The 226,070-nt window shown below is 73.2% G+C and carries 197 protein-coding genes, 1 tRNA gene and 15 pseudogenes (2 of these 213 running past the window's edge); 110 read left to right on the forward strand and 103 right to left on the reverse strand.

The genetic code is table 11. From position 1 onward, the window contains the following. Nucleotides 1–678, forward strand: partial view of a glycoside hydrolase family 2 TIM barrel-domain containing protein gene (locus tag DTL70_RS14805; protein ID WP_114022386.1) — the 3' end only. Its footprint begins 2,388 nt before the window's first position; the window shows 678 of its 3,066 coding nt (coding positions 2,389–3,066); its start codon lies off the left edge, out of view; it ends in the stop codon at nt 676–678. A gap of 21 nt (nt 679–699) precedes the next feature. Here the strand turns inward: DTL70_RS14805 and DTL70_RS14810 are convergent, their stop codons facing one another. From DTL70_RS14810 to DTL70_RS14820, 3 genes are all read right to left on the reverse strand, one after another. Continuing rightward, nucleotides 700–1,545 (reverse strand): SAM-dependent methyltransferase, encoded by an 846-nt coding sequence (locus DTL70_RS14810; RefSeq protein WP_245979376.1) that lies wholly within the window; start codon nt 1,543–1,545, stop codon nt 700–702. Between the two features lie 101 nt (nt 1,546–1,646). Continuing rightward, nucleotides 1,647–1,883, reverse strand: coding sequence for a DUF397 domain-containing protein (locus DTL70_RS14815; RefSeq protein WP_114022387.1), 237 nt, complete (start codon nt 1,881–1,883; stop codon nt 1,647–1,649). A 3-nt stretch (nt 1,884–1,886) separates the two neighbouring features. Then, entirely contained in the window at nt 1,887–2,759 is an 873-nt protein-coding gene (locus tag DTL70_RS14820) for a helix-turn-helix domain-containing protein (RefSeq protein ID WP_114014882.1), read from the reverse strand. A 185-nt stretch (nt 2,760–2,944) separates the two neighbouring features. On the opposite strand from DTL70_RS14820, the gene DTL70_RS14825 reads away from it, so the two are divergent. The 4 genes and pseudogenes from DTL70_RS14825 to DTL70_RS14840 all read left to right on the forward strand — a co-directional run bounded on the left by DTL70_RS14825 (nt 2,945) and on the right by DTL70_RS14840 (nt 5,541). Further along, nucleotides 2,945–3,394: an ATP-binding protein gene (locus DTL70_RS14825; protein WP_245979377.1), complete on the forward strand. Its 450-nt coding sequence runs from the start codon at nt 2,945–2,947 to the stop codon at nt 3,392–3,394. Nucleotides 3,395–3,576: 182 nt separating this feature from the next. After that, nucleotides 3,577–4,131 (forward strand): ABC transporter substrate-binding protein, encoded by a 555-nt coding sequence (locus DTL70_RS14830; RefSeq protein WP_425470366.1) that lies wholly within the window; start codon nt 3,577–3,579, stop codon nt 4,129–4,131. After that, nucleotides 4,119–4,346: pseudogene (locus DTL70_RS34275) on the forward strand (amino acid ABC transporter ATP-binding protein); the annotation flags it as partial. The gene DTL70_RS14830 and the pseudogene DTL70_RS34275, both read left to right, overlap by 13 nt. Before the next feature lie 154 nt (nt 4,347–4,500). Then, nucleotides 4,501–5,541: a sigma-70 family RNA polymerase sigma factor gene (locus DTL70_RS14840; RefSeq protein WP_114022389.1), complete on the forward strand. Its 1,041-nt coding sequence runs from the start codon at nt 4,501–4,503 to the stop codon at nt 5,539–5,541. A gap of 206 nt (nt 5,542–5,747) precedes the next feature. Here the strand turns inward: DTL70_RS14840 and xylA are convergent, their stop codons facing one another. After that, nucleotides 5,748–6,914 carry a xylose isomerase gene (gene xylA, locus DTL70_RS14845; protein WP_114022390.1) on the reverse strand — a complete coding sequence of 389 codons (1,167 nt, stop codon included), beginning with the start codon at nt 6,912–6,914 and terminating at the stop codon, nt 5,748–5,750. A gap of 203 nt (nt 6,915–7,117) precedes the next feature. Here xylA and xylB point away from each other — a divergent pair, with 203 nt between their 5' ends. The 3 genes from xylB to DTL70_RS14860 all read left to right on the forward strand — a co-directional run bounded on the left by xylB (nt 7,118) and on the right by DTL70_RS14860 (nt 10,864). Then, on the forward strand, nt 7,118–8,560 hold the full coding sequence (gene xylB, locus DTL70_RS14850; protein ID WP_114022391.1) for a xylulokinase: 1,443 nt from the start codon (nt 7,118–7,120) through the stop codon (nt 8,558–8,560). Nucleotides 8,561–8,664: 104 nt separating this feature from the next. Then, a complete protein-coding gene (locus DTL70_RS14855; RefSeq protein ID WP_114022392.1) occupies nt 8,665–9,978 on the forward strand; it encodes an ROK family transcriptional regulator in 1,314 nt (437 codons plus the stop codon). A gap of 238 nt (nt 9,979–10,216) precedes the next feature. Beyond that, complete coding sequence (locus DTL70_RS14860; protein WP_114022393.1) at nt 10,217–10,864, forward strand: N-acetylmuramoyl-L-alanine amidase; 648 nt, start codon at nt 10,217–10,219, stop codon at nt 10,862–10,864. Between the two features lie 975 nt (nt 10,865–11,839). On the opposite strand, the gene DTL70_RS33540 is transcribed toward DTL70_RS14860, so the two are convergent. Beyond that, nucleotides 11,840–12,004: a hypothetical protein gene (locus DTL70_RS33540; protein ID WP_181860931.1), complete on the reverse strand. Its 165-nt coding sequence runs from the start codon at nt 12,002–12,004 to the stop codon at nt 11,840–11,842. A gap of 241 nt (nt 12,005–12,245) precedes the next feature. Here DTL70_RS33540 and DTL70_RS14870 point away from each other — a divergent pair, with 241 nt between their 5' ends. Further along, complete coding sequence (locus tag DTL70_RS14870) at nt 12,246–13,010, forward strand: bestrophin-like domain (RefSeq protein WP_114022395.1); 765 nt, start codon at nt 12,246–12,248, stop codon at nt 13,008–13,010. Nucleotides 13,011–13,180: 170 nt separating this feature from the next. After that, a complete protein-coding gene (locus DTL70_RS14875) occupies nt 13,181–14,638 on the forward strand; it encodes an acyl-CoA synthetase (RefSeq protein WP_114022396.1) in 1,458 nt (485 codons plus the stop codon). A gap of 77 nt (nt 14,639–14,715) precedes the next feature. Here DTL70_RS14875 and DTL70_RS14880 read toward each other — a convergent pair whose 3' ends face one another. The 3 genes from DTL70_RS14880 to DTL70_RS14890 form a co-directional block, all read right to left on the reverse strand. Then, on the reverse strand, nt 14,716–15,759 hold the full coding sequence (locus DTL70_RS14880) for an MsnO8 family LLM class oxidoreductase (protein WP_114022397.1): 1,044 nt from the start codon (nt 15,757–15,759) through the stop codon (nt 14,716–14,718). Nucleotides 15,760–15,823: 64 nt separating this feature from the next. Further along, on the reverse strand, nt 15,824–16,507 hold the full coding sequence (locus DTL70_RS14885; protein ID WP_114022398.1) for a response regulator transcription factor: 684 nt from the start codon (nt 16,505–16,507) through the stop codon (nt 15,824–15,826). Nucleotides 16,508–16,578: 71 nt separating this feature from the next. Then, nucleotides 16,579–17,784 (reverse strand): FAD-dependent monooxygenase, encoded by a 1,206-nt coding sequence (locus DTL70_RS14890; RefSeq protein ID WP_114022399.1) that lies wholly within the window; start codon nt 17,782–17,784, stop codon nt 16,579–16,581. A 248-nt stretch (nt 17,785–18,032) separates the two neighbouring features. Between DTL70_RS14890 and DTL70_RS14895 the strand changes: the two genes are divergently transcribed. Continuing rightward, nucleotides 18,033–19,484, forward strand: coding sequence for a lipase maturation factor family protein (locus DTL70_RS14895; RefSeq protein ID WP_425470367.1), 1,452 nt, complete (start codon nt 18,033–18,035; stop codon nt 19,482–19,484). A gap of 163 nt (nt 19,485–19,647) precedes the next feature. On the opposite strand, the gene DTL70_RS14900 is transcribed toward DTL70_RS14895, so the two are convergent. Then, nucleotides 19,648–21,003 carry an NAD(P)/FAD-dependent oxidoreductase gene (locus tag DTL70_RS14900; protein ID WP_114022400.1) on the reverse strand — a complete coding sequence of 452 codons (1,356 nt, stop codon included), beginning with the start codon at nt 21,001–21,003 and terminating at the stop codon, nt 19,648–19,650. Between the two features lie 428 nt (nt 21,004–21,431). Between DTL70_RS14900 and DTL70_RS14905 the strand changes: the two genes are divergently transcribed. From DTL70_RS14905 to DTL70_RS14915, 4 genes and pseudogenes are all read left to right on the forward strand, one after another. Beyond that, a tRNA-Pro gene (locus tag DTL70_RS14905) sits at nt 21,432–21,508 on the forward strand. 626 nt (nt 21,509–22,134) lie between these two features. Continuing rightward, nucleotides 22,135–22,266: pseudogene (locus tag DTL70_RS34955) on the forward strand (hypothetical protein); the annotation flags it as partial. Next, nucleotides 22,263–23,101 (forward strand): annotated as a pseudogene (locus tag DTL70_RS14910) (transposase); the annotation flags it as partial. The pseudogenes DTL70_RS34955 and DTL70_RS14910, both read left to right, overlap by 4 nt. 442 nt (nt 23,102–23,543) lie before the next feature. Further along, entirely contained in the window at nt 23,544–24,431 is an 888-nt protein-coding gene (locus tag DTL70_RS14915; protein ID WP_114022401.1) for a serine hydrolase, read from the forward strand. A gap of 1,235 nt (nt 24,432–25,666) precedes the next feature. On the opposite strand, the gene DTL70_RS14920 is transcribed toward DTL70_RS14915, so the two are convergent. Then, on the reverse strand, nt 25,667–26,239 hold the full coding sequence (locus DTL70_RS14920; RefSeq protein ID WP_114022402.1) for a dihydrofolate reductase family protein: 573 nt from the start codon (nt 26,237–26,239) through the stop codon (nt 25,667–25,669). A gap of 102 nt (nt 26,240–26,341) precedes the next feature. Between DTL70_RS14920 and DTL70_RS33250 the strand changes: the two genes are divergently transcribed. Continuing rightward, nucleotides 26,342–26,557: a hypothetical protein gene (locus DTL70_RS33250; protein ID WP_147266781.1), complete on the forward strand. Its 216-nt coding sequence runs from the start codon at nt 26,342–26,344 to the stop codon at nt 26,555–26,557. Nucleotides 26,558–26,568: 11 nt separating this feature from the next. On the opposite strand, the pseudogene DTL70_RS14925 reads toward DTL70_RS33250, so the two are convergent. The 6 genes and pseudogenes from DTL70_RS14925 to DTL70_RS14950 form a co-directional block, all read right to left on the reverse strand. Then, a pseudogene (locus DTL70_RS14925) lies at nt 26,569–26,765 on the reverse strand (IS701 family transposase); the annotation flags it as partial. A 288-nt stretch (nt 26,766–27,053) separates the two neighbouring features. Beyond that, nucleotides 27,054–29,819 (reverse strand): helix-turn-helix transcriptional regulator, encoded by a 2,766-nt coding sequence (locus DTL70_RS14930; protein ID WP_181860932.1) that lies wholly within the window; start codon nt 29,817–29,819, stop codon nt 27,054–27,056. Nucleotides 29,820–29,945: 126 nt separating this feature from the next. After that, nucleotides 29,946–31,355, reverse strand: coding sequence for an APC family permease (locus tag DTL70_RS14935; protein ID WP_114022404.1), 1,410 nt, complete (start codon nt 31,353–31,355; stop codon nt 29,946–29,948). 117 nt (nt 31,356–31,472) lie between these two features. Further along, a complete protein-coding gene (locus tag DTL70_RS14940) occupies nt 31,473–32,348 on the reverse strand; it encodes a hypothetical protein (RefSeq protein WP_114022405.1) in 876 nt (291 codons plus the stop codon). Continuing rightward, nucleotides 32,345–33,682 carry a ferritin-like domain-containing protein gene (locus tag DTL70_RS14945; RefSeq protein WP_114022406.1) on the reverse strand — a complete coding sequence of 446 codons (1,338 nt, stop codon included), beginning with the start codon at nt 33,680–33,682 and terminating at the stop codon, nt 32,345–32,347. Before DTL70_RS14945 ends, DTL70_RS14940 begins: the two co-directional genes overlap by 4 nt. After that, entirely contained in the window at nt 33,649–34,374 is a 726-nt protein-coding gene (locus DTL70_RS14950) for an HAD family hydrolase (protein WP_245979378.1), read from the reverse strand. The genes DTL70_RS14945 and DTL70_RS14950 overlap by 34 nt, the downstream gene beginning before the upstream one ends. Before the next feature lie 331 nt (nt 34,375–34,705). On the opposite strand from DTL70_RS14950, the gene DTL70_RS14955 reads away from it, so the two are divergent. Next, a complete protein-coding gene (locus DTL70_RS14955) occupies nt 34,706–35,671 on the forward strand; it encodes an aldo/keto reductase (protein ID WP_181860933.1) in 966 nt (321 codons plus the stop codon). A gap of 25 nt (nt 35,672–35,696) precedes the next feature. Beyond that, complete coding sequence (locus DTL70_RS14960) at nt 35,697–36,770, forward strand: Gfo/Idh/MocA family protein (RefSeq protein WP_114022408.1); 1,074 nt, start codon at nt 35,697–35,699, stop codon at nt 36,768–36,770. Nucleotides 36,771–36,798: 28 nt separating this feature from the next. Here DTL70_RS14960 and DTL70_RS14965 read toward each other — a convergent pair whose 3' ends face one another. From DTL70_RS14965 to DTL70_RS15000, 8 genes are all read right to left on the reverse strand, one after another. Next, a complete protein-coding gene (locus tag DTL70_RS14965) occupies nt 36,799–38,088 on the reverse strand; it encodes a hypothetical protein (protein ID WP_114022409.1) in 1,290 nt (429 codons plus the stop codon). Then, nucleotides 38,085–38,696, reverse strand: coding sequence for a DUF1349 domain-containing protein (locus DTL70_RS14970; RefSeq protein WP_114022410.1), 612 nt, complete (start codon nt 38,694–38,696; stop codon nt 38,085–38,087). The genes DTL70_RS14965 and DTL70_RS14970 overlap by 4 nt, the downstream gene beginning before the upstream one ends. After that, the gene (locus DTL70_RS14975) at nt 38,693–39,523 is read right to left on the reverse strand and encodes an SDR family NAD(P)-dependent oxidoreductase (protein ID WP_114022411.1); all 831 of its coding nucleotides are present in this window, start codon (nt 39,521–39,523) and stop codon (nt 38,693–38,695) included. The genes DTL70_RS14970 and DTL70_RS14975 overlap by 4 nt, the downstream gene beginning before the upstream one ends. Beyond that, complete coding sequence (locus DTL70_RS14980; protein WP_114022412.1) at nt 39,520–40,890, reverse strand: glycosyltransferase; 1,371 nt, start codon at nt 40,888–40,890, stop codon at nt 39,520–39,522. Before DTL70_RS14980 ends, DTL70_RS14975 begins: the two co-directional genes overlap by 4 nt. Next, on the reverse strand, nt 40,887–42,731 hold the full coding sequence (locus DTL70_RS14985) for a thiamine pyrophosphate-dependent enzyme (RefSeq protein WP_245979379.1): 1,845 nt from the start codon (nt 42,729–42,731) through the stop codon (nt 40,887–40,889). The genes DTL70_RS14980 and DTL70_RS14985 overlap by 4 nt, the downstream gene beginning before the upstream one ends. Before the next feature lie 8 nt (nt 42,732–42,739). Next, entirely contained in the window at nt 42,740–44,092 is a 1,353-nt protein-coding gene (locus DTL70_RS14990) for an aminotransferase family protein (protein ID WP_114022413.1), read from the reverse strand. 90 nt (nt 44,093–44,182) lie between these two features. Continuing rightward, on the reverse strand, nt 44,183–45,223 hold the full coding sequence (locus tag DTL70_RS14995) for a phosphotransferase (RefSeq protein ID WP_245979380.1): 1,041 nt from the start codon (nt 45,221–45,223) through the stop codon (nt 44,183–44,185). A 430-nt stretch (nt 45,224–45,653) separates the two neighbouring features. Further along, on the reverse strand, nt 45,654–46,043 hold the full coding sequence (locus DTL70_RS15000; RefSeq protein WP_181860934.1) for a winged helix-turn-helix transcriptional regulator: 390 nt from the start codon (nt 46,041–46,043) through the stop codon (nt 45,654–45,656). Between the two features lie 153 nt (nt 46,044–46,196). Between DTL70_RS15000 and DTL70_RS15005 the strand changes: the two genes are divergently transcribed. The 7 genes and pseudogenes from DTL70_RS15005 (at nt 46,197) to DTL70_RS15035 (ending at nt 52,146) form a co-directional block, all read left to right on the forward strand. Continuing rightward, nucleotides 46,197–47,591, forward strand: a complete 1,395-nt coding sequence (locus tag DTL70_RS15005) for an MFS transporter (RefSeq protein ID WP_245979400.1) — start codon at nt 46,197–46,199, stop codon at nt 47,589–47,591. 67 nt (nt 47,592–47,658) lie between these two features. Beyond that, nucleotides 47,659–48,132 (forward strand): annotated as a pseudogene (locus DTL70_RS15010) (hypothetical protein); the annotation flags it as partial. A 545-nt stretch (nt 48,133–48,677) separates the two neighbouring features. Continuing rightward, complete coding sequence (locus tag DTL70_RS15015; protein WP_114022416.1) at nt 48,678–49,112, forward strand: cupin domain-containing protein; 435 nt, start codon at nt 48,678–48,680, stop codon at nt 49,110–49,112. Continuing rightward, nucleotides 49,109–49,966 (forward strand): aldo/keto reductase, encoded by an 858-nt coding sequence (locus tag DTL70_RS15020; protein ID WP_114022417.1) that lies wholly within the window; start codon nt 49,109–49,111, stop codon nt 49,964–49,966. Before DTL70_RS15015 ends, DTL70_RS15020 begins: the two co-directional genes overlap by 4 nt. 345 nt (nt 49,967–50,311) lie before the next feature. After that, nucleotides 50,312–50,812: pseudogene (locus DTL70_RS15025) on the forward strand (GNAT family N-acetyltransferase); the annotation flags it as partial. A 34-nt stretch (nt 50,813–50,846) separates the two neighbouring features. Then, nucleotides 50,847–51,815 (forward strand): trypsin-like serine peptidase, encoded by a 969-nt coding sequence (locus DTL70_RS15030; protein ID WP_245979381.1) that lies wholly within the window; start codon nt 50,847–50,849, stop codon nt 51,813–51,815. 97 nt (nt 51,816–51,912) lie between these two features. Further along, entirely contained in the window at nt 51,913–52,146 is a 234-nt protein-coding gene (locus tag DTL70_RS15035) for a hypothetical protein (protein ID WP_114022419.1), read from the forward strand. A 104-nt stretch (nt 52,147–52,250) separates the two neighbouring features. Here DTL70_RS15035 and DTL70_RS15040 read toward each other — a convergent pair whose 3' ends face one another. Both DTL70_RS15040 and DTL70_RS15045 read right to left on the reverse strand, forming a co-directional pair. Then, nucleotides 52,251–52,856 (reverse strand): response regulator transcription factor, encoded by a 606-nt coding sequence (locus tag DTL70_RS15040; RefSeq protein ID WP_114022420.1) that lies wholly within the window; start codon nt 52,854–52,856, stop codon nt 52,251–52,253. Next, the gene (locus tag DTL70_RS15045) at nt 52,853–54,061 is read right to left on the reverse strand and encodes a sensor histidine kinase (protein WP_114022421.1); all 1,209 of its coding nucleotides are present in this window, start codon (nt 54,059–54,061) and stop codon (nt 52,853–52,855) included. Before DTL70_RS15045 ends, DTL70_RS15040 begins: the two co-directional genes overlap by 4 nt. Nucleotides 54,062–54,232: 171 nt before the next feature. On the opposite strand from DTL70_RS15045, the gene DTL70_RS15050 reads away from it, so the two are divergent. After that, the gene (locus tag DTL70_RS15050; protein WP_114022422.1) at nt 54,233–54,754 is read left to right on the forward strand and encodes a hypothetical protein; all 522 of its coding nucleotides are present in this window, start codon (nt 54,233–54,235) and stop codon (nt 54,752–54,754) included. A gap of 106 nt (nt 54,755–54,860) precedes the next feature. Here the strand turns inward: DTL70_RS15050 and DTL70_RS15055 are convergent, their stop codons facing one another. Beyond that, the gene (locus DTL70_RS15055) at nt 54,861–55,292 is read right to left on the reverse strand and encodes a hypothetical protein (RefSeq protein WP_114022423.1); all 432 of its coding nucleotides are present in this window, start codon (nt 55,290–55,292) and stop codon (nt 54,861–54,863) included. A 338-nt stretch (nt 55,293–55,630) separates the two neighbouring features. Between DTL70_RS15055 and DTL70_RS15060 the strand changes: the two genes are divergently transcribed. Further along, nucleotides 55,631–55,846 (forward strand): hypothetical protein, encoded by a 216-nt coding sequence (locus DTL70_RS15060; protein ID WP_114022424.1) that lies wholly within the window; start codon nt 55,631–55,633, stop codon nt 55,844–55,846. A gap of 81 nt (nt 55,847–55,927) precedes the next feature. On the opposite strand, the gene DTL70_RS15065 is transcribed toward DTL70_RS15060, so the two are convergent. Beyond that, entirely contained in the window at nt 55,928–56,401 is a 474-nt protein-coding gene (locus DTL70_RS15065; protein WP_114022425.1) for an NUDIX hydrolase, read from the reverse strand. A gap of 284 nt (nt 56,402–56,685) precedes the next feature. On the opposite strand from DTL70_RS15065, the gene DTL70_RS15070 reads away from it, so the two are divergent. From DTL70_RS15070 to DTL70_RS34280, 7 genes and pseudogenes are all read left to right on the forward strand, one after another. After that, complete coding sequence (locus tag DTL70_RS15070; RefSeq protein ID WP_245979382.1) at nt 56,686–57,369, forward strand: TetR/AcrR family transcriptional regulator; 684 nt, start codon at nt 56,686–56,688, stop codon at nt 57,367–57,369. A gap of 2 nt (nt 57,370–57,371) precedes the next feature. Next, nucleotides 57,372–57,572: a ferredoxin gene (locus tag DTL70_RS15075; protein WP_114022426.1), complete on the forward strand. Its 201-nt coding sequence runs from the start codon at nt 57,372–57,374 to the stop codon at nt 57,570–57,572. A gap of 379 nt (nt 57,573–57,951) precedes the next feature. After that, entirely contained in the window at nt 57,952–59,178 is a 1,227-nt protein-coding gene (locus DTL70_RS15080) for a cytochrome P450 (RefSeq protein WP_114022427.1), read from the forward strand. Nucleotides 59,179–59,292: 114 nt separating this feature from the next. Further along, nucleotides 59,293–61,161 (forward strand): flavin-containing monooxygenase, encoded by a 1,869-nt coding sequence (locus DTL70_RS15085; protein ID WP_114022428.1) that lies wholly within the window; start codon nt 59,293–59,295, stop codon nt 61,159–61,161. Continuing rightward, nucleotides 61,158–62,945 carry a hypothetical protein gene (locus DTL70_RS15090; protein ID WP_425470368.1) on the forward strand — a complete coding sequence of 596 codons (1,788 nt, stop codon included), beginning with the start codon at nt 61,158–61,160 and terminating at the stop codon, nt 62,943–62,945. The genes DTL70_RS15085 and DTL70_RS15090 overlap by 4 nt, the downstream gene beginning before the upstream one ends. Continuing rightward, entirely contained in the window at nt 62,942–63,709 is a 768-nt protein-coding gene (locus DTL70_RS15095) for an SDR family NAD(P)-dependent oxidoreductase (RefSeq protein ID WP_114022429.1), read from the forward strand. Before DTL70_RS15090 ends, DTL70_RS15095 begins: the two co-directional genes overlap by 4 nt. A gap of 328 nt (nt 63,710–64,037) precedes the next feature. Then, nucleotides 64,038–64,580 (forward strand): annotated as a pseudogene (locus tag DTL70_RS34280) (terpene synthase family protein); the annotation flags it as partial. A gap of 99 nt (nt 64,581–64,679) precedes the next feature. Here DTL70_RS34280 and DTL70_RS34960 read toward each other — a convergent pair. Continuing rightward, nucleotides 64,680–65,240 (reverse strand): annotated as a pseudogene (locus DTL70_RS34960) (polyprenyl synthetase family protein); the annotation flags it as partial. Nucleotides 65,241–65,618: 378 nt separating this feature from the next. Here DTL70_RS34960 and gntA point away from each other — a divergent pair. Further along, the gene (gntA, locus tag DTL70_RS15110) at nt 65,619–66,338 is read left to right on the forward strand and encodes a guanitoxin biosynthesis heme-dependent pre-guanitoxin N-hydroxylase GntA (RefSeq protein ID WP_220183619.1); all 720 of its coding nucleotides are present in this window, start codon (nt 65,619–65,621) and stop codon (nt 66,336–66,338) included. A 598-nt stretch (nt 66,339–66,936) separates the two neighbouring features. Here the strand turns inward: gntA and DTL70_RS15120 are convergent. Beyond that, nucleotides 66,937–67,722: an ArsR/SmtB family transcription factor gene (locus DTL70_RS15120; RefSeq protein ID WP_114022432.1), complete on the reverse strand. Its 786-nt coding sequence runs from the start codon at nt 67,720–67,722 to the stop codon at nt 66,937–66,939. Nucleotides 67,723–67,978: 256 nt separating this feature from the next. Here DTL70_RS15120 and DTL70_RS15125 point away from each other — a divergent pair, with 256 nt between their 5' ends. Beyond that, entirely contained in the window at nt 67,979–68,464 is a 486-nt protein-coding gene (locus tag DTL70_RS15125) for a phosphatase domain-containing protein (RefSeq protein WP_245979383.1), read from the forward strand. Between the two features lie 149 nt (nt 68,465–68,613). Beyond that, entirely contained in the window at nt 68,614–69,093 is a 480-nt protein-coding gene (locus DTL70_RS15130; protein ID WP_114022433.1) for a hypothetical protein, read from the forward strand. Nucleotides 69,094–69,253: 160 nt separating this feature from the next. Here DTL70_RS15130 and DTL70_RS15135 read toward each other — a convergent pair whose 3' ends face one another. Continuing rightward, the gene (locus DTL70_RS15135) at nt 69,254–70,489 is read right to left on the reverse strand and encodes a cytochrome P450 family protein (protein ID WP_114022434.1); all 1,236 of its coding nucleotides are present in this window, start codon (nt 70,487–70,489) and stop codon (nt 69,254–69,256) included. A 278-nt stretch (nt 70,490–70,767) separates the two neighbouring features. Then, entirely contained in the window at nt 70,768–71,913 is a 1,146-nt protein-coding gene (locus DTL70_RS15140) for an MGDG synthase family glycosyltransferase (protein WP_114022587.1), read from the reverse strand. Between the two features lie 603 nt (nt 71,914–72,516). On the opposite strand from DTL70_RS15140, the gene DTL70_RS15145 reads away from it, so the two are divergent. From DTL70_RS15145 to DTL70_RS15155, 3 genes are read left to right on the forward strand one after another with little or no spacing between them, the layout of a single operon-like run. Next, nucleotides 72,517–73,254 carry an SDR family NAD(P)-dependent oxidoreductase gene (locus DTL70_RS15145; RefSeq protein ID WP_114022435.1) on the forward strand — a complete coding sequence of 246 codons (738 nt, stop codon included), beginning with the start codon at nt 72,517–72,519 and terminating at the stop codon, nt 73,252–73,254. A 7-nt stretch (nt 73,255–73,261) separates the two neighbouring features. Further along, on the forward strand, nt 73,262–74,155 hold the full coding sequence (locus DTL70_RS15150; protein ID WP_114022436.1) for a DMT family transporter: 894 nt from the start codon (nt 73,262–73,264) through the stop codon (nt 74,153–74,155). Nucleotides 74,156–74,191: 36 nt separating this feature from the next. Beyond that, complete coding sequence (locus DTL70_RS15155) at nt 74,192–74,920, forward strand: polysaccharide deacetylase family protein (RefSeq protein WP_114022437.1); 729 nt, start codon at nt 74,192–74,194, stop codon at nt 74,918–74,920. A gap of 66 nt (nt 74,921–74,986) precedes the next feature. Here DTL70_RS15155 and DTL70_RS15160 read toward each other — a convergent pair whose 3' ends face one another. After that, nucleotides 74,987–76,465, reverse strand: coding sequence for an FGGY-family carbohydrate kinase (locus DTL70_RS15160; RefSeq protein ID WP_114022438.1), 1,479 nt, complete (start codon nt 76,463–76,465; stop codon nt 74,987–74,989). A 126-nt stretch (nt 76,466–76,591) separates the two neighbouring features. Here DTL70_RS15160 and DTL70_RS33550 point away from each other — a divergent pair, with 126 nt between their 5' ends. The 6 genes from DTL70_RS33550 to DTL70_RS15185 all read left to right on the forward strand — a co-directional run bounded on the left by DTL70_RS33550 (nt 76,592) and on the right by DTL70_RS15185 (nt 81,925). After that, nucleotides 76,592–76,762 (forward strand): hypothetical protein, encoded by a 171-nt coding sequence (locus DTL70_RS33550; protein ID WP_181860935.1) that lies wholly within the window; start codon nt 76,592–76,594, stop codon nt 76,760–76,762. Further along, nucleotides 76,762–78,372 (forward strand): sugar ABC transporter ATP-binding protein, encoded by a 1,611-nt coding sequence (locus DTL70_RS15165; protein WP_114022439.1) that lies wholly within the window; start codon nt 76,762–76,764, stop codon nt 78,370–78,372. Before DTL70_RS33550 ends, DTL70_RS15165 begins: the two co-directional genes overlap by 1 nt. Further along, nucleotides 78,372–79,391: an ABC transporter permease gene (locus DTL70_RS15170; protein ID WP_114022440.1), complete on the forward strand. Its 1,020-nt coding sequence runs from the start codon at nt 78,372–78,374 to the stop codon at nt 79,389–79,391. The genes DTL70_RS15165 and DTL70_RS15170 overlap by 1 nt, the downstream gene beginning before the upstream one ends. Nucleotides 79,392–79,476: 85 nt before the next feature. Then, the gene (locus DTL70_RS15175) at nt 79,477–80,439 is read left to right on the forward strand and encodes an ABC transporter substrate-binding protein (RefSeq protein ID WP_220183620.1); all 963 of its coding nucleotides are present in this window, start codon (nt 79,477–79,479) and stop codon (nt 80,437–80,439) included. Nucleotides 80,440–80,759: 320 nt separating this feature from the next. Further along, nucleotides 80,760–81,608: a SigB/SigF/SigG family RNA polymerase sigma factor gene (locus DTL70_RS15180; protein WP_114022441.1), complete on the forward strand. Its 849-nt coding sequence runs from the start codon at nt 80,760–80,762 to the stop codon at nt 81,606–81,608. A gap of 41 nt (nt 81,609–81,649) precedes the next feature. Beyond that, nucleotides 81,650–81,925 carry a DUF5133 domain-containing protein gene (locus tag DTL70_RS15185; RefSeq protein ID WP_114022442.1) on the forward strand — a complete coding sequence of 92 codons (276 nt, stop codon included), beginning with the start codon at nt 81,650–81,652 and terminating at the stop codon, nt 81,923–81,925. 101 nt (nt 81,926–82,026) lie between these two features. Here DTL70_RS15185 and DTL70_RS15190 read toward each other — a convergent pair whose 3' ends face one another. Continuing rightward, a complete protein-coding gene (locus DTL70_RS15190) occupies nt 82,027–82,740 on the reverse strand; it encodes a type 1 glutamine amidotransferase (protein WP_114022443.1) in 714 nt (237 codons plus the stop codon). A 103-nt stretch (nt 82,741–82,843) separates the two neighbouring features. Between DTL70_RS15190 and DTL70_RS15195 the strand changes: the two genes are divergently transcribed. After that, entirely contained in the window at nt 82,844–83,059 is a 216-nt protein-coding gene (locus DTL70_RS15195) for a DUF4236 domain-containing protein (protein ID WP_114022444.1), read from the forward strand. 369 nt (nt 83,060–83,428) lie between these two features. On the opposite strand, the gene DTL70_RS15200 is transcribed toward DTL70_RS15195, so the two are convergent. The 3 genes from DTL70_RS15200 to DTL70_RS15210 form a co-directional block, all read right to left on the reverse strand. Beyond that, the gene (locus DTL70_RS15200; RefSeq protein ID WP_245979384.1) at nt 83,429–83,650 is read right to left on the reverse strand and encodes a hypothetical protein; all 222 of its coding nucleotides are present in this window, start codon (nt 83,648–83,650) and stop codon (nt 83,429–83,431) included. 234 nt (nt 83,651–83,884) lie between these two features. Further along, the gene (locus DTL70_RS15205) at nt 83,885–84,397 is read right to left on the reverse strand and encodes a MarR family winged helix-turn-helix transcriptional regulator (RefSeq protein WP_114022446.1); all 513 of its coding nucleotides are present in this window, start codon (nt 84,395–84,397) and stop codon (nt 83,885–83,887) included. 168 nt (nt 84,398–84,565) lie between these two features. After that, nucleotides 84,566–85,174, reverse strand: coding sequence for a hypothetical protein (locus tag DTL70_RS15210; RefSeq protein WP_114022447.1), 609 nt, complete (start codon nt 85,172–85,174; stop codon nt 84,566–84,568). Between the two features lie 329 nt (nt 85,175–85,503). On the opposite strand from DTL70_RS15210, the gene DTL70_RS15215 reads away from it, so the two are divergent. Continuing rightward, nucleotides 85,504–85,953: a cold-shock protein gene (locus tag DTL70_RS15215; protein ID WP_114022448.1), complete on the forward strand. Its 450-nt coding sequence runs from the start codon at nt 85,504–85,506 to the stop codon at nt 85,951–85,953. Nucleotides 85,954–86,120: 167 nt separating this feature from the next. Here DTL70_RS15215 and DTL70_RS15220 read toward each other — a convergent pair whose 3' ends face one another. Continuing rightward, nucleotides 86,121–86,807, reverse strand: coding sequence for a LysM peptidoglycan-binding domain-containing protein (locus tag DTL70_RS15220; RefSeq protein ID WP_114022449.1), 687 nt, complete (start codon nt 86,805–86,807; stop codon nt 86,121–86,123). Between the two features lie 517 nt (nt 86,808–87,324). Here DTL70_RS15220 and DTL70_RS15225 point away from each other — a divergent pair. The 6 genes from DTL70_RS15225 to DTL70_RS15250 all read left to right on the forward strand — a co-directional run bounded on the left by DTL70_RS15225 (nt 87,325) and on the right by DTL70_RS15250 (nt 93,455). Beyond that, nucleotides 87,325–88,086, forward strand: coding sequence for a DeoR/GlpR family DNA-binding transcription regulator (locus DTL70_RS15225; RefSeq protein ID WP_114022450.1), 762 nt, complete (start codon nt 87,325–87,327; stop codon nt 88,084–88,086). Nucleotides 88,087–88,189: 103 nt separating this feature from the next. Next, on the forward strand, nt 88,190–89,584 hold the full coding sequence (locus tag DTL70_RS15230; RefSeq protein WP_114022451.1) for an ABC transporter substrate-binding protein: 1,395 nt from the start codon (nt 88,190–88,192) through the stop codon (nt 89,582–89,584). Continuing rightward, the gene (locus tag DTL70_RS15235; protein ID WP_114022452.1) at nt 89,581–90,555 is read left to right on the forward strand and encodes a carbohydrate ABC transporter permease; all 975 of its coding nucleotides are present in this window, start codon (nt 89,581–89,583) and stop codon (nt 90,553–90,555) included. The genes DTL70_RS15230 and DTL70_RS15235 overlap by 4 nt, the downstream gene beginning before the upstream one ends. Next, on the forward strand, nt 90,552–91,436 hold the full coding sequence (locus DTL70_RS15240) for a carbohydrate ABC transporter permease (RefSeq protein ID WP_114022453.1): 885 nt from the start codon (nt 90,552–90,554) through the stop codon (nt 91,434–91,436). The genes DTL70_RS15235 and DTL70_RS15240 overlap by 4 nt, the downstream gene beginning before the upstream one ends. Continuing rightward, a complete protein-coding gene (locus DTL70_RS15245; protein ID WP_114022454.1) occupies nt 91,433–92,422 on the forward strand; it encodes a zinc-dependent alcohol dehydrogenase family protein in 990 nt (329 codons plus the stop codon). Before DTL70_RS15240 ends, DTL70_RS15245 begins: the two co-directional genes overlap by 4 nt. 301 nt (nt 92,423–92,723) lie before the next feature. Continuing rightward, nucleotides 92,724–93,455: a dienelactone hydrolase family protein gene (locus tag DTL70_RS15250; RefSeq protein WP_114022455.1), complete on the forward strand. Its 732-nt coding sequence runs from the start codon at nt 92,724–92,726 to the stop codon at nt 93,453–93,455. A 197-nt stretch (nt 93,456–93,652) separates the two neighbouring features. Here DTL70_RS15250 and DTL70_RS15255 read toward each other — a convergent pair whose 3' ends face one another. From DTL70_RS15255 to DTL70_RS15265, 3 genes are all read right to left on the reverse strand, one after another. Then, nucleotides 93,653–95,686, reverse strand: coding sequence for a CocE/NonD family hydrolase (locus DTL70_RS15255; protein ID WP_114022456.1), 2,034 nt, complete (start codon nt 95,684–95,686; stop codon nt 93,653–93,655). Nucleotides 95,687–95,799: 113 nt separating this feature from the next. After that, nucleotides 95,800–97,077 carry an ATP-grasp domain-containing protein gene (locus DTL70_RS15260; RefSeq protein WP_114022589.1) on the reverse strand — a complete coding sequence of 426 codons (1,278 nt, stop codon included), beginning with the start codon at nt 97,075–97,077 and terminating at the stop codon, nt 95,800–95,802. A 318-nt stretch (nt 97,078–97,395) separates the two neighbouring features. Beyond that, nucleotides 97,396–98,010 (reverse strand): TetR family transcriptional regulator, encoded by a 615-nt coding sequence (locus tag DTL70_RS15265; protein ID WP_114022457.1) that lies wholly within the window; start codon nt 98,008–98,010, stop codon nt 97,396–97,398. A 71-nt stretch (nt 98,011–98,081) separates the two neighbouring features. Here DTL70_RS15265 and DTL70_RS15270 point away from each other — a divergent pair. Next, nucleotides 98,082–98,567, forward strand: a pseudogene (locus DTL70_RS15270) (SRPBCC family protein); the annotation flags it as partial. 35 nt (nt 98,568–98,602) lie between these two features. Here the strand turns inward: DTL70_RS15270 and DTL70_RS15275 are convergent. Then, entirely contained in the window at nt 98,603–99,466 is an 864-nt protein-coding gene (locus DTL70_RS15275; protein WP_114022458.1) for an MOSC domain-containing protein, read from the reverse strand. A 258-nt stretch (nt 99,467–99,724) separates the two neighbouring features. Between DTL70_RS15275 and thiI the strand changes: the two genes are divergently transcribed. From thiI to DTL70_RS15305, 6 genes are all read left to right on the forward strand, one after another. Further along, complete coding sequence (gene thiI, locus DTL70_RS15280) at nt 99,725–101,089, forward strand: tRNA uracil 4-sulfurtransferase ThiI (RefSeq protein ID WP_484421901.1); 1,365 nt, start codon at nt 99,725–99,727, stop codon at nt 101,087–101,089. 305 nt (nt 101,090–101,394) lie between these two features. Next, on the forward strand, nt 101,395–102,465 hold the full coding sequence (locus tag DTL70_RS15285) for an enoyl-CoA hydratase/isomerase family protein (RefSeq protein ID WP_114022459.1): 1,071 nt from the start codon (nt 101,395–101,397) through the stop codon (nt 102,463–102,465). Nucleotides 102,466–102,616: 151 nt separating this feature from the next. Next, nucleotides 102,617–105,484, forward strand: coding sequence for a class III lanthionine synthetase LanKC (lanKC, locus tag DTL70_RS15290; RefSeq protein WP_114022460.1), 2,868 nt, complete (start codon nt 102,617–102,619; stop codon nt 105,482–105,484). A 36-nt stretch (nt 105,485–105,520) separates the two neighbouring features. Further along, complete coding sequence (locus DTL70_RS15295) at nt 105,521–105,643, forward strand: SapB/AmfS family lanthipeptide (protein WP_114014651.1); 123 nt, start codon at nt 105,521–105,523, stop codon at nt 105,641–105,643. Between the two features lie 4 nt (nt 105,644–105,647). Next, entirely contained in the window at nt 105,648–107,561 is a 1,914-nt protein-coding gene (locus DTL70_RS15300) for an ABC transporter ATP-binding protein (protein ID WP_114022461.1), read from the forward strand. Between the two features lie 112 nt (nt 107,562–107,673). Next, entirely contained in the window at nt 107,674–109,701 is a 2,028-nt protein-coding gene (locus DTL70_RS15305) for an ATP-binding cassette domain-containing protein (RefSeq protein WP_245979385.1), read from the forward strand. A 66-nt stretch (nt 109,702–109,767) separates the two neighbouring features. On the opposite strand, the gene DTL70_RS15310 is transcribed toward DTL70_RS15305, so the two are convergent. The 7 genes and pseudogenes from DTL70_RS15310 to DTL70_RS33555 form a co-directional block, all read right to left on the reverse strand. Further along, entirely contained in the window at nt 109,768–110,394 is a 627-nt protein-coding gene (locus DTL70_RS15310; RefSeq protein WP_114022463.1) for a response regulator transcription factor, read from the reverse strand. 202 nt (nt 110,395–110,596) lie between these two features. Continuing rightward, the gene (locus DTL70_RS15315) at nt 110,597–112,450 is read right to left on the reverse strand and encodes a complex I subunit 5 family protein (RefSeq protein WP_114022464.1); all 1,854 of its coding nucleotides are present in this window, start codon (nt 112,448–112,450) and stop codon (nt 110,597–110,599) included. Continuing rightward, nucleotides 112,447–112,794, reverse strand: coding sequence for a sodium:proton antiporter (locus tag DTL70_RS15320; RefSeq protein ID WP_114022465.1), 348 nt, complete (start codon nt 112,792–112,794; stop codon nt 112,447–112,449). Before DTL70_RS15320 ends, DTL70_RS15315 begins: the two co-directional genes overlap by 4 nt. After that, nucleotides 112,791–113,632: pseudogene (locus tag DTL70_RS15325) on the reverse strand (MnhB domain-containing protein). The gene DTL70_RS15320 and the pseudogene DTL70_RS15325 overlap by 4 nt, the downstream one beginning before the upstream one ends. Further along, on the reverse strand, nt 113,629–113,898 hold the full coding sequence (locus DTL70_RS15330; protein ID WP_114022466.1) for a DUF4040 domain-containing protein: 270 nt from the start codon (nt 113,896–113,898) through the stop codon (nt 113,629–113,631). The pseudogene DTL70_RS15325 and the gene DTL70_RS15330 overlap by 4 nt, the downstream one beginning before the upstream one ends. Beyond that, entirely contained in the window at nt 113,888–114,355 is a 468-nt protein-coding gene (locus DTL70_RS15335) for a monovalent cation/H+ antiporter complex subunit F (RefSeq protein WP_114022467.1), read from the reverse strand. The genes DTL70_RS15330 and DTL70_RS15335 overlap by 11 nt, the downstream gene beginning before the upstream one ends. Further along, nucleotides 114,352–114,528: a hypothetical protein gene (locus DTL70_RS33555; protein ID WP_181860936.1), complete on the reverse strand. Its 177-nt coding sequence runs from the start codon at nt 114,526–114,528 to the stop codon at nt 114,352–114,354. The genes DTL70_RS15335 and DTL70_RS33555 overlap by 4 nt, the downstream gene beginning before the upstream one ends. A gap of 252 nt (nt 114,529–114,780) precedes the next feature. On the opposite strand from DTL70_RS33555, the gene DTL70_RS15340 reads away from it, so the two are divergent. Beyond that, nucleotides 114,781–116,175 (forward strand): cytochrome P450, encoded by a 1,395-nt coding sequence (locus DTL70_RS15340; RefSeq protein ID WP_114022468.1) that lies wholly within the window; start codon nt 114,781–114,783, stop codon nt 116,173–116,175. Between the two features lie 104 nt (nt 116,176–116,279). Here the strand turns inward: DTL70_RS15340 and DTL70_RS15345 are convergent, their stop codons facing one another. The 6 genes and pseudogenes from DTL70_RS15345 to DTL70_RS15370 form a co-directional block, all read right to left on the reverse strand. Then, nucleotides 116,280–116,891 (reverse strand): hypothetical protein, encoded by a 612-nt coding sequence (locus DTL70_RS15345; RefSeq protein WP_114022469.1) that lies wholly within the window; start codon nt 116,889–116,891, stop codon nt 116,280–116,282. Between the two features lie 97 nt (nt 116,892–116,988). After that, entirely contained in the window at nt 116,989–117,663 is a 675-nt protein-coding gene (locus DTL70_RS15350) for an HAD family hydrolase (RefSeq protein ID WP_114022470.1), read from the reverse strand. Nucleotides 117,664–117,693: 30 nt separating this feature from the next. Beyond that, nucleotides 117,694–119,183 (reverse strand): annotated as a pseudogene (locus DTL70_RS34780) (aminotransferase class I/II-fold pyridoxal phosphate-dependent enzyme). A gap of 68 nt (nt 119,184–119,251) precedes the next feature. Beyond that, on the reverse strand, nt 119,252–120,283 hold the full coding sequence (ligD, locus tag DTL70_RS15360) for a non-homologous end-joining DNA ligase (protein WP_114022591.1): 1,032 nt from the start codon (nt 120,281–120,283) through the stop codon (nt 119,252–119,254). Beyond that, on the reverse strand, nt 120,280–120,897 hold the full coding sequence (locus DTL70_RS15365) for a DNA polymerase ligase N-terminal domain-containing protein (RefSeq protein ID WP_114022471.1): 618 nt from the start codon (nt 120,895–120,897) through the stop codon (nt 120,280–120,282). The genes ligD and DTL70_RS15365 overlap by 4 nt, the downstream gene beginning before the upstream one ends. Nucleotides 120,898–121,025: 128 nt before the next feature. Further along, nucleotides 121,026–121,577, reverse strand: a complete 552-nt coding sequence (locus DTL70_RS15370; protein WP_245979386.1) for a hypothetical protein — start codon at nt 121,575–121,577, stop codon at nt 121,026–121,028. A gap of 316 nt (nt 121,578–121,893) precedes the next feature. Between DTL70_RS15370 and DTL70_RS15375 the strand changes: the two genes are divergently transcribed. After that, nucleotides 121,894–123,000 carry an NUDIX domain-containing protein gene (locus DTL70_RS15375; RefSeq protein ID WP_114022472.1) on the forward strand — a complete coding sequence of 369 codons (1,107 nt, stop codon included), beginning with the start codon at nt 121,894–121,896 and terminating at the stop codon, nt 122,998–123,000. Between the two features lie 17 nt (nt 123,001–123,017). Here DTL70_RS15375 and DTL70_RS15380 read toward each other — a convergent pair whose 3' ends face one another. Both DTL70_RS15380 and DTL70_RS15385 read right to left on the reverse strand, forming a co-directional pair. Then, nucleotides 123,018–123,812, reverse strand: a complete 795-nt coding sequence (locus tag DTL70_RS15380) for a thioesterase II family protein (protein ID WP_114022473.1) — start codon at nt 123,810–123,812, stop codon at nt 123,018–123,020. After that, nucleotides 123,809–129,682 (reverse strand): type I polyketide synthase, encoded by a 5,874-nt coding sequence (locus DTL70_RS15385; protein WP_181860937.1) that lies wholly within the window; start codon nt 129,680–129,682, stop codon nt 123,809–123,811. Before DTL70_RS15385 ends, DTL70_RS15380 begins: the two co-directional genes overlap by 4 nt. Before the next feature lie 141 nt (nt 129,683–129,823). Between DTL70_RS15385 and DTL70_RS15390 the strand changes: the two genes are divergently transcribed. From DTL70_RS15390 to DTL70_RS15405, 4 genes are all read left to right on the forward strand, one after another. Next, the gene (locus tag DTL70_RS15390; RefSeq protein WP_114022475.1) at nt 129,824–130,780 is read left to right on the forward strand and encodes a VOC family protein; all 957 of its coding nucleotides are present in this window, start codon (nt 129,824–129,826) and stop codon (nt 130,778–130,780) included. Between the two features lie 341 nt (nt 130,781–131,121). Next, nucleotides 131,122–132,018: an MBL fold metallo-hydrolase gene (locus DTL70_RS15395; RefSeq protein ID WP_114022476.1), complete on the forward strand. Its 897-nt coding sequence runs from the start codon at nt 131,122–131,124 to the stop codon at nt 132,016–132,018. A gap of 56 nt (nt 132,019–132,074) precedes the next feature. Further along, nucleotides 132,075–132,644 carry a hypothetical protein gene (locus tag DTL70_RS15400; RefSeq protein WP_114022477.1) on the forward strand — a complete coding sequence of 190 codons (570 nt, stop codon included), beginning with the start codon at nt 132,075–132,077 and terminating at the stop codon, nt 132,642–132,644. Nucleotides 132,645–132,796: 152 nt separating this feature from the next. Further along, nucleotides 132,797–134,275: a glutamate-cysteine ligase family protein gene (locus DTL70_RS15405; protein ID WP_114022478.1), complete on the forward strand. Its 1,479-nt coding sequence runs from the start codon at nt 132,797–132,799 to the stop codon at nt 134,273–134,275. Nucleotides 134,276–134,374: 99 nt separating this feature from the next. Here the strand turns inward: DTL70_RS15405 and gdhA are convergent, their stop codons facing one another. The 3 genes and pseudogenes from gdhA to DTL70_RS34965 form a co-directional block, all read right to left on the reverse strand. Beyond that, a complete protein-coding gene (gene gdhA / locus DTL70_RS15410; protein ID WP_114022479.1) occupies nt 134,375–135,724 on the reverse strand; it encodes an NADP-specific glutamate dehydrogenase in 1,350 nt (449 codons plus the stop codon). 163 nt (nt 135,725–135,887) lie between these two features. Beyond that, on the reverse strand, nt 135,888–136,991 hold the full coding sequence (locus DTL70_RS15415; protein WP_342776495.1) for a glycoside hydrolase family 15 protein: 1,104 nt from the start codon (nt 136,989–136,991) through the stop codon (nt 135,888–135,890). 298 nt (nt 136,992–137,289) lie between these two features. Next, a pseudogene (locus DTL70_RS34965) lies at nt 137,290–137,517 on the reverse strand (trehalase-like domain-containing protein); the annotation flags it as partial. A gap of 334 nt (nt 137,518–137,851) precedes the next feature. Here DTL70_RS34965 and DTL70_RS15420 point away from each other — a divergent pair. The 3 genes from DTL70_RS15420 to DTL70_RS15430 all read left to right on the forward strand — a co-directional run bounded on the left by DTL70_RS15420 (nt 137,852) and on the right by DTL70_RS15430 (nt 140,081). Further along, nucleotides 137,852–138,271, forward strand: coding sequence for a CBS domain-containing protein (locus tag DTL70_RS15420; protein WP_114022480.1), 420 nt, complete (start codon nt 137,852–137,854; stop codon nt 138,269–138,271). Between the two features lie 143 nt (nt 138,272–138,414). Then, entirely contained in the window at nt 138,415–138,609 is a 195-nt protein-coding gene (locus DTL70_RS15425) for a hypothetical protein (RefSeq protein ID WP_114022481.1), read from the forward strand. An 80-nt stretch (nt 138,610–138,689) separates the two neighbouring features. Beyond that, a complete protein-coding gene (locus tag DTL70_RS15430; RefSeq protein WP_114022482.1) occupies nt 138,690–140,081 on the forward strand; it encodes an NADP-dependent succinic semialdehyde dehydrogenase in 1,392 nt (463 codons plus the stop codon). A 15-nt stretch (nt 140,082–140,096) separates the two neighbouring features. Here the strand turns inward: DTL70_RS15430 and DTL70_RS15435 are convergent, their stop codons facing one another. Further along, nucleotides 140,097–141,047, reverse strand: a complete 951-nt coding sequence (locus tag DTL70_RS15435) for a membrane-associated oxidoreductase (RefSeq protein ID WP_342776496.1) — start codon at nt 141,045–141,047, stop codon at nt 140,097–140,099. Then, entirely contained in the window at nt 141,002–141,328 is a 327-nt protein-coding gene (locus DTL70_RS34970; RefSeq protein ID WP_342776497.1) for a hypothetical protein, read from the reverse strand. Before DTL70_RS34970 ends, DTL70_RS15435 begins: the two co-directional genes overlap by 46 nt. Before the next feature lie 116 nt (nt 141,329–141,444). Here DTL70_RS34970 and DTL70_RS15440 point away from each other — a divergent pair, with 116 nt between their 5' ends. Continuing rightward, nucleotides 141,445–142,047: a 2'-5' RNA ligase family protein gene (locus DTL70_RS15440; protein ID WP_245979388.1), complete on the forward strand. Its 603-nt coding sequence runs from the start codon at nt 141,445–141,447 to the stop codon at nt 142,045–142,047. Nucleotides 142,048–142,124: 77 nt separating this feature from the next. On the opposite strand, the gene DTL70_RS15445 is transcribed toward DTL70_RS15440, so the two are convergent. The 6 genes from DTL70_RS15445 to DTL70_RS15470 all read right to left on the reverse strand — a co-directional run bounded on the left by DTL70_RS15445 (nt 142,125) and on the right by DTL70_RS15470 (nt 147,978). Beyond that, nucleotides 142,125–143,156: a glutathione S-transferase family protein gene (locus tag DTL70_RS15445; protein ID WP_114022483.1), complete on the reverse strand. Its 1,032-nt coding sequence runs from the start codon at nt 143,154–143,156 to the stop codon at nt 142,125–142,127. Between the two features lie 54 nt (nt 143,157–143,210). Beyond that, a complete protein-coding gene (locus DTL70_RS15450) occupies nt 143,211–143,717 on the reverse strand; it encodes a phosphotransferase (protein WP_114022484.1) in 507 nt (168 codons plus the stop codon). 19 nt (nt 143,718–143,736) lie between these two features. Further along, nucleotides 143,737–144,459: a nitroreductase family protein gene (locus tag DTL70_RS15455; RefSeq protein ID WP_114022485.1), complete on the reverse strand. Its 723-nt coding sequence runs from the start codon at nt 144,457–144,459 to the stop codon at nt 143,737–143,739. 80 nt (nt 144,460–144,539) lie between these two features. Next, on the reverse strand, nt 144,540–145,343 hold the full coding sequence (locus DTL70_RS15460) for an alpha/beta fold hydrolase (protein ID WP_114022486.1): 804 nt from the start codon (nt 145,341–145,343) through the stop codon (nt 144,540–144,542). 112 nt (nt 145,344–145,455) lie between these two features. Next, nucleotides 145,456–147,108, reverse strand: coding sequence for a PTS ascorbate transporter subunit IIC (locus DTL70_RS15465; protein ID WP_114022487.1), 1,653 nt, complete (start codon nt 147,106–147,108; stop codon nt 145,456–145,458). An 81-nt stretch (nt 147,109–147,189) separates the two neighbouring features. Further along, nucleotides 147,190–147,978, reverse strand: a complete 789-nt coding sequence (locus tag DTL70_RS15470; protein WP_114022488.1) for a PTS sugar transporter subunit IIAB — start codon at nt 147,976–147,978, stop codon at nt 147,190–147,192. A 373-nt stretch (nt 147,979–148,351) separates the two neighbouring features. Between DTL70_RS15470 and DTL70_RS15475 the strand changes: the two genes are divergently transcribed. Beyond that, complete coding sequence (locus DTL70_RS15475) at nt 148,352–149,512, forward strand: baeRF2 domain-containing protein (protein WP_114022489.1); 1,161 nt, start codon at nt 148,352–148,354, stop codon at nt 149,510–149,512. Nucleotides 149,513–149,898: 386 nt separating this feature from the next. Here the strand turns inward: DTL70_RS15475 and DTL70_RS15480 are convergent. The 3 genes and pseudogenes from DTL70_RS15480 to DTL70_RS15490 form a co-directional block, all read right to left on the reverse strand. Beyond that, nucleotides 149,899–150,801: pseudogene (locus DTL70_RS15480) on the reverse strand (MFS transporter); the annotation flags it as partial. Nucleotides 150,802–151,371: 570 nt separating this feature from the next. Continuing rightward, nucleotides 151,372–151,902: a lytic polysaccharide monooxygenase auxiliary activity family 9 protein gene (locus DTL70_RS15485; protein WP_114022490.1), complete on the reverse strand. Its 531-nt coding sequence runs from the start codon at nt 151,900–151,902 to the stop codon at nt 151,372–151,374. Between the two features lie 129 nt (nt 151,903–152,031). After that, nucleotides 152,032–152,868, reverse strand: a complete 837-nt coding sequence (locus DTL70_RS15490; protein ID WP_114022491.1) for a polysaccharide deacetylase family protein — start codon at nt 152,866–152,868, stop codon at nt 152,032–152,034. Between the two features lie 182 nt (nt 152,869–153,050). Here DTL70_RS15490 and DTL70_RS15495 point away from each other — a divergent pair, with 182 nt between their 5' ends. The 4 genes from DTL70_RS15495 to DTL70_RS15510 all read left to right on the forward strand — a co-directional run bounded on the left by DTL70_RS15495 (nt 153,051) and on the right by DTL70_RS15510 (nt 156,846). Then, on the forward strand, nt 153,051–153,926 hold the full coding sequence (locus tag DTL70_RS15495) for a phosphotransferase (RefSeq protein WP_114022492.1): 876 nt from the start codon (nt 153,051–153,053) through the stop codon (nt 153,924–153,926). Nucleotides 153,927–154,062: 136 nt separating this feature from the next. Next, nucleotides 154,063–154,857: a GntR family transcriptional regulator gene (locus DTL70_RS15500; RefSeq protein ID WP_114022493.1), complete on the forward strand. Its 795-nt coding sequence runs from the start codon at nt 154,063–154,065 to the stop codon at nt 154,855–154,857. Then, on the forward strand, nt 154,854–156,392 hold the full coding sequence (locus tag DTL70_RS15505) for an MFS transporter (RefSeq protein ID WP_245979389.1): 1,539 nt from the start codon (nt 154,854–154,856) through the stop codon (nt 156,390–156,392). The genes DTL70_RS15500 and DTL70_RS15505 overlap by 4 nt, the downstream gene beginning before the upstream one ends. Continuing rightward, nucleotides 156,361–156,846, forward strand: a complete 486-nt coding sequence (locus DTL70_RS15510; RefSeq protein WP_114022494.1) for a GNAT family N-acetyltransferase — start codon at nt 156,361–156,363, stop codon at nt 156,844–156,846. Before DTL70_RS15505 ends, DTL70_RS15510 begins: the two co-directional genes overlap by 32 nt. A gap of 98 nt (nt 156,847–156,944) precedes the next feature. Here DTL70_RS15510 and DTL70_RS15515 read toward each other — a convergent pair whose 3' ends face one another. From DTL70_RS15515 to DTL70_RS15525, 3 genes are read right to left on the reverse strand one after another with little or no spacing between them, the layout of a single operon-like run. Further along, on the reverse strand, nt 156,945–158,453 hold the full coding sequence (locus tag DTL70_RS15515; RefSeq protein ID WP_114022495.1) for an FGGY-family carbohydrate kinase: 1,509 nt from the start codon (nt 158,451–158,453) through the stop codon (nt 156,945–156,947). Between the two features lie 57 nt (nt 158,454–158,510). After that, on the reverse strand, nt 158,511–159,314 hold the full coding sequence (locus DTL70_RS15520) for a DeoR/GlpR family DNA-binding transcription regulator (protein ID WP_114022594.1): 804 nt from the start codon (nt 159,312–159,314) through the stop codon (nt 158,511–158,513). Nucleotides 159,315–159,328: 14 nt separating this feature from the next. Then, entirely contained in the window at nt 159,329–160,003 is a 675-nt protein-coding gene (locus DTL70_RS15525; RefSeq protein ID WP_114022496.1) for a histidine phosphatase family protein, read from the reverse strand. Nucleotides 160,004–160,128: 125 nt separating this feature from the next. Here DTL70_RS15525 and DTL70_RS15530 point away from each other — a divergent pair, with 125 nt between their 5' ends. The 3 genes from DTL70_RS15530 to DTL70_RS34785 all read left to right on the forward strand — a co-directional run bounded on the left by DTL70_RS15530 (nt 160,129) and on the right by DTL70_RS34785 (nt 162,442). Continuing rightward, complete coding sequence (locus DTL70_RS15530) at nt 160,129–161,616, forward strand: FGGY-family carbohydrate kinase (protein ID WP_114022497.1); 1,488 nt, start codon at nt 160,129–160,131, stop codon at nt 161,614–161,616. Between the two features lie 113 nt (nt 161,617–161,729). After that, nucleotides 161,730–162,236 (forward strand): methylated-DNA--[protein]-cysteine S-methyltransferase, encoded by a 507-nt coding sequence (locus DTL70_RS15535; protein WP_114022498.1) that lies wholly within the window; start codon nt 161,730–161,732, stop codon nt 162,234–162,236. A gap of 74 nt (nt 162,237–162,310) precedes the next feature. After that, a complete protein-coding gene (locus DTL70_RS34785) occupies nt 162,311–162,442 on the forward strand; it encodes an LPFR motif small protein (RefSeq protein ID WP_274709520.1) in 132 nt (43 codons plus the stop codon). Nucleotides 162,443–162,453: 11 nt separating this feature from the next. Here the strand turns inward: DTL70_RS34785 and DTL70_RS15540 are convergent, their stop codons facing one another. The 10 genes from DTL70_RS15540 to DTL70_RS15585 all read right to left on the reverse strand — a co-directional run bounded on the left by DTL70_RS15540 (nt 162,454) and on the right by DTL70_RS15585 (nt 172,677). Then, nucleotides 162,454–163,521, reverse strand: a complete 1,068-nt coding sequence (locus DTL70_RS15540) for a zinc-dependent alcohol dehydrogenase (RefSeq protein WP_245979390.1) — start codon at nt 163,519–163,521, stop codon at nt 162,454–162,456. 162 nt (nt 163,522–163,683) lie between these two features. Continuing rightward, complete coding sequence (locus tag DTL70_RS15545) at nt 163,684–164,331, reverse strand: methyltransferase domain-containing protein (RefSeq protein WP_114022499.1); 648 nt, start codon at nt 164,329–164,331, stop codon at nt 163,684–163,686. Beyond that, a complete protein-coding gene (locus DTL70_RS15550; protein ID WP_114022500.1) occupies nt 164,328–165,059 on the reverse strand; it encodes a TIGR04282 family arsenosugar biosynthesis glycosyltransferase in 732 nt (243 codons plus the stop codon). The genes DTL70_RS15545 and DTL70_RS15550 overlap by 4 nt, the downstream gene beginning before the upstream one ends. A 196-nt stretch (nt 165,060–165,255) precedes the next feature. Then, nucleotides 165,256–166,434: a GNAT family N-acetyltransferase gene (locus DTL70_RS15555; RefSeq protein WP_114022501.1), complete on the reverse strand. Its 1,179-nt coding sequence runs from the start codon at nt 166,432–166,434 to the stop codon at nt 165,256–165,258. Beyond that, on the reverse strand, nt 166,434–167,600 hold the full coding sequence (locus DTL70_RS15560) for a DegT/DnrJ/EryC1/StrS family aminotransferase (RefSeq protein WP_114022502.1): 1,167 nt from the start codon (nt 167,598–167,600) through the stop codon (nt 166,434–166,436). The genes DTL70_RS15555 and DTL70_RS15560 overlap by 1 nt, the downstream gene beginning before the upstream one ends. A 2-nt stretch (nt 167,601–167,602) precedes the next feature. After that, the gene (locus DTL70_RS15565) at nt 167,603–168,109 is read right to left on the reverse strand and encodes a cupin domain-containing protein (RefSeq protein ID WP_114022503.1); all 507 of its coding nucleotides are present in this window, start codon (nt 168,107–168,109) and stop codon (nt 167,603–167,605) included. 86 nt (nt 168,110–168,195) lie between these two features. Beyond that, complete coding sequence (locus DTL70_RS15570; protein ID WP_114022504.1) at nt 168,196–169,122, reverse strand: hypothetical protein; 927 nt, start codon at nt 169,120–169,122, stop codon at nt 168,196–168,198. After that, on the reverse strand, nt 169,119–170,294 hold the full coding sequence (locus tag DTL70_RS15575; protein ID WP_114022505.1) for a class II D-tagatose-bisphosphate aldolase non-catalytic subunit: 1,176 nt from the start codon (nt 170,292–170,294) through the stop codon (nt 169,119–169,121). The genes DTL70_RS15570 and DTL70_RS15575 overlap by 4 nt, the downstream gene beginning before the upstream one ends. A 182-nt stretch (nt 170,295–170,476) precedes the next feature. Beyond that, a complete protein-coding gene (locus DTL70_RS15580) occupies nt 170,477–171,682 on the reverse strand; it encodes a galactosyltransferase-related protein (protein WP_114022506.1) in 1,206 nt (401 codons plus the stop codon). 314 nt (nt 171,683–171,996) lie between these two features. After that, nucleotides 171,997–172,677: a helix-turn-helix transcriptional regulator gene (locus DTL70_RS15585; protein WP_114022507.1), complete on the reverse strand. Its 681-nt coding sequence runs from the start codon at nt 172,675–172,677 to the stop codon at nt 171,997–171,999. A 333-nt stretch (nt 172,678–173,010) separates the two neighbouring features. On the opposite strand from DTL70_RS15585, the gene DTL70_RS15590 reads away from it, so the two are divergent. Both DTL70_RS15590 and DTL70_RS15595 read left to right on the forward strand, forming a co-directional pair. Then, nucleotides 173,011–174,294: a CaiB/BaiF CoA transferase family protein gene (locus DTL70_RS15590; protein WP_245979391.1), complete on the forward strand. Its 1,284-nt coding sequence runs from the start codon at nt 173,011–173,013 to the stop codon at nt 174,292–174,294. Nucleotides 174,295–174,636: 342 nt separating this feature from the next. Next, the gene (locus DTL70_RS15595; RefSeq protein WP_245979392.1) at nt 174,637–176,193 is read left to right on the forward strand and encodes a hypothetical protein; all 1,557 of its coding nucleotides are present in this window, start codon (nt 174,637–174,639) and stop codon (nt 176,191–176,193) included. A 108-nt stretch (nt 176,194–176,301) separates the two neighbouring features. Here DTL70_RS15595 and DTL70_RS15600 read toward each other — a convergent pair whose 3' ends face one another. Beyond that, entirely contained in the window at nt 176,302–176,775 is a 474-nt protein-coding gene (locus tag DTL70_RS15600; protein ID WP_281278695.1) for an anthrone oxygenase family protein, read from the reverse strand. A 280-nt stretch (nt 176,776–177,055) separates the two neighbouring features. Here DTL70_RS15600 and DTL70_RS15605 point away from each other — a divergent pair, with 280 nt between their 5' ends. From DTL70_RS15605 to DTL70_RS15640, 8 genes are read left to right on the forward strand one after another with little or no spacing between them, the layout of a single operon-like run. After that, nucleotides 177,056–178,282 carry a glycosyltransferase family 4 protein gene (locus DTL70_RS15605; RefSeq protein ID WP_114022510.1) on the forward strand — a complete coding sequence of 409 codons (1,227 nt, stop codon included), beginning with the start codon at nt 177,056–177,058 and terminating at the stop codon, nt 178,280–178,282. Beyond that, nucleotides 178,279–180,039: a sugar transferase gene (locus DTL70_RS15610; protein WP_114022511.1), complete on the forward strand. Its 1,761-nt coding sequence runs from the start codon at nt 178,279–178,281 to the stop codon at nt 180,037–180,039. The genes DTL70_RS15605 and DTL70_RS15610 overlap by 4 nt, the downstream gene beginning before the upstream one ends. A gap of 2 nt (nt 180,040–180,041) precedes the next feature. Beyond that, on the forward strand, nt 180,042–181,424 hold the full coding sequence (locus DTL70_RS15615) for an O-antigen ligase family protein (protein ID WP_181860944.1): 1,383 nt from the start codon (nt 180,042–180,044) through the stop codon (nt 181,422–181,424). Beyond that, entirely contained in the window at nt 181,421–183,343 is a 1,923-nt protein-coding gene (locus tag DTL70_RS15620; protein WP_245979393.1) for a lipid II flippase MurJ, read from the forward strand. Before DTL70_RS15615 ends, DTL70_RS15620 begins: the two co-directional genes overlap by 4 nt. Further along, nucleotides 183,333–184,097, forward strand: coding sequence for a polysaccharide deacetylase family protein (locus tag DTL70_RS15625; RefSeq protein ID WP_114022513.1), 765 nt, complete (start codon nt 183,333–183,335; stop codon nt 184,095–184,097). The genes DTL70_RS15620 and DTL70_RS15625 overlap by 11 nt, the downstream gene beginning before the upstream one ends. Further along, nucleotides 184,094–185,413, forward strand: coding sequence for a glycosyltransferase (locus DTL70_RS15630; protein WP_114022514.1), 1,320 nt, complete (start codon nt 184,094–184,096; stop codon nt 185,411–185,413). The genes DTL70_RS15625 and DTL70_RS15630 overlap by 4 nt, the downstream gene beginning before the upstream one ends. A 12-nt stretch (nt 185,414–185,425) precedes the next feature. Beyond that, a complete protein-coding gene (locus tag DTL70_RS15635; RefSeq protein ID WP_147266783.1) occupies nt 185,426–186,319 on the forward strand; it encodes a Wzz/FepE/Etk N-terminal domain-containing protein in 894 nt (297 codons plus the stop codon). After that, the gene (locus DTL70_RS15640) at nt 186,316–187,566 is read left to right on the forward strand and encodes a GNAT family N-acetyltransferase (RefSeq protein WP_114022516.1); all 1,251 of its coding nucleotides are present in this window, start codon (nt 186,316–186,318) and stop codon (nt 187,564–187,566) included. The genes DTL70_RS15635 and DTL70_RS15640 overlap by 4 nt, the downstream gene beginning before the upstream one ends. A 43-nt stretch (nt 187,567–187,609) precedes the next feature. Here DTL70_RS15640 and DTL70_RS15645 read toward each other — a convergent pair whose 3' ends face one another. Further along, nucleotides 187,610–188,932 carry a glycoside hydrolase family 26 protein gene (locus DTL70_RS15645; RefSeq protein ID WP_114022517.1) on the reverse strand — a complete coding sequence of 441 codons (1,323 nt, stop codon included), beginning with the start codon at nt 188,930–188,932 and terminating at the stop codon, nt 187,610–187,612. Between the two features lie 125 nt (nt 188,933–189,057). On the opposite strand from DTL70_RS15645, the gene DTL70_RS15650 reads away from it, so the two are divergent. After that, the gene (locus tag DTL70_RS15650) at nt 189,058–190,488 is read left to right on the forward strand and encodes a carboxylate--amine ligase (RefSeq protein WP_114022518.1); all 1,431 of its coding nucleotides are present in this window, start codon (nt 189,058–189,060) and stop codon (nt 190,486–190,488) included. A gap of 123 nt (nt 190,489–190,611) precedes the next feature. Further along, nucleotides 190,612–192,060, forward strand: coding sequence for an NAD(P)-binding domain-containing protein (locus DTL70_RS15655; protein WP_114022519.1), 1,449 nt, complete (start codon nt 190,612–190,614; stop codon nt 192,058–192,060). A 64-nt stretch (nt 192,061–192,124) separates the two neighbouring features. Here DTL70_RS15655 and DTL70_RS15660 read toward each other — a convergent pair whose 3' ends face one another. The 3 genes from DTL70_RS15660 to DTL70_RS15670 all read right to left on the reverse strand — a co-directional run bounded on the left by DTL70_RS15660 (nt 192,125) and on the right by DTL70_RS15670 (nt 193,519). Further along, nucleotides 192,125–192,631 carry a hypothetical protein gene (locus DTL70_RS15660; RefSeq protein ID WP_114022520.1) on the reverse strand — a complete coding sequence of 169 codons (507 nt, stop codon included), beginning with the start codon at nt 192,629–192,631 and terminating at the stop codon, nt 192,125–192,127. Between the two features lie 92 nt (nt 192,632–192,723). Continuing rightward, entirely contained in the window at nt 192,724–193,047 is a 324-nt protein-coding gene (locus DTL70_RS15665) for a DUF2795 domain-containing protein (protein ID WP_114022521.1), read from the reverse strand. A gap of 55 nt (nt 193,048–193,102) precedes the next feature. Further along, a complete protein-coding gene (locus DTL70_RS15670; protein ID WP_114022522.1) occupies nt 193,103–193,519 on the reverse strand; it encodes a DUF2267 domain-containing protein in 417 nt (138 codons plus the stop codon). Between the two features lie 411 nt (nt 193,520–193,930). Here DTL70_RS15670 and DTL70_RS35125 point away from each other — a divergent pair. Next, a pseudogene (locus DTL70_RS35125) lies at nt 193,931–194,027 on the forward strand (SDR family oxidoreductase); the annotation flags it as partial. Between the two features lie 56 nt (nt 194,028–194,083). On the opposite strand, the gene DTL70_RS15680 reads toward DTL70_RS35125, so the two are convergent. After that, on the reverse strand, nt 194,084–194,638 hold the full coding sequence (locus DTL70_RS15680; protein WP_114022523.1) for a sugar O-acetyltransferase: 555 nt from the start codon (nt 194,636–194,638) through the stop codon (nt 194,084–194,086). Between the two features lie 136 nt (nt 194,639–194,774). Beyond that, a complete protein-coding gene (locus tag DTL70_RS15685; RefSeq protein ID WP_114022524.1) occupies nt 194,775–195,806 on the reverse strand; it encodes a helix-turn-helix domain-containing protein in 1,032 nt (343 codons plus the stop codon). A 53-nt stretch (nt 195,807–195,859) separates the two neighbouring features. Here DTL70_RS15685 and DTL70_RS15690 point away from each other — a divergent pair, with 53 nt between their 5' ends. Further along, the gene (locus tag DTL70_RS15690; RefSeq protein WP_114022525.1) at nt 195,860–196,261 is read left to right on the forward strand and encodes a cupin domain-containing protein; all 402 of its coding nucleotides are present in this window, start codon (nt 195,860–195,862) and stop codon (nt 196,259–196,261) included. Between the two features lie 85 nt (nt 196,262–196,346). Here the strand turns inward: DTL70_RS15690 and DTL70_RS15695 are convergent, their stop codons facing one another. Continuing rightward, nucleotides 196,347–196,547 carry a hypothetical protein gene (locus DTL70_RS15695; protein ID WP_114022526.1) on the reverse strand — a complete coding sequence of 67 codons (201 nt, stop codon included), beginning with the start codon at nt 196,545–196,547 and terminating at the stop codon, nt 196,347–196,349. 247 nt (nt 196,548–196,794) lie between these two features. On the opposite strand from DTL70_RS15695, the gene DTL70_RS15700 reads away from it, so the two are divergent. Then, complete coding sequence (locus DTL70_RS15700) at nt 196,795–197,331, forward strand: DUF2243 domain-containing protein (RefSeq protein ID WP_181860939.1); 537 nt, start codon at nt 196,795–196,797, stop codon at nt 197,329–197,331. Beyond that, entirely contained in the window at nt 197,328–198,383 is a 1,056-nt protein-coding gene (locus DTL70_RS15705; RefSeq protein WP_114022527.1) for a cytochrome c oxidase assembly protein, read from the forward strand. Before DTL70_RS15700 ends, DTL70_RS15705 begins: the two co-directional genes overlap by 4 nt. Here DTL70_RS15705 and DTL70_RS15710 read toward each other — a convergent pair. Then, on the reverse strand, nt 198,371–198,559 hold the full coding sequence (locus DTL70_RS15710; RefSeq protein WP_114022528.1) for a DUF5133 domain-containing protein: 189 nt from the start codon (nt 198,557–198,559) through the stop codon (nt 198,371–198,373). The two genes, DTL70_RS15705 and DTL70_RS15710, sit on opposite strands and share 13 nt — an antisense overlap. A 412-nt stretch (nt 198,560–198,971) precedes the next feature. On the opposite strand from DTL70_RS15710, the gene DTL70_RS15715 reads away from it, so the two are divergent. After that, nucleotides 198,972–199,733: a VOC family protein gene (locus tag DTL70_RS15715; RefSeq protein ID WP_114022529.1), complete on the forward strand. Its 762-nt coding sequence runs from the start codon at nt 198,972–198,974 to the stop codon at nt 199,731–199,733. Nucleotides 199,734–199,883: 150 nt separating this feature from the next. Then, complete coding sequence (locus tag DTL70_RS15720) at nt 199,884–200,918, forward strand: SDR family oxidoreductase (RefSeq protein ID WP_114022530.1); 1,035 nt, start codon at nt 199,884–199,886, stop codon at nt 200,916–200,918. Nucleotides 200,919–201,064: 146 nt separating this feature from the next. Here the strand turns inward: DTL70_RS15720 and DTL70_RS15725 are convergent, their stop codons facing one another. Further along, nucleotides 201,065–201,277 carry a DUF2180 family protein gene (locus DTL70_RS15725; protein WP_114022531.1) on the reverse strand — a complete coding sequence of 71 codons (213 nt, stop codon included), beginning with the start codon at nt 201,275–201,277 and terminating at the stop codon, nt 201,065–201,067. A 137-nt stretch (nt 201,278–201,414) separates the two neighbouring features. On the opposite strand from DTL70_RS15725, the gene DTL70_RS34315 reads away from it, so the two are divergent. The 3 genes and pseudogenes from DTL70_RS34315 (at nt 201,415) to DTL70_RS15730 (ending at nt 202,786) form a co-directional block, all read left to right on the forward strand. Next, nucleotides 201,415–201,600, forward strand: a complete 186-nt coding sequence (locus tag DTL70_RS34315; RefSeq protein ID WP_245979404.1) for a hypothetical protein — start codon at nt 201,415–201,417, stop codon at nt 201,598–201,600. Continuing rightward, nucleotides 201,516–201,749, forward strand: a pseudogene (locus DTL70_RS34790) (8-oxoguanine deaminase); the annotation flags it as partial. The gene DTL70_RS34315 and the pseudogene DTL70_RS34790, both read left to right, overlap by 85 nt. Before the next feature lie 98 nt (nt 201,750–201,847). After that, complete coding sequence (locus DTL70_RS15730) at nt 201,848–202,786, forward strand: amidohydrolase family protein (protein ID WP_281278697.1); 939 nt, start codon at nt 201,848–201,850, stop codon at nt 202,784–202,786. Between the two features lie 15 nt (nt 202,787–202,801). Here DTL70_RS15730 and DTL70_RS15735 read toward each other — a convergent pair whose 3' ends face one another. The 3 genes from DTL70_RS15735 to DTL70_RS15745 all read right to left on the reverse strand — a co-directional run bounded on the left by DTL70_RS15735 (nt 202,802) and on the right by DTL70_RS15745 (nt 205,382). Beyond that, entirely contained in the window at nt 202,802–204,055 is a 1,254-nt protein-coding gene (locus tag DTL70_RS15735; protein WP_114022599.1) for an alpha/beta hydrolase family protein, read from the reverse strand. Nucleotides 204,056–204,186: 131 nt separating this feature from the next. After that, nucleotides 204,187–205,164, reverse strand: a complete 978-nt coding sequence (locus DTL70_RS15740) for an NAD(P)-dependent oxidoreductase (protein WP_114022532.1) — start codon at nt 205,162–205,164, stop codon at nt 204,187–204,189. A gap of 29 nt (nt 205,165–205,193) precedes the next feature. Continuing rightward, nucleotides 205,194–205,382, reverse strand: coding sequence for a hypothetical protein (locus DTL70_RS15745; protein ID WP_114022533.1), 189 nt, complete (start codon nt 205,380–205,382; stop codon nt 205,194–205,196). 347 nt (nt 205,383–205,729) lie between these two features. Between DTL70_RS15745 and DTL70_RS15750 the strand changes: the two genes are divergently transcribed. Beyond that, a complete protein-coding gene (locus tag DTL70_RS15750) occupies nt 205,730–206,404 on the forward strand; it encodes an AIM24 family protein (RefSeq protein ID WP_114014720.1) in 675 nt (224 codons plus the stop codon). A 184-nt stretch (nt 206,405–206,588) separates the two neighbouring features. Here DTL70_RS15750 and DTL70_RS15755 read toward each other — a convergent pair whose 3' ends face one another. Together DTL70_RS15755 and DTL70_RS15760 are read right to left on the reverse strand one after the other, a co-directional pair. After that, nucleotides 206,589–207,773 (reverse strand): NAD(P)/FAD-dependent oxidoreductase, encoded by a 1,185-nt coding sequence (locus DTL70_RS15755; RefSeq protein ID WP_114022534.1) that lies wholly within the window; start codon nt 207,771–207,773, stop codon nt 206,589–206,591. Beyond that, the gene (locus DTL70_RS15760; protein WP_114022535.1) at nt 207,770–208,126 is read right to left on the reverse strand and encodes a bifunctional 3-phenylpropionate/cinnamic acid dioxygenase ferredoxin subunit; all 357 of its coding nucleotides are present in this window, start codon (nt 208,124–208,126) and stop codon (nt 207,770–207,772) included. Before DTL70_RS15760 ends, DTL70_RS15755 begins: the two co-directional genes overlap by 4 nt. A gap of 254 nt (nt 208,127–208,380) precedes the next feature. Between DTL70_RS15760 and DTL70_RS15765 the strand changes: the two genes are divergently transcribed. From DTL70_RS15765 to DTL70_RS15785, 5 genes are all read left to right on the forward strand, one after another. Continuing rightward, the gene (locus DTL70_RS15765; protein WP_114022536.1) at nt 208,381–209,184 is read left to right on the forward strand and encodes an IclR family transcriptional regulator; all 804 of its coding nucleotides are present in this window, start codon (nt 208,381–208,383) and stop codon (nt 209,182–209,184) included. A 246-nt stretch (nt 209,185–209,430) separates the two neighbouring features. Continuing rightward, nucleotides 209,431–210,516 (forward strand): S-(hydroxymethyl)mycothiol dehydrogenase, encoded by a 1,086-nt coding sequence (locus tag DTL70_RS15770; protein ID WP_114022537.1) that lies wholly within the window; start codon nt 209,431–209,433, stop codon nt 210,514–210,516. Between the two features lie 2 nt (nt 210,517–210,518). Next, complete coding sequence (locus DTL70_RS15775) at nt 210,519–213,023, forward strand: GcvT family protein (RefSeq protein ID WP_114022600.1); 2,505 nt, start codon at nt 210,519–210,521, stop codon at nt 213,021–213,023. A 76-nt stretch (nt 213,024–213,099) separates the two neighbouring features. After that, a complete protein-coding gene (gene solA, locus DTL70_RS15780) occupies nt 213,100–214,275 on the forward strand; it encodes an N-methyl-L-tryptophan oxidase (protein ID WP_114022538.1) in 1,176 nt (391 codons plus the stop codon). Further along, nucleotides 214,272–215,393 (forward strand): aromatic ring-hydroxylating oxygenase subunit alpha, encoded by a 1,122-nt coding sequence (locus tag DTL70_RS15785; RefSeq protein ID WP_114022539.1) that lies wholly within the window; start codon nt 214,272–214,274, stop codon nt 215,391–215,393. Before solA ends, DTL70_RS15785 begins: the two co-directional genes overlap by 4 nt. An 81-nt stretch (nt 215,394–215,474) precedes the next feature. Here DTL70_RS15785 and DTL70_RS15790 read toward each other — a convergent pair whose 3' ends face one another. After that, nucleotides 215,475–217,466 carry a glycoside hydrolase family 84 protein gene (locus tag DTL70_RS15790; RefSeq protein ID WP_114022540.1) on the reverse strand — a complete coding sequence of 664 codons (1,992 nt, stop codon included), beginning with the start codon at nt 217,464–217,466 and terminating at the stop codon, nt 215,475–215,477. Between the two features lie 236 nt (nt 217,467–217,702). On the opposite strand from DTL70_RS15790, the gene DTL70_RS15795 reads away from it, so the two are divergent. Further along, nucleotides 217,703–218,374, forward strand: coding sequence for an HAD family hydrolase (locus tag DTL70_RS15795; RefSeq protein ID WP_114022541.1), 672 nt, complete (start codon nt 217,703–217,705; stop codon nt 218,372–218,374). A gap of 86 nt (nt 218,375–218,460) precedes the next feature. On the opposite strand, the gene DTL70_RS15800 is transcribed toward DTL70_RS15795, so the two are convergent. From DTL70_RS15800 to DTL70_RS15810, 3 genes are all read right to left on the reverse strand, one after another. Further along, on the reverse strand, nt 218,461–219,384 hold the full coding sequence (locus DTL70_RS15800; RefSeq protein ID WP_114022542.1) for an XRE family transcriptional regulator: 924 nt from the start codon (nt 219,382–219,384) through the stop codon (nt 218,461–218,463). A 157-nt stretch (nt 219,385–219,541) separates the two neighbouring features. Then, nucleotides 219,542–220,750: a S1 family peptidase gene (locus DTL70_RS15805; protein WP_114022543.1), complete on the reverse strand. Its 1,209-nt coding sequence runs from the start codon at nt 220,748–220,750 to the stop codon at nt 219,542–219,544. Between the two features lie 770 nt (nt 220,751–221,520). Next, entirely contained in the window at nt 221,521–222,333 is an 813-nt protein-coding gene (locus tag DTL70_RS15810) for a FadR/GntR family transcriptional regulator (protein ID WP_114022544.1), read from the reverse strand. Between the two features lie 269 nt (nt 222,334–222,602). Here DTL70_RS15810 and DTL70_RS15815 point away from each other — a divergent pair, with 269 nt between their 5' ends. The 3 genes in view from DTL70_RS15815 to DTL70_RS15825 are tightly spaced (each overlapping or abutting the next) and all read left to right on the forward strand, a layout consistent with a single transcriptional unit that may run on beyond the window. Beyond that, on the forward strand, nt 222,603–223,844 hold the full coding sequence (locus DTL70_RS15815; protein ID WP_114022545.1) for a M20 family metallopeptidase: 1,242 nt from the start codon (nt 222,603–222,605) through the stop codon (nt 223,842–223,844). Continuing rightward, on the forward strand, nt 223,844–225,292 hold the full coding sequence (locus DTL70_RS15820; protein ID WP_114022546.1) for an aldehyde dehydrogenase family protein: 1,449 nt from the start codon (nt 223,844–223,846) through the stop codon (nt 225,290–225,292). The genes DTL70_RS15815 and DTL70_RS15820 overlap by 1 nt, the downstream gene beginning before the upstream one ends. Continuing rightward, a protein-coding gene (locus DTL70_RS15825) for an SDR family NAD(P)-dependent oxidoreductase (protein WP_114022547.1) crosses the window boundary here: on the forward strand, nt 225,289–226,070 show its 5' portion. The gene runs 25 nt beyond the window's last position; 782 of the gene's 807 nt are visible here — the first part of the coding sequence; it begins with the start codon at nt 225,289–225,291; its stop codon lies off the right edge, out of view. The genes DTL70_RS15820 and DTL70_RS15825 overlap by 4 nt, the downstream gene beginning before the upstream one ends.

Here is a 226,070-nt window from a genome sequence, read left to right on the forward strand (position 1 = left end):
TGGCGCCGCCACGGCCTGCACCGCATGCGGCACCGCACGGAGGCCGTGGAACTCACTCCCGAGGCTCTCGTCGTCCGTTCACGGGTCGCCCCCGCCTCCTCCTCGCTGGGCCTGCGCACCGTCTACCGCTGGACGGGCACGCTCGACCGGCTGCGACTCACCGTGACGGTCACGCCGGAGGGCCCGTGGGACTGCCCGCTGCCCCGGCTGGGCCTACGCCTCGGGCTTCCGGCGGCCTACGGCTGCGCGACCTGGTTCGGTGGCGGCCCTGGCGAGGGTTATCCGGACACGTCGGCTGCCGCCCGGGTGGGCCGGTGGAGTAGCACCGTGGACGGACTGCAGACCCCCTACGTACGTCCGCAGGAGAACGGCGCGCGTCCGTACGTCCGCTGGGCCGAGCTCCGGCGCGGCCCGACGGGAGGGGGTCTGCGCGTCGAGGCGGACGGCGGTACGTGCTGGTTCACGGCGCGCCGCTGGACGAGCGAGCACCTGGACGCCGCACAGCACACCACGGGCCTCGTCCCCGGGCAGACCGTGTGGGTCAACCTCGACCACGCGATGCACGGCATCGGATCCCAGTCGTGCGGACCCGGAGTGCTCGCCCAGCATCAGCTGACGGTGGCGCCCGCACGGTTCTCCTTCACCTTCCGTGAGGTGAGCGCGACGGGAGAGAGCTGACCGTGGCCGCTGTGCGGGCTGTCACTTGAGGCCGACGCCCGCGTAGGCCATGTACCGGGGCAGCGCGTCGGCGCCCGGCAACGCACCGTCCGGGCGCCACAGCGGTACCTGAACCAGCCCCGGGTCGAGCAGGTCGAAGCCCGCGAAGAAGGGAAGCACTTCCTCGTAGCTGCGGATGCGGGCGCTGACCGTCGACTCGCTGTCGTACACGCCGGTGGCCTTGTTGACGGCCGAACCGCCTCCGAAGTCCGGGGAGCCATGGCTGAGGATCAGACAGCTGCCGGCGGGCAGCGACTCGGTCAGCGACGCGACGATGCCGGCGGGGTCCTCGTCGTCCCTGAGGAAGTGCAGGACGGCGAGGAGCATCAGCGCGACCGGCTGGTCGAAATCGATGAGCTGCCGGGTGACGGGATGGTCCAGGATGCCCTTGGGGTCGCGGATGTCCGCCAGGACGAAACCGGCGTCGCCGGAGTGCGTCAGCTTCGCGTCGGCGTAGGTCGCGACGATCGGGTCGTTGTCCGCGTAGACCACCCGTACGTCGGAACGGACGTCGCGGGCGACCTCGTGGGTGTTGGGCGAAGTCGGGATGCCGGTGCCGATGTCGATGATCTGCCGGATACCGTGCTCGGCCACGACGGTGCGCACAGCGCGGTGCATGAAGTCGCGGTTGCCCCGTGCGGTCTCCCGGATGCCGGGGAGGGCGTCCAGCACGCGCCGGGCCGCACGCTGGTCGGCCTCGTAGTTGTCCTTGCCTCCCAGGTAGTAGTCGTACATCCGGGCCGGATGCGGGGTGGTGGTGTCTATCAGCTCCGGGCTGAATCCGGCGTCGGACACGCTCTTCTCCGTCTCGTTCTGTTCTGTCGGCACGTGCTTCTTCACCGAGTGTCGACCTCGGTCACGGGCGGAGCCTGGGCCGGGCTCGCTTCTCGTCGCCGCCGGCCTGGGCCCTCCCGCGGGCCTGGCGGGGGTCAGGCCACCAGGAAGTCGGCTTCGCCCGCCTTCGCCGCCTGGATGAGCCCGGAGATGTCGCTGCGGCTGCAGATGAGTGCGGGGCCGTCGGGATCGGTGGACTGGCGCAGCGCCACCCGCCCGTCCGCGAGCTCCAGCGCTTCCACACAGCTGCCTCCGTTCCCTCCGCTCCAGGGCTTGCGCCAGCCCTCGCTGCCGAGGTGTGCCGCGGGCATCCCGTTGTAGATACGACCCATGGTTCAGATCTCCTTGCGCAGGGCACTCAGGACCGCCCGGGTCCGCGCCACCGGCACGGCCTGGGCACTCATCCGGTCCACCGCCTCGAGGAACATGCTGACGTCGTCCCGCTGGTCGAAGTAGACCGCGCCCACCAGGCTCTCGGCACACACCATGTCGGGCAGCTCGTCGAGGGGGAACCGGAAGAGGTGGAAGGGCCCGTACATGGCCGGATGCGGTCCCGCGCTGAAGGGCATGATCTGCAGCGCGACGTTCGGCCTTTCGATGGCCCTCAGAAGGTGGTCGATCTGCTCGCGCATCACCTCGGGCCCGCCGAGGTGGCGCCGCAGGACCGTCTCGTCGATCACACTCCACAGCAGCGGCGGATCCGTCTCGCGGGTCAGCACCGTCTGGCGCTCCATGCGCAGCGCCACGCCGCGCTTGATCTCGCCTTCCGGCGCGTGCGGCATACCGGCGCGCAGGACGGCTCTGGCGTAGCTCTCGGTCTGCAGGAGACCGGGTACGTAGTGCGGCTCGTAGGAGCGGATGACTTCGGACTCGCTCTCCAGGCTCACGAAGACGCTGAACCACTCGGGCAGCACGTCGCGGTAGCGGTGCCACCAGCCGGGCTGGTTGGCCTCCCGGGCGAGCGAGACGAAGCCGTCTATCTCCTCCTGCTCGGTCACCCCGTAGGTGCGCAGCAGTTTCTCCACGTAGGGGACTTTGAGGCCGACCTCGGCCTTCTCCATCCGGCGGATGGTGGCGTGGGTGACGTCGAGGGCTCTTCCGGCCTGCTCGAAAGTCACTCCCGCGCGCTCCCGCAGGTGCTGCAGCCTCTTGCCCAGCACCACACGCAGCACGGTGGGCGCTCCGCCGCCCGTCCGTGAATCCGCCACAGCCGCTCCCCTCCAACTGACGTCGTCAGGGGGAAGTTTGGCATGTGCCCGCCCGCATGCACACCCTGTCATCCACACTTCTGCAATTAACAGATTGATCCTTGCCATACGCGAGTGACGAACCGCATAGTGGAGCCGTGGCTGCCCCCCATGACGCCCTGCCCTTAAACCACCGACCGAGCGGCTTGCCGACGACTCGTCCACTGCGCGACGCGTTCCACTTGCCGGCACGGGACACCTCCGTCGCCGTCGCCCGCGCCCGCGTACTGGAGAGACTCCGGGAGTGGTACGTCGACGATGAGTCGAGTGCCGACGCCCAGCTGTTGATGTCGGAGCTGTTCACCAACGCGGTGCGCCACACGGACAGCGAGAAGGTCAGCTGCGAGCTGTGGGTGATCGGCGTGCGTCTGCGCCTCGAGGTCACGGACGAGGGCGGAGCAGACTCGGCGGCGCGCGTCGAGCGCGCGGTCGTTCCCCGGCCGGGGGACGGCGAGGGCGAGAGCGGAAGAGGCCTGCTGCTGGTGAGCGTGCTCGCCGACGACTGGGGAATACGCAAGGCTCAGACGGGCGGCTCCGACCTGGTGACCGGGCACGCCGTGTGGGCCGAGCTGGAATGCAACAGGACACAGAGCTGACCCCCCGAACGCCCGGACACTTTGCCGCACGGCACGTTTCCGCACCGCACGCACCACTGACACAGCCCGTGAGCGATGGCAGGATGCACGGCACTTACCGGCCATGATCGGGCTCTATTGCCGACCTGTCCCCTCGTGGAGGCGCTGTGTCCGCACGATCCGTGCCAAGGCAACGGAACGGGATGTCCCGGCTATCCCTGACAGCGGCGCTGACAGCCGCCGTACTCGCGGCGGTCACCGCCTGCACCAGCACGAAGACCACCGCGGGCAACGGGGACGAGGTGGAACTCGTGCACTCGGGCAAGCTCACCACCTGCACGCACCTGCCCTACATGCCCTTCCAGTACAAGAAGGGCAAAGAGGTCGTCGGGTTCGACGTCGACCTGGTCGATCTGATCGCCAAGGACCTCGACGTCGAGCAGGAGATCGTGGACACCCCCTTCGAGGGCATCCAGACCGGCGAGGACCTGAACGCGAGCAAGTGCGACCTGGCCGCCGCGGGCATGACCATCACGTCCGTACGCGAGAAGAACCTCGACTTCTCCCGCCCCTACTTCGAGGCGACACAGGCCCTTTTGGTCAAGAAGGGCGCGGAGTACGACTCTCTCGACGACCTCGAGGGCAAGAAGCTGGGTGTCCAGCAGTCCACCACGGGTGAGGAGTACGCCAAGAAGCACGCCGACGGCGCCAAGACGGTCCAGTTCGAGGACCTCGGCCTGCTTCTGCCGACCGGGTGATCTTCATGGACGGCGGTGTCGTCGTCGAGGAGGGACCACCGGAGCAGGTGGTGACCGACCCGCGGCACGCGCGCACCCGCGCCTTCCTCGCCCGGGTTCTCGACCCCGCCGCCGCGGACGTGCTGGAGCACGAGTCGCACCCCTCCCCGCAGCAGCCGTCGACGCCCACGAACCTGGCGGCGGAACCGAAGGAGGGCCCCGGCGAGCCCCCGTGAGGCGAAGCTCCATGCCGCCATGGCGGGGAATGCCTCCGTCCGCTGCGTCTGGGAGGGCAGGCTGTCAGACCCTCCCTCTACATTCGTAAGCCACACCGACTTCGCGTGTTCACCGGTGCCCTCGGGCGACCGGAGCGGACGAAAGGCATGGAAGATGGCAGACAGCCCCCGCACAGCGGACGCTCCAGCGGACCGGCCGCTCGGCAGCGCCGAAGAACTGCTGGAGCAGGCGAAGCCGTACCGCACCGAGCTGCTGGCACACTGCTACCGCATGCTGGGCTCGGTGCACGACGCCGAGGACCTGGTGCAGGACACCTACCTGCGCGCGTGGCGGGCAGGCGACCGCTTCGAGGGAAGGTCCTCGCTGCGCACGTGGCTCTACCGCATCGCCACCAACGCCTGCCTGACGGCGATCGAGCAGCGGGGACGCCGCCCGATGCCCTCCGGACTCGGTGCGCCCACCGACGATCCGGAACGTCCGGTGACCGAAGCGCCGGAAGTGCCCTGGCTGGAGCCGATCCCGGACGCGATGTTCACGGGTTCCTCGGGCCCCACGGACCCCGCCTCGGTCGTGGTGCACCGCTCTTCCATGCGGTTGGCGCTGGTGGCGGCTCTCCAGCATCTTCCGGCCAGGCAGCGTGCCGTCCTCCTGCTGCGGGACGTCCTCAAGTGGCGGGCCGCCGAGGTCGCCGAGCTGCTCGACACCACGACGGCGAGCGTGAACAGCGCGCTGCAGCGGGCCCGCGCCCACCTGGAGCAGGCCGCCCCCGTGGAGGAGGAGCTGTCCGAGCCCACGGATCCGGCCTCGCGTGAACTTCTGGACCGCTACGCGGCGGCGTTCGAGCGCTCCGACGTGACCGCCATCGTCGATCTGTTCAAGGAAGACGCCGTCTGGGAGATGCCTCCCTTCGCGCAGTGGTTCCGTGGCCGGGAGAACGTCGTCCGGCTCATCGGCGCCCAGTGCCCGATCCCCCGCGACGCGGGCCTCATGCTGCCGACCACGGCGAACGGCCAGCCCGCCTTCGGCCTCTACAGCCTGCACGAGGACGGCAACTACCGGCCGTTCCACCTCCAGGTGCTCACCCTGCGGGACGGGCAGGTCGCCCATGTGGGGGCGTTCTTCGGCGACGGACTCTTCCCGCTCTTCGGTCTGCCGGAAACCGTGACCGCGCAGGAGGCCGCCGCCCGGCGCTGAGGCGCCGGGCGGTGCCGCCCGTACCGAACCGTCCGAGTCGAGAACGGGCGGCGCCCGGCGTGACCGAAAACGGACGACTCCCGGCGAGGCAGGGGCTCCTCAGCTCCGAAAGAGCGGCTCGTGCGCCCGGACGAGTGGCTCCTCGATCCCGGGCGCGCGGCTCTCCGCCGGATGGTGCGGCGCTGCGTCAAGGAGGAAGGCGGGTGTCAGACGCCCAGCAGGTGGTCCATCGCGAGTTGGTCGAGGTGCTCGAAGGCCATGCCGCGGTCTGCCGCCGCGGTCACGTCGAAGTCCTCGAAGGCGGTACGGTCGGCCAGCAGCGCACCGGCCGTCTCGCCCGGTTCGAGCGTGGGCCGGGACAGCTCGTCCAGCCTGGACTGGCGCAACGCCTCCTGCACCGCGGGGTCGGCACGGAACGCCGCGGCACGCTCGCGCAGGATGAGGTAGTTGCGCATGCAACCGGCGGCCGAGGCCCACACTCCGGCGGTGTCCTCGGTGCGCGGCGGCTTGAAGTCGAAATGCCGCGGTCCTTCGTACCCGCCGCGCTCCAGCAGGTCCACGAGCCAGAAGGCGGCACGCAGATCGCCCGCTCCGAAACGCAGGTCCTGGTCGTACTTGATGCCTGACTGGCCGTTGAGGTCGAGGTGGAAGAGCTTGCCCGCCCACATGGCCTGCGCGATGGCGTGCGGGTAGTTGAGCCCGGCCATCTGTTCGTGTCCGACCTCGGGGTTGACGCCGAAGAGCTCGGGGCGGTCCAGCCGTTCGAGGAAGGCGAGGGCGTGGCCGACCGTGGGCAGCAGGATGTCACCGCGCGGCTCGTTGGGTTTCGGTTCGATCGCGAAGCGGAGGCCGTAGCCCTGTTCGGTGACGTACTGGGCCAGCAGGTCGAAGGCTTCCTTCATCCGGTCGAGAGCGGCCCTGATGTCCTTGGCGGCTCCCGACTCGGCGCCCTCCCTGCCGCCCCAGGCGACGTAGGTGCTCGCGCCGAGCTCCGCCGCCAGGTCGATGTTCCGCATGGTCTTACGCAGGGCGTAGCGCCGCACATCGCGGTCGTTCGCGGTGAAGGCACCGTCCTTGAAGACCGGGTGGGTGAACAGGTTGGTCGTCGCCATGGGCACGGTCATGCCCGTCGTGTCGAGTGCCTGCCGGAACCGCTTGATGTGCGCGGCGCGTTCGGCCTGGGTCGCCTCGAAGGGGATGAGATCGTCGTCGTGGAAGGTCACGCCGTAGGCGCCGAGTTCGGCGAGGCGGTTCACCGCCTCGGCGGGGTCGAGCGGCGCGCGGGTGGCATCGCCGAACGGGTCGCGTCCCTGCCAGCCGACCGTCCACAGGCCGAAGCTGAACTTGTCCTCGGGTACGGGCTCGTAGCTCATCTGCTGTCCTCTCCCGCGCCTTGTCAGGCCCGTGTACACGTGTGTCCGTCCGCGGCACGCCCCGCCCGGCGGGAGCGGCGTTCCACGACGGCCGTAACGAGGGGGTGACGGGTCTGAGCAGTGCCGCGCACGGCTATTCGTCATGGCTGCTTACAAATTAGTATGCGCACAGCACCGGCAGCGAGGGAAGGGATCAGCAGCCCATGACCGCACCGGAAGGGCCGCTCGTCATCGGGGTCGACAGTTCGACCCAGTCCACCAAGGTCCTCGTGGTGGACGCCGCCACCGGCGAGGTCCTCGCCCGGGGCCAGGCGCCGCACACGGTCTCTCCCGGCGACCGCCGGGAATCGGACCCCGAGGAATGGTGGCAGGCACTGAGCACCGCGGTGGCGCGGTGCGGAAAGATCGCAGGGGAGGCCGCCGCCGTCTCGGTCGCGGGACAGCAGCACGGCCTGGTGACGCTGGACGCCGACGGACGCCCGGTACGCCCTGCCCTGCTGTGGAACGACGTGCGCTCCGCGCCGCAGCGCGACCGTCTGCTGGCGGACCTCGGGGGCCCGCAGGCATGGGCCCGGCGGGTCGGCAGCGTACCGGCCCCGGCCTTCACCGTCACCAAGTGGGCCTGGCTGCGCGAGAACGAACCGGAGGCCGCGCGGGAGACAGCGGCCGTACGCCTGCCGCACGACTTCCTCACCGAACGGCTGACGGGTCAGGCGGGTACGGACCGGGGCGACGCGTCAGGCACCGGCTGGTGGTCCTCACACACCGGGTCGTACGACGAGGAGATCTTGAGCCTGGCCGCGCTGGACCCCGCTCTTCTGCCGCCCGTTCACCGAGCGGGCGAGGCCGCGGGCACGGTGGCCAAGACGGACGGCGGTTTCCTGACCCCCGGCACCCTGGTGGCCACAGGGACCGGCGACAACATGGCCGCCGCACTCGGCCTCGGGCTGCTGCCCGGACAGCCGGTGCTCAGCCTGGGCACCTCGGGCACCGTCTACGCCGTGTCCGACCGCAGCCCCGCCGACCCCAGCGGCACTGTGGCCGGCTTCGCCGACGCGGGAAGCGGCTGGCTGCCACTGGCCTGCACCCTCAACTGCACCCTGGCCGTCGACCGGCTGGCCGCGCTGCTCTCCCGCGACCGCGAGGACGTCGAAGCGGGGGGCCGCGTCACCGCCCTGCCCTTCCTCGACGGCGAGCGCACGCCCGACCTGCCGTACGCCACCGGGCTGCTGACCGGCCTCCAGCAGGCCACCACCGGCGGCCAGGTGCTCCAGGCCGCCTACGACGGCGCGGTCTTCGCTCTGCTGCGCGCTCTCGATCTCGTGCTGGGCCAGGCGGGGGACGACGCGAGTGAGGCTCCGCTGCTGCTGATCGGCGGTGGCGCCAAAGGCGTCGCCTGGCGCGAGACGGTACGGCGGCTGTCCGGTCGAGCGGTGCAGGTGCCCCGGGCGGAGGAGTTGGTGGCACTGGGCGCGGCGGCGCAGGCCGCGGGGTTGCTGTTGGGAGAGGATCCGGCCGCGGTCGCCCGCCGCTGGAAGACCGCCGACGGCCCCGCCTACGAGCCGGTCGAGCGGGACGAGGCCGCGCTCACCCGCCTGTCCGCCACCCTCGAAGGCGCCAGGACACTGCTGGACATGCGGCACTGAAATCGACCGCCCGCACCGATCGGGCCGCCCGCACCGACCGTACTCACTGCGACGACGGCAACAGGAGACCAAGACCTGTCGGCCGGAAGGAGTCCTCGGCCCCTATGCCAGGTCATGGCGCCAGTCCGCAGCGGGAGATGCGCCGGCGCAACCTGTCACGTGTGCTGCACGCGGTGGCCGAGCAGGGGCCGTGCTCGCGCGCGGCCGTGGCGGCGCGGCTGGGACTCACCCGCACGGCGGTCTCCACGCTCGTCGAGGAGTTGCTGCGCGGCGGTCTGCTGACCGAACAGGGGACCACCCCGCCCGGCGGGGCGGGCGGAGGCCCGGGACGCCCCGGCACAGCCCTCGTCCTGACCGACGCAGGCCCGTGCGGGCTGGGTGCGGAGATCGGTGTCGACCACCTCGCCGTCTGCGCGGTCGATCCACGCGGGCAGGTGCGCGCCCGCGCACGTCTGGAGTCCGACGGCCGGGACAGCGATCCAGGGGTGATCCTCACCCGTCTGCGCACGTTGGTGGACGAGGTGGCCCACCAGGCCCGCGCATTGGAGCTCCGTCCCGTCCGCCTGGCGGTGGCCGTCCCCGGGCTGGTCGCACGCGGGACGACCACCGTGGTGCGCGCGCCGAACCTCGGCTGGTACGACACCGACATCGCGGGCGCCCTCGCCGGCGCCGGAACAGGGGATCGCCCCAGCGCGGGAGCGGAGGCTCACCGCACCGCAGGGGGGAAGGATTACCGCACCGTAGGAGCTCGAAAAGGCCTGACCGCTGGAGCTCTCTCCGCGGACGCGCTGCCTCTCCTCGTGGACAACGAGGCCAACCTCGGCGCCCTCGCCGAGCTCTGGCTGGACAGTGGCCGCGTCCCCCGCGACTTCGTGCACGTCTCGGCCGAGGTCGGCATCGGGGCGGCTGTCGTTCTCTCAGGCGATCTCCTGCGTGGTACACGAGGCTTCGCCGGGGAGCTGGGACATGTTCCCGTCCGTCCGGACGGACCGCGCTGTGTCTGCGGCGGCAGGGGCTGCCTGGAGCAGTACGCGGGAGAGATCGCGCTACTGCGCGCGGCGGGCCTGCGTGCCGACGGCCCTCGCGACGCGGCTTTCACGGCTCTGGCGGAGCGGGCGGCAACGGGGGACACACGCACCCGTGACGCGCTGGAGGAGGCCGGGACGGCCCTGGGGATCGCGCTCGCCGGGACGGTCAATCTGCTCGACCCCCGTGCCGTGGTCCTGGGCGGTGCGCTGGCCCGGTTCGCGACCTGGCTCCTGCCCGCGCTGGAGCGGGAGTTGCGGGAGCGTACGGCGGCGCCCGGCGTTCCGCCCACGTTGGTGATATCCGGGCTCGGCGCGGAGGGACCGCTCCTGGGAGCCGCGCATGCCGCCGTCCGCGTGGTGCTGGACGATCCGCTGTCCCACCTGGCGTGAGTGCGGGGATGTTGCCCGCACGAAGAGCAGTCATGTGTCAGGGACGGTCGGCCGCTACTCGCCGCGTCCGCAACGCTCAGCTCGGGGCTCGCGGGTCGTCCAGAGGTCAGTCCAATGGCACAGTTGTGCGGCTCTTGGCAGCCTTCCCGGCGGCTGCCATCATCAACGCGCGTCAACTCCTCACGCACGTGCACCCATTGCTTCTCACTCTCTCCTCTTCCCCCCACTGGGAGACACGATGGACTCAGCACACCACCACACCTCCGCGTCGACCCGCCAGGCCTCCCGGCGCACGCTGCTGCGCGGCGGAACCGGCCTCGCCCTCGCCGCGGGCCTCACCGGCGCCTCGCTGCTGACCGGTGGCGCCGCGGCGGCACGCTCCAGAGAATCAGCCGGTGTCGACTATCCCGAAGCGGAGTGGATCCCCGCCTCCTCGTCCAACTACACGGTGGCCGACCGGCCGACGGAGTACCCGATCGAGTTCGTGGTCATCCACGTCACCCAGGAGTACTACGACGACGCGCTCGCCATCTTCCAGAACCCGGACAAGGCCGTCTCCCCGCACTACCTGGCCCGCTCAGCGGACGGCCATGTCGCCCAGGTCGTACGGGAGAAGAACGTGGCCTGGCACGCGGGCAACTGGAACTACAACACCCGCAGCATCGGCATCGAACACGAGGGCTGGGTCGACGAGCCCGACACCTGGTTCACGGACGCCCTGTACGAGGCGTCGGCCGCGCTGACCGCCGACATCTGCCGTCGCCACGGCATCCCGGTGGACCGCCGGAACATCATCGGCCACAACGAGGTGCCGGGAGCGGACCACACCGACCCCGGGCCGTACTGGGACTGGGCGCGCTACATGGAGCTCGTCAAGGCGCAGTGACCGTCACCGGCCCCGGCCGGCCCCTCCCGTCCCGCTCCGGCGCACAGCTCTGGGTCGCCGGCCCGGGGCGGGTGGGCCGCCCGCGGTCACGGCACGCCGGGCAGTCCGCAACCTCGCGCCCACGCACGTCAGTTCGGGCTCGCAGCACCCCTCGCGTGCGAGCGTTGCGGCACCCCTCACGTGCGAGCATTTCAGTCCATCGTGTGACTACTGACAAGAAGCCTTCTACGCGCCCCCTCACGCCCCCCATGCTCGGCGTGTGCAGCAACGGGACAGCGAGCGGGCCAACGGCCACACACGACGAAGGACACTGACGACGGCGTTCGTTGTCTGCGCCGCGCTCGGTACGGCAGGAGGGGCCTCGGCACTCGGTGCGTCCTCCCTCACGCCCCGACAAGCGGATGCCCCGAACGGTTCTTCCATGGCCCCGGCGGCTGCCGTCTCACCCGCCGACACCGGCCCAGGCGGCGCGCCCGCGGTCTCACGGCACCCGTCAGCCTCACCGCATCCGTCGGCCTCACCGCATCCGCCGCCGGTCTCGGTGTCTCCGCCGACGACTCCGAGCACCTCCATCCCCCGGCCCAGCGCCTCGGCCGGGACCGCACAGTCGTTCGGCACCACGGCAGGTCCGCAGCCGGACGGCGGTTCCCAGCTCACCGTCCACACCGACGACTCGCAGGTGACCGCGACGACCGGGCGACCTCACGGCTGTCCAGGGTCCTCCCTGACCATCCAGACCGCGCAAGGCACCGTGCACCTGTCGACCGGACATCGGCCCTGCCACTCGGAACCGCCCACGCCGACACCCACACCGACGCCGACACCCACCCCGACGCCGCCTGAGCCGACACCGAGTTCCCCCGCACCCACTCCGCCGTCCTCGCCACCCGCCAGTCCGGCGCCCCCGGCCCAGAAACCTCCGTCTGCGGCTGCCTCCAGGTCGGCGGCGCCCGCCGCGCGCACACCGGCTCCGCCTCAGTCCCCCGAACGGCCCTCGCCGGCGCCCCCGGACGAACCCAGGCCCACCTCGCCCGAGCCGTCGCCATCGCGCAGCCTTGCCGCGGCCCCCCGCCACCTCTCCCCCGACCGGCAGCAGCCCGACGGCTCCATGTCGATGGTCACCCGTACCTTGCTGGTCATCGCGCCGGCCGTGCTCGCGGCAGCTGCGCTGCGTCCTCGGACGAACAGCGCCCGACAGGCGGCTTCAGGGGCGTCCGGCGACGCGACCAGCGGCGGTTGATCCCTCCCCCTCCGCCCCTCGGTCCGCGCGCAGGCGCCGACGCACACGTTCCGGAGCACACCGCCGCACCCGCTTCCGAGTCCACTGCCACAAGCTCCACCCCCCACCCACATACGTCTCTCCGCACACCTGGAGGCCCTGTTGTCCGACTGGCTCGTTCTGGTTCTCGGCCTGCTCGCCGCATGTCTGGTGGTCGCCGCGGTCGTCCTCAGCAGACGCCGGCGCCCCAGCGGCGACCAGGACCCGACCGAGACGCCGGACGTCATCGAATACATGACCATGATGATCGGCGTCGTCTACGCGATCGTGCTGGGTCTGGCCATCGCGGGTGTCTGGGAGGAACGCAACGCGGCCGAGGCGACCGTCACACAGGAGGCGCAGGCGCTGCACGAGGTCCACGAGCGGGTCAGCACGTACCCGACGGCCGAACGGGAACGTGTACGGGAAGACGTCGAGTCCTACGTGCGCTACGCCGTGAAGACCGAGTGGTCGCACATGGTCGAGCACGGCGAACTCACCGACCGGGGCGACCGGATGCTCGGCCGGCTGCGCGCGGACGTCACCGACTACGAACCGAAGACCATGCAGCAGGCCCAGTCGTACCAGGCTGTCGTCGATCAGGTCGCCGAGGCGGACACCGCGCGGAACGCCCGGGCGGACAGTGCCGAGCCGACGATGCCCGGGGTCGTGTGGATCGGTCTGTACGCCGGCGCCATCGTCTCCGTGGGCATGCTCTTCGCCCTCCAGATCCAGCGTTCCGGCAGGGAACTGGTACTGGCCGGCATCTTCAGCGCTCTGATCGCCTTCCTGCTCTTCCTGGTCTGGCACTTCGACGCACCGTTCGCCCGAGGGCTGGAGGAACCCACTCAAGCGTTCACCTCGCTCTTCCCGCACGCGACCGGATGACGGGACGGGCCGGCGCGCGTGCGCCGGCCCACCGCTCCCCCACCCGTCGGCACTCCATCGGCGCCCCTTCGCAACCCCGTCGGCCGGACCGGACCCGGGCAGGCCGCGCGGCCGTGGGCGGGTGAGATGCTGGCCCTACTCAGAGGCGAGCGATCACGAAGGAGTCCCGGGTGTCCTTGCTCTTCCCCGCGCTGCACGCGGCGTCCTCACACACGGCGCTGCGCTTCGGCGAGCGAGCGCTCAGCTACCGGCAGCTCTCCGCCGCGGCGAGCGGCCTGGCGGTCCGCCTGGAGCCCGGCGCCCCGGTGGCCGTCTGGGCGACGCCCAGTATGGAGACGGCCGTCGCGGTGGTCGCCGGGCTGCTCGCCGGAGTGCCCGTCGTACCGGTGAACCCCAGGAGCGGCGAGAGCGAGCTGACGCACATCGTCACCGACAGCGCCCCGGGAATGGTGCTGGCCGAACCCGGAGCGGAGCTGCCGGATCCGCTCGGATCGCTGTTGCGCACCGATGTCGACCTGGGCGAGGAGGCGGTGGCGGCCAGCCCGATCCCGCCCACCGAGCCCAACGCGGAAGCGGCCGCGCTCATCGTCTACACCTCCGGCACGACCGGCCCGCCCAAGGGCGTCGTGCTCTCCCGGCGCGCGCTGGCCAGCACCCTGGACGCGCTGGAGGAGGCCTGGGAATGGACGGCGGACGACGTGCTGGTGCACGGTCTGCCGCTGTTCCACGTGCACGGTCTGATCCTCGGCGTACTCGGTCCGCTGCGCCGTGGCGGCACCCTGCGCCACCTGGGGCGCTTCACCACCGAAGGAGTGGCTCGGGAGTTGGCCGGCGGCGGCACGATGCTGTTCGGTGTGCCGACGATGTACCACCGTCTCGCCGACGCCTGCGCGAGCGACACCGACCTGGTGCGGGCACTGGCAGGGGCGCGGCTGCTGGTGTCCGGGTCCGCCGCCCTGCCACTGCACGACCACGAGAGGCTGACGGCCGCCACAGGACAGCGGGTGATCGAGCGCTACGGGATGACCGAGACGCTGATGAACACCAGCGTGCGGCCCGGCGGCACCTCCCGGCCCGGCACCGTCGGCCTCCCCCTTCGCGACGTGGACATCCGCCTCATGGACGACTCGCAGGAGCGCATTCCGGCGGAGGACACCGAGACGGTGGGCGAGCTCCAGGTCCGTGGCCCGCACCTGTTCACCGAGTACCTGGGCCGTCCGGACGCCACGACGGAGGCCTTCGACGGCGGCTGGTTCCGTACCGGCGACATGGCGACCCGGGACGCGGACGGCTCGGTGCGCCTCGTCGGCCGGAAGGCCACCGACCTGATCAAGAGCGGCGGATTCAAGATCGGGGCCGGAGAGATCGAGAACGTGCTGTTGGGCCACCCCGCCGTCGCAGAGGCCGCCGTCACCGGGGAGCCGGACGACGACCTCGGTGAGCGCATCGTCGCCTGGATCGTCCCGGCCTCGCCGCAGCAGCCCCCGCACCAGGGCGAGTTGGCAGACCTGGTGGCCGGTCAGCTGGCACCGCACAAGCGTCCCCGGGAGGTCCGCTTCCTGGATGCCCTGCCGCGCAACGACATGGGCAAAATCCTCAAGAGGGAGCTGCCGGGACAGCAGGGCTGAGGTCCGGCGCCGGGCACCTCCCGGGCGGGCCGGACCGGTGCCCGGCCGCGTGGACGAGGCGTCGCGGCGTCGCGACGTCAGCCGGGGCCTGCCGGCAGTCCGGCGGCCTCGGCCAGGCGGCGGTAGGAGTCCAGACGGTCGGCCGGTTCGTGGGTGTTGAGTGTCAACAGCACCTCGTCGGCGCCCGTCCGCCCGGCGAGCGCGGCCAAGGCGTCCGTCACCTCCGCGGCCGTGCCGCGCAGCTGCGCCTGCCGTGCCTCCTCGAAAGCGGCACGCTCCTTCGCGCTCATGGTGCGGCTGAGGACCTCACTGGCCGGGAGCAACGGGGCGAAGGTGCCCCGGGTGCGGGAGACGGCACTCGACCACGCCTCGGGGACCTGGAGGAGCTCCGCCTCCTCGCGGCTCGCCGCGACGGCGGCGTTCACCGCGACGACGACGTACGGGGAACGGGCCACACCCTGCGGGCGCTCCCCCGCCCGGCCCGCGCCACCGTACGGGCGGAACGTACGGCGATAGGTCTCCACCGCCTCACGCGTCCGGCTCTCGTCGCGCGCCGCGCCGATCACCAGCGGCAGACCGTGCTCCGCCGCCACGGCCGCGCCGGAACCGACGGCGAGCACGAACGGCGGCACATGCAGACCCTCGGCGGGACGTGCGTGCACCGGCCCGGTGCCTTCGAAGTAGTCGAGCAGCTCGGATATCTGCGCGCTGAACCCCTCGGCGGCGTCCTTGCCGACGCGCAGCGCCTTGCGGACGCCGTCGGTGAAGCCGACCGAGCGCCCCAGTCCCATGTCGATCCGACCCGGAAAGAGTGACTCGAGCACCCCGAACTGTTCCGCCACCACCAACGGCTGGTGGTTCGGCAGCATCACACCTCCCGTACCCACCCGGATACGGGAGGTGGCCGAGGCCACGGCGGCCGCCAGGACGGACGGCGCCGAGCCCGCGATGCCCGGGACCGCGTGGTGCTCGGACACCCAGAAACGCAGGTAGCCCAGCTTCTCCGCCTGCTGCGCGAAGAGCACGGTGTCACGCAGCGCCTGCCCTGGGTGCTCGCCCGCGCGGACGAGGGAGCGGTCCAGTACGGACAGCGGAACGGGAAACCGACGCGATGAAGTCACACCTGGTGCAACGCCTGCGAGCGTCACAGATTCCCGGCCCTGAGGCGAGGCGCGGTCGCCGGCCTCACCCGTCGCTCGTTCCGGCCTCCTCCAGCAGTCCGGCGTCGTGGACCAGGAGGGCCACCTGGACCCGGTTGTTGAGGTCGAGTTTGGTCAGGATGCGGGACACGTGTGTCTTGACCGTCGGCACGCTCATGTAGAGCGACTCCGCGATCTCTGCGTTCGCCTGCCCGCGTCCGACACCGAGGGCGACCTCGCTCTCCCGCTCCCCGAGCACGCCAAGAGCCTCGCGGGCGCGGGCGCGGCGGCTCTCGTACCCGGCGGGGGTGACGTGCTGGATGAGTTGCCGGGTGACGACGGGCGAGAGCACCGGCTCCCCCGAGGCCACCTTCCGTACGGCGGCGAGGATCTCGGCCGGAGGGGTGTCCTTGAGCAGGAAACCCGCGGCACCGGCTCGCAGCGCGCGCAGCACCTGGGCGTCGGCGTGGAAGGTGGTGAGCACAACCACCTCGGGTGCCCGGCTCCCGCGGCGGAGCGTCTCGGTGGCCGTGAGACCGTCCACGGTCGGCATCCGGATGTCCATCAGGACGACGTGCGGACGATGCTCCTCGACGAGCCCGAGCACCTGGCCGCCGTCCGCGGCCTCCCCCACGATCTCGATGTCGGGGCTGCCCCCGAGCATCAGCCGGAGTCCGGCCCGCACGAGGGCGTCGTCGTCGACGAGGAGCACGCGGATGGTCATGGTCATACCGTAGTCACCCGAAGGAGTGCTCCCGCCCGCGCCCGCGGGTGGGAGAGGCCTCGCGGCGCTCCTTCCTCTCACGCCGTGGCCGGGGTGACGGGCGCGTCCCAGTCGATGCGGTAGCCCAGCAGCCAGTCGCTGCCCGAGTCCTCCCGCCGAGGCCTCCCCTCCTGCCGCGCCGCAGGACGGGGCACGACCCTGTCGTTGAGACGTGCGCTGCGCGCGACGACGGCCTCCACACGCTCACGGCGAAGCGACTCGAAACGAGCGAAGGCCTCCGCCACCGTGGGCAGGTCCCTCAGGCACTTGGCCAGCACCACGCTGTCCTCGATCGCCATGGACGCGCCCTGAGCGGCGTTGGGCGCTGCCGCGTGCGCCGCGTCACCGATCAGCACCATGGAATGTCGCGACCAGACGGGTGTACGGGACAGGTCGTAGGCGTTGGTGGCGACGGTGCCCTCCGCGCTGGCCCGCACGATGTCGGCCGCGGGTGAGGCGTCGGCGGCGAAGAGACTGTGGACGTGGTCGCGCCAGCGCGCGTCCTGCCGGGGCTGTGCGGTGGACAGCTGCTCCCGGTCGAGCGCGCCCCCTGGAGTGTTGGCGAACCACCACACCTCCCCGCCGGGAGCCATGGTGCAGCCGAGAAAGGCGCGCTTGCCCTGGATCATCCGGTAGGTACCGGGCGCCGGGGCCGCCTCCGGTGCGACGCGCGGGGCGTACCCGCACACGGTGATCTGCCCCGTGTGGCGGGGCGCCGGCGCGTGCGGATCGATCAGGGTGCGGGTCACCGAGTGGAGCCCGTCGGCCCCCACGAGCAGGTCTCCCTCGGCACGGGTGCCGTCGGCGAAGTGGGCGCTCACGCGCCCGTCGGAGGCGGTGTCCGCGGTCACGAGCCGCTTGCCGTGTTCGATGGTCACGCCACGGCGCGCCGCCTCGTCGTGCAGTGCGCGGTAGAGCGTCGCACGCCGCAGAGTACGTGGGCCGAGCACGCCCGCACCGCCCGCCGCACCACCGCCGGAGACCGGACGTTCTCCCATGCTGTCGCCCGTATGCGCCATCATCTCCACGCGTTCGGCGGGGAACGAGACCCCGAGTACGGCCTGGTGGGCGCCGATGGTGCGGAGCGCTTCGAGACCGTTGTGGAACAGCACGAGGAAGGCACCCGCGTCATCGGCGCCGGCCGGGTACGCCTCGTAGACGGTGGAGCTGATCCCGGCCTTGTCCAGCGACAGCGCCGTGGTGGCTCCCGCGATACCGCCGCCGATGATGAGCGCGTGCGTCATGGCACCTCCTGTTTCGTACCCGGGTCTTCGTACCCGCTGCTGCACCGGGGCCTGGGCCCGGCCCGTGCACCGTCTCCGGTTCGGCCCGTGCGTCAGTTCCCGCGCAGTCGGTTCTTGCGGCCTGCTCCCTCCTTACGGACCCCGCACGAGGGTCGTGAGGTTGCGTGCCGCATCCACGGACTTCCCACCGGCCCCGTCGGCCCCGCTCGGCAGAGACCAGGCGTGGGGGTGCGGCACGGGTGGTACTCATGGCCGCCATGGAGTGGTTCACGCCGTGGTTTTCCGCGTCCGGATACGAGCTGAGCCGGCTGGTCCTCCAGCGTGCCCTGGCTGCCGTGTACCTCGTCGCCTTCTTCTCGGCGGCCATGCAGTTCCGCGCGCTGCTGGGTGAGAACGGGCTGCTGCCCGCCGCCGCCTTCGTGCGACGCGTGCCCTTCCGGGCGGCGCCGAGTCTCTTCCACTGGCGGTGCGACGACCGGGTCACGGTCGCGTGTGCGTGGGCCGGTGTCGCCCTCGCCGCCGCCGTGGTGGCGGGGGCCGCGGACGCGGTGCCCCTGTGGGCGTCGGTGGTCATGTGGGCACTGCTGTGGGGCTTGTATCTCTCGTTCGTCAACGTGGGTCAGATCTTCTACGGGTTCGGCTGGGAGTCGCTGCTGCTGGAAGCGGGCTTCCTGGCGATCTTCCTGGGCAACGCACGGACCGCGCCACCGGTGTTGACGCTGTGGCTGATGCGATGGCTGCTCTTCCGTGTGGAGTTCGGGGCAGGACTGATCAAATGGCGTGGCGACCCGTGTTGGCGCGACCTGACCTGCCTGTACTACCACCACGAGACCCAGCCCATGCCCTCCCCGCTGAGCTGGTACTTCCATCACCTCTCCCCGCGGTTGCACCGGATCGAGGTAGGCGCCAACCACGTGGCCCAGCTCGTCGTCCCCTTCGGGCTCTTCTTTCCGCAGCCGGTCGCCAGTGTCGCCGCGGGCCTGATCATCCTCACGCAGCTCTGGCTCGTCCTCTCGGGCAACTTCTCCTGGCTGAACTGGCTCACTATCGTCCTGGCCTTCTCCGCCGTCGACATGTCCGCCCTCAGCGGCACCCCCTCCTACGGAGCGGCCCCGCTGTGGTTCGCGGTCGTGGTGTGCGTGGCGGCGCTGCTGATCGTGGTGCTCAGCTACTGGCCCGCCCGGAACCTGGTGAGCCGGACGCAGCAGATGAACCGGTCGTTCAACGCCCTGCACCTGGTCAACACGTACGGGGCCTTCGGCAGCGTCACCCGTGTACGCCAGGAGATCGTGCTGGAGGGCACCGACGACGAGCGGCTCACCGCCGACACGGCATGGCGGGAGTACGAGTTCAAGGGCAAGCCGGGCAACGTACGCCGCCTGCCGCGTCAGTTCGCCCCGTACCACCTTCGCCTCGACTGGCAGATGTGGTTCGCCGCGCTCTCCCCCGCCTACACCAGGGGCTGGTTCGAGCCGCTGGTGGAGCGTCTGCTGGTCAACGACCGCCCGACCCTCCGGCTGCTGCTTACCAACCCGTTCCCCGAGCAGCCGCCCACGCACGTGCGGGCTCTGCTGTACCGCTACCGCTTCACGACGCGTGAGGAGCGACGGGAGACCGGCGCGTGGTGGCACCGCACCTTCGTGCGCGAGTTCCTGCCGCCCGTCCACGTCTCAGGGGAACAAGGAAACCGCACATCGTAGACACCCCCGCATGGCCTCACCAGTCACCCTGGCATGGCCTCCATGTCCCTCACCTACAGCGGTCGATCCGGGACGATCAGGGCTTCACCATCGCCGGCACGGACACCGGCACCGGCACCGGCACCGGCATGCGAACACCGGAGCCCGCGCCGGCCGGTGACGGTCAGGGCGCCGGCACCCGGGCCACCTCCGGCGAGGAGGACTCCAACGGCACCGACCACGAGCGCACCAGCCCCAGTTGTGCCGCCTGGCGGGGCAGCACCGCGTCCAGCGCCCAGTCCGCCAGCACACGGATCCGGTTCCCCGGCATGGACGCCAGGTGGTAGCCGCGCGTCACAAGGTTGGCGAGGGGGCCCGAAAGGGGCACGCGCAGCGGATTCGCCGCCGCCTGGACCCCGCCCAGATCCACCATGAACCCGAGGTCATGGTGCTTGTACGGCCGGGAAGCGCCGTGACCGAACGAAGCAGCCAGGTTACGTCCCGCTGTCTTCCCCTGCCGCACGGCGTGCTGTGCCGTCATCGGCGTGATCTCTCCCGGCCTGGTCAGGTCGGGCACCGCGGCGGCGTCGCCGCACGCCATGACCTCCGGGTGGCCGGGCACACGGAGGTACTCGTCGACCACGAGCCGACCCTGTTGCGTCTCCAGACCCAGGTCCTGTACGAGCGGATCGGGGCGGACGCCCACGCACCAGATGAGGGAACGGGTCGGCACGAACTCGCCGTCGTCCAGCAGCACGCCCTCGCTGGTGGCTTCCTTGACGGACGTGCCCGCCCTGACATCGACACCCCGTTTGCGCAGCACCCTGTCCGCGGTGTCGGAGAGCCGCTGGTCCAGCTCGGGCAGGATGCGCGGGGCGATGTCCAAGAGCATCCAGCGCGACCGTCCGGTGTCCTTTCCCCCGCGACGGCGGTCCGCGGAAGGCTCGTCCCCGGGCGACCCGTTGCGGCTGTGCTGCCGGGCCAGCGAGTCCGTGAACGTCTTGCCGTGCGCCGCGACCTCCGTGCCGGTGTAGCCGGCCCCGACGACCACGAACGTACGGCGGGCTTCCGCCTCCCGCTCATCGTCCGCCGCGGCGGCCAACGCGATCTGACGGTTGACGTGATCGCGCAGGTAGAGGGCTTCCGGCATGCCGCGGAAACCGTGTGCGTGCTCGGCGACACCGGGGATCGGCAGCAGCTTGTTGACGCTGCCGACGGTCAGCAGCAACCGGTCGTAGTCCAGCTGCGACGAACGGCCCTCGGGGTCGACGTACCGAAGACGGCGTTGGCCGAAGTCGATGTCGTCCACCTCGCCGAGGACGAGCCGTACTCGGGGCAGCGTCCCGGCGAGCGAGACGGACACCCGGCGCGGCTCCAGCATGCCGGAGGCGACCTCGGGCAGCAGTGGCATGTAGAGGAAGTAGTCGTTGGGGTTCACCAGCACGATCTCCACCGCGCCACGAAGCGTGCGCGAGAGGGTGCGCGCCGCCTGGTACCCGGCGAATCCAGCTCCGACGATCACAATGCGGGACCGGCTCACAGCCGAGACCTCCTCCCCTGGAGCGAGGCCGGTGCCTTCCGGCGGCTCCGGCCGTCTGTCGCAGACCAGCCGGGGTTCCCCCCGCAGCCTCGGCGAAACCCCGCCGCGACTCCCGTCGGCCCCGTTGTCGTCCGGCTGCCCGGCCCTCGTTCGTGAGTTCGACTCTCCGACGTGCTGTCGCGTGCTGGCGTGGCGTCGAGCTGTCGAGCTGTCGCCCGTCCAGTCGTCCGCCAGCCACCAGGCGGGGTGACCGGACAGCCAGGCGGCCGGGCCGTTCGATCTTGTCCGCCCCGGGTCCGGACGGGGAGCCGGCCGGTGGTCCCGCTCCCGGTCCCGGGCCGGAGGGGGTGGCGGCGAGCACCCCCTGAAGTGCTGTATTGTTCTTTGTGCGCGAGCGGAGAGGGGAAAGCCCCGAACCGAGCGAGCACCGGGACGTGGCGCAGTTTGGTAGCGCACTTGACTGGGGGTCAAGGGGTCGTGGGTTCAAATCCCGCCGTCCCGACCAGCGTTTTCGCAGGTCACATAGGTCACTCCCGCCGTAAGGCGGGGTGGCTTTTCTTTGCGTTCCGGGGTGGTGGTCGCATGGTGGTCGCAGTTCCTCCGTCCCTGGCACGGCTATCGGCTGACTGGTATGCGCTGTCAGGATCGAGGGCGACCTGGTGGAGCGCGGAGGACAGCTCCCGATGTCCCTGTGGGAACACATCGAGGGAGCCGAGACCGCAGAAGGCGGGCTCGTCGGCGCACGGTCGGCACGATGCTCGGCCCGCTGCACCGACGGCTCGCTGAGCACCCCGCCGCTGCGCCCCGTCAGCGTACCGGCGCCGGGGCTGCGACCTGCCGAGAGCCTGTGCCCGCTTCGACCGGGTCCTGCGCCATCGGCTGAACTGGAAGCACGCCTCGATGGTCGCCGCTCCCGGTCACCACGCTGCGGACCCCGTCTGTGTTTCCACCTCAAGCCCGTCAGCTACGACGCCACCACTCATCGAAGCCCTGGGGCAGCTCAGGTGTGCCACCGCGGGGAGCAGGCGGTGCTGATCCGGCGCGGACTGTCCGCCCACTGGGGCCGCGCGATGCGCAGCCGGCTTCGATCCGGACTGGCTCACCCTTGAGCGATTACCCGCCTACGCACCCGAACTCAACACTGTGGAACGGCTGTGGGCATCGCTCAAAAACGCGAACTCGCCAACCTTGTCGATGACCACCTCGCCGATGTCGTCGACGCCACCGAACGCGACATCCATCGCATCAGCCGGAAACGATTGACGACGTTCCTCAACCACAAAAACGAGAGGCCCGGCGAGCCGGTGGCCGGTCTGCTGCGGCCGGGGAACACGGGCGGCAACACCGCCGCAGACCACATCACCACGGCCCAACTGCCGAAGAGGTACCGGCGCGGACGGCGGACGCTGATCCGTACCGACTCAGCCGGCGGTACCCCGATATCGTCGTCTGGCTCGCTCAGCGGGGCCGGTGGCTGTCGTACTCGGTCGGTATGGTGATCTCCCCCGCCATCCACCAGCACTGTGCTGAAGGTTCCTGCCTCACCCTGGGCCCCTGCCGTCGAGCCCGACGGTGAGATCCGTGACGGGGCCTGGGTCGCCGAACTCGACGGTGACGTCCTGACCGGCTGGCCGGAAGGGATGCGGCTGATCGACCGCAAGGAACAACCGCCCCCCCCCGGAGCACAGTTGAGGCTCAGCGACGCCGACGGGATCCGGCTGACCTGCCTCGCTACCAAGACGATCGAGGTCCAGATCGCCGCACTGGAGCTACGGCACCGACAACGCACGAGCGCCGAGGACCGCATGCACGCCGCACGGGCCACCGGACTGCGCAACCTGCCCCTGCACGACACCGCGCAGGACCAGATCTGGCAGGAAACCGGCCAGATCGCTCTCGGTCTCCTGGCCTGGAAGCCGATGCTCGCCCTCACCGGACAAGCCCGCAGGTGGGAGCCCCGACGCCTACGGCTGCGGCTGTTCTCCGCAGCCGCTCAGCTCGTCACCACCGGGCACCGCCGCATCCTCCGCTTCGCCGAAGGCCCTGGACCGGCGTGATCACCGACGCCCTACAACGACTCACTGCCCTGCCGAACCCCCGGCTGACCAGCTACGCCCCGTCCCTACGAGCGGCATCACCCGGCCGGAACCGTGGAAACCGCGCCCACCCGACGCGACAGCCGGGGCATCAGCCTCCACACGCACAGAGACCTCCGGCCCCGAACGAGCCGAGAGAGCCAGTCAGCACGCTGACGGGCCTCACGGTAGATCGAGGCAAGAGGCTTTGGTCGATGCCCAGCGCCAGGCCGTAGGCTTTGCAGCTGAGCAGGCCACAGACCGCAGACCGCAGCCGCCTCAACGACTTCGTCGCGGGCATTGTCGACCTCACTCTCGGCCTGTGTGACTCGACACATTTTTGAACCTCCCCCGCCATGGATTCGTCGTACGGGGCAGGAGCATGGGAGCAAGAACGTGGAGCCTTTGCGGCCGAGCGACGGCGCCCGTGTGACGAAATGCACCAGCGAGAACGGACAGCGCACTATGGGTCGGCACCGACGAATAACCAAGACCTCCCGCAACGCCCTGGCTTCCAAGGCAGTGCTTGCCGCGGGGGTCCTCATACCGACGGTCGCCTCAGTAGGATCGGCCCACGCGGCCACTCCACAGGCCGCGGTCTGCACCTCGGACAGTCCGGAACTCGCCGAGCAGCTGACCGAGGACATCAACTCGGCGCTGGACGTCTCCGACAACACGACGTCGGTCAGCCTCCACGACCGCACCACGAACACCACCTGCACCGTGGATGCGGACCACAAGTACGACTCCGCCAGTACGGTGAAGGTGACTGTCCTCTCCACGCTGCTCTGGGACGCGCAAAAGGACGGCCGTGCCCTGACGGCGGAGGAGAAGAAGCTCGCCACGGCCATGATCACGAAGTCCGACAACGACGCCACCACCACGCTGTGGAAGCAGCTCGGACCGGACAAGATCAACGGATTCCTCGAGGCCGCGGGCATGACCAACACCAGCCTCGACCCTGACCTGGCCTGGGGACTCACCCAGGTCAATGCCAACGACGAGGAAAAGCTTCTGCAGCTGGTGACGCACGCGAACCCGGTGCTGAGCGACGACTCCCGTGCCTACATCCTCAAGCTCACCGGAGACGTCATTCCCTCCCAGCGTTGGGGTACCCCGGCAGGCGCGCCGGACGACGCCGAGGTGCATGTGAAGAACGGCTGGCTGGAACGGGCCTCGAACGGTTGGCGCGTACACAGCCTCGGCGCGTTCACGGGCGCCGGCCATGACTACACGATCTCCGTGCTCTCGCAGGACAACAAGACGATGGACGAGGGCGTCGACAACATCGAGAACGTCGCCCGTGCGGTCCACAAGGACCTCAACTCCCGGTCCTCCGACACCCTGCGGTAAAACCTCCGCATCTTCACGGTTTCTCCGCCAATGGGCTCAGCCCCCGCCACCGTGGCAGCGGCAGCGTCCGACCGGCAGAACCCGTGCGAGGCGGTTCCGCTTCCTCAGTCTGGCTCTGCGCCAGGCCACCGGCGGCAACCTGATGGACGCTGCGACCGTGGTCTGCTTCAGGGCACGGTCCCAGCTCCAGGCAACGCTTCAGCGATACCGGCGCAGACACCTTGCGATGACGGGCAACCGGTCACGGCCGAGCGATGTCATGCTGCACTCCGGCGCTCGGGACCGGGGCGGGTGGCTCCGGCCGGGGACGAGGTCATCTCGGCAAAGCTGGTTCACCACGCCCGCCACGTCCCGCGGAAGCTCGACACAGGTGCAGGGGCACATACGGCCGCCTTGTCTGGAAAACTCGCTTGGCTGACGGCGACGGCTTCCGGACACCACGTAGCCCGAATTCTTTCTCGATCGCCTCCAGCGCGGCGCCGGGACGGGGAAAGCCCGCAAATCTACGGCTCGCGGGCAGGAAGAAGCCGACATGGTCGAGAGTGAACTGCACGTCCGCCGGGCTCCATGAGCGAGGTATTTGTCATCTGTGCTGTGCGCCAGAGGCCGGTGACGACACCGTGCGAGAAGGGCTCACGGCAAATCTCGCCGGGCTGAACCTCCGGCAGGCTACAGGTTGGTGACGGGCAGTTCTCAGCAATGCCGCCCCCGGTGGGATCCGTGACGCCGCGTGACGCGGTCACGATGTCCCCGCACCCGATGACTCCATCGAGCGCAACGTGCACGTGAGCCCGCTGACATGGTTGGCCCCGTGCGCCTCCTGGAACCGGACAGGACGGGAGCAGAGAAAGCGGGGCCGTGTGCGAGTACGCCCGGAACGCCCGCTGGAACTCGGCCGGGCAGCTCTTGGCCTGGGGGGCTGGCACCACCGCACTCGTCGGTGCCATACACATCCGACGGCGGCGCCACCAAAGCCGCCCGACCGCGGAACCACGGCAGGTCCGCGACAAAGGACACACACCGGAGTAGCGCGTCGGACTGAAGGCTCCTTACGGGGGCCGTTTCGATCCACGTGGCCCTGTCCGCGAGTGACCCGGTTCAGGTCCTCACATGTGGACTCCACATTGCAGGGATCTTCCTCTGGTCCCGCACGGTGTCCGGATGTCCACTGAGCAGGACCTTCCGGCCGATGCCGTGTCCGATGACGCGGCGGCCCGGCGAGTGCGGGAGCCGTGTCAGCGGACGACGTCGAACACGTTCTTCTGCAGGCCGTTGGCGTATGCCTCGTGCTCAACCAGCTTCAGCTTCTGGGTGTCCTTGTCCGTGGCGCTGAACAGGCGCTTGCCCGCGCCCAGCAGGAGCGGGAAGACGAGCAGGTGGTAGCGGTCGATCAGGCCGGCGTCCGAGAGGCTCTGGTTCAGGGCGGCGCTGCCGTGGACGATGATCGGGCCGCCCTCGGTCTCCTTCAGGGCGGCGACCTCGTCGAGCGAGCGCAGGATGGTGTTCTCGCCCCAGCCCGTCACCAGTTCGTCCTCGGTGAGGGTGGTGGAGACGACGTACTTCGGCATCATCTTGTAGGCGGCGAAGTCCGCCATGTCCGGCCACACCGGGCTGAACGCCTCGTAGCTGGTCCGGCCCATCAGCATCGCCGTGGCCTCCGTCTGCTCGCGGCCCTTGATGTCGAACGCCTCGGGGAGGAACTCGATGTCCTTGAAGGTCCAACCGGAGTTCCGGTAGCCGGGCTCGCCGCCCGGGGCCTCCACGACGCCGTCGAGCGAGATGAAGGCAGTGCTGATCAAGGTGCGCATCCAAGGTTCCTCGGTGTCTCGTATCCGGTTCTCAGCGGGTCGGATCGGCGCACGCTTCGACCACACTTGCGGCTGCGGCGCACCAACCATGATCTATGACTGTTGATCACGAAGAAACTCATCGGTCCGCGCCCGATCTTTTCTGACGGTCTCGCCGACCGGCTCGGCTCGGAGGGCACTACCTACCCCTGGCTGCGGCACCTACCAGCAGCGCAACAGCGCTTTGCGGTGAAGGACCCGCCTCAACCGGTGATGCCGGATGGTCATGCAGCCGGCCTCGGTGATCTGAACGAAACCGCCCAGGTGTTGCGGGTGTGAGCTCGATGGCCTCAGCCGCCCCACCGGTTGGGTTTCCTTTCCCCGGTCTGGTGTGCCGTGGCGGCCAGAAATGCGTGGGCGAGCATGGCCAAGGTGACGTGCCGATACCAGCCCACGTAGCGGCACAGCGGCGGATTCCGTACTGGTCCAGGCCGCCCTCACTCTTCGCGGCGTGGAAGCACTCCTCGATCGCCCAGCGCGCGGCGGCGAAGTCCCACACTCCCGAAGCGATGGCTGATGGCGGGAAGAGAACATCCGGTTCGAGGCCCCGGTGCGCGGTGGCGTGCTCGGTGGCCACCTGGACAAGCGGCCCTGCCGCTGTCACTACCTGCCCCGCTGTCGCACGATCGAGGGGCGCACGATCGAGGGGCGCACGATCGAGGGGCGGTCTCCAGGAGACCGCCCTGCCGCTCGGAGTCCCGCCACACTCCCGCCACCCAGCGAGCACCGCAGGTCAGACACCAAAAATCCTGACACCAAAAATCCTGCTGGAGTACTAGGCATGGACCATCGCGGCCAGCTTGACGCGTGACGTTATGTCGAGTTTGCGGTAGATGCTGCGCAGATGGTAGTTCACCGTGTGGTGCGAGAGTGACATCTGCTCAGCTGCCTGGCGGTTCGTCATTCCCGTGGCGACCAGGCGGGCGATGGTGCGTTCCGTCTCCGTCAGGGCCGCCCAGCCTTGCACCGGGCGGTCGGCACACTTCCAGTGGCGCTTGCGCACACCCCGTTCCCGCAGGCTGTGCCGGACCCGGGCGGCGTCCCGTGGTGCTCCGGACCGCACGTAGGCGCCGACGGCCCGCTCCAGGTGGTGTACGGCCGTGTTCCGGTCTTCGCACAGGCCTGCCAGGTCCTCCTGGGCCTGGGCCCGGGACCAGGGGTCCTGGTGCAGGTCCGCAGCGCGCCGGAGCGCCGCGGTGTCGCCCCGCAGCAGCCCCCGCGCGTGTTCGGCCGCCGCGCCGAGCACTTGCCGGCCCGGGTTGTTCCGGACCAGGAACCCCGCGGCGGCCGACGCCTCGGCGGCGAACTCCGGCAGCTTGGCGGCCAGCGCTGTGCGCACCAGCCATGGAGCCGTGTACGGGGCGTGCAGCAGCAGCCCGTACGGGCTGGCCCCTTCGGACAGCCGCCGTTCGGCCATCCGCACGGCGGCCCTGGGCCCCTGGCGCGCCTCGGTGACCAGTAGCACGGCCCACAGCGCGGAGGGGGTGGTCCAGCTGGAACGGTGCCCGGTCAGCGCCGCGTCGAGGAACTCGGCCTGCCGCACCGCGGCCGGTATGTCCACCCGGCGCAGCGAGGCGACGGCCAGTACCGCCCGGGCGAGCGGCGCGAGCGCGCCGGTCCCGTACTGCCGGCTCAGATCGAGGGCCGCTTCGGCCGCCGTCCCGGCGGCGGATACCTTTCCCTGTTCGAGCTGGAGCAGCGCCCGCAGGCTCCCGGTCATCGCGTGCCACCCTCGGCCGCCGCTCGCATCGGCCCGGGCCTCGGCTTCGCGCAGTTCGGCTTCCGCTTCGGCGAATCCGCGCAGGCTCACCAGATACTGGACGCGGGCCGCTCCGGCGAAGGTCGCGGCCACGCGGTCGCCCCAGGACGGTGCGGGGCCGCTCGCGCTGCTCTCGTGCAGCATGTCGAGCGACTCCGCGACCCGTCCCTCGCACCAGGTGCGGTGGCTGCCGGCGACGTCCGGATCGGCACACCGGGGCCGGTCCGCGTCCTTTCGGTTGTCCCTGCGGTCCGCCGCCGGCCAGGGCTCCCGGCGGGCGTTGCCCCACCGGGAGGAACAGCAGTCCAGGAGCAGGGCGGTCTCGCGTGGGGCCCGGGGCCTGCCGGCCCGGCTCAGCACCTGCCGGGCCTGCGCGGCGGCCGCCGCCAGGTCGCCGGCGCACAGGTGCACGGCTCCCAGCCGGGCGTGGAGCAGCCCCGCCGAGCCGGGTCCCAGCGGGCGCTTGAGCGCCTCGTCCAGACAGTGGACCGCCTCTGACAGCAGTCCACGGACCGCTAATCCGGCGGCCTTGATCCGTACGAGCCGGACCCGGCCGTCCTCCTCCAGCAGCGGCAGCCGCAGCGCCTGCGCGGCGACGTCCGAGGCGGCGACCGGATCGTCCCGGGCCCGGCGGGCGACTGCCTCGGGCAGGCTCAAGGCGGCCCTGCGGTCCCCGTTCTCGGCCGCCCGCAGCAGGTATCCGGCGCTGAGCTCGTCCGCGCCGCCACAGGCCAGCAGCCGATGGCCGACGTCCCGCAGGATCGCGCCACGGACCGGGCGGGGAACGGTCTCGCGCACCGCCTGCCACACCAGGAGGTCCTTGAAGGCCGGCAGCGAGCCCTCCTCGGTCAGCACCCCGGCATCCCGCGCCTCCCGGATGGCGGGCAGCAGGCTCAGCGGGCTGTGGCCGAGAACGGCCGAGAGGGCTTCCAGATCGAAGGACTGCCCCAGGACGGAAGCGATGTCGAGCATCCGGCGGGTGCTCTCGGACACGCTGGTGAGCCGCCCGGAGGCGAGCGCGCGGGCCTGTGGGGGGAGCACGCCCCAGCGGTGCGGCCGCGCGGTGCCGTCGGGTGCGGTGTCCACACCGGCCTCCAGTAAGCCGGTCAGCACGCGCATCAACCGGGCCGGAACGCCGCCGGCGTAACTGCACACCTCCATGATCTCCGGCCCGGGGGGTATCCCCAGCACCTCGGCCGCAAGCCGCTCGATCGCCTCCCGGGGCAGCGGCAGCAGCCGGCAGCAGAGCACGGCCAGGCTCTGGTCGTCGTGCCGGTGCACCGGTTCGCCGTCCCAAGCCGTGGCCGGTTCGGCGGCCGGTGCGGCGGCCTGTTCCGTGACATCGTCCGGGCAGGCCAGTACGACCACCAGGGGGCGGGCCGAGCGCGCGTCGGCCCTGCGGACGATCCGCAGGGCCGACTCGGCCGAACGGCACCAGTCCACGTCGTCGAGGGCGACCACGACCGCGCCCCGCGGGCTGCCGCCTGGCGCGTGGAAGTCGACCCAGCCCTGCCATCGGGCGACGAACTCCGCCAACGGCTCCTCGCGCAGTTCCTCCAGGAGATACCGGAGTGAGACGCCGGACAGCCCGGCGGCGTTCAGCTGCACGACCTCCAGCCCCGATCCGGCCGCGAGCCGGGACGCCGAAGCCAGGAAGGTGGACTTCCCGGCGCCCCGGCCGCCGGTGACGATCAGCAGTCCGGTACCCGGTCCGTTCGCTCTGGCCAGCAGCGTTCTGACCAGTCCCAGCTCCCTGCCCCGCCCGTACAGACCGGCCATCATGACCTCCTCGCGTCGCGCGCGGTGCCCGGGGTCCGGGAGCCCCGGACGGTCCGGGCCGGGCGGCCCGGCCTCGGTGCAGGATGCCGAGTTCTCCGGTACCCCGCCAGGAGCACGAGCGGGATTCGGTCAGCTCCGGGACCGGGGTGCCGGCCTGGCGAATCCGAACAGCAGAACGGCCGGCACGAGGCCGACGAGCACCGCGTTGGTCGCCGCGCCCGCTCCCGTGAGGATGTCCACATAGCGGACCAGGACGACCGTGACGCCCGTCATGAGCACCAGCGACACGAGTGCCACCACGAGGACGGACCGCCTCCTGGGCAGCCCCGGGGTGCGCCAGAAGAACACCGCGACCGCCAGTGCCGTGATCGCCTGGAGGAGTATCACGCCGATGATGCCCGGGGTGTTCAGCCAGATCAGCATCGTCCGGTACGGGTCGCTGCCCGCTGCCGCGAAGCCCGTGATCACGACGGCGGACAGCAGGCTCTGGCACACTCCGGCCACCAACGGCGACCGGTGCCGCGGCTGCACCCGGGAGAGCCCACCGGGCAGCAGCCCCTGCACCGCCAGGGAGTGGATGTAGCGGTTCACCATGTTGTGGAAGGCCAGCGCGGAGGCGAGCACGCTGGTGATGATGAGGACCTTCATCACGTCCGCGGTCCACGCGCCGACGTAGCGCTCGGCGGCGATGTAGTACATGTCCCGGGTGCTGTGCACCGATACGGAGACCGTCTGGACCGGGCCGAACGCCTGGATGATGCTCCACACCACGAAGGTGTAGAAGGTGCCGAGGAAGACCAGCGCCGCGAGGGTCGCCCGGGGCACCGACCGGTCGGGGTCGCGGGCCTCCGCCCGGAAGATGGCGGTGGACTCGAAACCGAGGAAGGAGCCGAAACACACCGTCAGCGCGGCGGCCATGCCCCCGGTCCATACGTGCGAAGGGCGGAACGAGTCCCAGGACAGGCCCTGCGCCCCGCCCTGGACCACGATGGCCACGGCCACCACGGCCAGCACCACGGCCTCGACGGCCAGGAGCACCCCGAGCACCCGGGCGCCGATCTCGACCCCCCGGTACCCCAGGAACCACACCAGGACGACGCCCGCCAGCGCGGGGACCGCCCAGTGCACCCCCGTGCCGGTCAGCGCACGCAGGACCGGGCCGACGGAGCTGCCCAGAATCGCGTAGCCGCTGATCTGGATGCCGTTGTACGCCAGCAGGGCCAGCAGCCCGGCGCCCGCACCGGCCCGCCGCCCCAGCCCCCGCTCCACATACGCGTAGAAGGCGCCGGGGCGGCTGACGTACTTGGTCATCGCGACGAAGCCCACGGCGAACACGGCCATCACCGTCGCTGCCCCGAGATAGCCCGCGGGGGCGCCGATGCCCCCGAGCATGATGCTCAGCGGTGCGACGCCGGCCATCACGGTCAAAGGTGCGGCTGCGGACAGCACCATGAGAGTGATTCCGGACGCGCCGAGGGCCCCCTGCCGCAGCTGCTGTTGCCGAGCCGGGCCGGGTCGCGCGGAGCTGACGTCACCCATGGGCGGGGCACCGGGCCTTTCGTCGGAGGCGGGCGGGAGGTGGACGGCTGCGGCGGGGCGGAACCGCGCCGGTATGCGTGAGCGGAGGCGTGCACTGATGAGCGGGGAGTGCGCAGCTCAGATCAGCGGCACCACCAGGTTCCCCCGTAGGAATCCACACAGCGCGTCGGCGTCCCAGCCGCCCATCCAGAAGGCGACCCTCCAGGGCACGGCGGTGTCCGGCCGCAGCCGCCCGGACAGCGGGGCGTGGAGGACCGGCGGGCCATGCAGCGGGAAGGTGAACTCCTCCACGGCCGTCAGGTTGACGACCCGTTCGTCGGAGGGGTTCCGCAGCGCGATATCCAGTTCCCGGACGCGCTTGGCCAAGGCCGCCCGCCGCACGGGAGTGCTGCCGGGTTGCCGCAGCTCGGCGGCCAGCCGGGCACGGCGCTCGGCGCGGTCGGCCAGCGGGTCATGGATGCCGGTCGCGGAGGCGACCAGCGCGGCGTCCGTTCGGAAGCCGCGCGCTCCGTATTCCTGGAGCACCCGCTGCGGCAGCCGGTGCACGTCCGTCCGCCGGCCGGGCCGCTTGTGCCGGTCAGGGTCCGTCCGGGACATGGCCATGGACCGCTCCAGGCGGGGGCGTCCGTCGGCGCCGCCCACCCGGAGCCGGAACGGCACGATCGGCTCCCGCCCCGCCGTGGTCAGGACGAAGTTCCGGTTCTCGAACCGCGGGCGGTCCAGCAGCTCCACCCGCCCGCCCACCAACTCCGTCACCTGGCCGGCCCCGTAGACGGCGCGGGTCACGTGCACGCCGACCCGGGGCGCGTGGCTGCGTACCGTGCCCGGCGGAGGGTCGTTCAGCACGATCACCCGGTCCAGGTCCGGCTCCCCGGCCAGCGCGAAGGTGCTGCCGCTGGCACCCCGTGGCTCGTCCGTGGGATCGGGGTCGGTGGCCAGCCGGCACATGAACCAGCCGCCGAACTCGATGCGCAGGGCACGCTGCCCGCTCACGGCCGGACCGCTTCCCCGGCGAACGAACGCGACATCCGCGCCACGTCCTTGGCCAGCAGGTCCGTACGGTGCTGGAGGCGGTCGGGCACGTTCGCGGTCCGCATCCGGCGGGCGAGCCGGCGGCTGCGGACGGCGAGGTGGGCCAGGCGCTCGGCGAACACCTGGTGGGCGACCCGCGCTTCGGGGATCAGCGCGAGCCCCCGCCGGAACGCGAACGGCGGACCAGCGCTCGCCGGCGGGTTCCCGGCGCGGGCCGGCAGCTCGCTCAGTACCTCTCCCAGCGGACGCACGAACATCGTCATCAGGGGGAAGAACGCCACCCGCTGGATGCGCCGCCGCTCCGCGGGTGCCTCGTCCACCCGGCTGTAGAACCGCAGCAGCATGAGCACCAACAGGCCGTATCCGTCGTCGAACAGTTCGGCCGCTTCGCGGGCCAGCGGCTCGCTGATCAGCGTGGTGCCCTCGGCGTCGGGCACGGGCCGCACCACGGGATTGCGGAGCAGGGGGCGGGCCGGCACGAAGGGGCGGCCGGTGCGGGCGGCCGCGGCCAGCTCGGTGTCGAGTCCCGCACGGATGCGCAGCAGCCGGTGGTAGTGCGAGCCCTCCCGGTCCTCCTCGGCGCCCTCCCCCTGCTCGACGATCAGGTCGATGGCCCGCAGCGCGGAAGCCCGGTCGTCGATCACGAAGGGCTCGACCCCGTACCCCACCGTCACGTCCTCGTCGAGCACGCCCTCGGGGTCGATGACGGCGGCCGAGTCGACCTGCCGGTACTCGGAGCCGATGAACAGCTCCTTCTCCTCCAGTGCCAGGACGGTGGCGCGGATCCGGCCGTACAGCTGGCCCACCGTCTGCGGCCCTCGTCCGCCCGGCTCCGCGGCCTCCGGGCCGCTCCGTGCGCCCGGCTCCGTGGCCGGGCGCGGTGCCGACGGCCGCTCGTAGTCGAGGAACCGCTCCAGCGACGTGGCCGAGAACGGCTCCAGCGCCGCGACCGTGCCCAGCGGGTAGTAGCGCTCGGGCTGCGGGAAGTTGGGCCGGCGCAGATGCGCGGCGCCGCCGACGGCGGCCAGCAGATTCAGTGCCAGACCCAGATGGAGCATCTCCTCGCGGGCCAGCAGCAGCAGCTGGCCCTTCCACTCGCGCACCAGTTCGGCCTGCACCTCGTCGATACCGCCCTCCTCCGGACGTGTCTTGAGGGAGAAGGCCGCGTACAGGTACTGCAGACACAGCGAGTGCTCCAGTTCGGCCACCTCGCACAGTCCCTCGGTGAGCCGGACCCGGCCGGCCCCCGTACCGCCGCCGGTCACCATCCCGCCCGCCCCGCCCGCGCGAGCCACCGTGGGGAGACGGCCGAGAGGTCCGGCAGCACCGCGTGCGCGCTGGAGTGGTCCAGGAACCGGGTCGTGGGGGTGGGCACCGCGACCACGGTCACCCCGGCGGCCCGCGCCGCCGCCACCCCGCTGAGCGAGTCCTCGAACGCCACACACGCCCCGGCGGGGACACCCAGCCGGCCCAAGGCCTCCCGGTACACCGCCGGATCCGGTTTCCTGGCCGGTACGTCGTCGCCGGTGACCACCGCCGTGAAGTGCCGCGAGAGCCCGTAGCGCGTCAGCCAGCGCCGTACCCAGGCGCCGTCCGCCGCCGAGGCGATGCCGAGCGGCAGCCCGGCCGAGCGCAGACCCTCCACGGTCTCCGGCACGGCAGGCAGCAGCCGCACGTACTCCTCGGTGAGGTACTCCTCCCACAGCTCGCCGAGCCGCCGGCGCAGTTGCCCGTGGCCCGGCCGGGCCGCGCCGGCGGCGGACCGTACCGCCAGCAGGCGCTCGAACAGGCAGTCGTAGCCGGCGGGCCGCCCGCACACCTGCTCCGCCCACCAGCTCCGCGACAGCTCGCCGCCGCCGTACTCGCGGTACAGGGCGCGGCACGCGAGCAGGTCGGGACGGACCGAGTCGACGATGACACCGTCGAAGTCGAAGATCACCGCGGCGACCGGGGCCGCGGGCCGCTCAGGGTCGTGTTCGGTCGGCACAGTGCGGGCCCCCATCCGTCTCGGTCCAGCGCTCCCGAGGGCCCGGTCCCGGCGTAACGGCCCCGGCGCACCGGGCCGGGCACGGACGCCACCGGGACCGGGCCCGGACCCACTGTGCCGCCCCTGGCCGGGTGCCACACCGCCCGATCGCTCACCGGCTACCGACGGACCGCCGGCCCGCGTGCCGCCCGGACCGGGCCGGCGGCTTCGCACCGGTGCGAAGCGAGCCCGCGCCCTACTCGGTCCAGTAGTGTGCGACCGCCCGCCTCGGTGGCACGATGCCCCCGGACACCCCCGAAACGGGGACCCGAGGCAGGGAGGGGCCGCGGCCATGCGGTACAGCACGCTGGGGGCCACCGGACTGAAGGTCTCCCGGCTGGGTCTGGGCACCACCACATTCATGGGGATCTTCGCCCGCCGGCCCCCGCAGGCGTCCCAGCGGGTGCTGCTGCGCGGCCTGGACGCCGGCATCACCCTCGTCGACACCGCGCCCTCCTACGGCCAGGGCCTGGCGGAGGAGTGGGTGGGCCGGGCGCTGCGCGGGCGGCGCGAGGAGGTGGTGCTGACCACCAAGGCGGGCTGCTACGCGCCCGGGTCCTTCGACTTCTCCCCGGCCCGGATCCGCTCCGGCCTCGAAGACAGCCTGCGCCGGCTCGGCACCGGCCATGTGGACGTCCTGTTCGCGCACGACGTCGAGCACTGCGCCCCCGGCCGGCTCGTCGAAGAGGTGCTGCCCGTACTGGAACGGCTCCGGGACGAGGGCAAGACCCGCGCCGTCGGGGTGTCAGGGCTGCTGCTCGAACCGCTGGCGGCGGCGGTTCGGCACGCCGGGGCCGAGGTCGTGCAGAGCTACTGCCGCTACGGTCTGCACGATCGAAGCCTGGCCGCACCGGCCGCCGACTGGCGCGCCCGGCGGGTGGCCACGATCCTCGGCAGCCCGCTGGCCATGGGCCTGCTCACCCGCGCGGGCCCGCCCGGATGGCACCCCGCACCCGCGGCCCTGCGCGCCGCCGCCCGCCGCGCTGCCGCCGTATGCGCCGAGCACGGCACCGACCTGGCCTCCCTCGCCATGCGGTACGCGCTCGCCTGCCCACAGCTCGACGCGGTGCTCACCGGCGCCGGCGATCCCGGCCACCTCGACCGCAATCTGCGGGCCGTGGAATCGGCACCCGAGCCCGAGGTCCTGGACGCGGTGCTCGGCTGTTTCGCCGACGTCACCGAGCGGACCTGGCCGAGCGGCGACGGCGGCGAAGGTGACGACGAAGGCAACGGCGACCGGCCGGCCGCCGGCCGGTGACCCCGCGAGAGCCCGGGAGGACCCCATGGCCGCAAGCGACACCCGACCGGCCGGTGCGCCCGTGCCGCCGCCCCGCCGGCCGCTCAGATGCGCCGTCGTCGGACTCGGCTTCGGCCGGTGCCATGCCCGCGAGCTCGCCCGCATGGACGGCGCGGAGCTGGTGGCCGTCGCCGAACTCGACCCCGCCGGGCAGGGCTTGGACCTGGCCGACTTCAGCGCGTCACTCGGCGCCCGCGGCCACCGCGACGGCCTGCGCCTGATCGCCGAGGAGGAGCTGGACGCCGTCGTCCTCGCCGTACCGCCCCGCGCCCGCGGAAAGCTGATCCGCGCCGCCGGCGACGCGGGGCTCGCGCTCTTCCTGGAAAAGCCGTTCGCCGCCGACCGCCGGCACGCCGAAGCCCTGGCCCGGCTGTGCTCCGAGTACCCGGCGTCCCCGGTGATGCTGGACTTCTGCCTGCGGCACCTGCCCGCCGTCGCCCGGCTGCGAGAGCTCCTCGCGGGACCCCTGGGCCGCCCCCTGGTGGTGAACGCGGACCTGATGCTGCCCCGGGACGACAGCCCCGGGTGGGTAGGGGATCCGGGCGATGGCAACGGCGTCGTCAACGAGAACACCTGTCACCTCTTCGACACCCTCGGCTTCCTGCTGGGCGAGCCGGAGACGGTGCACGCCGAGGGCGGCGCCTACCGCGGCGGCCGCCTGGAGGACGGCATCGCCGTGGCCATCGGGTACACCGGCGGAGCCGCCGCCGTCCTGACCGGAGGCAGCCTCGGCGTCCGGGCGCTGCGCACCCCGGCCGCGTTGACCGTCCACGCCGAACGGGGACAGGCCCGGCTCACCGGCCGCGACCACATGTTCACCGCCCTGGAATGGGCCACCGCCGAGCACACCGAGGCCGTACGGGAGAGCTGGCAACCCCTCGCGCGCGGGCGGATCGCCTCCGCCGCCCTGCGCCATTTCGTCCGGTCCGTCAGCGCGGGTACCGCACCCGAGCCGGGCGTAGGGGACGGCATCCGGGCGGTCGGGCTGGCGATGGCGGTACGCACCTCCTTGGAGACCGGCCGCCGGGTGCCGCTGAACCGGCCGGGCGGGACGCCCTGACGGCGCGGGGGTCGGCCCCGGTGGTCGCTCACCCGGTGCGGCCACGCTCGCATACCGCGGCCCGGTGGAAGGCCAGTTGTTTGAAGAAGGCGAGGAGCTGCTGGTCGGGCGGGACCACCGCGAGTTCCCCGCCGGCGCCGTCCAGCGCCCCCCGGTAGTCGGTCCGGTACGACTTCATCGACTCCGCCGCCATGGCGAACCGCCCGGTCACCGGGACGCCGCGGAACGCCGGGGAGTCGGGGCCCCACGACCGGCGCGGCGAGGTGAACAGGAGGACCGACGGCGACAGCGCGTGCCCCGCGGTCAGCGCCCCGAGCAGCAGACAGGGCTGGGTTCCGTTGGCCCCGATGTCCACGATCACCGGGTCGCCGCTCCCTTGGCCCGCCGTCGCCCGGAACCGCCGGGCCAGCGCACCGCAGCGCTGTGCGAACAGGCCCTGGTCGATGCCGTGACCGAGCACCTCGTCCACCAGCGGGTGTGCCGTCCCGAACAGGGTCAGCGGCCCCCCGCTGCGCCGTTCGGCCTGCCCTCGGCCGTCTGCCAGCTCCTGGCGGAACAGCCGGGTGAACAGCTCCCCGAAGTCCGCCTCTCCCGCCGCGGCGCGCTCCCGGGCCGCCGAGATCAGCAGGAACAACTGCGAGGCGACCAGCCCGTTGTCCATCCACGCGAAGTGCCGTCCCCCCCGGCCGCCGCCGGACACGGTGTCGGACAGCCCGTCCGCGCCGAACACCTCGTGCCGGGTGCGCGCCAGTACCCGCCGCTCGGCATCGCCCAGCAGCGACAGCCGGCTCATGTAGAAGACGCGGGAGGCGTGCGCGCTGCCCCGCCACACGTCGTAGGAGAGCTTCAGGAACTCGGCGTCCGTGCCGAGGAATACCACCACCCGGCGCTCGGTGCCGAGCGCCTGCCGCACGGCCCGTACCGTCTCGCTCCCGAGTGCGCACAGCGCCGCGTACAGCGCCGCCGGCTCCGGTGGGCATGTCTCGGAGCCCCGGGCGGAACCGGGCAGCAGCGTCGCGAGGTTGCGGCGGTACTCGGCGGCCTCGTCCGGGCCGAGGGACCCGGTCTGGGCGAGCCCGCGCTCCAGATGGTGTCCCAGCCGGGCGGGGTCGAGACCCAGCACCCTGGCCTTGCGCCGGGCCCAGTGGACGGCCGCTCCGGCCTCCAGCGGCCGCGGGACGTTCAGCAGATCCTCGGACACCCGTGCCAGGTGTCCGGCGAAGGCCTCGGGGTCCGAGGCCCGCGGCACGCGCCGTACCAGCCGCTCCAGCGCGTTCGCCGGCACCGGGCCGCCCCCGCCCGCGCCCAGGCTCTTCACCTGCGGTCCCGCAAGGGGTGCGGACCGCAGGCCAGGTCGTGGAAGCGGGCGGTGGAGCCGGCCGAGAACGGGGCCTGCGCGAACACGCCCGCCCACAGCGGCCCTTCGGGAAGGCACAGGGTCCGGGCGAACCGCCAGTCCGCGTCCCGCGGGGTACGGAACAGCCCCGCGAACCGACGCCCCTGACGGGTCACCAGCAGGTCGGCGCGGGGCCCGGGCAGGGCGGGCCCCATGGCCTCGTCGGAGTACGGCAGGGAGGCGACGGTCACCACGGCCCAGGACCCGGTAGTCGTCCGCTCGACGCACAGCTTGACCGAGCCGGCACGGGTGCACACGACGAGCCCGCCGGCGTCCGCGAAGCGGGTGCCGTCCTCGACGACGACCCCGGCGCACAGCCTGAAGTCGCCGTCGAACCGCCGCACCAGCGCGGGCAGCGCGTCGATTTCGCGTACCGCCGGCATCGCGTAGAAGTCGGTGCCGGCCCCCGCCGTCAGCCGCAGCCCGCCCGGCGCCGGGCGCACGGCCCCGGTCGGCGGCCCCAGCCAGTACCACGCCCCGGGGAACGGTGCGGCGGGCTCGGCGCGCGGGGAGCCCTGCGCAGCGGTCACGGCTGGGCCATCGCGCCGTCGACGCTGATCGCCTGCCCGGTCAGCCGGGGCGCGGAGGCGAGATGGACGACGGTGTCGGCGATGTCCTGCGGGCTCTGGAACTCGCCCTGCGGAATCAGTGCCCGCATCCGCTCCCAGCACTGCTCCCGGGTCTCGCCCGGGCGCACGAACTCGCTCAGCAGGTACTCCCACATCTGGGTGCGGACGATGCCGGGGCACACGGCGTTGACCCGGATGCCGCTGCGCGCCACCTCCTTGGCGAGGGAGGCGGTGAAACCGATCACCCCGAACTTCGCGGCACAGTAGTGGGCCTCCTTGGCGAAGCCCGTCCGCCCGGAGATGGAGGAGAAGTTGACGATGGCGCCGCCTCCGCCCCGGCGCAGCAGCCCGATCGCGTGCTTGCACATCAGGAAGACCCCGGACAGGTTGCCGGAGACGACGGCTTCGAACTGGGCGAGCGTCATCTCCTCGACCCGGGAGATGTGTGCGACACCGAAGGCGTTGACCACCACGTCGAGTCTCCCGTGCTCCTCGTCGATCCGGGTCAGCAGGGCGCGTACCGAGTCCTCGTCGCCCGCGTCGACGTCGGCGGCCGTCACCGCGAACCCTCTCTCGCCGAGAGTGCGGGCGAGTTCCCGGGCGGCGGCGTAGCCGCCCGTCCGCCGGCTGCGGTAGTGGTTGACGTCCGAGGCGAGTTGCTGTGCGTCGGCGGCCACCACGGTGGCGCCCCGGCGAGCGAACGTCTCCACGACCGCGGCACCGATCCCGCGGCCGCCGCCGGCCACCAGGACGACACGGTCATCGGGCTGTGCCGGGTGTGTGCTCATCGGCTCTCCTCGTCGACGGTCTGTCGGTACGTCAGGGGTTCGAGCAGCAGCGCGTCCAGCAGCCGGGGGAAGGCCCGGTAGTCGGCCAGCTCGCGCCCGGGCCGGGCGACGATCTCGCGCAGCCCGGGCCACCGGCTTCCGGTACGGGCCTCCAGCCCGGCCAGGGCCGACTTCAGTGCGCTGTCGTTCCGCTGGAAGTAGTCCAGGAACAGACGCTCGGCCCGCTCCGGATCGAGCCCCGGATGGGCCCGGGACCGCTCGGCCACCCGCAGGGCCCCGGCGATCCGCCGGTCGGGCCGGACGCCGGGGCGCCGGCCGGGCTCCCGCAGCGCCCGCCACAGCGCCCCGGCGTCGTAGGGCCCGTCGTCCGGGAGCCGGGCCGGTGCGTAGGCACGGCGCAGCAGACGTTCGGCGCAGTGCTTCTCGTCGATCCGGCCGAGCGGCCGGATCCGGCCCATGGTGAACTCCGTGCTGGTGTCCAGGGCCGTCGGCACCAGGTTGTCCGCGGGCAGGAGTTCCACCGCGGGGCCGACGTTCGCCGCGAGGACCGCAACCCCGTGCGCCAGCGCTTCGAGGACCACCCTGCCGAGCGTTTCGCGGGACGCCGTGCTCGGGAAGAGCAGCACATCGACGGCGCGGAAGAAGCCCCCCAGCTCCCCCTGCCCCAGCACGCCCTGAGCCCTGACCCGCCGAGGGTCCACTCCGCGCCGGCTCAGAGCCTCCAGCACCCGCTCCGGCGCGAACCGTTCCGTGTTCGGCTTGCCCGCGAACACCAGCCCGGCCCGGCCGCCGCTCAGTTCGTGCAGCCGGGCGAAGACCCGCAGCACCTGGTCGAAGTTCTTCGCCTCGGAGAGTGCCCCGAGGTAGCCGATGCGCAGCGTGGCGGTGTGCGCGGGCGTCTGAACCGCGGGCCGGTGCGGCAGCCGGTGCAGCAGCGGATAGGCGACCGCCGAGTTCCCCTCGCGGACGCTGTCGAAGTGGCGGATGTACAGCTGCCGCGCGAACTCGGTCGGGAACAGCGCCAGATCGCCGTCCCGGACGTAGCCGCGGCACAGCTCCTCCTGGGCCCAGTAGCCGGACCACAGGCTGGTGTGGACCTCCCGCACGATGCGGTACGACGCACCGGCCCGCTCCCGCCACAGGTGGTAGAGGTAGGCGTAGGGACCGCTGCCGGCGTAGACGACGTCCCCCCGGGTACCCCGAGCCAGGCCCTCCGGCAGGCCCGGCCGGCCACGGGCGAGGTCGTGCGGTACGGCGCCGCGGCCGGCGAGCAGTTCGGCCATCTCCTGGTGCATGAAGACCGCGCCGTCCACCGACCCGGCCGGCCGGCCGCTGCGGGAGTCGTGGAAGTACCAGCTGCCGCTCATCCGGCGGCTTCGTTCTCCCGCAGCGCCCGCAGCCGCCCGGCGAGAGCACCGGGCGTCATGCCGTGCCGGGACAGCTGCGTGTCGTGCACGCAGTTGCGGATGTCCGAGCGCACGCCGTGCGGCGTCAGCGGCAGCAGGTACCGGGACCGCAGGCCTTCCCCGAACCCGCAGGACACCCCGTTGTACTCCACGCTCAGCAGCGCACGGCAGCGCCGCAGCCGCTCGACCAGGGCCGGGTCCAGCTCGGGACGCAGCGCCGTGCAGTGCAGCTGGGGCACCCCGAGGCCACGGTCCCGGTTGGCCTGCGCGACGAGTACGCCCGCGTAACCGAAGGTGATCACGCAGCAGTCCAGGTCCGCGGCGGCGTCCGGGGCGGCACCGAGCCAGGCGGCCGCGTCGACGTCCCCGGCACAGTCCTCGCCGGGGGCGGCGAAGCGGGCGTCCACCATGCTCAGCACGTGGGCCGTCGCCGGATCGGCCAGCAGCCGCCGGACGCAGGAGCGGAACTCGGCGGCGGTGACCGGCTCGTAGACCCGGGTCCCGGTGATCTGGTCCAGCAGGTTCAGCGAGTTGGCGGCGCCGCCCCAGGCCCCCCAGCTGCGGCCGGCCAGCACGAGCAGGTGCCGGATGCTGGTGGTGGCCTCGGTGAGCATGCCCAGGGAGTCCATGTAGTACATGGCGTCGGTCGCGACGACCTTCACGGTCTCCTCCGGCAGGCTCAGCGTGAGACCGAGGGAGAGCGTCTCGGCGAGCCCGGTGTTCTCGTACGGCACCGCGTTCGGCAGGCCGAAGCGGGCTGCCATGTCGCCGGTGAAGACGGCGAGCCGGCGGCCGGTGTCCTTCTGGAGGCCGGCCAGCAGCGGGCCGGCCGTGGTGGCGAACGAGGGCCTGGGCGGGGGTGCGTCCGGGTCGGGGGGCAGCTTGAAGCTGTGCCCCTCCTTGCGGGTGGCGCACAGCAGCGCACCGCCGCCCGGCCCGTCCAGCATCGCCCGCAGGGACTTGGCGACGGCCTCGGTTGCCAGGCCGTCCGTCTCCACCGCATGGCCCAGGTAGTGGGACAGGTACTCCCTGCTGACCGGGGCGCGCAGCGGTTCGATGCCCTTGCCGTTGCCGTCGACGACCAGGACCAGATTGTCGAGCCCGGCCTCGTGTGCGAAGCGGAGGCACTCGAAGGTGACGCCCTCGTGCAGTTCCCCGTCCCCGGCCAGGCACACGACCTTGCGCCGCAGCCCCTGCCGGCGCAGTTCCCAGGCCAGGCTCACCGCCTGGGCCAGTCCGACGCCCAGGCTGTAGCGCATGGTGTTGCGGAAGCCCCAGTCCCGGTGGACCACCCCGGTCAGGCCGTCCCGGTGCAGCGTGGCCAACGGGGTGAACGGGAAGGTGCCCCGCACATACCGTTCGGCGTAGAAGCTGGGGGCGATGTGCCCGCGCCCGACGACGAGTTCCGCTCTCCCGGCGCTCCCCGCGCTCGGGCCGGGGCCGTCCCGCTGCCCGGCGCGGTCCCCCGGGCCGGGCACCAGGCCCAGGTCGAAGCAGGCCCGTACCAGGTGCAGCGACGACAGACAGCTCTGGTGGTTGCCGGACCCGGCGATCTCGTGCATCCGCAGCAGGACCTTCGCGCTGTCCCGGTAGAGCCGCTCGGGCACGGCCGCGGCCACGGCGGCCAGTTCCCCCAGGGGCGTCGCCGGCGCGTACCGTTCCCCCAGGCGCCGCCACTCGGCCAGCTCCAGCTCGATCACCCTGGCCTCGTCCGGGGTGAGCCGGGGCCGTGCCGCGCGGGCCGGCTCCTCGAAGCGGCCGAGCAGCCCCGGGCCGCCGGCCCCGACCGGGCTGCCGGTCACCGGCGCGGTCACCGCCCCCCGCCCAGCACCTCGTCGAGCGCCGCACCCAGCAGGGCGGCGATCTGTTCCAGGTCCGCCTCGGTGGAGACGTAGGCCGGAGCCAGCACCACCCAGTCGTCCTCCCCCCGGATGATCAGCCCGCGCCGCAGGCACGCCCGGGCGACCGCCTGGCCCAGCCCGCCCCCGGCCCCCTCCCCGTCCCCGGCGGCCGGCGGCCCGGCCGTCAGTGTGATCCCGTACAGCAGTCCGGCCGAGCGCAGTACGCCCCGGCCGCGCAGTGTGCTCTCCAGAAGGGCCGTGAAGTGCCCGGACAGCCGGGTGACTCTCGCAGGCACGTCCAGTTCCCGGTACAGCCCGAGCGCGGCCAGCCCCGCCGCGGCACTGATCGGGTTCGCCGCGTAGGTGTGCGAGGGGGCGAAGGCGTAGGAGGCCGCTCCGGTCGCCAGGACGGGCGCGACCCGTTCGCTGATGAGCACTGCTGCCAGCGGGGCGTACCCGCCGGATATGCCCTTGCCGACGCAGAGCAGATCGGGCACGGCCCGGAAGGTGTCGGCGGCGAACGCCTGCCCGGTACGCCCGAATCCGGTCACGATCTCGTCGAACACCAGCAGGATGCCGTACCGGTCGCACAAGCGGCGCAGCCCCGGCAGGAAGCCGGGCGGTGGCACCGCCATCCCCAGCAGATGCACCACCGGCTCGACCACCAGTGCCGCGATCGCGGTCGGGTCCTCCGCCTCGATGGTCCGCTCGATCAGGGCCAGGGCCTGCGGCCCGGCCTCTTCCGGCCGGAGCCCGGACAGCCGGGCCAGCGAGTGCGGCGTCCACACCCGCACGGCGCCGGTCAGGCCGGGGCCGAAGCGGGTGGTGTCGGGGCGCCCGGTCATGGCGAGCGAGCCGAAGGTCGCGCCGTGGTAGCCGTGGTAACAGCTCAGCACCTTGTACCTGCCCGGCTCGCCCCGCTCCCGGTGGTAGAGGCGGGCGAGCCGCAGGGCGGCCTCCACACTCTCCGAACCGCCGTTGACCAGTTTGGCCAGCGAGAGCGGGGCCGGCGCCAGTTGGACCAGCTGCGTGGCCAGTTCGACGGCCCCCCGGCTGGTGCCGTGCAACGGTGGATTGAAGGGCAGCCGGTGCAGCTGCTCGGTGACGGCGTCGGCGATCGGCCGGCTGCCGTAGCCGAAGCAGGTCACGAAGATCCCCGACAGCCCGTCCAGGTACTCTCCTCCGGCCGCGTCGGTCAGCCGGACCCCCTGGGCCGACTCGAACAGGATCGTGTCAGGGGAGTGGGGCGCTTCGAAACAGAATGCTGAGGTGTCGAGGCCGGTCCACGAGGAGGCCGGATCGGTCTGGACGGCTGACGGCACGGTCTTCTCCTTCTAGTCGGCGCCACCTGGACCCCGGTCGGGCAGCGGGAAGCCGGTGCGGGAGCCGAGCGTGCGGGGCGAGGGGCGCGGTCATTGCGTGAGCAGGGCATGGGTGTCCGCCATCCGGGCCGGTGACAGCAGGTCGAGGTACTCGGCCCACAGGTCGTCCAGGATGTCCCGTTCGAGGACGTCCTTGGCTATGTCCACGACGATCGGGACGGCGTACGCCAGCAGCCGGGGCATGAGCAGCCCCGCCTCCCCCGGTGCGAGCAGCCCGGCGCCTTCGGCGGCCCGTACGAACGCCCTGGCGCCCTCCCGGCGCGCGGCTCGCCCGCCGGCCACCCGGCCCGCGCTCGCGGCCGTCCAGGCGAGGTCGAGCAGCCGGTCGTCCACGCGCAGATTGTCGAAGTCGAGGACGCCGGTGATCCGGTGCCGGTCCGCTTCGCCGAACAGGAAGTGCCGGTGGTGCAGGTCACCGTGGACCACGGCGGTGCCCCGTGCCGCCTGCTCGCCGGCCTCGGTGAGCCGTTCGAGCAGCGGTCCGGCGCACTCCAACTCCCGCAGCGCCCCGCTGACCAGCCGCCCCCACCCGTCCGGGCGGCGCGCGGCCATCGGCCCAAGCCGTCCCAGCGCATCCTCCAGCGCGGCCCGCCAGCACGGCTGAGCCACCAGCGGATCGACGGGGTAGGGCGCGAGCGCCCGGACGACCTGCTCCGGAAGCCCGTCCAGCACCGAGCGCAGGCCGAGTCCGGTGGCCACGATCTCCCGCGCCCGGGCCGGGGTGACCGCCGGGTGCGCGGTACCGGGCAGCAGAGGCAGGAGTTCGCAGCCGATTCCGTCCCGGAGGACGGCGGGGGCACCGTCCAGGGCCGGCACGGCGACGGCGACCGGGACGCCCTGCCGCGCGACGACCTCCATCACCTGCCGCTTGATCACGTGGAACGCCACGGGACGCAGCGCCTCGGCGGTCAGCTGCGCCTTCAGGACGAACTCGCCCCCTCCGCGGCCCGGTTCCCCCGAAACGCTCACCCGCCACAGCCCCGAGGTGTGGCTCAGGGGCCGCCCCGCGGCGGGCCTCAACGGCCGGAGCACGCTCGCGCGGGGGCTGATGCCCCAGTGGATGTCCAGCACCCGTCCGATCCACGGCGGGCTGCCGGGCCGCGGACCGCCGGGCGACCGCGTCGGCCCGCACGCGGACTCCCCGGTCGTGGCGCACGGTCCGCTGACAGCCATCGGCCCCCCAGGTGGGACAGGTTCGACACCATCGTGGCGGCCGCCGCCCGGCCGCCACATCACCCGGTCGAGCAGTCCGTGACGCGCAAACGGGTACGGCGTGCGGACCCCGCCGTGCCTCCCGCGCCTGCCTGGCGCCCGGGCGGCGGTCCCTCAGGCCGACGCCGCACGGGTGGCCGGTGCGGCCGGTTCGGCGTCCGTGTGGGCCGGCCACCGGGCGCAGCAGGGCCCGGTCGACGAGGCCGCACATCGCCTCGCTCGGACCGGCCGCGAGCCTCGCCGCCTGCCCGTCCCGATGGGCGCGCCGCCTGCCGGGTCGCCGCAGATCTCAGGAAGCCGGCGCCGCGGCGGCGTCGTAGGTGGCGCGGGCGGCCGTGATGTCGGCGCGGTGGCGTTCTGCCCAGCCGACGAGCCCGGCCAATGTCGCGTGGAGTTCGCGGGCCATGGGCGTGAGGCTGTACTCCACCTTGGGGGGCACGGTGGGGTAGACGGTCCGGATGAGCAGGCCGTCGCGTTCCAACTTGCGCAGGTTCAAGGTGAGCATGCGTCGGCTGATGCCTGTGATGGTGCGTTCCAACTCGGTGAAACGGACTGGCCCGTGTGCGGCAGCGACGAGGATTCCGATGCTCCATTTGCCCGCGACGTGATCGAGGACCTCGGTGAGCGGGCACGCCTCGTTGCTGACCTGGTCGGACACATCGGTGTGACTGCGTGACATAAAAGTGCCTCCTTCCGCCGCACGTGATGGTTACAGAGGATCACTGCTGTAACAAGTCGTGCACCATTGGAAGGAGTCGCCGTGCGGAGAACCAGCTCACCAGCACAGACATCACGTTGGTCGGCACTGGCCGTGCTCTGCGCCGGGCAGTTGATGGTCATCCTCGACGGGACCATCGTGAACGTGGCGCTGCCGTCCATCCAGCGGGACCTCGGGTTCTCCTCGTCAAGCCTGGCCTGGGTGGTCAACGCCTATCTGGTCCCCTTCGGTGGTCTGCTGCTGCTCTCCGGGCGGCTCGGCGACCTCATCGGACGCAAGCGCGTGTTCATCACTGGCCTGAGCGTCTTCACGGCTGCCTCGCTGTTGTGCGGAGTGTCCCAGGACCCAGCGATGCTGCTCGCCTCCCGGTTCTTCCAGGGCATCGGCGGCGCGGTGGCCTCCGCCGTCACCCTCGGCATGGTGGTGACCCTGTTCCCGCAGCCGGGGGAGCGGGCCAAGGCCATCGGCGTCTACAGCTTCGTCCAGTCCGCCGGCGGCTCGATGGGCCTCCTGGCCGGCGGCGCCCTGACGCAGGCCATCAGCTGGCACTGGATCTTCTTCGTCAACGTCCCGATCGGCATCGTGGCCGCGCTGTCGGCCGGGCGCGTGCTCGCGTTCGAACACGGTGTCGGCCTCGGCAAGGGAACCGACGTTGTGGGCGCGCTCCTGGTCACATCCGCACTGATGCTCGGCGTCTACTCGATCGTCGAGACGGCGAACTACGGCTGGACTTCCGCACACACCCTGAGTTTCGGCGCCGCGGCACTGGCCCTGCTCCTCGCGTTCGTCGCCCGCCAGACCAAGGCGGCCCACCCGCTGCTGCCGCTGCGTGTGTTCCGCTCGCGCGACGTCTCAGGAGCCATGGGCATCCAGGCCCTCATGGTGGCCGGGATGTTCAGCTTCCCATTCCTGTGCGTGCTCTACCTGCAAAAGGTGCTCGGTTACGACGAGATACACACCGGCCTCGGCATCTTTCCGGTCTCGGTCGCGATCGGCGCGCTGTCCCTCAGCCTCTCACCCAAGCTGATCGCGCGCTTCGGCCCCCGTGCCGTACTCCTCCCAGGACTCTCGCTCGTCATGGCAGGTCTCGCCGCGCTCGGCCACGCACCGGCAGACGGAAACTATGCCGTGGACGTCCTGCCCGCGCTGCTGCCGCTGGGCTTCGGCTTCGGCCTCGCGATGCCGTCGCTGGCCACGCTCGCGATGTCAGCGGCCACGCCCCAGGACTCGGGGATCGCCTCCGGCATGTTCAACACCATGCAGCAGGTCGGCAGCGCCTTCGGCCTCGCGGTCCTCAGCACGCTCGCCACCTCGCATACGGATGCCCTGCTGGGTGACGGGGCAAGCACCGCCTCGGCACTCACGGGTGGTTACCAGCTTGCCTTCCGCATCGGCGCGGGCCTCGTCGCCGTCGCTCTCCTCCTCGCCGCCACCCTGCTGCGATCCCCCGCCACAGCGCAACGTCCAGCGGCCGAGGAGAAGCCGGTCGCCGAGAACGCCGCTCGCTGACCAGGCGGCGACGCCGCCCCGGGGCGGCCTCCGGGCCGGGCAAAATTCTGTGCTCGCACGAGGAGATGTGCCTGTCGTGCCCTCGTTGATCACTGCGCCCATCCGTGAGGAGTTCCTTGCGTCATCGCCGCAGCGGGTCACCACTCATCCGTTGGGATGTCACCGCCGTCGGATCCCGGACAAGGTGATCTTCGACAAGCTCATCGAGGTACTGGTGTCCGGGACGGGGGACGAGCGAGTGGCGGACGCTGCGTGCTCGGCGGCCACCTTGTGCAGGTGCCGTGACGAGTGGGTAGCCGTCGGCGCGGGCGAGGCTCTGTGCCTGGCCGCGCTCGCCGCCTGCGACCGCGTCATCGGTCTCGGCCTGGAACAGCTCAGCGCCGACGGCTGAAACAAGCTCCGCCGATGCACCAAACGTCGCCGCGTCTGCGTCGAGTTCTTCATCGCCCTCGCCGTCGCGATCATCACCATCCGTAGCCTCATCCGCCGGGCATCGGCGCTCTATCGCCGGCCCAACCGCCCCAGAAGCCCCCGCATCCGGTGGCCTACTGGCGGACGCGCTAAGCCGACAGGGCGACCTACGCCGATCCGGCTTCGCAGGTGTGACGCCAAGGACATCGCCAGACCTGCGGGGCGAGGGGGTCCCCCGTGAAGGACGTACTGGCAGGGCATCCCTCACAGGCGCTGCACGCCTTAGCGTGGAACGCATGGACGCCAGGAACGAAGCACGGGAGTTCCTCACGTCCCGCCGAGCGAACCTCACCCGCGAGCAGAGGTGCCAGATCACCCCGGCCTGGCCATGCGTGCAGCAGCCGGGAACCGCACCGATTCCCGGCACTCGCCGACGGGCCGAATCCGGAAGAATGGCCGCGACGGCTGCCACGCTGTCCCCGGAAGAGGTCGCTGGCCCGACGGCTTCGCACAGCGGATCGGCGTCAGTGGCGATCGCTACAACGCCGAGCACAGGGCCTGCGTCGACCAGGAGAAAGCTTGTTCAGCCCTGCGGCTGGACCCATGCCGCCGCTGCCGCCCGGTGGGGCTCGGCGGAGCCCGCAAGGCCCGGTGAAGCAGAAGGAAAGAAATGAGATGACTGTCAACGGATTCGACCAGATCTTTCCGCTCGGGGAGAGGAATGACGCCTTCGCGCAGTACTTCACCGGTCAGAGCTATCTGGCGCCGCTCACTTCGGGGAGCGTTCCCGTCAGCAATGTCTCCTTCGAGCCGGGCTGCCGCAACAACTGGCACATCCACCACGGCAGGGGTGGCGGCGGTGACCAGATTCTGCTGTGCACGGCCGGCAGCGGCTGGTATCAGGCCGCGGGCGAGGAACCCATCAGCATGGAGCCGGGAACGGTGATCCGCGTCCCGGCGGGCACGAAGCACTGGCACGGTGCGAAGGCCGACTCGTGGTTCTCCCACGTCGCCTTCATCACCCCGGGCGAAGACGTCAGCAACGAGTGGCTGGAACCCGTCACCGACGAGGTGTACGGCGAGCTGCCGAGGAACGGAGCACACGCATGACCATCCTGGACGAGACCTACACGCTGGCCAACGGCGTCGAGATCCCCAAGCTGGGGCTCGGCACCTGGTTCATCGACGACGACCAGGTGGCTGAGGCGGTCCGCGCGGCCGTGCAGATCGGCTACCGCAACATCGACACCGCCCAGGCCTACGGCAATGAGCGCGGCGTCGGCGAGGGCGTGCGCACCGCTGGCGTACCCCGGGGTGAGCTGTTCGTCTCGACCAAGCTCGCCGCGGAGATCAAGGACCACGGCCAGGCGGTCGACGCGATCGACGAGTCATTGGAGAAGCTCGGGATCGAGTACATCGACCTGATGCTCATCCACAGCCCGCAGCCGTGGGACGACTTCCGCGGCGGCGACTACGCCGAGGGCAACCGCGAAGCATGGCGCGCACTGGAGGAGGCGCATCAGGTCGGCAAGATCCGCTCCATCGGGGTGTCCAACTTCCAGCAGCGGGACCTGGAGAACATCCTGCGCGGCGCGGCCGTTGTGCCGCACGTGAACCAACTGCTCGTCCACGCCGGGAACACGCCCTCACAGCTCCTGGACCACTGCGAGGGCAAGCGGATTCTCGTCGAGGCGTACTCGCCGATCGCACACGGAGCGATCCTGCAGAACGCCGAGGTCCAGGCGATGGCGGAGAAGTACGGCGTGTCCGTCCCACAGCTGTGCATCCGCTACACCCTGCAGCTGGGCACGGTGTCGCTGCCCAAGACGGCCAACCCCGCACACATGCGCGCCAACGCCGAGGTCGACTTCGAGATCTCGAACGATGACATGGACACCCTGCGGGGTCTGCGCGACGTGGACTACGGCGAACACCGCGCGTTCCCCGTCTACAGCGGCAAGTGACGTCGGACGGGAGCTGGCTGGGGCAGGGCGCCCCTCCCGGCCCGCCGCGGCGAAGGCTCCCACTATGAGCACGTGAGGTGGCGAGCGGCGCCGGCTCACGTGCTCGGTCACACGCGATGGTGACTGAGCGGGACGGCCGGCGACCCTCACGACCTGTGCAGTCCGCCACCGCCTGGTTCCGTGCCGCTCCGGCAGCCGTCCCGCTGCCGGTCATGACCGCCTGCTCCGGTCACGACCGCCTGCTCCGCGTATACGCAGGTAGCCGCCTCGGCATCAGCGCCGACCAGCGCTCACTTCGGCCCCGCCGCCCGAGGCGAGGAGCCCTCGGAGGATCTCCTCGCTTTCCTCAAAGACCGCCCCGTCGGTCTCGTCCAGCGTTCGCGCCTGCTCGACTACCCCGAGTACCTGGCCGAGCTGGAAGCCCTCGTCCCCGTGCCTGACGACGCGATGACCCTCGACCACCTGACCGGCGATCCCCGCCAGACCGGCCAGGGCATCGGGACAGCGGTGATCCGCTCCGTCATCGTGCGGACCTGGGCCGCACACCCGGCCGCACCGTGTGTTCTCGTCCCGGTGGTGGCGGCCAATCGCCCCTCGTGGCGGGCGGGAGATCCGCGCGTCGCCGCCGCGGAACGCGGACGAGGCCATCTGGAACAGGTAGTGGAGGGAAAGCCCTCGCGCCGCGCCGCATGCTGTGCCGCATGCTCCTGTACCGCGTGGTCCGTCCCCGCCGCACCTGGCACACCAACCGTCCTCCATACAGGGGGTGTTCGCCCCGGGTCCCGGGGCAGGCGCCCTTCCGCAAGCGGGCCCCGCGAACTTAGCGTGTTGCGCGCCACAGAGTGAACCTGCCTTCGAAAGGTGAACATAAGTGCGCCTCATGCGACCCGTTTTGCTCTCCCTTCCTGTAGCCGCCGTCGTCGCCCTCACGACCATCGGGCCCGCTTCCGCACAGCCGGAAGCGACGCAGGACGCCGGCTCGACCAGCGTCTCGACCGCCCGCGCGGACGACGGCGCCCGGATCGGGACCCTCCGCGCCGTCGAGGACGTGGAGGAGTACTGGACATCCGAACGCATGCGGAACGCCATTCCGTTGACGCCGGAGGACGCTGGCGCCAAGAGATCCTCGGGCACCGCGGAGCAGCCCAGCGGACCGCCCGGGTCCACCCCGGCCGCGCCCCCCTCGGGCGAGGTGCGTACGAAGATCACCGAGACCTCCGTCGCCGGCAAAGTCTTCTTCACCAAGCCGAGTGACGGCAAGGACTACGTCTGCTCGGCGAGCGCCCTCAACAGCGATTCGAAGCAGATGGCGATCACGGCCGGCCACTGCGTGCACGAGGGCAACGGCGGCGACTGGATGGAGAACTGGGCGTATGTCCCCCAGTTCCGCAACGGTGACAAACCCTATGGCACCTTCGTCGCCAAGGAGTTGCGAGCCTTCAACGGCTGGATCAACGACGGCGATCTGAACTGGGACGTCGCCATGGTGACGACCTGGCCCCAGGGCAGCGACAAGCTGGTCAACCGCACCGGCGGCAATGGGCTGAGCTGGAATTACTCGCGGGAGCAGGACATCACGATCAACGGCTACCCGGGCAACAAGGACAACGGCCAGGTGCAGTGGTACTGCGAGGGCCGGACCGCGGACTCGGACGGCAAGCTGGCGCTCGGCTGTGACTTCGGCGGCGGCTCCAGCGGCGGCCCGTGGATGCGCGAATTCGACCAGTCGTCGGGTCTCGGCCAGACCAACGGGGTCATGAGCACCATCGACTCCGCCGGCGTGAACCGGAGTTCCTACTTCGACGACAGCGTGAAGCAGATGTTCGACGACCAGGGCTCCGCCACCTGACGTCCGGCTGATCGGTGTTCACCCCGCCGCACAGCCAGTAGCGTGGCGGGGTGAGCGCCGTTCTCCTACGGCTCCGCACTCGGCAAGGAGGTCGCCCGTGAAGCGCTCCGGCATCCGCGTCCTCGTCGTCACCGCAGGTGTCGCTGCGGCTGTGGCCACCGTCGTCGCGCTCCGTCAGGACGCGTCCGAGCCCCCCGCCTCACCGCCCGAGCCCGGGGGCGGAACCTCGACCTCCGAGGTTCAGCGCGACCAGCGTGACGTTCAGGATCACTGGACCGACCGCCGCATGAAGGAGGCCGAACCGGCACCCATGCCGCACGAGGGAGACTGACTACTGGCGCACGGGAGGACACCGACTTCGTCTCGTCCTCATCCAGAGGAGCTCGCCTCGCCGACACAGCGAACGGACCGGTGGCCCGGGCCGCGGCGCGGCGGTCACAGCCAGCCGTTGGCCTCCGCGAGGCGGGCCGCCTCGGCGCGGGTGCGGGCCTGTGTCTTGCCGATCGCCGACGACAGGTGGTTGCGGACGGTGCCCTGTGAGAGCCGAAGCGCCTTGGCGATGTCGGCGACGGTGCCGCCTTCGGCGGCGGCGCGCAGCACGTCCGCCTCGCGCTCGGTGAGCGGGCTCGCGCCGCTGGCCAGCGCTTCCGCGGCGAGGGCAGGGTCCACGAAGCGCAGTCCTGCGTGGACGCGGCGGATCGCGTCGACCAGCTGTTCGGGCGGGGAGTCCTTCACTACGTAGCCGGCCGCGCCCGCGGACATCGCCCGCGTCAGATAGCCGGGGCGGCTGAAGGTCGTGCAGATGAGGGTGCGGCAGCCGGGCAGCGCCCGCTGGAGGTCGGCGGCGACGGCCAGGCCGTCCCGGCCTGGCATCTGGACGTCGAGCAGCGCGATGTCGGGCGCGGTGTCCCGGGCTGCGGCCAGCACCTCGGTACCGGTGCCGACTTCGGCGACCACGTCGAGGTCGGGCTCGATCCTGAGCACAGCCGCGAGGGCGCCGCGCACGAGTGCCTGGTCGTCGGCCAGCAGGACGCGGATCATGTCGGCTCGGCCTCCTGTGCGGGTGCGGGGCCGCTCTCCCGGGCCGGCCCGCGAGCGACGACCCGGAACCCGCCACCGGCGGCGGGCCCGTGTTCGAGGGTGCCCGACACGGCGGCCAGCCGCTCGGTGAGGCCGGTGAGCCCGTTCCCGGCGCTCGCCTCGCCGGTGGAACCGCCGTTGTCGGTGATCTCGACCCAGTCGGGCCCGACGCGGACGGTGCACAGTTCGGCGTCGGAGTGCCGCAGCACGTTGGTGACCGCCTCCCGCACGACGTAGCCGAACACCTCGTGCAGTTCGGTGCGTACGGTGTCGGTCGCGGCGGGCAGGTCGGCCCGTACGCCGGCGGCGCCCAGAGCCATGCGGGCGCCGGCGAGTTCGCTGTCCAGCGACAGGGTGCGGTAGTTCGAGATGGTGGCCCGCACATCCGACAGGGCCGTGCGGGCCATGGTCTCCAGCTCGGCGACCTGCTCGACGGCGAGGGCCACGTCTTGCGAGGACTCCAGGACGCGCCGCGTCAGCCCCAGTTTGACGGTCATCGTGGAGAGGCTGTGGCCGAGGACGTCGTGCATGTCCCGGGCGACCCGTTCCCGTTCCTGGTTCACGGCCAGTCTCCTGACCTGCTCGCGCGCGGCCCGCAGGTGTCCGATCGTGAAGTTGAGCGCGAAAACGGTGCCGAGTGCCGCGGTCACGCCGACGAGGATGGCCACCTGCGCCCAGGCCACCTCGCCCTGGGCGAGACGCATCCAGACGATCTGCCCCGCCACCACCGCGAGACCGAGCAGCAGCGCGTGGCGCAGCGGCAGCAGCATGAGCCCGATCGCGAGGGCGAAGGTCAGATCGGTCAGGTGGCGCGGCGACGCGAGCAGCACGGCAGGTGCCGCCCCGAGCAGGAGCAGCGCGGCCACGATGGCGATGCGTCCCCGCCGCAGCGCCGCAGGACCGTACCAGGGCGCCAGCATGCAGCCGATGCCGTAGCAGGCGACGAGGCCGATCGCGAGCGAGGTGAGCAGGGGATGCCGGGAGGCGTGCGCGAGGTCGTCGGCCCGTGCGATCAAGGTGAGGGAGGCCAGCGCGGTGGCCGTGGCGACGATCACACGGCCTCGTCCGTACGCACTGGGGCTGTCCGGCTGGTCCTTCCAGAAGCTCCAGTCCGGCCACTTGCCGGCGGAGAACTCGTCCGGATCGCGTGCGCCCACGTCGATCATGGTAGGCCCGTCTGCGGCAGTGGCGCACGAGCGTCGGCCCGTGAAGTGGAGCGGGGAGTCATGGAGGCAAGCGTCGCGCACCCGTTGCCGTCGGCCTCGTCCGGATTGTCACCCGGCGGTGCATGACAGATGGCATGGGTCCGACCGGCGGGCCGGTGCTGGGATGGAGTCATGTTGCACGCGAAGAGGGTCCATCCGCCGTCCCAGGAGTACGAGCTCACCGAGGACGGTCGGGCGCTGACGGCGTTCTCGTTGCGCAGAGGACGCATCGGCGCGCGGTTCACGCTGGGCGGGGTCGACTACCTCGTCCGCACGCACCGCTTCAGCGGCGTCTACGAGCTGCTCGACGCCGGCACTGGCACCGACAGCGGCGGGGAAGGGGACGGGCACGGCGAGGGGACGGTCATCGCGGCCACGGACCGGGTGCGCCGCAGTTGGCATCTGACGTGCTCAGGGCGGGTCGTTTCGTTCCGGCGGAGCGCGGCGGCGGACCGGGAGTTCACCATGATCGGTGACGACGGTGAGCCCGCCGGCACGATCCGCCGCACCGGACACGTGCGCTCCGAGGTGACCGCCGACCTGCCGAGCCTGGAACTCGTGCTCCAGGTCTTCGTGCTCGTCGTCGTGCTGCTGCGCAGGCGGCGCAAGCGGGCAGCGGCCGCCGTCAGGGCGTCCTCTCTCGCGGGCGGCTGACGCTCCGGTCCACGCGTGCGGCGCGCGGCCGGGTCGGGCGTGGCCTGGTCGTCGGCGGGGCGCCGACGACCAGGCCCTCAGCGCCGTGGCGCCGACCGGGTTCGCACTACTTGCAGGTGCTGGAAGTGCTGATGTAGACCTGCCGCGGATGGGCTCCGTTGAACGCCCAACCCTGGCCGGGCTTCATGCAGATCGTCTTGGCGTTGGAGAAGCGGACGTACACGACGTCGTCGTGGCGGGTGTTGTTCGCGCTGTCGGCGGTCCGGCCCTTGGGGCCGAGTGTCTGCCAATACCCCGCGTCCTTGTACTTGCTCAGGATGGTGGTGCCCTTGGTGAAGCACACGTACGGGTACGGGCACTTCGCCGTCAGGCGTGCCGCCGAGTCGGCCGTGGGCGCCGGGGCGGGCTTCGCGGCGGTCGCCGTCCGTGCCTGGTTCTGGCCCGGGGTCGCTGCCTGCGCCGTCATGACGCCGCCCCCGGTCACCGTGCACAGCGCGGCCGCGGCTGTCACGACAGCCGCACGTTTGTCGTTGCGCATGATGTGTTTCCCCCTCTGTCGACTTCGCGCACGCAAGCGGCGTGCGGTGCGAAGGACGCTACGAGGGATCGAGCGGTCACAGCATCCGGCACCGGGTTGAACCGGGCCCGGTGGGTGGACCGACGCGGTAGTCCCCTGGTTCGATTCGCTCACCCGTCTCCCGTGGAGCAGCAACGGACCTGGCGGGCGTCGCGTGCGGTGCTGCGTCGTCGCGACGGTGCGCGGTCCGGATCCGTGGCGCCAGGTGCCCGATCACCCGTTCGGCGGTACCGGGAGAGCGGGTGTGCTGCACGCGGGTGAAGGTGAAGGGGTCTCCGCCTCGACTACTAGGAGCCTTCATGGTCGTCAAGAAGCTGCACGAGGCCGGTCTCCGCAGTGAGCACGCCTACACCGCGGCCATCGTCTCGATCGGACTCACGGTCGTCTCGTGGATGGGATCGATCAAGGGCGAGACCGCCGGGATGGACCGGGCCGACCGGTGGGGCATCTTCGTCGGAGAGTGGGCGCCGACCTTCTTCGGCCTCGGCCTGGCCCTCGCGCAGTACGAGGACTGACCGCCCGCAGGATCCGGCCCGCGCAAGCCGCTCGATCCGGCCCGCGGACGCTGCCCGAGGCGGCGTGCGGCGCGGGCCGGATCAGTGCTGGATCAGGCCGCCGACCGGTACGGGGGCGGCGTGGCCGGTCGGCGGACGGGTCCGGGCCAGGGCGAGCCCGATGTCGACCAGCGAGGAGCGGCGCAGGCGGCGGATGTCGGGGAGCGGGGTCCAGACGGACTCGGCGATGTCGCCGTCCGGCTCGGGTCTGAGGTGTCCTCCGACGATGCGGACCTGGTAGAAGATGCCGACGTTCTGGTGGTCCCGTGTGCCGGGGACGTTGCGTTCGGCTGCGGGGATGACCCGCGAGTCCACGCCCAGCAGGCGTTCGACCACCGCCTCGTAACCTGTCTCCTCGGCGACCTCCCGGAGCACCGCGTCGAACGGGTCCTCCGCGTGCTCGACCCTGCCGCCCGGAAGGGTCCAGTTGGCCTCGCCCTTCGGCGGTGCGTGAGAGGCGAGCAGCACTCGCCCGTCCTCGACGCACACGGCGTACGCCGCCAGACGGAAACACATTCCCGTCACCTCCCCAACCGGACGGTACAGCGTGCCGGGGGCGGCGCGGGCCCGCTCACGCGCTTCGTGTGCGGGCCCGCGCCGGATGACCGTGGTCCGGGTGAACAGAGCTGTTAAGTCAGTCGATTGACTTATAGCGGAAGCCCGTGTTCACCTGGGGCGGTACGGTCCACCGACCGGGGAGGCACTGGAGTGACTGACCTGCCGGACACGGCACCGCCCGCGGGGCGTGTGCCCCGACGCACCGCACCCGACGGCCCGTCACGCGGTCGGACGGTGACCCCGTGAGCGCCACCGCGCGAACCGGACGGGCCGACCGCGGCACGGAGACCCGTGACGCGCTGATGACGGCGGCGGAAAGGCTGTTCGCCGAGCACGGGTTGTCCGCCGTCTCCAGCCGCCAGATCGGCGAGGCCGCCGGCCAGGGCAACGTGACGGCCGTCAGCTACCACTTCGGCAGCAAGCCCGGGCTCGTGCGCGCCATCATGACCCGGCACGGGGAGCGGGTCGACGCGCTCCGGCAGCGGTACGTGCGCGCTGCCGCAGGCAGCCGCGACGTCCGCGACTGGGTCGGCTGCCTCGTGCGTCCCGTGCCGGAGTATCTGGGCTCCCTCGGAGTGCCCTCGTGGCACGCCCGCTTCTCGGTGCTGGTCATGACCGATCCGATGCTCCGTGCGCTCGTCACCGACGAGGCGCTCGTGCGGCCCTGTCTGGGGGAAGTCCTCGACAACCTCGGCCGCTGCCTCGCGGCGCTGCCCGAGCGGGTGCGGGCCGAACGCGGAGACATGGCACGGCATCTGCTCGTCCACACCTGCGCGGAACGGGAACGCGCGCTGGCCGAGGGCACCGGAGCGCCACACGCCTCCTGGCAGCGCACGGCCGACGCACTGACCGACGCGGTCGTCGGGCTGCTGACAGCGCCCGTCACCCACACCGACGACTCCGACGACTCCCTGGAGAAGGCCTGAGCATGAGGATCAGCGTGGACGAGGACAGGTGCTGCGGCGCCGGGCAGTGCGCCATGGCCGTGCCGGACGTCTTCGACCAGCGGGACGAGGACGGCATCGTGGTCCTCCTCGCCCCCGAGCCGCACCCCGACCGTCACGACGCCGTCCGCGAGGCGGCCGACATGTGTCCTGCCGCCGCCATCCACGTCGGCAAGGACGCGTGATCCCCCTCCGCGCGCACCGGAGGCCGACGCGCCGTCCACGGCCACGCGGCCTCGCCGCCGCGTCGCGGCCACTCCCACCGCGGCTGCTCGCGCCCCCGGCCGTCTGACCCCGGCGCCGCCCGGCCCCACCTGTCCCTGACGCCTGTCTCATCCGGCGCCGACGGAAGGCGGCCTCCTCGGGCGCCGACGGACGACGACCTCGCCCGGCGCCGTAGGACGACCGTCACTCTCGCCCGATACGGAAGGGCGACGGCTCCGCCCCGCGCGCGGCGCCGGGAGCGCTCAGGGAGCCACGCCCGGCGCCCCCCGACCCTCAGTACCGAGCACCGCACGCGTCAGCACCGCCCACCCGCCCAGCCCCCACCGCCGAAGGACCGCCATGAGCACCGTGCCCCCGGTCGATGCCGCCGACATCCCCGATTTCCCGCACCCCCGCTCCTCGACCTGCCCGTTCGGCCTCTCGCCCGAGATGCGCCGGCTGGCCGGGCGCGGCCCGGTCAGCCGGGTCCGCTCGTGGGGTGGCAGCACGCCCTGGGTGGTGACCAGCCACGCCGAGCAGAAGGCCCTGCTCGCCGATTCCCGGCTGAGCGCGGACTTCTCCCACCCGGGCTTTCCCAGCCCGGTCCCCCCGCAGAACACGGGGAAGGCCGACATGAGCTTCGTCGGCATGGACGATCCGGAGCACGCGCGGCTGCGGCGCATGGTCAGCGGCGCGTTCACCGTCAGGCGGGTCGAGGCGCTGCGCCCGCGTGTGCGGGAGATGACCGAGACGTGCATCGAGCGCATGCTCGACGGGCCGAAGCCCGCCGACCTGATGGAGGCCGTGGCGCTGCCCATCCCCTCCATGGTGATCTCCGAACTGCTGGGCGTCCCCTACCGCGACCACGACTTCTTCCAGACCAACAGCAGGACCCTCGTCTCCGCCGTCGCCGACACCGGGACGCGGCAGGCGGCGCACGCCCGGCTCGCCGCGTACCTGGACGACCTCGTCGGTGCGAAGCTCGCGCAGCCCGGTGACGATCTGCTCTCCCGGCTCGGGGAGCGGGTGGAGGCGGGCGAGCTGACGCGCCGTGAAGCGGCCACCATGGGCGTGCTGTTGCTGCTCGGCGGGCATGAGACGACCGCGAACATGATCACGTTGGGGACACTGCTGCTGCTCCAGCACCCCGACCAGCTCGCGCGCCTCCGGGACGCGGGGGAAGACACCGAGGTGGTCGCCTCGGCCGTGGAGGAGTTGCTGCGCTACCTGTCCATCGTCCATCTCGGGCGCCGCAGGACGGCGCTGGAGGACATCGAGGTCGCCGGGCAGACGATCCGCGCCGGTGAGGGCGTCATCCTCCTGGGCGAGCTCGCCAACCGGGACCCCCTGGTCTTCCCCGAACCCGACACGCTGGACCTCGCCCGCAACGCGCGCCGGCACCAGGCCTTCGGCGGCGGCAGCCACCACTGTGTCGGCCAGCCCCTGGCGCGGATGGAACTCCAGGTCGTCTACTCCGCCCTGTTCCGCCGGATCCCCACCCTGCGACTGGCCACGGAGGTGTCGCGGGTGCCTTTCACGTACGACGCGGTCATCTACGGCGTCCACGAGTTGCCCGTCACCTGGTGACATCCGGCGGCACACCGCCCGGCCCGCGCACGCGGTCAGAGGGCCGCGGCGGGCTCGCCCGCCCCACCGGACGTACTCGACCGGCCGCCCCGCCCGAAGAGAAAGAGCACACCCATGCCCACCCCCCACGGTTCGGGATCACCTGACGTCACGGACCCGGAAGAGACCGGTCCCCTTTCCGGGACCTGGCCCGAGCCGGACGAACTCGGCTTCGACATCGAGGAGGTGCGGGCCCGCTACCGCGCCGAGCGCGACCGTCGGATACGGCCCGAGGGGCGCGGCCAGTACCGGCGCGCCGAGGGCGAGTTCGGCTTCTACGCCGACGACCCGTACGCGGACGGCGCGTCCTTGCGCGAGGCGCTGCACGACCGGGTGGAGGCGCTGGTCGTCGGCGGCGGGTTCGGGGGGCTGCTGGCGGGGGCCCGGCTGCGCCAGGCCGGTCTCGAATCGATCCGGGTCGTCGAGAAGGGCTCGGACTTCGGCGGTACGTGGTACTGGAACCGTTACCCCGGCATCCACTGCGACATCGAGTCCTACATCTACCTTCCGCTGCTGGAGGAGGTCGGCTACGTCCCCCGGTGGAAGTACGCGCCGGGCGAGGAGATACGGCAGCACGCCCGTGCCATCGCCCGGACCTTCGACCTCTACCGGGACGCCTGTTTCCGCACCCAGGTCACCGAGCTGCGCTGGGACGAGGCCGAGGCCGAGTGGCTGGTCGTCACCGACCGCGGCGACCGGATACGCGCCCGGTACGTGGTGACGGCCAGCGGCACGCTCAGCGAGGCCAAGCTCCCCGGCATCCCCGGCATCGAGACGTTCCAGGGGCACACCTTCCACACCAGCCGCTGGGACTACGCGTACACCGGCGGCGACGCGGACGGGAACCTGCACCGGCTGGCCGGCAAACGCGTCGGCGTCATCGGGACCGGGGCGACCGCCATCCAGTGCGTGCCGCACCTGGGCGCCGACGCCGGGCAGGTGTACGTCTTCCAGCGCACCCCCTCCTCGGTCGACGTCCGCGACAACCGGCCCACCGACCCCGCCTGGGCCGCCGCGCTGACGCCGGGCTGGCAGCACCGCCGCAGGGACAACTTCCTCACGCTCGTCACCGGAGGCCAGGCGGGAGAGGACCTGGTCGACGACGGCTGGACCCACACCGCGCGCCTCCAGCAGAAGCTCATCCCCTCCCGCGACCACCGCGGGGTGCCCCCGCAGGTGCGGGAGTGGGCCTACGAACTCGCCGACTTCGAGAAGATGAACGAGATCCGCGACCGGGTGTCGGACCTGGTGGAGGATCCGGCGACGGCCGAGGTCCTCAAACCGTGGTACCGCTACATGTGCAAGCGGCCCACGTTCAGCGACGCCTACCTCCAGGCCTTCAACCGGCCGAACGTGACCCTCGTCGACACGGCCGACACCCACGGCGTCGAACGCGTCACCGACAACGCCGTGGTCGTGGGCGAGCGCGCCTACGAGGTCGACTGCCTCATCTTCGCCACGGGGTTCGACGTCGGCGTCTCCGGCATCCTCTCCGGGCGCCTCGCCGTCCGCGGGCGGGACGGGATCGCCCTCACCGACGCGTGGCGCGACGGCCCCCGCACCCTGCACGGCTTCTACAGCCACGGCTTCCCGAACCTCTTCCAGCTCGGGCCGCTGCAAAACGCCAGCGCCGTCAACTTCACGCACGTACTCGACGAGCAGGCCCGCCACGTGGCCGAGGTCGTCGCCGAGGCGCGCAAGCGGGGCACCCGCTGCGTGGAGCCCACCCCCGAGGCCGAGGCGGCGTGGGTCGCCACCATCAGGGAGAAGGCAGCCGACCTGTACGCGTTCCAGGCCGAGTGCACGCCCGGCTACTACAACAACGAGGGGATGCCCAGAGCGCGGAGCCAGTCGTTCGGGGACGGACCCGTGGCCTTCCACGCCCTGCTGCGCCAGTGGCGCGCGGGCGGCGGCATGGACGAGGTGCTGGGAGGTCCGGCGTGAGGCACAACGGACACGCGGCCGAGGCGGCCGCGACCGGCGCGGTGCCGAGCCGCTACGGCGAGAGGGGGCACGGGCCGGCGGCGAGCGGCCTGTGGTCGGCCACGAGGCTGGGTTCCCCCAACCCGCTGTGGGGCTCCAACGGTGTCGCGTTCGGTCCGGACGGCCGGCTCCACGTCGCCCAGTTCCTGGCCGGGCAGATCAGCGCCGTCGATCTGGCGAGCGGCGAGGTCGAGGCCGTGGTGCCGATGGGAGGACCGGTCCACTCCCCCGACGACCTGGCCTTCGGCGCGGACGGCTCCATGTACATCGCGGACCTGGTACCCGGCAGGGTGTGGCGGCGCAGCCCCGGCGGTGCGTACAGCCTCGTCAGCGACCAGGTGAAGGTGCCCAACGGCATCACCTGCGTCGGCGACCGGCTCTTCGTCAACGAGATGCGCCCGGGCGGCCGCCTGTGGGAGCTGTTCCCCGACGGCGGCGACCCGGTCGTGCTCACCGGCGGACTGGCGCTGGGCAACGCCATGCAGCAGGGGCCCGACGGACACCTGTACTACCCGCACATGGTGACCGGGCAGGTATGGCGCATCGCACCGGACGGCGGCGAGCCGCAACTGGTCGCCGAGGGCGTGCACGAGCCGGTCGCCGTCCGCTTCGACCTCGGCGGCGTCATGCACGTGCTCTCCCGGGGCGAGGCCGGGCTCGTCACCAGGATCGACCTGCACGGCACCGGCAGTCGCTCGCTCGTCACCAGCGGGATCACGGGACTGGACAACGCCGCGTTCGACACGGAGAACCGGATGTACGTCTCCAGCTTCGCCAGCGGCGGCATCACCGAACTCCTCCCCGACGGCCGCACCCGCACCCTGGTGCCCCGGGGACTCGACGGCCCCTACGGGGTGACCGTCGATCTCAAGGGCACGGTGTACGCGGCCGACCACTACCGGCTGGCCGAACCCGGGCGCCCCGACGCCGCCCGAGAGGTGCCCGGCCGCGACGTCCCCTCCGACGCGGCACCGTCCGGCGCGGCCACCCGCGCCCTGCTGACGTTCGCCCACGGACTCGTCTCCGACGGGCAACTGCTCCACCTCACCTCCCAGTACGGTGAGGTGCGCACCCACGACCCCGAACGCGGGACCACCCGGGTGCGAGCGCGCGGCCTGGACCGGCCGACAGGCATCACCGTCGGCCCGGACGGCGGCCTCGTCGTCGCGGAGAGCGGCGCGGGGCGGGTGCTCTCCATCGACGGTGCCGACACGATCGACGTGCTGGCCGAAGGGTTCGACCGGCCCGTGGACGTGACCCACGACGCGGAAGGGCGCTGCTACGTCACCGACGAGCTGCGCGGCGCGGTCCTGCGGATCGCCCAGCAGGAGACCGGACCAGGCGTCGAGGTGGTCATCGAGGGGCTCGACGCACCGCAAGGGCTGACGGCCCGGGGCGAAGAGCTGTTCTGGGTGGAGACCGGAACACGGAGGCTGCGTTCGGTCTCCCTCGTCTTTGGTGACGAGGCGCGCACCGAGGCCGAGGACCTGCCGGTCGGCCTGCCGCCGGGTGCCGGACCGCGCCCCGATCCGGCCCTGTTCACGCACGGTATGCCGGGCCTGCCGCGCCCCTTCGCGGGCCTCACCGCCGCGCCCGACGGCACCCTCCTGCTGTCCGCCGACGGCGAGGGAACCGTCATCCGCCTCACCCCGCGCCCCCCTGGCCCCGCGGAGGATCGGCCCTCCGCACAGCGGTCGTCCAGGACGCGGCACCGCCCCCACGGAACCGATCAGGAGACTTCATGACCACCACAGGACTGGCCGGCCGCAGCGTCGTCGTCACCGGCGCCGCGTCCGGCATCGGGCGGGCGGCGGCACTGCAGTTCGCCCACGAGGGGGCGAAAGTGGCCCTCGCGGACCTCGACGCGGCCGGCGCCGGACATACCGCGCAGGAGATACAACAGGCCGGCGGAGAGGCGCTGACGGTCGTCGGTGACCTGAGCGACCAGCAGGTGGTGGACGCACTCGTCGAGCAGACCGTGACCCGGTACGGCGGTCTCGACGTTCTGGTCAACAACGCCGGGATCATGGACCGGATGTCCGCGCTGGGCGAGACCGACGACACGGAGTGGGAGCGCGTGCTGCGCGTCAACCTGACCGCGCCGTTCCTGCTGACCCGGGCCGCCCTGCCCCACATGCTCGCCGCGGGGCGCGGCTCCGTCCTGTTCACCGCCTCCGAGGCGGGCCTGCGCGGCGGCGCGGCCGGAGCCGCCTACACCGCCTCCAAGCACGGCGTGGTGGGGCTCGTGAAGAACCTCGCCGTCATGTACCGCGGTCAGGGCATCCGCGCCAACGCCATCGCGCCGGGCCCCACCGCCACCGGCATCCAGGTCGACGCCGCCGCCGGGGCGCACGGTCCTGCGCTCGTCGGCAAGCTGATCGGCGCCACCATCGGCCGGCTGGGCACGGCCGAGGAACAGGCCGCCGCCCTCGTCCACCTCGCCTCCGACGCGGCGAGCTTCGTCAACGGCGCGGTGCTGCCCGTCGACGACGGCTGGTCCGCCGTCTGAACGGTGGATCGGCCGTCGTCGACGAGGAGGGGCAGGCGCGGTCGCGGCGGATGACCGCAGGCCCGTCGCCGTACCCGCCCTCAGGACGCCGGACCCCTGAGGACGGGACCTGTCACCCCAAGGAGGGTTTGGTCGGTAATCAGCGCATCCACGGCATGTGACCCGCTTAGCTTGAAGCTGTCAGTTTCGTCAGCTTCCATGAAGCGAGGTGCCGGTGTCCTCGACCAGCGTTGAACTGCCGCCCATCTGGTGTCCCTTGGAGTCGGCCCGCCACCGCCGGGCCGACCGGGTCGAGACCCGGGCGGTGGAATGGATCAGGAACAGCGGAATGTGCGCGACGCCGGAGGAGGAGAACTGGGTCATCGCCTCGCACAGCGTCGACTTCTACGCACGGTTCGCGCCGGTGGCCGACGACGACCGGCTCCTGGCCACCGCCCTGTGGGTGTACTGGGGCTTCGCGTTCGACGACGCACGGTGCGACACCGGCCCGCTGAGCACCCGTCCGGCCGCCTTCAACGCACTCGCGGGCGCGGTGCAACGGAGCCTGGAGGCCCCCTCCGCGCGGCCCGACCGCGACAGGTTCATCGGCCCCCTGCAGGACATCGCCGCCATGTTCCGCTCCTTCGGGCAGCCGGCGCTCGTACAGCGCTTCGCTGCCGCGCACCGCGCCTGGCTGTCGGGCGTGTGCTGGCAGATCGGCAACGCGGCCGCCGAACACATGCCGGAGCTGGACGAGTTCATGGCGATGCGGCTGCTCTCCTCCGGCGGCGAGCCGACCTTCGCCCTGCTGGAGCTGGCGACGGGCGCCGAGGTGCCCGCCGCCGAACTCTCCCACCCGGCCACGCGGGCGCTGACGGAGATGGCCATCACGGTGGCCGCACTCGGCCCGCTCACCGGCCGGGCCGCCCTCGGCCGCCAGGAGGGCGACCGCGCGGGCGAGCAGCGCGTCACCGACCAGCACGGCCGCGGGCGTGCCGAACTTCTTCCACACCGCGGGGCGGTGCCGGCGCAGCGGGTCGGCGTCGATCACGTCGTCGTGGACGAGGGAGAAGTCGTGCACCATCTCGACCGCGACCGCACCCGGCACCACAGCGCCGGGCGCCGCACCCACCGCCATCGCGGACAGGAACGTCAGAGCAGGCCGCAGCGCTTTCCCTCCGCCGATGCCGCCATGACCGCTGGTGCCGCTGGTGCTGGTACTGCCGACCGTGCTGCCAGGGCCGACGGCGGCGCCTGTTGGGCCGCCCACCCGGTCGTACTCGCGCACGGTGCGCGGTCCGGGAGCGCTCCACCCCCGGTGAAAGGCGACCGCTTCCCGCTCGGGCGACGGCATCCCTTCCAGCGCCGCCCGCAGTGCGGGAGTGACCAGCTCCCGCGACCAGGCGAAGACGTCGTCCCCCGGCACCGACGCCGCTTCCGGCACCGACGGCGCCACGTGCTCCACCGCACCGCTCGCCGGCCCCGGATTCCCCGGCGTGACAGGGCCGTTCGGCGTGACGGCGCGTTCCGGCGCGGCCGCGCCGTCCGGCATGGCCGCGCCGTCCGGCGTGACCGCGTTCTCCCGCACGAGCGAGACCGCACCCGTGCCCGACTGTGATGATCCCCAAGACCTGCGCACACGGACCAGCTAAGCCACCGCGAGCAGCAACACGCCAGGCCCCACCTCACGGCCACCGGAACGAGGTAACCGCAGGTGAGGCCATCGGATCAGCCCACAGGACGACAATAGGCGACCCCGGATTTCGTTGATCGGCAGCCGACCGTCACAATCACCGAGCGACCTCCCCCGTTCCCACGGCGCGCCCGGTCCTGCCCGGACGCGCGTGAACGCGCGCCTACGCGCGCAAAAGGGGTGGGCGCTGACGCGTACACGAAGGAGATGATCTCCCCTCGAGGAGGAGGCACGTAGTTGGAAGCAAGGCTGGCCGTGACGGCGGACGCACGTCGCGAGGTCGAGGAGTTCATCCTGGGAGACCGGTTCTCCTGCCTGGCCGGGCGCTCCGCCTGGCGCCGGGGCGGCATCACGCACCGGCACTACGAGACGCTGGGAGGCCCGGAATCCGCCCGGCTGCTGGCGCTGGACCTGGAGGAGTTCGTGGCGTCGGCGGACTGGAGCGCCCGCACGTTCACCAGTTTCATCGCGACGTTCGAGCAGCCGCGCGGGGTGGACGAGCTACGGTTCGAGGAGCTTCTGTGGCAGCAGCTGCAATGGCTGCACGAGCACGACGCGGAGTCCCATCGCTGGGCTGAGGGCTACTCCCCCGACCCGCAGTCCTCGGAGTTCGCCTTCAGCGTGGCCGGCCACCCCTTCTTCGTCATCGGCCTGCACGAGACGCACCGCCGGTGGGGCAGGCGGCCTCCCTTCCCGATGCTGGCCTTCAACTCCCACGAGCAGTTCGGGCAGATCAAGGGCGCCGGCATGTGGGACCGGCTCGCGGAGAAGATACGCAAGCAGGACATCAAGCTGCAGGGCGACATCAACCCGAACCTGTACGAGTACGAGGAGCTCTCGGAGGCGCGCCGCTACTCGGGCCGTCCGAAGCCGGAGGACTGGCAGTGCCCGTTCGCCGCACGGGCCGCCGCTGCCGCTGCCGCCGAGGAAAGAGAGCTGACCGTCTCCGGCGCGTGAGCTCGACCGCACGCGGGCCGACAGCGCCGCGCGGGCCGGCAGCACGCCAGCCGGCAGCACGCGAGCCGACTGCGCATCCCGGAAGCCCGCACCCCGTCAGCGCCGCCCCGCAGGCACGCGCGCAGACGGGGCGGCGGGGCGGAGCAGCGGGGGCGGAGCTGGGCGGGGCAACGGTGTGAGGCGGCCGGACGGTCGATCCGTAGGGTCGGCATGGCGCGGCGGCCGCCCCCTCTGGTGCGGCGGTCGCTCGCGCCGGCCTGGCAGGTGGGCCGGTGGGCCGCCGTCGGCCTGCTGGCCTGCCGGACGGCCCCCGCTGGGCATCGCCGTGGGGTGGCTCTCCTCGCGCCTGGGTCCGCGGATGTCCCGCCAGGCCGAGCGGATGCTGCTGAGGACACGGCACCTTCGCCGAACTCATCGCCGCTCCGGGGCTGTTCGGGCAACTGTGGAGAGCTGCCGGCACGCCGGGGAGGCCGGCGAGTGGCCGCCCGCGCCGAAGGAGGAGCGACTGCGGTGACCGTCCCCCGCTGGTCTGCCGGCACCTCAACGCCGCCGCGGCACGCGGCCGTCCGCGTGGGCCTCGTGCCGGGCCGGTGGCGGATCAGGCTTTCTCCAGGAGCGTCTTCAGCTCCGACATCATCATGGTCCAGCCGCCGCTGACGCCCTTGAGCATCATGGAGTCGGCCGAGGTGAAGCCGTCGTGGGTGATGGTCAGCTTCACGCCCATCCCGGGCTCCTCGGCCGGCTCGATGTCGAAGGAGACCTTCGAGCGCTCCTTGACCGCCTCGGCGAACTCGGCGTCGCTCATGCCGAACATCTCCTGGTGCATCGGCTGCAGCGTGTGCCAGGTGTAGGCGAGCCGCTTGCCGGGCTCCGCCTCGGTGACGACCTGGCCGAGATCCTGCGGCTCGCCGCCGTCCTCGATTGGCCACAGCACCTTCGAGCCGACCTTCCAGTCGGAGGAGGGCGCCCAGCCCCCGTGGTACTGCTTCAGGAACTCCGGGCTGGTGAGCCCCTCCCAGAGCTTCTCGGGCGTGGTGTGGATGTAGAGGGTGTAGACGAACTCGGGCTTGCTCATCGCCGTTCCTTCCAGGGCCTGTTTCAGGTTGCCGAGCGCGGCCATCCGGCCCCGCTCGTACTGGCCGATCCAGCGGTCGGCCAGCTCGTGGATGGGCACGGGATTGAGGTAGTGCAGCCTCTCCCGGCCGCGCCGGACGGCCGTGACCAGACCTGCGCCCTCCAGCACCGCCAGGTGCTTGGAGACCGCTTGCCGGGTCATCCCCAGTCCCGCGCACAGTTCGAGCAGGCTCTGCCCGGCCCGCTCGTTGAGCCGGTCAAGCAGCCGCCTTCGGCTCGCGTTCGCGAGTGCCCTGAACACCTCGTCCATGCCATCCGACCCCCTCACCCGCAGATTGGCAACCTTTTGGTTGCGTGTCAACCTGACGCGCGGGACGCCCACCCTCCGGGCGCCCGTGGCCCGCCCTCCCGCAGCCGCACGGCACCGCCCTCACCGCCCGGCTCGTCCCCGTGCCCGTGGCGGCGCTACCGTCCTTCCCGACAGGACAAGCAGCCGGCCCTTCCCGTCAGGTCAAGCAGCCGGCGGACGACCACCGGCGGTCGTGCGTGGCTGCCGCGGAAGGAGAGTGACGGTGCACGCGGGCTTGGCGGTGTTCGACCTGGACGGGACGTTGGCCGATGTCCGGCACCGGCTGCCCCACCTGCGGAGGCGGCCACGGGACTGGGACGCCTTCTTCGCCGCGGCCGTCGACGACCCTCCGCTGGCCGGCGGGGTCGCCCTGGCGAGCGAAGCGGCCGGGCACCACCGGCTGGCGTACGTCACCGGGCGGCCCGAGCGCTGCCGCGCCGACACGGTGGCGTGGCTGGACGCGCAACCCCTGCCGCCGGGGCCGCTGCTGATGCGCGGGGCGGCCGACCGCCGCCCCGCGCGCGTCACCAAGGTCGAGTTGCTGCGGCGGCTGGCCAGGGAGCACACCGTCGCGTTCGTGGTCGACGACGACGCGCAGGTGTGCGCCGCGTACGAGCGCGCGGGGTTCGCCGTGCTGCGCGCCGACTGGATGCCCGGCGAGGACGTCCTGGACAACGCCCAGGAGCGGGAGGGGCGCACCTGAGCGGTCGCGTCGGGAGCGCGCTCCGCGGGGAGCGAGGGGTGTCGGAACCATCGCCAGAGGTGCTACCGGCGGCGCATCCTGGTCTCCGCACGGCAGGAGCCCGCCGTCTTCCGGCGGCGGACCGGTGACGTCGAGGAAGGAGCGAGCCGATGCCGATACCCGTCTGCTCTTTGATACTGAACGAGCGTCAGAGATTCGCCGCCGACGGCGAGTACCACGTGGTGCGGTTTCCGTTCGGGGGCGGTGAGTCCTACGACGCCGAGGGCATGCACCAGGTGCGGCAGCCGGACGGTGAGGAGGTCACGGACTGGCGTGCCGACGACCGCTCGGGGCTGATCTGGCCTTCGGTCGGCGGCTGGGGCGCGCTGACGGCGATGATCCAGTGGGAGGCCGGTGACTACAGCGAACTGCGCGACCAGATGGTCCGCGATCCGCTCGGCCTCACGGACGATCCGGTGAACACGACGGCGACGGACCACCGGCGCCCCTCCCCCGGCATGCAGTGCTTCACCAAGCATCACGAGTTGTTCGTCCATCCACACGTGCCGTTGGCGCTTCGTGTGGCACACGACGACGGCCGCCCGCGCCACCTCGTCCACGCGCAGTTCAAGCTGGCCATCCATACCTGAGCCGCCACGGCCCGGTCGGCACCGCGCTGCCGGACAGCGCGAAGGCACAGGCGCACCGCGGGATGGCCGAGCCGGGTTCCGGTCAGGAGCGGTGACCCGCGGCCGGCGCCCACCGCCCTGCGGCGGCACGCGCCGGCCGCTGCCGCCGGAGCGCAGGGCGTCACCCGGCGGGGCGCAGCACCACCGGCAGGGTCTGGTGCCCGTTGGTGATCAGGGACGGCACCGGCCGCAGTTCCGTGACGGGGACGCCCAGTTCGGCGTCGGGGAAGCGGGCGAAGAACTTCTCCAGCGCCGTCGTTCCCTCCAGCCGGGCGAGCGGTGCGCCCAGACAGAAGTGGGTGCCGTATCCGAAGGCGAGGTGTTCGGGTCCTGGCGCGGAGCGGGTCAGCTCGAAGGAGTCGGCGCTCTCCCCGTGCCAGTCGGGGTGGCGGTTGGCGGCCGCGTAGGAGGGCAGGACCGCGTCGCCCTTGTTGATCACCTGTCCGTCGGGCAGTGGTATGTCGCGCACGGCGAACCGCAGCGGCAGGTGCTTGACGGCGGGCTCGTAGCGGAGGGTCTCCTCCACCACGTCGGTCCAGGTCGCGCGCCCCTCGCGGACGTGCGCCAGCTGCTCGGGGTGGGTCAGCAGCGCGGTGATGGCCTGGTCGAGAAGGTTGACGGTGGTCTCGTAGCCCGCGCTGATCATCAGCAGCAGCGTGTCGCGCAGTTCGGTCTCCGACAGTGCGGAGCCGTCCCCCTCCTCGTCCCGTGCGGCGATCAGGAGGGAGGTCATGTCGTCGCCGTGGTGTTCCCGCTTCTCGACGATGAGCGCGTCCAGCGCCTCGTAGAGCTTGACGGTGTTGGCAGCGGCCTCCTTCGGCCCGAGCGTCGTGGAGAAGACGCTGTCGACCAGCTCGCGGAAGCCCTCGCGACGTGCCTCCGGCACCCCCATCAGCTCGCTGATCACCCGGATCGGCAGCGGGTAGCACAGGGTCTCGCGCAGATCGGCGGCCTGCCCGTCGGGGGTGGCGGCCAGCTCGTCGAGCAGCTCGTCGACCATGCTCTCGACGCGTTCCCCGAGGGCTGCGACCCGTCGGGCGCTGAAGGACGGCGCGACCATGCGGCGGAGCCTGCGGTGGTCGCCGCCGTAGGAGGTGAACATGTTCTCGACGGCTATCCAGAGGGCGAGCGGCCACGTGGTCACGGTCTCGGCGAACCGCGGCCAGTGCTGACGGCCGTCCTTGGAGACGTCGGGTCCTGTCAGCAGCTTCTTGAGCAGCGCGGGTTCGGACACGGACCAGGCGGTGACGCCGAGGATGTCGACCCGGGTCGCCGGGCCTCGCGCACGCAACGTCCGGTGTTCACCGCGGTGATCGCTGCCGGTGGGGTCGAGGGTGAGGGGCTCGGAAAGGGACACGGTCGTCGCGTTCTCCGTTCGGGGCGTGCACGGCACCCGGAGCCGGACATGGCTCTTCCATGACCGTTCGGGGTCGTGAAGTGGTCGTGTCTGTTCGGAAAGTGACGGGTGGACAGCTGACACAGTAAGAGTTGATCAAGGAATCGGATAGGGGGCTTCGGGACAAGATCACGAACAGTCCGTCGACAGCCGCCTGAGCCGTCCCCCGGCCGGCCCGTTTCCCGACCGGCCGGCCCGTTTCCCGACCGTCCTGCCCGCTCCCCGGCCGGGCGCGGGTCTCAGCGCCCGCGGGCCTCGGGCGACGCCGCGAGCCGCTCCAGCTCCAGCGCGGCGTCGTTGCGGAAGGCGGCCCGTGCGGCCGCGATCTGCCCGGAGCGTACGGGCCCCGGGGCCGCCAGCACCCGTACCGTCCTTGCGGGTTCTCCCGCGCCGTGCGCGTGGCGCGAGAGCCCGGCCCGCGCCATGGCCCGTACGCCGGCCACGGCGTGCCCCGGCAGGGGCCGGTGGCCGACCACGGGCAGCCCGGCGGCCAGTGCCTGCGCGGCGGTCTGCCCGGCGGCGTTGTCGAGCAGCACGTCGGCGACGGCCATCAGCTCGGGCAGGTCGGTCACCCAGCCGAGTGGCAGCACGCCCGGCAGGCCGGCGGCGCGGCGGCGCAGCCCCTCGTCGTTGCCGCACAGCAGCACGGGCAGGCAGCCGTGGTCCGTCAGGTGCCGCGCCGTCTCCAGGAGCCGGGTGCCGACCCCCCACGCCCCGGTGGAGAGCAGCACGGCGGGCCGCCCCGCGGGAGACGCGCCCCGTCCTGGCGATGCGGCGGTATGCCGGGCGAGCTGGGCGCGCCAGTGGCTGTCCGGGTCCGCGGGGGCGAAGAAGTCCGCGGGCACCACGGGCCCTGTCGTGTAGGCGCGGCGTCCGGTGGCGGCGCATACCTGGCGGGCGGCGCCCTCGGTGACGCACAGGTGCAGGTCGTTGCCGGAGTGCAGCCAGCCTCGGTGGACGGCGAAGTCCACCACGACGACGGCGGCGGGCGCGGACAGCGCCCCCCGGGCCCGCAGGCGTCCGGTCACCTGGGCTGACAGGTGGAAGGTCGGCACGACGACGTCGGGGCGCCACTGGGCGACGGTCCGCAGCAGCGGGCGTTCGGCGAGCGCCGCCAGCGGTGCGCTGCTGGGGCGCGGGCCCGGTGTCGCAGGTTCCGTCGCCAGGAAGCCGGCGTACACCGCGCCGTAGAGGCCGGGCAGGTGGCGGACGGTGGCGCGGTAGCCGGTGCGCAGCGCCCGCCCGGTGCCCGCGGGCAGCAGCGTGAGGATGTCCCGGACGGCGGTGTGGTGGCCGCGGGCGCGCAGCCGGTGCGCGAGTTCGTGTGCGACCGCGTCGTGCCCCGCGCCCATGCCGGCACTCAGCAGCAGGAAGCGGTGCGGCATGGGGCTCCAGAGGTCGTCGGAGGCCGTGTCGGGCGTGACCGGGGGGCGGTACGGCCCGGGACGCCGCACCAGGTTCCGCGGGTGGCCCCGCACACGCCGCGGACGGGCGCGCGGTCACCCGTCCACCAGTGTGCTGTTCGCTTCGGGGCGGCGCGGTACCGACACTCGGTCGGTGCCGCGGCCCACCTGCCGCGCAGCGGTCCTGGGCGCACGACGCGCTCGGGCCGGGAGAGCCGAACAGGTGGTTCGGCGGGGCCGGGGCACGGCTCCGGACGGGTGCGCGGACCGGTTGCCAGCATGCTGGATCCGGGGCCCGCCTGTGTCCCGGCCCAGGTCGGTGGCCCCGTTGCGGTCCGTACTGCTCACCGGAGGCGTCTCGTGTTCGACAGGCTCGGCAGATCCGACCGCCGTCAGGCACCTGGGCTCCTGAGCGCGCGACCGCCCGGCACGACCCGTCGACGCCCCTCCTCGTCGCCGCCCTCCACGCCGTCTTCGCCGTCGCTCTCGTCGTCCGCCGCTCACACGTACGCGCCCGAGCAGGCGCACCCCCCGGAACAGGCACGGCCGCGTCCGCGTACCGGAGGCGGGGACGGGGGCCGTCCGGTGGCCCTGGTGACCGGCGCCTCCTCCGGCATCGGTACGGCCGTCGCCGAGCGGCTGGCCGCCGACGGGGGCTGGCGGCTGCTGCTCAACGGGCGGGACGGACAACGCCTGGAGGACGTCGCCGCCCGTACGGGCGGTGTGCCGCTCCCGGCCGATCTCGCCGACCCGCGGGCGCGCGGGCGGCTCGCCGAGGAGGCGCTGGTCCACAGCGGCCGGGTGGACGCGCTGGTGGCGGGCGCGGGTCTCGGCTGGGCCGGGCCGTTCACGGCGATGCCGGCGCAGGACATCGACGCGCTGCTGACCGTCAACCTGAACGCCACGCTGCACCTGGTGCGGCTGGTGCTGCCGGGGATGGTGGAGCGGCGCTGCGGCCGTGTGGTGCTCATCGGCTCCGTGGCCGGCAGCGTCGGGGTGCGCGGCGAGGCGGTGTACGCCGCGACAAAGGCCGCTCTGACCACGTTCGCCGACAGCCTCCGCTACGAGCTGGCACCCAGCGGGGTGCGGGTCTCGATGGTGCTCCCCGGGGCGGTCGAGACGCCGTTCTTCCAGCGCCGCGGCACGCCCTACCACCGCGACCGCCCCAGGCCGGTGCCCGCCACGCGGGTCGCCGGGGCCGTCTGCCGTGCGCTGCACACGGGACGCCCCAACGCGTACGTACCGTCCTGGATGGCGATGCCCGCCTGGTTGCACGGCGCGGCGCCCGCCGTGTTCCGCTCGCTCGCCCAGCGCTTCGGGTAGGGCGCGCGTGTGGTGGACGGCGGTCTCCCTCGTGCTGGCGCTGCTCGCGGCGCTGGGCAACGCCGCCGCTTCGGTGCTTCAGCGGCGGGCTGCGGCCGTCGAGGGGCCAGGCCCTTCCGGGCGGCGGCTGTCGTGGCTGCCGCACCTGCTGCGCCGCCCGGTGTGGCTGTGGGGTGCGGTGACGCTGGTCGCGTCCGGGGTGTGCCAGGCGGGCGCGCTGGCCACCGGGCCGCTGGCCGTGGTGCAGCCGGTGATGACGACCGAACTGCTGTTCACTCTGATGCTGGGAAGCCTGATCTTCCGGCAGCGCCCGGGACGCCGGGCGTGGGGCGCTTTCGTGGCGATGGTCGTGGGGCTGGCGGCGCTGCTGGCGCTGGTGTGGCCGTCGGGCGGCAAGGCGTCCGTACCCGACGGCCGGTGGCTGCTGGCGGCCCCTGTGGTGGTGGCGCTGGTGGTGGCGCTGGTCCTGGTCGCCTTCCGGCTGCCGTCGGCGCCGCGCGCGACCGTGCTGGGGTCGGCGACGGCCGTGCTGTTCGGGGTGACGGCCGCGCTGATGAAGGACGCGATCTCGCGGTTCGCCGACGACGGGCTCGTACGGCTGCTGACGGCGTGGCAGACCTACGGCGTGGTGGTCGCGGGCGTGGCCGGGTTCCTGCTGCTGCAACTGACGCTGCACGCCGGGACGCTGGTGGCCTCGCAGCCCGCGCTGACGCTGGGCGACGCGTTCTTGAGCGTCGTGCTGGGCGCGACCCTGTTCGACGAGCGGCTGACGCTGGGCTGGCTGGTGGTACCCGAACTGGTCGCCCTCGCGCTGATCAGCGTGGGCAGCGTCCAGCTCGCCCGCTCGCCCGCCGTTGCGGGAGAGTCCGGCGACGAGGAGAGCCAGGAGGAGATGTGGTGAGCGGAAAGGGGACGCGGTGATCCTGGAGGGAACGTGGTGAGGCGCGGCCGCGCCCTGCTGGCAGCTGCGGCCGCACCCGTGGCGGTGGCCGCCTGGCACATCGTCCCCGCCGCGACCTGGCTGCCGCCGGTACGCGCCGCCCTCTTCCCCGCGCTGGACGGCCGGGGCAGCCCGCGGCATGTCGCGCTGACGTTCGACGACGGCCCCGACGTCCGCTCGACCCCGCACTTCCTGCGCGAACTCGACCACCTGGGCGTCCGCGCGACGTTCTTCCTCCAGGGGGCCGCCGTGCGCCGCCACCCCGCTCTCGTGCGGACCATGGCCGCCGCGGGCCACGAGCTGGCCGTGCACTGCTGGGAACACCAGCCGCCGTGGCTGCCGCGTCCCGTCGCCGAGCGCAGGGATCTGGAGCGGGCCGTCCTCGCGCTGCGGGAGACCGCTGGCACCGAACCGCGCTGGTACCGGCCGCCCTTCGGCGTGCTGACCGCCACCCGCTGGCGCGCCGCACGGCGACTCGGGCTGCGGCCTGTGCTGTGGACGGCGTGGGGCCGCGACTGGCGGGCCCGCGCCGACACCGACAGCGTGCTGAGCGACCTGTGCAAGCGGCTCACCGGTGGCGCGACCGTCCTGCTGCACGACAGCGACCGCAACAGCGCCCCGGGCTCCTGGAACGTGACGCTGGCGGCCCTCCCCTACCTGGTGGCGCGCTGCCGTGCGGCCGGCTGGGGCATCGGCCCGCTGGCCGAGCACGGAGCGGGCGGGTGAGGTCCGCGCCAGGCGACGGCGTCCGCCGCTTCCGGGGCGGTCACGCACGGGGCCGGGGCGGGCCCGTCAGCGGTTCTGGTGGGCGGCCAGGGCGTGGACCGTCCCGGCCGTGGCCGGATACAGGGCGCGGTAGAGCTCGTAGAGCTCGTCGTACCGTGCGGCGTTCTCCGGCTGCGGTGTGACGACCTCCCGTACCGGGTTCCAGTCGTCGATCGCCGCGTCGCCGACGAGCTGCGCGGCCAGCAGCGCGCCCCCGTAACTGGCGCCGACGGAGGTCGTGCGCAGCTCCTGCGACTGTCCGGTGACGTCGGAGACGATGCGGGTCCACAGGCCGCCCTGGGTGCCGCCCCCCACCGCGACGACCCGGCGGATGTCGCCGCCGGCCGCCCGCAGGGCCTCGATGTTGTGCCGGACGGCGTAGGCGGTCGCCTCCAGGGCCGCGCGGTACAGGTCGCCCCGCGTGTGCGAGAGGGTCAGCCCCGCGATGACGCCGCGCGCGTGCGGGTCCATGACCGGGGTGCGCTCCCCCGCGAAGTACGGCAGCATCAGCAGCCCGCCCGCACCGGGCCCCGACCGCTCGGCCAGCCGGAGGAGTCCGGCGTAGTCGGTGTCGCCGAACAGGTCGCGCAGCCAGCCGGTGACGGCGCCCGAGGTGGCCATGCCGCCCGCGAGGTTGCGGGTGCCGGGCAGGGCGCCGACGGTGCTCCACAGCGCCGGGTCGGTGAGCGGCTCGGGCACGGTGTGGACGAGGAACATCGTCGTCCCGTACATCAGCATCAGGTCGCCCACCTGGTGCGCACCGACACTCAGGGCCTCGGCCCAGGCGTCGACGGTCCCGGTGGTGACGGGGATGCCCCGGCGCAGCCCGGTCTGCCGGGCCGCCTCGGCGGTGAGCGTGCCGGCCGCCTCGCCGGACCAGCGCAGCGGCGGGAGTTCCAGGCCGGGGGCGACGCGCGCGGCCCACGGCGCGTACCAGTCCAGCGCGTGGATGTCGTAGAGCGGGGTGGCCTGGCTCGCCGAGTGGTGGTCGAGGACGTAGGCGCCGGTGAGCTTGCGGGCCAGCCAGGAGCTGGGCATGTAGAGGCGGCGGGCGCGGGCGTAGTGCTCCGGTTCCTCCTCGGCGACCCACGCGATCTTGGGTCCGGCCGCCTGGCTGGAGAGCTGTGAGCCGCAGCGGGCGCGGATCTGCTCGGTGCCCAGTTCTTCCTCGAGCCGGTCGATCTGGTCGACGGAGCGGGTGTCGACGCCGTAGAGGATCGCCGGGCGCAAGGGGGTGTCGTCGGCGTCGGTGAGCAGGACGCAGGGGCCCATGCCGCTGAGTCCGACGGCGACCACCTCGGCGTCGCCGGGCGCGGTCAGTTCGCGGGAGAGCGAGACGAACTCGTGCCACCAGGTGTCGGCGTCCATCTCCACGTGCCCGGGCGCCGGCCGGTCGACGGTGTGCTCGCGGACGGCGGAGCGCAGCAGTGTGCCGTCCGGTGCGACCAGGACGCCCTTGCTGCTGGAGGTGCCGATGTCCACGCCCAGGACTGCGTTGAGGGCCATGCGCGCAGGCTGGCAGAAATCGATTTCATCGTCAACGTCTCACTGGCTCGGCGAATCGCGCGGATCTGTTGACCCGCCGAAGTGCCGTTCCTACACTCCCTGAAATCGATTTCGACAGGAGTCGTCGTGCTGACCGACATCCACCCCCGCACGGACGGGAAGTTCCCGCACCGACCCGGCGCCACGGAGCATCCCGCCGCGCCCGCGCGAGCCGGTGCGCCCTCCACCGGCACCCTGCCCGCCGACGTCCCGGCCGACGTCCCCGCCGCACGTTCCCAGGTGGCAGGAGAGCGCTGATGGACGCCACGAGCCAGGACACCTCCGACGCGCCCCGGGGCGGCGCCGGCGAAAGGACGCTGCTGAGCGTCGAGGGGGTCACCAAGAGCTTCCCCGGCGTCCGTGCGCTGGACGGGATGCGGCTCGACCTGCGGCACGGTGAAGCCCTCGCCCTGGTCGGGGAGAACGGCGCGGGCAAGTCGACGCTGATGAAGCTGCTCACCGGCATCCACACCCCCGACACGGGCAGCTTCTTCCTCGACGGCGAGCCGCTGCACGTCACCGGCCCACGGCACGCCAGGGAACAGGGCATCGGCATCATCCACCAGGAGTTCAACCTGATGCCCGACCTCACGGTCGCGCAGAACATCTTCATCGGCCGTGAGCCGCGCAAGGCGGGCTTCATGCTCGACCACCGCGCGCTCAACTCCCGCGCCCAGGAGCTGATCGACCGGCTCGCGCTCCCGCTGGACCCGCGCCGCACCGTCGCTTCCCTCACCGTCGCCCAGCAGCAGATGGTCGAGATAGCCAAGGCCCTCTCCCACGACCCGCGCGTCCTGATCATGGACGAGCCGACGGCCGCGCTCAACGACGCCGAGGTGCGGACCCTGCACCAGCTCATCCGCCGCTTCCTGCGCCCGGAGACCGGCGTCGTCTACATCTCCCACCGCATGGAGGAACTGACCTCCCTGTGCGACCGCGTCACCGTGATCCGCGACGGCCGGTACGTCGAGACGCTGCGCACCGACCAGGTCTCGACGCAGGAGGTGATCGCGCGGATGGTCGGCCGGGAACTCGACGCCAAAGCGGGCCCGCAGAACGTGCGCCAGGACCGCGAGACGCTGCTGTCGGTGTCGGGACTGAGCACCAAGGCGCTGCTCGACGACGTCACCTTCGAGCTGAGGGAGGGAGAGATCCTCGGCTTCGCCGGGCTGATGGGCGCCGGCCGCACCGAGGTGGCCAGGGCGCTGGTCGGCGCCGATCCGGTCACCTCGGGAACGGTGACCCTGCGGGGGCGGCGCCTGCGGATCACCAACCCGGCCCACGCGGCGCGGCACGGCATCGGCTACCTGTCCGAGGACCGCAAGCAGCTCGGGCTGCTGGTCGAGGACGGCGTCGACACCAACATGGCGCTCAGCTCGCTCAAGGAGCGCTTCACCTCCTTCGGCTTCGTCCGCGACCGAGCGATCCGCAGCCGCGCCGAGGAGCTGGTCGCCGCGCTGCGGATCAGGACCCCCTCGGTCGGCCAGACGGTCAAGAACCTCTCCGGCGGCAACCAGCAGAAGGTCGTGATCGCCAAGTGGCTCGTCAAGGAGTGCGACGTGCTGATCTTCGACGAGCCGACCCGCGGCATCGACGTCGGCGCCAAGGAGGAGATCTACCGGCTCCTCAACGAGCTGGCCCAGCAGGGGAAGTCCCTCATCGTGATCTCCTCCGAGCTCCCGGAGGTGCTGCGCATGGCACACCGCGTGCTGGTGATGGCCGAAGGCCGCGTCACCGGCGAACTCGCCGCGCACGAGGCCACGCAGGAACAGGTCATGCACTACGCGACGCTGCGGCCCGGCGCGCCGACCGCGCCTGCCGCAGCCCACGACAGCACCCGTCCCCGCATCCCCGAGGCAGGCAAGTGATGACAGCCGAGACGGCACCCGCGCCCCAGCAGGACCGGCCCGCGGCAGGCGACCAGGGGGCCGGGAGCGGCGGCACCCTCAAGGGCCGCCTCCAGCAGTTCCTGGCGTTCGGCAGCCTGGTGGTGATCTGCGTCTTCTTCGCGATCGCCGACCCCATCTTCCTCAGCTACGGCAACATCACCTCGATCCTCTTCGCGACCGTGGTGATCGGCACGCTCGCGCTCGGCGCCACCTTCGTGATCATCACGGGCGGCATCGACCTGTCGGTCGGCACCGGCATGGCGCTGTGCGCGGTCGTCTCCGGCGTGCTGATCACCAACATGGGGCTGCCGATCGTCGTCGGCGTCCTGGGCACCCTGGTGTTCGGCGCGCTCATCGGCTTCGTCAACGGGCTCAACATCGCCGTGCTCGGGCTGCCGCCGTTCATCGCCACGCTCGCGATGATGCTGGTGGCCGGCGGGCTCGCGCTGGTCATCTCGGGCAGCGCGCCGATCTACTTCGACTCCACCGCCTACACCGACATCTCCACCGGCAGCATCATCCCCGGGGCCGACTTCCCCAACGCGGTGCTGATCATGGCCGCCGTCGCCGTCGTCGCGGGCGTGGCGCTCAGCCGTACGGTGCTGGGCCGCTACACCTACGCCATCGGCAGCAACGAGGAGGCCACCGCGCTCTCGGGCGTGAACGTCCGCAAGTGGAAGATCGTCATCTACACGCTGGCCGGACTGTTCATCGGGCTGGCCGGCGTGCTGATCTCCGCCCGGCTCGGTTCGGCCCAGCCCGCCACCGGCATGGGGTACGAGCTGCAGGCCATCGCCGCGGTCGTCATCGGCGGCACCTCGCTGAGCGGCGGAAAGGGCTCCATCGTCGGCACGGTCATCGGCGCACTGATCATCTCGGTGCTCAACAACGGCCTCCAGGTGCTGGCCGTACCCCAGGAGTGGCAGAACGTCATCCTCGGCACCGTCATCGTCGTGGCCGTCTACGCCGACAGGGCGCGCAAGCGTGCGGCGGCCTGAGCACCCCGCGCCCGCTCCGCCGTCCCCCACCCCGCACCACCCAGGGAGTCCGAGTGTCCCGTACGACCGAGGGAGTCCGAGTTCGATGACCATGCGGCACCGGCGCAGTGCGGCGCTCGTCGCGGCGGCCCTGATGCTGGCGCTCAGCGGCTGCGGCGCCTCGAAGGACGCGAGCGGCGGCAAGCCCTCCATCGCGATCGTCTCCAAGGGCTTCCAGCAGCAGTTCTGGCAGTCGGTCAAGAAGGGCGCGCAACAGGAGGCCGAGGAGCGCGGCGCCGAGATCACCTTCCAGGGCCCCGCTACCGAGAGCGACGTCGAGACACAGGTGACCCAGGTGACCAACGCCGTCGGCAGGGACCCCGACGCGCTCGGGCTGGCCGCGCTCGACTCCCGGGCCACCGAACCGATACTGCGAAAGGCCGCGCGCAAGGACATTCCCGTCATCGCCTTCGACTCGGGGGTGGACAGCGAGGTTCCGCTGACCACCGTGGCCACCGACAACAAGGCGGCCGCCGCCGAAGCCGCCGAGCACCTGGCGAAGGCGCTCGGCGGAAAGGGCCGGGTCGCCGTCGTCGCGCACAGCCAGACCAGCGGCTCCGGGATCGACCGCCGCGACGGTTTCGTGCGGTGGATGGACGAGCACGCGCCCCGCATCGAGCTGCTGCCCGTGCAGTACGGCGGGGGCGACCAGACCAAGTCGGCCGACATCACCAAGGCCATCATCACCGCGAACCCCGACGTCGACGGCATCTACGGCACCAACGAGGGCTCCGCCATGGGCGTCATCCAGGGCGTCAAGGAGAGCGGCCGCAAGGACATCAAGACCGTCGGCTTCGACTCGGGCAAGGGGCAGATCGACGCCATCGAGCGGGGCGAGATGCTCGGCGCCATCACCCAGGACCCGCTCGCCATCGGCCGCGAGGTGGTGAGGGCGGCCCTCAAGGCGAAGAGGGGCGAGAAGCTGCCGAAGACCATCAACACGGGCTTCTACTGGTACGACCGGAAGAACCTCGACGACCCGAAGATCCAGTCCGTGCTCTACCGGTAGCGGCCCGCTGCGGGTGGCCCGCTCCAGACGGCCCGCTGCGGGTGGCCCGCCCCAAGCGGCCCGCAGCGGGCCCCGGAACGGGCCGTCCGGGGGCGCGGCGGCGGAGCCGGCGACGCCGCGGCCGCACCTCGGCAGAAAAGCTTGGCGGCACGTGGGTTTACCACCCGCCACACGGGTTATACGAGACGCCGAGTGCTTGGGAGTACAGGCACATCCGCGGGAGGCGACCGCACGCAGTCGCCCCGGGTGTGTCGAGACCCGGGCGCGGCTCCTCCCGCGGTTGGTCCGAGAACAAGCGAGACCGCAAGGAGCCAGATCCCATGTGCGCCGTACGGTACCGCCCGCAGCGAGCACGTCACAGCCATGCCGACGCCCCCGACACGACCAGGGACTTCGAGCGGCTCACCGCTCTCCCCCAGGGTCCCGAGCGGGAGGAGCTGAGCAGCAGGATCGTCGAGGCGTGGCTGCCCATGGCCCACCGGCTGGCGGCCAAGTACCGCAGCCGCGGAGAGTCCCTCGAAGACCTCGAACAGGTCGCGGCGCTCGGCCTCGTCAAGGCCGTCGACCGCTACGACCCGTCCCACGGCACCCCGTTCGTGCCGTTCGCCGTCCCCACCATCACCGGAGAGATCCGCCGCCACTTCCGCGACCACACCTGGGACGTACACGTGCCGCGTCGTGTCCAGGAACTGCGCAACAAGGTGCGTACCGCGATACGGGAGTTGAGCTCGGCGGTCGACGACCACACGCCCTCCGCCGAACGGATAGCCGCCCACACCGGCCTGTCGCAGGAGGACGTCGAGGCCGGAATGGAGGCCATCGGGAGCTTCCGCTCCCTGTCGCTGGACGCCTCGACCGGTGACTCCGACGACGGCTTCTCGCTGGCCGACACCTTCGGCCACAGCGAGCCCGACTACGAGACCGTCGTCGCCAAGGAAGCCGTCAAGCCCTGCCTGCGCGACCTGCCGGAGCGCCAGCGCCGCGTGCTGTACATGCGCTTCTTCCGCGACATGACACAGTCCCGCATCGGCAAGGAGCTGGGCATCTCGCAGATGCACGTCTCCCGGCTGCTGAGCAAGAGCTTCGAGCACGTCCGCCACCAGGTCGAACACGACCGCAGGCCCGCACGCCCGCGCTGCGCCGCGGGCGCCCGCACGGCCCGCGTCTGACCGCCGACGGCGCCACCGAATCGCAAGGGAGCACGATCACCATGCTGATGGCACATCCCGCCGTTCTCCGCGATCTCGTCGAGCAGTACGAGACACTCAGCGCCCTGCACGCCGAGGACGGTTCCCCCGAATCCCAGCAGCGCCTCAACGACGTGGCCTACACCCTGTGCGTGTCCACCGGCACCCGCGACGTCGACGCCGCGCTGATCGCCGCCCGGCACCACCTCCCCGGCGCCCGGGTCGAGGACGACTCCGTCCTCGACGAGGAGGACACCCCGAAGCCCCCCGCGGCCACCTCCGCGGGGGCGGGGATCTGAGGCCCGAGACCGCGAGGCCCGGGTTTTCCCGGGGCTGAGAGGTGAGGCCTGCCGCGCGGGTGGCCGGACACCGGATCCGGTCACCCGCGCGGCGCATGGCCTCACCGGCCGGCTTCCGCTTCCTCCCGTACCAGGGTGGCGAACCGCCGGGTCACTTCGCGCCAGACGGGTGTCGCCGTCCGCGCGTCCTCCTCGGCCCTGCGGTAGAGCGCCCACCGGTCGTGACCGTGCGCGGCGAGGCGCGCGGCGTCCCAGGTCAGCAGCCGTTCGGGGGCCGTCTCCGGATGGAACTGCACGCCCCAGGCCCGCTCCCCCACGCGGAAGGCCTGGTACGGACAGCCATCGCTGCGCGCCAGCCAGACCGCTCCGGGAGGCAGCGAGGTGACCGCGTCCACGTGCCGCTCGATCGCCGTCACCCGCTCGGGCAGCGAGTGGAAGAGCTGATCGGCCGCCGCCTCGGCCCGCAGACTGAGGGCCGTGCTGCCCATCTCCGGGGCTCCGTGCCCGGCCGCGACCTTGCCGCCCGCCACGTGCGCCAGCATCTGCCCGCCCAGACAGATGCCCAGGACGGGTGTGCGCTCGGCGAGCGCCGCCGCCACGAGCCCGCGCGTCGCGGCGAGCCAGGGTGCGCGCGCGTCGTCGTCCGGCATGAACCCGCCTCCGAGCACCACGAGCGCGGGATGCGTCAGCCGGGACGGCACGGCCTCACTCTCGTACGCGTGCACGACGTCCACGGCGAGGCCGGATTCCTCCAGCCAGTCACCGACCCGGCCCGGCCCGCCACGGGACGTGTTCTGCACGGCCAGCACCCGCATCGCCCTCGTCCCTTCGTGCCGTCCCGCGTCCGACGCCGCTCACCGGCTTGCCACCCGGGGCGCCGGGTACCCGGAGCGTGTCTGCACCCGAGAGGGAGGAACCATGGGGCTCACTTTCCGGAAGAGCATCCGGATTCTGCCGGGGATACGGATGAACATCAACCGCCGGTCGGTCTCCTTCAGAACGGGCCGCCCCGGCGGACCGCGCCGGACCTACGGTTCCCGTGGCCGCCGCACGACGTCGATGAACCTTCCCGGCCCGTTCGGTTACCGGCGCAGCAGCCGCCGCGTCGGCCGCCGGGGCACCACCCGGCGCTGAGGGGGCCGGCGCCCGCCTCACCGTTGTCGCACCTGCTCCCCCACCGGAGCCGGCGGCGCCGACCCCGTCCCCAGCCCCCGGTCGAACGCCGAGGCCGGAGGGGCTTCACCTGCCCCTCCGGCCTCGGCGCGGGCAGGCATCAGATGCGGCCGCCCGTCGGACGCGTCAGCGGACCCGTCCTTCTGCGCGTCGTCGTAACGCCCCCCGCGCGAAGGCACCTGCCAGGAGCGCCAGCAGTCTCCCGCCCGCTCCGGCGGCGCACTTCTTGCGCTGTGTGACCGCGACCAGTCCGGCCGTGACCGCCGTGCTCGCCGTGGAGGTCGCGGCGGCCGAACGCGCGGGGGCGAAGGGGGTGTTCGGGGCGGCGGCTCAGCCTCCGTACATGCTGCGGAAGAAGAGGAAGCCGATCGCCATGCCGATGACGATGCCGGCTATGGAGACGCCGATCGCCGTGCCCGCGAGCCGCTCCTGTTTGGACTTGGCGACGAGGCCGCAGATGAGGCCCGCGATACCGAAACCAGGCGGGCAGAAGAGAAAAGCGATGGCTCCGAGCACGATGCCCACGATGCTCAGCGTGTTGGAGTCGTTCACGGGCCGTCCCGGCTGGTACGGCGGTCCCGGATAGGACACTGCGCCCCCTCACATGTGTCGAGTGACGACACCCTATGGAGTGAACGGCGGTGTGGGTAGCCCCTCGTGCTCCCCGCGGGCCCCTCGTGCCTTCTCGGGGAAACCCGCCGCGGACGGGCGAGAACGCGGCGACGCGGCCGCAACGGCTCGCGGGCCCCGTACCGGGGACGAGGCCGGGCCCGGCGCGGGGCCCGATCAGGCGGGCCAGAGCGCGGCGTCGGCGGAAGGGGCCGCGGAGGGGTGGGGGACCAGGGCGCCTCCCGTGGCGTCGACGAAGCCCCGCAACCCCTTGAGCAGCGCCTCGCGTTCCCGCACCCGCATGGCACCCAGCATCTCCAGCAGCGCCTCCTCACGCTGCTCGCGCAGATCCGTCAGGTAGGCGCGGCCGCGCCCGGTCAGCCGCAGCTCCAACTCCCGTCTGCTGGTGGGGCTGGGAGAGCGTTCCACGAACCCGATCGCCTCCAGCCGGTCGCACAGCCGGCTCACCGACGACGGCGCCGAACCCAGCGCCTCACCCAGCGCGCGGAGGTTCATCCCCTCGTCGCGGTCGACGCAGTACATGACCCTCAACTGCGACGGCGAGACGGGGGTGGTGGACGCGGCGTTCCTGCCGCGTTCCCACAGCACCTCCAGCAGTTCGATGACCTCGCTCGCCCGCTGTGCGGTATCGCGGGCGTTATGGCAGGGAGGGGTAGGGTTCACACCCATATCAGTACCACTCCGTATCGGCGAGCGCGCACAAGCCGGGCGAGGTCCCCACCCGGTCCCGCGCCGCGTAGCGGTCCGGCTCGGCGGACGAGGCGGCACCGCTCGCGAGCCTCCCCGGTGGAGGCTCGTCCGGCACCCGCCCCGGTGGGCGGACGGGACCGGTGTCGGTCAGCTGATCCGGGGACGGACCGCCCCCGCGGCGCGCCGGGCCGGCGCCGCGCTGACGCTCGCCCGCGCGGTGAGCAGCGAGTCGAAGAGGGCTCCGGCGGAGAGGAGGGCGGCGCGCGCGTCCTGTGTCACCCGGTGGTCGTCGTGCGCGGCGCGGGCCGCCTCGTGGACGCGCCGGTACCCGTGGACGCGGCGGGCGTGGTGGACCGACAGCGCGGCGGCCAGGTCCTCGAACGGCGCCTGGGCGGGGTAGCCCCGCTCGGCTGCCAGCTCCGTCAGCAGGACCTCCGCGGCATCGAGCGCCCGGCCGGGATCGGTGGAGAAGTCCTCTTCCAGCGCGGTCCACCGGGCGAGGTAGTGCTCGCGCGCGGCACGGTCGAGCGGCAGGACCTGGAGCTGGGCGTACCGCTTGAGCCGGACGCGCAGCTCTCGCCTGGTGGTCCGCACGTCGCCGCGGCGGCGGGCCAGGGTGCGGTCGTACTCAGGACCGAAGCGGCCCTGGAGGTCTTCTCCGTCCCGGTCCGCCACCTCCTGCCTGAAACGGAACGCGAGCCCGACGGCGACCGCGAGGACCACGCCGAGACCGGCGATGAGCAGGATGGTGAACATGCGCGCCTTCTCCCCGGTTTCCGGACCCGTCGGCAGGCGGAAACCGTCCTGACAAAAATGGGGGATCGGGACTCTGAGAAGAGACCCGGCATGGGGCCCGTGCCCACCCGGCGCACCGGTAAACCTCCCAATGAACAATCCATCCCGACGGCTTCCGCCGACCCCCCATCCAGCGCCCCTCCCCCGGGGTGACCTGGGGCTATGGGGCTCTCCCCGCGGTGTTCGCCGGGGGCACCGCCACCTGCCGTACCCCTCGCGGCCCCGCTTCGCTAGGATCCCGGCCAGGTGTCCGGGCACGGGGCCCGGGGATGTGGTTTTTAGGTGGAAACATGGTTGCTGGTCGAGTTGTCCGGTTCGACGGTGCGCGGGGTTACGGGTTCATCGCGCCGGAACACGGGGGCGAGGACGTCTTCCTGCACGCGAACGATCTGATGGTGCCGGAGTCCTACGTGCACACCGGCGTGGCGGTCGAATTCGAGATCGAGGACGGCGACCGGGGACTGAAGGCCTCCTCGGTCCGCCTTCTGCACAATGCGGAGAGCATGTCGCCGTTCGCACCGGCGCCCTCCGCCGCCGATGCTCCCCGGGAGGCGTCGGCCTCCGTCCGCTCGGACGATCCTGACGATCCCCTGTGCGACGTGCTCAGCGTCGCCGAGTACACCAGGTCGGTGACGGAGCTGCTGCTGGAAGCCGCGCCGGGACTGACCGGGGCTCAGATCCTCGACATCCGCCGCAGGCTGGTGCAGTTCGGGAAGCAGCACGGCTGGGCCGAGGACTGACACACCAGTCGCGTACAGCCGATCGGCGCCGCTGCGGCGCGGGTACGGGGTTGTGCCCGTCCCGCGCCGCAGCGGCGTTGTGAGCACCGGCCGGCCGCGTCGGGATGTGCTGACACCGGATCCCGGCGCCCGCCCGGGGCCCGCGAGCGGGCCCCGGGCTCGGCGGGTCAGTACCAGCCGTGCTTGTTGTGAAAGGCGAGCGCCGCCTGCCAGGAGCCGTAGCGGTGCTCGACGTAGTGCTCGGCGCCGGCGTGCTGTTCGGCGACCGTGCCCTTGCCCCAGGGCTGGTCGGTCTGGAACAGCCCGTAGTACTTGCCGTTCTGGGCGTTGGGGTTGCCGCTGGACTCCCGGCGGATGATCTCCGCCTTCGCCGCGTTCTCCGACATGGAGGCGGCCGAGGAGGCGGGTTTGGACCGCGTGGCCTGCGGAGCCGCCTCCTCCTGTGACTGCTCCTCCTGGGCTTGCGGGGCCTGTGAGGTCTGCGGAGTCTCGGGGGTTGCCTCCTGCGCCGGGGGCGGCGCCGAGGGGGCCGGCTGCGGGGTACTCGCTCCGGTGACCTCCAGTCGCTGACCGGGGAAGATCCGGTCGGGATCGGGAAGGCCGTTGCGCTCGGCCAGTTCCTGCCAGGTGGTCCCGTGGCGCTGTGCGACCTCGGAGAGGGTGTCGCCGGGCTGCACCTGGTACCCGGCGGTGCCCTGCGTCTCGTACCCGGTGGTGCCCTGGGTCCGCGCGGTGGCCTCCGCGTGGGTGTGCGTGCCGGCGGACTGCGCCTCCTGCCCGAAGGCGGGAGTTGCCGGGACGGCGACCGCGGCCGCCGTGAGGACGCCGAAGGTGGCGATCTTGGTCTTACGCATCTGAATCAGGTCCTTACCGTCGAGTCCGGAGACTCTCTGTTGGGGTCAGAGGAAAGCCCGTCAGGGCGGTAGCAAACTCCTCCGGGCGCTCCCCGGGCTGACGATCCGTTCGGCTCGGCCGATCTTTCACCCGGGCAGAGGTACCGGGCGTCCCCGATGGGCGGTACTCGACGCCGAGGCGACGTGCCACGGCCGGCCCGGGCGCCCGGGTGGTGTCCGACCCCCGGGTCGTGTGGTGCCCGTGCGGGCCAGGGGAAGGCGGGCGGGCCGGGAACGGGCGCGGGCGGGCGGGAAACGGGCACCGGGTCAGGGCGCGGATGCGGCTCGGGCCTGGGGCGGCACGCCGTGAGGGGCGGCGGGATACGGGCGCAAGCGGGCACGATCTGCCCGACCGGAGGGCTGGTGGTGCCCCGCCCACGGCCGGTACAACTCTGCACACGGGCAGGAACGGGCAGCCCGGTGCCCGAACGGAGCCTGCGGGGACCGGCCGGGACAGGACGAACAGGAGCACGGAGCCATGAGCGCGGCGGAGCGGCAGCGGCAGATCGTCGGTACGGCACGACGACTGGGCTCCGTCGAGGTGACCCAACTCGCCGACGATCTCGGCGTGGCCAAGGAGACGGTGCGCCGCGATCTGCGCGTCCTGGAGCAGCATGGTCTGCTGCGCCGTACGCACGGAGGCGCCTATCCGGTGGAGAGCGCCGGCTTCGAGACGACGCTGGCCTTCCGCACCACCATGCACGTGCCGGAGAAGCGGCGGATCGCCTCGGCCGCCGTCGAACTGCTCGGGGACGCGGAGACGGTCTTCGTGGACGAGGGGTTCACTCCGCAGCTCATCGCCGAGGCGCTGCCGACGGACCGGGCGTTGACGGTGGTGACGGCCTCACTGCCGGTGGCGAACGTGCTGGCGAGTGCGGGGGACTTCACCGTGCTGCTGCTGGGTGGACGGGTGCGGGGCGGCACGCTGGCCACCGTCGAGCACTGGACGACGAAGATGCTGGCCGGATTCGTCATCGACCTGGCGTTCGTCGGCGCCAACGGCATCTCCCGCGAGCACGGGTTGACCACCCCAGACCCGGCGGTCAGCGAGGTGAAGGCGCAGGCGGTGCGGGCGGCACGGCGGCGGGTCTTCGCCGGGCCGCACACCAAGTTCGGCGCGGTGAGTTTCTGCCGCTTCGCCCAGGTGGGCGACTTCGAGGCGCTGGTCACCTCCACCGGGCTGCCCGCGCAAGAAGCACACCGTTACGCCCTGCAGGGGCCGCAGGTCATCAGAGTCTGACCCGTCCCGCCCGAGCGCTCCACCCCCGCCCCCGTCCCGGACCGGCGGTCGTCCTCGTACGCCCGCCGACGCCGTACACATGTCGATTTCGCCAGGAGTTTCCATGCGCCGTCGGAGCAGACAGCTCAGCCGGACACCTCACCGACCACGCCGTGCCCGGGCGCTGGCCGCGACCGCCACGGCGGGCGTGCTGCTCACGCTTCCCGCCTGTGCCGGGGCCGGGGCGCTGGGGCAGGGGGGTGACACGATCAACGTCCTCATGGTGAACAACCCGCAGATGCTGGAGCTGCGGAAGTTGACCGCGGACCACTTCACGAAGGAGACCGGCATCAAGGTCAACTTCACGGTGCTGCCGGAGAACGACGTCCGCGACAAGATCAGCCAGGACTTCGCCAACCAGGCGGGCCAGTACGACGTGGCCACCCTCAGCAACTACGAGACGCCGATCTTCGCGAAGAACGAGTGGCTGCAGCCGCTGGACCAGTACACCCGCAAGGACAAGTCGTTCGATCAGCAGGACATCCTGCCTCCGGTGCGGGAGTCGCTCAGCGGCGAGGACGGCAAGGTCTACGCGCAGCCCTTCTACGGTGAGTCGTCCTTCCTGATGTACCGCAAGGACGTCTTCGCCAAAGAGGGCCTGACGATGCCGAAGGAGCCGACCTGGCCGCAGGTTGCCGAGCTCGCGGCCGAGGTGGACGGCTCGCAGAGCGGCATGAAGGGCATATGCCTGCGCGGGCTGCCGGGCTGGGGCGAACTGATCGCGCCGCTGACGACCGTCGTCAACACCTTCGGCGGCACGTGGTTCGACAAGGACTGGAAGGCGCGGCTGGACGACCCCGCCTTCAAGAAGGCGACGAAGTTCTATGTCGACCTGGTACGCAAGCACGGCGAATCCGGCGCCGCCCAGGCCGGTTACGCCGAGTGCCTGAACAACATGACGCAGGGCAAGACCGCCATGTGGTATGACGCCACGGCCGGCGCCGGCTCCCTGGAGGGGTCGAAGTCCAAGGTCAAGGGCAAGATCGGGTACGTGCCCGCGCCGACGCTCAAGACGGAGAGCTCCGGCTGGCTCTACAGCTGGGCGTGGGGCATCCAAAAGGCGAGCCGCAACCCGGACAAGGCCTGGAAGTTCATCTCCTGGGCGTCGGGCAAGGAGTACGAGCGGCTGGTCGGCGAGGAGTTCGGCTGGGCCAACGTCCCGGCGGGCAAGCGCGCCTCGACCTACAAGCTGCCGGAGTACAAGAAGGAGGCGGGCGCCTTCGGTGAGGTCACCCGCCGGGCCATCACAGGCGCCGAGCCCCGCGACCCCGGCGTGCAGCCGCGGCCGACGATCGGCATCCAGTTCGTGGACATCCCCGAGTTCGCCGACCTGGGCACCAAGGTCTCGCAGGAGATCAGCGCGGCGATCGCGGGCCGCCAGTCCGTCGAGACGGCTCTGCGCAAGTCGCAGACGCTGGCCGAGGAGATCTCCGAGGACTACGAGGGGCGGGGCCGATGAGCACGCCGACGACCGCTCCGGCACCCGGAGCGCGCAACGAGCGCCCGTCAGCGGCGGGCAAGCCCGCCACGAAGCCGCAGGAGCCGCCGAACAAGCTGCGCGCCTGGGTCACCAGGGCGCCGCTGCTGCCCGCGCTGGTCTTCATGATCGTCGTCACTCAGCTGCCGTTCGTGGCCACCCTGGTGGTCTCGTTCTTCGACTGGAACGCCCTGTACCCGGAGGCCCGCCGGTTCGGCGGCTTCGAGAACTACGGGGAGGTCCTCGGCGACGCGGCGCTGCGCGAGTCCGTGATCACGACAGCGATACTGACCGCCGTCGTCGTGCTGACCAGCCTGGTGCTCGGGCTCGGCCTGGCGCTGCTGCTCGACCGCACCTTCAAGGGCCGCGGCCTGGTGCGCACTCTGCTGATCGCGCCGTTCCTGCTGGTCCCCGTGGCGGCGGCGCTGCTGTGGAAGCACGTCCTCTACAACCCGGAGTACGGGCTGCTCAACGGCATGCTGACCTGGGTGTTCGGAGACGACGGGCCGCAGCCCGACTGGGTGGCGGAGATGCCGCTCGGCGCGGTGGAGGTGGCGCTGATCTGGCAGTGGACGCCCTTCATGATGCTCATCCTGCTGGCCGGACTGCAGAGCCGTCCCGCCGACTCCCTGGAGGCGGCCCGCATCGACGGGGCGAGCGCCTGGCAGATCTTCCGCTATCTGACGGTGCCGCACCTGCGCCGCTACCTGGAGCTGGGCGCGCTGCTGGGCTCCATCTACATCGTGCAGAACTTCGACGCCGTCTTCACCATCACCTCCGGCGGGCTGGGAACCGCCAACCTGCCGTACACCATCTACCAGACCTTCTACCAGGGCCACGAGTACGGACTGGCGTCCGCGGCCGGGGTCCTGGTGGTGCTCGGCTCCCTGATCATCGCCACCCTCGCGCTGCGGGTGGTCTCGTCCCTCTTCCGCGAGGAGGCCCGGTCATGAGTGCGAGCGTCACGGTCGCCGACCCGAGAAAGGCGCGCGCGGTCACCGCCCCGCGCACGGTACGGCGCAGAAACGCGCTTTTGGGCCTGCTGGCGTGGGTGTGCGGGCTCGTCTTCTTCCTGCCGATCGCGTGGATGGTGCTCACCTCCTTCCACTCGGAGTCGGACGCGGCCACCAACCCGCCGTCCCTGGCCGCCCCGCTGACGCTGGACGGCTACCGGGAGTTCTTCGGCGGGGCCTGGCAGTCGGGGCCCTGGCCGGCGCTGGCCAACTCGCTGACCGCCTCGGTCGTCTCCACGCTGTTCGTGCTCGTGCTGGCACTGCCCGCCGCCTACGCGCTGTCCATCCGGCCGGTGCGCAAGTGGACCGACGTGCTGTTCTTCTTCCTGTCCACGAAGATGCTCCCGGTGGTCGCCGGGCTGCTGCCGATCTACCTGTTCGCCAAGAACACCGGCTTCCTCGACAACATCTGGCTGCTGGTCATCCTCTACACCTCGATGAACCTGCCGATCGCGGTGTGGATGATGCACTCCTTCCTGGCCGAGGTGCCGGTCGCGCTGATCGAGGCCGCCCAGCTCGACGGCGCCCGGCTGCCCACCATCCTGGCGCGGGTCGTCGCCCCCGTCGCCGCGCCCGGGATCGCCGCCACCGCGCTGATCTGCTTCATCTTCTCCTGGAACGAGATGCTCTTCGCGCGGGTGCTGACGGGGGTCGTCGCACAGACGGCGCCCGTCTTCCTGACCGGCTTCATCACCAGCCAGGGCCTGTTCCTGGCCAAGGTGTGCGCCGCGTCGCTCGTGATCTCCCTGCCGGTGCTCGCCGCGGGGTTCGCCGCCCAGGACAAGCTGGTCCAGGGCCTGTCGCTAGGAGCCGTGAAATGAAGGCCGCTCTCGTCGAGTCCGTGGGGAAGGTCTCCCTGACGGAGGTTCCCGACCCCACACCAGGACCCCGCGAGGTGGTGGTGAAGGTGGCCGCGTGCGGGCTGTGCGGCACGGACCTGCACATCCTCCAGGGGGAGTTCGCCCCGACCCTGCCCGTGATCCCCGGACACGAGTTCGCCGGGGAGGTGGTGGCGCTCGGCAGCGAGGTGACCGAGCTGTCCGAGGGCACCCGGGTCGCCGTCGACCCCTCCCTGTACTGCTACGAGTGCCGCTACTGCCGCTCAGGGCACAACAACCTGTGTGAGCGCTGGGCGGCGATCGGGGTGAGCCGCGCGGGCGGCGCCGCCGAGTACGCGGTGGCGCCGGTGGCCAACTGCGTGCCTCTGCCCGAGAACGTGCGCACCCAGGACGCGGCCCTGATCGAGCCGCTGTCGTGCGCGGTGCGCGGCTACGACGTGCTGAAGAGCCAGCTGGGTTCGCACGTGCTCATCTACGGCTCGGGGACGATGGGCCTGATGATGCTGGAGCTGGCCAAGCGCACCGGGGCCGCCAGCGTGGAGGTGCTCGACCTCAACCCCGAGCGCCTTCGAACGGCGCGCTCCCTGGGATGCAGCGGCGCCGCGGCCACCGCCGAGGAACTGGACCGCCCCGGCGGCTGGGACCTGGTGGTGGACGCCACCGGTAACGCGGCCGCCATCCAGGACGGTCTCGGCCGCGTGGCCAAGGCGGGCACGTTCCTCCAGTTCGGGGTCGCCGACTACGCGACGCGGGCCACCATCGACCCGTACCGCATCTACAACCAGGAGATCACCATCACCGGATCGATGGCGGTGCTGCACAGCTACGAGCGGGCGGCCGAGTTGTTCGCCGGCGGCATCCTGGACCCGGAGGTGTTCATCTCGGACCGGCTCCCGCTGGCCTCCTACCCCGAGGCGCTGGACCGGTTCGCGGAGGGCAAGGGCCGCAAGATCGTCGTAGTGCCCTGACCTCCCCGCCCCGGGGCGTCCCCCTCCCCCCGGCGCCCCGGGGCGCGCCCACCGGGCCGGTGGCCCGGCACGGGCGGCGCGCACTGCCGGGTGCTGCTGTCCTGATGCCGCGTCAGGCGAGGTTCGTATGCCTGTTCGCCTACCCGGGCCCGAGGGGAAGTCCTTCGTGATATGTTCCTGCCGCCGTGCACTGCTGCGCACCGAGGAGGTGAGACCGATCATCGCTGCGACAGGTCGGGCCTCCCTCCCCCGCATGGCCTAGGGAGCGCCCGCAAAGGCATCCCGAAAGGCTTGCAACGCTATGCGCTTCCTCTCTGAGACGTCGTCCGACGGCGTCCGCGAACAGCTCTTCGAACTCGGTGAGATCCCCGGCGTGCTGTGGACGCCGGAAGGCGCCCTCGACGCTCGTCCACTCGTCTTGATGGGACACGGCGGCGGGCAGCACAAGAAGGCCCCCGGCGTCCTGGTCCGCGCACGCCGCTTCGTGACGGAACTCGGTTTCGCGGTCGTGGCCCTCGACGCGCCCGCCCACGGCGACCGGCCGAAGGTCGAGGAGTACGACCGGATCGTGACCGGGAACCGGGCTCGCATCGAGGCCGGTGCAGAGCCGGCTGAGCTGATCGCCGGATTCCAGGCGCGCGTGGCACGCCAGACCGTGCCGGAATGGCGGGCGGCCCTGGACGCGGTCCAGCAACTCGACTACGTCGGCGCCGGCGGGGTGGGCTACTGGGGGGTCTCGTTGGGGTGCGGACTCGGCGTTCCGTTCGTCGCCGCCGAGCCCCGGATCCGCGCGGCGGTACTGGGCTTGGGCGGGGCGCCGGCCTCTGCCGAGGCCGCCGAGGCGATCACCGTCCCGGTCGAGTTCCTGGTGCAGTGGGACGACGAGCGAGTGCCGCGAGCCCAGAGCATGGCGCTGTTCGACGCCTTCGCCTCGACCGAGAAGACGCTGCACGCCAACCCCGGCAAGCACGGGGAGATACCGGCATTCGAACTGGACAGCACGCTGAGGTTCTTCTCCCGGCACCTCGGCTGATGCCGTATCGGTCACCGCTCGCCCCGTAGCGCGCAGAGCGCGGAGGGCGCATGTCCCGGCGAACGCGAGGTCTCACCTCCGCCAGCGTGCTCGCGGTCGCCGGGGCAGCATCCGGTCATGGCCGGCGCACACGCGGACGATGAGGCCCTGGATCCCGCGGCTGGCGCCGACCCGTGAACTGAAGCACCGGACAAGGCTCAGAGGCAGTCACGAGGCACCGTCTCGTTCCAGGTGCGGGAGAAGACCCTGTCCCCCGACACGTAGGCGTCCAGGGTCGCGTGCACGTGGAAGTCCTCCTCTGTGCAGGTCAGTACGGTGCGGGTGACCGCCTTGGCCTCCCACCCCGGGCGCCGGAACGTCATCGTCCAGGCGGATTCGCCGCCGACGGAGGTGAAGTCGTCGGCCATCGCCGTGTACCGCTCGTAGGCGCGCCGGCCGACGTCAAGACCGATGTGGTCCACGTGCTCGAAGCCGCGGTCCTTCACGATCTCCAGCTCGTGGTGGTAGTCGATCAGGTCGCGCTTGACGTCCCAGCGCTCCTCCGGCGGGGTGAGCGTCGTGGTCGTCAGCGGCGCGGCGCCCTCGGGCTCGCCGAACTGGCCGCGCGGGGCCTCCCCGTCGGCGCGGGGGCTGCGTACCGGCAGCGTGAGACTGCTGGAGCCCTGGTGGACGCTCAGCAGCACGGGGCGCGGCGGCGGCCAGGCCAGCGGCCAGTACGAGGTCGACAGCGACAACCGGATGCGGTGCCCCGGGGGAAAGGCCTGCGCGACCCCGTTGAGCCGTACGGTGGCGCGGCAGCGCGCCCCGGGCTCCACCGGCTCCGGCGTGCCGGTGCCCTCGCGGTGGCTGAGGTTGAGCACACCGTAGGTGACGCGGGTGGCGCTGCCGTCGGGGGCCACGTCGGACAGCCGCGCGGCCACCTGCGCGACCGGTTCACTGGCCGTCAGGTCCAGCTCCACGCTGGGCGAGCCGAGGATCTCCACGCGCTCGGTCAGCGGATCCGTCTCGAAGACCAGCGAGCCCCCGTCCTCCTCCCGCTGGTCGTAGGGCAGGTCGGGCGGCGCGTTATAGGACGCCCACTTGCCGGCGAACTGGCCGACCGACAGCGGGGAGCGCACCGTCAGCGGCTCGCCGGGTCCCCCCTCGCCGGCCGGCTCCCCCGGCGGGCGGATGCGGTACTGCGTCAGCGGGTGGACGACCTCGTCGATCTGCGGCGAGGGCCACTCGGGCTCGATCACCCACCTGCCGGGCCGCTCCTCGTACGCGGTGGAGGGCGGCACGCTGTCCTGCATCCAGGCGCTGAGCATGGGTCCGTCCATGACGCCGTTGTCCGCGCCCTTGAGCCAGTGGTCCCACCAGCGGACCACCTCCTGGAGGTAGCCGATGGCCGGGCCCGGCTCGCCCAGGTGCGGGAACTTGTGCGACCAGGGGCCGATCAGTCCGCGGCGCGGCACGTCCAGGTGGGCGAGCAGCCGGGTCACGGCGTTGGAGTAACCGTCGGCCCAGCCGCTGGAGGCCAGCACCGGGCAGCGCACGGCCTGGTAGTCCTCGCAGACGGAAGCGTGCCGCCAGTAGTCGTCGCGCCGCTGGTGGCGCAGCCACTCCAGCACCCACGGCTCGGTGCCCTCCAGCCGTTCGCGCCACATCGCGCGCCAGCGGTCGCCGACCACGGCGGGGTCGGGCGGGCAGGTGGCGTAGGCGAACATGGTGCCCGCCTCGGCCAGGTTGTCCGACAGCAGCGCGCCGCCCATGTAGTGCATGTCGTCGGCGTACCGGTCGTCGGTGAAGGAGGCGATGACGATGGCGCGCAGGCTCTCCGGCTGCCGTGCGGCGACCTGGAGCGCGGCGAAGGCGCCCCAGGAAATCCCCATCATGCCGGTGTTGCCGTCGCACCAGGGCTGCTCGGTGAGCCACTGCAGGACGTCGAGCGCGTCCTGCTGCTCCTGCTCCAGGTACTCGTCCTCCAGCACCCCGTCCGAGTCGCCGGTGCCGCGCAGGTCGACGCGGACGCAGACGTAGCCGTGCCCGGCGAGGTAGGGGTGGTGGATCGAGTCCCGTACGGCCGTCAGGTCACGCTGGCGGTAGGGGATGTACTCCAGCACGGCAGGCAGGGGTTCCTGGTCCGTGCAGACGGGGCGCCAGATGCGGGCGGAGAGCCGGGTGCCGTCCGGGAGCGGCACGCTGGTGGTCTCCTCCTTCGTCTCGTACGGCAGGTTGTGCACGGTGCGCATGGGCGCGGTCCGCCTCCTTCCCGTGGTGCGGTCGGCCGGGTCGGTGGCCGCTGTCGGCCGGACGCGGGGCGCTGTCGTTCGCCGGTGCGCCGCCGCGTCCGGCTCGCTGGTCGTCACTCCTGCGGAGCGTCGCTGTGCTCGCCGCCGGGCGGTGTGCCGTGCAGGCCGAGGGCCGCGATGGCGCGGTCGTACTTCTCGCGCAGTGCGTCGTCGTCCTCTCCCGCGGTGAAGACGTGGGCGAGTTCGTAGCTGTAACTGTCCTGCTGGGACAGGTTCGCCAGCTGTTGTCCCTGTTCGGGGACGACGTCGATGACGACGCCTGGGATCTCCTCCGCCACCCGGGCGATCTCCCGCTCGGAAGGCACGCGGTGGGCCACGCCGTCGGTGAACCAGCGGTGGTACCACTTCGCGGCGCACTGATAGGGGCCCGCGCGGTACGGGAGGGCCGGATCGCGGCCGAGGGCGAGGGCCACCATGCAGTGGTGGTTGGGCACCCCGTCGACGAAGTCGAACAGTTCGGCGTGCGACTGCGAGTGCCGCGGATTGATCTCCAGCAGCCTGATCGCGTCCGTGCCCGGGTCGTAGAAGAACTCGATGCTGAAGGTGGCCGCGTCCATGCCGATCTGCCGGATGACCCGCTCGGAGACGTCGATCAGCCGCTCCTGGACCTGCGGCGGGAGGCTGCTGGGGTACTGGTGCCGCAGGAAGGACGAGGAGTCGGGGTAGGTGATGGAGTCCAGCACCCCGTAGACGGTGACGGCGCCCTGGTGGACGTATCCCTCGACGGCCACCTGGAGCCCGGTGAGCGTCTCCTCGGCCAGGCAGACCATGCCGCCCACTCCGGCCATCTCCTCGGGCAGCTCGATCTGGTCGAGGACGTACTCGAACGGCCTGCCGACCCGGGCGATGCCCTCCCTGATCTTCGCGACGGCCTCGCGGAACTCCTCGATGTTCTCGACCCCGTAGGCCAGCTCCGAGGAATAGGCCAGGGCCGGCTTGACCCACATGGGGAAGCGGACGCCCTCGGGTGGCTCGGGCTCAGCCGCCTCCATGTCGACCCTGCCGAAGCGGGGTATCTCGTCGATGGCCTTCTGCTGTTCCAGCCTGCTCCAGTACTTGTGTTCGCACTTGACCACCGACTCCAGCCCCGTGCTGCGGGTGCCGTACCGCTCGGCCAGCAGCGGGATCATGGTGGAGACGGGGAAGTCCCAGTAGCCGACGACGGCGTCGACGCTCCCGTCGAAGGAGTCGAGGACGCCGCGGGCCCGCTCCAGCAGGCCGGGCACCGAGACCTCGTCCTCCTGGAGTTCCTCGGGGCTCAGCAGCGGGTGGAAGCGGCAGTGTTCCGCTCCCGGGACCGCCTCGAGTGTGGTGCGGTTGGTCTCGTCCATACCGAGCACGAAGACGTTCGCGACGTCCGCTGCCGGCTCCTGCCGGACCGGCCGCGCGGGCGCGGCCGTCCGCTGCTGTGGGGCCGTCTCGTGCTCGACCTGGCCACGCGTGATGTTCCTGGCTGGGGGCACGGGTTCTCTCCACGTCGCTGTTCCGGTAGCACCCCGGGTCGCCCCGGGACCGCGGGGGCCGCTGGCCCACCCCGACGGCCCGGGGCGGGTAGCCCGGCGGCGGGGGGAGAAACCTGCCGTGTGAGGAGGGAGAGCGCAGCTGTACGGCGAGGGTCCGGAAGGTCTCCGGACTCCCCGGATCCCGCGTCAGCGCCGCTCGGACACCGTGGCGAGGAGGGCTTCGGCGCAGTCCTCGACAAGGGACTCGGCGTAGCCGGGAAGGGCGCCGCTCGCGCGCAGATGACGGCGCACGACGGAGAGCGGGAGGTCGATCAGGGCGAGGGTGAGGCGCTCGGTGGCCTCCGCACCGTGGGCGCCGAGCCGCTCGGCGAGCGCGCCGACCTCGGCGAAGACCCGCGCGTTGCCCCGGTCGGCGCGCCGGCGGTGTTCCTCGGACCAGTGCGCGCGGTCGAAGTCCTCGGGCCCGTAGCCGAGGAGGGCTGCCTGGTCCGGGTGGGCGCGGCTCCAGGCAACGACGTGCCGTGCGGCGGCGCGGCCCGCCACGCGCGCCGCGTCCGCCGTGGGGAGGGGCTGGTCGGCCAGGTGCCGCCGGAAGCCGTCCTGGAACCGTTCCACCGTGCGCAGCCACAGTTCGGCCAGCAGCGCGGTGCGGCCGGGGAAGCGGTGGTAGAGAGAGCCGCTGGGCGCTCCGGCCTCCCGGGCGACGGCGGTCATGGTGACGCCGCAGGGCCCCGCGGTGGCGGCCAGGCGGAGGGCGGCGTCGAGAAGTCGGTCGGTGTCGAAACGGGGTGGCCTGGCCATGTGCGGCAGCGTAGCCTGACCGTATTGGAGATTCCTCTCTAGAACGCGTGCGAAGGCAACGGAGGGACACCATGCAGGTCTGCAACGTGCACGAGCGACTGCTGCCCGCGACCCGCGCCGAGGTGGGCGCGCTGCTGGACTCGCTGTCCTGCGAGGACGACCGGCTGTGGCCGCACGGCACGTGGCCCGCGATGCGGTTCGACAGGCCGCTGGCCGAGGGCGCGGCGGGCGGGCACGGCCCGGTCCGCTACACCGTCGCCGCCCATGTCCCCGCGACCTGGGTGCGCTTCACCTTCACCGGGCCACGCGGCTTCGACGGCTTCCACGAGTTCGCGGCCTTCGCCGTCGACGCGCGGCACACCCTGCTGCGCCACACGCTCGCCATGAGGGCGCGCGGCCCCGCCCGCCTCGGCTGGCCACTGGTGTGGCGCCCGCTGCACGACGCCTGCCTTCAGGACGCTCTGGACCGGGCGGAGCTGGCGTGCGCCGGCACGGTGACGCGGCCCGCACGGCACAGCCCGTACGTGCGGGCGCTGCGCGCGCTCGCCGACCGCGGCGGACGCTACAGCTCGGACGCGGACCCCCTTCGGCGCTACAGCTCGGACGCGCCCCAGGCCGTCACCTCCACCGGGTCACCGACCGCGAGTGTTCCGGGGCGCAGCACCGCGAACTTGGCGCCGAACGCGACGCCGCCCTCGGCCGCGCGGCGGTAGGTGGCGAGGGTGCGCAGCGGCTCGGGACCGCGCTTGGCCGCCGAGTCCTGTGCGACGAGGGTGACGGCGCAGCGGATGGCCAACTTCGCGTAGCCGAGTTCGCTCCCGCCGATCCGCAGCCGCCGTGCTGTGTCCTCGGCGTACTCGGCATGCTCGGCGTGCTCGGCGTCCTGCTCCCCGTTCCAGCCGTCGACCACGATGTTGGGCCGGAAGCGGGACATCGGCAGCGGTTCGGCGCCCCGGTCGGCGAGCCGCTTGTTGAGGTGGTCGAGGCTCGCGCGGGAGACGAGGTGGACGGCGCAGCTGTCCGCGTACCGCGAGGTGCCGGGTGTCAGCCCATCGGTGATTCTGCCGTTCTCCGGCGGCACCCGGAACAGCCTGCTGCGCGAACCGAGGACCTCCGAGAGCCAGTCGGCCGCCTCGTCGCCCTGGTCGATGCCGCGCAGCGGCCGCCCGAGCATGTCCACCCCCCGGCGCGGCCCGGCCAGGTCGGCCTCGACGTGCAGGGCCTCGGCCCCCGGCGCCCGCAGCGTCAGCCGCTCCCCCGCAGGCGTGCGGGTCACCTCGGGGCTGATGAGGGCCAGAGCGGGGTCGCGGCGCTGGGTGCGGCCCACCCCTTCCGACGTGGTCACCAGGAAGCCGCGGTCGCCGGCGATGCCGGCGGGTTCGAGGGCGGCCTCCCGCAGCGGGACGGCTGCGCACCCTTTGACGGGGTAAGTGACCAGCTCGACGACCTCGGCCATGCGATGTCCCTTCGGTGACGGACGGAGCGCGGCGCCGACGGACCCGGGACAGGGCCGGTTCCACCCGCGAGTGCGGCACCTCGAAGGACTCTAGTCAGCCTCCGCGGGGGCGAGGAGAGTGGTCCTCCTCACCCCTGCCCGCCGCGCGAGGGGCCGCACACCTGCCGCTCCGCGCCCCCGGCCCCTCCCGAGCGGGACGAGGGAGCGGTGGGGCGTGCCGGAGGGGTCGCATAGCCTGTCGGGCAGGAGGGAAGTTCCGTGACGATCCATGGGCCCCGTCCCGCCCCCGAGGGACATCCGCACGACAACGCGGGCACGACCCGGACCACGACCGTGCCGGAGCGCGACGCGCCCGCCGGAGCGGCGACGCACGCGTACGCGGCGCCGGACGCCGACGCGGTGGAGTGCGTCCTGCTCAAGCACGGTGAGGTCTTTCTCCGTGGCCGCAACCGCGCACGCTTCGAGGAGCTGCTGCACGACAACCTGCGGCACGCGCTGCGTCAGCTGCCCGGCGAGACGTGGGTGGAGAGGGGCCGCAGCGTCACGACGGTGGGCGGCGAGCCCGGTCTCGACACGCTCGTGGGCAGCGCGCGCCGCGTGATCGGCTTCAACCTCGTACAGCCGGCGGTGCGGGTGGGCAGCAGCGTGGAGACCATCGGCGACCACGCCGTGCGGGCGCTGCGCCGGGTCTGGCAGGAGCGGAGCGGCGGCCGCGGGACGCTCAGCTTCGCGGTGCGCGCGAAGCGGCGGGACAAGTCCTTTCCGCTCACGTCCTCGGTGCTCGCGGCGGCCATCGGCGAACGGGTGTGCGCCCGGACGGGGGCGCGGGTCGACCTCTCGTCCCCCGACGTGGAACTGACCGTGGAGGTCGACAGGAAGGGCAGCTACCTGTCCTGGACGCGGCTGCGGGGGCAGGGCGGCCTGCCGGTGGGCTCCAGTGGCCGGGCGCTGGCCCTGCTCTCGGGGGGCTACGACTCCCCCGTCGCCGCCTACCGCGCCATGCGGCGCGGGCTGGCCTGCGACTACGTCCACTTCACCGGCGCGCCGTACACGGACGCCGCCTCGGTCTACAAGGCCTACGCGCTCGCGCGGGAACTCAACAGGTTCCAGCCGGGGCGCACCCTGTGGGTGGTACCGCTGGGCAAGGCGCAAAAGCAGCTGGCCGTCGCGGGCGCCGGACGGTTCCAGGTCGTGGCGCAGCGCAGGCTGATGGCGCGTACGGCGAGCGCACTCGGACGGCGGCTGGGCGCCGACGCGCTGGTGACGGGCGACAGCCTGGGGCAGGTGGCCAGCCAGACGGTGGCGAACCTGGCGGCCGTGGACGAGGCGGCGACGCTGCCGCTGCTGCGCCCGCTGCTGGGCTGGGAGAAGCAGGAGATCATCGACGAGGCCCGCGCCCTGGGCACCGCCGACGTCTCCGTGCTGCCCGACGAGGACTGCTGTGCGCTGCTCGCCCCCCGCCAGGTCACCACCAGCGCCCGGGTGACGGACCTGCGGCGGGTGGAGCGCCGCCTGGAGCTGGACGAGCTGGTCGAGGAGCTCCTGGCGGGCGCCTGGCAACTGGAGCCGGGCACCGGATGCGGGGTCCAGGACGCCACTGCCCCGGCCCAGACCCGGGCGTGAGCGGCGCGCGGACGCCACCGGGAACGTCCGTCCGTTTCCCGGTGGCCGTGTGCTTCGTCGTTTCCGAGGTGTAAAGCGTCCCTTTGCCGGTGACTCGTGTGCGCATCCGGGCAGGTTCGGACCGAGAGCCGCCGCGGTAGCGCCCCGGCGCCGACCTAGGCGGGGCCGGGCGCGCCCCTCCGGGGAGCACGGTGTGCCGCGCCGCACACCCCGTGGTGAGGGGGCGGCGGTGGTGCCGCGGCGTGCCACGTACGGTGGCCCGCGAGAGCGTCCACCGTCGTCGCGTGCGAAGGAGCCCCGCGTCCATGTCCGAGACCGAACCGCCCGTCCTCGTCCGCAAGGACGGCCGCGTCGGGCGCCTGCTGCTCAACCGGCCGCACGCGCTCAACTCCCTCGACGGGGAGATGATCCGGCGCATCGCCGAGGCGCTCGACGCCTGGGAGCACGACCCGGAGGTGGCGGCAGTCGTCCTCGGCGGAGCGGGTGAGCGCGGCCTGTGCGCGGGCGCGGACATCCGGGCGATCCACGACGACGTACGCCGCGGCGGCGGCGCCGAATCGGCGCGGTTCTGGGCCGAGGAGTACCGGCTCAACGCGCGTATCGCCCGCTACCCCAAACCGTATGTCGCCCTCATGGACGGTGTGGTCATGGGCGGCGGTGTGGGCCTGTCGGCGCACGGCGGGGTGCGGGTCGTCACGGAGCGGGCGAAGGTCGCCATGCCGGAGACGACCATCGGGTTCGTGCCGGACGTGGGCGGAACCTGGTTGCTGTCGCGGGCGCCGGGCGAGTTGGGCACGCACCTGGCGCTGACGGCCGGCACGGTGGGTGCGGGCGACGCGCTGCTGTGCGGGCTCGCCGATCACTTCGTGCCCGCCGACCGGCTGGGCTCTTTCGCCGCGGCGCTCGCTCAGGCCGCGCCCGCCCAGGCGCTGGAGGAGTTCGCCGAGTCCGCGCCCGAGGGGACTCTGGCGGGGCACCGGGCGTGGATCGATCCCTGCTACGGCGCGGACGACGTGGCGGAGATCCTGCACCGTCTGCGCAGCAGCGGCACGACGGCCGCCAAGGAGGCGGCCGTGGCCATCGAGGGCAAGTCGCCCACCTCGTTGAAGGTCACGCTCGCCGCGCTGCGCCGCGCCCGCGGGCTGTCCTCGCTGGAGGAGGCGCTCGACCAGGAGTACCGCACGTCCGTGGCGGCGCTGTCCTCACCCGACCTGACGGAGGGGGTGCGGGCCCAGATCATCGACAAGGACCGCAGGCCGCGCTGGTCGCCCGGCACGCTGGACGAGGTCGGCGAGGCCGAGGTCGCCCGGCACTTCGCGGCCGCGCCGGGAGGCGACCTGGGGCTCGGTGCCGCCGGGCCCGGCGGCGGAATCTGACGACTTCCGTGGGGACTTCCCATGGGGCTTCGTGGGGATTCGTGCACGGGTTACCCGTGCGTTCCTCACGGCGTATTCATGACAGAACTGACTACCCCTTTCCCCTCCCCGTGCTGCACGCTTGATCCGTGCTTCCCAGGGGAGGGGAACGATGGACAAGCGGTACGAGATATTCTGTCTCGCGAACCGGCATTTCTATGACACGCCAGAACGCTTGTCGGATTCCGCGTCCCGCGAGGGAGAAACCGCGAAGGACCCGGGAGCGTTCGCCGTCTCGCACCGGCCCGTCCCCGCGGGCTGGCGCAGCACACGCTCGGGTGACTGGCTGGAGTTGCGGCCGCTGACCGGCACGTTCCCGCTCCAGGGCTGGAAGATCCACGCGTCGGCCACCTTGTGGAACGCGAACGAGATCGGCGAGGCCGTCTGGGACTACTGCGTTCCCCGGAACATTCCCTTCAAATACGTTCCGCATCGCACACTGCTCTACCTGCGCAACGCGAAATACGCCGGACGCGGCACGAGCGGGAAATTCGCCACCATTTACCCCGCCGACGAAAGCCAGCTGGAAATGGTGGTGCGGGAGTTGGGTGAGGAGCTGCACTCCAGACCCGGCCCCTACATTCTCACCGACCTGCGCTGGCGTCAGGGCCCGTTGTACGTGCGCTACGGCGGATTCGCCCCCCGGTTCTGCGTCGACCCGCACGGCCGGCTCGTCCCCGCGGTGGAGGACGCGCACGGCAACCTGGTACCCGACCGCAAGGACCCCGCGTTCCGGGTGCCGGACGGGGTGGAGCTGCCCGCCTTTCTCCGTCCCGAGCTGGCGGCCCGCGCCTCAGCGACCGTCGCGGACCTGCCGTACCGCATCGACAAGGCGCTGCACTTCTCCAACGGCGGCGGCGTCTACGGCGGCACCGACACCCGTGACGGCAGCCGGGTCGTCCTCAAGGAGGCCAGGCCGCACGCCGGGCTCGCCGCCGACGGCGCCGACGCGGTCGCCCGTCTCGAGCGCGAGAAGGCGGCACTCAACCAGCTCGCCGGGCTGCCGGTGGTGCCGGCCCTCAAGGACTGGCTGGAAGTGGACGGGCACCGGTTCCTGGTGATGGAGGAGGTGCCGGGCCAGCCCCTCAACTCCTTCTTCGCCAAGCGGCACCCCCTGCTGAGCGCCGACCCGGATCCCGAGGCGGTGTCCCGCCACACCGCGTGGGCGCTGCGCGTCCACCGGCTGGTCGCCGAGGCCGTCGAGGCGGTGCACGCGCGGGGCATCGTCTTCAACGACCTGCACATGTTCAACATCATGCTGGCGCCCGACGAACAGACGGTGACGCTGCTGGACTTCGAGGCGGCGGCGCGCGCCGAGGACGATCCACGGCAGATCGTCGCACACCCCGGCTTCCTCGCGCCCGCCGACCGCAGCCGCTACGACATCGACCGCTACGCGCTGGCCTGTCTCGCGCTCGCCCTGTTCCTGCCGATGACGACGCTGCTGGCGATCGACCGGGGCAAGGCCCGGCACCTGGCGCGGATCGCCGCCGAGCAGTTCCCCGGCGTCCCCGAGGACTTCCTGGCCGAGGCGGTCGCCACCATCGAGGGACCCGACGCGCGCGCGGCGGAGGGCTCACGCCCGGCAAGCGACACCCGCGCGGAGGACGGCACGCGCCGCGCGAAGGACGACACCCGCGCGGAGAGGCACACCCGCGCGGAGGGAGACGAACGCACGGAGGAAGACGAACGCGCGGACAGCGGCGCCCCGGCCGCCTCCCGTTCCCTCATCTCCGTGGCGGCTCTCGTGCCGGCCGTCGGCGCGCCCGGCGGCCCCGGCGACTGGCCCGCCGCGCGGGAGGCGATGGTCGAGGCCGTGCTCGCCTCCGCGACGCCCGGGCGTGACGACCGCCTCTTCCCCGGCGACGTCGCCCAGTTCGGCGACGGCGGCGGCCTGGGGCTCGCGTACGGCGCTGCCGGGGTGCTCCACGCGCTCGCCGAGACGGAAGCCGGCCACTGGCACGAGGGCGAGGAGTGGCTGCTGCGGCACACCGATCCCCCGCCGCGCGGCACCCCGCTGGGCCTCTACGACGGGCTGCCGGGGGTGGCGCTCGTCCTGGCACGTGCGGGACACACCAAGCGTGCGCTGGAGTTGACCGAGCGGGTGCTGGAGGAGAAGTGGCAGCGGCTGGGCGGTTCCCTGTTCGGCGGTCTCGCCGGGCTGGGCCTCGCTTTCGGGCAACTCGCCGAGCAGACCGGCGAGGAGGGGTTGCACACCTCCGCCGCCGAGGCCGCGCGGCTGCTCGCCCAACGGCTGGACGAGCCGGACGACGGCCGGCCAGGAGCCGACAGAGCCGGGCTGCTGCACGGCGCGACCGGCGCGGCGCTGCTCTTCCTGCGGCTGTACGAGCGGCACGGCGAGCCCGCGCTGCTCGACCTGGCGGAGCGTGCGCTCGCCCGGGACCTGGCGCGGTGCGTGCGGGACAGCGCGGGAACCTGGCAGGTGGACGAGGGACGCCGCACCATGCCGTACCTGGGCGCGGGCAGCGTGGGCATCGCCACGGTCCTCGACGACTTCCTCGCACACCACCCAGGCCACACCGCGTTCGCACGGGCCCGCGCGGGCATCCTGCCCGCCGCCCGGATGCGGTACTACGCACAGCCGGGACTCTTCCAGGGACGCGCGGGCATGCTGCTGCACCTGAGCAGGACCACGACCCCCCACGTCACCGAGGGCGACCGTGCGGCCCAGCTCGCCGGACTCGGCTGGTACGGCATGGCCTACGGGGGCGGACTCGCCTTCCCCGGCGACCAGATGATGCGACTGTCGATGGACCTGGCGACCGGCACGGCGGGCTGCCTGCTCGCTGTCGGTGCCGCCGCGGCCGTCCGCTGCGGCCGGACACCGCCGAGCCTGCCGTTCCTCCCGCCCGTGACGGGCGCCCCCAACCCGCTGTCCGACGGCGCCCACACGCCCGGCGGCGGCCCACAGACCGGCCTTGGGGACAAAGGCCGTACCGAAGCACCACCGTCCCTGTAACACACACCGATCACCCGAATGGGAAGGAACACCACGATGGCACTTCTCGACCTGCAGACGCTGGAGCCCGAGGAGCGGACCGGCGGCGGCGACGACAGCAGCGCGAGCCTCCTCCTGTGCGACAAGCACAGCTCCCACAGCACGCTCCTGTGCCTGTGACCGGGTGACACACACACCCGGTGCTCCTGGGCGGGGTTCTGCCCCCGCCCAGGGGCACTCCCCTGTCTCCGGGCCGCGGGCCGCAGGGCGGCGCCCCGCGGCCGCCGGGCGCCCCGGCGGCCCGCACGCCCCGGCCGACCGGCTGCTGCTCGCCGAAGGGCGCCGTCACCGGTGGCGCACGGCGGCCCTCTTCCTGTCCGCGACAGCGGCGGCCGGCGCCTCACTGGCACTGCCCGCCGCGCTCGGACACACGCTCGACCTGCTGCTGACCAGTGCCGGGGTCGGAGCCGGCACGGGCCAGGGCGCGGCGAGCACCGGCTCGGGGAGCGCCGGCGTGGACGGCACGGTGGCGAGCGGCACGGGCGGCTGGCTCGCGGTCTGCGCCGCGCTCACCTGCGCGCTGGTCGTGCTGGACGCCGCCGAGACGGTCCTGACCGGCACGCTCAACTCCCGTACGACCGCCCGGCTGCGCTCCAGGATCGCCGGGCACCTGCTGGCCGTCTCCCCGCTGCGGGCCGGCCGCTTCTCCTCCGGGGACCTGGTGACCCGCTGCACGGGCAACGCCGCGCACGCGGGCACGGGCCCCGCCGGTGCCGCCTCCGCGCTGGCGGCGCTGGTCACCCCGGTGGGCGGTCTCGTCGCGCTGGCCCTGCTCGACCTGCGGCTCGCCGCCGTCTTCGCGGCGGGCACGCCGCTGCTCGTGCTGCTGCTGCGGGCGTTCTCCCGGACGTCCACGGCGTGTGTCACCCGCTACCAGGAAGCTCAGGCGCGGATCGCGGGGCGGCTCGTCGAGGCGCTGTCGGGGGCCCGCACCATCGCGGCGGCGGGCATCGAGCGCCGGGAACGCGCCCGCGTGCTGGAGCCGTTGGCCGAACTGTCCGAGCACGGGCACCGCACGTGGCGCGTCCAGGGGCGGGCCACCGCGCAGGCGGCGGTGCTGGTGCCGCTGCTCCAGATGGCCGTGGTGGCGGTCGGCGGTCTGCTGGTGGGCGAGGGGGAGCTGAGCGTGGGCGGGCTGGTCGCCGCCACGCGGTACGCGGCGCTCGCGGCGGGCGTGGGCACGCTGGTCGGACAGCTCAACGCGCTGGTACGCAGCCGCACGGCCGCCCTGCGACTGGCTCAGGTGCTGGCCGTACCCGAGCTGCGCGAGGGGCACCGCGTGCTGCCGGAGACCACCGCCAGGCCCTGCGGGGGCCGGCTCGAGTTGCGCGGTGTGCACGCCTCGTACGGGGACGAGCCGGTGCTGCGGGACGTGGACCTGGTGGTACCCGCCGGAGCCACCGTGGCAGTGGTCGGCCGCTCGGGTTCGGGCAAGTCGCTGCTGGCGGCGGTCGCGGGTCGGCTCGCCGAGCCGGACGCGGGGCGGGTGCTGCTGGACGGCGTCGACCTGGCCGACCTGGCCTCAGCGCAACTGCGGCGCGCCGTCGGTTTCGCGTTCGAGCGTCCCGTACTCTTCGGCGCGACGGTGGGCGAGGCCATCGCGGCGGGCGTCCCCGCCGGGCACGGGCCGCCGGAGGCGCGGGTGCGCCACGCGGCGGCCATGGCCTGCGCCGACGACTTCGTCCGCACCCTCCCCCACGGCTACGACACCCCGCGGGAAGAGGCGCCACTGTCCGGCGGAGAGGTGCAACGCGTCGGCCTGGCACGCGCGTTCGCCCAGGACACCCGTGTGCTGATTCTGGACGACGCCACCTCCAGCCTGGACACCGTGACGGAACTGAAGGTGACACGGGCGCTGACGCGTACGGGCGAGGGGGCAGGCACCCGGCTGGTCGTCGCGCACCGGGCCTCGACGGCCGCCCGCGCGGACCTGACCGCGTGGCTGGAGGGTGGCCGAATCCGTGCGGTCGCCCCCCACGGGCACTTGTGGAAGACGCCCGCCTACCGGGCGCTGTTCGGGAGCGGGGCCGATGAGTGACCCGCCGGAGCGGCCCACAGCGCCGCCGCCCGCACGCCGCGGAAGACACCGCCGCGACCCCGCACGGGTGCGAGGGACAGCGCGGCGAGCGGCACCGCCGCGACCGGGACTGGTGCGACCTGGACTGGTGCGTGCGGGGCTGCGCTTCCTGCGGCGCCGGCCGGCAGCGCTGTGGGCGCTGGCGGGCTGGTCGGTGCTGGAGGCGGCCCACACCTTCGCGCTGGGCTTCGCGCTGGCCCGCGCGCTGGACGCGGGTTTCCTCGCGGGACGCCCCGCCACCGGACTGTGGTGGCTGGCCGCCGCGGGACTCGGGCTGCTGGTGGGAGCGCTGGGCACGGCGCGGGTCTACCGCCAGGTGGCCGCGCTGGCCGAGCCGCTGCGCGACACGCTGGTGCGCCGCGTGGTGGAACGCGGCCTGTGCGAGGCGGTCACGGCCACGGTCGCACCGGGGCGCGGAAGCGGCGACGCCGGTACCTCTTCCGTCTCCCGGCTCACCCACCAGGTAGAGATCGCCCGGGACAGCTTCGCGGGCGTGGTCATGGTCTCCCGCTCCTTCGCCGTCAGCCTCGCCGGGACGCTCGCGGGCCTGGCGGCACTGGCGCCCCCACTGCTGCTGGTCGTCCTGCCACCGCTGGCCGCGGGCCTGGCCGTTTTCGCGGTGACACTGCGCCCACTGGCCCGGCGGCAGCGGGACTTCCTGGTGGCCGACGAGGAACTGGCCACCGAGGCGGGAACCGCGGTGCGTGCGCTGCGGGACGTGGCCGCCTGCGGCGCGCGGCAGGCGGTGCGAGGGGCGCTGCGCCGACGCGTCGACGCCGAACGGCGCGCCGCCGACGCGCTCGCGTACTGGGGAATCGCCCGGGCGGTGGCGCTGGGGCTGGGCGGGCGACTGCCCCTCGTGCTGCTGCTGGCGCTCGCCCCCTGGCTGCTGCGCCAGGGGGTGAGCGCCGGGGAACTGGCGGGCGCGCTCACCTACCTGACCCAGGCTCTGCTGCCCGCGCTGCAAGGCCTGGTGCACGGGCTGGGCGGCGCCGGGGCCCGGCTCACCGTGGTGATCGGCCGCCTGCTCCCGGGGGCGCCCGAACCTGCGATGCCGGAGCCCGTGGCGCCGGGCCCTTCGGCACCGAAACCTGTAGCGCCGGTCCCCGCGGTGCCGGACCCCGCGGCGGCCAGGGCGTCGGCACCCGACGCATCAGCACACCGACCGCCCGCGCTGACGGAGCACGGTGCGCACGCGGGCCCCGGTGGCGCCCGCCGCCCGCCGCGCGGCGCGTCAGCGGCGCACCGCCCCTCGCGGGTACCGGTCCCGCGTGGCTTCGGCGGAGCGCCGCCACCCGCGCTGGTGCTGCGCGATGTCTCCTTCGCGTACGGTCCGGCGGCGCGGCCGGTGCTGTGCGGGCTCGATCTGGAGGTACCGGCGGGCGGTCACCTGGCGGTCGTCGGCCCCAGCGGCGCGGGGAAGTCCACCCTCGCGCTGCTGGTCGCCGGGCTGTTGCGGCCCTCGTACGGGGAGGTGCGGCTGTCCGGCAGGACGGCGACGGCGACGGCGACGGCGACGGCGACGGCGACGGCGACAGGGTCCGCCGACGGCGTGCTGCCCGTGGAGCAGCGCGTGTTGATCCCGCAGGAGTCCTACGTCTTCACCGGGAGTGTGCGGGAGAACCTCTCGTGCCTGCTGCCGGGGCACTGCCCGCCGCTGCCGGACGCGGCGCTCTCGTCCGCCGTGGAGGCGGTGGGCGCCCAGGCGCTGGTCCGGCGGCTCGGTGGCCTGGCGGGGCAGGTGGAGGCGGCGGCGCTCTCCGCCGGGGAGCGGCAGCAGGTGGCGCTGGCACGTGCCTACCTCTCCCCTGCGCCGCTGGCCGTTCTCGACGAGGCGGGCAGCCAGTTGGACCCGGCCGCCGAGGAGCGCGCCGAGTCGGCCTTCGCCCAGCGGGGCGGCACGCTGGTGGTGATCGCGCACCGGATCAGTTCGGCCTTGCGGGCCGACCGGGTGCTGGTGCTGGACGGCTCCCGCACCCGCTGCGGCACCCACCGCGAACTGCTGGCGTGCTCTCCGCTCTACCGCGACCTGACCGCCGGCTGGGCCCCGCACCCGCTCGCCGCCGAGCGGCAGGCCGCGGGTGAGGAACGCACGGGGTAGGGCGGGGCAGCCGCGCGCTCTTGGACGACGTGCACGGCGGCCGGGGAGGGAGCGCTCTGGCGTGCGTCAGAGCCAGCCGGCGCCCTGGGAGATGCGGATGGCGTCCACGCGGTTGCGGGCGCCTGTCTTGCGGGTGATGGCGGACATGTAGTTGCGCACGGTGCCGGCCGAGAGTCCCAGTCGGCGCGCTATCTCGGTGATGCCGGCCCCCTCGGCCGCCGCCGAGAGGACGGTCAGTTCGCGTGCGCTGAGCGGTACTTCGGAGGCGCGCAGTACCGTGCCGGCCAGCGCGTTGTCGACGAAGCGCTCTCCCGCGGCGACCCGCCGGATGCCCGCCACCAGCTGTTCGGGCAGTGCGTCCTTGCACACGAAGCCGCGCGCTCCCGCGTCCAGTGCCCGGCGCAGCGCTCCGGGGCAGTGCTGGCTGACGAGTACCAGCAGGCGGCGCGGCACCTGACGCCCGGAACCTAAGGGGTCGTGCGGTGTGCGGGCGGGGCCGGCCAGTTCGTGGAGCGGCAGGCGTCCTGTCACGTCGGCGTCCGCGACGCACACGTCGGCCCTCAGTGCGCGCGCGGAGCGTGTCGCCTCCTTCCCCGGCACGGCTTCGATCTCCATGTCGGGTTCCGATCCGACCAGAGCCGCCAGCCCGCATCTGAGGATGCGTACATCGTGTACCAGCAGTACCCGGATCACTATGAGTCCCCCTAAGTGCCTGATAGCCGCATGACAGGCGCAGCTCCATACATACAAGCTCATCGCAGGGGAGAGACGAGGAGTTTTGGCCACACATCGAAACCGCGCGTACGCAGTGTGTTATGGGGGCGCGCAAAGGGGGCGCATGCGCGGAGGCCTCACCACCCGGTGGAGTGTCCGCCCGTGCGCCCGTGGTTGCGGCTCACCACACCAGCGCGGCCAGCAGGGTCAGCCCCGCGACCGCGCAGGCGACGTAGTCGCCGGCATGTCCTGAGTGCAGCCGCCGCAGCGGCAGCGACCAGCCAGGCCGCACGCCGCTGGGCACGGTCCGCAGGGCCCCCCAGGCCCCGGCTGCGGCGAGCGCGGCCGACGCAAGGCCCAGCGCGACGCCCGCCGGTGACCAGTGCGGCACCGGGGAGTGCGGCAGATGCTGCTCGGTGGCGTGCAGGACCGTCATGGCGTAGCCGCTGTGGTCGGTGAAGCTGTCGGCGGCCCGGCTGACGGCGGACCACAGCGGCGGCACGCAGCCGACCGCCAGCCCCGCGGCGAGCAGCGCGGCGGCGGCGGCGAACATGGTGTCGGGCGCCCTGGTCACCCTCTCCCTGGTCTCCTCGGGCTCGTCGGCGCCGGTGGTCTCCGCGTCCTCGTGCGCTTCCGCGCCGTCCTGTCGGTGACGTCCCGTGGCGTGCGGGCGGTCCTCGTCGGCGGGCGGCGAGCCGAGCCCGAAGAAGACGCCGCCCGCGACGCGCAGCACCGCCCCTCCGGTGGCGGCGGAGACGGCCACGAAGAGCACGGTCGGCCACCCGCCCGCCGCCTCCTCCGAGAGCGCCTTGCCCAGCCCGGTGCCGAAGGGCGGGAGCCCGGCGAGAGCCAGCCCGCCGACGGTGAACAGGACGCCCACAGGGCGCAGCCGGGTGCCCCTGCCGTGCAGTTCCTGTTCGTCGACGCTCCCGAACCTGTCCACCAGGATCCCCGCGCACGCGAACAGCGCGGCCTTGACCCCGGCGTGTCCGAGGACGTACAGCGCGGTGCCCGAGACGGCTTCGGGCGTGAGGACGGCCAGCGCGACGAGGAAGAGTCCGGTGTGCGCGATGGTGGAGAAGGCCAGCAGCCGTTTGACGTGCCGTTGCAGCCAGCACAGCAGCGCGCCCGTGACGGCGGTCAGCACGCCCAGCGCCAGCAGCGCACGGTGCACGGCCTCCTCGGGCAGCGCGCCGCTGCCCGCGAAGACCGTCCAGTACAGCCGTGCCACACCGTAGACGCCCAACTGCACCATCACGCCTGACAGCAGCATGCACACCGGGGTGGGTGCCACGGTGTGCGCGTCCGGCAGCCAGAAGTGGAAGGGCACGGCGGCCGCCTTGACGAGGAAGCCCGTCGCCACCAGGACGAACGCCACTTTCACCAGCGCCCCCGACCTCTCGCCGCCGGCGTCCAGGTGCTGCCCGATCTGGGCGAGCCCGAGCTGTCCCGTGTGCGCGTAGAGCAGTCCGACGCCCAGCAGGATGGCGTAGCCGCCCAGGGAGTTGAGGAATCCGAAGGTGAGTGCGCCCTGGACCGCGCGGGCCTCTTCGACGCGGTACCCGGTCAGCGCGTAGGCGACGACGCCCATCAGTTCGAAGAAGACGAAGGCGTTGAACAGGTCCCCGGTCAGGGTGAAGCCGCACATCGCCGCCTGGAACGCGAGGATCAGCGCGGGAAAGGCGCCGGTCTGGTGGGAAGGCGGATCGTCGAAGAACCGCCAGGAGTAGATCAGCGCGGTGACCACCAGCACGGAGACCAGCGCGGTAAGGCCGAGCCCGATGCCGTCCCCCACCAGCACGATGCCCACCCCGGCACCGTCCCGTGGCCGCCGGCCGCCCACCCACTCCACGGGCGTGGCACCGTCGGCGGTGGCCACCAGCACGCCCACGGCGAGTGCGGCGGCGGCGCCGGCGACGACGGCGGCGAAGACGTCGGCGACGTAGCGGGGCAGCCACCGTCCCGTCGCCACCAGGACGGCCGCGCCGAGCAGCGGCCCTGCGACCAGCACGGGCAGTGCCTGCGCCGCCGTCATCCGCGCAGCTCCCGCAACTCGTCCGGGTCGACCGTGCCGTGCCGCTTGGAGACCTGCACGACCAGCGCCAGCAGCAGCGCCGTGAGAGTCGCGCCGACGACGACGTCGGTGAGGGTGAGGGCCTGCACCACCGGATCGACGACGGGGCGCGAGCCCGGCCGGATGTCGGAGAAGACGGGCGCGGTACCGCCGTGCCGGTAGCCGACGGCCAGCAGCAGCACGTAGGTGGAGGCCTGGCAGACGGCGAGCGACCCCACGGCGTGGATGAGGTTCCTGCTGGTGGCCAGCCCGTAGCAGCCGACCAGGAACAGCCACCCGGCCACCAGGTACGGCAGAACGCTCACCGCCGGCCCCCTTCGCTCCCCGGCGCGCTCTTTTGACCCTGCGGCGTGCGCCCCTCGCTCGTCCGGCCGCTCGCCCCGCCCTGCGGCGTGTGCCCCTGGTCCTGCGAGCCGTCCGCGGACTCGATCACGATGGCCTGGTCGAGGAACTGCGCCAGCAACACCACGACAGCGGCGGCGACCTCGACGCCGACGGCGGCGTTGAGGAGCGGCACCGTGCCCCCGGAGGCGAGCGTGCCGGTGGTGCCGTACGGAAGGACGTTGCGCAAGAAGGCGGCCCCGGACAGCAGTGCGCCCAGCCCGACCAGCAGGTAGCCGGCCTCCCCTGCCGCGTCGGCGAGGGTGAACAGCGCGACCGAGCGCACCCGTCGCAGCGCCCGGTAGTCGATGGCGATGTAGAGCAGGTGCAGCGCGGTCGCGGCCACCACGCCGCCCTGGAACCCGCCACCGGGGCTGACCTGCCCGTGCGCGACGACGTAGAGCCCCGTCAGCAGCGTGAGCGGCAGCACCGCCAGCGCGTAACGGCGCACCGGTGCGGGCACGGGCGCCGCCTGGGGCTCGACGCGGTGCTCGTCGCGGGCCGTGCGCAGGATGACGACCGTGCCGAGGGTCGCCCCGAAGAGGATGGCCTGCTCCCCCAGGGTGTCGAAGGCCCGCTGGTCGAAGTTGACGGAGGCGACGGTGTTGGAGGTGTGCCGGCCGAGCGCGGCCTCGACGGCGTGCCGCCCGTAGGGGTGGAAGGAGCCGCCGAAGGCGGGAAGTTGGAGGAAGCGGCGCCCAGCAGCGCGGCCAGCCCGAGAAGGCCGGCGGCCAGGACCGCCATCCGCACGCGCGGGCTCACTCGTGCTCCTCCCGCCGTTCGCTGCGCGCTTTGCGCCGCACCTTGCGTACGGACAGCAGCACCATCAGCGGGGTGAGCGCGGTGCCCACGGCCAGCTGGGACAGTGCCACGTCGGGGGCCTGGAGCACGGCGAACAGCAGGGCGAGCGCCAGCCCGAGCCCCGCCAGGACGGCGGCCTGACGCACCGGGTCGCGGGCCAGGACCGCGGCCGTCCCCGCGACGGCGACCAGCAGCAGCGCCACCACGACGGGCAGGTCACCGCCCATCGGAGCCACCCCCTCCCGGCGGGGTCGTCAACGCCCGGGTGCACAGGGCGCTGCCCGCCACCAGAAGGCACCCGATGAACAGGAGTTTCAGCGTGGTCCTTCCGGGGGTGGCCGCCACGCACACCGGCAGCACCACCGCGGGCACGGGCGCCACACCGAGCACGGTCATCGTCCGGGTCACCAGGGGGCGCGGCCTGCTGGCCCGCAACTCCTCGCCCAGCAGCCGCTCGTAGACCAGTGTGCCGACGGGACCGAGCACGGCCAGCACGAGCGCCATGTCCGTGTAGGAGGGACGTGCGTAGCCCTGCGAGAGGAGCAGCATGACGAGGGCGGCGAGCACGGTGGCGAGGTTCTGCGCCAGGACGCGCCTGCGGACGGGGCCCGTGCAGATGCCCAGCAGGGCGGGCAGGAAACCGACGAGGAGCAGTGCGCAGGCCGCGGCGAGCCAGCCGTTCACCGCCGCACCGCCGCCCTGCGGGCTGCCCGCCCGCCGTAGGCGGCGAGGAGGGCCGCGCCCGCGCCGACACCACACTCCAGGGTGTCGACCGTCTGGATGAGGACCAGCCACAGCCCGGCCAGCGCCACCCACCAGGCGCCCAGCTCCAGGGCCGCCGTCAGCCGACGCGCCATCAGGCCGCCTCCCCTCGCCCAACGAAGCACACGCGGACGGAACGGGTCAGTGGGTACCACCACTCGCCCGGCACGAAACGCCAGCGCGCGCGGCGGGGAAAGGAGCGGATCCGCACCCCGCACCCAGCGGCCCCCGCGCGTCGTTTCCCCTCGTGACCTGCGGGTACCGCGACGCTTTGGGGAATCCCCACGCGAGGACGACGCCCCCGTAAGCCGCCGGAGCGTCCGGCGCGCCGACGAGCGGAGTGACAGATGCGACTGACCGACGCCCTCTCCACCACGCCGGGTCCCCGGGACGCGCCCGGCAGGGAGCTGCCGCCGCTGAGCGCCCGTCAGGCGGCCGGGGTGGTAGGCGATGTGCTGCTGCCCGTGGTGGCGGGCGGAGTGATCGTGCGCAGGCCGCGCGCCATGTCGCTGCTGGAACGGACCGGCTGGGACCGGCGGGGCGTGGAGCGGATGCGCGCGCTGCGGGCCCTGCACGGCTCCGGTCCGCTGCCGCTGACGGTGCGCGCCCGTGCGTACGCGATGGTGCTGGACCCCGGCGACGCGGAACGCGTCCTCGCCGGCACTCCGGACCCGTTCAGCCCGGCGACGGTGGAGAAACGCGGCTCCCTGGCGCAGTTCCAGCCGCACGGGGTGCTCATCTCAGGGGGGCGCGAGCGCGCCGAGCGACGGGACTTCGTCGAGCAGGTGCTGGAGACGCCGGAGCCACTGCACGACCTGGCGGGGCCGCTGACCGGCGTCATCCGCGAGGAGGCGGCGCAGCTGCTGGCCCAGGGCGAGCGGTCGGGCGAACTGCGCTGGGAGGACTTCGACGCCGCCTGGTGGCGCACGGTGCGCCGGATCGTGCTGGGCGACGCCGCCCGGGACGACACGACGCTCACGGCGCAACTGGGCACGCTGCGCTCGGCCGCCAACTGGTCGCTGGCCGGACCGCGCCGCAAGCGGCTGCGCAGCGCCTTCCTCGCCCGGGTGCGCTCCTACGTCGCCCGCGCGGAGCCCGGCAGCCTCGCCGAGCGGGTCGCCGGCACCCCGGCTGCGTCGGGTACCGACCGGGCGGGCCAGATCCCGCACTGGCTGTTCGCCTACGACGCGGCCGGCATGGCGGCGGCGCGGGCACTGGCGCTGCTGGCCACCCACCCGCGCGAGGGCGAGCAGGCGCGCGCCGAGGCGCTCGGCGGCACACCCGCCGCGCCGCGCGAGCTGCCCTACCTGCGCGGCTGCGCCCTGGAGTCGGTACGGCTGTGGCCGACCACGCCGCTGATCCTGCGGGAGAGCACCACCGAGACCTCGTGGGAGGGCGGCACCGTGCCGGCCGGCACGGTCTTCGCGCTCTACACGCCCTACCTGCACCGCGCCGATCCCGCCGGCCCGTACGCCGACAGCTTCGCGCCCCGCCAGTGGACGGAGGAGACCGGGCGGCAGGCCCGCGCCAACCCGGCGCTCGTCCCGTTCAGTTCGGGCCCCGCCGGCTGCCCAGGCGAGAACCTGGTGCTGTTCACGGTCAGCACCCTGCTGGCCGCGCTGCTGGAAGGGCACGGCTACACCCTCGCCTCCCACCCCGGACTGCGGCCCGCGGCTCCGGTGCCCGCCACCCTCGACCACTTCGCGCTGCGCTTCCGTGTGCATCCGGTGAGCGCGGACTGAACCGAGCCGGGCGCTGCCGTCCGTACCGCGACAGCACGGTAGAGGGCGGGACCCCGCGGGCCCCGCCCTCTACCGTCGTCCGGCCCGTGGCCCGTGGCCCGCGGTCAGACCTCGTCCTCGTCCCTGGTCCGCATGGCGTCCTCCTCGGCGGCGAGACCGCCGTCGCCGGCCTGGCGTCCGTAGACGTCCTGGCGGCGGGGCGGGGTCGCCTCGGGGTCGTTGCGCAGGTCTCCCGAGGCTTCGTCGGGCGGCCCGGACACGGCCTCCCGTTCGGAGACCTCGGGCTGCTCCTCGGCGAGCCGCTCGTCGAGGGACTCGCCCTCGCGGATCTCGGCGGGGGTGGGGGCGGAGAGGGTGACGGCCGTGGGCTCGTCACCGGGCACGGCCTCCTGCTGCGGGTCGCTGGCCCGCTGCTGTTCGGGGGTGCCGTCCTGCAGGTCGGGAATGCCCTGCTGCTCGGGGTCCGCGCCCGGGTCACCCGGCTCGGCGTACTCCTCGTCGGCCTCCGCCTGGGGCGTCAGGAACGAGGTGTCGAAGCCGCCGGTGTCCTGGCCAGGCCCGCGGGGCGGCGGGTCGGACTCCACGGGCGGGTTCCACTGCCCGCGATCGGCGCGGTCGCCCGGAAGCCGGCCCTCGGCGGGCCCCGCGCCCATCTCGGCGGCGTCCTCGGTGGTGACGCCCTCCTCCGCGGGGATGTCCCTGCCGTCTCCGGTCATGGTGACCTCCTCTCGTTCGGATGCTCCGGGTACCCACCACCGGCGGCGGCTACGCGGGACGATCCCGCAGGTCGGGCCGGAGACCGGGGCCCGGCCCTCAGCTCTCGCGCTCCAGTCGCGCGTAGGCGCTCTCGTCCAGCCGGGTGAGCAGGTCGGCGGGGCCCTCGTAGATCTCCTGGGCGCCCGACTCCTCCAGATCGGCGCGGGGGATGCCGCCCGACAGGACGCCGAGCGCGGTGACCCCGGCGCGGGAGGCGGCCCGCATGTCCCACACGGAGTCGCCGATGAACACGGTCTGCTCACGGGCGGCGCCGACCAGGTCCCTGGCGTGTTCGACCGGTTCCGGGGCGGGTTTGCCCCGCTCGACGTCGGCGGCGCTGGCGATGTGGGCGATGAGCTCGTCCACGTCCAGGGCCCGGCGCATCGCGGCCAGCTCCCCGCCGACCGCCGAGGTGACGAGCACGAGCTGCCAGCCGCGGTCGTGCAGGGCGTGCAGCAGCTCACGGGCGCCCTCCAAAGCGCCGAGCCGCTCGTGGCAGGTCGCGAAGAGGGTCTTGTGGGCGGCGCTGATCACCTCGTCCTGGCCGCTGTCCCGGCCCTCGCCCAGCACGTGTGCGAGCAGGTCTTGGCCGCCCAGTCCGATGGCCCGGTGCAGCGTGGCGGTCGGCACCTTGTGCCCCGCCTGGCGCAGCGCCTCCCACCAGGCGTGGACGTGCAGGTAGGTGGTGTCGGTGAGGGTGCCGTCGACGTCGAAGAGCGCGGCGCGGGGCATGGCGGGCTCCTTGGGGTGGGCGGATGCCTGTCACGGCAGGCGGGGGGTGTGCGGCGGGTCGTCGGCGACCACGCGGACGGTGTTCAGGTCGGGCGCCGCCGCGTCGGGCACGTTCATTCCGGCCTCCACGCCGGTGCGCAGGTAGTCCAGAACGGTCCGGGTCAGCCGCTCCCCCGGCAGCGCGGTGGGGATACCCGGCGGATACGGGGTGATCATCTCGGCGGCGATCCGGCCCTCCGCCTCCTGAACCGGCACGTCCTCGTGCGCGCCGAAGTAGGCGTCACGCGGCAGGCACGTCTGTTCCATCCGCAGGTCGGCGGGGCTGCGCAGGCACACGGTCGGCGCGGCGGGGAACTCGTCGGCCCGGGCGACCAGCTCGCCGACGGCGTCCAGCAGCGCTCCCGTGGTGTGCCGGTCGTCGGCGTGGGTCAGTTGCGTGTTGATCCGGCGGTGATCGCTGACGTGCACGTCGAGGTGCCGGTGCGCGCGCAGCCAGTCGGCGGCCTGGTAGCCGGTGAACGGCAGCTGTGCGAGGTCGATGACGACCGGCAGCGGGTCCAGGTCGGCGGCCGGCCCCTGTCCGACGAAATCGGCCCTGTCGTTGACGTGGAGCCCGTCGATGGCCTCCAGGCGCTGCCTGACGTCGGCGGCGAGGTCCAGCGCGTGGCCCAGCAGCCGGTCGCCGTGCTGCACCATCTGGCGGCGCCAGCCGTCCAGACCCGCGTAGATGAGCACGTTGGGGCTCGTGGTGCCCAGCAGGTCGGCGCGCTGAGCCAGCGTCAGCGGGTCGATGTAGGGGCCTTGCAGATGGAAGACGGAGCCCTGCTCCAGGCCGCTGCCCATCTTGTGGATGCTGGTCACGCACACGTCGGCGCCCGCGTCCATGGCCCAGGTCGGCAGGTCGCCGTGGAAGGGCAGATGGGCGCCCCACGCCTCGTCGACGAGGAGCGGGCGGCCCCTGCTGTGGCAGACGTCGGCGATCGCTCGCAGCCCTGCGCAGGTGCCGTACGGGGTGGGACTGGTGACCAGGGCGCCGCGGGCGTCCGGGTGCTCCGCGAAGGCCGCCTCGAACGCCTCGGCGGGCGGCGCGTGCGCCAGCAGCCGCTCCTCGTCCCACTGCGGCTCCACCCACACCGGACGGATGCCCGAGAGCACGAGACCGGAGACGACGGACTTGTGGGCGTCCCTGCCGACCAGCAGTTTCTCGTGCGGCCCCGCGACCGTGAGCATCGCGGACTTCACCGACAGCGAGCTGCCGCAGGTGGAGAAGAAGGTGTGCTCCGCGTGCACCGCGTCCGCCATCAGCCGCTCGGCCTTCACCAGGACCGACGCGCGGGTACGCCGGTCGTCCAGCCCTCCGGAGGCCAGCACGTCGCCGTGGAAGACGGCGTCGCCCAGCACCTCGCGGACGCGCGGGTCGGCGCCCCGCGCCTGTTTGTGTCCCGGCGGACTGAACGGCAACTCCCCGCGTCCCGGTAGCGGGCCAGTGCCTCCAGCACCGGTGCGGCATCGTGATCCATGGCTCCCGTAGTGCCCGCACAGGCCCGAACGGAACCCGTCGTCCGCCGCCGGGGCCGGTGCGGGGTGGTCAGGCCCGGGGTCCGCCCCGTTCACGCGGCGTCTCGCGGACGACGTCCTCGGGCCTCTTGTCGTCACGCAGGCCCAGGAACCGGGGGTGGCGCAGCATGCCGTCGCGGGTCCACTCGGTGAAGCCGATCTGCGCCACGAGGCGGGGCTCGACCCAGTGCGCACCGCGCTCGCGGACCGGATCGGCGAACGGGGAGCGAGGCGCCCGGAGCTGGTCGAGGCCGCGCCGCAGGGTCAGCAGCGTCCGCCGGTCGTAGCCGGTGCCGACCTTGCCCGCGTAGCGCAGCGCGCCGTCCGCGTAGTAGCCGAGCAGCAGCGCCCCGAAGCCCACCCGGCTCCCGGCCGGCTCGGTGAAACCGCCGATGACCAGCTCCTGACCGCCCGCGCACTTGAGCTTGAGCCAGTCGGAGGACCTGCGGGGCTGGTAGCGGCCGTCCGCGCGTTTGGCGATCAGCCCCTCCCAGCCCTTGGCGCAGGCCTCCTCCAGCAGCTGCTGCCCGCCCTCGTTGCGGTGCGGCGTGAAGCGCAGCGGTGCCCGGAAGTCGAGCGCGGCCCGCAGCAGCGACTTGCGGGTACGCAGCGGGAGCCTGGTGAGGTCCGTGCCGTCGAGACGCAGCAGATCGAAGACGTAGTAGGTGACGGCGACGCCGCTGGCCCTGGCCTGCCGCTCGGTACTCAGCTGCATGCGCTGCTGGAGCCGGGAGAAGTCGGTACGGCCGCCGGCGAAGGCGACGATCTCGCCGTCGACGGTGAAGTCGGCCCGGCTCTGGGCCGCCAGGGCCTCCACGATCTCGGGGTAGGTGACGTTCACGCGCCGCCCGCTGCGGGACAGCAGCCGCTCGCCGCCGTCTTCCCGGACGGCGAGCGCCCGCACACCGTCGAGCTTGCGTTCGAAGACCCAGCCGCCGGCGGAGAAATCGCGCCGGTCGCTGAGCTCGGCCCGCATGGGCTGCTCCGCCAGCCGGCCGCCCGACGGCGCCTTCCTGAGCAGCGCGCGCTGCTCCTGCGGCAGCGTGTCGAGCAGACCGCTCACCGCCTGCCGCCCTCGCGGGTCCACCGCTCGGCCGGCTCCTCGCGCACCTGCTTGAGGGTGCGGTCGCTCAGCGCGGAGCGGACCCGCCAGGGGTCGGGCGTACCGCGCGAGGAGGCGTGGCTGTCGCTCTTCTTGACCAGCAGCCACGCCTCGCGCTCCCCGTCCTCGCCGCTGCGGAAGCGGGAGAGCGCCCAGTCGCCGCGCAGCTTGCCGCCGTGCATCCGAAACGAGATGTGGCCCTTGGCCAAGGCCTTGCCGAAGTCGCGGGACAGGGGCTCGTAGGTGCCCTCGTCCCAGACGATGACGGGGCCCGCACCGTACTCGCCGCGCGGGATGACGCCCTCGAAGGTGCGGTAGTCCAGCGGATGGTCCTCTGTGGGCATCGCCAGCCGCTTGTCATGCGGGTTCATGGACGGGCCCTTGGGCACCGACCAGGACTTGAGCACGCCGTCCCACTCCAGCCGGAAGTCGAAGTGCAGGCTCGTCGCGTCGTGGATCTGCACCACGTAGCGGGGCTCCTCGCCACCGCCCGCACGCTCGCCCTCGGGTTCCTCCGTGCGGTCGAACCGCCGCTTGCGCCGGTATGTCCCCAAGCCGTCGTCGTCGCCACTCACGCCCGGTCCTTCCCGGCCACCACCGCCCCGGCCATGGCCTTCTCGCACCTGCCGCGTTCCCCTCGCCGAGCGGACGACACCGCACGCCGCACTCCGTTCGACGCCGGACCGCCGGACGGGGGTGGACGTCAGTGGACCGGGCCGAGCTGGCTGGCCCAGGGGATCAGCGGATAGCTGAGCGGGGGCGGACGCACGCCGCCAGGGCCGATGACGTGGCTGCCGATCCGGCCACCGAGGTGGACGAGCCGCCCGTCGTCCTCCCTGAAGTGCACGGCACCGTCCCCGCGCTGCACGGCCGCCACCGCTTCCGTCAGGAAGCCCAGTTCGCCGGTGTCACGGTCCGACCACTCGTACGCGCTCCACATGTACTGGTCCACCCACAGGGTGGCGACGTCCTCGAGATAGACCGCGATCATGGTCGAGGCGCTGCCGGGGCCGACGAGGACGCAGAACTCGTCCGTCACGATCGGCGAGAGCGGGTAGCCCGGCACGGCACGGGCGGCCTCGGTGAAGATCTGCACGACCGGGTGCGCGGTGCGGGGCTCGGCGGCACCGAGAGGGGACGCGTCCTGATGCCGCCCGTGCACGGCGCCACCGGGACGCACGTGGATGTGCGGAAGACGCGCGGTCCGGTCGCACGGCAACTCCTCGCCCACGTGTTCGCTCAGCTGCTCACTCACCGTCGCGTCCCCTCATAGTCCGGTCGTTCGCTGGGTCGTTCGCTGCGCTGTCTCCGCAGGTCCGGCGGTCCGCCGGTACCGAACGGCTCCGCCGCCCTCGACGGTATGCCCGATATGCCGGGTTGGCAGCCCGGAGCGCGCGAGCCGGTGACACCGCACGCCTCGGCCACGCACCAGGAACCCTCACCCGAGGGGGAAACGGCCGCGTTCCGCCACGTGAGCGGGCGTACCCCCGTGGGCGGCGGCCGAGTTGCACCGGAGGGGGAGGCGCGCGGGTGACCGCTCGCCGTCAGCACCGGACACAAGGAGGCCCCGTATGACATCGACGCCCCGCACACCCGCCGCCCCGGCGCCTCGGGAAGACCGCGCCGTCCCGGAACCCCGCGGAGCCGAGGCGGCGCGTCCGGCTGCGGTGCCCGCCGCTGACCCGACGCCCGGCCCGGACGCGGAGCTGGCCGCCTACCTCGCCTCGCACCCCTCCCCCGCCGCCGCGGTCGACGCGGTCATCCGGGACGAGCGGGGACGGCTGCTGATCGTCGATCCCGTCTACAAGGCGGGCTGGGACCTGCCCGGCGGCATGGTGGACGACGAAGGCCTGGTGGACGGCCTGGTCAGGGAACTGCGCGAGGAGCTGTGCCCGTCCGGGCTCCGCGTCGGCCGCCTGCTGGCCGTCGACAACGTGCCCGCCACCGCGTACGGCAGGGCCCTGACCGCCTGCGTATACGCCGTTCACCTGCCGCACCCGGTGGCCGCCGAGGACCTGCGGCTCCAGCGGGACGAACTGCGCGCAGCCGCGTTCCTCCCCGAGCGGGAGGCGCTGACCCGGCTCCCCGAACGGCTGCGGCGGCGTACGGCTGCCGCGCTGGCCGCCGAGCGCGGAGCCGCGACGGCCCACCTGGTGGACGGGCATCCGGCGCCCCTGGACGAACGGGACCGCAGGGCACTGCTGCCGGGACCCGTCGTCGCAGCGGCGGCCCTGGTGACGGACCGGAGCGGCCGGATCCTGGTGGTCACGGGCACGGGAACCAGCACCGGCACCGGCCCCCTGGAAGCGGAGGAAGCATGGGCGGGGCGGGAGGGCGGCCCAGGGCCCGGGTGCCCGTACCGGCTGCCCGGCACGTTGGTGGCGGCCACCGAGACGCCCGAAGAGGGCGCGGCACGGGCGTTGGCGCGGCACGCGGGAGAGGGCGGACACACGGTCGGCCGGCTGCTGGCCGTCGACAGCGCCCGCTGCCCCGCGGGCGGCCGCGCCCTGGTGGCGCACCTCTTCGCGGCCCGAGCGGCACGGGAACCGTCCCCGGCCACGGCGCGCTGGCTCTCGCCGGGCGAGGCCGTCGCGGCGGTACCCGCGCACGAGGCCAGGCTGCTCTCGGCGGCCCTCGCACCCGGCACACCCGCCCCGCCCTCCCTCCCGGAAGGCTGACCTCGCCGGCGCGGTTGCTAGCCGAGTGCCGCGCGCAGGACGGCGACCAGCTCGTCGGTGCGTTCGCCCACGAAGAAGTGGTCGCCCGGCACGGGGCGGAAGGTGAAGGGCCCTTCGGTGAGGTCCTGCCAGGCGCGCATGGCGCGGGGCGGCAGCGAGGTGTCCGCGAGTCCGGCCAGTGCCGTGACCGGGCAGCGCAGCCGGGGCCCGTCCGCCGGTGCGTACGTCTCCACGAGGGTGAAGTCGGCGCGCAGTGCGGCGGCCGCCAGCGCGACGGCGGCCGGGTCGTCGAAGAGTTCCACGGGCACCTGCCCGTACAGGCCCAGTGTGGTCATGAACGCCGCCCGGGGCAGGTCGTGCACCGGCTCGCGCTCGAGCGGCAGGTGCGGCGGGCGCTGCGCGGCGACGGTCAGTCCGAGCGGCACCCGCCCCGCGGCCTCCAGCCTGCGGGCGGCCTCGTAGGCGACCAGCGCTCCCAAGCTGTGCCCGAACAGCGCGTAGCCCGCCTCCGCCTCCGCCGCCAGCTCTACCAGCACCGGCAGCAGCTCCGCCATCAGCCCTTCCATGGTGGTGTGGGCCGCTTCCGTGGCCCTGCCCTCCCTGCCGGGCAGCTGCACGGGCACCACCTCGACGTCCGCGGCGAGCAGCCGCTGCCACGTGCGGTAGGCCGACGCTCCCTGACCGGCGCACGGGAAGCACAGCAGTCGGGCGCGTGCCCGGCGGCCGTTTCCGGGTTCCGGTGCCGGGGCGGCGGCGGGCGGCGGGAAGGGCAGCCACGGATCGGTGCCCGGCGCCGGGGTGGTCTGGCTCATGCGGTGATGATCCCTGCGATGGCGCGTACGGTCGGGTTCTCGATGAGGGTGGCGATCGGCAGTTCGGTGTCGAACTCCCGGCGCACGCGGGCGGCGAGCTGGACGCCGACGAGCGAGTTGCCGCCGAGCGCGAAGAAGTCGTCGTCCATGCCGATGTCGTCGATGCCCAGCGCGTCGGACCACAGCTTCGCCAGTCGTTCGTGGGTGCTCGCCGGTGCGCCGTCCGCTCCGGACCGTGCGGCACCCCCGGCGGCCGGGGCAGCCGGCTCACCGGTGTGCTCGGGCGCCTGTCCGGCGTGCGCGATCACGTTCTGGGTGAGTGCCTCGACGGCGCGCAGCCGCTGCCCGATGCCTTCGGGGACGACGACGATCTGCGGCCCGAGCCGGTCGCCGAGGATGTGCCAGAGCGCCCTGATGCCCTCTTCGGGGCGGATGGCGAACGCGCCGCCGATGCCCGACCCGGCGGACGGACCGGCCTGTGGGCCGGTGGACGCCCGCTCGGGCGGTGCCTCGGCGGACGGCACGGCGGAAGCGGCCCGCTCGGGTACCGGCGCGGTGCTCGCGCGCGTCGCCAGGCTGTCGCGGAACGCGCCCGGATCCCAGATCCGGACCGTGTAGCCGGTCACGTCCACCACCTCGCGGCCTTCCGCATCCGTGAGGGTGAGGTCGAAGGTCACCATCGTGCGGTGAGCGCCGCGCCGCCGTGTGTACACGTGCACGACCGGCGGAAGCGGGCCGCGCAGTGTGACGCCGCTGACGGTGAACGGCAGATAACTCTCCCCCGTGGGCCCGAGCTCCGGCAGGTAGACCGCGTTGGAGGTCGCGGCGTCGAACAGCGCGGGGTGCAGCGGATAGTCGGCCAGCTCCGCGAGGTACGCCTCGGGCATCTCGATCCGTGCGAGCGCCGAGGAGCCGTCGCGCCGCAGTTCGGCGATGTTGGTCCAGCGCGGCCCGAAGTCGATGAGCCCCGGCTCGGGTTCGTACGGCTCGGTGTCGGGCTTGACGACGGGGAAGCACTCGCGCAGCACCTCCAGGTCGTGCACGTGCGCCGGGCTCTTGGGCGCAGCGCGGACGTGCCCTGTGGCATGCTCCGTCCACTCCTCCTCGTCGTCGCGGCGGCTGGCCACGGTGAAGCGGTAGCCGTCCCGTTCCGGGTCGAGGGCCGTGCGCAGGGTCGTCGGCGCGGTGAGCGTGAGGACGGACAGGAAGGTGACGTCGCTCAGCAGGAGCGGTACCGGCGCCACCGGGTCGCCCGCCAGCGCCTCAGCCCCTGCGGCCCGTGCCATCTCCAGGTACGCCGTCGCGGGCCACACGGGTGTGCCCGCGACACGGTGTTCCCGGGAGACCCAGTGGCTCTCCCCGTCCACCACGGTGCGATAGGCGATACGGTCGTCACCGCCTGAACCGGTGACGACCCGTTGGCCGAGCAGCGGGTGGGTCCCGGACCCGAGCCCGGAACCCGGACCGGAGCGATCCCCGGCCTCGGGACCCGAACCGCGGCGATCCCCGGCCTCGGGACCCGAACCGCGGCGATCCCCGGCCTCGGGACCCGAACCGCGGCGATCCCCGGCCTCGGGGCCTGAACCGGGCCGATCCCCGGCCCCCGCGGCCAGCGCCCCCGCTCGCACCGTGGTGTCGCCGGCCTGGAGTGCGCGGAAGGCGGCCGGGGCCAGGGCGTCCGCCTTGGCCGCCATGCCGATCTCTGCCCAGGCGTCCCAGTTGACGGAGACGGTGAAGCCGGGGCCTTCGGCCGCGCGGGCGTGCGCGTAGGCGTCCATGAAGGCGTTGGCCGCGGCGTAGTCCGTCTGTCCGAGGTTCCCGGCGACCGAGGTGATGGAGGAGAAGAGCACCATCAGCTCCGCCCGCTCCCCCAGCAGCCGGTCCAGTACGAGGGTGCCCCGCACCTTCGCGGCCATGACGCGTTCGGCCTCGGCGCGGCTCTTGAGGGCGAGCAGGCCGCCGCCGGGAACGCCCGCGGTGTGGAAGACGCCGTCGATGGTGCCGAACGCGTCCTCGGCCTGTTCCACGACGGCGCGCATCGCCGGCTCGTCCGTCACGTCGGCGCGGCACACCAGTACCTCGGCGCCGTATCCCTCGACGCGCCGCAGCATGCGCACCGTCTCCCGCACCCCGGGTGCGGTCCCGGCGCCGCGCTCGCCGTCGCCGTCGGAGAAGGCAGCGGAGGCGGAGGAGGAGGCGGCGATCTCGTCCCACTCCTCGCGGGGCGGGAAGGCGGAGCGGGAGGTGAGGACGAGGCGGGCGCGTACCGCCTTGGCGAGTCCTTCGGCGACGGTCAGTCCGATACCGCCGAGCCCGCCGGTGATCAGGTAGGTGCCGCGTTCCCGCAGGGGGCCCGCGGCTCCGCGGACGCGCGGTTCGGGCACGGACGTGTAGGAGAGCAGCCAGCGGCGGCGGCCGCGCAGAGCGATCCAGCGGTCGCCGCAGGCGGCGAACGCGGGCGCGGCGCCGCCCGGCCTGGCCAGCTCCTCCAACAGGCCGGCGGTGTGGCGCTGTTCGGCCAGGTCGAGGCAGCGGACGGCGATGTCGGGCAGCTCTTTGGCCAGGACGTCGCAGACACCGGTCACCGCGGCGCGGGCGGGCTCGACCGGTTCGGCGCCGGTGACGGCGCGCAGCCGGGAGCCGGCCACGTCCCAGCGCATGGGCGCGAGTGCGGTGGTGCGCTCGGCGTACGCCTGGGCGAGGAAGAGCACGCTGAAGAAGCCGAGGTCCAGCCAGCCGCCGACGTCGCCGGTCCGGTAGGTCTCGTCGGGTGGGCCGAACAGCCAGCCGTGCAGGACGCGTTCCGGCGTCAGGCCGTCGGCGGCCAGGGCGTCCGCCAGTGCGTCGTAGTCCTCGCGCGCTCCGGGGCGCACCAGGTAGCGGCTGCCGGTCAGCCGCTCGAACGACGCGCCGGGTTCGACCGTGACGACCTGGCCGCCCGCGCGGCGCAGCGCCGAGACCGCCTCGTCGAGGCCCTCGCCTCTGCGGAAGACCAGCCAGGTGCGGGCCAGGGAGGCGGTGGCGGGTGCGGGGGCGCTCTCCTCCCGCCACGCGGGCCGGAAGAGGGCGCGTTCGATCGGGCGGCGCCCCTCGTCCGGCTCCGGTGGCCGCGCGTCGGCGGCTGCGGGGATCGCCGGTTTCTCGCCGGGGTCGAGCCAGTGCTCGGTGCGCTGGAAGGGGTAGGTGGGCAGCGGGACGCGGTGCCACTCGCCGCCCCGGTAGGCGTCCCAGTCGATCTCCGCGCCGGCGGCCCACAGTGTGCCCGTCGCGCGGGCCAGGCGGCGCGGTCCTTCCACGGTGCCCTGCGGGGAGGGCATGGTCGGTACCACGGTGCGGTTCCGCTGCCCGGCGGCGAGGGCCTGTGCGCGGGTCAGTCCGGTGAGCACCTGCCCGGGTCCCGCCTCGGCGAACAGGAGTTCGTCGTCGTCGAGCAGCAGCGCGACGGCGGGCGCGAAGCGGACGGGGGCGCGCAGGTGCCGCGTCCAGTAGGCGGGGTCGAGTGCCTGCTCGTCGGTGATCCAGGTGCCGGTGACGTTGGAGAGGAACGGCAGCGTGGGGCGGTGGAGTTCCACCTTCGCCACCTCGGCGGCGAAGGGTTCGCAAGCGGGCTCCATCATCGCCGAGTGGAAGGCGTGCGAGGTGTGCAGCCGCTGTCCGGCCACACCGCGCTCGGCGAGGGCCGCCTCTACGGCGTCCACCGCGGCGTCGGGCCCCGAGACGACCGTGAGGCGGGCGCCGTTGTACGCGGCGATGTCGGCGCCCTCGACCCGCGGGAGGTCCTCGGCGGCCAGCGGCACGGCCAGCATGCTGCCGCCGGGCAGTTCCTGCACCAGCGCACCGCGCCGCACCACCAGCCGCAGCGCGTCGGCGGGTGAGAAGACCCCGGCGAGGCAGGCCGCGACGTACTCGCCGACGCTGTGCCCCGCCATCGCGCTCGCGCGCAGCCCCCAGGAGGCCAGCAGCCGCGCCATGGCGTACTCGACGGTGAACAGTGCGGGCTGCGCCAGGGCGGTGCGGGTCAGGCGGGCGGCCGCGGCCGGCTCGTCGGCGGCGAACATCACCTCGGTGAGGTCGGCGTCCAGCAGCGGCCGCGCGAGCCGTGCGCACGCGTCGACGGCCTCGCGGAAGACGCTCTCCTGCTCGTAGAGCCGCTGCCCCATGCCCAGGTGCTGCGAGCCCTGGCCGGGGAAGAGCAGGGCCACGGGCGCGCCGTCGGCGGGTGCGGGAGCGGCGTCGGTGGGGGCGGCGCGCAGGGCTTTCGCAGCGCCGTCCTCGCCGGGGACGACGGCGGCCCGGTGCCGCAGGTGCGGACGGCCGCGGGAGAGTGTGGCGGCGACATCGTGGAGGTCACAGCGGGGATCGGCTTCCAGCGCGTCGGCGAGGCGGCCGGTGGCGGCGGCGAGCGCGTCGGGGGTCCGGGCGGAGACGGTCAGCAGCGCGGGGCGCCCGGAGGAGGGGCGGCGGGACTCCGGTGGCGGGGGCGGCTGTTCGACGACGGCGTGGGCGTTGGTGCCGCCGACGCCGAAGGAGCTCACCGCGGCGAGCCGCACGTCGTGGTGCGCCGGCCAGCCGGTCAGGGCGGTGTTGACGTGGAAGGGACCGCTCTCGAAGTCGATGGCCGGGTGCGGCCTGCGGTGGTTGATGCTCGGCGGGATGCGGCCGCATCCGAGGGCGAGGACGGCCTTGATGAGCCCCACGACGCCCGCGGCGGGCCCGAGGTGGCCGATGTTGCCCTTCACGGAGCCGATCGGGATGTCGGCGACGCCGGTGTGGCCGAGGTCGCGGTAGGCACGCGTGAGCGCGTTGACCTCGATGGGGTCGCCGACGCGGGTGCCGGTGCCGTGGGCCTCGACGTAGCCGATGCGCGCCGGGTCGATCCCGCTCTCGCTCATCACCCGCCTGATGAGCCGGGCCTGCCCCTCGACGCTGGGTGCGGTGAAGCCGGCCTTGAGGTTGCCGTCGTTGTTGATGGCCGACGCGCGGATGACGGCGTGTACGTGGTCGCCGTCGCGCACCGCGTCGGCGTACCGCTTGAGGACGACGGTACCGACGCCGGTGCCGAAGATGGTGCCGTCGGCGTCGGCGTCGAAGGGGCGCACCCGGCCGGTGAGGGAGAACATGCCGCCCTCGGCCGCGTGGTAGCCGGTGATCCGGGGCAGCTCGACCTGGACGCCGCCGGCGACGGCCGCGTCGCACTCGCCGGTGCGCAGCGCCCGGCAGGCGGTGTGCACGGCGACCAGCGAGGTGGAGCAGGCGGTCGCCACGTTGACGCTCGGCCCGGTCAGGCCGAGGTGGTGGGAGACGGCGGTGGTGAGGTAGTCGGCGGCGTTGGCGACCATCACGCCGACCTCGCCGAGGAACGCGGACGCCTCCGGGTGCGCGGCCACGTTCCACTCGCGGTAGAGGTTGGGCGCGCCGCCGCCGTAGACACCGACCACGCCGGGGACGTGGAAGGGGTCGTATCCCGCGTGTTCCAGCGCGGTGTAGGCGGACTCCAGGAAGAGCCGGTGCTGGGGGTCGCGGACCTGGGCCTCGCGGGGTGTCAGACCGAAGAAGCGGGCGTCGAATCCGGCCACGTCGTCGAGGACCGGTTTCGCCCTTACGTAGTGCGGATCGGCCAGGGCGGAGTCCGGGATTCCGGCGGCGCGCAGCTCCTCGGCGTCGAAGCGGGTGACCGACTCGACGCCGCCCGCGAGGTTCGTCCAGAAGACGTCGGGCCCGTCGCTGCCCGGGACCCGCAGCGCCATGCCCACCACCGCGACGGCGTCCGGATCGTGCGGTCGCGTACCTGCCTGCGAAGCGGGGCCGCGCTCGTCGGCCTGCCGGTCCCCGGGCTCGCGGGCGGTCCCCCGCGGGTTCGTCCTGTGCACCGTACGGCCCCTTCCCCGATGATCTCGCATCCTCCGCCGCGACCAACTCGCGCGTCAATGCGTACAGTTCGACAATGACGTACGGCGGGGGCGCGTTCCGCTTTCCGCCCGCGCCCCCGCGGACGAGGGAGGAGACAGCCGGTGCCCGAACCCGTGTCCTATCCGGCGGGAGCTCTGTGCTGGGCCGATCTGCGGACGGCCGATCCGGTGGCCGCCGAACACTTCTACGCGGCGGTGCTGGGCTGGTCCTACCTGCGCACGGGGCCGGCCTACGACCACTACGGATACGCCACCTGGCAGCGGCACATGGTGGCCGGTATCGCACGCTCGGACACCGGCGAACGGTCCGGTGCCGCAGAGGCATCCGATGCCGGGAAGGCGTCCGGTGCCGGGGAGTCGTCCGGTGCCGGGGAGGGGGGCGACGGTGGCGCGGAGGCGAACTGGATCGTCTCGTTCGCCACCCGGAGCGCCGACGCCCTCGCGGACCGCGTGGCGGCGGCCGGCGGCGAGGTGCGCCACGGGCCCGAGGACTTCGGGGTGCTCGGCCGCACCGTCGCCGCCGTGGACCCGGAGGGGGCGCACGTCGGCTTCTGGCAGGCCCGCGCGCACCTGGGCGCAGGCCTGTTCGGGGAACCGTCCGCGCTGTGCTGGGCGGAGCTGGCGGTGCGCGACACCGGCAGGGCCGACCGGTTCTACGAGGCCGTACTGGGGGTGCACGTCACCGCCCACGACGCCGCGGGCGAGGAGCACTACGCCGCCTTCCGGCTGCCGGACGAGAGCGCCGGGCACACGGAGGGCGCCAGCGGGACGCCCGCCGGGAGCGGCCCGGGCATCGCACCCGGTGCGCCCGGCGAGGCGGTCGCGGGGCGCACCGTGCTGGCGGCAGGGCGACCCGGCGCCGAGCCGTTCTGGATGCCCTACTTCGGGGCGCGCGACGCCCCGCGCACCGTCGATGTCGCGCGGCGGGAGGGCGCCACTGTGCTGTACGAGGGGGCGAACGGCCAGGGCCGCGACGTGGCCGTGCTCCGCGACCCGCAGGGCGCCGTGTTCGCCGTACTGGAAATCCCCGGCACCCCGGCCCGGCCGGGCACCGTCTGAGCCGCAACGGCTGGAGCACGACTCGGAATGCGCACGCCCTCAGCCTGTCGCGGCCCGTCGCCGAGCACATGGGGTGCGCGCGCTGCGCTTCGACGTCGACATGTCGCGCAGCGGGGCCGCCAGGCTGCTGGAGGACTCCGTGCGCGTCGGCGGTACGCCGCTGGAGCCCTCGCGGGACTACCGGGTGACGGCCAACGGCTTTCCCACGCCGCCCGGCCGGGAGCGGTCCCGCCGACCGGCGGTCTTCCACTCCCGACCGGGCCTGAGGTGTGCTGGGGGCACGCAAGGACGTACGGGTGCGTACGCACGGTGCCCACGCGTGCGCCCAGGAGGGAGCCCCCATGGAGACGACAGCGCCCACCGGGCAGACCGGTTGGTACGTGGACGACAGGTGCACCGACTGCGACGTGGCACGCCAGCTCGCCCCGGACCTCATCGCCCAGGGCGAGGGCCGTTCCGAGGTCGTGCGCCAGCCGCGCGACGACGGCGAGGCACGGCAGCTGCTGGCCGCCGCGCTCGCCTGCCACACGCGCTCGATCCGCCCCGCCGGCGGACGCCTCGACCCGGCGGTGCCCGACCCCTTCCCGCTCGCGCTGGATCCTGACGTCCTGCTGTGCGGCCACAACTCCACGCACACCGCGGGCGCCAACGCCTATCTGCTGCGGCGCCCTTCCGGCACGTGGATGATGGTGGACACGCCCCGCTTCAGCGAACGGCTGGCCGAACGCTACGAGGAACTGGGCCGCTTCACCGACGTACTGCTCACCCACAGGGACCACGCGGCGCACGGCCGCGACTGGGCCGACCGGCTCGGGGCGCGGCTGTGGATACACGAGGGCGACCTGGACGCCGCCCCCGACGCGGACCAGGTGCTGCGCGGCACCGACCCGGCGGACGTCGCGGAGGGGGTCCGCGTCTACCCGCTGCCGGGACACACCCGCGGCAGCGTCCTGTACATCGCCGACGAGCGCTACTGCTTCAGCGGGGACAGCTTCTACTGGGCGCGGACCCTCCAGGACATCGAGGTGGCGCAGAGCGTGACCTGGTATTCGATCGAGGAACTGGCCACCTCGCTCGCCAGGACGGTGGACGCGCTGCGCTTCGAGTGGCTGCTGCCGGGGCACGGCGGCCGCACACAGCTGCCGGCGTCCGAAATGGCCCGGCGGATGAAGCAGTTGGCCGACCGCGTGCGGGGGATGAGCCCGCGGCCCGTCGACTTCACCGCACTACGCTGGTAGCGCCCGCGGCACGTCCGGCGGCGGGTCCGCCGTACGCCGCGAGGAGCCACACCCCCATGACCGCTGTGAGAACCGCACGCCTGGTCACCGACGTCCTGCAACCCCGCAACACGCTCCTGGCGGGGCTGACCGGGCTGGGGGTCGCCGCCGCGGGTGACTGGACGGGCGTGCCGTGGGGGCTGTTCGCCGCCCTGTGCGCGGGCGTCGTCCCGGCCTCGTACATCGACTGGGAGCGGCGGCGCGGTACCTGGGGCGACCGGCACGTGGTGGATCGCGGGCAGCGGCTCCCGATCTTCCTGGTGATTCTCGGCTCCGTGGGGCTGGGCGCGCTGGTGATGCTGCTGGGCCGGGCCCCCGTCGACCTGTTGGTCGCCATGGTGGCCATGTGGGCGATGACCGTGTGCCTGATGACGGTGAACGCGGGGTGGAAGATCAGCGTGGACGCGGCCGTGGCCTCTGGCGTGGTGGCGATGCTGGCGGTGGTGCACTCGCCCTGGTGGCTGGCGGCCTACGCGGTGGTGGCGGCCGTGTGCTGGTCGCGGATAGCGCTGACATACCACACGGTGGCGCAGACGGTGGCCGGTGCGGCGCTCGGCGGGATGACGTCGAGCGCCTGGCTGTGGTGAGGGGCGCCGGGCCGCGGTGAGCGGGCGGTCCTCACTCGAAGGGCTCACCCGGGTGGCGGCGTGTGCCGCGTGACGGCGACGGCGGGCGCGAGGATGGTGGGGTTCTCCGGCGTCCGCCGCGACGTCCGCCGCCCGCCCCGTCGAGGTATGCCATGGCTCCCTCTTCCACTCCCCCGCCGCTCACCCGGGCCGCACTCCGCAGCGTTTTCGCTGGTGCCGCAGGCGCGGTCGCCTCGCACGCGGATGCCTCCGACCCGGGTGACTCCCACCCGGGCGTCTCCGACACGGGTGCATCGGGCGCCGGTGCCTCCGGCGCGGGGGCGGGTGCGAGCGGACCGCGTGAGCTGGTGGGCGTCGAGGTGGAGACGGCCGCGGTGGACCCGGCCACCGGCGCCGCCGTCCCCTACGAGGGCCCGCGCGGGCTCCGCGCCCTGCTGGAGCTGCTGGCCGCCGAGTGGCCCGGAGCCGCGCCCGTGTCCGACCGCGCGGTGCTGACCGGGGTCCGGCTGGCCGGGGGCGGCACGGTCACACTGGAGCACGGCGGCGCGGTCGAGTACTCCTCGCCGCCCCGCTCCTGCGTGGCGGAGCTGGCCCGGGTGACGGACGCGGCACTGCGCGAGGTGGCCGCCGCGGCCCGGCGGCTCGGCTTCGCGCTGGTGCCGGGAGGGCAGTACCCGTTCACGGCGCCGGACCAGGTCGCCTGGACGCCCCACTCGCGCACGCCCGTGATGCGGCGCCACTTCGAGAGCCTCGGCCCCGCGGGGTCAGGCGGGCCGTGGGTGATGTCGCTGGCGCTGTCCACGCAGGTCTCCCTCGACTTCACCTCGCAAGACGACCTGGCCGACAAACTGCGTACGCTGGCCGCCGTCTCCACGCCGGCCGCCGCGCTGTTCCTCAACGCGCCTTTGGAGGACGGGCGGCCGTGCGGGCTGCTGTCCCGGCGCATGGACAGCCTCCGCCGCACGGATCCGGCCCGTACCGGCGTCATCCCGGCGATGCTGCGGCAGGACGTGGACGTCGAGAAGGTCATCGACTGGGCGCTGACGCTCCCCATGATCCACCGGGCGGCGCCGGACGGCGGCCGGTGCGCCGCGCCCGCCGCCGACTTCAGCACCCTGCTGACGACCGGCTTCCCCGACGGTGGACTGCCGGGGCTCGCCGACTGGCGCTCCCACCTCTCCCAGGTCTTCTCCGACGTGCGGGTACGCGAGACGCTGGAGCTGCGCGCCGTGGACGGCCCGCCCTACCGGGCGCTGTTCGCCGCGCCCGCCTTCTTCACCGGGCTCGGCTACCACCCGCCCGCACGGGCCGCCGCCCTCCGGATGCTGAGCGGCATCAGCCCCCGGGAGCACCGAACCGCCCTGGAGGAGATCGCCCGCCGGGGCCTGGGCGCGCGGCTCGCGGGGCGCCCGGTGCGCGAGGTCGCCGCCGAGCTTCTGCGGTTGAGCCGGGAGGGCCTGCGGGCCCGGGTCGCCACCGGTGCGGAGCGCCCCGAGGCCCTGGCGTTCCTGGACCCGCTCGACGACGTGCTGGACGAGGGCGTCACCTTCGCCGAAAGGATGCTGGCCGAGCGCGCCCGCGACCCGGCCGGCTTCCCGGCACACCACATCGCCCGCCACCGCGTCCCCTGAGGCGGGACGCCCCGGAGGGGATCCGCCGGGCCCCAGGCGGCAGCGCACCGCATGGGTCGGGCCGTGAGCGCGGCCGTGTGCCTCGTGGGCTCGGGCCGCTCAGACCACGCCCTGGTCGCGCATCGCGTCGGCGACGCGGAGGAACCCGGCGGCGTTGGCGCCCAGTACGTAGTCGTCGGGCGTACCGAACTCCTCGGCGGCGGCGACGCACTGGGTGTGGATGTCGCGCATCACGGCGGCCAGTCGCTCCTCGGCCTGCTCGAAGGGCCAGGAGTCACGGGCGGCGTTCTGCTGCATCTCCAGGGCCGAGGTCGCCACCCCGCCCGCGTTGGCGGCCTTGCCGGGCCCGTAGAGGACGCCCGCCTCGCGCAGTACCTCGACGGCGTAGGGGGTGCAGGGCATGTTGGCGCCCTCGGCGACGGCCTTGACGCCGTTCTTGACCAGGACCACCGCGTGCTGCTCGGTCAGCTCGTTCTGCGTCGCGCACGGCAGGGCGATGTCGCAGGCCACGTCGTAGACCGAACCCTGGGTGCTGAAGCGGGCGCCTGTGCGGGCCTCGGCGTAGGTGTCGAGGCGGCCGCGGCGCTCCAGCTTGATCTCCTTGATCAGGTCCAGGTCGAGTCCGGCGTCGTCCACCAGGTAGCCGGAGGAGTCGGAGCAGGCGATGACCTGCGCTCCGAGCTCCTGGGCCTTCTCTATGGCGAACAGCGACACGTTGCCGGAGCCGGAGAGGACGACGCGGCGGCCCGCCATGTCCTCGCCGCGGCTGGCGAGCATCTCGCGGACGAAGTGCACGGTGCCGTAGCCGGTCGCCTCCGTGCGGGCGTGCGAGCCGCCCCAGCCGGTGCCCTTGCCGGTGAGGACGCCCGCCTCGAAGCGGTTGGTCAGCCGCTTGTACTGGCCGAACAGGTAGCCGATCTCCCGGCCGCCGACGTTGATGTCGCCCGCGGGCACGTCGGTGTGGTCACCCAGGTGGCGGTACAGCTCCGTCATGAACGACTGGCAGAAGCGCATGACCTCCGCGTCGCTGCGGCCCTTCGGGTCGAAGTCCGCGCCGCCCTTGCCCGCCCCGATCCCGAGGCCGGTGAGGGCGTTCTTGAAGATCTGCTCGAAAGCGAGGAACTTCACGGTTCCCAGTCCCAGGTCCGGCACGAACCGCAGTCCGCCCTTGTAGGGCCCCAGCGCGCTGCTGAACTGCACCCGGAAGCCGCGGTTGACGTGGACCTCTCCCGCGTCGTCGGTCCACGGCACCCGGAAGAGGACCTGCCGCTCGGGCTCGACCAGCCGCTCCACCAGCTTCGCCTCGGCGTACTCGGGCCGCTTGCGCAGCACCGGCTCAAGGCTGTGCAGCACTTCGTGCACGGCCTGGTGGAACTCGGACTCACCGGGGTTCCGGCGCAGAACGTCTGCGTACACCGCTTCGATACGGCTGCTGGCATCCACGGGCATCTCTCCTCGTCACTCGCCACGCCCGACCCGGTCCCGAAAGGCCGTGCGGCTCACGAGGGTACGTGCCGGTACCACGCGCTCCGCTCTCGGGTGGCGAAAACCACTTTCCACGGCGGGGTCGCGTTCCCGTTTCCCTCGGCGGGGTCGCGCTCCCGCGGCGCGGTCACTCCTCGGCCAGCCGCACCGCGTTCTCCAGTAGCAGAGCGTGTACGAACCCCTGCGGTAGGTTGCCGCGCAGCTGGCGCTGCTCGACGTCGAACTCCTCCGCGTACAGGGTCGGCGGCCCGTACGCGCCCCTGTTGCGTTCGAACCAGCGGTAGGCGGCGGGACGGTCACCGAGGTGGTCGACGGCCAGGGACATCATGAAGCCGCACAGCAGGAAGGCGCCCTCAGCAGCGGCGAGCGGGCGGTGGTCGTGCCGGAAGCGGTAGACGTAGCCGTCCTCGGCGAGCTCCGCCTGCACGGCGGCCACGGTGCGGGCCGTCGTCGGGTCCTCCTCGGGCAGGCAGCCACGGGCCAGCGGCAGCAGGACACCGGCGTCCATGTTCGGGTCGTCTGCGGCGCGGGCCCACACCCCGTCGCTGCGCAGACAGCGGGCTCGGGTCCCCTCCAGCACCGTCTCGGCGAGCCGCTGGTGGCGCCGCGCCTCCCGCTCGGGCAGCTGCGCCGAAAGAGCCCGCAGACCGGCCACCACGCTGAGCCGGGAGTGCGTCCACCAGCGCTTCTCCAGCTCCCACAGCCCCGCCTCGGGGGTCTGCCAGTTGCGTTCGACGGCCGTGACGGCGACGTCGACCGCGCGGCGCACGTCCGGGTTGTCCAGATGGCCGTGGCGCGCGGCGGCGGCGTACAGCTGGAGGACCTCGCCGAAGGTGTCGAGCTGGAACTGGCTGCCCGCCTTGTTGCCGACCCGGTCGCTGCCGCCCGGATAGCCGCTCAGCCCCAGACTGCGCTCGTCGGGGACGCGCTCGCCCGTGACGGTGTAGGCGGGCCGCAGCGAGTCGCCGTCCGCCAGGACACGCGCGGTGACGAAGTCGACCGCGCTGTCCAGCAGCGGGTGCGGTCCGTGCGTGGCCACCGCGATCCCCGCGTAGCTCTGGTCGCGCAGCCAGGCGTACCGGTAGTCGTAGTTGCGGCCCTCGCCCGCGTGCTCCGGCAGTGATGTGGTGGCGGCCGCCACCATGCCGCCGGCCCCGCTGGTCAGGCCCGTCAGCACCGCGTACGCCTGCCGTGCGTCCCGCGGGGCCAGCAGGTCCGAGCAGTCGGGCACGGACTGCCGCCAGCGGCGCTCGGTCTCCTTCCACAGCCCGTGGGGCTCCAGGCCGCCGACGCCGGAGGCCCGCTCGGTGGCGATCTCCAGGACGAGATCGCGCCGCTCGCCCTCCCGCAGGACGAACCCGCCGTACAGCGCCCCGTCCGCCCCCGGCCTGGCCTCCGGGGCGCAGGACCACGAGCCGCTCAGGCGTCGCGGGCAGCGCCAGGGCGTCTCTGGTGAGGAGCACGGCGTCCGCGGTCACCCAGCGGCTGACGCGGATGAGGGTGCCGCTCTCGTAGAAGCCGCCCGACACCTGCCAGTCGTCGTCGGGAAGCAGGGCGTACTGCCCCGCTCCGCCGATGAGCCGGGAGAAGACCGCGTCGCTGTCCCAGCACGGCGCGCACATCCATACGAGCTCGCCACGCGGGCTGACGAGAGCGCCGCGCTCGCCGTCACCGAGGAACGCGTAGTCGCGCAGCGGCCACGGCTGCGTGCCGTCCCCGCTGCCGCCACGTCGCTGAGAAGGAGCCTCCTGCGTCATGGTCGTGACCCTAGGGCCTTTCGTTTGGATCTGGCTGGATCAGGGAGCGGGTTCCGGTGCGTGCTCTCGCAAGGCGGAGGAGGGAGTCCCTGCGGAGCAGCGGCGACTGACGACAACGCCGCGAGAGTGCGTGCCGGGGCCCGCGAGCCCAGCAAGATCCAAACGAGAGGTCCTGGTACCCGGCGCCTGGCTCGCGCGGAACACGCCTGACCCGCGGCACGACGTCGGCAGGGGCGCTCTCCTCGCCGGACGGCGTGAGCGGGGCGACGCCCGGGTACCCGCCGGTTCCGCGGCGGCGCTCCGGAGCCGCCGCCCGCGAGCAAGGAGGCGGACCATGGTCCAGCAGGTGCACGACGTCATGACCGCGGCGCCGGTCGCCGTGGGCACGCTCACCGGCGTCGGCGAGGTCGCGCAGCGTATGCGGGACGAGGACATCGGCGCGGTACTGGTGACCGAGCGCGACGAGCTGCGCGGGCTGGTCACCGACCGTGATCTGGCGATCCGCGTGCTGGCCGAGGGGCTCGATCCCGACCGGACGACGGTCCGGGAGGCGTGCAGCCCGCAGCTGGTCAGCGTCGGGCCGGACGACGAGGTCGGCAGGGCGGTCGGGCTGATGCGCGAGCACGCGCTGCGGCGGCTGCCGGTCGTCGAGAACGGCGAGGCCGTGGGCGTGGTGGCGCTGGGTGACCTGGCGGTCGAACACGACACGGACTCGACACTGAGCGAGATCAGCACCTCCTCGTCCAACACCTGAGGAGCGGCAGCACCCGCGGACGGAGTGGCAGCCCCCGCGGACGCCCGCTCCGCTTGGTGTGCTGCGGCAGATGGGTGTTCCCTGGACAGGAGAAACGAGAACAAAAGGCACGAACAGTACCTATTCGAGGTGAGGAGCTGGAGATGTCCAAGCGCCAACCCGACCAGGCGGGCAACGAGCCGGACCAGATCCGCGGGCCCGAGGAGCGCCGCATCCACGGCGGCATGCCGGACAAGCCCGACGACGACGAACTGGCCCGGCGCACCGAGGAGGAGCGCGTCGAGGCCGGGGTGGACGACTACGACCCCGACGACGTGCCGCCCGCCACCGAGGGCTGACACCGGGAACACCCGCTGACCACACCGGAAGCAACCAGGGCCGGCCTGGCGCCGGTCCGGACCGCTGAGAGGCCGCACCCATGCCGATCGCCACGGTGAACCCCGCTGACGGCGAAACCCTCAAGACGTTCGACCCGCTGTCCGACGAGGAGATCGAACGGCGCCTCGCGGAGGCCGACGCGGCCTTCCGCACCTACCGCACCACCACGTTCGAGGAGCGTGCCCGGCTGCTGAACGCGGCGGCGGACCTGCTGGAGCGGGAGGCGAGCGGTGTCGCACGCGTCATCACCACCGAGATGGGCAAGCCACTGGCCGCCGCCGAGGCGGAGGCCGCCAAGTGCGTGAAGGCGATGCGCTGGTACGCCGCGCACGCCGAGGCGCTGCTGGCCGACGAGTACCCGGCAGCGGACGACGTCCAGGACGCGGGCGCCGTACGGGCCAAGGTCTGCTACCGGCCGCTGGGCCCCGTGCTCGCCGTCATGCCGTGGAACTTCCCGCTGTGGCAGGTCATCAGGTTCGCCGCGCCCGCGCTCATGGCGGGCAACGTCGGGCTGCTCAAGCACGCCTCGAACGTGCCGCAGACCGCGCTCTACCTGGGCGACCTCTTCCACCGGGCCGGCTTCGCGCCCGGCTGCTTCCAGACGCTGCTGGTGCCCTCCGGCGCGATCGAGTCGGTGCTGCGGGACCGCAGGGTGGCCGCCGCGACCCTGACCGGGAGCGAGGGAGCGGGCCGCTCGGTGGCCTCGATCGCCGGGGACGAGATCAAGAAGACCGTCCTGGAACTCGGCGGCAGCGACCCCTACGTGGTGATGCCCTCGGCAGACCTCGACGCCGCGGCCCGCACGGCGGTGACCGCGCGCGTGCAAAACGCCGGCCAGTCGTGCATCGCGGCCAAGCGCTTCATCGTCCACACGGACGTCTACGACGCGTTCGCCGAACGGTTCACCGCGGGCATGCGCGACCTCACCGTCGGCGACCCCATGGAAACCGGCACGGACGTCGGCCCGCTCTCCAGCGCGCAGGGCCGCGACGACCTGGAAGAGCTGGTCACCGACGCGCTCGCCCAGGGCGCGCAGGCCCTGTGCGGGGGCCGTCGCCCGGAGGGTCTGGAGCGCGGCTTCTACTATGAGCCGACCGTGCTGACCGGCATCACCGACCGGATGCGCGTCCACCGCGAGGAGACGTTCGGCCCTGTCGCCACGCTCTACCGCGTGCGCGACGTCGACGAGGCGATCGGGGTCGCCAACGACACCTCGTTCGGCCTCAGTTCGAACGTCTGGACGCGGGACGAGGCCGAGACCGAACGCTTCGTGCGGGACGTCGAGGCGGGCGGCATCTACTTCAACGGCATGACCGCCTCCCACCCCGCGCTCCCCTTCGGCGGCGTCAAGCGCTCCGGATACGGGCGCGAACTCGCGGGCCACGGCATCCGCGAGTTCTGCAACGCCACCACGGTCTGGCGCGCCTCCTGAGCGCACCGTCCACGCTCAGTTCCTGCTCACCGTGCGGTTCACGCCCGCCACGAAGGTGGTGGCCAGCACCCAGCCCGCGACGATCAGCAGATACGCCAGCCACTGGTAGCCGCCCTGCGGGGCGTACGCCTTCTCCTGCCCGAAGTCGACGATCGGCAGCAGCAGATCGAGGGCGTAGGCCAGGGCGTTGAACCCGGGGGCCTCGTCCGCCTTGAGGGGGCGCGGCGGGTGCAGCCCGTAGGCGAGCGTCCCCACCAGCAGCAGCCCGGCCAGCCATCCGGCGGCCCGCATGGGCCGGAAGCCGTAGCCGACCGTCGCGTCCTGCAGGTGGCCCCACAGCCGCGCGTACAGCGGCAGGGTCGTGCGGTGTCTGCGCTGCTTGGCCAGCTGCACCGAGCGCGCCGCCGCGTCGTCGCCGATGTGCCGGTAGGCCGCGGTCAGCTGCTCGTACGCGAAGGGCACGAACCCGTCCCCGTCCCGGGTGAGCGTCTCCAGGCGCCGCGCGGCGGGGAGGGTGGGGGCCAGGGTGGTGTAGGTGAGGCCGTCCAGACGGACGGAGGCCGGCCAGACCTCGGGGCTGACGTGCAGCAGGTCGCATCTGGTTCGGCGCAGGTTGACGGTGCCCTCGATGCGCCGGGCCTCGCGCAGCCACAGCTCCCCCGCCGTGCAGCTGCTGGCCCGCAGCGCGACACCGCCGGGGTTGGAGAGGCGGGCATAGGCGAGGTTGAGCTGTCCGGGGACGGTGGAGCCGCGCAGGTTGACCCGCCCCTCGGCGTGGAGGCGCATGGCGTGCAGGTCGGTGCCGACCGTGACGGTCTCCGCCTGGAGCGCGGTGCCCGCCGGATGCAGGAAGCGCGCGTCGTCGAAGCCGATGTGGCCGGTGACGGTCAGGCCGTCGAGACGTGCCTGCCCGTAGCAGGTCAGGTGGGCGGCGCGCAGATCCTCGCCAGGGACAGCCCCCGGCACTCGGCGCCGTAGAAGATGACGGGCTCCTCGAAGGAGCAGTCCGTGAGCGAGACGGGGCACGAGACCACGGCCGAGTGCAGGTCGAGTGCTCCGGTGACCCGCGCACCCCGCAGCCGCAACGCGGGTATCTCGCCGTCCTCCGACGGTGCCCGCAGCAGCAGTGAGCGCAGCACCCGGGCACGTACGGTCCGGTCGTCGGCGCCGGTCAGATCAACCGTTGCCCCGCGGGGGAACGCCTCTTCGATCCGCCGCTCAGCGTCCGTCAGCTCTTCGATCTCCACGCCCGCGACTCTTCCGGCGGGCCACGGGCGCGTCAACCGCGGTGCCGCGCGGGGGCGTTCCGGGCGCCGGACACCCGCCGCCCGGCCGGTGCGTGGCGCCCGCTAGCGTGCCGTCCGTGGACGGTACTGAGGTCGGGCGGAACGCCCCGGCGACGCGATCGGCGGCCGGGCCCGCGGACGGCGGCGCGGAGGAGGGCTGGCCGGTCGCCTCGGGTACGACGGCGCTGAGCGTGGCCGTACCCGAGGTGGACGCGGTGGTGCGCGGCTGGCGGGCACGCTACGACACGGCGGCACGGCACGGGGGCGTCGCCCACGTGACCGTGCTCTTCCCCTTCCTGCACCGCGACCTGATCACAGCCGCGGAACGTGCGGCACTGCGCGGCCTGTTCGCGGCGCGGCCCGCTTTCACGCTCACCTTCGCGGACTGCGCCCGCTTCCCCGGCGTCCTGTACCTGGTGCCCGAACCCGCCGCTCCCCTGCGCGCCCTGACCGCCGAGGTGGCCCGGCGCTGGCCCTCCCACCCTCCGTACGGCGGACTCTTCGGCGAGCTCGCACCGCATCTGACGGTGGCCAACAGCGGCGGCGAGGACGTGCACAGGCGCGCCGAAGCCCACCTGCGCGCGCGTCTCCCGGTGACGGCACAGGTGGACTCCGTCGACCTGGTCGTCCACGAAGAGGGCCGCTGGCTGCCCTGGCTCGACTTCCCGCTGGGGCGGTGACGGCGCCCGGGCCGGCCAGAGCGGTGGCCGGCCCGCGGCAGCGCGTGGCCGGCCGGGGCCAGCGCGCGACCGGCCGCTCAGGGCCGGTGGCCGGCCGGGATCTCCTCTCCGGCGGGCACGGGGCCGGGCGGGGTGCCGTCGCCGAAGGGGCGCCCGCCGAGCTGTTCGCGGTGGTGGGGGGTCAGCCAGCCCGACAGGTCGGGGCCCACGGGCACGATGGAGGTCGGGTTGATGCCCGTGTGGACGACGTAGTAGTGCCGCTTGATGTGGTCGAAGTCGACCGTGTCACCGAAGCCGGGTGTCTGGTACAGGTCGCGCACGTAGCCCCACAGCACCGGGTCCTGCTCCAGCTTGTTGCGGTTGCACTTGAAGTGCCCGTGGTAGACGGCGTCGAACCGCACCAGCGTGGTGAACAGCCGGATGTCCGCCTCGGTGAGGGTGTCGCCCACCAGGTAGCGCTGGTCACGCAGCCGCTCGGACACCTGGTCGAGACGGCGGAAGACGTCCCTGTAGGCGGCCTCGTACTCCTCCTGCGAGGTGGCGAACCCCGCACGGTAGACCCCGTTGTTGACGTCGCGGTAGATCCCCTCGGCCACCTCGTCGATCTCGTCGCGCAGCGCCTCGGGGTACAGGTCGGGCGCGCCCGGCCTGTGCAGGTCCCGCCACTCGGTGGCCAGGTCCAGGGTGATCTGCTGGTAGTCGTTGGTGACCAGCTTGCCGCTGGGCACGTCCACGATGGCCGGAACGCTCACCCCGCCCGGATAGTCCGTCTCCCGCTTGTCGTACGCCTCGTGAAGGAAGCGGATGCCCAGCACCGGGTCGCGGTCGTCGGCGTCGAGCGTGAAGCGCCAGCTGCGGTCGTCCTGGACGGGGTCGGTGACGCCGAGCGAGAGCGCGTCCTCCAGGCCCAGCAGCCGCCGTGAGACCAGGACGCGGCTGGCCCACGGGCAGGCGCGGCTGACGACCAGCCGGTAGCGGCCCGGCTCCACGGGCCAGCCGTCACGGCCGTCGGCGGTGATGCGGTCGGCGAAGTGGCTCTTGGACCGCTTGAACGCCTTGCGGCCGTATTCCGTGTTCCCGGCGCCTTCGCCGGTGGCAGGGCTGCTCATACCGGTTCCTCCTCAGAATCGGGCTGCGGGTTCCCCCGCGTTGACGGCATCCCATCACCAGGGTGCTGTCCGCACCGAGTACCGACGCGGAGCACCCTCCCCCGCGCGCTGTGCGGAGGAGCGGGCCGCCGCCAGGCAGTCGCGGAGCCCGGACAGCCTGGCGCGGGGCACCGCGTGGACGAGGGCGAGCGCGGCGCCCAGACCGCGCGCGGCGGCCTCGGGGTCAGCGGGCCGGATGTCGGCACGACCCGGGACCCGCGTGGTCAGCACGGCCGGTGCGCCACACCGGCGCCCCTCGGGGTCGACGGCCAGCAGCCGCGGTGCACGGGCGTCGAGCCCGTCGAGGGCGCGCAGCACCGCCGCCTCCCGGGCGGGGGCGGGGTCCTGGGGCGGGAAGCGGCGCAGCACCACCTCGGCCCGCGGCGCCTCGGTGCGCAGCAGGTGCGTCGCCGCGTGGGTGCCGCCGGCCAGCCGCCGCACCTGGCGTACCCGGGCCCGCGGGCCCACGGCGCCGGCCGCCCACGCCAGCGCGGCGCGCGGCAGCGCCGGTGCGTCACTCACCGCGGGGCCCCGCCACCGCTCACCAGCCGTCGCGGTGGAGCACCTCGGCGACGGGGCGCCGGCGCACCGGTCCGAAGGTGCCCCGGGGCCAGCCCACGGGGATCGCGGCGAAGGTGTGCATTTCCTCGGGGATGGACAGCGCCTGCTTCCACTCCGCCTCCAGCATCAGGTGCCAGATGGTGATGTTGGCGGCGAGCCCCAGCCCGCGCGCCGCCAGCAGCAGGTTCTGCACCCCGGGGTAGACGCACGAGCCCTCCGCGAGCGCCGCGAAGCGCTCCTGGATACGGGCGAGTTCCCCACTGGCGCTCTCGCCGAGCGCCTCGGCGGAGCGGCGCAGCCCTTCCTCGTCCGGCGCCTGGGCGGGCATGCGGTAGCAGGGGATGACGAGCGCCGGGGTCTGCGCGAAGTGGTCGCGCTGGTACTCGATGGCGGCGACCATCCGCCCGTAGGCGGCCTCGTCCATGCCCTCGGGGCCGTGCTTGCCCGTGGTGGCCAGGTAGGCGTCCACGCAGCGCTTCCACAGGGGCGCCAGCCGTTCCATGACGGCGCGGTCGGTGACCAGGACGTACTCGTAGCGCTGCATGTTGCCCCCGCTGGGGCCCCACACGGCTGCCTGTATGAGCTGCTCCAGCAAGGCGTCCGGCACGGGGTCGGGCTTGAGTCGCCGCATGGCGCGCATGGTCGCCATGGTGTCGAAGAGCGGGGGCTGCGAGGGGGCGGGGTTCCCGGCGTCGATTGGCATGATCGGAAAGTGTAGGACGAAGGGGCGCCACCCGGGGCGCGCGGTTCCGCGTCCGCCGGGCGCGCCCCGCGACGCGCGCGTCAGGCGAGCAGGAAGTCCCGTACGACCGGCGCGAGTTGCTCCGGGGGTACGTGGTGGAACGCGCCGGCCAGCGCGCGATGGCCGCCGTGCGGCAGCGCTTCCGCCGTGAGGCGGGCCGCTTCCCTCAGTACGGGCGTGCTCGCGTCGCTGCTGAGCACCAGCGTGGGCAGGTCCGCCGCGGCCAGCGTGTCGGCCGGCAGGTCCGCGTCTCCCAGCAGCGTCGTGTCGTAGACGAGTGTGTGGGCGAGCTTTTGCATCTCGCCCCACGCGGGCGACTGCCGCGCGGCCTCGACGGCCTGCGGCGGCAGACCCACGATCTGAGCCATGAAGTACGCGACCGCCTCCCCGCGGCGGCCCTCGCTGACGAGCTCGGTCAGCCGTGGCGCGTGCGAGGTGGCCTGCGGTTGCCCGGCGGCTCCCGTGAACGGCGGCTCGAACAGGACCAGCCGCTCGAACGCCCGGTCCGCACGGGCCGCGGCGTTCAGCGCGACGATGCCGCCCGACGACATCCCGAACGCGTACACCGCTCCCCCGCCCTCCTGAGCGGCGAGCGCCCCGACGACCGCCGCCAGGTCCTCCGCCTCCCGCTCGGGCGCGTAGGGAGTGGTGTCCCCGCTGTCGCCTCTGCCTCTGCGGTCGTAGAGCACGCCGGACATGCCGAGGCCGGCCAGCTGCCGGGCCAGCGGCTCGCCCGCCCCACGCGCGCTCATCGCCCCGCCGACCAGCACGACCGGCGGTCCGTCCCCGAACCGTTCGTGGACGAGAGTGGTGCCGTCGGCCGAAGTGACGGTACGTGCGCTCATGTCGGTCCCTCCCTGGATGGTGTCCTTGTGCCGAGTTCTATCAGCGGGGACTGACAACGGGGCGGAAGGCGGCCGGTCGCGGGAGCACGGTTCGCCCCGGTGCGGGGCCCGTTCACTCCTCGGGTGGCGGGGGCGGGGCCGGAGCCCCGAGGGGTGGCGCGATCCTGGGATAGCGGCGCGGTCCCGCCTCGTCGGGCCCGGCGGTCGTGCCCGAGCCCTGCGCCGGAACGCCGATTCCCGCGCCGGGCTCCACCGCGCCCAGGGCGGCACCGCCGGACGCGCCGGAGGGCGCAGCACCCGGGACGGCCGCCTCGGGCGGTGCCGCGTCCCGGTGCGCGCCCGGGTCCCAGCCGGTGTCGACGACGCGCTTCTGTACCACGACGGCACCCGCCAGGACGGCGCCGCCGACGACGAGCATCAGGGCGATGCCGCCCGCACCGCCCGCCTTGGCGGCGAAGCCGACGAGGGAGCCGAACCAGCCGAAGTCGGCGTCTCCGAACGTCGTGTTCTCGTCCCCGAAGGCTCCCAGGACCTTCATCAGGACGGCGGGCAGCAGGGTGATCAGCACCCCGTTGCAGAACGCGCCCAGTACCGCGCCCCGCCGGCCGCCGGTCGCGTTGCCGAAGACGCCGGCGGCGCCGCCGGTGAAGAAGTGCGGCACCAGCCCCGGCAGCACGAGGGCCAGCCCGAAGGCCGGCCCCAGCAGCCAGGCCAGCAGCGCCAGGGTGCACAGTCCGCCGGTGAAGCTGGCCAGGAATCCGACAAGCACCGCGTTGGGCGCGTACGGGAAGACGATCGGCGCGTCCAGCGCGGGCACGGCGCCCGGCACCACCTTCTGCGCGATGCCCTGGAAGGCGGGGACGAGTTCGCCGAGGATCGTGCGGACGCCGAAGAGGATGACCGCGACGGAGATGCCGAACTGCAGGCCTTGCATGACGGACCGCATCAGGTAGTCGCCGAGGTCTTCGGCGGGCGCGCCGCCACCGGTGGCGAACGCCTGGAAGGCGGTGTGCCGCCCCGCCTCGACGACGTACACCACCGCCATCGTCACGTAGATGAGCAGCATGGACAGCGCCGTGGCGACCATCGAGTCACGCAGGAAGCGCAGCCCCTCGGGCAGCTTCATGTCCTCGGTGCTGCGGCTGCGCCTGCCGACGAGCTGCCCGACGGCGCCCGCCGTCACATAGCCGGCCGTGCCGAAATGGCCCAGGGCGACGCTGTTGTTGCCGGTGATGCGCTTGGTCCACGGGTGGGCGAAGGCGGGCACCGACACCAGGAGGATGCCCAGCAGCACGCCGCCGACCACGACGACGGCCCACGCCTCCAGCCCGGCGGTCGCCAGCACCACGGTCAGCAGGGTCGCCATGAACAGCATGTGGTGGCCCGTCAGGAAGACGTAGCGCAGCGGGGTGAAGCGGGCCAGCAGCAGCCCGAGCCCGAAACCGGCGATCATCAGCCAGGCGACACGGGCGCCGAACCGCTCCTGCGCGATACCGACGATGGCCTCGTTGGTGGGGATCACCCCGTGCGCTCCGGTGGCGCCCTGGATCATCTCGCCCAGCGGGGCGAGCGAGCTGACGACGAGCCCGGCGCCCGCGTTGATGAGCAGGAAGCCCAGCGTCGCCTTGATCGCACCGCCGGCGGTCTGCCCCGCGGGCTTCCGCAGTGCGAGGAGTCCGGCCGCGGTGATGAGACCGATGAGGAACGCGGGGACGCTCAGCACCTCGTTGACGAGGAACGTCGCGATCGTGACCAGCCAGTCCATGGAGCCTTCCGCCTCGTGCCGTGGGTGGTGCGGTGGGGAGTGCCGAGGGCGGGCGCCGGCCGGGGCGCCCGCCCTCGGCTCTCAGACGTCGTAGAGGTCGCGGAGCGCCGCGTCGACCTGCTTGCCGCTGGTGAAGTCCGCCACGACCCGCACGGGGACGCCGATGTCCCCGAGGGCCTGGGCGATCTCCCGCGAGGTGAGGACGGCCACCGCCTCCGACGCCTTGCCCTTGGCGGAGATCGTGTCGGTGGCCTCGACGGTGAGGTGCCGCGTCCAGCCCCAGCGCTCCACGACCCGCTCCAGGGTGTTCTTGAGGAAGAGGCTGGTGCCGAGGCCGTTGCCGCACACGGTGAGGATCTTGTGCACCGTCTGGGCGTGCGGCCGGGCGGAAGGCGCCTCGCGGGCGCCGTGCTCGTCCGGCTCCTCGCCTTCGAGCACCCGGCGCAGCGCCTCGGGTCCTGGCGCCGCCCGCAGCGCGGCTTCGGTGGCCGGGTCGCCCAGCAGCCGGGCGAGGGCCGCCATGGCCGCCGTGTGGGCCCCGGAGTCCTCGGCGGCGAGCGCGACGACGAGGGTGACGGGGTCGTTGGACTCGTGCCCAAAGCGCACGGGCTCGGCCAGCCGTACCCACGCCATGCCGGTACGGCGTACCGCGGGGGAAGGCCGGGCGTGCGCGAAGGCGAGGCCGGGGGCGAGGACGATGTAGGGGCCGTGTTCCTCGACGTTGCCGATCATCTCGTCGGTGTAGGCGTCGGTGCCGCTGCCCGTAGCGACCAGCAGGTCACCGGCCGTGCGGAGGGCGGCGCGCCAGTCGGCCGCGGGCGCGTCCAGCCGGATCGCCTCGGTGGGCAGGAGTTCGCTCAGTGACGCCATCCCCGGATATTGGCATGTACCCGCCCCGACGCACAGCGGTGGGGCGGCCCGGATCGCCGGCACGGCCGGCGCGGGGTCGTGCCGGTGCCCGGGACGGGGACCATGTCGGGGTGCGAGACGGGGACCATGTCGGGGTGCGAGACGGAAATCGTGTCGGGGCCCGAGGCGAGGGGTACCCGCAGGAACCGCGGGTGGCCGTGGAGCCCACGGGGCGCCCGGGACGCGCGCGGGCGCACCGGCCGTACGGGCGATCGGACGTTCCGGTGGCCGCGAGACGGGCGCGCCAGGGCCGACGGAGGCACCGGCGCCCCGGGGCGGCCACGCGCTCGACACACATGTGCACATCGCCCCCTCGACGACGCAGGGAGGAACCATGCGCCTCGATTCCCTCGCCCCCCTCCTCGAGAGGAAGGGACCGTGGGCCACCGCCTACGTGGGCACGGCACGGGCCACCGAGACCGCCGGGGACGAGCGCCGCCTGACGGCCCGCGCGGCGGGTGACGAGCTGGCGCGGCAGGGGGCCGGGGCGGCCACCGTGGACGCCGTCACGGAGTACCTGGAGACACTGTCGCCCCGCACCCAGCCGCAGGGCAGCGTGGTGTTCGCGGCGGACGGCGAGGTCGTGCTGGACCTGCCGCTGACACGGGCGCCCGACCGCACCCAGGTGTGCTGGTCCGCACTGCCCCACCTGGCACCGCTGCCGGAGCTGACCGGTGAGAACCCGCTGTGCCTGACGGCGCGGATCGACCGTACGGGCGCCGACTTCGAGCTGGCCGACGCGCGGGGCACCCGGGAGGCCGGGCAGGCGCGCGGGGAGGACTGGCCGGTGCACCGCACCACCACGGGTGAGCCGTCGGAGAGGCACTTCCAGCTGAAGGTGGAGAACACCTGGGAGAGCAACGCGGGCGTGATCGCCGACGCCATCGCCTCCCGCTTCCAGGAGTCGGGTGCCGACGTGCTGGTACTCAGCGGTGACCCGCGGGAGCGGCGCGCCGTCCACGAGAAGCTGCCCGAGCACCTGCGGGGCATCGCGGTGGAGACCTCACACGGCGGCCGCGCGGCGGGGTCTGCGACCGAGTTGCTCGACCGGGAGACCGAACGGGCCCGCCAGGAGTTCGTCCAGCGGCACACCGACGACGCCCTCTCCCGGCTGCGCGCTGCCCACACACCGGGTTCGCCGGGCCCCGCGGGCTCCGCGGAGGCCGCGGTCGCCGAGGGTGTTCCCTCGCTCGTCGAGGCGGCGCGGGAGCACCGGGTGGGCACCTTGGTGGTGCGGCCCGGCGGCTTCGACCGGGAGCGGGAGGTGTGGGTCGGTGACAGCTGCGACCAGGTCGCGGTGCGCCGCTCCGAGTTGCAGTACCTGGGCGCCACCGAGCCGGTGCCGGCCCGCGCCGACGACGCGCTGCTGCGGAGCGCGGCGGCGACGGACGCGGAGGTGCTGGTGGCGGCGGAGGAGGACGACCTGCCGGTCGGCGGGATGGGCGCGGTGCTGCGGTGGACCCACGCGGAGGGCCCCGCGCCCGCCTCGCCGTGAAGGCCGTGAAGGACGTGAGGCCCATGAGGTCCGTGAAGCCGTGCAACCCGTGAGCTCCGGTACGGCCGTGGCCGCGGTGGCTGCGGACAGCGCCGTGGCGCGGAACGGACGGACCGTCCCGCGCCACGGGGTTCTGCACCTGCTCGGTTGCATAACGCTTCCGACTTGACGCTCTTGAAGGAGGGTGTGGAGGCCGGTACCTCCCACGAGCGGGTGCTGCGGTCGAGCCAGCCGGACAGCAGTCCGAAACAGGCACCGGTCAGCGCCAGCAGCGCGCCCAGCCAGCTGGGCGAGGTCAGGCCGAAGCCCGCGGCGATCACCATGCCGCCGAGGGAGGCCCCCAGCGAGTTGGCGATGTTGAACGCCGACTGGACGCTGGCCGAACCCAGTTCGGGTGCGTCTCTTCCGTGGTCGAGGATGCGTGCCTGCACGCTGGGGATGGCGGCCATGCCCGCGATACCGGTGAGGAACACGTTCACGGCCACCAGTACGGTGTTCTGCGCCGTCACCATGATCATCGCGAGTGACAGCGACAGCGTCAGCAGCGCGCCGCAGATGGTCCGTACCGGCCAGTCGGTGAGGCGGCCGCCCAGGAGCGTCCCCACGGTCATCCCCGCCCCGGCCAGCGCGAGCAGCGCCGTCGCCGCGGTGGGGGTGTAGCCGCTGACCTCGGTCACCAGTGGCTGGATGTAGGTGTAGAAGGACGAGGTGCCGGCGAAGCCGAACACCACCACGGCGTAGGCGAGCCAGACCTGCGGTCTCTTGAAGAGGCCGAGTTCACCGCGCACGCTGCCCCTGGCGGGCTCCCGCTGCACGGGGATCAGGGCCGCGAGGGAGATGAGGCCGAACACGCCGATCCCCGCGACGACGATGAACGTCCACCGCCAGCCGACCGTCTGGCCCAGCAGGGTGCCCAGCGGAGAGCCGACGATGTTGGCCATCGGCACGCCGACGAGCACCACCGACAGCGCGCGGCCCCGTCTTTCGGGCCGTACGAGTCCTGCGGCGACGACCGCACCGATTCCGAAGAACACGCCGTGCGGCAATCCGGCGGTCAGCCGTGCTGCCAACAGGAGTTCATGGTTCGGTGCCAGAGCTGACGCGATGTTTCCGAAAATGAACAGACACGTCATCGCGAGCAATATCGTCTTACGGCCGACCCGCATACCGGCGACGGTGAGCAGGGGTGCGCCGATGACGACACCGAGTGAGTAGAAAGAGACGTAGCCGCCCGCATCGGAGATGCTGACTCCCATGTCGGATGCGGCCTCGGGCAGTAGACCTATCATCACGAACTCGGCCGTACCGGCACCGAATGTCGCAATGGCCAAAGCCAGGAGGGCAAGGGGCAACGGGACCTCCTTGCAGGAGTGGGACGTTGGGGTTTCCCGGCTCGCCACGGCGGGCCGTTCTTGCAATGAAGCGTGCCGCAATCCGGGATTAGAGCAAACGGTTTCCCGATAAGGCTGCCCATAATAGGATTCGGCGCCCCTCGCGAACTCGCCCTGGAATCAAGGCAGTCGAGCCGGAAAACTTCCGAGAAGCCGTCCCGCGGCACAGCCGGATTCGGCGTGTCGCCATCGCGGGCCTGGACTGGCCCACGGGAAAAGAGAGTTGATCGTGACGCGTGCGACCACTGTGGTCGGGAAATCCCGTTGCTCACGCATAACTTCCGCGCGAGGGCGAGTCGCAAACCGCGAATTCCACACGGCACCTTCCTCGGGCGCCGCCAGGGCCGGCACGCGCACAACGGCCTCGGCCACCCCGGGGAGGGGGTGGCCGAGGGATGCCCGTCGCACTGAGGGTTGAGCAGCGGACGGACGTGGGGGTCCTTCCGGCGCGGGGGCCGGAAGCGGGCGTCAGCCGCCGATGTTGACGTCGACGCAGGCGTAGAAGGCGTTGGCCGTGTCGGCGATGTTCCACACGGCCAGGACCTTCTGCTTGCCGGTGAAGCCCTGGAAGTCGACCGGATGCGAGACCTGGTCGGGGGGTATGGCTCCACCGTCGTCGAACTCGGCGAGCTTCGTGTTGCCGATGAAGTACTGCCAGGTGCTGGTGGCGTGCTTGACGGGCACGTTCCACGTGAAGGTGGTCGAGCTGCCCACGTCGGTGACGTGCCAGCCCTTGCTGTCGTCGCGCAGATCGGCGAAGCGGGAGTTGCCGCCCGCACAGTCCTTGAGCCCCTTGGGGCCCTCGACGCTCTGCGGTTCCCACTTGATCTGGCCGCACTGGACGACGCCGCGGGCGCACTGGTCCTGGCGGCTCGCCGGGTTGGTGACCCAGCCGTGCGCGCCGGCCGGGGTCGCGGTGAGTCCGAGCACCAGCACGGGCGCGAGCCCGACACCTGCCAGTGCCGCTAACTTCCGTTGGATGGACGGCTTCTTGTGCATCTCAGCTCCTTCGGTGAGACGGAGAGCACATCGGGGATTGGTCTAGACTTTAGCGGCTGACCGGTCCCGGTCAAGCCTCCGGGAGCTCCGGTCTTCGGGGGTCTGCGGGAGCTCAGCCCTCCGGGGGACTCAGGCCTTCGGGAACCCGAAGCCGTAGCCCTGCCCCTTCAGCCAGGGCAGGAACTGCCGCAGCGCCTCGTAGGACTCCGAGCGGTCGCCGCCGCCGTCGTGGAAGAGGATCACCGCGCCGTCGCCGGTCTGCTCCTCGGCGTGCCGGAGTATCACGTCGGCGCCCGGGCGCTGCCAGTCGCCGGGATCGACGATCCAGCCCAGCGGACGCATGCCGTGCCCCGCCGCTATCCGCCGGCTGTCGGGCGTGAACGCACCACCCGGCGCCCGGTAGTAGTACACCGGCGCACCGCCCGACGCCTTGTCGATCATCTTCTTGGCGTCGAGTATCTGCCGCTCCTGGTAGGCGACCGGCTCGTGGTCCATCCCCGTGTCGTGATCGACCGAGTGGTCGCACAGCCGGTGCCCCTCGGCCACGATCCGCTTCACGAGCTTCGGATAGCGCTCGGCGTTCGGACCTATCAGGCAGAACGTCGCCTTGACGTGGTATTCGCGCAGGAGATCCAGCGTCTTGGGGGTCCACTCCGGGTGCGGGCCGTCGTCCAGGGTGAGCGCCACCGTACGGCCGCCCTTCTCGGTGTGATGGCTTATCCCGCGGCTCACCTTCCGCGGGGCCCGGGCACCGCTGTGCGGCGCGGCCTTCGGCTTGCCGTGCGGAGCGGCGGCCTGCTGGGGAACCCGCGCGGCCCGCAGACTCCGGTCCCACCCCGGGTGCGCGCCGGCTCCCGAGTCCTGGGTGCTCGCCTGGACGAACGCCGTCAGCAGACCCACCGCCACCGTTCCCGCCGCGGCGGCCATCGCCACGACCGACGGCCTGCTGCCCCGCTTGCTGTACAACTCCTGCTCCCAACTGCCCGTTTTTGCCCGTGCTTGTCAATGATGCAGACCACTTGGGCGGAACCACGGTTGCGCCCCGGAGATGAGAGATACGCCGCATTCCAGTCGGGGCGGCACCTGCGCAGACGCGGGCACCTGGCAGCCTGAGGACGAACCGACCGACAGCTAGGAGAGCACAGGCGATGGCGAGCAGCGCGACATTCACCGAGGACCTGGCCCGTCAGGTGCTGGCGGCGGCGACCGGCGGCCCCGGCGGCAGCGCGCAACTGCTGTCGCTCGGCGAGAACGCCGTCTTCGCGCTGGACGAGACCGTCGTACGGATCGGCCGCACCCCCGAACTGCTGGCCCGCGCGGAGCACGAGCTGCGGGTGGCGACCTGGCTGGAGGACGAGGGGGTTCCGGCGGTCCGCGCGGTCGAGCCTGAGGCGCGGCTCGTCGGTGACCACCCCGTCACCTACTGGCAGCGGCTGCCCGCCGCCGTGCGCCCGGCCGGCGCCGCGGATCTGGCCGGTCTGCTGCGGCTCGTCCACGCGCTGCCCGAGCCGCCCTTCACCCTGCCACCGCGCGAGCTGCTGGGCGGGATCGAGCGGTGGCTGCGCCTGGCCGGGGACGCGGTGCCCAGGGAGGACGTGGCGTTTCTGCGCGCCCGCAGGGACGACATCATCGCCTCGCTCCCGGGGCTCGTCCCGCATCTGCCGCCGGGCCCGGTGCACGGCGACGCGCTGCCCCGCAACGTGCACGTCACCGCCGAGGGACCCCTCCTGGTCGACCTGGAGACCTTCGCCGGCGACCTGCGCGAACACGACCTGGTGGTGATGGCGCTCAGCCACGACCGCTACGGCCTGCCGGAGGCGGAGTACGAGGCGTTCTGCACGACCTACGGCTGGGACGTACGCGAGTGGGAGGGGTGCGCCGTCCTGCGCGGGGCGCGGGAGACGGCCAGCTGCGCCTGGGTCTCCCAGCACGCACCGGGCAACCCGGCGGCGCTCGCGGAGTTCCGGCGGCGGGTGGCCTCGCTGCGCGACGCGGACCCCACCGTGCGCTGGCACCCGTTCTGAGCCTGGCGGGCCCGGCCGCGGGCGCGGGTGGCGGAGTGCGCCGACTCCGCCACGAAACCGCTGCTCAGAGCGTCGGCCCAGGTCAGACGGGGTGGCGTAACGTTGCCGCAACACCGCTGCCCTAGCGTCGGTGCCCATGGACACGGAAGCGGACGAGGCCGGCTCTTCCCGGGCCGACCGTGCGCGGCGCGTGGCGAACGTGCTGCGCCGCCAGGTGCTCGACGGCGGCTTCGGGGGCGGCTTCGACGGCGGGGTGCTGCCGGACGAGCGCGCGCTCGTCGCGGAGTTCTCCGTCAGCCGCAACACGGTGCGCGCGGCGCTCGCACTGCTGCGCGACGAGGGGCTGGTCGAGCGCCGCCGGGGCGTGGGCACCGTCGTCGTGGGCCGCGCCTACGCACACCCGCTCGGCGAGCTGGCGGGCCTCGCCGAGGTCCTCCACCACCACGGCAGCGTCGTCAACCAGGTGCGGGAGGCCCGGCTGGTACGGCCGCCCCGTGCCGTGGCCCGGCGCCTGGGGCTGGACGAGGGGGAGGAGGCTGTCCATCTGGAGCGGCTGCGCAGCCTGGACGGGGTGCCGCTGTCCCTCGACTCGACGTACCTGCTGCCGTGGATCGGGAAGCCGCTGCTGGCCCTGGAGAGGGAGGCGCTGGAGCACCGGGACGTCTTCGACCTCATCGAGTCCGTGGCGGGCACGCCGCTGGGCGGCGCCGAGGTCTCCGTGCAGGCGGTGACGGCCGACGCCGCGACCCGTGCCGTCCTGCGGATGCCCGAGAGCGGCGGCGCGGTGCTCACCGTCGAACGGCTGACCAGCCTCGCCGACGGGCGCCCCGCCGACCTGGAGTTCATCCACCTGCGCGGCGACCGGCTCGTGCTGCGCGCCCAGGTGGCCGCTCCCCCGGGCCGCGGGCCGGGTCGGGAGGGGGCGCGGTGAGCGCCCCCACGATGCGGAGGGGGGCGCCACGGCTGCTGACGGCCGCGATGTGCCTGTGCGTGACGCTCGTCGTCGGCATGGTCTCCGCCATCAACCTCGCCATCCCCGCGCTCTCGGCGAGCGCGCTGCGGCCGTCCGCCGCGCAGGTGGTGTGGGTCGTCGACGGTTACGTCGTCGTCTTCGCCTGCCTGCTGATCCCCGCCGGGGCACTGGCCGACCGCGCGGGGCGCAAGGGCACCCTGCTGAGCGGCATGGGCGTCTTCACGCTCGGCTCGCTGCTGTGCGCGCTGGCGCCGCACGTCGGGGTACTCATCGCCGGGCGCGCGCTCAGCGGAGCGGGGGCCGCCGCCGTGCTGCCGACGACGCTGACCCTGCTCGTGGACGGCGTCCCCGAGGCCCGGCGCCAGCGCGCCGTCGCCGTCTGGGCCTCCATGACCGGGCTCGCCGCCGTCCTCGGCAACCTCGGCGGCGGAGCCGCGATCCACTACGGCACCTGGCGCAGCCTGTTCTGGTGCCTGCTGCCGCTCGCGCTGCTCGCCCTGGCGCTGGCGGCCGTCGCGGCGCCCGTCACGGACCGCCACTCGCGGCCGCTCGCACCCGGCAGCACCGCGCTGCTGACGGCCGGCTTCCTCGCTCTGCTGTACGGCATCGTCGCAGGGCCGCAGTCCGGCTGGACGAGCCGTCCCGTCCTCAGCGCCGCGGCGGCCTCGGCCGTGCTGCTGTCGTGGTGGGTGCGGCACGAACTCCGCTCCCCGCACCCCCTGCTGGACCCCCGGCTCTTCCTCCGGCCCGCCGTGCGCGCCGGAGCGGTGGGGATGGCCGCGCTGTTCCTCGGCATGTTCGGGCTGATGTACGTCAACGGCCAGTATCTCCAGTACGCGAAGGGGTACAGCCCGCTGGGCGCCGGCGTCCGGCTCCTGCCCATGGCCGCGGGGCTGCTGGCGGGTCCGCGCTGCGGGCTCCTGCTGGAGAGGTGGGCCGGGCGGCGGGCCACGGCCGCGGGGGGCATGCTCGTCCTGGCCTCGGGGCTGTGCGTGGTCTCCACCGTGTCCGCGCGCACCCCGTACGCCGTCTACGGGCTGGGCGCCACCCTCACGGCGCTCGGCTGCGGCATCGCCACCCCGCTGCTCTCGCACGCCATGATGTCCGCGCTCCCGCCCGAACGCGCCGGCACGGGATCCGGGCTCCAGAGCCTGGCCCGCGAACTGGGCAGCGCCCTCGGTATCGCCGTCAGCGGCACCCTGGTGACCGCCGTCTTCACCGCGCGGCTCCCCGCGCCGCTGCGGGGCCCCGAGGCGCCGAGCACCGTCGCCGAGGCCCGCACCCGCACCTCGGACCCCGGCGAACTGGAGGCGGTCGTGCACGCCTTCACCGACGGCATGCACACCGCCATGTGGACGCTGGCCGCCCTCATCGCGCTGACGGCCCTCGCCGTCACCCTCTGGTTCCCGCCGGGGCACCGCGCCGGCCTGCCCCACCAGCCCACGGGGCAGACTCCCCACCATGACGAGACCCCGCATCCGCACCGCACCTGACCGGGCGCTGTGGCGCGCGGCCCGGCTCGCGGCCCTCACCGACGCCCCCGACGCCTTCACCAGAGGGCTCGCGGACTGGTACAGGGGCGGGGAGGAGGAGTGGATGTCCCGGCTGGAGAGGGCCGGCACGTTCAACGTCGTCGCCGTGGGGGCCCGGGACGAGCGGCCCGTCGGACTGGTGCGGGGCGTGCCGCAGGGCGCGGGGATCGCCCAGGTGCGGTCGCTGTGGGTCTGTTCGACCGTGCGCGGCCAGGGGTTGGGCGACCGCTTGCTCGCCCTCGTGGCGGGATGGGCACAGCGGTCGGGGGCTCGCACGCTGACACTCGCGGTGCTCCCGGGGAACGTCCACGCACTCGCCCTCTACGAGCGCAACGGCTTCGTCCGGACCGGCCGGACCGTGGACCCCCTGCCCTCGGGCACGCGGGAACACGTCATGGCGAAACCACTGCGCTGACGCCGGGCGGCGCTCCTGCCGGCGCTCCCCCTGGCGCGCCCGCTCGGGCACGCGTCGGCATCCCGAGTCGCGGCCCCGCGGAGGGACAGCCGCGGGTCTCACCCGGGAGGAGCCGCGGGCAGCCAGCCCCGGCGGGTCAGTTCGGTGACGAAGCGGGCGTAGGTCTCCTCCAGGGCCGGCTGCTCCTCGGGCACCGGGTCGACGGTGTGCCCGGCTGCGGTCATGTGGCGGGCCGCCTCCTCCAGCGAGGGGTGCAGCGTGCCCGTGGCGGCCAGCAGCGCTGCACCGAGGGCGGTCTCCGCGTGCGGCGCGACACGCAGCGGGATGCCGAGCGTGGTCGCCCGGATGCGGGTCCACAGGGGGCTGCGGCTGCCGCCACCCGCCGTGTGGAGCGGAGCGGAGACGGGGACGCCGAGCGCGCGGATCCGCTCCAGGGCGAGCCGTTCGAGGAAGGCGACCCCCTCCAGGTCGGCGCGGTGCCGGTCGGCGTCGTCGGCCGGGGTGCCGAGGGTGAAGCCGTGCGCGGCGCCGCTGACGAAGGGGAAGCGTTCGCCCGCGCGGCGCAGGGGATAGCTCACGCAGGTGGCGGGCCCGCGCTCGGCGGCCGCGGCGTCGAGCGCGGCCAACTGCTCGGGGGCGCGGTGGGCGAGGGCTTCGCCGCCGGTGCTGGAGGCGCCGCCCGGCAGCCACCAGCCGTCCGGGTGCCGGTGGCTGTAGAGGGCGCCCGAGGGGTCGGTGACCAGGTCGCGGGTGACGCCCTTGAGGACGTACGTGGTGCCGAGGACGCCCACGAACTGTCCCGGTGACACGGCGCCGGTGGCGAGCTGTCCCGCACAGCCGTCCGTCATACCGAGCCGCACCTCGCACCCCTGGGGCAGCCCCGTCTCGGCTGCGGCCCGGGCGCACACGGTGCCTGCCGAGGTGCCGGGCGGCTGGACGGGCGGGAGCCAGTGCGCGGGCACGCCCAGCGCGTCCAGGACGTCGGCGGGCCACTCACGGGCGCGGGGGTCGTACCCGGTCTTGAGCGCGTGGCTCCAGTCGGTGGCGACGGGCGCGCCGGTCAGTGCGCGGCCGAGCAGGTCGGAGGTGTGGGCGATGCGCGCGTCGTGCGGGTCGCGGGGCGCGTGCCGCGCGTACCAGGCGACGCGGCCCAGCGCGGCCGTGGGCCCTACGGCCAGTCCGAGGGCCCGCCATCGGGCGGCGCCGGCTTCCTGCGCGCGGGCGTTGAGGTCGGCCGCCCTGCGGTCGTCGTACATGGAGGCGGGTGCCAGCGGTGCGCCGTCGGTGTCGGTGAGGACGAGGGTGCCGGAGGTGGCGCAGACCGCGACGGCTCTCACCTCGGCGCCGCGTGCGGGCAGCTTCGCGGTGGCCCGGCGCAGTGCCAGGGCCGTCGCCGGCCACCACCGGGTGGCGTCCTGCTCGCTGCGCCCTTCGCCGCCGCGGACGGGCCGGGGCAGTTCGGCCCTGCCTTCGGCCCGTACGGTGCCGTGGGCGTCGACGCACAGGACGCGGACGGCGGCGGTGGCGACGTCGATCCCGGCGACGACGGGCGACGGCGGCGGGGCGGCGCCGGGGCGTGCTCCGGCGGCCGGGGTGGTGCGGTGCATGACGGGCTTCCCTTTCCGTGCGTGAAATTCACACCCGCTGTGTGAACAACGGCCGGGTCACTCCCCCACCGGCGCGACCCGCACTTCGGTGTGCTCCCGCAGGTCGGTCACGAGTCCTTCGGGGACCCCGTCGTCCACCACGACGTGGTCGAAGTCGGCGACAGGACACAGCCGGTGCAGCCCGGTGCGGGCGACCTTGGAGTGGTCCATCAGCAGCGCCTTGCGGGTACCGGAGGCGAGCATGGCGCGCTTGACGAGGACGACGTCCTGCTCCTGGTGGAAGGTCGTGCGCGCGTCCATGGCCGAGGTGCTGACCAGCACGAGGTCGACGGCCGTCGCCTCGATGGCCTCCACGCAGGGGACGCCGAGGAAGGAGTCGTGGGTGGGCGAGTAGGCGCCGCCCAGCGCGAGGAGCCGTACCCCCTCGCATCCGGCGAAGACGTCGACGATCCGGCGGGCGTTGGTCAGCACGGTCAGCGGCGCCTTGTCCCGCAGCTGCGGGCCGAGCGCCAGCACGGTGGTGGAGTCGTCCAGCATCACCGACATACCCGGCTCGACCAGTGCGGCGGCGGCGCGGGCGACGGCCTCCTTCTGCGGGACGTGGACGCCCAGGCGGTAGTCGAGGTTGCTCTCGAAGACGCTGGTGGGCTGCGCGGAGACGCCGCCGCGGAAGCGGCGCAGCACGCCGCGCCCGGCCAGCGCGTCCAGGTCGCGGTGGACGGTCATCACGCTGACCCCCACGGCCTCGGCGAGCCACGCGACGGTGACCGTGCCGTGCGCCAGGACGTGTTCGGTGATGCGCTCCCTGCGCCGTTCGCGCGAGCGGGCGGTGCCGGTGGGCGGCGTCGCGGAGTGCGGCATGGCCACGCGCCCGCTCAGTCCGCGGCCGCGGGCGCCGCGGGGGACTCGTGCGGGGCGGCCCCGGCGCCGGGCGCGGTCGGCACGTTCAGCGCGCGCAGCGCTGTGCGGTCCCCGGTCACCTCGATCTCGGTGACGGCCGCGTTCTCCAGCCGGGGCAGCACCAGCCGGTAGCGGCCCAGGGGGACGCCGAGCATGGCGCACAGCGCGATCCGGAAGGCGGTGTTGTGCGCGACGACCAGCACGGTATGCCCGTCGTGCGCCGCCGCCACCGCACGCAGCGCCTCGCACACCCGGGCGGCGACGGCGGTGGGCGGTTCGGAGCCGGGGAAGGCGCCGGTCTCCGCGTCCCGCTGGAACGCCTCGACGAGGCCGGCGTCCTCGGCTCTCATCTCGGCGAGGGTGCGGCCCTCTCCCCAGCCGAAGTCGGCCTCCCGCAGGCCCTCGTGGACGGCAGGGGTGACGCCGAGCGCACGCGCGGCGGGGGCGGCCGTGCGCCGCGCCCGCTCCAGCGGTGAGCTGACAACCGCGTGGACCGGCGCGCTGAGCGACCGCTGGTGCACCCACCCGGCCAGCTCCTCGGCCTGCCGCAGGCCCGTGTCGGTCAACGCGACGTCCGAGAGGCCGGCGTAGCGGTTCTCGGCGTGCCAGACGGTCTGGCCGTGCCTCACGAGCAGGAGCCGGGCGGTCATGCGTCCTCCAGGGCGTCGGAGCGGTGCGGCCATTGGGTTTCTTCACGCGGAGCGCTATAAATATAACAAGCTTCTTGTGGAGAAGCGGGACCACTGCGCGACCGCCGTCTGGAGGGCGTACGGCCATGACTGAGACCGCCGGGACCCCGGCAGGGACGATCATCGGTGTCGACATCGGCACCTCCGTCACCAAGGCCGTCGCCTTCGACCGCGACGGCCGCTCCCTGCACACCGCCGCGCGGCGCTCCACGCTGCTGCGCGGGCCCGGGGGCGTCGTCGAGCAGGACCTGGAAGAGGTGCTGGCCGGCGTCGCCGAGGTGGCCGCCCAGGCCGCTGCCGCGCTGCCGGGCCCGCCCGCGGCGCTCGCCCTCACCGGTCAGGGCGACGGGCTGTGGCTGCGCGACGCCGAAGGGCGCGCGGTGCGGCGCATGATCTCGTGGATGGACGGCCGCGCCGCCCCGCTCGTCGACCGCTGGCGACGGGACGGAACGGTCGGGGAGATCTTCCGTACCACCGGTTCGGGCACCTTCCCCGGCTGCCACGGACCGCTGCTGGCCTGGCTGGCCGAGCACGAGCCCGGCACGCTGGAGCGCGCGGCGGTCGCCGGGCACTGCGTGGACGCGATAGCGCAGCGGCTGACCGGTGCGGTCAGCGTGGACGCCTCCGACGCCACCCTGCCCTTCCTCGACCCCGTCACCCGCCGCTACTCCCCCGCCGCGCTGGCCGCCTGCGGCGTCGAACAGCTGGCCCACCTGCTGCCCGAGCCCGCCGCCCCGCACGCCGTGCTGGAACTCGACAAGCACGGCGCGGCGCTGCTGGGGCTGCCCGAGGGGCTGCCGGTCACCTCCGGCCCCTACGATCTGCCGGCCTGCGCCCTCGGGAGCGGCGTGCGGGAGCCGGGCGACGGGCTGCTGACGGTCGGCACCACGCTGGCCTGCCAGGTCCTGACCGACCATGCCGGGCGGGAGGGCGCCGAGTGGGACGGCGAGCCGGCCGGGATGTGGCTGTGCACCCCGCGCACCGACCGCTGGCTGCGGGCGCTGCCCGCCATGGTGGGGACGGCCGGCATCGACTGGGCGCTCGGCGTCGTCGGTGCGTCCACGGACGAACTGGAAACGCTGCTTGAGCGCAGCCCCGCGGGTGCGCGCGGGGTGACGGCGCTGCCGTTCCTGTCCGAGGCGGGGGAACGCGCCCCGTTCGTCTCCCCCAGCGCCCGGGCCTCCTTCGAGGGCATGTCCCTGGCGCACGACCGCGCCGACCTGGTCCGCGCCATGTGCGAGGCGGTCGGCTACGCGGCACGTCACTGCCTGGAGACCGCGGGGCTCTCGCGGACGCCGGCGGCCTGCGGCGGCGGCACCAGGTCGGCGGGCTGGATGCGCACGTTCGCCGGGATCCTGGGCCGGCCGGTCCGGGTGCCCCTGGAGGCGGAGGTGGGTGCGCGGGGCGCGGCCGTCGTCGCGCGCGCCGCACTGGGTGATCCGGTGGACGACGAGCGCTGGCACACGGAGTACCGCCTGGTGGAGCCCGACGAGGAGGAGAGGGCGCTGTACGAACAGGGGTACGCGGACTACCGCGCACGCGTCGAGGCCGCCAGGACCCGCTGGGAGGGCTGAGCACGCGACGCACCACCTTAAGCTCCCGGCCTCGGCACACGGCCTTGTCGCTTTTCCGCCAGTCCCCTTCCCCGTGACCCGTAAGACTGGAGGGGAACGAGAAGGGACGCGCCATGCACCGCACGCACACCGTCATCGACAGCCCCCTGGGCCCCCTGACCCTGGTCGCGACCGAGGGGACGCTGTCCGGCATCTACATGGATCCTCACCGGCACCGTCCCGCTCCCGAGACGTTCGGCGACAGCGACGCCGGCGCCTTCGGCGCGGCGACGGAGCAACTCGGTGAGTACTTCGCGCAGGAACGCACCGCGTTCTCGCTTCCCCTAGCGCCGGAGGGCACCGGCTTCCAGCGCAGCGTATGGGCGGCCCTGGAAGAGATCCCCTACGGCGAGACCCTCTCCTACGGGCAGCTCGCCGAGCGGATCGGCAGGCCGGGCGCGGCACGGGCCGTCGGGCTGGCCAACGGGCGGAACCCGATCAGCATCGTCGTCCCCTGCCACCGCGTCATCGGCTCGACGGGGCAGCTGACCGGGTACGGCGGCGGACTCGAACGCAAACGCCACCTGCTGGACTTCGAGCGCGGCGCGCACGCACCGCGGGCCGACGGCACCCTGTGGTGAAACGCCGGTTTGCCCGGCGCGTCAGCGGCCACCCGTGCGGCGTCACAGACTCCGTCGTTTCCGAGGAGGACACGATGCTCCGCGCCCTCGCCGATGTGCTTCGCTCGATCGGTGGCGCCATCGCCACCGTCGTCACGCTCCCCTTCCGGGCCGTCGCCCGGCTGCTCGGTGGGGCGTCCCACTCGGCGCGCCGCCGCCGGGTATGAACGACCAGCCCTCAGGACCGGGTGACCAGTGGCCCGCCGAAGTCCAGCAGGACCTTCGGCGGGCCGCTTCGTCCGCGCTCCAGGAGTGCGAACGCGTGCCGCACCGCGTCCGCCGACTCCGCCGCGACGACCTCGGCCACCAGCGGCCCGGCCTCCAGCACGCCCCGCTCGAAGAGGGCGACCGTGCGGTCGTAGTGGCTGACGCCGTGCTGGATGCCGAGGACGTCGACGCCCTGGAGGGAGAGTTCGCCGGGGACGAAGGAGACCGGTTCCCTGGCCACCCCGACCAGCGCCACGCGGCCGCCGCGCCGTGCCATGCGCAGCGCGGCGGTGAACGCCGAGGCGGCTCCTGACGCCTCCACGATCAGTGAGTAGGCTCCCTCGGGCACCTCGTCGGCGTGGTGGGCGGCGTCCGCGCCGCAGCCCAGTGCGAGGTCGAGTCCGGCCGGGTCGATGCCGACCGCGTCGACGGCGGCGGCGTAGTGGTGCGCGAACTGCACCGCCAGCAGGCCCATGGTGCCGGTCCCGATGACGGCCACCCGGTCGTCGAAGGCGAGCCCGGCGCGGCTGTACGCCTCCACGACGGAGACGGCCGGTTCGATCAGCGCCCCCGTTCCCTCCGGCAGCCCCGCAGGCAGCGGCGTCAGGGCGTGGGTGGGCACGCGCACGTAGTCGGCGGCGGCGCCCTGAAGGCCGTACAGGCCGGTCTCCCGCAGGGCCGCGCACCTTTGGGGCCGCCCGGCGTGGCAGGCGGCGCACCTGACGCACGGCACCATCGTCCGGCCGACCACGGGAGAGCCCACGGCGGGTGCCCCCTCGGGCGGGTCGTCGGCGTAGGCGGCCACCTCGCCGTACCACTCGTGCCCGAAGACGTGCGGGAACGTCGTCCGCCCGTCCTGGAGGAACGCGGAGGTGCCGTGCAGGATCTCCAGGTCGGTGCCGCAGATGCCCACCTGCCGGGTGCGGACCAGCACCGTGCCGGGTGCGGGCGCGGGCACCGGCACCTCGGCCAGGTCGGTCTGCCGCAGGCCGGTGATGCGCGCGGCACGCATGGTGCCGCCGGGCCAGTTCCCCTTCAACGGACGTCCTTTCGGGCTGCTCACGACGCGGGTCGTGCGGCACGCCGTGCACGCGCGCCGCTCGCTCTCCGGTGGATCATGGCACGGGGGCCGCCTCGGCGCACCGCCCGGGTGTGCGGGCAGCCAGGGGAGCCCGTCGGTGGCGGGCGCGGTGGCCGGTGGTCAGGCGCGGCGGAGCGCGACGAACTCGTGGGCGTCCTTGGACCAGCTATCCTCGGCCAGCCAGCCGGAGAGCGCCGCGAGGCGGTGCAGGGCCGCCGCCCCCACGCGGGCCCAGGGGAAGGGGGTGCCGGCGGCGCCGCCGGCGCTCTCCATCCAGACGTGCAGCCGCTGGTCGACGTCCTCGGTGGCGACCTCCGCGAGCAGCAGGCCGCCGGGCGGCACCAGCCGGGCGACCCGGCGCAGCAGCAGCGCCGGGTCTCCGCCGATGCCGATGTTGCCGTCCATGAGGAGCGCCGTGTCCCAGGTGCCGGGCGCGGGCAGGGGTTCGAAGACGGAGCGGCGCAGGGCGCTGCCGCCGCGTGCGCGGGTGCGGGCGACGGCGGCCGGGTTGAGGTCGATGCCGAGCGAGGGGTGTCCGTCCGCGTGGAGTGCGGTGACGAGGCGGCCCGGGCCGCAGCCGATGTCGAGAACGGTGCCGCGGCAGCGGTCGAGCACGCTCAGGTCGGCGGCGTCGGCGGCCGCGCACCAGCGCTCCACGTCCAGCGCGAGCGACCAGCCGTCGCGGGCCCGCAGGTGGAGCGGCCCGCGGCCGTCGCCGATGGCCTCGGTGTAGGGGTCCTCCGTCCAGGCCCCGGCCCGTCCTGTCATGGCCGCGCCCTTCTTGGTCCGCCGGGGAGGCGGGGGCGGTGGGGTCCCGTGGTCGGCACGCCCGAGGAGTCGGGGTCCAGCAGGCGGCGGAGCCGGTCGTGGGCGGCGGCGAAGCACGTGCCGGGGGCCGCGGCGGCGACCGCCGCGGCGTCGTCCGGCACGTCCACGTCCCGCAGTGCGGGCAGGTCGTGGACGCGCAGCCCGGCCGCCACCAGCCTGGCCCGCTGGGCGCGTCCTGTGGTGGGGGTGGACATGGGGACACCGCGCAGCAGAGCGGGGTCGGGGGCGGCCAGTCCGAGCGCCCAGAACCCGCCGTCCGCCGCGGGGCCGAAGAAGGCGTCGCGCTCCCGCCAGGCGTGCGGGCGCGTCGCGGGCGCCAGGAGCGCGGGGGTCAGCTGCGGTGTGTCCATGCCGACGAGCAGCGCGGGCCCGTCGCACAGGGCGAAGGCGGCGGCGAGCCGCTCGTCGAGGCCGCCCTCGCTCTGCGGCACGATCTCGAGCCGCCCGCCGCCCTCCTCGGGCCCCGGCAGCCAGGGCCCCGGTCTGCCGTCCAGGACGAGGACGCGGCGCCGGGCGGGGGCCGCCAGCACGGCCCGCAGCGTGTCGGTGAGTGCCGCCGAGGCCAGCGCGGCCGCACCGTGCGGGGTGAAGACCGGGCCGAGCCGGGTCTTGGCCCGCCCGGGACGCGGTTCCTTGGCGATGACCAGCAGCGTGGTGGGCGACCGCATCACCGAACCTCGCCCCGTGCGGGCGGGGCGCCCGCGGTCTGACGCGCGGGGGCGCACGGCCCGGGGGTGACCTGAGCGGGCGGAGGCGGGGTCCGGCGCGTCATACGGTCTTCTCCCTCGGACGCATGCGTCGGTCCCTCCTCGGGTCGCCGCCGGGGTGGAGCTGAGGTGTGTGGACGGCCGGCCGCGGCCGGTGTCAGAAGCTGTCCGGGAGCCACGGCGTGGGTCCTGCGGCCAGCGCGTCGAGCAGGGCGAGGTCGCGTGCGTGCCCCTCCGCGAGGCCCAGCCGGGCGGCGTGCCGCAGCGTGAGGGCCCCCGCGTACCAGGCGGCCAGCGTGCCCGCGGGCAGACGCACGGCGCGCGACGAGGGGAGGCCTGCCGCGGGGCCGCCGCGCTGGGCGTGCAGCAGCCCTTCCTCGAACGTCAGCGCGTGGCGGGCGCTCTTGCCCTCGGGGGAGACGACCTCGAGGCCGACACCTCCGCTGGGGTGCGGGTCCCAGCCGCGGGCCTCGAGGGCGCGCCGTACGTCGAGCAGCGTCAGCACCCACGGGTAGCGGCCCTCCTCGCGCACCGCGTACTGGTCGAGCGCCCACTGCAGGGGGCTGGGGCGCGGCAGGACGGAGCGGCGGAAGCGGATCTCGCGCACCTGGGGGGAGCGGGCGGCGACCGCGCCGAGCAGGGCGGGCAGCGCGGCCAGTCCGTCGTGCCAGAAGTCGTGCACGACGGCGGTGACGCCCCAGGGGGTGCACGGTTCGACGGTGACGGTCGCGTATCCGGCGAGGTCGTCCTCGCGGGTGACGCCGAGTGTCAGCGCCCCCTCGGTGACGCGCTGCTTCCAGCCGTGCCACCAGGCGGGGCGGCGGACGGGCCCGTTCCAGCCGGCGGCGAGCCGCTCGCGCAGCCGGGCGCAGGCGGCCTCGTCGGGTACGGAGACCGTGAAACCGCCCGGGGCCGGGGGGAGTTCGGCCGGGTGGAGCACGTACTCGGAGGCGACGGCGGCCGACTCCCAACCCCAGCGGCGGTAGACACCGGGCGCCGGGGTCCAGGCGGCGGCAAGGTGCGCGCCGTGTTCGTGGCGGAGCCGGTCGGTGCCCTCTTCGGTGAGGCGGCGGGCGAGTCCGGCGCCGCGCTCCCACGGGGCGACGGCGAGCCAGGCCACGCCGCCGGAGGGCACGGGGCGTCCGCCGAAGTGCTGCGCGAACGGCAGGAAGAGCCCGCCGCCGAGCACGTGGGACCCGCGCACCGCGACCAAGCCGGTGCCGTGCGCGAGCAGGGTGGGAGGGTCGTAGGGCGTCTTGCCGAAGGCCTGCCGGGCCAGTGCGAGGTAGTCCTCGGTCTCGGTGGCGTCGGCGGCCGTGCCCACGCGGGTTTCCATCAGGGCGCCCCCGTGGTGAAGTACCCGCCGACCGTGTCGCACACGTGAGCGAGCTCGGCGGCGTCGAGGTCGGGTCGTATGGGCAGGCACAGGGTCTGCCGGGACAGGTCCTCGGCGACCGGGAAGTCGTGGCGCCGGGCGGCGGGCCCGTCGAGCGCCGGCTGGTGCGGCAGGGGTACGGGGTAGCGGACGACGGCGTCCACGCCGGAGGCGGTCAGGTGGTCCAGCAGCCCGTCGCGGGCCGCTTCGGTCTCGGTGCGCACCTGGAAGAGGTGGTAGACGTGCTCCCCCTCCTCCCCCGGCTGCTGGAAGCGCAGCGGGAGGGGCGCGAGCCGTTCGCGGTAGGTGGCGGCGAGGGCCGCGCGGCGGGCGTTCCAGGTGTCCAGCCGGTCGAGTTTGTGGAGCAGCACGAGCGCCTGGAGGGTGTCGAGGCGCGAGTTGTAGCCCAGGAGGCGGTGGTCGTTCTGGTGCGGCTGCCCGAAGTGGCGCAGCAGGCGCAGTCGTTCGGCCAGCTCGTCGTCGCGGACGCTGACGGCTCCGGCGTCCCCGGCGGCGGCGAGGTTCTTGGAGGGGGCGAAGCTCCAGCAGCCGGCCGCCGAGGCGGTGCCGACGCGGACGCCGTGGCTGCGCGCCCCGATGGCCTGTGCGCAGTCCTCGACGAGGGTGACCCCGGCGTCGCGGCACAGGCGTGCGGCGCGCGGCACGTCGGCCGCCTTGCCGAACATGTGGACGAGGATCACGGCGCGGGTGCGCTCGGTAAACGCCTCGGGCAGCCGGTCCAGGTCCATCAGGAAGTCGTCGTCGCGGCAGTCCACGTACACGGGTGTGGCGCCGCGCCTGGCGATGGCCTGGGCCGTGGCGTGGAAGGAGTTGGCCACGGTGACCACTTCGTCGCCGGGGCCGACACCGAGCGCGTCCAGGGTGAGGATCAGCGCGTCGGTACCGGAGTTGACGCCGACCGTGTGCGCGGCACCCAGGTAGCCGGCGAGACGCTGCTCGAACTCGGCCACCTCCTCCCCCAGCACGTAGCCGCCGCGCAGCAGCAGCTCTTCGATCCGCGCCAGCAACTCCTTCTCCCCGCCCTCGAACTGCGCGGGATAGCGGTACTTGGGAACGTGGCGGAACGTGGAGGCGTGCCCCTCGCCTGGAACGGTGTAGCCGCCCACGCTCAGTGCTCTTCCGCGATCCGGCCGTCACCGCGCCCGTAGTCGTCCTCCAGGCGCACGTTGTCCGAACCGTCGTCGTAGGTGGACACCTCCACCAGCACGATGTCGGTGACGCCCTCCACGCGGTGCACGGCGCCCGGATCGACGTGGGCGAGCGTCCCGGCGGGCATGGGCAGCCGCAGCGTCTCGCCGTCACGCGTGGCCCGGTAGTGCATCACCGCCTCGCCCTCCAGGATGAAGTAGCTCTCCCTCTTGTGCTCGTGGTACTGGAGGGAGGTGCGGTGGCCTGCCCTGATCCGGATGAACTTGAACCCGTAGGGGCCGTCCGGCTCCTCCTCGTGCAGCCAGCGCTCCTGGCCCCACAGCTTGACGACCTTCTTGGTGTCGGCGAACTCGATGACCCGTACGCCCGGCGCCACCTCGCGGGGCGTACGGGAGGGGTGCGCGTCGGTGTCGTCCGCCGGCTCGCTGATGGCGGTGAAGACGGCGTCGGTCGCGGGGCTGCCCATGGGCGGTCGGTCCTTCCGTGGCGGTTTTCCGGGCGGTTTCCGGGGAGGTGTTTCCGGGCCGGTTCTCCGGGGGTGTCCGGGGTTGGCTAGCGTGCGGAGATGTGCAGGGGCGCCTGGCGTCCGTGGTCGTGGACGACGGGGAAGAAGACCTCGGGCGGCCAGGTGAGCAGGTGCCAGACGGCGCCCGCGACCGAACGGTTGTACGGCCAGGCGGCGGGTTCTGTCATGCCCCAGCGCGCGAAGGCGGTCAGCAGCACGGGGTCGGCCGGCACCCACGCACCGTCGAGGTCGAACTCCACCCAGTGGTGCAGGGTGGTGAACGGCGGCGCCACCAGCAGCCCGGCCCCGTGCCTGGCCCTGATACCGCGCCGCTCGGCCTCCCGCAGCAGGAGCCGGGTGGGGATGAGGCAGTTGGCCAGGCGGGTGGCGCGCGAGAAGCCCTCGTCCTCGATGACGCCGTCGGGCAGCACGTACAGCTCCCAGTCGGCGACGAGGGAGAGCAGCTCGGAGCGGTCCGCGTCGAACACGTGGGTGTCGGAGGGCAGTCGTGCTCCCACGGTGAACGTGCCCGGCGACGTCTCGCGCAGGCTGCCGGGCTCGCCGTGCCGCTCCAGCCCCGGCACCGGCGTGAACGCGCAGGCGCCCTCGTGGCGCTGGCCCGCGCACTCGGCGGCCAGCCGAAGCTCGTACCGGTGCGGCTCGCCGCTCCGCGCGGCGGCGTCCATGTCCGACGCCTTGCGCCTGAGCGCGCGGAAGTAGGGCGAGGGCAGGTGCAGGTAGGTACTGATGTTGTGCAGGTCGGTGCGCTCGAAACGCCGCTCGACTCCCTCACCGCGGTGCGGGAGCCCGTGGTCGAGGAGAGCGTCGAGGAGGTCGGGCCCGATGGCCCAGAACTCCTGCGCGAAGGCGGCGTCCTTGGCGAAGGTGCGGTGCGCGTCGGGGACCCGCAGGATCCGGTCGACGGCCTGCCTGAGCGTCTCGGGCGCGAACACGTCGGCCACCGGGGCGCTCACCGCCGCGCCCCGGCGGCCCCGGTCTCCTCCGGTGCCTTCACCGCCCCTGCGGCCTTCGGCACCGCGGCCACGGCGTGCAGCGCCGCCTCGACGCGCTCGCTCACCGCCTCGCGCAGCACCGTCTCCAGCGGCGGCCTGCCCCTGCGCGCGAGCGCCCGGGCGGCCTCGTCACGGATCCGCAGCCCTTCCGGAGTGCCGAAGACGTAGTGCCCCGCGATGACGGCGCGCTCGACGTCGGTGGCGTCGGTCGCCTCCAGCATCCACTTGCGCCACTTGCCGCTGTCGTGGGCGAGCCGCAGGAAGTCCTCCTTCGCCGCGCCCAGTTCCATCTCCTCCAGGACGCGCAGCAGGGCGCGGGTCTCCGTGACGCCGTACTCGGGCGCGACGTTGAACGCGTCCACACCCGCGCGCAGCAACGAGGCGGTCTCCTCGGTGGTGAGGTAGTCGCAGTTGTGCGCCTTGAGCCGCACCCCCTCCTGGTGGCAGATGGCGGCCAGCGTGGAGACCTGGCGCAGCGTCTCAGAGCGCGCCTGCGGGTCGTGGAAGCGCCCCACGTTGCGCAGTTCGGCGACCTTGGTGCCGGTCTGCGCCACGACGTAGCGGGGCAGGGGGGCGCCCGCCGCCTCCACGCCCTCCAGGACGAGGCGGAGCGCCGCCTTGAACTCGTCGGGGTCGTTGGTGGAGACGTCCTGCGGCTCGAAGCCGATCTCGTACGCCACTTCCCTGCCCCGCGCGGTGGCCTCCGCGTGGCAGCGCGCGTACAGCTCCACCAGCCGGGCGGCGGCCGTCCGCGCGGAGACCGGACCCGTGCCGGGCCGCCCCTCGGAGGTGTCGATGTGCAGCAGCCCGAACCCGGCGTCCAGGTCGGCGGTGAACGAGCGCAGGCAGGAGTCGAGCGCCTCGTCCGGGTCGGCCAGCCGCGCCTCGGCCGTGTGCATCCAGGGGCCGCCGTGGTCCCGGCACAGCGTCGTCAGGCCGTGCGGGTCGCGGGCGCGTACGTAGGCGGCGAACTCCTCGGTCGTCCAGCCCAGGTAGCCGCCGCCGAACTCGGCCGCGTCCACCTGGCGGCGGCTGGGGATGAGCATGAGCGGCGTGCGGGTGCGCCGGGCGACGGCGAGCGCCGCGTCGACGGTCGTACGAGAGACCGGGCCGATGCCGACCACTGGTTCCATGGATGTCTTCCCCTGTTCGTGGGGGCCCTGATCGCGGGGCCCGAAGTTCCTGGGACGTTGTGCGGCATGCGGCCGTCCGGGGCCTCGTGCGGCATACGGTCGGATGAGCCTCCTGCGCCACGCGGCCGGCGGGGCCTTGTGCGCCACGCGGCCGGCGGGGACGGGAGGCGGCGCGCGGGCGGCTACCCGGAGCGGAACGCGCTCAGGTCGCCGATGCGGGAGTCTGGTGGCCAGGTGCACCAGGGGAACGTCTCGTAGGCCGTGGCCCCCGTACCCTCGGCGTCGTACCAGTCGGTGGCGCGCGCATGGTGCAGGTGCACCATGCGGTCGGAGTGGCGGTCGAGCCCGCCGTGCAGGTCGGCCCGCCAGGCGAAGTCGTTGTCCGCGCCGCCCCACCCGGCGGTGAACCGCTCGTCGTAGCCGCCGATCCTGGTGAACAGGCTCTCGCGCAGCCACACGCAGGCCCCCGGCGTACGGCGCAGGAAGACGCCCCGCAGCGCGTCCCTGTCCACGGTGGGCCGTCCCTGCGCACACCGCTCCTCGACGGCCTGGTGACTGGAGGCCTCGTCCAGGTACAGCATCTCCACGAACGGCCAGTGCGCCTGGGTGCCGGGCGCATGGAACCGTTCGACGGCACGCTCGACGAAGCCGCGGTCGACGAGGATGTCCGCCTCCAGCACGCAGACCAGCTCGGCGGGGCGGGCCCCGTGCACGACGCCCGCGTTCAGCGTCCACGCGTAGTTGAAAGGGCCGGGGTTCTCGGCGAAGAGGTAGGTGTCGCACCAGGGCGCGTACACGCTCTCCCAGCGGGGCTCGCTGTCCGCCTCCACGACGACGACGCGGTAGCGCTCGCGCGGGTGGCTCTGGTCGTTGAGCGCGTGCAGCACGGCCGCCAGGTTGCGGGTGCGGTCGCTGTCGCCCCCGCGCTCCCTGAACGGGATGACCACGGCCGCGTCGACCGGCCCGCGGGGGGCTGCCGGCGGCCGTGAGGTGCGCAGGATCTCGCGCGCCTCGGGGGTGGCGAGCCGGGCGGGCCGCTCGCTCCCGGTCTGCATGCGCAGCCGCGAACGGCACTCCGCGTCCCACACCCGTTCCGCCAGGCGCGCGACCTCGGGCGCGTCCGCGTGGCGCCTGAACCGGTCGGCCAGCGACACCGTCAGTCCCCGGCACGCGGTGACGTCACCGGGGTGCTTGCCGACCGTGCGGGCCAGCGCGCGCAGATCCGCGTCGGGCAGGGCGAGGACCGCGTCGGTGACCGCCTGGTGCGCCTCGCGCGACCAAACCCAGAAGCCGGGGGCGGCGGACTGGGCGAACGGGTCGGCGACGAGGGCGACGCTGCTGACCGCGGCGTCGGCGAGGGTCGCCGGGTCCTGGTGCCTCCAGCTCATCTGACGGGTCCTCTCGGCAGGGGCTGGGCTCATCGTGGGCCCGGCCCCGCAACCGCTGACAGCCCCGGATGACCGCCCGCATCGAGCTGTGCGGATGGGGGTAGCCGTTCGACTAGGGTGCTCTCCTCGCGGCTCGTGCCCGTCAAAGGGCTGCCGCTGGTCTTGGTGTGCGGACTGCGGTCTGCGAGCTGCGAGCTGCGGCCGGGTTGTGACCCGTGGGGGCGCCTCCCGACCGGAGGCTGGGGCGGCCCCCCGGCCCCGTCACACCCCACCAGCCGGACCGGCCGGTGGCGTGTCCGTGGGTCCCGGCGGGGTCAGTCGATGAGGCCGAGTTTGATGGCGGTGACGACCGCGGCGGTGCGGTTGGCGGCACCGAGCTTCAGCAGGACGCTGCTGACCAGCCGCTTGACGCCGTGCTCCGAGATGCGCAGCCGGCGGGCGATCTGCTTGTTGCTCAGACCCGCGACGAGCAGGTCGAGCACCTGGTGTTCACGCGCGGTCAGCCGCACGGTGCGGGCCGGCAACAGGTGTGCCGACTCCCCCGCGTGGCTCAGCAGGCGGCGCCCCAGGCGCAGCGGCATCGGCATCTCGTCGGCGGCGAGCTGCCGCAGCGCGCGGTCGAGCGCCGCGGCGGTCAGCTCCTCGCGCAGCAGGTAACCGTCGGCGGGGAGGCGGGCGAGCGCGCCGTGCGACTCGGCGTCGGCGGGGTCCAGCACCACCAGGGTGCGCAACCCCGGCTGGGAGTGGCGCAGCCGCCCCGCCGTGGTGTGCCCCGAGTTGGAACTGGAGAGGATCAGCACGTGGAACCTGTGCTCGGCCAGCGCCCGGTCGAGCGCGTCGGTATGGCCGAACTCCTCGGCCCGCTCGACACATCCGAGGCCGGGGAGCATCGCCTGGAGCCCCAGGCGCAGAAGCTCGGCTTCGACGTGTACGGCGACGGCCAGCCGGACCTCGGTGCGCTCGTCGGTGCCCGGCGTTGCCTGCGTCTCGGTCATGCGGCTCACCCAATCCCCGTGTAGGCCACCTCCGCCGTCGCGGGTGTGGTCCGGCGCTGCTCGACGCGAGTGATGATCTCGCAGACTCCCGCCCCAGGGAAGCGAGTTGACCGAGTGAGGGCCGAGGCGGGAGGTGACTGCCGCGCCGCCCGGAGAGGGCCCCGCGCCCCACCTCGCCGATCGCCCCGTTGCGCCTCTCCCGTCACACTCCTAGCATCCGTGACGGCCCCTCCTGCGGGCCGTACGTGCGCACACTCGGAACAGGAAACGGAAGCGGAACCGGAACGGAAAAAGGACACCGGCACCGGCAGGCGAAGGGCGGGCAGCCGCGTCGTGGACTTCCAGTTGGGCGGGGACCGGGAAGCGGCAGCGGGAACCGGCGGGCCGGGAGCGCTGGCCGGACTGCGGGTGCTGGACCTCTCACGGGTGCTGGCGGGTCCGCTGTGCACGCAGATGCTGGCCGACCACGGTGCCGAGGTCGTCAAGGTCGAGCCGCCGGACGGCGACGAGACCCGCGGCTGGGGACCGCCCTTCATCGAGGAGGGGGCGGAGGCGGCCGAGGATGCCGGGGGGCCCGAGAGGGCGGCTCGCACCAGCGCCTACTACCAGAACCTCAACCGCACCAAGCGCAACATCGTCCTCGACCTCTCGCGTGCGGAGGGGCGCGCCCTCCTCGGGCGGCTGCTGCGGTCCACCGACGTGCTGGTGGAGAACTTCAAGGCCGGCACCCTGGCCGACTGGGGCTACCCGGACGAGCGGCTGAGGGCCCGCTTCCCGGCGCTCGTGCACTGCCGGATCACCGGCTTCGGCACACACGGGCCGATGGGCGGACTGCCCGGATACGACGCGGTGCTGCAAGCCTACGGCGGGCTGATGAGCGTCAACGGCGAGGCGGGCGGCGACCCGCTGCGGGTCGGCGGGCCGGTGGTGGACATGGTCACCGGCGTCCTCGCGTTCTCCGGGGTGCTGCTCGCCCTGCACGAGCGCAACAGCTCGGGCCTCGGGCAGCTGGTGGACTGCGCCTTGCTGGACACCGCCGTCGGCCTGCTGCACCCGCACTCGGCCACCTGGCTCGCGGACGGCCAGGTGCGGCCGCGCACCGGTTCCGCTCATCCGACGATCGCACCGTACGACTCCTTCGAGGCGGCCGACGGGCCGCTCTTCGTCGGCGTCGGCAACGACCGGCAGTTCGCCGCGCTCGCCCGGCTGCTGGGCGGTCCCGAACTGGCCCGCGACCCGCGCTTCGCCTCCAACCCCGACCGGGTGCGGAACGTGGCGGCGCTGCGCGCCCTGCTGGCGCCGCGGTTCGCCCGCCGGCACCGCGCCGAACTGGCGGCGGAGCTCCTGGACGAGGGCGTCCCCGCCTCCCCCGTGCACGACGTGGCCGAGGCGCTCACCTCCCCGCAGGTGCGGCACCGGGGCATGGTCGTCGAGCACGGCGGCTACCGCGGCATCGCCACCCCCCTCTCGCTCACCCGCACCCCTGCCCAGAGGCCCTCGGCGCCCCGTCCGCCGGGCGCCGACACCGTGGAAGTGCTGCGGGAGGCCGGGCTCGACGAGGACGAGATCAACGCAGCGGTGGCCTCCCAGGCAGTTCGGACGGCGCCGAAGGGGTGAAAGCGCCGCCGCCCGTCCCCCTCCCGGCCGGTGGACGGATCACGCACCGCACTGGGTAAGACCCAGGGAGGACACCGTACTCACCCAACACGGCCTTACCGGGCAGCGCGGCCCTCCGCGGCGGCGCCCGGCACCGGCAGATCGGGGCGTGACATGACGGCACCACCACCCCCCTCCGCACCGCGACCCGCGACCACACCTCCACCCGCCTCCCCCTCGATCCCCTCCCCCACGCGCGAGCCCGCGGCACCGGGCACCGGACCTCGGCGCGCCGCCTCGGATGCCGGAACGGGGCGCGCCGCACCGGGCGCGCCCTACACCGACCCCACCCTCGGCATCCCGGTGTCCACCTCGTGGCGCGGCGAGCCCCGCAACCGGCTGGTGGCCCTCGGCGACTCCCTCACCGAGGGGTTCCAAAGCTGCGCCGTCTTCCGCACCGACCTGTCCTACCCGGCGATCATCGCCCACGAGCTGGGCTGGTCAGCACAGTTCCGCCACCCCAGTTACGAGGGTTGCGGCGGGCTCCCGCTCAACCTGGAGATGCTGCTGCGCGACCTGGAGGAACACTGCGGCAAGAACCTCGACTGGTGGGACACGCCGGCGGCGCTCTTCCGGGCCCGCCGGTTCATGGACAAGGTGGAGGACTACTGGGAGCGCGGCGCCGGCTGCGCTCCGGCCACCACCACGGCCGTCAACCACAACCTGGCGGTCTTCGGCTGGGATCTGCGGGACGCGCTGGACAAGTCGGCCGACGTGTGCCGGAAGATGATCGGTGCCCCGCGCGACGACCTGGTGCGGCAGATGGTCGGCAACCCGGGCGAGCGCGCCGCACTGCGTGCCCTGCCCACGCGGCCACCCGCCGCGGGAGCGCTCACCCAGGTGGACGCCGCACGGCTGCTGGGCGAGCAGACGGGCGGGCACGCGGACGGCGAAGGCATCGGCCAGGACACGCGAAACGGCCACAACGGGCGGGACTCCGACCCCGACCACGGGATCGAGACCCTCATCGTCTTCCTCGGCGCCAACAACGCCCTCTCCTCGGTCATCGAACTCGACGTCGCCTGGAGCGGCCCCGGCTACGACGACCTGCGCGAGAAGGGCAGGTACACGGTCTGGCGGCCCGAGCACTTCGCCTCCGAGCTGCGGCAACTCGCGGACGAGATCGGGCAGGTCCGCGCACGGCACGTCATCTGGTGCGCCGTCCCGCACGTGACGATCGCACCCATCGCGCGGGGCGTGCACGGCAAGGCGGAGCCCGGCTCGCGCTACTTCCCGTACTACACGCGGCCCTGGATCGCCGACAGCGACTTCGACGTGCGGCGCGACCCGCATCTGACGGGCGAGCAGGCACACGACGTGGACGCGGCGATCGACCAGTACAACGACGCGATGGCCGAGGTCGTGCGGGCGGCGCGCCGGGCGGGGCGCGACTGGTACCTGCTCGACACGGCCGGCCTGCTGGACCGGCTGGCGTGCCGCCGCTACTTCGAGGACGAGGCGGCGCGGCCCGACTGGTGGTCACCGTATCCGCTGCCCCGCGAACTGCGCGCGCTCGACCCGGTGCCCAACTCGCGGTTCCTGCTCAGCGACGGCGAGCGGCGCAGCGACGGCGGACTCTTCTCGCTGGACGGCGTACATCCCACGACCGTGTCCTACGGGATTCTCGCCCAGGAACTCATCGGGGTGATGCGCACCGCGGGCGTGGAGTTCCGCACCCCCTACGGGGGCGAGCCCAGGACCGACCCGGTGCGGGTGGACTTCCAGCGCCTGGTGCGCCGGGACACGCTCATCAACCGCCCGCCCGCCAACGTCACCTCGGGCCTGCAGATCATCGGCTGGGCCGACGAGGCGCTGGACGTCCTGGGCCGGGCCCTGTGGTTCGGCCGCAAGGGGAAGTAGCACCGCGGAGGGGAAAGTGGCAGCCGGGCGGGCGGGCCTCCCGCAGCCGCCCGGGGCCGCGGCCGGCTCGGCGCGTGCCGCCGCCCGGGGGCACCTGCGGGAGGCAGCTCAGCTTCCGTTCCCGTGCCGGACCAGTGCCCACGCCAGGCAGCCGAAGGCGGCCGTGTTGCAGACGGTCCGCACGGCGTTCCAGCGGTTCCACGCGCCCTCGAACCGCTCGCGCAGCTCTGCCAGCCGCTCGGGGTCCCTGGGCAGGCCGCCGGCGTCGAGCGCGTCGTTGAGCGGGACGTTGAACCCCATGGTGATCACGAGGACGGCGAGGTACAGCAGGGCCGCCGCCGCGATCCACGGCAGGGTGCCCGTGCCGCCGCCGCCCCACAGCCGCAGCGCTCCCGCAGCGAGGATCAGCACCAGCGACCCGACGAACACCAGCAGGAACCAGCCGTTGAGGATGGCGGCGTTGATCCGCTGCATGCCCTCCACGAACGTCCGGTCCGCGGCCCGCCGCAGCCCCGGCATGACGGCGACGGCGAATCCGTAGTAGAGGCCCGCGCTCACCCCGGTGAGCAGGACGGCCCCCACAAGTGAGACCCCTTGCAATGCCCGCACGCCCTTCCCCTCTCTCACTGATCTTTTCGCTGGCGTCCTGGTGCCCCGCACGGGGGGTGCGGGTACGGCTCCAGCCAACCGGACGGAGGCGTGCGGTCCCATGGCCCGTGCGCTCAGGAGGATGTGCGGGCGTCTGCACCGCCACGCGTGGGACCAGTCAGGAAAAAGCGGGACATGACCGGCGTGCCGCGCGGGTTCGACAGTCGGATTTTGTCAAGGTCACTCTGCTTCATCTCGGGAGGCGGAGTCGTCCATGCCGAAACTGCTGGCACAGTGCACTGAACGGCGCGGCAGCGAGCCACGGGGGCGGCTGACCGTCCTGCATCTCGCTCAGCCCGTCGAAGGCGGCGTGGCACGCGTCGTCACCGCCCTGGCACGGGCACAGGTCCGTGCGGGGCTGCGTGTCGTGGTCGCCTGTCCCCGTGGCGGCACACTGGAGCGGGACGCGGCGGCCGCGGGGGCGCTGACCGCGCACTGGCCCGCGGTTCGCGAACCCGGCGCGCGCCTCGCCCTGGAGATGTACGGCGTACGGCGGCTGGTCCGTCGGTTCCGCCCCGATCTGGTGCACGCGCACAGCGCGAAGGCGGGGCTCGCGGCCCGGCTGGCGCTGCGCGCCCGCGTCCCCACGATCCACCAGCCGCACGCCTGGTCGTTCGAGGCCGCGCGGGGCCGTACCGCGCGGCAGGCCCGCGCCTGGGAACGGTACGCGACGCGGTGGGCGGACCGGGTGCTGTGCGTGAGCGCGGCCGAGCGGGAAACCGGCCGCGAGGCCGGTCTCGACGCCCGCTGGTCGGTCGTGCGCAACGGGGTGGACCTCGAGAAGTTCACCGCCGCCGCCTCGGGCCCGCCGCCACCCGGCACGCTTCCACAGCCCGCCGGACCCGCGGCGCTGCGGGAGAGTAGCGGGTCGGCACCGCTGGTGGTGTGCGTGGGCCGGCTGTGCGAACAGAAGGGACAGCGCCACCTCTTGGCGGCCTGGCCGCGTATCGCCGCCCGGGTGCCCGGGGCCCGGCTGGTGCTCGTCGGCGACGGGCCCGACCGTGCAGCGCTGAGGCGTTCGGCGCCGGGCGGCGTCGTGTTCGCGGGCGCGCGGGAGCGGGTGGCGGACTGGTACGCGGCCGCCGACCTGGTGGTACTGCCGTCCCTGTGGGAGGGCATGGCCCTCACCCCGCTGGAGGCGATGGCCTGCGGGCGTCCCGTCGTCGTCACCGACGTGGACGGCTCGCGCGAGCTGCTGCCACCAGGTCAGGAGACCCACTGTCTCGTCCCTCCGGGTGACGCGGCGGCGCTGGCCGACACCGTCGCGGCGCTGTGCCTCGACGCGCGGCTGCGCGAGGAGTTGGGGCAGGCCGCCGCCAAGCACGCACGCGCCGGGTTCGACGTGCGCGAGACGGCCGCCGCCGTGCTGGAGCTGTACCGGGAGGTGCTCAGGGAGCGGTGTGCGCCCGGCGCCCCCGCAGGCCTGTCGGAGGTCCGATGACCACCGACAGCGCGGGCAGCGCACCGGCCCGGCGGGCCACCACGGACAGCGGCACGGACGGGCCGGGCCTTCCCGGCCGGGGGGAACCGCCCGCCCGGGTGGACCTCCCGGACGCCGCCCCGGCCCCGCGGGGGACGGCCGAGGCGGACGAGGCCGCGTCCGCGCCCGCCCGGATCGCTCCCGTCGTACCCCACCCGGTGTCGGGCACGGGCCCCGAGGGCGAGGCGGCGGAGCCGTCAGGCTCCGCACCCCCGGCGCCGGCCGGGCAGGTGCCCCCCGCGCCCGCGGCGCCCTCCGTCCGCGTGCTCGCGGTGCCGTCCGCGCGCGGTCCCGTCTCGGTGGGACCGCCCCGCTCCGCGGCCCGGCGCCGCCGCGCCGTGGCCGTGCCACTGGCCGCCTGCGACGTGGTGGGAACCGCCACCGCCGTGCTGGTCTGCGCGGGCGGTCAGGCCGCCCCGCTCCTGCTGGCCTCGACCGGCGCGAGTGTGCTGGCGCTGTGCGCGCGAGCGGGCCTGTACCGCCCGCGCCTCGACCCGCAGGCGCTGGACGAACTGCCCGCGCTCGGCGCACGGGTGGCCGCGGCCTGGTGCGTGGGGGTGACCGTGCTGGCGGTGTGCGGCGGCTCCGACGCGCTCAGCCTGGCCGGTATGCTCGCCGGGGTCGCCCTCACCACCGCACTGGCCTGTGCGGCGCGCGCCCTGGTGCACGGGCTGCGCCGCCGGCGGGGCCGCCGCAGCCCGCGCGCCGCCCTGGTCGTGGGGCGCGGCGGGACGGCCCGTGCGGTCACAGCGGCTCTGCTGGAGCGGTCACGGTACGGGCTGCGTCCGGTGGCGCTGGTGGAGCCGGCGGCCGAGGACACGCAGGGCCCGCCGTCCGGCGGGGACGCCTGCACGCAGCCGTCCCCGCTGCCGGTCGTCGCCACCCCGGACGAGGTGGCGCGGCAGGTCGCGCGCAGCGCGGTCCAGGACGTCGTCTTCGTCCGCTCCCCCTGGGAGGAGGCGGACACCGCCGCGCTCGCCGGACTGCTGGGACGGTGCGGGGTGACCGGCTGGCTGGTACGGCCCGGCTGCGCGCTGGGAGCGCACGGCCCGCACGTCTCCCCCGGCGGCGGCCCCACCCCCGACGCCCACCTGTGGGGCTTCAGCTGCCGGCGCCTGGTACTGGACTGCCCGCGCCCGCGCACCGGACTGCGCAAGCGGGCGCTCGACCTCGCGCTGGTGCTCCCCGCGCTGGTGGTGGCGGGCCCGGTACTGGCCGCGTGCGCGCTGGCCGTACGGCTGCTGGACGGGCCCGACGTCCTCTTCCGGCAGGAGCGGATCGGCCAGGGCGGGCGGCCCTTCACCCTGCTGAAGTTCCGTACGGTGCGGCCCTCGGACCAGCACGAGGCAGCGACCCGGTGGACGGTCGCCGGCGACACGCGCACCAGCCGGATCGGCAGGCTGCTGCGCCGCTCCTCGCTCGACGAACTGCCGCAGTTGTGGAACGTCGTGCGCGGCGACATGAGCCTCGTCGGGCCCCGCCCTGAACGCCCCTTCTTCGTACGGCAGTTCAGCCAACTGCACCCCGGCTACGCGCAGCGGCACCGCACGCCCGTCGGCATCACCGGGCTGGCGCAGGTCCACGGGCTGCGCGGTGACACCTCCATCGAGGAGCGCGCCCGGTTCGACAACCACTACATCGAGACCTGGTCACTGTGGCAGGACGTGCGCATCATGTGCCGTACCGCCACCTCCTTCTTCCGCCTGGAGGGCCGGTGAGGGTGCTGCCCGCGGGGGCGGGCACCGCGGTTCCCCTCTCGCCGATTCCCCGGCTCGGGCGGTACGGTCCTGTGCTGCCCGTCGTGGGGACGGTCCTGCTCCTGTGCGCCCCGGCCGACCGTACGAGCCTGGACGGGCAGGGCGGTGTCACGCTCGCGGACGCCGCCTCGGGTGCGCTCGTGGTCTGGTGCGTGCTCAGGCTGGTGCGAGGGGGCGGGCGCGCGGCCTCGGGTCCGGTGCTGACCTGGCGGGGCGCGCTCGTCCTCGGTGCTCCGGCCGCGGCGTTCGCCGTCGCGACGATCGCCGCCGCCGACCCCGCCGCCGGGCTGCCCGGGTTCGTGCGCTACCTCCAGTTGTTCGTCCTCGTTCCGGGGGCGGTGCTGTTGTCGCTGCGGGACGCGCGCGACGCGCGGCTGGTGTGCGCGGCGGTGGTGCTGCTGGCACTCGTACAGGGCACCGTCGGTGTCCTCCAGTCCGCCACCGGGACCGGCGCCTCCTACAGGGGCGAGAACGTACGGGCCGTGGGAACCTTCGGCGCCCTCGACGTGATGGGCATGGCGACGGTCGTCTCCTACGGGCTGGTGACCGCACTCGCGCTGGCCCTCGCCCCGCCCGCCGCCGCGCCCCGATGGCTGCGGCCGTGCGCGCTGGGCTGCGCGGTGCTGCTGCTGGTGCCGCTGGCCCTCTCCTACAGCCGGGGCGCGTGGATCGCGACCGCCGCGGCGTGTCTGCTGCTGCTGGCCCTGCGGGGCGCGCGGACGGCGGTGCCCGTCCTCGCCGCGCTGGCGGCCGCCGGGGTGGTGCTGGTCGGCGGCCTGTCGGTGGGCTCGGAGCAGCTGGCCGAGCGCGCCCGCAGCATCACCGAGGTCTCCTCCTCCCCCGACCAGTCGGTGACCGACCGCTACAGCCTGTGGAGCGCGGCGGTCGGCATGTGGCGTGAGGCGCCCGCGACGGGTGTCGGCCCCAAGGGGTTTCCCGCGCACCGCGACGCGCACGCCTCCCTCGCGCTCTCCTCCGGCAGCGACACGGCGGGCGCCGGGGTGCGCTTCCAGCGGGAGCCGCTGCTGTCGCCGCACAACATGTACCTTCTCGTCCTGAGCGAGCAGGGGCTCGTGGGCGTCGTCGCCCTCGTCGGCTCTTGGGCGGCGCTGCTGGTGTGCGGCCTGCGGCGGCTGCGCACCGCCCGCCGCCGCGGTACGGGCTCCGGGGCCGCCGACTGCGGCATGGTCGCCGTCGGTCTCCTCACCTGGCAGGGCATCGACTTCCTCTACGGCGACATCGGCGGCCCTTCCACCGTGCTGACCGCTCTCGTGCTGGGCCTGGCCGCCTGGTGGGCGCTCTCTCCCGCCACGGAAGGGGCCGTCGACGGGGACTCCACTCGATGACCGACACCACCCCCCGCCACCCCACCGCTTCCCCTCCCGCTGTCTCCCCCTCCGCTCCCCCCGTCCCTTCCGCGGGCACCGAGAGCGCGTCGGCGGACGCACAGCATGCGTCGACGGGTCAGTGGGACGACGCGCAGCACGCGTCGACGGGTTCGCGGGGCGGCACACGGCACGCGTCGGCGGGCTCGCGGGACGCGCCGGCGACGTCGCGGGGGCGCCCGCCCGGCGAGGCCCCGGCGCTCGGGCGGTTTCTCGCGCGGGCGGCCGCCGTCACGGCGGTGCTCACCGCCGCGGGATCGCTGTTCGGGCTGCTGCGGGACCAGTCCATCGCCCGGCTGTTCGGCGCTGACGCCGACACCGACGCGTTCCTGGTGGCGTGGACGGTGCCGGAGTTGGCCTCCACTCTGCTGATCGAGGACGCCATGGCGCTGGTCCTGGTACCCGCCTTCAGCCTGGCGCTCTCCCGCCGGGCGGCGGCCGGGGCGCGCACGGACGGCGCGCTGCTGGACGCCCCGGGGGCGGACGGCGGGCGCACGGATGACCCCGTGCGGGCGCTGGTCGCCGCGACGCTGCCCCGCTTGTCGCTGGTGCTGGCCGGCGCGGCCGGGCTCCTGGTGCTGGCAGCCCCCCAGGTGGTGCGGGTGCTGGCGCCCGGGCTGCCCGACGCCGGTACGGCGGCCGCCTGTCTGCGGCTGACGGCGCTGACGGTCCTCACCTTCGGCCTGGCCGGGTACTTCAGCGCCGCGCTGCGCGCCCACCGGCACTTCGTGGCGCCCGCGGCGATCTACGTCACGTACAACGCGGGCATCATCGCCGTGATGTACGCGGGGCACGCCCTGTGGGGCGTGCGGGCGGCGGCGCTCGGCGTCGCCGTCGGCGGGGCGCTGATGGTCCTCGTGCAGCTCCCGGCCTTCCTCTCCCGGCTCCCCGCGCGCCGCGCCCGCGCCCGCCGCTCGCTCGGTCCGCGCGCCGTGGCCGTGCCCGACGGCGGCGAGTCCGCGGGCTGCAGCGGGGCCATGGCCGGTGGCGGGCCCGGTGGCGGGGCTGCGGGCGGTGCCGTGGGGGTCGGTCTCGGAGTCGTGGCGCCTGTCGTCACGTTCGCCGTCGGCCGCCAGGCGCAGGTCCTCTTCGAGCGCTTCATGGCCTCCTCGCTGCCGGCGGGTGCCATCTCGCACCTCAACTACGCGCAAAAGGTCGCCCAGTTGCCGATGGTGCTCTCGCTGATGGTGTGCACGGTGACCTTCCCCGTCGTCGCCCGCGCGATGGCCGACGGTGAGGCGGAGGTGGCCAGGCGGCGGGTCGAGAGGGATCTGGCGCTGGCCGGGATCGTGGTGCTGCTGGGGGCCGCGTACGTGGTGGCCTGCGCGCCGCAGCTCATCAGGCTGCTCTTCGAGCGGGGCGCCTTCGACGCGCGGGACACGGCCGCGACCGCCGCGGTGATGCGGGTCTACACGTGCGGGCTGCTGGGCCACAGCATGGTGGGCGCGCTGGTGCGCCCGTTCTTCTCCGGCAGCCGCCCGCCCTGGTTCCCGGCCGCCGCCATGGGCGCCGGGCTCGCGGTCACCGCGGTGGCGGGCGTGGCGGCGGCGGGTTGGTGGGGCGTGTACGGCATCGCCGCCGCGAACGCGCTGGGCATCACCACCACAGCCGCGCTGCTGCTGCGCGGCCTCGGCGCCCGCGTGGTGGCCATCGACGTGCCGCGGGTGGCGGCCGGGCTGCTGCGGCTGCTGGTGGCCGCGGGCGCGGCCGCCGCCGCGGGCTGGCTCGCCGCGGGCCTGTTCCCCGCGCCGCTCGCCGCCGCGGCCGTCGGCGGCGCCGCCGTACTGGCCGCCTTCGCGGCGGTCGGCCGGCTGGTGGGGGCGCCGGAGTTGCCGTACCTGTTCGCCACCGTCACACGGAGGATCACCCATGTCCGCTGACACCGGTCCACGAGCGCCCTGGGTGCTGATGTACCACTCGGTCTCCGACTGCGACGAGGACCCGTACCAGGTCACCGTCTCCCCCGCCCGTCTGGAGCGGCAGTTGCGCTGGCTGCGCGAGCGGGGGCTGAGGGGGGTGAGCGTCGGGCGGCTGCTGCGGGCGCGCGCCTGCGGGCGGGGCCGCGGTCTGGTGGGGCTGACCTTCGACGACGGCTACGCCGACTTTCTCACCGACGCGCTGCCGCTGCTGCGCCGCCACGAGTGCACCGCGACGGCCTTCGTGCTGCCGGGGCGGCTCGGCGGGGAGAACGTCTGGGACGCGGAGGGCCCGCGCAAGCCGCTGCTGGACGCGGAGGGTGTGCGGGCGGTGGCCGCCGCGGGCATGGAGGTCGGCTCGCACGGGCTGGTCCACACGGATCTGACGACGGCGGAGACCGCCGCCCTGGAGCGGGAGGCCGCGCACAGCCGCAGTCTGCTGGCCGAGCTCACCGGGACGGCACCCGACGGTTTCTGCTACCCGTACGGGACGCTCGACACGCGCGCCGTCGACGCCGTGCGGGCCGCCGGATACGCGTACGCCTGCGCCATCGACCCGGGGCCGTTGACGGGTGTGCACGCGCTTCCCCGCGTCCACATCGGGTCCCGGGACACCTCGGCGCGGCTCTACCTGAAGAAGGTGCTGCACCCGCTGCGCCGCCGTCCGCTGCCCGCACAGGGTGCCGGGGCGCCGAGCGCGAGCGGTGCCCGCCCATGAGAGTGCTGCACCTCATCACGGGGCTCGGGGTGGGCGGCGCCGAGGAACAACTGCGGCTGCTGCTGCGCAGGTTGCCCGCACACGGGGTCGACTGCGACGTCGTCACGCTCACGGAGCCCGGCAGCGTCGCCGAGGGCATCCGCGCCGACGGCACCGGCGTGACACACCTGGGCATGGGCGGCAACCGCGACCTCGCCGCGCTGCCCCGACTGGTGAGGCTGGTGCGGGCGGGGCGGTACGACGTGGTGCACACCCACCTGTACCGGGCCTGTGTGTACGGGCGGATCGCGGCGCGCCTCGCCGGGGTGCGCACCGTCGTGGCGACCGAACACTCGCTCGGCGAGGGCGTGCTGGAGGGCCGTGCGCTCACCCCCGCCGTCCGCGCCCTGTACCTGGCGACCGAGCGGCTGGGCACCACGACCGTCGCCGTCTCCGCCACGGTCGCCGGGCGGCTGCGGCGCTGGGGCGTCCCCGCGGCACGGCTGTGCACGGTGCCGGGCGGCATCGACGCCGACCGCTTCCGCTTCGACGCGGCCCGGCGCACCCGCGTACGGGAGCTGCTGGGCCTGGCGCCTGACGCCTTCGTGGTCGCCGGTGTGGGCCGGCTGGTCCACGGGAAGCGCTTCGACGCGCTGGTGGACGCGGTGGCGGCGGTACCGGGGACGCGGCTGCTGCTCGCGGGCGACGGACCGCAGGCGGCGGCGTTGCGGGCCCGCGCCGAGGCGGCGGGCGCGGCCACCCGTGTGCGGCTGCTGGGAGAGTGCGCCGGCGGCCCGCACGACGGCACCGGGTGGAGTGACGGCACCGCGCCCAACGACGGCGCCGGGCGGAGCGCCGGCACCGGCGAGCGGGATGGCGTCCCGGACGTGCCCGGCGTGCTGGCGGCGGCGGACCTGCTCGTCTCCCCTTCCGACGAGGAGTCGTTCGGGCTGGCCGTCCTGGAAGGCCTCGCCGCGGGGCTGCCCGTGCGGTACGCGGCGTGCCCGGCCGTGCAGGACCAGCCGCCCGAACGGGCGCCGGGCGCCCGCAGGTTCACGCACGCGCCGGGTGAACTGACCGCCGTCCTGCGCGAGGCGCGGGCGGCGCACCTGGCCGACCCGCGCAGGCTCCCCGTGCCCGATGCCGTCCGGGAGTACGACATCGACCGCTGCGCCGCACGCCTGGCCGACGTCTACCGGACCGCGCTCGGCCTGCCGCCCGCGCCCGCCCCCGCCGCCGGTGGCGAGGCCGGGCGACGCGGCCCCTCGTCCCCGCACCGCACGGCATCCGCGACGGCCCCCGCGTCCGCACCCGCACCCGAGCCCGCTCCCCGATAACGAGGTGACCGCATGTCCACGACCGCACCGGGACAGCCCGCAGGAGACGCCGCACCGCCGCGTGCGGGCCTGCCGGCGCGTCCGCGAGCAGCCGACCGCAGCGGCACACGCCCGTCGCGCCGGGTACCCGGCTGGTGGCCGCTGCCTGTGTGCGCCGTGCTGGGCGCGCTGGCGGGCGCCACGTACGCGGCGGTGGCGGAACCGCGCTACGAGGCGTCCAGTTACGTGCTCGTCTCCCCCAGCGAGCACGCCGAGGCGACATCAGCGCTCGGCTACGCACAGGCGTACGGCAAGATCGCCACGGACGCCGTGGTCCTCACCAGGGCCGAGGCCGCCTTCGCCCTGCCGCGCGGCGAGCTGCGCTCGCACGTGCGGGCCGGCACCTCGCCCGACGCGCCCATGGTGCAGATCACCGGTAGCGCGCCCTCGGCCGGTGACGCCGCGGACTACGCCGACGCGACCGCCGCCGCCCTGGCCCGCACCGCGAAGGAGGCGGCGGGCAAGACCGGCGTGCGGCTGACGGTCGTCTCCCACGCCACCGCCACGGCCGAACCCGTCTCCCCCCGGGCGCCGCTGGCCGTGGCCGTGGGCGCGAGCGCGGGCGGGCTGCTCGGTGGTCTGGCGCTGCTGGCCCGGCCCCGGCGCCGCGACGCCGAGGGACCTGCCCTCGTCCCCGCCCCCGCCCGGGGCGCCGACGCGGTGGAGGGCCCGGACGCCCGGCTGAGCGACGGGCACGAGCCCGCCCGGGCGACGGCCGCGTTTGAGACCGCACGCGTGCGGGAGACGCCGGAGACCGCCGGCTCGCCGGAAGCGGCGCCGGGGCCCACCGGCGCGGACGACGCCGAAGGTACGCACACGACGCGGAAGACCCCGCACGTGGCGGAGAAGACGGAGGCCGAGCGGTGAATTCCCCCTACTCTCCGCCCACGCGCCGCGTATTCCCCTACGCGCGCCGCAAGTTGGCGGGGCCCGTTCTCTCCCCCTGGCGGGGCGGGCGCGGTGAGGCGTCGGGGCGGCCGCCCGTGCGGCTGACCGCCACCCTGTGCCGGGCCGAGGACGAGTTCGCTGAGCTGGCCGAGGAGTGGGACGGGCTGCGGGCACGCAACCGCTCGGCCACCCCGTTCCTCAGCCACGCCTGGCTGGCCTCGTGGTGGCGCGCCTACGGCCGGCGGGGCAGGCTGCGGGTCGTCCTGGTGCGCGAGAACGGCCGTCTGGTGGCCGCCGCGCCGCTGATGCTCGTCCACCGGCCCCTGCCCGCGCTGGTCACGCTCGGCGGCCAGATCTCCGACTACCAGGACGTGCTGCTCGACGACAGCTGCCCCCGTGCGGCCGACGCGCTCGCCCGCGCGCTGTACGCGGCGTCCCGTACCGCGGTCGTCGATCTGCGCGAGGTGCGTCCCGGCGGGGCCGCCGAACGCCTGTACGCCGCCTGGCCCGGGGTGCGGCACCGGCTGACCGACTCGGTATGCCTGGAGTTGCCCGGCGTTCCCATGGACGAGATGCTGCAGCGGCTCGCCCCCGCCAGCGCCAAGCGCACCCGGCGCAAACTGCGCCGCATCGACGAGCTCGGTATCGAGGCCCACGACGTGACGGGGGACCGGGTACCGGAGTCGGTGAGCACCATGCTGCGGCTGCACGAGCACCAGTGGCGGGGCCGCGGCGTGACCCCCGAACACGTGCGGCCCCGCTTCGGCGCCCACCTGGTGGGCGCCGTGGAACAGCTGGTGGCCAGTGGGGACGCGGCGGTGACGGAGTACCGGCTCGGTGGCCGGGTCGCCGCGTGCGACGTCGCCCTCGTCTCCGCCGACCTGGTGTGCGGCTACCTGTACGGCGCGGATCCCGCGCTGCGCGACCAGCGGGTGGACATCGCGACCATGCTGCTGCGGCACGACGCCCACTTCGCGTCGGCCACCGGGCGCGGCACCCTGAGCCTGCTGCGCGGCACCGAGCCGTACAAGCTGCGCTGGCAGCCGGTGACCGCGGCCAACCGGCGCTACCTGCTGGCCCGCCCGCAGCTGGCACCCGCGCTGGAACTGCTCGCTGCGAAGGCGGCGGCCCGCGAGGCAGCGGCCCGCCTGGTGCGCGAGCGCGGCGCGGCGGCGCGGGTCCGCACGCTGCTCGACCGCGCGGCCGCGCTCCGGCCGCGCACGTGACGGCATGACGGCGGGGCGGCGGCGGGCTTTGTTCCGGTGCGGGCTAGCCCGCCAGGGCGCGCAGCCAGTCGAAGCGGACGCAGTACTGGCCTACCGCCCAGCACCGCTCCCACCACGGGCGGGCCGGTGCCGGGGGCGCCGTGCCCGTGGCGGCGGGACGGGAGGGCCTCGACTGCCCGGCCTGGCGCGGCGGCTCGGTACCCGGGGGCCGGGTGCCCGGAGGGCGGGTGCTCGGGGGCGGGGCGGTGGGCGAGCCGCTGTGCCAGGGCGGCAGGGGCGCTTCCGGCTGCGCGAACAGCGCCATCCTGAACGTCTTGGCGGACGTCGGGTTGGCGCGGCACCGCCACACACCGTGCGGGCAGTAGTCGCTGATGGTCTGGTAGAGCGGCTTGTGCCGGTCCATCCAGGCGAGCATGGAGCGCACGTACTCGGCGTTGTCGCCGTTGCGGAACAGCCCCCACTCCGGGTAGGAGAGGGGCTTGTCGTGGCGGGCGGCGAAGTCGACGTGCGCCTGGAGCCCGTACGGCTCGCGCACCTGTTCGCCGAAGCTCATGCCCTTCGGCTGGTCGTAGGCGTCCATGCCGAGCACGTCGACGACGTCGTCGCCCGGGTAGCACGCGGTCCAGGGGATCGCGTCGCGGCCGCGGCTGGGCGCGAAGTCGAAGCGGAACCGCTGCCCGTCCACCGCCCGCATGGTGGTCACGATGCGCCGCCAGTACGCCTTCCAGGCGCGCGGGTCCGGCGCGCAGCGATGGGTGTAGGTCGTGCCGTTCATCTCCCACCCGAGCACCACGACGGTGTCCGCGAGCTGGGCTCGGACGAGATTCCGGGCCAGTGTGCGGAAGTGCGCGTCGAACCCGCCCGCCGCGCCCTCGCGCAGCAGGGCGCGCACCCGTGCGTCGTCCAGCCGCGCCTCGTTGCGCGCCTGCATGGGGACGTTCAGCACGAACAGCCCGGTGGGATCCGCACGCCGCCAACGCGCCCAGGGCGCGAGGAACCCCGGCTGCCCCTCGATGTCGGACCACAGCCGGCCCGGCAGGTAGGTGTGCCCCACTCGCAGCTTCGTGCCGCCGAGCCACCGCTCCATCTCCGCCATGCGGCGCACGCCCTCGGGGCCGGAGCCGAGGAACGCGCCGAGCGCGCGGCCCGACGGCGTGGACGCAGCGGCAGCCCCGGACGGCCGGGCGGACGGCGGGCGCGCCGGCTCGCGCTCCTGGGGCGCACCCGGACGGAGTCCGGACTCCCGTTCGGCGACCGGCAGCACCATGCAGGAGGCCAGCAGCACCGTGCACGAGGTCAGCAGCACCGCGGCGACGACACCTGCGCGCAGGACCGCCCTGACCCGCCCGCGTCCGTCGCTGCGCATGGCTCCTCCTGGCCGCCTGTGGCCCCCGGCGCGTGTCCGCTCGTCCGCCGGTCGACATTCCTGATGATCTGTCAGCGGAATTCTCACCCCGCCCACCCGCCCCGCGTCTGAAGGACATGCCCCTCATGCCGTCGTTCGCCACGGACGTGCCAGCGCTGCTGCTGAGACTCGACCCGAACCCGTACCACCACGGCACCCTGGGCGCCGCCAGATCGCTGGGGCGCGTCGGCGTCGAGGTGCACGCGCTGCTCGGTACGGACCCGGGCCCGGTGGCCAGAACCCGCTATCTGCACCGGCTCCACACGCCGGTGCGGTGGTCGGCCGCGGGCGCCGCGGGAACGCCGCCGGACGGCGAGCTGGAGCGGGCGCTGCTGGGGGCGGCCCGTGCCATCGGCAGGCCCGCCGTCCTCGTCCCGCTCGACGACCACGGGGCCATCGCCGTCGCCCGCCTCGCGCCCCGGCTCGCCGGGCACTGTCTGCTGCCGTCCGTCGCGCCCCGGCTGCCCGCCCAGCTGGCCGACAAGGCGGAGTTGGCCGCCCTCTGCGACCGCGCCGGCGTTCCCCACCCGCGCACCGTGCTGCCCGGCAGCGCGGCCGAGGCGGCCCGCGAGGCGGCGGCCCTGGGCCTGCCCGTGGTGGCCAAGTGGAGTCGCCCCTGGCTGCTGCCTCCGGGGCTGCGCAGCACCGCGCTGGTCCGCACGCCCGGCGAGGCCGCGCGGCTGTTCGCGCGGAGCGCCGAGGCCGGCAGCGCCCTGCTGTTGCAGCGCAGACTGCCCGACGGCCCGGGCGCCGACTGGTTCTTCCACGGGTACGCGGCCGAGGGCGGACGGCTCCTGGCCTGCGGCGCGGGACGCAAGGAGCGCTCCTGGCCCCCGCACACCGGCCTGACGGCGGTCGGCACCTGGCTGCCCAACCCGGCTGTCGAAGCGGCGGCGGCGCGGCTGACGGCCCGGCTGGACTACCGCGGCATCCTCGACCTGGACTTCCGGCTCGACCCGCACACCGGCGTCCACCACCTGGTGGACTTCAATCCGCGGCCCGGCGCCCAGTTCCGGCTGTTCACCGACGAGAACGGCGTGGACGTGGTCCGTGCCCAGCACCTGCACCTGACCGGCCGCCCGGTGCCGGCCGCGCGCGCCAGCCCCGGGCGCACGTACGTCGTGGAGAACTACGCGGTCCTCTCCGCACTGCTGGGCCGGACCCAGGATGCGTCCTTCGGCCGTACGGGCCGCGTACGGCGGGCGCGCGGGCCTGTGGAACGCGCCTGGTTCGCCGCCGACGACCCGCTGCCCTTCGCCGCCATGGCGGCGGGCTGGCTGGCACGCTGCCTGCGCGAAGGGCTGCGCCTCGGTCGCCCGCGCCTCGGCCCCCGGCACCGGAGGAAGCAACGGCTGCGGGGGCTGCGCGCGCGCCGGGCAGTGGTGCCGCGGCCCGCGGCCTCCGCCACGCCTCCGGCCCGCGCCGCGCGGGCCGCACCCGCACCACCGGCCGCGCCGGCTCCACCGCACCGGCCGTCGCCCGCGCCGGACCCGGGCTTCCTGGCCGCCGACTCCTGACGCCGCCTTCCCGCCGGACCGCTCACCGCGCCCCACCACCGGCAACACCCGCACAGCCCACCCTCCCCAGCATCCAGACCCCAGCTCCAAACCCCGCAACGCCGCACAGAGAGAAGGAAACCCATGTACGACCTCGTCGTGGTGGGCGCCGGCCCCTACGGACTGTCCGTCGCCTCGCACGCCGCAGCCGCCGGGCTCAACCTGCGGCTGCTGGGCAGACCCATGGCGTCCTGGCGGGACCACATGCCGCGCGGCATGTTCCTCAAGTCGGAGCCCGACGCCTCCGCGCTGTCCGACCCCTCGGGCGCCCACACCCTCGCCGGCTACTGTGCCCAGCGCGGTATCGAGGTCGCGCACGGAAGCCCGCTGCCGCTGGACACCTTCACCGAGTACGGCACCTGGTTCGGCCGGAACGCGGCGCCGCCCGCCGACGAACAGACGGTGACACGGGTCTCCCCCTGCGTCGAGGGGTTCGTGCTGGAGACGGCGCAGGGCGAGCGGCTGACGGCGCGCGCCGTCGTCCTGGCCGTCGGCGTGCTGCCGTTCGCCCAGCGGCCACCGGCGCTCGGCGGTCTCCCCACCGAGCTGGTCACCCACAGCACCCACCACCGCGAGCTGAGCCGCTTCGCGGGCAAGGACGTGACCGTGGTGGGCGCCGGGCAGGCCGCGCTGGAGACGTCGGCGCTGCTGGCGGAGGAGGGGGCGCGCGTGCGCGTCGTCGCGCGGGCGCCCCGCATCGACTGGAACGCGCCGCCGCAGCCGCTGGCGCGCGGGCGGCTCACGGCTCTGCGCGACCCGCACAGCGCGCTGGGCACCGGCTGGCCGAGCTGGGTGTGGTCCCGGCTGCCGTCCGCGGTGCGGCGGCTGCCCGCTTCCACACGGCTGCACATCGCCCGCAACGCGCTGGGCCCCGCGGGCGCCTGGTGGCTGCGGGAGCGCTTCGAGACGGCCGTGCCGACGCTCCTGGGCCACACGATCACGGCTGCCGACAGGACGGCGCCGGGTGTCCGCCGGGTCGGCGGCGTGCTGGGCGAACGGGTACGGCTGTGGCTGGCGGCGGCGGACGGGACGGCCTCCACCCTGGAGACGGACCACGTGGTGGCCGCCACCGGGTTCACCCCGGACCTGTCCCGGCTCGGCATGCTCGACTCCTCGCTGCGCGAGGGGCTGCGCCGGGTCGGCACGGGCGACGCGCCCTGGCTGGACGCGCGCTTCCAGTCCTCGTGCCCGGGGCTCTTCTTCGCCGGGCTGCTGACGGCTCCCTCGTTCGGGCCCGCGATGCGTTTCGTGCACGGGGCGTCCTTCACGGCACCACGGCTGCTGGAGGGGGTGCTGCAACACAGGGCCCAGACGGCGACGGCCGTCACGGGCGTGCCGGCCTCACCCGGCGCACGGGAGACGGAGCGGCAGGTGGCGCGGGGACCGCTCGGCGGTCAGCGCCACACCCGGCCCGCTGCCGAGGCCCCGAGCGCTTCCGGGGACGGCACGGGGCGGCTGCCCGCGCCGGTCAGCGGGTCGAAGGACGCGCCGGAGGCGGTGGACGCGCGCAAGGGCGGCAGCCGGGCGGAGTGAACGGGCGCCCCGACCGGACCGCCATCCAGCCGGGCCGGTCGGGCCGGTCGGGCCGGTCGCCCGCTCAGCGCCCCGGCTTGCTCTCGTAACGCGCGTCGACGTCCCGAGTGTCGGCGCTCTGGAGTTCGGTGGCGAGGTGATGCACGGTCACCAGGTCGTGCATCATCGTGCGGGTGCGGTCCCTGGGCATCTCCGCCTCCCGCGAGACGTCCTCCAGGCTGACCGCCTCGCCACCGTGCTCCTCCTCGGCCGTGACCAGGGCGCGGAAGACCTTTTCGTGCTCCTGCGAGTAGCCGGGCCTGCCCCGCCCCTGGTACGGGCTGCGCGGCTCCGCCGGGCCGGCCCCGCCGCGCGGCGCCGGGCTGGGGGCCTCCGCGCTGTGGCCCTGCTTGCCCTGCCGCTGGGCCAGCATCTCCTCGTCCTGCCGCGCGGACGGGCCCGCGCGGTGGGCGCGCTGCTTGGACGCTCCCGTCGTCACGCTGCGGGCGCTGGGCGGTTCCTCGTCGCGGTGGGCCTTGTGTGCCGCGGCGCGCCGCTGTTCCTCGTCGCCTTCGACCTTCTTGCGCACCATGAGGGTCCTCCCTCGCATTCCTGGTGGGTGCCGGGCTGGGCTGGGCTGCCGTGTCGCGTGCGGTGTGCGGGTGCCTGCTCAGCGGTCCGGGTTCAACGGTCGAGTTCGTCCTCGACCGGCGGTTTGGGCGCCTCGCGCAGGTGCTGCGACTGCCCGTGTCTGCCGCCCTGTCTGGCCTGCTCGGCGCGTTGTGCGGGGCTGAGGTCGAGGTCCGAGTCGGGGTCCACGCGGACGGAGCGCGCCACCTCTTCGCGGTTGGCGTACTCCTCGGGTGGGATACCGCGCAGTGCGACGCGGACCTCGCCCGAGGCGCCGGATTCCGACGCCGCCCGCATCAGCTCGTCCTTGTCCGCCGGAAAATCCACGTCGCCGAGTGCGGCCAGCACCTCGTCGACGGTGGTGTGCGCAGTGCTCATGCTGCTCGCTGCCTTTCTGAGCCGACGCCTTCGCCTGCCGTCCGCACGGCTCGGCTCAGCTTCCGGCGGTGCCGGTGCTGCCCGAGAACAGGACGGAGGCGAGTTCCTCGTCGAGTGACTGGCGGATGCGTTCGGTCAACGCGCCCTGCGTGGCCTCCTCCAGCAGTTCGACGACCGTGCGGGCCTCGTGGACGGCCTTGGGCGGGTCCGTCCTGGCACGCCGCGCCACGCGGTCGAAGAACTCGTGGCGGTCCATCCGCACGCCGGTGACGGGTTCGTCGGGAGCGAACTCCACTCTCCGCAGGTGCTCTCCCAGCTCGGTGGGGAGCTGCGCGGCGAGCTTCTCCGCCATCGGCGCCGGGATGCGCTCCGCCAGCGTCTCCAAGGTGGCCCGCGTTCCGGCTTCCGCCGCTCCTCTGCTGTTCAGGTGGGCCCGTGCCTGCATCTGACCGATGAACTCGTCGTGCTGCATAGCCGTTCACCTCGCTCACGTCACTCAAGCGGTCCAACGCGCGTCGCTTTCCAGCATGCGCGCCGCTCGCACGGGTCGCACATCGGCCGCGAGCCCCTCCGGCCGCGGGCCCTCACGCGCGCCGTGCGGCCGTTCACGTCGGCACGGCGGCGGCGACCCGACGGCGGGGCGCCCGGCGCGCCGCGCACCACCGGGCTGCGGCCCGCTGGGGAAGGAGACCGCACGGGCCGCCGCGCGGCGGTGCCGCACCCGGATCTGACGAACCTGCCGGACGCGGCCCAGGTCGTGGACCAGCTCGCGGACGGACTCGGCCGGACCGACGTGCTCGTCAAGACGCCGGGGCCGGCACCTCCGCTCCGTTCCTCGACCTGGACTTCGGCTCGGTGCGCGAGGTGAAAGGGGGCGGCGTAGGTGACCGGCGCGTCGTGGGCGGTGGACGGCGGCATGCTGCGAATGGGCCCGCAGGCGGGCTCGCACCTGCCTCGACGACTCCTGGCGCCGCCCCTGAGCGGCGGCGGCCGGTCCGGGGGCGGGAGCGGGGGCCTCAGCCCGGGAAGGCGGCCCTCACAGCTCGCGCACCACCCGGGCCGGGTTTCCGACGGCCAGGACGCCGGCCGGCAGGTCTCCCACGACCACGGAGCCGGCCCCGACGACGGTGTCCGAGCCGATCGTGACCCCGGGGCAGACGATGACCCCGCCGCCGAGCCACACGTTGTCGCCAAGGGTGATGGGCACCGCCTTCTCCCAGCCGGCCCGGCGCCGCTCGGCGTCCAGCTCGTGGGTGGGCGTCAGCAGCTGCACGTTGGGGCCGATCTGCCCGTGGCGCCCGATGGTGATGGGCGCGGCGTCCAGGAAGACGGCGCCGAAGTTGATGAAGGTGTGGGCGCCGATGGACAGGTAGGTGCCGAAGTCGCAGCGGAACGGCGGCCGGATGGTCACGCCCTCACCGAGCTCGCCGACCAGTTCGCCGAGTATCCTGCGGCGCTCGGCGGCCGGCGCGGTGTCCGCGGCGTTGTAGGCCGCGCACAGTTCGGCGCGCCGCTGGCTCGCCGCTTGCAGCTCCTCGTCGTCGGGGATGTACCACTCCCCCGCCAGCATGCGGTCCTTGTTCTCGCCCACAAAGGTCCTTCCGGCGCGGTGAGCAGTTCGGTTCCGTCCGGGTGACACTCTCGCAGACCTGTTCGGCGACGGGCGCGGCATGCCCCGGGATTCTTCCGGCAACGCTCATCGCGTCTCCGGCCGAACGCCCGTGCCGCTACGGGGCCGCCCGGCTCTGTGGTGCTGTGGGCGCGGGTTCCGGCAGCTCGGTCCGGCCGAAGCGCTGGCGGTACGCCGTCGGGCTCAGACCCGTCTCGCGGCGCAGCCTGGCGCGGAGGTTGGCTGCCGTGCCCAGGCCGCTGTCGCGGGCGACCACGTCGAGCCGCTCCTCACCGCGCTCGATCAGCCGGCAGGCCAGCGTGACGCGTTCACCGGTCAGCCAGGCCAGCGGCGTGGTGCCCAGCTGCCCGCGGAACCTGCGGTGGAGCGTGGCCTGGCTCACCGCGGCCCTGGTGGCGAGGTCGGCGACCGTCAGCGGCTCGGCCAGCCGCTCCGCGGCCCAGGCCAGCAGCGGCGCCAGCGACTCCTGGGGCACGGGCGGCAGCGGCCGCTCCACGAACTGCCGCTGCCCGCCGTCCCGGTGCGCCGCGAAGACCAGGCGCCTGCTGACCGCGTTGGCCACCTCCGCGCCGTGGTCCCGGTGCACCACGTACAGGCCCAGGTCGAGCGCGGCGGCGCTGCCCGCCGCGGTGAGGATGTCGCCGTCGTCGACGAACAGCACGTCCGGTTCGAGCAGCACGTCCGGGAACCGGGCGCGGAACCGGTCGGCCCACTGCCAGTGGGCCGTCGCCCGCCGTCCGGCCAGGACGCCCGCCTCGGCGAGTGTGAAGGCACCGCTGCAGAAGCCGAGGAGGCGGGCGCCCCGCGCGTGGGCGCGGCGGATGGCCTCCAGCACGGCGGGGCGCCGCGGGGTCTCGATGTCGGGGCGGTTGGGCACGATCAGCGTGTCCGCGCGCTCGGCCGCCGCCAGGTCCGCGACGCCGGTGAGCGTGAAGAATCCGTCCCGCAGCACCGTGCGCGGCTCGGGGGAACAGAGCGTGAACGCGTACAGGTCCCGGCCGATCTCCGGCCTGCGCAGCCCGAAGACCTCCGTCGCGCAGCCCAGCTCGAACGGGTTGGAGTTCTCGTCGACGAGCACGACGACTCGGTGGAGACCCGCCCCGACGGCCTGCGAGGATTCTTGCGCCATATGCGTTTTCTAGCACTCGCGGGGCGCGGCCGTCACGGCTCAGGATGCTGTCCATGAGCAACGAACCGATCACGCTGGCCCAGGCGCTGTCCTCCTTCGACGCCCTGTGGAGCCCCCGCGTCGTCACCCGCGTCGACGACTACGACGCCCGGGTCGCCAAGGTGAAGGGCGAGCACGTCTGGCACGTCCACGAGGACACGGACGAGTTCTTCCTCGTCCTGGACGGGGAACTGCACATCGCGCTGCGCGAGGACGGCGGGGAGCGGACGGTCACCCTGCCCACCGGTGCCGTCTTCACCGTGCCCCGGGGCACCGAACACAAGCCCAGCGCGCCCGAGGGCGCCGCGATCCTGCTGTTCGAGCCGACGGGCACCTCGTCCGTCGGCGACCGGCACGACGAGGTGCCCGCCCACGTCGACGCCACCACAGGACACGCACTGCCCGAGCGGGCATAGGGCCAGGTCCGGGACCGGGGCCCCGGTCGGGGCCAGGTCCGGGACCGAGTCGGGCCACCGGCCGTCCCAGCGCGTTACGGCCGGCTCACTCGTTTCCGGGGCGCTCGCTCTTGGGCCCACGGCCGCGCTCCGTACGCGGGCCCGAGGGCCGCCAGCGCGGATCGCGTTCCATCTCCCGCTTGGCCGCCTCGTTCGCTTCCTGGGCGTCGGTGTGGCCGCTCCTCTCCTGGTCCTTCCGGCCCCGCGCACGGTGCTTGTCGTAGCTCTTGCTGCCGGGTTCCGGCACTGCGCTCACCTCACTCGCATCGACAGCGGTCACCGTCGCTCGGCCGCGCCGCCGACCGCTCGCGCACCGCTGTTCCCACGCCTGACGCAGCAGAAACGCTGGGCCGGTCGGTGGAAACCGCCAGCGGGAGTGACTGGCCCCGTCGGAGGCGGGAAACCCGTGGCGACCGGCGCACGGCGCCGTGACGCCGCGCGACGCGCAACGGGCGACGCGTGGCGCGACGTGCCACGGAAGGCGGAGGCGAGCGATGGCCGTGACGGACGGAATCCGGGACGGGAGGGAGCCGGTGAGCCTGCGGCTTCCGGGGATCGTGCTGGGGGTGGGGCTCGGCGGGTTCGTCGACGGCATCCTGCTGCACCAGATCCTCCAGTGGCACCACATGCTGACCAGTACCGACGACGACCGCATCGGGGTGAAGTACTACTCGCCCCGGACGGTCTCGGGGCTGGAGATGAACACCGTGTGGGACGGTATCTTCCACACCGTCTGCTGGCTCGCGGTGCTGATCGGTCTCGCCGTCCTCTACGCGCGGGTCACCCACGGGCGGCGCCGGGTGTGGACCTCGCGGGTGCTGTGGGGCTGGATCCTGGCGGGCTGGGGTCTGTTCAACCTGGCGGAGGGGCTGCTGGACCACCAGATCCTGGGCATCCACCACGTGCACGGCGGCCCCTACCAGCTGTGGTGGGACATCGGCTTCCTGGCGCTGGGCGCCGTACTGCTGATCGTCGGCCACCTGGTCCAGCGCAGCGGCCGCTCCCTGGACACGGACGGCAGGCTCGCATGACGGGCGGCGCGGCGCCGCCGCCCGCGCACCCGGTGGGCCCGGCGGCCCTCGCCCACACGCATCCGGGCACCGGCCACGGACACGGCGGTGGCGGCGGTGCCGGCGGCGGGGACCTGTTCGGCGTGCTGCTGCCCGCCCTGGCGGCCCTCGTCCCCGCACTCGGCTACCTGCTGCTGGTGCGCCGCGCGCACCACCGCGGCCCCCGGCACGAGTGGAGCGCCTGGCGGTCCGCGAGCTTCCTGGCCGGGTGCGGGCTGGCGGCAGCCGCCGTGCTGCCGCCACTGGCCCCGTGGGCGCACGGCGACTTCCGCGGTCACATGGCGCAGCATCTGCTGATCGGGATGTACGCACCTGTGGCGCTGGTACTGGGAGCACCGGTCACCCTCTTGCTGCGCACCCTGCCGGGCGCACGCGCGCGGACCCTCACCGCCCTGCTGCGCAGCCGCCCGGCCCGCCTGCTCACCCATCCGGTCACGGCCCTGCTGCTGAACACCGGCTCCCTCGCGGTCCTCTACTGCACGCCGCTGTACGGGGCGGCTACGGCGCAGCCCTGGGGCCACTGGCTGCTGCACCTCCACTTCCTGGCGGCCGGCTGCCTGTTCGCCTGGGTGGTCGCGGGACCTGACCCGGCGCCCGCCCGCCCCGGGGTGCCCGCGCGGCTGGTGCTGCTGGGCGTCGCGATCGCGGGACACGCCGTACTGTCCCAGCTGATGTACGGAGGCTTCCTCATCGACATCCCCGCACCCGTCGGACAGGTGCGGGGAGGCGCGGAACTCATGTACTACGGCGGCGACATCGCCGAACTGCTGCTGGCGGGCGCGGTGGTGGCCACGTGGCGCCCCAGGCGGGCGGCGACTGCACGGGAACGGGCGCGGTCGCGGGCGGTACGAGGCCAGTCCGTGCGAACACCGTCCGTACGGGGACAGTCCGTACGCGCCCGGTCCGTACGGGCACGGTCGGCGCGCGTACGGTCCGGGGCGCCTGACCCGCCCGCCGGGGAGCCGGCGGGCGGGTCAGGCGGATCGCGGCGGTCGGATGCTCAGGCCGCCTGAGCGGCGCCCGCGATGTGCTCGCGTGCGGCGCGCAGCGCGTCGTGGATGTCGCGGGTGTTCGTCGAGACGCACAGCGTGTACGAGACGTCGTCCAGTTCCTGAGGATGGCCGGGGCGGGCGCGGAGCTTCTCGTAGCGGTCGAGCAGCTCTCGCAGGGTGTCGGGGTGGGCCATCATGACGGTTTCCTCCAGGGGGCGCGCGACGGCGCTCGACGAGTAGGGGTGGAGACCGGCCGACCGCGGCGGTCGCCGTGCAATCAGCGCATCCCGCCCAGTACCCGACAGCAGAAAGAGCAAAACTCACAAAAACGTACATTCTCGTCCTTGTTTCACCTCTGCGGACGAGGGGCACCACGGCGCACAGGAATCGCGCGACCGGAAGCAGCCGTCAGAAGCAGCCGTTCGGCAGCGGCCGGAAGCCGCACGCAGCGGAACGAAGCAGCGAGAACCCGCGAAACCGCGAGGCGGAGACCTGCTCAGGCAGGAACTCGAAGCCCCGGGAAGGAAGGAAGAAGTCGGACAGGCAAGCACGACCGCAACGCACGACGAGACGCGAGAGAGGAACGCCCAGGAGGCTAGAGGTGTCGTGATGGATTCCGTACCCGGAGTGCCCTGCTGGGTCAGCCTCACCGTCCGCGATCGGCGGGCCACCGAGGAGTTCTACAGCGCCGTACTGGGATGGTCCTTCGTCGACAGCCCCCTCGGCCCGGGGTTTCGCACCGCCACCAGGGAAGGGGCGCCGGTGGCCGGCTTCAACGAAGCCGCCGTCTCCTGGCAGCTGCCCGTCCGCTGGACCGTCTTCTTCTCCGTCGACGACGCCGACCGGGCATGTGAGCGCATCAGCGAACGCGGCGCCACCGTCGCCGTCGGCCCGCTGCGCGTGGGAGAGGGCCGCGCCGTCATGGCCGCCGACCCGCACGGCGCGGCGTTCGGCCTGTGGCAGGGCGAGTTGCCGCGCGGCTGGGAGGTGGGCGCGGGACACGCCCCGGCCTGGCTGCAACTGCACACCAGCGACGCCTTCGCCGCCGCGCTCTTCTACGGCGAGGTGCTCGACTGGACGAAGAACCCCAGCCACGGGGTGAGCTACGAGGAACAGCAGGACGAGGTGCACATCCTGGTGGACGGCGAGACCGTCGCCGGGCTGCGCGGCGGCGGCGTCGAGGCGGCGCCCGACCCGCAGCGGCGCACCCGCTGGGACGTCTACTTCCGCGCCACCGACATCGACGCCGCGCTGGCCGCGGTCGAAAAGACGGGCTGCACGGTGGTCTCGCCCGTCCAGCACGCCTCGCACGGCCGCTTCGCGACCGTACGCGACCCGGACGGCGGCCTGTTCTCCCTCCTCGGCCCCTGAGGAGCCCTTGGAGGCGTGTGAGCGAGGCCGCGTACGCGGGTACCCGGTGGGCCGCCGCACACGGCAGCGCGTGGCGGCCCCCGCACCGAGGGGACCGCCCGTACGCGACGAGGACACGCGTGGACACGCGGAGACGAGGAGGGTGTGCCGATGAGCCGAACGCAGTCGAGTCCGGCGGGAGCGGACGGTCAGGTCGTCGTGGTCACCGGCGCCAGCGGCGGGGTGGGCCGGGCGACTGCCAGGGCCTTCGGGGCGCGCGGCGCCCGTGTCGCTCTCGTCGCCCGCGGCGAGGAAGGCCTGGCACGCGCCGCCGACGACGTACGCGACGCGGGCGGCACGGCGCTCCCGCTGGACATCGACGTCAGCGACCACACAGCCGTCGACGCCGCAGCCGAACGGATCGAACGGGAACTCGGACCGATCTCGGTGTGGGTGAACGTGGCGTTCTCCACCGTCTTCGCACCCGTCAACGAGGTGCGCGCCGAGGAGTTCCGCCGGGCGACGGAGGTCACCTACCTCGGCTTCGTCCACGGGACGCTGGCGGCGCTGCGCCACATGGAGCCCCGCGACGCGGGGACCATCGTCCAGGTCGGCTCCGCGCTGGCCTACCGCGGCATCCCGCTGCAGGCCGCCTACTGCGCGGCCAAGCACGCCATCCAGGGGTTTAACGAGTCGCTGCGCTGCGAGCTGCTGCACGCCAAGAGCGGCGTCAGCGTGACGATGGTGCAGTTGCCCGGGCTCAACACCCCGCAGTTCACCTGGGTCAAGTCACGCCTGCCGCACAACCCCCGCCCGGTCGCGCCCGTCTACCAGCCCGAGGTCGCCGCGCGCGGCGTCCTGTACGCGGCCGACCACCCGCGGCGCCGCGAGTACTGGGTCGGCGGCTCCACCGTGGGCACCCTGCTGGGCGACAAGTTCGCGCCCGGCCTCCTCGACCGCTACCTCGCCAGAACCGCGTTCAAGGGGCAGCAGGCCGACCACGACCGCGCCCCTTCCCAGCCCGACAACCTGTGGAAGCCCGCCGACCAGCAGCAGGACTACGGCGCGCACGGCGAGTTCGACGACGAGGCGACCAAGCGCAGCTACCAGCTGTGGGCCTCACACCACCACGGCCTGCTCGCCGCACTCGGTACGGCGGCCGCCGCCGCGGGGGCGGCCGCGGTGGCCCGGACGGTGCGGCGCTGACCCCCGAAGGGCAGACGAACGTACGGTCAGGCGGGCGAGGGTCCTACGGACGGTCAGTCACCCGCGGGAACTCAGCCCCGCACGGGGAATCCGGCGGGGAATCCGGCGGGGATCGCGCCGCACCACGGGGGACTCAGTGCGGGAACTCAGTGGCGGTTCTGCCGCAGCGACTCGTGGCAGACGAGGCAGACCATGCGGCGCGCGTCGTGCGGCGACCAGACCCGGCCGGTGGCGCTGGAGCGGCGGACCGGCTCCGGCTCGTCATGCAGATGGCGCGTGCACACGCCCGCGCCGCAGTCGACGCAGACGGCGACGGCCGTGTTCTCGGTGCCTTCCTTGAAGCAGTCGTAGCAGTGCATGACGCCCCTCTTCCCGACTCTTTCCCGACTCTTCGCGACTCTTTCCGTCTCACTCGGCGCCGTCAGGCCCGACCGTTCGCGAGTTCCCCCCGGCACGGCCCCGCACGCATGCCCGCACAACCGACGAGGAGCTGTCCGTGAACCACCGGACCGACACACTCATCCGTGACGCGGAGACGGTCGTCACCATGGCGGGGGACGAGATCCCCGGCGGCTGGGTCGCCCTCAGCGGGGCACGGTGGCGGCCACCGGACGCGCCGGCGAGGAACCCGCAGCGGCCCGCACCCTGTCCGCGCGCGGCGCACTGGTCACACCGGGGCTGATCAACACCCACCACCACATCTTCCAGAACCTCACCCGCGCCTACGCCCCCGCCACCGGCTACGAACTGTTCGACTGGCTGAAGGCGCTCTACCCCCTCTGGGCGGCCGTGGACGAGGAAGCCGTCGAGGTCTCCACCTGGGTCGGGTTGGCGGAGCTCGCGCTGGGCGGCTGCACCACCACCACGGACATGCTCTACGCGCACCCGCGCCCCCGCCTCATCGCGCCCAGATCCGCGCGGCCCGCGACGTGGGGCTCAGGTTCCACCCCGCGCGGGGCGCCCTCGACCTGTCCGAGAAGGACGGCGGCCCGGCCCCCGAACAGCTCACCGAGAGCGTCGAGGAGATCCTGGCCGACAGCGAACGCCTCGTGCACACCTACCACGACCCGGCGCCGGGCTCGATGCTCCGCATCGCACTGGCCCCCTCCACCCAGGCCGCCGTGACCGAACGCCTGATGGTGGAGACGGCCCGCCTCGCCGAACGGCTTGACGTACGGCTGCACACGCATCTGGCCGAGTCCCTCGGCGAGGAGGAGTACTGCCGCGAGAGCTTCGGCCGCCGCCCCGTCGAGCAGTTCGAGCACGTCGGCTGGGGCAGCGACCGTGCCTGGGTCGCGCACTTCATCTTCACCGAGCCGCGGGAGAGGGAGCGGCTGGGACGCTGGGGCACGGCCGTCGCCCACTGCCCGGGATCGACGATGATGCTGGGCGCGGGGGCCGCGAGCCTGCCCGCTCTGCGTGACGCGGGCGTCACCGTCGGCCTGGGCTGCGACGGTTCGGCCTCCACCGACCACGCCTCGCTCTGGCTGGAGGCGCGCGCGGCGCTCACCGCCGCACGAGAGCGCGGCGGCGCCGGGGCGGCCACCGCCCGCGACATCCTGCGCGCCGCGACCGTCGACGCGGCGGCCTGCCTGGGCCGCGAGGACGGCCTGGGCAGCCTCGCGCCGGGCGCCCCCGCGGACGTCGTGGTCTGGGACCTGGACGAGTTCTCCTTCACCGGCGCCCACACCGACCCGGTCGAGGCCTGGCTCCGCTGCGGCCCCGTACGCCCCCGTCACACCCTCGTCCAGGGCCGCCCCCTCGTCGAGGACGGTGCCCTCACCCTCCCCCACGCCCGGACCCGCGAGATGCTCACCGCCCACGCCCACCACGCCCGCCGCATCCAGGGGCTGGCGGAGGGGACGTAGCGAGGCGGTGGTCGGTCACGGGTTGTGGAAGGTGACTTCCGGGTTGGTTTTCGTCGGGGCGTTCAGCAGGGGGCGGTGCTGTCCGCGGAGATGCTGGTCGAAGAACGCGGTGACGTAGTCGGTGGTGATCTGGCGGCAGCGCTTGCCGGGCAGCGGGGCCGACGGGTCGCTCATGCCCAGCAGGCCGCCCAGGACGGGGAGGTCGTTGAAGGAGAAGTGTCCGGCGTCGGCGACCGTCAGCCAGCGCTTCCAGCCGTGGAGGCGGGTCCACTGGCGCGGCCAGGTGCGGTCGTCGGCCTGCGGGGTGTGGCCCTTACGAGTGCCGAGCATCAGGACGGGGCGGTCCGTTCCGGCACGGGGTACGGGGGCGAAGAAGCTGCCGTCGAGGTTCGCCGCGGCGCGGACACGGTGATCCGTACCGGCTGCCACGGCCGCCGCGTTGCCGCCCAGCGAGTGCCCGGCGGCCCCGATGCGGCGGGTGTCGATGAGGCGGCTGTAGTCGTGGTGGGCGGTGTCGCCCCGGCCCGGCTTCCGGGTCAGTTCGTCGACGACGAAGGAGAGGTCGGCCGCCCTGGTGCGTGCGGCCCGGGCCAGGATCTCCTTCTCCCCGTCGTCGTCGGGCGCCTTCTCGACCGTCTCGCAGGCGACACAGGTGAGGGTGCGGGAGGTGTCGCCGTCGGGGAACGTCGAGCCGAACGACTCGTACGCGTGGTCGACGAGCGCGACCACGTAACCGCGCGAGGCCAGGTCCTCCGCCAGCACGGTGAGGGTGGCGCGGTGCAGGGTGAAACCGGGTGACAGCAGGATCAGCGGGTGCCTGCCGGCTGCCGGACGCGCGCCCTCACGCGCGTGGGTGCGCGCGGAGGCGAGTTGCTCGGCCTTCAGGCGCTCGTCCAGCTTCTGCCCCTCCAGGAGCAGCCTCGCCTCCTTGGCCGACATGTACGGCATCCGCGCGCCCTGACCGCTGACGTGCCGTGCCGGGTAGCGGAGGGAGACCATCACCTGGCGGTCCCCCGCCGAGGGCACCCAGGGGTCGCGGCGCGCGGTGTCGGTCAGGTGCAGCGTCGCGCCGCCGATCCCGTACCGGCCGGTGGGATGGGGAAGGGACAGGCGGGTGTCCCGGTGCTCGCCGGAGCCGGGCGCGGACAGGTCGGAGCCGGCCGCCCGGGGGGAGGCTCCCGCGGGGGCGCAGGCCACGGCGGCCGGGGTGAGCAGACTGACGGAGAGGAGGACGGCGAGCGCCGTCCCGCGAGGCGAGTTGAAGAACATGTGCGGGAGCGTAGGAAGGCCGCGGGGGTGCCGGGCACCGACGATCGGCAGGTCGCTTCCCTGACTTTCGTCAGTGCGGGGACCGGAGGCCGGGGCCGGGGCGCCGGGCGCGGCGTGCCGGTCGGCGAAGGTCAGTACCCGGCCGACACCCGTACGGTGAGCGTGGGGAGTTCGCCCGCGCGCAGGGCCTGCCACGCGGCGCGGAAATCGGCGGTGACGTCCTCGTGGGTCGTCGGCCCCGCGGAGTGGCAGGTGAGGGTGGTGCGAGGGAGATCCCAGGCCGGGTCGGCGGGTGCCGCGGGCTCCTCGGGAAGGACGTCGAGGACGGCGTGCCCGACCGTTCCCTCGTCGAGGGCCCGGGCGAGCGCGTCGGTCAGCACCGTCTCCCCACGGCCGACGTTGAGGAACGTGGCACCGCGCAACGCCCCGAGGAGACCGGCGCCGACAAGACCGCTGGTCTGCGGCGTGAGGGGCAGCGCGTTGACCACCCAGCGGGCCTTCGCCAGCACGTCGGCCAGTTCCCGCGAGGGTCCGCCCCCGGGCTTTTCGGGCACGCCCAGCGGAACGACGCTGTCGAAACCGGGCATCTCGCGCGGGCTCCGCGCCACCCCGACCGTGTGGACACCGCACTGTTGCAGCGCGGTCCCGATGGCGGTGCCGATGCGGCCGGCCCCGAGGACGACCGCGACCGCGCCGTCGGCCAGTTCGGTGGGCAGCCCGTGCCAGGTGCGGCGGGCGTGCTGCTCCAGGAATGCGGGCACGTTCTGGAGTTCGGCCAGCACCCACGCCAGGACGTACTGCCCGATCCGCTCCCCCATGCGTCCGACCGTACGAGTCAGCAGCACCTCGCGCGGCCACGGCGTACGCGCCTTCAGCAGCGCGTCGACGCCCGCGTTGGTGCTGTGCACCCACAAGAGCCGCTCCCCTTCGGCGAGCTCGGGGAAGTGAGGGCCGATGTGCACCCGGGGCCCCCGGCCGGTCCCCACAGGACGTCCGACGATCTGCTCGACGCCCTCCCGCACCCGGTCGGGAAGAGCGGGGTCGACGGTGACGACCGCGCCGTTTAGCTCGTGTCCGATCCGCAAGGGGTCAGCGCCCGCAGTCGTCATCCGTCCACCTTCTCGCCTCGTCCGCGCCGTCAGGCCGCGGTCACACGCCAGCTGCCGACCTCACGGTAGTCCGAGTCGTACACCTCGGCGGCATCCCCCTGCTCCAGCGCGTAGTGGCGCAGATTCCCGCCCCAGTACCGCAGCACCCGCCCCAACTCGGCCACGGCCTCGTCCTTGCCGTGCATGTGCGCCATGTCGACCTCGAGTACGAACTTCACTCTTGCCACCTTCCCGTATGTGTACCCGTGCGCCCGTACGGGTGCCCGCACGCGCGTGTCCCTGCCGCGGGGCCGGCGCCCCGCGACCTTCACCTTCCATTTTTTCATTGAACTCCTTTTGGGGACTTCACGGTGAAGAAGGCCCGCAGGCTTGGGCGCGCGAGAAGGCCAGGTCTCAAATGGAGTGAGGCAATGGTGGTCAGGTGACGGTGCCGTCGTGCCCCGGCCGCCGCGGGGCGGGAACCGCTCCCGGCCGTGGCGGCGCACGGAAGGCGGAGAAAGGGGGCGGGCACGCAGCCCGGCCTGCGGGACTGGCTCAGCGGCGCGTTCCGGGGAAACATGCAGCCATGCAGAGTGATCTCTTCGCTTCGAAGAACATGGCGCAGCCGCCCTCCGCACCGGGGATGGAGCTGCAGAACGACAAGTGTGTGAAGTACACGGTCAACGGCGAGTGCTACGCGCGGCAGGGCTCGATGGTGGCCTTCCGGGGGAACCTCAAGTTCGAGAAGAAGGGGCAGGGCGTCGGCAACTTCCTCAAACGGCAGGTGACCGGCGAGGGGCTCGCGCTGATGTCGATCAGCGGGCAGGGGGAGGCGTGGTTCGCACACGAGGCGGAGAACTGCTTCGTCGTCGACATAGCTCCCGGCGACTCGCTCACCGTCAACGGCCGCAACGTGCTGTGTTTCGACGCCGGCCTGCACTACGAGATCGGCGTCGTCAAAGGCGCGGGGATGACCGGCGGCGGCCTGTTCAACAGCGTCTTCTCCGGCCAGGGCAGGCTCGGAGTGATCTGCGAGGGCACGCCGATCGTGATTCCGGTGTCCCAGCAGGCGCCGGTGTTCGTGGACACCGACGCGGTGGTGGGCTGGAGCGCCCAGCTGCACACCTCGCTGCACCGCTCGCAGAGCTTCGGATCGATGATCCGCGGGGGTTCGGGAGAGGCCGTACAACTGAGGCTGGACGGTGAGGGCTTCGTCATCGTCCGCCCGAGCGAGAAGCAACCGGCCCAGACCAGCAACTGACCCCCCTCCCGGGCGAACCCACGCACCTGTCCTGCGGTCCACCCGCGCGCACGTCCGCCCGGTACGGGACCGCCCGGTACGGGACCGCCCGGTACGGGACGGCTGGGTGTGGGGCCGCCGGGTAGGGGACCGTTGGGCGCGGGGCCGCACGAGCACGCGGCCCCCGCCCTCATGTGGAGGGTTCTCACACCGCGGCCAGTCCTCCCTCGCGGGTGAGCTCGCGGCGGGCTCGGGTGAAGGGGCGGGGGCGGTTGGCGGCGAGGACCGCGGTGGTGGTGCCGTCGCGTTCGTAGACGGCGAGGAAGCTGCGGTCCTCGGGTGCGCCCTCCACGAGGCGCACGGTGTCGTGCGGGCCGCGGTGGCCCGCGAGTTGGATGCGGATGCCGTACTGGTCGGACCAGAAGTAGGGCAGCGCGGTGTATGTCTGCACCGTCGCGCCGGCCAGCAGGTTGCGGGCCGCGACGGCTGCCGACTCCATGGCGCTGGTCCAGTGTTCGGCCCGCCGCCCTGCCGTGCGGGCCACGTCGCCGACGGCGACCACGCCGGGCAGTGCGGTGACTCCGCCCGCGTCGCACACGACGCCGTCGTCCAGCGCGAGGCCGGAGCCGGTCAACCAGTCGGTGGCCGGGCGTGCGCCGATTCCGACGAGGACGACGTCGGCGGGCAGGAACCGGCCGTCGGCCAGCTCGACCCAGCCGACCCGGCCACCCTGCCCGCTGCCCGGCACGCCGTCGGCGTGCAGTCCGCGCACGCCTGTGCCGGTCAGCAGGGTGACGCCGTGGTCGGTGTGCAGGTCGGCGCAGAACGCGGCCATGCGCGCGCCGAGTTGCGGTAGCAGCGGCGCGTCGGCTGCCTCGACGACGGTGACGTTGTGCCCGAGCGTGGCGCAGGAGGAGGCGACCTCGGCGCCGATGAAGCCGGCTCCGATGACGACGACCCGCACCTGCCCGCGGCTCAGATCCTCGCGGAGCGCGGCGGCGTCGTCGAGGGTGCGCAGGGTGTGGACACCCTCCAGTGGCTCCCCTGGCAGCGTGCGAGGGGTGGCTCCGGTGGCGATCACCACGCCGTCGGTGGCCAGGGTACGCCCGCCGGCGAGCGTGACACTGCCGGCCGGGGGGTCGAGGCCCTCGGCACGGGTGCCCAGCAGCCAGTCGGCGTCGAGTTCGGCGATCTCCTCCGCGTCGGCGAGGGAGAGTTTTTCCGCGGTCAGGGCTCCGGTCAGGAATTCCTTGGAGAGCGGAGGGCGGTCGTAGGGCCTGTGGTGTTCCTCCCCTACGATCACCAGGCGTCCTTCGTAGCCTTCCGCGCGCAGCGCGAGCGCGGTGTGGAGTCCGGCGAGGGATGCGCCGATCACGGTGATGGTCCTCATGCGGCGCTCCCTTGGGTGGCCGTTGCGGTCTGCGGTTGGGGTGCGGCCTGGCCGGTCTCGACGTGTACCCACACGGTGCCGTCGAGCACGCTCACAGGGTGGGTGCGTACCGGCTTGCGGGCGGGGAGGCAGGTGGGGCGTCCGGTGCGCAGGTCGAATGAAGCCGCGTGCAGCGGGCATTCGACCAGACAGCCCTCGAGCCAGCCTTCGGAGAGGGACGCGTCCTGGTGGGTGCAGGTGTCGTCGACGGCGTACAGCTCGCCGTCGGCGTTGAAGACGGCGATGGGAGGTTCGAGGTCGAGGCGGATGGACTCACCGGCGGGCAGGTCCTCAAGGCGACAGACGGGTATCACTGTGATTCACCTCGCGAGCGGGGTCTGCGGCCCCCGGCTGTGGAGGGCCGGGGTGGTGCTGGCATGCACTTCGCTACTATCCGAGTTCCGTATCGCGCACGATGGAGCGTGATGCGCAACAGAATCCAAGCGGGAAGGCTTCACGTCAAGCACCCGCCGACGACCTCCGCCGGGACGTGACGGAGGGGGCGGCGCGGACGCGCGCCGGCAACCGTGTACCACCAACCAGGCCACCAGGCGGTGACGTTGAGCAGATGAGCGAAAAGACGGAGGACACAGGGTCGGGCAGGCAGTCCAGAGGAGCGGCTGCCTCAGTCCAGTCGGTCGACCGCGCGGTGAGCGTGCTGGAGATTCTCGCCCGGCACACCGACGCGGGAGTGACCGAGATCGCCGAGGAGCTGGGCGTCCACAAGTCCACGGCGTTCCGGCTGCTGGGGGTGCTGGAGGCCAGGGGCCTGGTCTCCCAGGAGCAGGATCGCGGCAAGTACTACCTGGGGCCCGGGGTGTTGAGACTGGCGGGGGCCGCGGCCTCCCGGCTGGACATCTCGCAAGAGGGCGCGCCGGTGTGCCGGGAGCTGGCCGAGGAGGCCGGTGAGACGGCGAACATCGCGGTGCTCGACGACGACGCGGCGGTCAACATCATGCAGGCGCGGGGTTCGTCGTCGGTGACCGCTCAGAACTGGCTGGGCAGAAGGACGCCGCTGCACGCCACCTCCAGCGGGAAGGCGCTGCTGGCGCACCAGCCCAAGTCGGTGCAGGAGAGCGTGCTGGCCAGAAAGCTGCCGCGGCTGACGGATCACACGGTGGTCTCGCCCGCCGAGCTGCGGGTTGAGCTGAGGTCGGTGGCCAGGAACGGTTTCGCCTCGGCGCGTGACGAGCTGGAGATCGGATTGCACGCGGTGGCGGCGCCGGTGCGGGCGCACGACGGCAAGGTCATCGGGGCGATCAGCGTCTCGGGGCCTTCGTACCGGCTGGAGGAGGAGCGGCTGCACGAGGTCGCCAAGCGCACGGTGGCCGCGGCGCAGGACCTGTCCCGCCGCATGGGGTACGCGTACTGAGCTTCGGGCACTCCACGGCGTGGCGATCGGGTGTGAACGTCACGACTTTCTGATGGGGCTTCAGCTTTCGTACCGCCCCGACCTCCCATAACTGCGGGTCCGGCATCGCCCGGGCCCGCAGTTCGCGTTTATGACGGCCCGTCAGGAACCACTGATCGTCTTCTCTTGACGGCGACGGACGGCGTTCTCACTATGTCTCCCATAGCGCAACCAGTCGTGCACTACGCAACAATGCGAGGTCTGGGAATGCCACACGAGGTCCGCGCTGTCATCGCGATGAAGAAGGATGCCCCGGCCGAGGTGCAGCCGGTCCTGGTACCGGATCCAGGGCCCGGAGAGGTCCTCGTCTCCGTCCAGGCATGCGGTGTCTGCCACACCGATCTGCACTACAGGGAAGGCGCCGTGAGCGACGACTTCCCGTTCCTGCTCGGCCACGAGGCCGCGGGCATCGTCGAGGAGACGGGCCCCGGCGTCACCGATCTGCGCCCCGGCGACTTCGTCGTCCTCGCCTGGCGCGCACCGTGCGGAAGCTGCCGCGCCTGCCGCAAGGGGCGGCCCTGGTACTGCTTCGACTCGCGCAACGCCCGGCAGCCGATGACGCTGCTGGACGGCACCCCGCTCACCCCGGCGTTGGGCATCGGGGCCTTCGCCGAGAAAACCCTGGTCGACGCGGGTCAGGCCGTGCGGGTCGATCCGGCGGCGCGCCCCGAGGCCGCCGGACTCATCGGCTGCGGCGTGATGGCCGGCTGGGGTGCGGCCGTCCACACCGGCGGGGTGGCCAACGGCGACACCGTCGCCGTCATCGGCTGCGGCGGCGTCGGCAACGCGGCCATCGCGGCCGCCTCGCTGGCCGGGGCGCGCCGGGTGATCGCCGTCGACATCGACGACGCCAAGCTGGACGTGGCCGCCAGGTTCGGGGCCAGCCACAGCGTCAACTCGCGCGGCACGGATCCGGTCGCGGCGGTGCGTGAACTGACCGGTGGGCACGGCGCCGACCTCGTCGTCGAGGCCGTCGGCCGCCCCGAGACGTACCTGCAGGGGTTCCACATGCGCGACCTGGCGGGCGTGCTCGTCCAGGCCGGGGTGCCCTCGCCGGGCGTGACCATCGAGCTGCCGTTCCAGGAGCTGTTCTCCCGGGGCGGTGCCCTCAAGGCCTCCTGGTACGGGGACTGCCTGCCCAGCAGGGACTTCCCCGTCCTGATCGACCTCTATCTCAGCGGCAAGCTCGACCTGGGCGCCTTCGTCACCGAGACGATCGCGCTGGACGAGGTCGAGGTCGCCTTCGAACGGATGCAGCGCGGCAAGGTGCTGCGATCGGTGGTGGTCCTGTGAACATCCCTGAACCGGCCGTCGTCCCTCCCGACCCGCACGCCGCGCCCCCGCGCACGGAGCGCGTCGTCATCATCGGTGCCGGCATCGTCGGCTGCTCGCTGGCCGACGAACTGGCCGCGCGCGGCTGGCGCGACGTGACCGTCCTCGAACAGGGCCCGCTGGCGGCGCCCGGCGGCTCCACCTCGCATGCGCCGGGGCTCGTCTTCCGCACCAACGCCTCCCGGACCATGACGCAGTACGCGCGCTACACCGTCGAGAAGTTCAGCTCGCTCACCGTGGACGGGCGCTCCTGCTTCCTGCCGGTCGGCGGCCTGGAGGTCGCCTCCACCGAGGCGCGCCGGCTCGACCTGCACCGCAAGGCGGGGCTCGCCGCCGCCTGGGGTGTGGAGGGCGAGCTGGTGGGGCCCGCCCGGTGCGCCGAGCTCTTCCCCCTGCTGGACGCCGATGCCGTGCTCGGCGGCTTCCACACGCCGGGCGACGGACTGGCCCGCGCCCAGCTCGCCTGCCAGGCGCAGATCGAGCGCGCGCGGCGGCGCGGCGCCCGCTTCCTGGACCGGCACACGGTCACCGGTATCGAACGGGAGGGCGGCCGGGTGACGGGGGTCGTCACCGACCGGGGCACCTTCCCCGCGGACCACGTGGTCTCGGCGGCCGGCTTCTGGGGCCCGGTCATCGGCGCCATGGCGGGGGTGGACGTCCCGCTCCTGCCGCTCGCGCACCAGTACGCGAAGACGGCGCCGCTGCCCGAGCTGACCGGAGCGCGGCCGCACGGCGCGGAGGCCGTGCGCCCCCTGCTGCGCCACCAGGACCACGACCTGTACTACCGCGAACACCTCGACCCGGCGGGCGGCCCCGGACGCATCGGCATCGGTACCTACGCGCACCGCCCGCTGCCCGTCGACCCGTACGCGATACCGGCGTTCGACGAGGCGCCGGTGATGCCGTCCTCGCTGCCCTTCACCGAGGAGGACTTCGCCGCGAGCTGGGCGGAGACGCGCCGCATGCTGCCCCGGCTCGCCGCCTCCCGTGTGGAGGAGGGCTTCAACGGTGTCTTCTCCTTCACTCCGGACGGCATGCCGCTGCTGGGCGAGTCCCGCACCCTGCGCGGGTTCTGGCTGGCCGAGGCGGTGTGGGTCACCCACTCGGCGGGGGCCGCCCGCGCCGTCGCGGAGCTGATGACGGACGGACGCACCAGCGTCGACGTGCACGAGTGCGACCTGCACCGGTTCGAGAAGGCGCAGCGCTCCCCCGCGTACGTGCGGGAGAGGGGGGTCAGCAGCTTCGTCGAGGTCTACGACGTGATCCACCCGCTCCAGCCGCCCGAGCGGGCCAGGGCGCTGCGCACCAGCCCCTTCTACCCGCGCCAGCGGGAACTGGGCGCCCACTTCCTGGAGTCGGGCGGCTGGGAGCGGCCCCACTGGTACGAGGCCAACGCGCCGCTGGTCGCGGAACTGAAAGGGAAGCTCCCCGAGCGCGACGCCTGGTCGGCGCAGCACTGGTCCCCCATCGCCGCGGCGGAGGCCGAGGTCACCCGCGCGCGGGTGGCCCTCTACGACATGACGCCGCTGCGGCGGCTGGAGGTCACAGGTCCCGGCTCGCTGGACTTCCTCCAGCGGATGACGACCAACAACCTCAAGAAGCGGCCAGGATCGGTCACCTACACCCTGCTGCTGGACGAGGCGGGCGGCATCCGCAGCGACCTGACGGCCGCCAGGCTCGGCCGCGACCGCTGGCAGCTGGGCGCCAACACCCCGGCCGACCTGGACTGGCTCATCCGCCGCGCGCCCGAGGGCGTACAGGTACGCGACATCACCTCCGGCACCTGCTGCATCGGTGTCTGGGGGCCGCTGGCCCGGCAGTTGGTGCAGCCGCTGTCCCCCGCCGACCTCTCCCACGAGGCCTTCGGCTACTTCAAGGCCCGCGAGACATATGTGGGGCACGTGCCGGTCACCGCGCTGCGGGTCAGCTACGTGGGTGAACTGGGCTGGGAGCTGTACGCCGACGCCGATGTCGGACTGCGGCTGTGGGACACCCTGTGGGAGGCCGGGCAGCGGCTGGGCGTCATCGCGGCGGGGCGCAGCGCCTTCAACAGTCTCAGGCTGGAGAAGGGCTACCGCGCCTGGGGTTCCGACATGACCACGGAGCACACCCCCGAGGAGGCCGGTGTCTCCTTCGCCGTCCGCCCGTCCAAGGGCGACTTCGTCGGCCTCGGCGCGCTGGCCGCCCGCGGCCAGGCGGCACGCAAACTGGTCTGCCTCACGCTCGACGACCCCGCGGCGCTCGTCATGGGCAGTGAGCCCGTCCACCTCGACGGGGTCGTGGCCGGGTACGTGACCAGCGCCGGATACGGCTACAGCGTGGGCCGGTGCGTGGCGTACGCGTGGCTGCCGGCCGCCGCTGCCGCGCCGGGTACGGCGGTGTCCGTCGAGTACTTCGGCGAGAAGACCGCGGCGACGGTCGCAGCCGAGCCGCTGTTCGACCCCGAGATGGCCCGCATCCGCCGCTGATCCCCACCCCCGCCCTCCCCGTCTCCCCGACGGGACGGGAAGGGCGGGGCAGGGGCCCACGAACAGGAGGCCCGCAGTGCCAGTCACCCGCGACGTCATCGTCATCGGCCTCGGCGGCATGGGCAGTGCCGCCGCCTACCACCTGGCGGCCCGAGGCCAGCAGGTCCTCGGGCTGGAGCGCTTCGGCCCTGCCCACAACCGCGGCTCCAGCCACGGCGGCTCCCGCATCACCCGCCAGTCCTACTTCGAGGACCCGGCCTACGTGCCGCTGCTCCTGCGCTCCTACGAACTGTTCGCCAAGCTGGAGCGCGACACGGGGCGCACCCTGGCGACCCTCTGCGGAGGGGTGATGCTGGGCCGCCCGGACAGCCGCACCGTGGCGGGCAGCCGGCTTTCGGCCGAGCGGTGGGGGCTCCCCCACGAGATGCTCGACGCCACGGAGGTGCGGCGGCGCTTCCCGACGCTCACCCCGGGCCCCGACGAGGTGGCCCTGTACGAGGAGAGGGCCGGCTTCGTCCGCCCCGAGGCCACGGTCACCGCGCACGTGCAGCTCGCCCAGCAGGCGGGTGCGGACCTGCGATTCGAGGAGCCGGTGACCCGGTGGGAGGTGCTGCCGGGCGGCAAGGGCGTGCGCGTCCACACCGTGGACGACGTCTACACCGCGGGGCACCTGGTGGTGTGCCCCGGCGCGTGGGCGCCCCGCCTGCTGGCCGATCTCGGTGTCGGCTTCACCATCGAACGGCAGGTCATGTACTGGTTCCATCCGCGGGGCGGCACCGCGGCGTTCGAACCGGAGCGGCACCCCATCTACGTGTGGGAGGACGGCGACGGGGTGCAGATCTACGGCTTCCCCGCGATCGAGGGTCCGGACGGCGGCGCGAAGGTCGCCTTCTTCCGCAAGGGGTCGGTCTGCGACCCGGAGACCCTTGAGCGCACGGTCGGGCAGCGGGAGGCGGAGGCGATGGCAGCGCAGCTGCGGCCCCGCCTCCCCGACCTGCCCGGCAGCCTGCGCAGGGCCGTCGCCTGCATGTACACCACCACGGCGGACGAGCACTTCGTGCTGGCCCGGCACCCCGAGCACCCGGACTCGGTCACGGTGGCGTGCGGCTTCTCCGGGCACGGTTTCAAGTTCGTTCCCGTCGTCGGCGAGATCGTCGCCGACCTGGCGCTCACCGGCGCCACCGAGCATCCGATCGCCCTCTTCGACCCACTGAGGCAGTCCGTGACGCCCGAGGGAGTGACCACACCATGACGACCGCCGTCGGCAGCCTGCTGGCGACCCTGCCAGGTGACCGCTACACCGATCCGGGAAACTTCCGGCGCGAGCAGGAACGCATCTTCGAGACCGGGTGGTTCTGCGCGGTCCGTTCGGCCGATCTCGACAAGCCCGGCGCCTACCGCACCGTCCAGGTGGGCCGCGAGAGTGTGCTGGTCACCCGCAACCGGCGCGGAGACCTGCGGGCCTTCCTCAACGTGTGCCGCCACCGCGGTGCCCGGCTGTGCACCCAGCAGGCGGGCGAGGTGCGGCGCAGCCTGCAATGCCCGTACCACGCCTGGACGTACGACCTGGACGGCAAGCTCACGGCCGCCCCCAACCTGACCCGGATGCCGGACGTGGACCGCGGCTCCTTGGGGCTGCACACCGTGGCGCTGCGGGAGTGGCTGGGGTACGCGTGGGTGTGTCTGGCCGCCGAGCCGCCGTCGTTCGAGGAGACGGTGATGGCCGACGTCGCCGACCGGCTGGGTGGCGGCGACGTCATCGGGCACTACGCGATCGAGTCGCTGGCGCTGGGCAGGCGGCACACCTACGACGTGGCGGCCAACTGGAAACTGATCGTCGAGAATTTCATGGAGTGCTACCACTGCGCCACCATCCACCCCGAACTGACCGAGGTGCTGCCGGAGTTCGCCGACGGGCTCGCCGCGCAGTACTTCGTGGGCCACGGACCCGAGTTCGCCGCCGAGGCACAGGGGTTCACGGTGGACGGGAGCGCCGGGTTCGCGCGGCTGCCCGGCGTGCCCGACGCCCACGACCGCCGCTACTACGCGGTCACCGTACGCCCGCAGGTCTTCGTCAACCTGGTGCCCGACCACGTCATCTGGCATCGGATGTTTCCGCTGGCCGAGGACCGCACCGTCGTGGAGTGCGACTGGCTCTACGCGCCCGAGGTCGTGGCGGCGGGCACCGACCTGGACCGCTCGGTGGAGCTCTTCCACCGCGTCAACGTCCAGGACTTCGACGCCTGCGAGCGCACCCAGCCCGCCATGTCCTCCCGCGCCTACCGCGACGGCGGCGTGCTGGTCCCCAGCGAGCATCACATCGGGGAGTTCCACGACTGGGTGACGGGACGGGTGGAGGGGCCCGGCTGAGCGGCACGAGTGGTGGGCCGGCGACCGGGGCGGGGAACGCACCGCCCGGGCCGCCGGCCCGGTCTTCACGCCACCGCCGCCTCAGCCGTCCTGCTGGTCGCGGACGCCGGTCAGGAAGTCCGCGAGGTAGGGGTCGCCGATCTTGACCGGGCCGACCTGATGGTGTTCGTCGGGGTCGACGGTGATTTCGGAGGCCTTCTTCGCCGCCTCGTCCATGGCCGTGCGGGCGGCCCTGGCCGCCTCGTCGTCGCCGTCGCGCAGCGCGGTCAGTACCCGCAGGCCCTGCCCCATGGCCTCGCCCCACAGCTCGGTGGCGTCCAGCCAGCGGTCGGCGTCGTGCAGGAAGTAGCGGTCCCGCACGCCGTCGCGGATGCGGGCGGGCGCGCGGCGGATGTCGTCGGCGACGGGCCGCAGTTCACGGACGGCGGCTGCCGGGTCGTCGGCGTAGCGCTCCCAGAAGCCGTCGAGCCGGGCGGCCAGCTTCGGCGCCTGCGGCTGCCAGGGTTCCTCACCGAAGGTGGGGGCCATGTGGTTGAGGTCCACGAAGGTGCGGACCGCCGCGGTGGTGCGCGCGTCCCCGCCTGCCAGGTAGGCGGCGGCCCGCGCACCGGAGCGGTCGCGGTCGTAGCCGCGGTCGTTCCAGGAGAAGTCCGACATCGTGAAGACGGCGAGCTTGCTGGCCCCGGCCTGGTTCATGGGGTTGGAGACCAGCCCGCTGGTGTGCTCCGAGAGGCCCGCGTCACGCTTGTCGTACGGGGCCAGCAGCAGCCTGCCCTTGGTCCGCTCGAAGTCGTTGACCGGGTAGTTGTCCCAGACGAACACCTTGCGCCCGAACAGCTCGGACGCCTTCTCGGCCTGCTCGTTGGTGATCTCGGGCGGCACCACGTCGGTGCCGGTCCACATCACCTCCACGTCGGCGTCCAGCTGCTCGCGCAGCGTCTTCTTGTACGCCGTCTCGGTCAGGTCGCCGTACTCGGTGGGCACCGTCTGGAGGGGCCTGGTGCCCTCGTGGTCGGCCAGGAAGCCGCGCTGCACGGTGTTGAGGAGGTCGGCCTGCGCCTCGGCGGCCGGAGCACGGCCGGGTGCGCCGTACTTCTCCTCGTCGCCGTCGCAGTTCCACTTCGTGTAGTTGATGTCGTCCAGCGGGACGGAGAAGTCGCGCACGCCCAGGTCGTAGAGCGACTGGAGCTTCGCCTCCAGGGCCTTGACGTCCTCGGGGTCCGAGTAGCAGATCGAGGCGCCGGGCGAGACGGCGAACGTGAAGCGGACGTGGTGGGCGCGGGCGGCCTCCACCAGTTCGCCCAACTCCGCGAGCTTGTCCTGCGGATAGGGCTCGCGCCACTTCTCCCGGTGGTAGGGGTCGTCCTTGGGCGCGTACACATAGGTGTTCGCCTTCGTGTCGCCCAGGAACCGCACGTGGTCCAGGCGTTCGGCCTGGGTCCAGGGCGGCCCGTAGAACCCCTCGATGGTGCCCCGCAGCGGCATCGAGGGGTGGTCGCTGATGGCGGCGCCCGCGATGCGGCGCGGGCCGTGGCGCTCGGTGATCAACTGCCGGAGCGTCTGCACCGCGTAGAACTGCCCGGCCGCGTCCGTGCCGCCCAGCGCGACGGTGCCGCCGTGGCCCTTGCCCGCCTTGGAGACCCGCAGCGCGTACCCCTCGGCGTGGTCGGGCGCCGAGGTGCCGCGCAGTGCCTCGGCGATGTCGTCCCGGGTCGCCTCGCCCAGCAGAACCGTCAGCCGGGCGTGCCCCGAGGGCTTGTCGCGGACCTCGGGCGCGCGGACGCCGCTCGCTTCGAGTACGTCGGTGAGCAGGTCGCGCGCGGCGGCGTCGGTGTGGTCACCGACGACGATCTCGGCGGTGCGGGGGACGCGGACGTCGCCGCCCGCGCGTTCGGCGTGCTGCGGGGTGGGCGAGACGGTGGGCAGCGCGGCGTCGGCACCGCGGCCCGCTCCCTTGCCTGCCTGTCCGCCGTCCGGTCCACCGGCGGCGGAGGCCACCGCCGGGACCCCTGCGGCGAGCAGGGCCAGACCGAGGGCGAGGACTCTGGTGCGGACTCCGTCAGCGGCGGACATGCGGCCTCCGTGAGGTACGGGTGCGTGGGCGGCGTACGCTGATTGATCGGATGTCAGCTTCGAGTGGTCTGGTCCACTCGTCAAGACGGTGGGCTCTTTCTCGGCACTTTTTCTCCGCGGTTTCTCCGCCCGCCATCCGGCCCGGAGCTCGGTCCGCGCCCGGCCCGCACCGAGAGGTCGGACCTCCGGTCGGCCCGCTGGAGGCAGCCGGGGCACGGTGTGATGGGGTGGGCCGCATGAACGCCCCCCTCGGCCCCTCCCCCGCCCAGGCCCTCGCGGCAGCACGGCTGGTCGTCTTCGACTGCGACGGCGTACTGGTCGACACCGAGCGGATCGGGCCCGAGGTGGTGGCCGCCATGGCGACCGAGGCGGGCTGGCCGCTCACCCCGCAAGACGTACTGGAGCGGTTCCTGGGCACTCCGGAGCCGTACCTCCTCGCGCAGGTACGCGCCCACGCGAGGGTGCCCGTGGACGACAGCTGGCTGGTGGACTACCGCGCCCGGGTCGCGGCCGCGTTCGACGCGGCCCCGCACACGATGCCCGGCGTCCGCGACGTCCTGGACTCCCTCGAAGAGCGTGGCACCCCCTACTGCGTGGCCTCCAGCGGAAGCCACTCCCGCATCCGCCACTCGCTGACGGCCACCGGGCTGTGGGACCGCTTCGCGGGGCGCGTCTTCAGCGCCGAGGACGTGGCCGCGGGCAAGCCCGCGCCGGACGTGTTCCTGCACGCGGCGGCGGAGTGCGGGGTGCCGGCGGCACAGTGCCTGGTCGTCGAGGACAGCCCCGCCGGGGTGCAGGCCGCGCGGGCGGCCCGGATGCCCGTCCTCGGCTACACGGGCGGCCCCACCCCCGCGGAGTGGCTGGCCCCCGCCCCCACCATCTCCGACCTGCGAGACCTCCTGACCTAGGTGTACTGCCCCGGTGCGTTGTCGACGGTCGCGGGAAGGGTGCCGGGCTTGCTCCGCGTTTCGCTGCGCAGGGGGGCAGGTGGTGCTCAGTCGGGCCACTGCCACGACATACCGTGCACGCCGACCGGGCAGGGCATGACAAGCGTGTGGGCGCTGTGAGACGGGTCGAGCATGAGTGGTCGGGCCCGTGATTTCGTCGCGTCGGCCTTTTCCCGGAAGTAACTGTGGCAGGTGAGCGGTGCGGCCTCCGCGTCGAAGTAGACGTGCAGCAGATATCCGCGCAGATTGACGCGTGTGCGGCGCTCGTGGCAGACGGCCGCTTCACCTTTCGGGTCGAATATGACGTCGTAGTGCACCGCCGCTGTCTCGTTCTTGCGCAGCCGACGGCCGAAAGACACGTCGACGACCACGGTCTTCCAAGCCGGCTGGAAATCCAATCCGCGCAGCACTCCGGAATGCATGACGATGTCGACGGAAGCGGGAGCTTCATCAAGGCAGTGGAGATCACTCAACCGCGTCACGCCGTCCCTGTTGGCACGCGCCACCTGGTAAACGGACTGACAATACATGCGGCGATCGCGGTTCACCCGTACCGACTCATGTACGAACTGCCGAGTGATGTGCTCGCTGTGGGCGGCGTCCTCCCGGCCCAACGCCCGCTCGAAGAGCGAGTCCTCGCCGTAGAACTGCTCCACTCCCACCAGTTTCGGGGAGAACCGCCCGCGGGGCCGGTGAGGTCCCAGGCGGGAGCGCAGGTCGCCGGACGGCAGCAGCAGGATCTCCTCCAACGCGTCGACGGCGAGAAGGGAGGACCGTCTTTCGGGCTGACTGCGACCGCTCTGCCAGTGCCCCAGGGAAGCCAGGCTTATCCTGATGCCTTGTTCTCTCAGCCGTTCATGGATGCGCTCCAGGCTCAGCCCCCGTCGGACTACCGCTTCGCGAAAGGTTTCCGGGAACGAGGCGTCGCGCGGAACGGGGCTGCGCCGGTTCGCATGCGGGTGTTCGGCCAAGGGGACTTCCTACGTCGTGTGGGTTCGCCAGTGGCTGGAACCTGGTCCGACGCAGCATAAGGGGGCGGAGCAGGCACCTCCAGTGTCTGTTCCCGAGCCAGAACGGGGTGGTGGCTCACCACCGTCCGGTGAGCCGCCACCCCGCGGTCCGACGGTGTCAGTGGGTGTCGAGGGTCAGTTCGTAGTGCTCCAGCGTGTCGTCCAGGGGCTGGAAGTAGGACTTGGTCGAGCTGTTCAGGCCGCCGCAGCTCTGGTTCGTCGGGCCGCCGGAGGTCATCCCCTGGCCCTGGTTGCCGGAGATGTAGGCGCCACCGCTGTCGCCGCCCTCCGTGCACACGGTGGACTCTCCGAGCCCGGATACGACGGTGTCCGGCCCTCCATGCTCGTCGACGTAGGTGACGGTGACGTCGTAGGCCTCGACCTTGCCGCAGGTCCAGCCGGTCGTCTGCCCGGACTTGCACAGGTCGGCGCCCTCGGGTGCACGCTTGCTGCCCTCGACCGCGACGTTGCCGTCGGTGCTTCCCCAGGTGCCGACCTCGGTGGCTATGGAGTCCCCCTGGTCGACAGCGGCGATCCCCATGTCCACGCTGTCCCGGCCCACCTCGTAGCGCGAGTCCGTGCCCTTGGCGAAGTGGTCGCCGTCGACGGAGAGGTCCGGGAGACTGGCGAGACAGTGACCGGCCGAGACGAGGTAGTCCTTCCCCGAGGAGTCCTGGGCCCCGAACCCGACGGAGCAGACCCAGCTGCCCTGGTCGTCCGTCCACGTCATTGCGCTGCCCGGGTAGACCGTAGCCTGCGACGCGAGGGGCTCAGCGCCCTTGACCACGTGCACGGCGTCGCCGAACGACCGGGCCGTCTTCAGGAACGACCGGGCGCCGCGCGCGTCCATGTCGTTGACCTCGACGTCGACCCTGTCCGCTGACAGGTCGACAGACCAGGACGAGATGCCCTCGGGGGCCTGCTCGGCGGCCTGCTCATCCAGCTGTTCCTTGGCACTGGTCAGCGCCGCCTTGCCGTGTTCGGGAACCCGGGCGTGCAAACCCGCCTTCTCGATCTGTGACGCCGCGCGATCATCAGGCGCGTTCACGACGAGGTTTCCCGACGCGTCGAAGAACGCTCCGTCCGTCCGCGTCTTTCCCTCCTCGACCACATCGGCAAGCTGGTCTTCCTGTGCCGCTTGGTGGTCCAAACGGTCGGCGGCAGCCTTCTCGCTGACGTGCAGGCTGTCTGCCAGTGCCGCGACCATCTGCGGCTGGTAACGCGGTGTCGCGGGAGAGGAGTTCTGGGCCTGCGCGACGCCCGCAGCGGGCACCGCAAGCAGGGCAACCGCGATGGCGGCGACGAGAGACGTGCGGGATTTTCTCATTCCTTGTCCTTTCTCGGGGAGGGGGCAGCCCGGCGCTTTTCCGCGCATACGGATCGCGGGGGTACCGCGAACGCAAGCAGGAATGCCGGGACATGAAAAGCCATCGGGAAAGGGGGGGTGGCTTCCCGAGTGCAACCGCATGCTGGCCCACGCAACACCGAGCGGACAAGGGGTGGTTACCGCTGCCTTTTCTACACTTGTTGCGGATTCTGTAGAAAGCCTGCCGGCACGGGTTACCGACGGATGCCGGCGTCAGGCACGGTGGCATCCTCGCCGTAAGGGGATCGCGGAAAAGAATCGTCGTGCCAGCGCACGATGGCAGGGGCCGGGAGGTGGCGCTCGCCACCTCCCGGCCCATGAATCCTCAGTCGCGACGTCGTGGCCCGGGCGACCTGTTGACGGTCGGTGGCCGAGCGCCCCGCTTCAAGACGCCGTCGCGTCGCGAGCGCCCGAGTCGGCGTCGGGTCGTTGTCCGTTACCTGTCCACGACCCCGGGGTGGCTTCCGACCCGGGCAGCGGAGAGGGCCGTGGCGCCCGGCACGTGAGCCTGTGCCGGCAAGCCCGCCGCCCCGGAGGGCGGCCATGACAGCTTGCCGGGCAGTTGGCTTCGCTCCCCCGGCTGCCTCGGACGTTCAGCGCGTCATGGCCCCCGGCCTTCGACCGGGAGGCGCCCCCACCGGAGTCTTCGACCGGGAGGCGCCCCCACCGGCCACAACCCACCCGCGGATCGCCCGCGACGAACAGGGCACCCCCTTGCCGGAGCGCACCGCTCATCCAGCCGGACTCTCGGGTTCCTCCTCCAGGGCCGCACGCAGGCGCGGCCGATCCTGCGGCGGGACGTGCGGGGCGTAGTGATCGTGGAGGGCCTGCCGGCCGAGCCGCGCGGCGCGGGCCCCGTCGCGGGCGCCGAGCGCGTCGAGGATCTGCCGGTGGTGGGCGACCGAACGCCGCATCGCGTCGGCCGCCTCGCCGGCGCCCTCCGCACGGACCAGCTTGCTCTCGATGGCCTCGACGACGGCGTCGTGGACGGCGCGGGCGCACAGGGCGAGCAGCGCGTTGCCGCTGGCCTCGGCCACCACGCGGTGGAACTCCCCGTCGGCCGCGCTGAAACCGCGCGGGTCCCCGGGGGCGAGCTGCGCCATCTCGTCCACCAGCCCGGTCAGCCGGCGCAGATCGTCCGCGGAGTGGAGGCGTGCCGCGAGCCGGTAGCTCTCCGCGTCCAGGAGCATCCGGAACTGGATCAGTTCGCCGAGCCCGGACAGGTGGGAGCGGGCCAGGCGGCCCAGCGCGTGGCTGAGGGTGTCGGGTGAGACGCCCAGCACCTCGGCGCCCTGCGGGTCACCGGGGCGCGAGCGGATCAGCCCCGAGGACTGGAGGACCCGCAGCGCCTCCCTGATCGTCGAGCGGCCCACGTCGAACTGGCGCATCAGTTCGCGCTCGCCGGGAAGCCGGGAGCCGGGTGGCAGGGAGCCGCCCAGGATGCGTTCCTCTATCTGTTCGGCCACCCGCTGGTAGGCCCGCACGGGCCGCACGGGCCGGAAGTCGGCCCGCGCGGTAAGCCGTTCAGGAGATTCCGCCGGCATGTGTCCGCCCTTTCCGGTGTGTGTGCGGGCCCGTTCCCGCGTGTGCGTCCGGGCCGCTCCCGTGTGCGCCTGCGGGCACGCTCCCGTGTCCGCCTGTGAGTCGCGCCCGGGTGCACGTGCGGGCCGGTCCCGTGTACGCAGACGGGACCGGCTCGTGTCGACCCCTTGACCGGGCCCTCGGCCCACCAGCAGAGTACGGACGATCAACTGGTCTGACCAGTCGCCTGGCCACCTGGGTGGGGCGGTCTGGGAGGGGACTTGGAGGTTCCATGCGTTCCGGTCCCGGCACACTGCCGTGGGAATCCGTGCTCGACACCGAGGCGGCCGTCGCCTTCACGCAGGAGCTGGTGCGGCTGCGCACCGTGAACGCCGCGGGCGCCGAGGCCGTCGAGAAACCCGCCGCCGAACTGGTCTGCGAGCTGTTCTCCCGGTTCGGCTGGGAGCACACCGTCACCGAGGTGGCCCCCGGGCGCCCCAACGTCGTGGCGGTCGTCGACGGCGGCGGGGGCGCGGGCCCCACCCTGATGTTCGAGGGCCACACCGACGTGGTGACCGAGGGCGATCCCGCCGACTGGAGCGTGGACCCCTACGGCGCCGAGATCCGCGACGGGCGGATGTGGGGCCGGGGCACGGCCGACATGAAGTCCGGTGTCGCGGCGATGATCTACGCGGTCCGCGCGCTCCAGCTTGCCGGGCCCTTCCCAGGCCGCGTCGTTCTCGGCGTGATGGCCGACGAGGAGGGCATGATGCTCGGCGCCAAGGCGTTCGCGGCCTCCCCGCTGGCCTCCGAGGTGGACGGCGTCGTCGTCTGCGAGCCGGAGGGGTACGAGGTGTGCACCTCGGCGCGCGGCGGCATCCGGCTGCGCCTCGACCTGACGGGCGTGATGGCGCACGGGGCGATGCCGCAGGAGGGCAGGAGCCCCGTCGCGGCGGGGGCCCGCGTCGTCGAGGCTCTGGCGGCGGTACAGGAGTGGGCCGCAGGGCGTTACGGCACCCATCCGCACGCCGGTTCGGTCACGGTCACCCCCACGGTGCTGCTCGGGGGCGATCCCGACCAGCTCAACGTCATCCCGGCGCACGGCGTCGTCGGCGTGGACGTCCGCACGGTCCCCGGCACCGACCACGCCGAACTCACCGAGCGCGTCCGCACGACGGCCCAGGAGGCCGCCGCCGCGTTCGGTGTCACCGTGGAGTTGACGGTCGTGGACGACCGGCCCGCCATCGAGATCCCCGAGGACCATCCCCTCGTCACCGGCCTGGTGGCGGCGCACACCGAGGTGCACGGTGCGGCGCCCGCCTTCGGCGCGGTGCCCGGCACCACGGACGGCACGATCCTCACCCGCGACGCGGGGCTGCCCACCGTCGTCTACGGTCCCGGCGGGAAGTGGATCGCGCACCAGAAGGACGAATACGTGCGGGTGCGCGAGATCGGCGAGTACGCGCGGGTGTACGCGGCGGCCGCCCGGCGCTTCCTCACCGGCGGCGGGCAGGCGGGAGGTGCGCGGTCGTGATGCTGTGGCACGGCAAGGAGTTCCCCGAAGGGCTGCCGGTCGGTGACGGATGGGAGGCGGCGCCCGGGCAGCGGACCGTCTCCTTCCCCTACGACGGAAGTGCCGTCGCCCGGGCGCCCGTCGGGGACGTGGCGCTGGCCCGGCGGGCCGTCGACCACGCGGCGGGGCTGCGCCGCACCATGGCCGCGCTGCCCACCCGCACCCGGCGTGCCGTCCTGACCTCGGTGGCCGACGCGCTCGACGACGTGGCGGCCGGCATGGAGGACCTGCTGGTCCTGGAGACCGGCAAGCCGCGGGCCGACTGCCGTACGGAGGTCGTCCGCGCGGTCGCCACCTGGCGGGCCGCGGCCGACGAGGTGGTGCACATCCACGGCGAGACGGTGCCGCTGGACGGGCTCCCGTCGGGGGACGGGATGACGGGCTTCTTCACGAGGCGCCCGGTCGGGGTCGTGGTGGGGATCGCCGGGTTCAACTATCCGATGATGCTCGCCACCCACAAGATCGCGCCCGCGCTGGCCGCGGGATGTCCCGTCGTCGTCAAGCCCGCCCCCGCGACGCCGCTGGCCACCCTGTGGCTGGTCAACCTGGTGCGCGAGCGGCTGGTCGCGGCGGGTGCGCCGGCCGGTGCCGTCCAGCTGGTGACCGGCGACGCTCAGGTGGGCCGCACGCTCACCACGCACGAGGCCGTCGCCGCCGTCTCCTTCACGGGCTCGGCGGCCGTCGGCCACCGCATCGCGCGTGACGCGGCCCCGCGCAAGGTGGTGCTGGAGCTGGGTTCCAACGCGGCTCTCGTCGTCGCGGCCGACGCCGACCTGGACGCGGCGGCGGACGCCGTGGTGCGCGGCGGCTACTACGCTTCGGGCCAGGCCTGTATCGCCGTCCAGCGGGTCATCGCCGAAGCGCCGGTCGCCGCCGAGCTGGAGCGCGGGATCGCCGAGCGGATCGGCTCCGTGGTGGTGGGCGACCCGCGTGCGGAGAACACCCGCGTCGCCGCGCTCATCGACCAGGACGCCACCGAGCGGGTGCTGGCGTGGATCGCCCGGGCGCGCGAGGCGGGTGCCCGCCTGGTCGCGGGCGGCGAGCGGCGGGGACGGTGTGTGACGCCCGCCCTGCTGGCCGACGTGCCCGACGGGCAGCCCGTATGGGACGAGGAGGTCTTCGGACCCGTGGTCAGCCTGCGCGCGGTGCCCGACCTGGACGCGGCCCTCGCCGCGGTCGACGCGAGCCGCTACGGGCTGCACGCGGCCGTCTTCACCCACCGCCTGGACACCGCGTTCCGTGCGCTGGAGGAACTCGACGTCGGGGGCGTGGTGGTCAACGAAGTGCCCGGCTACCGCTGCGACGTCGCCCCCTACGGCGGCGTCAAGGACTCCGGCATCGGGCGCGAGGGCCCGCGGTTCGCGATCGAGGAGTTGACGGTGACGAAGATGGCGGTGATCAAGCCGTGAGGGCGGATGCGGACACGGGAGACGGCGCGGGGGCCGACTACGGCAGGCTCTTCCGGCTCGACGGGCGGCGCGTGGCCGTCGTCGGCGGCGGGAGCGGCATCGGCCGTGAGGCCGCGCGGGCGCTGGTGGCGCAGGGCGCCGAGGTGATCGTCGCCGACCGGGACGAGGCGGGCGCCGCCGAGACCGCGCGGCTGGCCGGCCCCGGGGCCGCGCCGTTCCTGCTCGACGTGCTGGACGAGGACGCGGTGGGTGCCGCGGCGGCGGGCTGGGGGCCGCTGGACGGGCTGGTGATCACCGTCGGCGTCAACGTGCGCAAGCGCCTCGCGGACTACTCGGTCGCGGAGTTCGAGCGCGTCGTGGCACTCAATCTGCGCGCCCACTTCTCCCTGGTGCGGGCGTGCGCCCCCGCCATGGCCGCGCGCGGACGCGGCGCGGTCGTCTCCCTCGCCTCCATGCGGGCCTTCCAGGTGGAGCCCGGGCAGGGTGTCTACGCCGCCTCCAAGGCCGGACTCGTCCAGCTCCTGCGGACCGCCGCAGCCGAGTGGGGGCCGCAGGGCGTGCGGTTCAACGCGGTCGCGCCCGGCGTGGTGCGTACGCCGTTGACCGACCAGATCGCGGCGGACCGGGAGTGGTACGACGCGTACGCGCGGGCGTCCGCGCTGCAGCGGTGGGCGCGGGCCGACGAGATCGCGGGCGCCGTGGTGTACCTGGTCTGTGACGCGTCCACCTTCGTGACGGGCAGCGTGCTCACCGTCGACGGCGGCTGGACGGCCGTCGA

Origin of the sequence: Streptomyces diacarni (genome assembly GCF_003323715.1) — a bacterium.
GTDB lineage: Bacteria > Actinomycetota > Actinomycetes > Streptomycetales > Streptomycetaceae > Streptomyces > Streptomyces diacarni.

Coding starts and splice junctions, on each gene's coding strand:
- DTL70_RS14815 (WP_114022387.1), bottom strand. CDS start 1,883: ATGGGTCGTATCTACAACGGGATGCCCGCGGCACACCTCGGCAGCGAG.
- DTL70_RS14830 (WP_425470366.1), top strand. CDS start 3,577: ATGTCCCGGCTATCCCTGACAGCGGCGCTGACAGCCGCCGTACTCGCG.
- DTL70_RS14840 (WP_114022389.1), top strand. CDS start 4,501: ATGGCAGACAGCCCCCGCACAGCGGACGCTCCAGCGGACCGGCCGCTC.
- xylA (WP_114022390.1), bottom strand. CDS start 6,914: ATGAGCTACGAGCCCGTACCCGAGGACAAGTTCAGCTTCGGCCTGTGG.
- xylB (WP_114022391.1), top strand. CDS start 7,118: ATGACCGCACCGGAAGGGCCGCTCGTCATCGGGGTCGACAGTTCGACC.
- DTL70_RS14855 (WP_114022392.1), top strand. CDS start 8,665: ATGCCAGGTCATGGCGCCAGTCCGCAGCGGGAGATGCGCCGGCGCAAC.
- DTL70_RS14860 (WP_114022393.1), top strand. CDS start 10,217: ATGGACTCAGCACACCACCACACCTCCGCGTCGACCCGCCAGGCCTCC.
- DTL70_RS33540 (WP_181860931.1), bottom strand. CDS start 12,004: ATGACCAGCAAGGTACGGGTGACCATCGACATGGAGCCGTCGGGCTGC.
- DTL70_RS14885 (WP_114022398.1), bottom strand. CDS start 16,507: ATGACCATGACCATCCGCGTGCTCCTCGTCGACGACGACGCCCTCGTG.
- DTL70_RS14890 (WP_114022399.1), bottom strand. CDS start 17,784: ATGACGCACGCGCTCATCATCGGCGGCGGTATCGCGGGAGCCACCACG.
- DTL70_RS14895 (WP_425470367.1), top strand. CDS start 18,033: ATGGCCGCCATGGAGTGGTTCACGCCGTGGTTTTCCGCGTCCGGATAC.
- DTL70_RS14915 (WP_114022401.1), top strand. CDS start 23,544: ATGGGTCGGCACCGACGAATAACCAAGACCTCCCGCAACGCCCTGGCT.
- DTL70_RS14920 (WP_114022402.1), bottom strand. CDS start 26,239: ATGCGCACCTTGATCAGCACTGCCTTCATCTCGCTCGACGGCGTCGTG.
- DTL70_RS14930 (WP_181860932.1), bottom strand. CDS start 29,819: ATGATGGCCGGTCTGTACGGGCGGGGCAGGGAGCTGGGACTGGTCAGA.
- DTL70_RS14935 (WP_114022404.1), bottom strand. CDS start 31,355: ATGGGTGACGTCAGCTCCGCGCGACCCGGCCCGGCTCGGCAACAGCAG.
- DTL70_RS14955 (WP_181860933.1), top strand. CDS start 34,706: ATGCGGTACAGCACGCTGGGGGCCACCGGACTGAAGGTCTCCCGGCTG.
- DTL70_RS14960 (WP_114022408.1), top strand. CDS start 35,697: ATGGCCGCAAGCGACACCCGACCGGCCGGTGCGCCCGTGCCGCCGCCC.
- DTL70_RS14975 (WP_114022411.1), bottom strand. CDS start 39,523: ATGAGCACACACCCGGCACAGCCCGATGACCGTGTCGTCCTGGTGGCC.
- DTL70_RS14980 (WP_114022412.1), bottom strand. CDS start 40,890: ATGAGCGGCAGCTGGTACTTCCACGACTCCCGCAGCGGCCGGCCGGCC.
- DTL70_RS15000 (WP_181860934.1), bottom strand. CDS start 46,043: ATGTCACGCAGTCACACCGATGTGTCCGACCAGGTCAGCAACGAGGCG.
- DTL70_RS15005 (WP_245979400.1), top strand. CDS start 46,197: ATGGTCATCCTCGACGGGACCATCGTGAACGTGGCGCTGCCGTCCATC.
- DTL70_RS15015 (WP_114022416.1), top strand. CDS start 48,678: ATGACTGTCAACGGATTCGACCAGATCTTTCCGCTCGGGGAGAGGAAT.
- DTL70_RS15020 (WP_114022417.1), top strand. CDS start 49,109: ATGACCATCCTGGACGAGACCTACACGCTGGCCAACGGCGTCGAGATC.
- DTL70_RS15030 (WP_245979381.1), top strand. CDS start 50,847: ATGCGACCCGTTTTGCTCTCCCTTCCTGTAGCCGCCGTCGTCGCCCTC.
- DTL70_RS15040 (WP_114022420.1), bottom strand. CDS start 52,856: ATGATCCGCGTCCTGCTGGCCGACGACCAGGCACTCGTGCGCGGCGCC.
- DTL70_RS15045 (WP_114022421.1), bottom strand. CDS start 54,061: ATGATCGACGTGGGCGCACGCGATCCGGACGAGTTCTCCGCCGGCAAG.
- DTL70_RS15050 (WP_114022422.1), top strand. CDS start 54,233: ATGTTGCACGCGAAGAGGGTCCATCCGCCGTCCCAGGAGTACGAGCTC.
- DTL70_RS15055 (WP_114022423.1), bottom strand. CDS start 55,292: ATGCGCAACGACAAACGTGCGGCTGTCGTGACAGCCGCGGCCGCGCTG.
- DTL70_RS15060 (WP_114022424.1), top strand. CDS start 55,631: ATGGTCGTCAAGAAGCTGCACGAGGCCGGTCTCCGCAGTGAGCACGCC.
- DTL70_RS15065 (WP_114022425.1), bottom strand. CDS start 56,401: ATGTGTTTCCGTCTGGCGGCGTACGCCGTGTGCGTCGAGGACGGGCGA.
- DTL70_RS15075 (WP_114022426.1), top strand. CDS start 57,372: ATGAGGATCAGCGTGGACGAGGACAGGTGCTGCGGCGCCGGGCAGTGC.
- DTL70_RS15080 (WP_114022427.1), top strand. CDS start 57,952: ATGAGCACCGTGCCCCCGGTCGATGCCGCCGACATCCCCGATTTCCCG.
- DTL70_RS15085 (WP_114022428.1), top strand. CDS start 59,293: ATGCCCACCCCCCACGGTTCGGGATCACCTGACGTCACGGACCCGGAA.
- DTL70_RS15095 (WP_114022429.1), top strand. CDS start 62,942: ATGACCACCACAGGACTGGCCGGCCGCAGCGTCGTCGTCACCGGCGCC.
- DTL70_RS15120 (WP_114022432.1), bottom strand. CDS start 67,722: ATGGACGAGGTGTTCAGGGCACTCGCGAACGCGAGCCGAAGGCGGCTG.
- DTL70_RS15130 (WP_114022433.1), top strand. CDS start 68,614: ATGCCGATACCCGTCTGCTCTTTGATACTGAACGAGCGTCAGAGATTC.
- DTL70_RS15140 (WP_114022587.1), bottom strand. CDS start 71,913: ATGCCGCACCGCTTCCTGCTGCTGAGTGCCGGCATGGGCGCGGGGCAC.
- DTL70_RS15160 (WP_114022438.1), bottom strand. CDS start 76,465: ATGGCCCTCAACGCAGTCCTGGGCGTGGACATCGGCACCTCCAGCAGC.
- DTL70_RS15165 (WP_114022439.1), top strand. CDS start 76,762: ATGGACGCCACGAGCCAGGACACCTCCGACGCGCCCCGGGGCGGCGCC.
- DTL70_RS15170 (WP_114022440.1), top strand. CDS start 78,372: ATGACAGCCGAGACGGCACCCGCGCCCCAGCAGGACCGGCCCGCGGCA.
- DTL70_RS15175 (WP_220183620.1), top strand. CDS start 79,477: ATGACCATGCGGCACCGGCGCAGTGCGGCGCTCGTCGCGGCGGCCCTG.
- DTL70_RS15180 (WP_114022441.1), top strand. CDS start 80,760: ATGTGCGCCGTACGGTACCGCCCGCAGCGAGCACGTCACAGCCATGCC.
- DTL70_RS15185 (WP_114022442.1), top strand. CDS start 81,650: ATGCTGATGGCACATCCCGCCGTTCTCCGCGATCTCGTCGAGCAGTAC.
- DTL70_RS15190 (WP_114022443.1), bottom strand. CDS start 82,740: ATGCGGGTGCTGGCCGTGCAGAACACGTCCCGTGGCGGGCCGGGCCGG.
- DTL70_RS15195 (WP_114022444.1), top strand. CDS start 82,844: ATGGGGCTCACTTTCCGGAAGAGCATCCGGATTCTGCCGGGGATACGG.
- DTL70_RS15205 (WP_114022446.1), bottom strand. CDS start 84,397: ATGGGTGTGAACCCTACCCCTCCCTGCCATAACGCCCGCGATACCGCA.
- DTL70_RS15210 (WP_114022447.1), bottom strand. CDS start 85,174: ATGTTCACCATCCTGCTCATCGCCGGTCTCGGCGTGGTCCTCGCGGTC.
- DTL70_RS15215 (WP_114022448.1), top strand. CDS start 85,504: ATGGTTGCTGGTCGAGTTGTCCGGTTCGACGGTGCGCGGGGTTACGGG.
- DTL70_RS15220 (WP_114022449.1), bottom strand. CDS start 86,807: ATGCGTAAGACCAAGATCGCCACCTTCGGCGTCCTCACGGCGGCCGCG.
- DTL70_RS15225 (WP_114022450.1), top strand. CDS start 87,325: ATGAGCGCGGCGGAGCGGCAGCGGCAGATCGTCGGTACGGCACGACGA.
- DTL70_RS15230 (WP_114022451.1), top strand. CDS start 88,190: ATGCGCCGTCGGAGCAGACAGCTCAGCCGGACACCTCACCGACCACGC.
- DTL70_RS15235 (WP_114022452.1), top strand. CDS start 89,581: ATGAGCACGCCGACGACCGCTCCGGCACCCGGAGCGCGCAACGAGCGC.
- DTL70_RS15240 (WP_114022453.1), top strand. CDS start 90,552: ATGAGTGCGAGCGTCACGGTCGCCGACCCGAGAAAGGCGCGCGCGGTC.
- DTL70_RS15245 (WP_114022454.1), top strand. CDS start 91,433: ATGAAGGCCGCTCTCGTCGAGTCCGTGGGGAAGGTCTCCCTGACGGAG.
- DTL70_RS15250 (WP_114022455.1), top strand. CDS start 92,724: ATGCGCTTCCTCTCTGAGACGTCGTCCGACGGCGTCCGCGAACAGCTC.
- DTL70_RS15255 (WP_114022456.1), bottom strand. CDS start 95,686: ATGCGCACCGTGCACAACCTGCCGTACGAGACGAAGGAGGAGACCACC.
- DTL70_RS15260 (WP_114022589.1), bottom strand. CDS start 97,077: ATGGACGAGACCAACCGCACCACACTCGAGGCGGTCCCGGGAGCGGAA.
- DTL70_RS15265 (WP_114022457.1), bottom strand. CDS start 98,010: ATGGCCAGGCCACCCCGTTTCGACACCGACCGACTTCTCGACGCCGCC.
- DTL70_RS15275 (WP_114022458.1), bottom strand. CDS start 99,466: ATGGCCGAGGTCGTCGAGCTGGTCACTTACCCCGTCAAAGGGTGCGCA.
- DTL70_RS15285 (WP_114022459.1), top strand. CDS start 101,395: ATGTCCGAGACCGAACCGCCCGTCCTCGTCCGCAAGGACGGCCGCGTC.
- lanKC (WP_114022460.1), top strand. CDS start 102,617: ATGGACAAGCGGTACGAGATATTCTGTCTCGCGAACCGGCATTTCTAT.
- DTL70_RS15295 (WP_114014651.1), top strand. CDS start 105,521: ATGGCACTTCTCGACCTGCAGACGCTGGAGCCCGAGGAGCGGACCGGC.
- DTL70_RS15315 (WP_114022464.1), bottom strand. CDS start 112,450: ATGACGGCGGCGCAGGCACTGCCCGTGCTGGTCGCAGGGCCGCTGCTC.
- DTL70_RS15330 (WP_114022466.1), bottom strand. CDS start 113,898: ATGGGCGGTGACCTGCCCGTCGTGGTGGCGCTGCTGCTGGTCGCCGTC.
- DTL70_RS33555 (WP_181860936.1), bottom strand. CDS start 114,528: ATGGCGCGTCGGCTGACGGCGGCCCTGGAGCTGGGCGCCTGGTGGGTG.
- DTL70_RS15340 (WP_114022468.1), top strand. CDS start 114,781: ATGCGACTGACCGACGCCCTCTCCACCACGCCGGGTCCCCGGGACGCG.
- DTL70_RS15345 (WP_114022469.1), bottom strand. CDS start 116,891: ATGACCGGAGACGGCAGGGACATCCCCGCGGAGGAGGGCGTCACCACC.
- DTL70_RS15350 (WP_114022470.1), bottom strand. CDS start 117,663: ATGCCCCGCGCCGCGCTCTTCGACGTCGACGGCACCCTCACCGACACC.
- DTL70_RS15375 (WP_114022472.1), top strand. CDS start 121,894: ATGACATCGACGCCCCGCACACCCGCCGCCCCGGCGCCTCGGGAAGAC.
- DTL70_RS15380 (WP_114022473.1), bottom strand. CDS start 123,812: ATGAGCCAGACCACCCCGGCGCCGGGCACCGATCCGTGGCTGCCCTTC.
- DTL70_RS15395 (WP_114022476.1), top strand. CDS start 131,122: ATGGAGACGACAGCGCCCACCGGGCAGACCGGTTGGTACGTGGACGAC.
- DTL70_RS15400 (WP_114022477.1), top strand. CDS start 132,075: ATGACCGCTGTGAGAACCGCACGCCTGGTCACCGACGTCCTGCAACCC.
- DTL70_RS15405 (WP_114022478.1), top strand. CDS start 132,797: ATGGCTCCCTCTTCCACTCCCCCGCCGCTCACCCGGGCCGCACTCCGC.
- gdhA (WP_114022479.1), bottom strand. CDS start 135,724: ATGCCCGTGGATGCCAGCAGCCGTATCGAAGCGGTGTACGCAGACGTT.
- DTL70_RS15420 (WP_114022480.1), top strand. CDS start 137,852: ATGGTCCAGCAGGTGCACGACGTCATGACCGCGGCGCCGGTCGCCGTG.
- DTL70_RS15425 (WP_114022481.1), top strand. CDS start 138,415: ATGTCCAAGCGCCAACCCGACCAGGCGGGCAACGAGCCGGACCAGATC.
- DTL70_RS15430 (WP_114022482.1), top strand. CDS start 138,690: ATGCCGATCGCCACGGTGAACCCCGCTGACGGCGAAACCCTCAAGACG.
- DTL70_RS15445 (WP_114022483.1), bottom strand. CDS start 143,156: ATGAGCAGCCCTGCCACCGGCGAAGGCGCCGGGAACACGGAATACGGC.
- DTL70_RS15455 (WP_114022485.1), bottom strand. CDS start 144,459: ATGCCAATCGACGCCGGGAACCCCGCCCCCTCGCAGCCCCCGCTCTTC.
- DTL70_RS15460 (WP_114022486.1), bottom strand. CDS start 145,343: ATGAGCGCACGTACCGTCACTTCGGCCGACGGCACCACTCTCGTCCAC.
- DTL70_RS15465 (WP_114022487.1), bottom strand. CDS start 147,108: ATGGACTGGCTGGTCACGATCGCGACGTTCCTCGTCAACGAGGTGCTG.
- DTL70_RS15470 (WP_114022488.1), bottom strand. CDS start 147,978: ATGGCGTCACTGAGCGAACTCCTGCCCACCGAGGCGATCCGGCTGGAC.
- DTL70_RS15475 (WP_114022489.1), top strand. CDS start 148,352: ATGCGCCTCGATTCCCTCGCCCCCCTCCTCGAGAGGAAGGGACCGTGG.
- DTL70_RS15485 (WP_114022490.1), bottom strand. CDS start 151,902: ATGCACAAGAAGCCGTCCATCCAACGGAAGTTAGCGGCACTGGCAGGT.
- DTL70_RS15495 (WP_114022492.1), top strand. CDS start 153,051: ATGGCGAGCAGCGCGACATTCACCGAGGACCTGGCCCGTCAGGTGCTG.
- DTL70_RS15500 (WP_114022493.1), top strand. CDS start 154,063: ATGGACACGGAAGCGGACGAGGCCGGCTCTTCCCGGGCCGACCGTGCG.
- DTL70_RS15510 (WP_114022494.1), top strand. CDS start 156,361: ATGACGAGACCCCGCATCCGCACCGCACCTGACCGGGCGCTGTGGCGC.
- DTL70_RS15515 (WP_114022495.1), bottom strand. CDS start 158,453: ATGCACCGCACCACCCCGGCCGCCGGAGCACGCCCCGGCGCCGCCCCG.
- DTL70_RS15520 (WP_114022594.1), bottom strand. CDS start 159,314: ATGCCGCACTCCGCGACGCCGCCCACCGGCACCGCCCGCTCGCGCGAA.
- DTL70_RS15525 (WP_114022496.1), bottom strand. CDS start 160,003: ATGACCGCCCGGCTCCTGCTCGTGAGGCACGGCCAGACCGTCTGGCAC.
- DTL70_RS15530 (WP_114022497.1), top strand. CDS start 160,129: ATGACTGAGACCGCCGGGACCCCGGCAGGGACGATCATCGGTGTCGAC.
- DTL70_RS15535 (WP_114022498.1), top strand. CDS start 161,730: ATGCACCGCACGCACACCGTCATCGACAGCCCCCTGGGCCCCCTGACC.
- DTL70_RS34785 (WP_274709520.1), top strand. CDS start 162,311: ATGCTCCGCGCCCTCGCCGATGTGCTTCGCTCGATCGGTGGCGCCATC.
- DTL70_RS15545 (WP_114022499.1), bottom strand. CDS start 164,331: ATGACAGGACGGGCCGGGGCCTGGACGGAGGACCCCTACACCGAGGCC.
- DTL70_RS15550 (WP_114022500.1), bottom strand. CDS start 165,059: ATGCGGTCGCCCACCACGCTGCTGGTCATCGCCAAGGAACCGCGTCCC.
- DTL70_RS15555 (WP_114022501.1), bottom strand. CDS start 166,434: ATGGAAACCCGCGTGGGCACGGCCGCCGACGCCACCGAGACCGAGGAC.
- DTL70_RS15565 (WP_114022503.1), bottom strand. CDS start 168,109: ATGGGCAGCCCCGCGACCGACGCCGTCTTCACCGCCATCAGCGAGCCG.
- DTL70_RS15575 (WP_114022505.1), bottom strand. CDS start 170,294: ATGGAACCAGTGGTCGGCATCGGCCCGGTCTCTCGTACGACCGTCGAC.
- DTL70_RS15580 (WP_114022506.1), bottom strand. CDS start 171,682: ATGAGCTGGAGGCACCAGGACCCGGCGACCCTCGCCGACGCCGCGGTC.
- DTL70_RS15585 (WP_114022507.1), bottom strand. CDS start 172,677: ATGACCGAGACGCAGGCAACGCCGGGCACCGACGAGCGCACCGAGGTC.
- DTL70_RS15605 (WP_114022510.1), top strand. CDS start 177,056: ATGCCGAAACTGCTGGCACAGTGCACTGAACGGCGCGGCAGCGAGCCA.
- DTL70_RS15610 (WP_114022511.1), top strand. CDS start 178,279: ATGACCACCGACAGCGCGGGCAGCGCACCGGCCCGGCGGGCCACCACG.
- DTL70_RS15620 (WP_245979393.1), top strand. CDS start 181,421: ATGACCGACACCACCCCCCGCCACCCCACCGCTTCCCCTCCCGCTGTC.
- DTL70_RS15625 (WP_114022513.1), top strand. CDS start 183,333: ATGTCCGCTGACACCGGTCCACGAGCGCCCTGGGTGCTGATGTACCAC.
- DTL70_RS15630 (WP_114022514.1), top strand. CDS start 184,094: ATGAGAGTGCTGCACCTCATCACGGGGCTCGGGGTGGGCGGCGCCGAG.
- DTL70_RS15635 (WP_147266783.1), top strand. CDS start 185,426: ATGTCCACGACCGCACCGGGACAGCCCGCAGGAGACGCCGCACCGCCG.
- DTL70_RS15645 (WP_114022517.1), bottom strand. CDS start 188,932: ATGCGCAGCGACGGACGCGGGCGGGTCAGGGCGGTCCTGCGCGCAGGT.
- DTL70_RS15650 (WP_114022518.1), top strand. CDS start 189,058: ATGCCGTCGTTCGCCACGGACGTGCCAGCGCTGCTGCTGAGACTCGAC.
- DTL70_RS15655 (WP_114022519.1), top strand. CDS start 190,612: ATGTACGACCTCGTCGTGGTGGGCGCCGGCCCCTACGGACTGTCCGTC.
- DTL70_RS15660 (WP_114022520.1), bottom strand. CDS start 192,631: ATGGTGCGCAAGAAGGTCGAAGGCGACGAGGAACAGCGGCGCGCCGCG.
- DTL70_RS15665 (WP_114022521.1), bottom strand. CDS start 193,047: ATGAGCACTGCGCACACCACCGTCGACGAGGTGCTGGCCGCACTCGGC.
- DTL70_RS15670 (WP_114022522.1), bottom strand. CDS start 193,519: ATGCAGCACGACGAGTTCATCGGTCAGATGCAGGCACGGGCCCACCTG.
- DTL70_RS15685 (WP_114022524.1), bottom strand. CDS start 195,806: ATGGCGCAAGAATCCTCGCAGGCCGTCGGGGCGGGTCTCCACCGAGTC.
- DTL70_RS15690 (WP_114022525.1), top strand. CDS start 195,860: ATGAGCAACGAACCGATCACGCTGGCCCAGGCGCTGTCCTCCTTCGAC.
- DTL70_RS15700 (WP_181860939.1), top strand. CDS start 196,795: ATGGCCGTGACGGACGGAATCCGGGACGGGAGGGAGCCGGTGAGCCTG.
- DTL70_RS15705 (WP_114022527.1), top strand. CDS start 197,328: ATGACGGGCGGCGCGGCGCCGCCGCCCGCGCACCCGGTGGGCCCGGCG.
- DTL70_RS15710 (WP_114022528.1), bottom strand. CDS start 198,559: ATGATGGCCCACCCCGACACCCTGCGAGAGCTGCTCGACCGCTACGAG.
- DTL70_RS15715 (WP_114022529.1), top strand. CDS start 198,972: ATGGATTCCGTACCCGGAGTGCCCTGCTGGGTCAGCCTCACCGTCCGC.
- DTL70_RS15720 (WP_114022530.1), top strand. CDS start 199,884: ATGAGCCGAACGCAGTCGAGTCCGGCGGGAGCGGACGGTCAGGTCGTC.
- DTL70_RS15725 (WP_114022531.1), bottom strand. CDS start 201,277: ATGCACTGCTACGACTGCTTCAAGGAAGGCACCGAGAACACGGCCGTC.
- DTL70_RS15735 (WP_114022599.1), bottom strand. CDS start 204,055: ATGTTCTTCAACTCGCCTCGCGGGACGGCGCTCGCCGTCCTCCTCTCC.
- DTL70_RS15740 (WP_114022532.1), bottom strand. CDS start 205,164: ATGACGACTGCGGGCGCTGACCCCTTGCGGATCGGACACGAGCTAAAC.
- DTL70_RS15750 (WP_114014720.1), top strand. CDS start 205,730: ATGCAGAGTGATCTCTTCGCTTCGAAGAACATGGCGCAGCCGCCCTCC.
- DTL70_RS15755 (WP_114022534.1), bottom strand. CDS start 207,773: ATGAGGACCATCACCGTGATCGGCGCATCCCTCGCCGGACTCCACACC.
- DTL70_RS15765 (WP_114022536.1), top strand. CDS start 208,381: ATGAGCGAAAAGACGGAGGACACAGGGTCGGGCAGGCAGTCCAGAGGA.
- DTL70_RS15770 (WP_114022537.1), top strand. CDS start 209,431: ATGCCACACGAGGTCCGCGCTGTCATCGCGATGAAGAAGGATGCCCCG.
- DTL70_RS15785 (WP_114022539.1), top strand. CDS start 214,272: ATGACGACCGCCGTCGGCAGCCTGCTGGCGACCCTGCCAGGTGACCGC.
- DTL70_RS15790 (WP_114022540.1), bottom strand. CDS start 217,466: ATGTCCGCCGCTGACGGAGTCCGCACCAGAGTCCTCGCCCTCGGTCTG.
- DTL70_RS15795 (WP_114022541.1), top strand. CDS start 217,703: ATGAACGCCCCCCTCGGCCCCTCCCCCGCCCAGGCCCTCGCGGCAGCA.
- DTL70_RS15805 (WP_114022543.1), bottom strand. CDS start 220,750: ATGAGAAAATCCCGCACGTCTCTCGTCGCCGCCATCGCGGTTGCCCTG.
- DTL70_RS15810 (WP_114022544.1), bottom strand. CDS start 222,333: ATGCCGGCGGAATCTCCTGAACGGCTTACCGCGCGGGCCGACTTCCGG.
- DTL70_RS15815 (WP_114022545.1), top strand. CDS start 222,603: ATGCGTTCCGGTCCCGGCACACTGCCGTGGGAATCCGTGCTCGACACC.
- DTL70_RS15820 (WP_114022546.1), top strand. CDS start 223,844: ATGCTGTGGCACGGCAAGGAGTTCCCCGAAGGGCTGCCGGTCGGTGAC.